General features: G+C 72.7%; 209 protein-coding genes, 1 tRNA gene, 2 pseudogenes and 1 riboswitch (1 of these 213 cut by a window edge). Of the genes and pseudogenes, 66 read left to right on the top strand and 146 right to left on the bottom strand.

Annotation, left to right across the window (positions count from 1 at the left end; all coding sequences use genetic code 11):
- Positions 1–40: 40 nt before the first annotated feature.
- From ABZO31_RS28775 to ABZO31_RS28765, 3 genes are read right to left on the bottom strand one after another with little or no spacing between them, the layout of a single operon-like run.
- A complete protein-coding gene (locus tag ABZO31_RS28775) occupies positions 41–184 on the bottom strand; it encodes a hypothetical protein (protein WP_406864223.1) in 144 nt (47 codons plus the stop codon).
- A complete protein-coding gene (locus ABZO31_RS28770; RefSeq protein WP_406864222.1) occupies positions 181–1779 on the bottom strand; it encodes a sodium:solute symporter family transporter in 1599 nt (532 codons plus the stop codon). The genes ABZO31_RS28775 and ABZO31_RS28770 overlap by 4 nt, the downstream gene beginning before the upstream one ends.
- Positions 1776–2063, bottom strand: a complete 288-nt coding sequence (locus ABZO31_RS28765; RefSeq protein ID WP_406864221.1) for a hypothetical protein — start codon at positions 2061–2063, stop codon at positions 1776–1778. The genes ABZO31_RS28770 and ABZO31_RS28765 overlap by 4 nt, the downstream gene beginning before the upstream one ends.
- 541 nt (positions 2064–2604) lie before the next feature.
- Here ABZO31_RS28765 and ABZO31_RS28760 point away from each other — a divergent pair.
- From ABZO31_RS28760 to ABZO31_RS28745, 4 genes are all read left to right on the top strand, one after another.
- Positions 2605–2868: a hypothetical protein gene (locus ABZO31_RS28760; protein ID WP_406864220.1), complete on the top strand. Its 264-nt coding sequence runs from the start codon at positions 2605–2607 to the stop codon at positions 2866–2868.
- 259 nt (positions 2869–3127) lie between these two features.
- Positions 3128–4879 carry a glycoside hydrolase domain-containing protein gene (locus ABZO31_RS28755; protein ID WP_406864219.1) on the top strand — a complete coding sequence of 584 codons (1752 nt, stop codon included), beginning with the start codon at positions 3128–3130 and terminating at the stop codon, positions 4877–4879.
- A 10-nt stretch (positions 4880–4889) separates the two neighbouring features.
- Positions 4890–5828 (top strand): penicillin-insensitive murein endopeptidase, encoded by a 939-nt coding sequence (locus tag ABZO31_RS28750; protein ID WP_406864218.1) that lies wholly within the window; start codon positions 4890–4892, stop codon positions 5826–5828.
- A 129-nt stretch (positions 5829–5957) separates the two neighbouring features.
- Positions 5958–7019: an NAD-dependent epimerase/dehydratase family protein gene (locus ABZO31_RS28745; protein WP_406864217.1), complete on the top strand. Its 1062-nt coding sequence runs from the start codon at positions 5958–5960 to the stop codon at positions 7017–7019.
- A 6-nt stretch (positions 7020–7025) separates the two neighbouring features.
- Here ABZO31_RS28745 and ABZO31_RS28740 read toward each other — a convergent pair whose 3' ends face one another.
- Both ABZO31_RS28740 and ABZO31_RS28735 read right to left on the bottom strand, forming a co-directional pair.
- On the bottom strand, positions 7026–8138 hold the full coding sequence (locus ABZO31_RS28740; protein ID WP_406864216.1) for a sensor histidine kinase: 1113 nt from the start codon (positions 8136–8138) through the stop codon (positions 7026–7028).
- Positions 8135–8866, bottom strand: coding sequence for a response regulator transcription factor (locus tag ABZO31_RS28735; protein WP_406864215.1), 732 nt, complete (start codon positions 8864–8866; stop codon positions 8135–8137). Before ABZO31_RS28735 ends, ABZO31_RS28740 begins: the two co-directional genes overlap by 4 nt.
- Before the next feature lie 133 nt (positions 8867–8999).
- Between ABZO31_RS28735 and ABZO31_RS28730 the strand changes: the two genes are divergently transcribed.
- The 3 genes from ABZO31_RS28730 to ABZO31_RS28720 are packed head-to-tail and all read left to right on the top strand — an operon-like array spanning position 9000 to position 10968.
- Positions 9000–9677, top strand: a complete 678-nt coding sequence (locus ABZO31_RS28730) for a glycosyltransferase family 2 protein (protein ID WP_406865513.1) — start codon at positions 9000–9002, stop codon at positions 9675–9677.
- A complete protein-coding gene (locus ABZO31_RS28725; protein ID WP_406864214.1) occupies positions 9674–10306 on the top strand; it encodes a TIGR04282 family arsenosugar biosynthesis glycosyltransferase in 633 nt (210 codons plus the stop codon). Before ABZO31_RS28730 ends, ABZO31_RS28725 begins: the two co-directional genes overlap by 4 nt.
- Positions 10303–10968 (top strand): class I SAM-dependent methyltransferase, encoded by a 666-nt coding sequence (locus ABZO31_RS28720; RefSeq protein ID WP_406864213.1) that lies wholly within the window; start codon positions 10303–10305, stop codon positions 10966–10968. Before ABZO31_RS28725 ends, ABZO31_RS28720 begins: the two co-directional genes overlap by 4 nt.
- Here ABZO31_RS28720 and ABZO31_RS28715 read toward each other — a convergent pair.
- Positions 10941–11363 carry a hypothetical protein gene (locus ABZO31_RS28715; RefSeq protein WP_406864212.1) on the bottom strand — a complete coding sequence of 141 codons (423 nt, stop codon included), beginning with the start codon at positions 11361–11363 and terminating at the stop codon, positions 10941–10943. The genes ABZO31_RS28720 and ABZO31_RS28715 overlap by 28 nt on opposite strands.
- Entirely contained in the window at positions 11360–12535 is a 1176-nt protein-coding gene (locus tag ABZO31_RS28710; RefSeq protein ID WP_406864211.1) for a molybdopterin-dependent oxidoreductase, read from the bottom strand. The genes ABZO31_RS28715 and ABZO31_RS28710 overlap by 4 nt, the downstream gene beginning before the upstream one ends.
- Before the next feature lie 113 nt (positions 12536–12648).
- Between ABZO31_RS28710 and ABZO31_RS28705 the strand changes: the two genes are divergently transcribed.
- Complete coding sequence (locus ABZO31_RS28705; RefSeq protein ID WP_406864210.1) at positions 12649–14109, top strand: glycosyltransferase 87 family protein; 1461 nt, start codon at positions 12649–12651, stop codon at positions 14107–14109.
- Positions 14110–14130: 21 nt separating this feature from the next.
- Here ABZO31_RS28705 and ABZO31_RS28700 read toward each other — a convergent pair whose 3' ends face one another.
- The 4 genes from ABZO31_RS28700 to ABZO31_RS28685 all read right to left on the bottom strand — a co-directional run bounded on the left by ABZO31_RS28700 (position 14131) and on the right by ABZO31_RS28685 (position 17301).
- Complete coding sequence (locus tag ABZO31_RS28700) at positions 14131–14868, bottom strand: FAD:protein FMN transferase (protein ID WP_406864209.1); 738 nt, start codon at positions 14866–14868, stop codon at positions 14131–14133.
- A gap of 28 nt (positions 14869–14896) precedes the next feature.
- On the bottom strand, positions 14897–15568 hold the full coding sequence (locus tag ABZO31_RS28695) for an FMN-binding protein (RefSeq protein ID WP_406864208.1): 672 nt from the start codon (positions 15566–15568) through the stop codon (positions 14897–14899).
- Between the two features lie 66 nt (positions 15569–15634).
- The gene (locus tag ABZO31_RS28690; RefSeq protein WP_406864207.1) at positions 15635–17008 is read right to left on the bottom strand and encodes a ferric reductase-like transmembrane domain-containing protein; all 1374 of its coding nucleotides are present in this window, start codon (positions 17006–17008) and stop codon (positions 15635–15637) included.
- Positions 17009–17227: 219 nt separating this feature from the next.
- A tRNA-Pro gene (locus tag ABZO31_RS28685) sits at positions 17228–17301 on the bottom strand.
- A gap of 128 nt (positions 17302–17429) precedes the next feature.
- On the opposite strand from ABZO31_RS28685, the gene ABZO31_RS28680 reads away from it, so the two are divergent.
- Both ABZO31_RS28680 and ABZO31_RS28675 read left to right on the top strand, forming a co-directional pair.
- Positions 17430–18125, top strand: coding sequence for a transketolase (locus ABZO31_RS28680; protein ID WP_406864206.1), 696 nt, complete (start codon positions 17430–17432; stop codon positions 18123–18125).
- 50 nt (positions 18126–18175) lie between these two features.
- The gene (locus ABZO31_RS28675; protein WP_406864205.1) at positions 18176–19072 is read left to right on the top strand and encodes a transketolase family protein; all 897 of its coding nucleotides are present in this window, start codon (positions 18176–18178) and stop codon (positions 19070–19072) included.
- A 186-nt stretch (positions 19073–19258) separates the two neighbouring features.
- On the opposite strand, the gene ABZO31_RS28670 is transcribed toward ABZO31_RS28675, so the two are convergent.
- Positions 19259–19627 (bottom strand): MmcQ/YjbR family DNA-binding protein, encoded by a 369-nt coding sequence (locus tag ABZO31_RS28670; protein ID WP_406864204.1) that lies wholly within the window; start codon positions 19625–19627, stop codon positions 19259–19261.
- A gap of 344 nt (positions 19628–19971) precedes the next feature.
- On the opposite strand from ABZO31_RS28670, the gene ABZO31_RS28665 reads away from it, so the two are divergent.
- Positions 19972–21174, top strand: a complete 1203-nt coding sequence (locus ABZO31_RS28665; protein ID WP_406864203.1) for an acyl-CoA dehydrogenase family protein — start codon at positions 19972–19974, stop codon at positions 21172–21174.
- A 30-nt stretch (positions 21175–21204) separates the two neighbouring features.
- On the opposite strand, the gene ABZO31_RS28660 is transcribed toward ABZO31_RS28665, so the two are convergent.
- The 6 genes from ABZO31_RS28660 to katG all read right to left on the bottom strand — a co-directional run bounded on the left by ABZO31_RS28660 (position 21205) and on the right by katG (position 27634).
- Positions 21205–21777, bottom strand: coding sequence for a GAF domain-containing protein (locus ABZO31_RS28660; RefSeq protein WP_406864202.1), 573 nt, complete (start codon positions 21775–21777; stop codon positions 21205–21207).
- Complete coding sequence (locus tag ABZO31_RS28655; protein WP_406864201.1) at positions 21774–22400, bottom strand: GTP-binding protein; 627 nt, start codon at positions 22398–22400, stop codon at positions 21774–21776. The genes ABZO31_RS28660 and ABZO31_RS28655 overlap by 4 nt, the downstream gene beginning before the upstream one ends.
- The gene (locus ABZO31_RS28650) at positions 22378–22752 is read right to left on the bottom strand and encodes a DUF742 domain-containing protein (protein WP_406865512.1); all 375 of its coding nucleotides are present in this window, start codon (positions 22750–22752) and stop codon (positions 22378–22380) included. Before ABZO31_RS28650 ends, ABZO31_RS28655 begins: the two co-directional genes overlap by 23 nt.
- A 2-nt stretch (positions 22753–22754) precedes the next feature.
- The gene (locus ABZO31_RS28645; protein WP_406864200.1) at positions 22755–23189 is read right to left on the bottom strand and encodes a roadblock/LC7 domain-containing protein; all 435 of its coding nucleotides are present in this window, start codon (positions 23187–23189) and stop codon (positions 22755–22757) included.
- A gap of 7 nt (positions 23190–23196) precedes the next feature.
- The gene (locus ABZO31_RS28640) at positions 23197–24918 is read right to left on the bottom strand and encodes a sensor histidine kinase (RefSeq protein WP_406864199.1); all 1722 of its coding nucleotides are present in this window, start codon (positions 24916–24918) and stop codon (positions 23197–23199) included.
- Positions 24919–25417: 499 nt separating this feature from the next.
- Complete coding sequence (gene katG, locus ABZO31_RS28635; RefSeq protein WP_406864198.1) at positions 25418–27634, bottom strand: catalase/peroxidase HPI; 2217 nt, start codon at positions 27632–27634, stop codon at positions 25418–25420.
- Positions 27635–27810: 176 nt separating this feature from the next.
- Between katG and ABZO31_RS28630 the strand changes: the two genes are divergently transcribed.
- Entirely contained in the window at positions 27811–28230 is a 420-nt protein-coding gene (locus tag ABZO31_RS28630) for a Fur family transcriptional regulator (RefSeq protein ID WP_406865510.1), read from the top strand.
- Between the two features lie 13 nt (positions 28231–28243).
- Here ABZO31_RS28630 and ABZO31_RS28625 read toward each other — a convergent pair whose 3' ends face one another.
- The 11 genes from ABZO31_RS28625 to rpmG form a co-directional block, all read right to left on the bottom strand.
- On the bottom strand, positions 28244–29464 hold the full coding sequence (locus ABZO31_RS28625) for a preprotein translocase subunit SecY (protein ID WP_406864197.1): 1221 nt from the start codon (positions 29462–29464) through the stop codon (positions 28244–28246).
- 58 nt (positions 29465–29522) lie between these two features.
- Positions 29523–30824, bottom strand: a complete 1302-nt coding sequence (locus ABZO31_RS28620) for a phytase (protein ID WP_406864195.1) — start codon at positions 30822–30824, stop codon at positions 29523–29525.
- 221 nt (positions 30825–31045) lie between these two features.
- Positions 31046–32491 (bottom strand): argininosuccinate synthase, encoded by a 1446-nt coding sequence (argG, locus tag ABZO31_RS28615; protein ID WP_406864194.1) that lies wholly within the window; start codon positions 32489–32491, stop codon positions 31046–31048.
- A gap of 134 nt (positions 32492–32625) precedes the next feature.
- Positions 32626–36720, bottom strand: a complete 4095-nt coding sequence (locus ABZO31_RS28610) for an SAV_2336 N-terminal domain-related protein (protein ID WP_406864193.1) — start codon at positions 36718–36720, stop codon at positions 32626–32628.
- A 13-nt stretch (positions 36721–36733) separates the two neighbouring features.
- On the bottom strand, positions 36734–37819 hold the full coding sequence (locus ABZO31_RS28605) for an AAA family ATPase (RefSeq protein WP_406864192.1): 1086 nt from the start codon (positions 37817–37819) through the stop codon (positions 36734–36736).
- Positions 37820–37868: 49 nt separating this feature from the next.
- On the bottom strand, positions 37869–39887 hold the full coding sequence (locus tag ABZO31_RS28600; protein ID WP_406864191.1) for a hypothetical protein: 2019 nt from the start codon (positions 39885–39887) through the stop codon (positions 37869–37871).
- Positions 39884–40915: an alpha/beta fold hydrolase gene (locus tag ABZO31_RS28595; RefSeq protein ID WP_406864190.1), complete on the bottom strand. Its 1032-nt coding sequence runs from the start codon at positions 40913–40915 to the stop codon at positions 39884–39886. Before ABZO31_RS28595 ends, ABZO31_RS28600 begins: the two co-directional genes overlap by 4 nt.
- A gap of 626 nt (positions 40916–41541) precedes the next feature.
- The gene (rpsR, locus tag ABZO31_RS28590; RefSeq protein WP_406864189.1) at positions 41542–41778 is read right to left on the bottom strand and encodes a 30S ribosomal protein S18; all 237 of its coding nucleotides are present in this window, start codon (positions 41776–41778) and stop codon (positions 41542–41544) included.
- Positions 41779–41823: 45 nt separating this feature from the next.
- A complete protein-coding gene (locus ABZO31_RS28585; RefSeq protein WP_406865509.1) occupies positions 41824–42957 on the bottom strand; it encodes a CobW family GTP-binding protein in 1134 nt (377 codons plus the stop codon).
- 14 nt (positions 42958–42971) lie between these two features.
- Complete coding sequence (locus ABZO31_RS28580; RefSeq protein ID WP_406864188.1) at positions 42972–43220, bottom strand: type B 50S ribosomal protein L31; 249 nt, start codon at positions 43218–43220, stop codon at positions 42972–42974.
- A gap of 59 nt (positions 43221–43279) precedes the next feature.
- Positions 43280–43444, bottom strand: a complete 165-nt coding sequence (gene rpmG, locus ABZO31_RS28575) for a 50S ribosomal protein L33 (RefSeq protein ID WP_406864187.1) — start codon at positions 43442–43444, stop codon at positions 43280–43282.
- 64 nt (positions 43445–43508) lie between these two features.
- Between rpmG and rpmB the strand changes: the two genes are divergently transcribed.
- From rpmB to ABZO31_RS28545, 6 genes are all read left to right on the top strand, one after another.
- The gene (gene rpmB / locus ABZO31_RS28570; protein WP_406864186.1) at positions 43509–43745 is read left to right on the top strand and encodes a 50S ribosomal protein L28; all 237 of its coding nucleotides are present in this window, start codon (positions 43509–43511) and stop codon (positions 43743–43745) included.
- Positions 43745–44050: a 30S ribosomal protein S14 gene (rpsN, locus tag ABZO31_RS28565; protein WP_406864185.1), complete on the top strand. Its 306-nt coding sequence runs from the start codon at positions 43745–43747 to the stop codon at positions 44048–44050. The genes rpmB and rpsN overlap by 1 nt, the downstream gene beginning before the upstream one ends.
- Positions 44051–44342: 292 nt before the next feature.
- Entirely contained in the window at positions 44343–45533 is a 1191-nt protein-coding gene (locus ABZO31_RS28560; RefSeq protein ID WP_406865507.1) for a pyroglutamyl peptidase, read from the top strand.
- A gap of 302 nt (positions 45534–45835) precedes the next feature.
- On the top strand, positions 45836–47155 hold the full coding sequence (locus ABZO31_RS28555) for a globin domain-containing protein (protein WP_406864184.1): 1320 nt from the start codon (positions 45836–45838) through the stop codon (positions 47153–47155).
- Positions 47156–47247: 92 nt separating this feature from the next.
- Positions 47248–47868, top strand: a complete 621-nt coding sequence (locus ABZO31_RS28550) for a pyridoxamine 5'-phosphate oxidase family protein (RefSeq protein WP_406864183.1) — start codon at positions 47248–47250, stop codon at positions 47866–47868.
- 145 nt (positions 47869–48013) lie between these two features.
- Positions 48014–48691: a TetR/AcrR family transcriptional regulator gene (locus ABZO31_RS28545; protein ID WP_406864182.1), complete on the top strand. Its 678-nt coding sequence runs from the start codon at positions 48014–48016 to the stop codon at positions 48689–48691.
- A 17-nt stretch (positions 48692–48708) separates the two neighbouring features.
- Here the strand turns inward: ABZO31_RS28545 and ABZO31_RS28540 are convergent.
- Both ABZO31_RS28540 and ABZO31_RS28535 read right to left on the bottom strand, forming a co-directional pair.
- A pseudogene (locus tag ABZO31_RS28540) lies at positions 48709–49200 on the bottom strand (amino acid permease); the annotation flags it as partial.
- A 140-nt stretch (positions 49201–49340) separates the two neighbouring features.
- Positions 49341–50255 carry an oxidoreductase gene (locus ABZO31_RS28535; RefSeq protein WP_406864181.1) on the bottom strand — a complete coding sequence of 305 codons (915 nt, stop codon included), beginning with the start codon at positions 50253–50255 and terminating at the stop codon, positions 49341–49343.
- Between the two features lie 86 nt (positions 50256–50341).
- On the opposite strand from ABZO31_RS28535, the gene ABZO31_RS28530 reads away from it, so the two are divergent.
- The gene (locus tag ABZO31_RS28530; protein ID WP_406865505.1) at positions 50342–51328 is read left to right on the top strand and encodes an ArsR/SmtB family transcription factor; all 987 of its coding nucleotides are present in this window, start codon (positions 50342–50344) and stop codon (positions 51326–51328) included.
- Between the two features lie 117 nt (positions 51329–51445).
- Here ABZO31_RS28530 and ABZO31_RS28525 read toward each other — a convergent pair whose 3' ends face one another.
- Positions 51446–52351 carry an NAD(P)-dependent oxidoreductase gene (locus ABZO31_RS28525; protein WP_406864180.1) on the bottom strand — a complete coding sequence of 302 codons (906 nt, stop codon included), beginning with the start codon at positions 52349–52351 and terminating at the stop codon, positions 51446–51448.
- Positions 52352–52418: 67 nt separating this feature from the next.
- On the opposite strand from ABZO31_RS28525, the gene ABZO31_RS28520 reads away from it, so the two are divergent.
- Positions 52419–52769 carry a winged helix-turn-helix transcriptional regulator gene (locus ABZO31_RS28520; RefSeq protein ID WP_406864179.1) on the top strand — a complete coding sequence of 117 codons (351 nt, stop codon included), beginning with the start codon at positions 52419–52421 and terminating at the stop codon, positions 52767–52769.
- 261 nt (positions 52770–53030) lie between these two features.
- Here the strand turns inward: ABZO31_RS28520 and ABZO31_RS28515 are convergent, their stop codons facing one another.
- Positions 53031–53909 carry a hypothetical protein gene (locus tag ABZO31_RS28515; RefSeq protein ID WP_406864178.1) on the bottom strand — a complete coding sequence of 293 codons (879 nt, stop codon included), beginning with the start codon at positions 53907–53909 and terminating at the stop codon, positions 53031–53033.
- Between the two features lie 104 nt (positions 53910–54013).
- Here ABZO31_RS28515 and ABZO31_RS28510 point away from each other — a divergent pair, with 104 nt between their 5' ends.
- A complete protein-coding gene (locus tag ABZO31_RS28510; protein ID WP_406864177.1) occupies positions 54014–54139 on the top strand; it encodes a hypothetical protein in 126 nt (41 codons plus the stop codon).
- A gap of 173 nt (positions 54140–54312) precedes the next feature.
- On the opposite strand, the gene ABZO31_RS28505 is transcribed toward ABZO31_RS28510, so the two are convergent.
- The 6 genes from ABZO31_RS28505 to ABZO31_RS28480 all read right to left on the bottom strand — a co-directional run bounded on the left by ABZO31_RS28505 (position 54313) and on the right by ABZO31_RS28480 (position 59356).
- Complete coding sequence (locus ABZO31_RS28505; protein ID WP_406864176.1) at positions 54313–54984, bottom strand: potassium-transporting ATPase subunit C; 672 nt, start codon at positions 54982–54984, stop codon at positions 54313–54315.
- Between the two features lie 6 nt (positions 54985–54990).
- Complete coding sequence (gene kdpB, locus ABZO31_RS28500) at positions 54991–57129, bottom strand: potassium-transporting ATPase subunit KdpB (protein WP_406864175.1); 2139 nt, start codon at positions 57127–57129, stop codon at positions 54991–54993.
- Complete coding sequence (gene kdpA, locus ABZO31_RS28495; RefSeq protein ID WP_406864174.1) at positions 57126–58790, bottom strand: potassium-transporting ATPase subunit KdpA; 1665 nt, start codon at positions 58788–58790, stop codon at positions 57126–57128. Before kdpA ends, kdpB begins: the two co-directional genes overlap by 4 nt.
- An 8-nt stretch (positions 58791–58798) precedes the next feature.
- Positions 58799–58888 (bottom strand): K(+)-transporting ATPase subunit F, encoded by a 90-nt coding sequence (gene kdpF / locus ABZO31_RS28490; protein WP_406864173.1) that lies wholly within the window; start codon positions 58886–58888, stop codon positions 58799–58801.
- Entirely contained in the window at positions 58885–59034 is a 150-nt protein-coding gene (locus ABZO31_RS28485) for a hypothetical protein (RefSeq protein ID WP_406864172.1), read from the bottom strand. The genes kdpF and ABZO31_RS28485 overlap by 4 nt, the downstream gene beginning before the upstream one ends.
- 118 nt (positions 59035–59152) lie before the next feature.
- Positions 59153–59356, bottom strand: a complete 204-nt coding sequence (locus ABZO31_RS28480) for a hypothetical protein (protein ID WP_406864171.1) — start codon at positions 59354–59356, stop codon at positions 59153–59155.
- A gap of 172 nt (positions 59357–59528) precedes the next feature.
- Between ABZO31_RS28480 and ABZO31_RS28475 the strand changes: the two genes are divergently transcribed.
- Entirely contained in the window at positions 59529–61484 is a 1956-nt protein-coding gene (locus ABZO31_RS28475; RefSeq protein WP_406864170.1) for an amino acid transporter, read from the top strand.
- Here ABZO31_RS28475 and ABZO31_RS28470 read toward each other — a convergent pair.
- Positions 61481–61801 (bottom strand): annotated as a pseudogene (locus ABZO31_RS28470) (alpha/beta fold hydrolase); the annotation flags it as partial. The gene ABZO31_RS28475 and the pseudogene ABZO31_RS28470 sit on opposite strands and share 4 nt — an antisense overlap.
- A gap of 169 nt (positions 61802–61970) precedes the next feature.
- On the opposite strand from ABZO31_RS28470, the gene metH reads away from it, so the two are divergent.
- The gene (metH, locus tag ABZO31_RS28465; RefSeq protein WP_406864169.1) at positions 61971–65462 is read left to right on the top strand and encodes a methionine synthase; all 3492 of its coding nucleotides are present in this window, start codon (positions 61971–61973) and stop codon (positions 65460–65462) included.
- The gene (metF, locus tag ABZO31_RS28460) at positions 65459–66364 is read left to right on the top strand and encodes a methylenetetrahydrofolate reductase [NAD(P)H] (protein WP_406864168.1); all 906 of its coding nucleotides are present in this window, start codon (positions 65459–65461) and stop codon (positions 66362–66364) included. The genes metH and metF overlap by 4 nt, the downstream gene beginning before the upstream one ends.
- A 79-nt stretch (positions 66365–66443) precedes the next feature.
- On the opposite strand, the gene ABZO31_RS28455 is transcribed toward metF, so the two are convergent.
- From ABZO31_RS28455 to ABZO31_RS28345, 23 genes are all read right to left on the bottom strand, one after another.
- Positions 66444–66923 (bottom strand): nuclear transport factor 2 family protein, encoded by a 480-nt coding sequence (locus tag ABZO31_RS28455; protein WP_406864167.1) that lies wholly within the window; start codon positions 66921–66923, stop codon positions 66444–66446.
- A gap of 46 nt (positions 66924–66969) precedes the next feature.
- Positions 66970–67233 carry an acyl-CoA carboxylase epsilon subunit gene (locus ABZO31_RS28450; protein ID WP_406864166.1) on the bottom strand — a complete coding sequence of 88 codons (264 nt, stop codon included), beginning with the start codon at positions 67231–67233 and terminating at the stop codon, positions 66970–66972.
- A gap of 16 nt (positions 67234–67249) precedes the next feature.
- Positions 67250–68827, bottom strand: coding sequence for an acyl-CoA carboxylase subunit beta (locus ABZO31_RS28445; protein ID WP_406864165.1), 1578 nt, complete (start codon positions 68825–68827; stop codon positions 67250–67252).
- Between the two features lie 60 nt (positions 68828–68887).
- Positions 68888–69694, bottom strand: coding sequence for a 4'-phosphopantetheinyl transferase family protein (locus tag ABZO31_RS28440; protein ID WP_406864164.1), 807 nt, complete (start codon positions 69692–69694; stop codon positions 68888–68890).
- A 33-nt stretch (positions 69695–69727) separates the two neighbouring features.
- A complete protein-coding gene (locus ABZO31_RS28435) occupies positions 69728–70630 on the bottom strand; it encodes an alpha/beta hydrolase (protein ID WP_406864162.1) in 903 nt (300 codons plus the stop codon).
- A 106-nt stretch (positions 70631–70736) separates the two neighbouring features.
- On the bottom strand, positions 70737–72119 hold the full coding sequence (locus ABZO31_RS28430) for an NDP-hexose 2,3-dehydratase family protein (RefSeq protein ID WP_406864161.1): 1383 nt from the start codon (positions 72117–72119) through the stop codon (positions 70737–70739).
- Complete coding sequence (locus ABZO31_RS28425; protein ID WP_406864160.1) at positions 72116–72874, bottom strand: class I SAM-dependent methyltransferase; 759 nt, start codon at positions 72872–72874, stop codon at positions 72116–72118. The genes ABZO31_RS28430 and ABZO31_RS28425 overlap by 4 nt, the downstream gene beginning before the upstream one ends.
- Positions 72875–72961: 87 nt before the next feature.
- Positions 72962–74083, bottom strand: a complete 1122-nt coding sequence (locus ABZO31_RS28420; RefSeq protein ID WP_406864159.1) for a DegT/DnrJ/EryC1/StrS family aminotransferase — start codon at positions 74081–74083, stop codon at positions 72962–72964.
- Between the two features lie 91 nt (positions 74084–74174).
- Positions 74175–75179: a carbohydrate kinase family protein gene (locus ABZO31_RS28415; protein WP_406864158.1), complete on the bottom strand. Its 1005-nt coding sequence runs from the start codon at positions 75177–75179 to the stop codon at positions 74175–74177.
- A 43-nt stretch (positions 75180–75222) separates the two neighbouring features.
- Positions 75223–76446 (bottom strand): methionine adenosyltransferase, encoded by a 1224-nt coding sequence (gene metK / locus ABZO31_RS28410; RefSeq protein ID WP_406864157.1) that lies wholly within the window; start codon positions 76444–76446, stop codon positions 75223–75225.
- 35 nt (positions 76447–76481) lie between these two features.
- Complete coding sequence (locus ABZO31_RS28405; RefSeq protein ID WP_406864156.1) at positions 76482–78011, bottom strand: FAD-dependent monooxygenase; 1530 nt, start codon at positions 78009–78011, stop codon at positions 76482–76484.
- A complete protein-coding gene (gene rfbB, locus ABZO31_RS28400) occupies positions 78011–79039 on the bottom strand; it encodes a dTDP-glucose 4,6-dehydratase (protein WP_406864155.1) in 1029 nt (342 codons plus the stop codon). The genes ABZO31_RS28405 and rfbB overlap by 1 nt, the downstream gene beginning before the upstream one ends.
- 94 nt (positions 79040–79133) lie before the next feature.
- Positions 79134–80003, bottom strand: a complete 870-nt coding sequence (gene rfbA / locus ABZO31_RS28395) for a glucose-1-phosphate thymidylyltransferase RfbA (RefSeq protein ID WP_406864154.1) — start codon at positions 80001–80003, stop codon at positions 79134–79136.
- A gap of 151 nt (positions 80004–80154) precedes the next feature.
- A complete protein-coding gene (locus tag ABZO31_RS28390; protein WP_406864153.1) occupies positions 80155–81669 on the bottom strand; it encodes an FAD-dependent monooxygenase in 1515 nt (504 codons plus the stop codon).
- Positions 81670–81674: 5 nt separating this feature from the next.
- On the bottom strand, positions 81675–82619 hold the full coding sequence (locus ABZO31_RS28385; protein WP_406864152.1) for an aromatase/cyclase: 945 nt from the start codon (positions 82617–82619) through the stop codon (positions 81675–81677).
- 34 nt (positions 82620–82653) lie between these two features.
- Complete coding sequence (fabG, locus tag ABZO31_RS28380; RefSeq protein ID WP_406864151.1) at positions 82654–83439, bottom strand: 3-oxoacyl-ACP reductase FabG; 786 nt, start codon at positions 83437–83439, stop codon at positions 82654–82656.
- Positions 83440–83490: 51 nt separating this feature from the next.
- Positions 83491–83754: an acyl carrier protein gene (locus ABZO31_RS28375; protein WP_406864150.1), complete on the bottom strand. Its 264-nt coding sequence runs from the start codon at positions 83752–83754 to the stop codon at positions 83491–83493.
- Between the two features lie 87 nt (positions 83755–83841).
- Positions 83842–85056 carry a ketosynthase chain-length factor gene (locus ABZO31_RS28370; protein WP_406864149.1) on the bottom strand — a complete coding sequence of 405 codons (1215 nt, stop codon included), beginning with the start codon at positions 85054–85056 and terminating at the stop codon, positions 83842–83844.
- Positions 85053–86324 carry a beta-ketoacyl-[acyl-carrier-protein] synthase family protein gene (locus tag ABZO31_RS28365; RefSeq protein WP_406864148.1) on the bottom strand — a complete coding sequence of 424 codons (1272 nt, stop codon included), beginning with the start codon at positions 86322–86324 and terminating at the stop codon, positions 85053–85055. The genes ABZO31_RS28370 and ABZO31_RS28365 overlap by 4 nt, the downstream gene beginning before the upstream one ends.
- Positions 86321–86650: a TcmI family type II polyketide cyclase gene (locus ABZO31_RS28360; protein WP_406864147.1), complete on the bottom strand. Its 330-nt coding sequence runs from the start codon at positions 86648–86650 to the stop codon at positions 86321–86323. The genes ABZO31_RS28365 and ABZO31_RS28360 overlap by 4 nt, the downstream gene beginning before the upstream one ends.
- Positions 86651–87132: 482 nt before the next feature.
- Positions 87133–87981, bottom strand: a complete 849-nt coding sequence (locus ABZO31_RS28355; protein ID WP_406864146.1) for a hypothetical protein — start codon at positions 87979–87981, stop codon at positions 87133–87135.
- Positions 87982–88023: 42 nt separating this feature from the next.
- A complete protein-coding gene (locus ABZO31_RS28350) occupies positions 88024–88707 on the bottom strand; it encodes a response regulator transcription factor (protein WP_406864145.1) in 684 nt (227 codons plus the stop codon).
- 415 nt (positions 88708–89122) lie between these two features.
- Positions 89123–90991 carry an acyl-CoA dehydrogenase gene (locus tag ABZO31_RS28345; RefSeq protein WP_406864144.1) on the bottom strand — a complete coding sequence of 623 codons (1869 nt, stop codon included), beginning with the start codon at positions 90989–90991 and terminating at the stop codon, positions 89123–89125.
- A gap of 268 nt (positions 90992–91259) precedes the next feature.
- Here ABZO31_RS28345 and ABZO31_RS28340 point away from each other — a divergent pair, with 268 nt between their 5' ends.
- Positions 91260–91946, top strand: coding sequence for a ScbR family autoregulator-binding transcription factor (locus tag ABZO31_RS28340; RefSeq protein ID WP_406864143.1), 687 nt, complete (start codon positions 91260–91262; stop codon positions 91944–91946).
- Between the two features lie 130 nt (positions 91947–92076).
- Positions 92077–92532 (top strand): redox-sensitive transcriptional activator SoxR, encoded by a 456-nt coding sequence (gene soxR, locus ABZO31_RS28335; RefSeq protein WP_406864142.1) that lies wholly within the window; start codon positions 92077–92079, stop codon positions 92530–92532.
- Between the two features lie 124 nt (positions 92533–92656).
- Here the strand turns inward: soxR and ABZO31_RS28330 are convergent, their stop codons facing one another.
- The 13 genes from ABZO31_RS28330 to ABZO31_RS28270 all read right to left on the bottom strand — a co-directional run bounded on the left by ABZO31_RS28330 (position 92657) and on the right by ABZO31_RS28270 (position 106820).
- Positions 92657–94231: an MFS transporter gene (locus ABZO31_RS28330; protein ID WP_406864141.1), complete on the bottom strand. Its 1575-nt coding sequence runs from the start codon at positions 94229–94231 to the stop codon at positions 92657–92659.
- Positions 94232–94301: 70 nt separating this feature from the next.
- A complete protein-coding gene (locus ABZO31_RS28325) occupies positions 94302–95012 on the bottom strand; it encodes an antibiotic biosynthesis monooxygenase family protein (protein WP_406864139.1) in 711 nt (236 codons plus the stop codon).
- A gap of 195 nt (positions 95013–95207) precedes the next feature.
- On the bottom strand, positions 95208–95672 hold the full coding sequence (locus ABZO31_RS28320) for a hypothetical protein (RefSeq protein WP_406864138.1): 465 nt from the start codon (positions 95670–95672) through the stop codon (positions 95208–95210).
- A 44-nt stretch (positions 95673–95716) separates the two neighbouring features.
- Positions 95717–96847: a nucleotide disphospho-sugar-binding domain-containing protein gene (locus tag ABZO31_RS28315; RefSeq protein ID WP_406864137.1), complete on the bottom strand. Its 1131-nt coding sequence runs from the start codon at positions 96845–96847 to the stop codon at positions 95717–95719.
- A 73-nt stretch (positions 96848–96920) separates the two neighbouring features.
- On the bottom strand, positions 96921–97850 hold the full coding sequence (locus ABZO31_RS28310) for an NAD-dependent epimerase/dehydratase family protein (RefSeq protein ID WP_406864136.1): 930 nt from the start codon (positions 97848–97850) through the stop codon (positions 96921–96923).
- A 155-nt stretch (positions 97851–98005) separates the two neighbouring features.
- Positions 98006–98992 (bottom strand): cytochrome d ubiquinol oxidase subunit II, encoded by a 987-nt coding sequence (locus tag ABZO31_RS28305; protein WP_406864135.1) that lies wholly within the window; start codon positions 98990–98992, stop codon positions 98006–98008.
- Between the two features lie 42 nt (positions 98993–99034).
- The gene (locus tag ABZO31_RS28300) at positions 99035–100363 is read right to left on the bottom strand and encodes a cytochrome ubiquinol oxidase subunit I (protein WP_406864134.1); all 1329 of its coding nucleotides are present in this window, start codon (positions 100361–100363) and stop codon (positions 99035–99037) included.
- Between the two features lie 193 nt (positions 100364–100556).
- Complete coding sequence (locus tag ABZO31_RS28295) at positions 100557–101378, bottom strand: SAM-dependent methyltransferase (RefSeq protein WP_406864133.1); 822 nt, start codon at positions 101376–101378, stop codon at positions 100557–100559.
- 103 nt (positions 101379–101481) lie between these two features.
- Positions 101482–101898 carry a lipocalin-like domain-containing protein gene (locus ABZO31_RS28290; protein ID WP_406864132.1) on the bottom strand — a complete coding sequence of 139 codons (417 nt, stop codon included), beginning with the start codon at positions 101896–101898 and terminating at the stop codon, positions 101482–101484.
- Positions 101895–102944: an aldo/keto reductase gene (locus tag ABZO31_RS28285; protein ID WP_406864131.1), complete on the bottom strand. Its 1050-nt coding sequence runs from the start codon at positions 102942–102944 to the stop codon at positions 101895–101897. The genes ABZO31_RS28290 and ABZO31_RS28285 overlap by 4 nt, the downstream gene beginning before the upstream one ends.
- Positions 102941–103735 (bottom strand): thioesterase II family protein, encoded by a 795-nt coding sequence (locus ABZO31_RS28280; protein WP_406864130.1) that lies wholly within the window; start codon positions 103733–103735, stop codon positions 102941–102943. Before ABZO31_RS28280 ends, ABZO31_RS28285 begins: the two co-directional genes overlap by 4 nt.
- A 71-nt stretch (positions 103736–103806) precedes the next feature.
- Complete coding sequence (locus tag ABZO31_RS28275; RefSeq protein WP_406864129.1) at positions 103807–106452, bottom strand: type I polyketide synthase; 2646 nt, start codon at positions 106450–106452, stop codon at positions 103807–103809.
- The gene (locus tag ABZO31_RS28270; RefSeq protein WP_406864128.1) at positions 106446–106820 is read right to left on the bottom strand and encodes an acyl carrier protein; all 375 of its coding nucleotides are present in this window, start codon (positions 106818–106820) and stop codon (positions 106446–106448) included. Before ABZO31_RS28270 ends, ABZO31_RS28275 begins: the two co-directional genes overlap by 7 nt.
- A 123-nt stretch (positions 106821–106943) precedes the next feature.
- Between ABZO31_RS28270 and ABZO31_RS28265 the strand changes: the two genes are divergently transcribed.
- Positions 106944–107831, top strand: a complete 888-nt coding sequence (locus ABZO31_RS28265) for a LysR family transcriptional regulator (protein ID WP_406864127.1) — start codon at positions 106944–106946, stop codon at positions 107829–107831.
- Between the two features lie 62 nt (positions 107832–107893).
- Here ABZO31_RS28265 and ABZO31_RS28260 read toward each other — a convergent pair whose 3' ends face one another.
- Together ABZO31_RS28260 and ABZO31_RS28255 are read right to left on the bottom strand one after the other, a co-directional pair.
- On the bottom strand, positions 107894–109288 hold the full coding sequence (locus ABZO31_RS28260) for an aldehyde dehydrogenase family protein (protein WP_406864126.1): 1395 nt from the start codon (positions 109286–109288) through the stop codon (positions 107894–107896).
- Positions 109288–110388 carry a phenazine antibiotic biosynthesis protein gene (locus ABZO31_RS28255; RefSeq protein WP_406864125.1) on the bottom strand — a complete coding sequence of 367 codons (1101 nt, stop codon included), beginning with the start codon at positions 110386–110388 and terminating at the stop codon, positions 109288–109290. Before ABZO31_RS28255 ends, ABZO31_RS28260 begins: the two co-directional genes overlap by 1 nt.
- A 233-nt stretch (positions 110389–110621) precedes the next feature.
- On the opposite strand from ABZO31_RS28255, the gene ABZO31_RS28250 reads away from it, so the two are divergent.
- Positions 110622–110969, top strand: a complete 348-nt coding sequence (locus ABZO31_RS28250; RefSeq protein WP_406864124.1) for a hypothetical protein — start codon at positions 110622–110624, stop codon at positions 110967–110969.
- Positions 110970–111005: 36 nt separating this feature from the next.
- Here ABZO31_RS28250 and ABZO31_RS28245 read toward each other — a convergent pair whose 3' ends face one another.
- Together ABZO31_RS28245 and ABZO31_RS28240 are read right to left on the bottom strand one after the other, a co-directional pair.
- Positions 111006–111461: a hypothetical protein gene (locus ABZO31_RS28245; RefSeq protein WP_406864123.1), complete on the bottom strand. Its 456-nt coding sequence runs from the start codon at positions 111459–111461 to the stop codon at positions 111006–111008.
- Positions 111462–111575: 114 nt separating this feature from the next.
- Positions 111576–112973, bottom strand: a complete 1398-nt coding sequence (locus tag ABZO31_RS28240; RefSeq protein WP_406864122.1) for an FAD-binding oxidoreductase — start codon at positions 112971–112973, stop codon at positions 111576–111578.
- An 86-nt stretch (positions 112974–113059) separates the two neighbouring features.
- Between ABZO31_RS28240 and ABZO31_RS28235 the strand changes: the two genes are divergently transcribed.
- On the top strand, positions 113060–114067 hold the full coding sequence (locus tag ABZO31_RS28235) for a helix-turn-helix transcriptional regulator (RefSeq protein ID WP_406864121.1): 1008 nt from the start codon (positions 113060–113062) through the stop codon (positions 114065–114067).
- On the opposite strand, the gene ABZO31_RS28230 is transcribed toward ABZO31_RS28235, so the two are convergent.
- The 12 genes from ABZO31_RS28230 to ABZO31_RS28175 all read right to left on the bottom strand — a co-directional run bounded on the left by ABZO31_RS28230 (position 114046) and on the right by ABZO31_RS28175 (position 127917).
- Positions 114046–116631, bottom strand: a complete 2586-nt coding sequence (locus tag ABZO31_RS28230; RefSeq protein ID WP_406864120.1) for a helix-turn-helix transcriptional regulator — start codon at positions 116629–116631, stop codon at positions 114046–114048. The genes ABZO31_RS28235 and ABZO31_RS28230 overlap by 22 nt on opposite strands.
- A gap of 4 nt (positions 116632–116635) precedes the next feature.
- Positions 116636–118036 (bottom strand): FAD-binding oxidoreductase, encoded by a 1401-nt coding sequence (locus tag ABZO31_RS28225; RefSeq protein WP_406864119.1) that lies wholly within the window; start codon positions 118034–118036, stop codon positions 116636–116638.
- 37 nt (positions 118037–118073) lie between these two features.
- Positions 118074–118331: a phosphopantetheine-binding protein gene (locus ABZO31_RS28220; RefSeq protein ID WP_406864118.1), complete on the bottom strand. Its 258-nt coding sequence runs from the start codon at positions 118329–118331 to the stop codon at positions 118074–118076.
- A 35-nt stretch (positions 118332–118366) separates the two neighbouring features.
- A complete protein-coding gene (locus ABZO31_RS28215; RefSeq protein ID WP_406864117.1) occupies positions 118367–119413 on the bottom strand; it encodes a ketoacyl-ACP synthase III family protein in 1047 nt (348 codons plus the stop codon).
- Positions 119414–119485: 72 nt separating this feature from the next.
- Positions 119486–121099 carry a D-alanine--poly(phosphoribitol) ligase gene (locus ABZO31_RS28210; protein WP_406864116.1) on the bottom strand — a complete coding sequence of 538 codons (1614 nt, stop codon included), beginning with the start codon at positions 121097–121099 and terminating at the stop codon, positions 119486–119488.
- Positions 121100–121164: 65 nt separating this feature from the next.
- Positions 121165–121809, bottom strand: a complete 645-nt coding sequence (phzG, locus tag ABZO31_RS28205) for a phenazine biosynthesis FMN-dependent oxidase PhzG (protein WP_406864115.1) — start codon at positions 121807–121809, stop codon at positions 121165–121167.
- Positions 121810–121870: 61 nt separating this feature from the next.
- A complete protein-coding gene (locus ABZO31_RS28200; protein WP_406864114.1) occupies positions 121871–122707 on the bottom strand; it encodes a PhzF family phenazine biosynthesis isomerase in 837 nt (278 codons plus the stop codon).
- A 23-nt stretch (positions 122708–122730) separates the two neighbouring features.
- Entirely contained in the window at positions 122731–124635 is a 1905-nt protein-coding gene (locus ABZO31_RS28195; RefSeq protein WP_406864113.1) for an anthranilate synthase family protein, read from the bottom strand.
- Positions 124632–125255: an isochorismatase family protein gene (locus tag ABZO31_RS28190; protein WP_406864112.1), complete on the bottom strand. Its 624-nt coding sequence runs from the start codon at positions 125253–125255 to the stop codon at positions 124632–124634. The genes ABZO31_RS28195 and ABZO31_RS28190 overlap by 4 nt, the downstream gene beginning before the upstream one ends.
- 46 nt (positions 125256–125301) lie before the next feature.
- Complete coding sequence (locus tag ABZO31_RS28185) at positions 125302–126477, bottom strand: 3-deoxy-7-phosphoheptulonate synthase (RefSeq protein ID WP_406864111.1); 1176 nt, start codon at positions 126475–126477, stop codon at positions 125302–125304.
- A gap of 33 nt (positions 126478–126510) precedes the next feature.
- Positions 126511–126999: a PhzA/PhzB family protein gene (locus tag ABZO31_RS28180; RefSeq protein WP_406864110.1), complete on the bottom strand. Its 489-nt coding sequence runs from the start codon at positions 126997–126999 to the stop codon at positions 126511–126513.
- Positions 127000–127215: 216 nt separating this feature from the next.
- A complete protein-coding gene (locus tag ABZO31_RS28175) occupies positions 127216–127917 on the bottom strand; it encodes a response regulator transcription factor (protein ID WP_406864109.1) in 702 nt (233 codons plus the stop codon).
- A 347-nt stretch (positions 127918–128264) separates the two neighbouring features.
- Here ABZO31_RS28175 and ABZO31_RS28170 point away from each other — a divergent pair, with 347 nt between their 5' ends.
- Positions 128265–128843 (top strand): TetR family transcriptional regulator, encoded by a 579-nt coding sequence (locus ABZO31_RS28170; RefSeq protein WP_406864108.1) that lies wholly within the window; start codon positions 128265–128267, stop codon positions 128841–128843.
- A gap of 55 nt (positions 128844–128898) precedes the next feature.
- Here ABZO31_RS28170 and ABZO31_RS28165 read toward each other — a convergent pair whose 3' ends face one another.
- Genes ABZO31_RS28165 through ABZO31_RS28155 form a run of 3 tightly spaced genes read right to left on the bottom strand, consistent with a single transcriptional unit; the run spans position 128899 to position 132456 of the window.
- Positions 128899–130515, bottom strand: coding sequence for an NAD(P)/FAD-dependent oxidoreductase (locus tag ABZO31_RS28165; protein ID WP_406864107.1), 1617 nt, complete (start codon positions 130513–130515; stop codon positions 128899–128901).
- Between the two features lie 37 nt (positions 130516–130552).
- On the bottom strand, positions 130553–131938 hold the full coding sequence (locus tag ABZO31_RS28160) for a cation:proton antiporter (RefSeq protein WP_406864106.1): 1386 nt from the start codon (positions 131936–131938) through the stop codon (positions 130553–130555).
- Positions 131938–132456 (bottom strand): flavin reductase family protein, encoded by a 519-nt coding sequence (locus ABZO31_RS28155; protein ID WP_406864105.1) that lies wholly within the window; start codon positions 132454–132456, stop codon positions 131938–131940. The genes ABZO31_RS28160 and ABZO31_RS28155 overlap by 1 nt, the downstream gene beginning before the upstream one ends.
- A gap of 425 nt (positions 132457–132881) precedes the next feature.
- Between ABZO31_RS28155 and ABZO31_RS28150 the strand changes: the two genes are divergently transcribed.
- Both ABZO31_RS28150 and ABZO31_RS28145 read left to right on the top strand, forming a co-directional pair.
- Complete coding sequence (locus ABZO31_RS28150) at positions 132882–133760, top strand: hypothetical protein (protein ID WP_406864104.1); 879 nt, start codon at positions 132882–132884, stop codon at positions 133758–133760.
- A gap of 140 nt (positions 133761–133900) precedes the next feature.
- Positions 133901–135643: a GAF domain-containing protein gene (locus tag ABZO31_RS28145; protein WP_406864103.1), complete on the top strand. Its 1743-nt coding sequence runs from the start codon at positions 133901–133903 to the stop codon at positions 135641–135643.
- On the opposite strand, the gene ABZO31_RS28140 is transcribed toward ABZO31_RS28145, so the two are convergent.
- The gene (locus ABZO31_RS28140; RefSeq protein ID WP_406864102.1) at positions 135644–136858 is read right to left on the bottom strand and encodes a nitrate/nitrite transporter; all 1215 of its coding nucleotides are present in this window, start codon (positions 136856–136858) and stop codon (positions 135644–135646) included.
- A 213-nt stretch (positions 136859–137071) separates the two neighbouring features.
- Here ABZO31_RS28140 and ABZO31_RS28135 point away from each other — a divergent pair, with 213 nt between their 5' ends.
- A complete protein-coding gene (locus ABZO31_RS28135) occupies positions 137072–137554 on the top strand; it encodes a pyridoxamine 5'-phosphate oxidase family protein (protein ID WP_406864101.1) in 483 nt (160 codons plus the stop codon).
- A gap of 77 nt (positions 137555–137631) precedes the next feature.
- Here ABZO31_RS28135 and ABZO31_RS28130 read toward each other — a convergent pair whose 3' ends face one another.
- The gene (locus ABZO31_RS28130; protein ID WP_406864100.1) at positions 137632–137895 is read right to left on the bottom strand and encodes a hypothetical protein; all 264 of its coding nucleotides are present in this window, start codon (positions 137893–137895) and stop codon (positions 137632–137634) included.
- Positions 137896–138135: 240 nt separating this feature from the next.
- Here ABZO31_RS28130 and ABZO31_RS28125 point away from each other — a divergent pair, with 240 nt between their 5' ends.
- Genes ABZO31_RS28125 through narI form a run of 4 tightly spaced genes read left to right on the top strand, consistent with a single transcriptional unit; the run spans position 138136 to position 144899 of the window.
- On the top strand, positions 138136–141834 hold the full coding sequence (locus tag ABZO31_RS28125; protein WP_406864099.1) for a nitrate reductase subunit alpha: 3699 nt from the start codon (positions 138136–138138) through the stop codon (positions 141832–141834).
- Position 141835: 1 nt separating this feature from the next.
- Complete coding sequence (gene narH / locus ABZO31_RS28120; RefSeq protein WP_406864098.1) at positions 141836–143389, top strand: nitrate reductase subunit beta; 1554 nt, start codon at positions 141836–141838, stop codon at positions 143387–143389.
- Positions 143386–144180 carry a nitrate reductase molybdenum cofactor assembly chaperone gene (narJ, locus tag ABZO31_RS28115; RefSeq protein WP_406864097.1) on the top strand — a complete coding sequence of 265 codons (795 nt, stop codon included), beginning with the start codon at positions 143386–143388 and terminating at the stop codon, positions 144178–144180. Before narH ends, narJ begins: the two co-directional genes overlap by 4 nt.
- The gene (narI, locus tag ABZO31_RS28110) at positions 144177–144899 is read left to right on the top strand and encodes a respiratory nitrate reductase subunit gamma (protein ID WP_406864096.1); all 723 of its coding nucleotides are present in this window, start codon (positions 144177–144179) and stop codon (positions 144897–144899) included. The genes narJ and narI overlap by 4 nt, the downstream gene beginning before the upstream one ends.
- A gap of 17 nt (positions 144900–144916) precedes the next feature.
- Here narI and ABZO31_RS28105 read toward each other — a convergent pair whose 3' ends face one another.
- Together ABZO31_RS28105 and ABZO31_RS28100 are read right to left on the bottom strand one after the other, a co-directional pair.
- Positions 144917–145597, bottom strand: coding sequence for a response regulator (locus ABZO31_RS28105; protein ID WP_406864095.1), 681 nt, complete (start codon positions 145595–145597; stop codon positions 144917–144919).
- Between the two features lie 363 nt (positions 145598–145960).
- Positions 145961–147160 (bottom strand): MBL fold metallo-hydrolase, encoded by a 1200-nt coding sequence (locus tag ABZO31_RS28100; RefSeq protein WP_406864094.1) that lies wholly within the window; start codon positions 147158–147160, stop codon positions 145961–145963.
- A gap of 191 nt (positions 147161–147351) precedes the next feature.
- Here ABZO31_RS28100 and ABZO31_RS28095 point away from each other — a divergent pair, with 191 nt between their 5' ends.
- Positions 147352–148557: a Glu/Leu/Phe/Val dehydrogenase dimerization domain-containing protein gene (locus ABZO31_RS28095; RefSeq protein WP_406864093.1), complete on the top strand. Its 1206-nt coding sequence runs from the start codon at positions 147352–147354 to the stop codon at positions 148555–148557.
- A gap of 39 nt (positions 148558–148596) precedes the next feature.
- Positions 148597–149232 (top strand): TetR/AcrR family transcriptional regulator, encoded by a 636-nt coding sequence (locus ABZO31_RS28090; RefSeq protein ID WP_406864092.1) that lies wholly within the window; start codon positions 148597–148599, stop codon positions 149230–149232.
- Here the strand turns inward: ABZO31_RS28090 and ABZO31_RS28085 are convergent.
- Both ABZO31_RS28085 and ABZO31_RS28080 read right to left on the bottom strand, forming a co-directional pair.
- Positions 149208–150254, bottom strand: a complete 1047-nt coding sequence (locus ABZO31_RS28085; protein WP_406864090.1) for a DUF6745 domain-containing protein — start codon at positions 150252–150254, stop codon at positions 149208–149210. The genes ABZO31_RS28090 and ABZO31_RS28085 overlap by 25 nt on opposite strands.
- An 18-nt stretch (positions 150255–150272) precedes the next feature.
- A complete protein-coding gene (locus ABZO31_RS28080; RefSeq protein WP_406864089.1) occupies positions 150273–150599 on the bottom strand; it encodes a hypothetical protein in 327 nt (108 codons plus the stop codon).
- A 155-nt stretch (positions 150600–150754) separates the two neighbouring features.
- On the opposite strand from ABZO31_RS28080, the gene ABZO31_RS28075 reads away from it, so the two are divergent.
- From ABZO31_RS28075 to ABZO31_RS28055, 5 genes are read left to right on the top strand one after another with little or no spacing between them, the layout of a single operon-like run.
- Complete coding sequence (locus ABZO31_RS28075; RefSeq protein WP_406864088.1) at positions 150755–151711, top strand: STM4015 family protein; 957 nt, start codon at positions 150755–150757, stop codon at positions 151709–151711.
- Positions 151708–152841, top strand: coding sequence for an STM4014 family protein (locus ABZO31_RS28070; protein ID WP_406864087.1), 1134 nt, complete (start codon positions 151708–151710; stop codon positions 152839–152841). The genes ABZO31_RS28075 and ABZO31_RS28070 overlap by 4 nt, the downstream gene beginning before the upstream one ends.
- 17 nt (positions 152842–152858) lie before the next feature.
- Positions 152859–153695, top strand: a complete 837-nt coding sequence (locus ABZO31_RS28065; RefSeq protein WP_406865504.1) for an STM4013/SEN3800 family hydrolase — start codon at positions 152859–152861, stop codon at positions 153693–153695.
- Positions 153692–155029, top strand: coding sequence for an STM4012 family radical SAM protein (locus tag ABZO31_RS28060; protein WP_406864086.1), 1338 nt, complete (start codon positions 153692–153694; stop codon positions 155027–155029). Before ABZO31_RS28065 ends, ABZO31_RS28060 begins: the two co-directional genes overlap by 4 nt.
- An 8-nt stretch (positions 155030–155037) precedes the next feature.
- Entirely contained in the window at positions 155038–155907 is an 870-nt protein-coding gene (locus ABZO31_RS28055; protein ID WP_406864085.1) for an STM4011 family radical SAM protein, read from the top strand.
- Here the strand turns inward: ABZO31_RS28055 and ABZO31_RS28050 are convergent.
- Both ABZO31_RS28050 and ABZO31_RS28045 read right to left on the bottom strand, forming a co-directional pair.
- Complete coding sequence (locus ABZO31_RS28050) at positions 155894–156688, bottom strand: SGNH/GDSL hydrolase family protein (protein ID WP_406864084.1); 795 nt, start codon at positions 156686–156688, stop codon at positions 155894–155896. The genes ABZO31_RS28055 and ABZO31_RS28050 overlap by 14 nt on opposite strands.
- A 164-nt stretch (positions 156689–156852) precedes the next feature.
- Positions 156853–157797, bottom strand: a complete 945-nt coding sequence (locus tag ABZO31_RS28045) for a M23 family metallopeptidase (protein ID WP_406864083.1) — start codon at positions 157795–157797, stop codon at positions 156853–156855.
- Between the two features lie 4 nt (positions 157798–157801).
- Positions 157802–157988: riboswitch (cyclic di-AMP (ydaO/yuaA leader) on the bottom strand.
- Positions 157989–158342: 354 nt separating this feature from the next.
- Here ABZO31_RS28045 and ABZO31_RS28040 point away from each other — a divergent pair.
- Positions 158343–159155 carry a tyrosine-protein phosphatase gene (locus ABZO31_RS28040; RefSeq protein ID WP_406864082.1) on the top strand — a complete coding sequence of 271 codons (813 nt, stop codon included), beginning with the start codon at positions 158343–158345 and terminating at the stop codon, positions 159153–159155.
- On the opposite strand, the gene ABZO31_RS28035 is transcribed toward ABZO31_RS28040, so the two are convergent.
- The 19 genes from ABZO31_RS28035 to ABZO31_RS27945 form a co-directional block, all read right to left on the bottom strand.
- A complete protein-coding gene (locus ABZO31_RS28035; protein WP_406864081.1) occupies positions 159156–159308 on the bottom strand; it encodes a DUF6126 family protein in 153 nt (50 codons plus the stop codon).
- Positions 159309–159342: 34 nt separating this feature from the next.
- A complete protein-coding gene (locus ABZO31_RS28030; RefSeq protein ID WP_406864080.1) occupies positions 159343–159963 on the bottom strand; it encodes a helix-turn-helix domain-containing protein in 621 nt (206 codons plus the stop codon).
- A gap of 98 nt (positions 159964–160061) precedes the next feature.
- Positions 160062–161450: an aspartate aminotransferase family protein gene (locus ABZO31_RS28025; RefSeq protein ID WP_406864079.1), complete on the bottom strand. Its 1389-nt coding sequence runs from the start codon at positions 161448–161450 to the stop codon at positions 160062–160064.
- Positions 161447–163345 carry a 1-deoxy-D-xylulose-5-phosphate synthase gene (gene dxs / locus ABZO31_RS28020; RefSeq protein ID WP_406864078.1) on the bottom strand — a complete coding sequence of 633 codons (1899 nt, stop codon included), beginning with the start codon at positions 163343–163345 and terminating at the stop codon, positions 161447–161449. The genes ABZO31_RS28025 and dxs overlap by 4 nt, the downstream gene beginning before the upstream one ends.
- Positions 163346–163377: 32 nt before the next feature.
- Positions 163378–164547, bottom strand: coding sequence for a flavodoxin-dependent (E)-4-hydroxy-3-methylbut-2-enyl-diphosphate synthase (gene ispG / locus ABZO31_RS28015; RefSeq protein WP_406864077.1), 1170 nt, complete (start codon positions 164545–164547; stop codon positions 163378–163380).
- 4 nt (positions 164548–164551) lie between these two features.
- Positions 164552–165574: an adenosyl-hopene transferase HpnH gene (hpnH, locus tag ABZO31_RS28010; protein ID WP_406864076.1), complete on the bottom strand. Its 1023-nt coding sequence runs from the start codon at positions 165572–165574 to the stop codon at positions 164552–164554.
- A gap of 6 nt (positions 165575–165580) precedes the next feature.
- A complete protein-coding gene (locus tag ABZO31_RS28005; RefSeq protein WP_406864075.1) occupies positions 165581–166249 on the bottom strand; it encodes a 1-hydroxy-2-methyl-2-butenyl 4-diphosphate reductase in 669 nt (222 codons plus the stop codon).
- Entirely contained in the window at positions 166249–168255 is a 2007-nt protein-coding gene (gene shc, locus ABZO31_RS28000; protein ID WP_406864074.1) for a squalene--hopene cyclase, read from the bottom strand. Before shc ends, ABZO31_RS28005 begins: the two co-directional genes overlap by 1 nt.
- A gap of 107 nt (positions 168256–168362) precedes the next feature.
- A complete protein-coding gene (locus tag ABZO31_RS27995) occupies positions 168363–169463 on the bottom strand; it encodes a polyprenyl synthetase family protein (RefSeq protein WP_406864073.1) in 1101 nt (366 codons plus the stop codon).
- The gene (hpnE, locus tag ABZO31_RS27990) at positions 169460–170857 is read right to left on the bottom strand and encodes a hydroxysqualene dehydroxylase HpnE (RefSeq protein ID WP_406864072.1); all 1398 of its coding nucleotides are present in this window, start codon (positions 170855–170857) and stop codon (positions 169460–169462) included. The genes ABZO31_RS27995 and hpnE overlap by 4 nt, the downstream gene beginning before the upstream one ends.
- Positions 170858–171044: 187 nt before the next feature.
- Positions 171045–171995 (bottom strand): presqualene diphosphate synthase HpnD, encoded by a 951-nt coding sequence (gene hpnD, locus ABZO31_RS27985; protein WP_406864071.1) that lies wholly within the window; start codon positions 171993–171995, stop codon positions 171045–171047.
- A complete protein-coding gene (gene hpnC, locus ABZO31_RS27980) occupies positions 171992–172903 on the bottom strand; it encodes a squalene synthase HpnC (RefSeq protein WP_406864070.1) in 912 nt (303 codons plus the stop codon). Before hpnC ends, hpnD begins: the two co-directional genes overlap by 4 nt.
- A gap of 585 nt (positions 172904–173488) precedes the next feature.
- A complete protein-coding gene (locus ABZO31_RS27975; protein ID WP_406864069.1) occupies positions 173489–174271 on the bottom strand; it encodes an ABC transporter ATP-binding protein in 783 nt (260 codons plus the stop codon).
- Positions 174264–175193, bottom strand: a complete 930-nt coding sequence (locus tag ABZO31_RS27970) for an ABC transporter permease (RefSeq protein WP_406864068.1) — start codon at positions 175191–175193, stop codon at positions 174264–174266. The genes ABZO31_RS27975 and ABZO31_RS27970 overlap by 8 nt, the downstream gene beginning before the upstream one ends.
- A 34-nt stretch (positions 175194–175227) precedes the next feature.
- Positions 175228–176127, bottom strand: coding sequence for a glycosyltransferase family 2 protein (locus ABZO31_RS27965; RefSeq protein WP_406864067.1), 900 nt, complete (start codon positions 176125–176127; stop codon positions 175228–175230).
- 11 nt (positions 176128–176138) lie between these two features.
- Entirely contained in the window at positions 176139–176918 is a 780-nt protein-coding gene (locus tag ABZO31_RS27960; RefSeq protein WP_393648736.1) for a CDP-alcohol phosphatidyltransferase family protein, read from the bottom strand.
- Positions 176896–177957, bottom strand: a complete 1062-nt coding sequence (locus tag ABZO31_RS27955; RefSeq protein WP_406864066.1) for an iron-containing alcohol dehydrogenase family protein — start codon at positions 177955–177957, stop codon at positions 176896–176898. The genes ABZO31_RS27960 and ABZO31_RS27955 overlap by 23 nt, the downstream gene beginning before the upstream one ends.
- Positions 177945–178682 carry a sugar phosphate nucleotidyltransferase gene (locus ABZO31_RS27950; protein WP_406864065.1) on the bottom strand — a complete coding sequence of 246 codons (738 nt, stop codon included), beginning with the start codon at positions 178680–178682 and terminating at the stop codon, positions 177945–177947. Before ABZO31_RS27950 ends, ABZO31_RS27955 begins: the two co-directional genes overlap by 13 nt.
- Positions 178679–180448 (bottom strand): DUF5941 domain-containing protein, encoded by a 1770-nt coding sequence (locus tag ABZO31_RS27945; protein WP_406865502.1) that lies wholly within the window; start codon positions 180446–180448, stop codon positions 178679–178681. The genes ABZO31_RS27950 and ABZO31_RS27945 overlap by 4 nt, the downstream gene beginning before the upstream one ends.
- A gap of 263 nt (positions 180449–180711) precedes the next feature.
- On the opposite strand from ABZO31_RS27945, the gene galE reads away from it, so the two are divergent.
- The 4 genes from galE to idi all read left to right on the top strand — a co-directional run bounded on the left by galE (position 180712) and on the right by idi (position 184114).
- A complete protein-coding gene (gene galE, locus ABZO31_RS27940) occupies positions 180712–181695 on the top strand; it encodes a UDP-glucose 4-epimerase GalE (RefSeq protein WP_406864064.1) in 984 nt (327 codons plus the stop codon).
- A 155-nt stretch (positions 181696–181850) separates the two neighbouring features.
- Positions 181851–182792: a cation diffusion facilitator family transporter gene (locus tag ABZO31_RS27935; RefSeq protein ID WP_406864063.1), complete on the top strand. Its 942-nt coding sequence runs from the start codon at positions 181851–181853 to the stop codon at positions 182790–182792.
- Between the two features lie 45 nt (positions 182793–182837).
- Positions 182838–183353 (top strand): GNAT family N-acetyltransferase, encoded by a 516-nt coding sequence (locus ABZO31_RS27930; protein WP_406864062.1) that lies wholly within the window; start codon positions 182838–182840, stop codon positions 183351–183353.
- A 152-nt stretch (positions 183354–183505) separates the two neighbouring features.
- The gene (gene idi, locus ABZO31_RS27925) at positions 183506–184114 is read left to right on the top strand and encodes an isopentenyl-diphosphate Delta-isomerase (RefSeq protein ID WP_406864061.1); all 609 of its coding nucleotides are present in this window, start codon (positions 183506–183508) and stop codon (positions 184112–184114) included.
- Here idi and ABZO31_RS27920 read toward each other — a convergent pair.
- On the bottom strand, positions 184080–184592 hold the full coding sequence (locus ABZO31_RS27920) for an ATP-binding protein (RefSeq protein WP_406865501.1): 513 nt from the start codon (positions 184590–184592) through the stop codon (positions 184080–184082). The genes idi and ABZO31_RS27920 overlap by 35 nt on opposite strands.
- Positions 184593–184849: 257 nt before the next feature.
- Here ABZO31_RS27920 and ABZO31_RS27915 point away from each other — a divergent pair, with 257 nt between their 5' ends.
- Positions 184850–185602 (top strand): enoyl-CoA hydratase/isomerase family protein, encoded by a 753-nt coding sequence (locus ABZO31_RS27915; RefSeq protein ID WP_406864060.1) that lies wholly within the window; start codon positions 184850–184852, stop codon positions 185600–185602.
- 18 nt (positions 185603–185620) lie between these two features.
- On the opposite strand, the gene ABZO31_RS27910 is transcribed toward ABZO31_RS27915, so the two are convergent.
- Together ABZO31_RS27910 and ABZO31_RS27905 are read right to left on the bottom strand one after the other, a co-directional pair.
- On the bottom strand, positions 185621–186265 hold the full coding sequence (locus ABZO31_RS27910) for a DJ-1/PfpI family protein (RefSeq protein WP_406864059.1): 645 nt from the start codon (positions 186263–186265) through the stop codon (positions 185621–185623).
- A 17-nt stretch (positions 186266–186282) separates the two neighbouring features.
- On the bottom strand, positions 186283–187263 hold the full coding sequence (locus ABZO31_RS27905; RefSeq protein WP_406864058.1) for a GlxA family transcriptional regulator: 981 nt from the start codon (positions 187261–187263) through the stop codon (positions 186283–186285).
- Positions 187264–187377: 114 nt separating this feature from the next.
- Here ABZO31_RS27905 and ABZO31_RS27900 point away from each other — a divergent pair, with 114 nt between their 5' ends.
- Together ABZO31_RS27900 and ABZO31_RS27895 are read left to right on the top strand one after the other, a co-directional pair.
- Positions 187378–188244, top strand: a complete 867-nt coding sequence (locus ABZO31_RS27900; protein ID WP_406864057.1) for an SCO6745 family protein — start codon at positions 187378–187380, stop codon at positions 188242–188244.
- A gap of 107 nt (positions 188245–188351) precedes the next feature.
- A complete protein-coding gene (locus ABZO31_RS27895; RefSeq protein ID WP_406864056.1) occupies positions 188352–190763 on the top strand; it encodes a Tex family protein in 2412 nt (803 codons plus the stop codon).
- A gap of 66 nt (positions 190764–190829) precedes the next feature.
- Here the strand turns inward: ABZO31_RS27895 and ABZO31_RS27890 are convergent, their stop codons facing one another.
- The 6 genes from ABZO31_RS27890 to ABZO31_RS27865 form a co-directional block, all read right to left on the bottom strand.
- On the bottom strand, positions 190830–191240 hold the full coding sequence (locus tag ABZO31_RS27890; RefSeq protein ID WP_406864055.1) for a hypothetical protein: 411 nt from the start codon (positions 191238–191240) through the stop codon (positions 190830–190832).
- The gene (gene abc-f / locus ABZO31_RS27885; RefSeq protein ID WP_406864054.1) at positions 191240–192877 is read right to left on the bottom strand and encodes a ribosomal protection-like ABC-F family protein; all 1638 of its coding nucleotides are present in this window, start codon (positions 192875–192877) and stop codon (positions 191240–191242) included. The genes ABZO31_RS27890 and abc-f overlap by 1 nt, the downstream gene beginning before the upstream one ends.
- Positions 192878–192992: 115 nt before the next feature.
- Positions 192993–193289: a hypothetical protein gene (locus ABZO31_RS27880; RefSeq protein WP_406864053.1), complete on the bottom strand. Its 297-nt coding sequence runs from the start codon at positions 193287–193289 to the stop codon at positions 192993–192995.
- A 74-nt stretch (positions 193290–193363) separates the two neighbouring features.
- On the bottom strand, positions 193364–195109 hold the full coding sequence (locus ABZO31_RS27875; RefSeq protein ID WP_406864052.1) for a BCCT family transporter: 1746 nt from the start codon (positions 195107–195109) through the stop codon (positions 193364–193366).
- 82 nt (positions 195110–195191) lie between these two features.
- The gene (locus ABZO31_RS27870; RefSeq protein ID WP_406864051.1) at positions 195192–196490 is read right to left on the bottom strand and encodes a M14 family metallopeptidase; all 1299 of its coding nucleotides are present in this window, start codon (positions 196488–196490) and stop codon (positions 195192–195194) included.
- The gene (locus ABZO31_RS27865) at positions 196487–198514 is read right to left on the bottom strand and encodes a Xaa-Pro dipeptidyl-peptidase (protein ID WP_406864050.1); all 2028 of its coding nucleotides are present in this window, start codon (positions 198512–198514) and stop codon (positions 196487–196489) included. Before ABZO31_RS27865 ends, ABZO31_RS27870 begins: the two co-directional genes overlap by 4 nt.
- A 196-nt stretch (positions 198515–198710) precedes the next feature.
- Here ABZO31_RS27865 and ABZO31_RS27860 point away from each other — a divergent pair, with 196 nt between their 5' ends.
- Positions 198711–200234 (top strand): M1 family metallopeptidase, encoded by a 1524-nt coding sequence (locus ABZO31_RS27860; protein WP_406864049.1) that lies wholly within the window; start codon positions 198711–198713, stop codon positions 200232–200234.
- On the opposite strand, the gene ABZO31_RS27855 is transcribed toward ABZO31_RS27860, so the two are convergent.
- Together ABZO31_RS27855 and ABZO31_RS27850 are read right to left on the bottom strand one after the other, a co-directional pair.
- Positions 200231–201127: an oxygenase MpaB family protein gene (locus ABZO31_RS27855; RefSeq protein WP_406864048.1), complete on the bottom strand. Its 897-nt coding sequence runs from the start codon at positions 201125–201127 to the stop codon at positions 200231–200233. The genes ABZO31_RS27860 and ABZO31_RS27855 overlap by 4 nt on opposite strands.
- A 121-nt stretch (positions 201128–201248) precedes the next feature.
- Complete coding sequence (locus ABZO31_RS27850) at positions 201249–201737, bottom strand: hypothetical protein (RefSeq protein ID WP_406864047.1); 489 nt, start codon at positions 201735–201737, stop codon at positions 201249–201251.
- A 239-nt stretch (positions 201738–201976) separates the two neighbouring features.
- On the opposite strand from ABZO31_RS27850, the gene sph reads away from it, so the two are divergent.
- On the top strand, positions 201977–202966 hold the full coding sequence (gene sph, locus ABZO31_RS27845) for a sphingomyelin phosphodiesterase (protein ID WP_406864046.1): 990 nt from the start codon (positions 201977–201979) through the stop codon (positions 202964–202966).
- A 93-nt stretch (positions 202967–203059) separates the two neighbouring features.
- Here the strand turns inward: sph and ABZO31_RS27840 are convergent, their stop codons facing one another.
- Positions 203060–203542, bottom strand: a complete 483-nt coding sequence (locus ABZO31_RS27840) for a hypothetical protein (RefSeq protein WP_406864045.1) — start codon at positions 203540–203542, stop codon at positions 203060–203062.
- Positions 203543–203623: 81 nt separating this feature from the next.
- Positions 203624–204106: a macro domain-containing protein gene (locus ABZO31_RS27835; protein ID WP_406864044.1), complete on the bottom strand. Its 483-nt coding sequence runs from the start codon at positions 204104–204106 to the stop codon at positions 203624–203626.
- A 105-nt stretch (positions 204107–204211) separates the two neighbouring features.
- On the opposite strand from ABZO31_RS27835, the gene ABZO31_RS27830 reads away from it, so the two are divergent.
- Positions 204212–204973: a MerR family transcriptional regulator gene (locus tag ABZO31_RS27830; RefSeq protein ID WP_406864043.1), complete on the top strand. Its 762-nt coding sequence runs from the start codon at positions 204212–204214 to the stop codon at positions 204971–204973.
- 40 nt (positions 204974–205013) lie between these two features.
- Here the strand turns inward: ABZO31_RS27830 and ABZO31_RS27825 are convergent, their stop codons facing one another.
- The 4 genes from ABZO31_RS27825 to ABZO31_RS27810 are packed head-to-tail and all read right to left on the bottom strand — an operon-like array spanning position 205014 to position 210792.
- A complete protein-coding gene (locus ABZO31_RS27825; RefSeq protein WP_406864042.1) occupies positions 205014–207191 on the bottom strand; it encodes a 3-hydroxyacyl-CoA dehydrogenase NAD-binding domain-containing protein in 2178 nt (725 codons plus the stop codon).
- Positions 207192–207229: 38 nt separating this feature from the next.
- Positions 207230–208444: an acetyl-CoA C-acetyltransferase gene (locus ABZO31_RS27820; protein ID WP_406864041.1), complete on the bottom strand. Its 1215-nt coding sequence runs from the start codon at positions 208442–208444 to the stop codon at positions 207230–207232.
- Positions 208445–208501: 57 nt separating this feature from the next.
- The gene (locus tag ABZO31_RS27815) at positions 208502–209644 is read right to left on the bottom strand and encodes an acyl-CoA dehydrogenase family protein (RefSeq protein ID WP_406864040.1); all 1143 of its coding nucleotides are present in this window, start codon (positions 209642–209644) and stop codon (positions 208502–208504) included.
- Positions 209641–210792: a CaiB/BaiF CoA transferase family protein gene (locus ABZO31_RS27810; RefSeq protein WP_406864039.1), complete on the bottom strand. Its 1152-nt coding sequence runs from the start codon at positions 210790–210792 to the stop codon at positions 209641–209643. Before ABZO31_RS27810 ends, ABZO31_RS27815 begins: the two co-directional genes overlap by 4 nt.
- A 165-nt stretch (positions 210793–210957) precedes the next feature.
- On the opposite strand from ABZO31_RS27810, the gene ABZO31_RS27805 reads away from it, so the two are divergent.
- The gene (locus ABZO31_RS27805) at positions 210958–211479 is read left to right on the top strand and encodes a hypothetical protein (RefSeq protein WP_406864038.1); all 522 of its coding nucleotides are present in this window, start codon (positions 210958–210960) and stop codon (positions 211477–211479) included.
- 63 nt (positions 211480–211542) lie between these two features.
- Positions 211543–212748: a saccharopine dehydrogenase family protein gene (locus ABZO31_RS27800; RefSeq protein ID WP_406864037.1), complete on the top strand. Its 1206-nt coding sequence runs from the start codon at positions 211543–211545 to the stop codon at positions 212746–212748.
- 10 nt (positions 212749–212758) lie between these two features.
- On the opposite strand, the gene ABZO31_RS27795 is transcribed toward ABZO31_RS27800, so the two are convergent.
- The 4 genes from ABZO31_RS27795 to ABZO31_RS27780 form a co-directional block, all read right to left on the bottom strand.
- Positions 212759–213202 carry a cytidine deaminase gene (locus ABZO31_RS27795; protein WP_406864036.1) on the bottom strand — a complete coding sequence of 148 codons (444 nt, stop codon included), beginning with the start codon at positions 213200–213202 and terminating at the stop codon, positions 212759–212761.
- Between the two features lie 4 nt (positions 213203–213206).
- Positions 213207–213590: a VOC family protein gene (locus ABZO31_RS27790; protein ID WP_406864035.1), complete on the bottom strand. Its 384-nt coding sequence runs from the start codon at positions 213588–213590 to the stop codon at positions 213207–213209.
- Positions 213591–213612: 22 nt separating this feature from the next.
- Complete coding sequence (mmpA, locus tag ABZO31_RS27785; RefSeq protein ID WP_406864034.1) at positions 213613–213759, bottom strand: morphogenic membrane protein MmpA; 147 nt, start codon at positions 213757–213759, stop codon at positions 213613–213615.
- A gap of 80 nt (positions 213760–213839) precedes the next feature.
- Entirely contained in the window at positions 213840–214550 is a 711-nt protein-coding gene (locus tag ABZO31_RS27780) for an endonuclease V (protein WP_406864033.1), read from the bottom strand.
- A gap of 79 nt (positions 214551–214629) precedes the next feature.
- Here ABZO31_RS27780 and ABZO31_RS27775 point away from each other — a divergent pair, with 79 nt between their 5' ends.
- Positions 214630–214929, top strand: a complete 300-nt coding sequence (locus ABZO31_RS27775; protein ID WP_406864032.1) for a YciI family protein — start codon at positions 214630–214632, stop codon at positions 214927–214929.
- A 1-nt stretch (position 214930) separates the two neighbouring features.
- On the opposite strand, the gene ABZO31_RS27770 is transcribed toward ABZO31_RS27775, so the two are convergent.
- A complete protein-coding gene (locus ABZO31_RS27770; protein ID WP_406864031.1) occupies positions 214931–216040 on the bottom strand; it encodes a WD40/YVTN/BNR-like repeat-containing protein in 1110 nt (369 codons plus the stop codon).
- 159 nt (positions 216041–216199) lie between these two features.
- Between ABZO31_RS27770 and ABZO31_RS27765 the strand changes: the two genes are divergently transcribed.
- From ABZO31_RS27765 to ABZO31_RS27745, 5 genes are all read left to right on the top strand, one after another.
- Positions 216200–216610 (top strand): SsgA family sporulation/cell division regulator, encoded by a 411-nt coding sequence (locus ABZO31_RS27765; RefSeq protein WP_406864030.1) that lies wholly within the window; start codon positions 216200–216202, stop codon positions 216608–216610.
- Positions 216611–216796: 186 nt separating this feature from the next.
- The gene (locus ABZO31_RS27760) at positions 216797–217771 is read left to right on the top strand and encodes an acyl-ACP desaturase (protein WP_406864029.1); all 975 of its coding nucleotides are present in this window, start codon (positions 216797–216799) and stop codon (positions 217769–217771) included.
- Positions 217772–217879: 108 nt separating this feature from the next.
- The gene (locus ABZO31_RS27755; protein WP_406864028.1) at positions 217880–218182 is read left to right on the top strand and encodes a hypothetical protein; all 303 of its coding nucleotides are present in this window, start codon (positions 217880–217882) and stop codon (positions 218180–218182) included.
- Positions 218175–219359, top strand: a complete 1185-nt coding sequence (locus tag ABZO31_RS27750; RefSeq protein ID WP_406864027.1) for a hypothetical protein — start codon at positions 218175–218177, stop codon at positions 219357–219359. The genes ABZO31_RS27755 and ABZO31_RS27750 overlap by 8 nt, the downstream gene beginning before the upstream one ends.
- A 10-nt stretch (positions 219360–219369) precedes the next feature.
- Positions 219370–219969: a hypothetical protein gene (locus ABZO31_RS27745; RefSeq protein ID WP_406864026.1), complete on the top strand. Its 600-nt coding sequence runs from the start codon at positions 219370–219372 to the stop codon at positions 219967–219969.
- Positions 219970–220002: 33 nt separating this feature from the next.
- Here the strand turns inward: ABZO31_RS27745 and ABZO31_RS27740 are convergent, their stop codons facing one another.
- Positions 220003–220278 (bottom strand): WhiB family transcriptional regulator, encoded by a 276-nt coding sequence (locus ABZO31_RS27740; protein ID WP_406864025.1) that lies wholly within the window; start codon positions 220276–220278, stop codon positions 220003–220005.
- Positions 220279–220510: 232 nt separating this feature from the next.
- Here ABZO31_RS27740 and ABZO31_RS27735 point away from each other — a divergent pair, with 232 nt between their 5' ends.
- Positions 220511–221368 carry a hypothetical protein gene (locus tag ABZO31_RS27735; RefSeq protein ID WP_406864024.1) on the top strand — a complete coding sequence of 286 codons (858 nt, stop codon included), beginning with the start codon at positions 220511–220513 and terminating at the stop codon, positions 221366–221368.
- A gap of 107 nt (positions 221369–221475) precedes the next feature.
- Positions 221476–221769 (top strand): hypothetical protein, encoded by a 294-nt coding sequence (locus tag ABZO31_RS27730; protein ID WP_406864023.1) that lies wholly within the window; start codon positions 221476–221478, stop codon positions 221767–221769.
- 13 nt (positions 221770–221782) lie between these two features.
- On the opposite strand, the gene ligD is transcribed toward ABZO31_RS27730, so the two are convergent.
- The gene (ligD, locus tag ABZO31_RS27725) at positions 221783–222814 is read right to left on the bottom strand and encodes a non-homologous end-joining DNA ligase (protein WP_406864022.1); all 1032 of its coding nucleotides are present in this window, start codon (positions 222812–222814) and stop codon (positions 221783–221785) included.
- Between the two features lie 63 nt (positions 222815–222877).
- On the opposite strand from ligD, the gene ABZO31_RS27720 reads away from it, so the two are divergent.
- On the top strand, positions 222878–222947 hold the 5' end (the start) of the coding sequence (locus ABZO31_RS27720; RefSeq protein WP_406864021.1) for an ATP-dependent DNA ligase. The gene runs 992 nt beyond the window's last position; the window shows 70 of its 1062 coding nt (coding positions 1–70); its start codon is at positions 222878–222880; its stop codon lies beyond the right edge, outside the window.

Raw genomic sequence — 222947 nt, 5'->3', positions numbered from 1 at the left:
GGCGGGGCGTACGACCCGCCCGCGCTCCGGTGGCCACCCGCTACCTCTGGGCGTGCGGGCCCAGAAGGCCCACGACGTCGAGGAACACGTAGGCGCCGACGACGTGGAAGCCGACCCGCCAGGCGACGCCCTTGGCCTTCCACCTCTCGTTCACCCGGCCCGTCCTGCGGTCCTCGCCGCTCACGACAGCTCCCTTTCGGCGTGCACGCGGATGCCGCGGGTGTCCGTGGGCTTCCTGCTGCCGAGCCACCCGAGCAGGAAGGCGGCCGGGACGGAGATCAGGCCCGTGGTGTGGAACGGGTACCAGTCGAAGGCCGCGTCCGGCCACAGCGCGTACGTGGTGCCGGAGACGGTCGGGGAGAAGAACGTGAGGACGACGCAGAGCGTCAGTCCCCCGTACACGGACCACACCAGTCCTCGGTGGTCGAACCCCGGCCAGAAGAAGGAGTAGACGAGCGCCGGGAACACGCAGGTCGCCGCGACGCCCAGGGAGAAGGTCACCAGGAACTCCACGGGGTAGCGGTGGAGGGCGGCGGACAGGGCCACCCCTCCGACGCACAGGGCCGCGACGCCGGCCCGGAGGGCCCACAGCTCACCGGCATCAGAGAGGGGACGGCGGGTGCGGGCGAAGACGTCCCGGGTGAGCGAGACCGCGGCGGCGAAGGTCAGGCTGGTCACCGCCGTCAGGACAGCGAGGAAGGCGACGCAGGCCACGGTGGTGATGAGGACCACACGTGCCGTCGATCCGTGACCGAGGACTCCCGAGGCGAGCAGGATCGGGGCCGCCTGACCGTTCGCGTCGACCGCACCGATCCTCTCGCCGCCGACGACGGCGGCCGCCGCGAATCCGGTCGTGATGAGAAGGACGTAGAAGGCGCCCGTCAGCCCCACGGCGATGCTCGTGGCCCGTCGCGCGCCCCATCCGGTGCGCGAGGCGGCGATACGGAGGACGAGGTGCGGCATCATCGCCATACCGAGGACCACGACGATGTGGTCGCTGATCGTGTTCAGCGGGCCCAGGCCCGTCGTGTGCGCCCAGAGTCCCCGGCTCAGGTACCCGTCCGGCGCCATGCTCTGCTCCACCGCGGCGTCGAGCAGGCCGCCGGGGCTCCACGAGAACTTCTCCAGGGCGAGCAGGGTGACCACGGCCAGCGTCACCAGCGTGACGGGCACCTTCACGACCTGGATGAAGCCGGTGCCCCGCAGGTCGGCCACCGCGGCGAAGAAGGCCACGAGGCAGCCCATCAGGACCGTGCAGGCCACCTGGGCCGTGTCGCTCGACATGCCGATCAGGAGCGCCACGCTGATGCCGGCGGCCCGCAGCTGCACGATGAGCAGCGGCATCGTGATGACGAGCGTCACCACGCCCGCCGCCGTGCGCGGTCCCCGGCCGGACGCCCGCAGGGAGAAGAGGCCGCCGAGCGTGTAGTGGCCGCTGTCGCGGATCTTCCGCGCGAGCAGGAGCAGGACGCCGAGGGCGAGGACGCTGTCGACGGCGGAGGCGAGTCCGTCGTAGCCGAACAGGGCGATCGCCCCGGACGTCGCGAACAGGGCGACGACGGTGATGTACTCGCCCGCCAGGGCGAAGCCGTTGAAAACCGGCGAGAGGGAGCGGTCCGCGGTGTAGAGCCCTTCCGGACGTTCGTCCTGGCTCGCGAGGGTGAGGACCCACAGCAGGCACAGCCCCGTGAAGATCAGGAAGGCGCTGATCACGGGACCGCGGGCGGCCGGGCCGACCGGGTCGAGCGCCGCCGAGCTCAGGAGGAGCGGAGTCGTCACCGGCTCACCGTCCCGACGCACGTCGACCGGTCCTCGTACCACCACACGCTGCCGAGGAAGACGCCGAGTTGCAGAACGCCCCACACGACACCGAGCGTGAGCCGGCCGTAGACGGTGATCCCGGTGAGCGTGGTGGAGCAGGACAGCACGACGCCGACGCCGAGGAGCACCGCGTTGAGGGCCAGGAACGTCCGCCGGACGCGCCGGCCGGCACCGGACGTGCCGTCGCCTCCTGGGGGCGCGGGGGGTGGGACGGCAGGGGTGGGGACGAAAGGCGAGTGCACGGAACCTCCGGGCAGTCAGGGGTGATGGGGGTAGTGAGGTGTGTGGAGTGGACGGCTCGGGGAGCACGTCCGGAAGCGCGGGGCGGGTCGAGCGCGTTCTCGACCAGGGCCGCGGCGTCGCGCGGCACAGCCCGTTCCGGGTCTCGGGCAGGGTGATGTCGCGCCCGGCGCCGGAGCGGCGGTGACGGGCGAGTGCGCGAACCTGCGAATCTCGCAGGGGGTGATCATCACGGTCAATTGACTTGATCAGATGACTATGATGGTGGAGCACGGGTGACGACATGTCAATGACTCAGAAGAGGTCCCCGCCGCGAACGAAGCACAGCTCCGTTCCGGGATCGCCGCACGCAGACGCGCAGTTCGTCGCCCTTCTGGAAGGCACGGCACAGCCGCGAGCTACCTCCGGCACGGTTCGGCGCGGACCGCCTCGGTTCGCGCCGAAATCCGGCGCCCGGTCGACGGGGCGGGTGGGCCGCGCGACGTCGCGGACAAGGCGGCGGTGCCCGGCATGCCGTGGAAGGCGGCGCCCGGGGACGGACATGTGACGGGCAGACTCGCGCTGCGGGGCGGTGCCGCGCTCGACCAGGTGCCGGTGACGCTCGACCCGCTCACCGCCGACGGCGAGAGGACCACCCGACTCAGCGACGGCTCGGGCTGGTTCGGCTTCGCCCACGTGGAACCTGGCGTGTACCGGCTCACGCTGGACCTGCCGGAGGGGGTGACCGGCTCCCCGCGGACCGTGGTGCGGGTGACGAAGGGCCGCATCGCGGAAGCGGAGTTCCCGCTGCTCCTCGAGGTGCCGTGACGCGGAGGACGGCAGCCGACCGGCCCTGCGACGCCGGGGAGTCTGCAACATCCGGCACAACAGCCCTTATCCGCAGGGCAGTTGTGCCGGAGGTCTAGCCCTGTGGCAGAAGGTGACAGTGTGGACACGCGCCGCGGGCAGGCGTCACACTCGGCCCGACCCGTCCGCTCCGCACCCGACTGCGGCGTCCGAACAGCGCGTACGACACACCCCGCACACGGCCCTCTGCCCCTCTCCCGCACCGAGTAGGAGTGCCCTGATGTCGTCCCGCATCCCCTGGCGCGCCCGCGCCGGAACCGCGGCGCTGGCGGTCCTCGCCGGCATCGGCGCGTTGACCGTGCCCGGCTCCCCCGCGGCGGCCTCCCCGCCGCAGACCGACCGACAGACCGTCAGTTACCACGGCTACCGCATCCAGGTGCCCGCCGACTGGCAGGTCGTCGATCTCACCGAGAACCCGCGGGCCTGTCTCCGGTTCGACAGACCCGCCGTCTACGTCGGCGAGCCGGCCGAGCAGAACGACTGCCCCGCCCACGTCGTGGGGCGTACGGCGGGCATCGTCGTGGAACCCGTCAACGCACGCTCCGCCGGGCACACGTCGGCGGCGACCACGCGGACCCCGCGCGGCAGGGCCACCGCCCCGACGGCCGTGTCCAGCGACGACACCATCCAGATCGCCGTCGAGGACGCCGGTGTGCTCGTCACCGCCGCCCACACCCCGGAGACCGAGAGTCTGGTGCGCGGCGTGCTCGGCTCGGCCGAACTCACCGCGGACGCCCGGCGCACCGAACTGCCCCGCCCGCGGCAGCAGTCCGGCGCCATCCCCCTGGCCGCGGCCGGGCCGCAACCGGGCAGCTACCTGGGCAAGGGCTTCGACGCCTGTACCGCGCCCTCCCAAGCCGCCATGAACGCCTGGCAGGCCAACTCGCCGTACAGCGCGGTCGGCGTGTACATCAGCGGCTCCTTCCGCGGCTGCGCACAGCCGAACCTGACCGCGAGCTGGGTGACCGCCCAGACCGGCAACGGCTGGCGGCTGATCCCCATCGACGTCGGCCGCCAGGCCCCGTGCACCGGTTACTCGCTCAAGATGTCCGCCGACCCCGCCACAGCCAAGTCCCAGGGCGTCAGTGCGGCCGCCGCCGCCGTCACCGCCGCGTCGAACCTCGGCATCCCCGCGGGCAGCGCCATCTACAGCGACATCGAGGCCTACACCTCCACGGCCTCCTGCAAGGCGGCCGTGCTGTCGTACCTGTCCGGCTGGACCGAGCGGCTGCACAGCAGCAACTACCTGTCGGGCTTCTACTCCAGCGCCGCCTCCGGCATCAGGGACGCCGCCGACGAGTACGGCAACAGCGCCTACACGCGGGTCGACCACATCTTCTACGCCTGGTGGAACGGCGCGGCCGACACCGACACCGGTACCTACGTGCCGTCCACGTACTGGGCCGGCCACCAGCGGATCCACCAGTACGCGGGCGAGGTCACCGAGTCCTACGGCGGCTACTCGATCAACATCGACCGCGACTACCTGGACGTGGGCACCGGCACTCCGCCCGCACCCACCTGCTCGGGAGCGAACCTCAGCTTCACCGCCTACCCCACCGTGAAGAGCGGATCGAGCGGCGACCAGGTCAAGGCGGCCCAGTGCCTGCTGAAGGCCGCCGGATACGACCCGGGCGCCCCGGACGGGGTCTTCGGCTCCTCGACGACCACCGCCGCGAAGAACTTCCAGGCGAGCAAGGGTCTCACCGCGGACGGCGTGGTCGGTCCGAAGACCTGGACCGCCCTGCTGTCCCGCGGCTCCACCCCCATCCTGCAGAGCGGCTCGACGGGTGAGGCCGTCACGAGGCTGCAGCGCGCCCTGACCGCCGCGCTCGGCCGGACGGTCGCCATCGACGGCGTCTTCGGCTCCGGCACCGGTCAGGCCGTACGCGACTACCAGTCCTCACGCGGGCTGAGCGCCGACGGTGTCGTCGGCTCCGGCACCTGGGGCGCCCTCCAGTCGGGAAAGTGAGGAAGCGACCGTGAAACGACTCGCAAGGATCCTGACCCTGTTCGCCGCGGTGGCGGGCCTGCTCCTCGGCCTGAGCGCCCCCGCACGGGCCTTCCCCCAGGCCGCGTTCCCGCTGGTGAGCAACGGCAACCGGGGTTCCGACGTCGTCGCGCTGCAGCACCTGCTCGCCGCGCACGGCCGCTCCGTACCCGTCGACGGCGTCTTCGGCCCGGGCACGCACAGCGCGGTGGTGGGCTTCCAGCAGTCCAAGGGCCTCACCGCGGACGGCGTCGTCGGGCCCGCCACCTGGGGCGCGCTCGCCGTGACCGTACGCCGGGGCGACAACGGACCGGCGGTGCGAGCCGTCCAGTCCCTGCTGACCGCCAAGCGGGGGGCCGGCCTCGCGGTCGACGGCGCCTTCGGCTCCGGCACCGAATCCGCCGTCCGCACCTTCCAGTCCCATGCGGGCATCGGCTCGGACGGCGTCGTCGGGCCGACCACGTGGAAGAACCTGCTCTGGCACTACGAGAACATCGGCTTCGGCACCGGCACGATGTGCGCGCAGAGCCCCGACGGCAACGCAAACGCCCACTGGGCGACAGCCGGCGCCGTCGCCCAACTGGAGGCCGCCGCCGCCACGTTCGCGACCACCGGAAACGGCAGACTGCCGGTCGGCGACGCTGGCTTCGAACACGGCGGGGACATCCCCGGCCACGCCAGCCACGAGGTGGGCATGGACATCGACGTGTGGCCGGTCCGCACCGACTCGGCGCAGTGCACCGCGGGCCGCATCACCTGGCAGTCCACGACGTACGACCGCGCCGCCACCCGCAGGCTCGTCCAGGAGATCCGCGCGAAGGCCCCCGGCCACGTCCAGCTGATCTACTTCAACGACCCGCAGCTGATCGCGGAGGGGCTGACCACGAGCTACCCCAACCACGACAACCACCTGCACATCCGCTACCGGTAGCGGACGCGGGCCGGGGCCGTGCGCGTCGTTCACGGTCCCGGAGGAGGAGTGCCCCACCGGGATGACGGAAGTCTTACGGCCCGGCGCGGGCACCTCCTGCACGCGCCGGTGGTCCGTAGCGTCGCCCGCATGCGTGTACTCGTCACAGGAGGAGCCGGATTCATCGGCTCGCACATCGTCACCGCCCTCGCGAAGGCCGGCCACGAGCCGGTGGTTCTCGACGCCCTGCTGCCCGGCGCACACCCCGTGGCTCCCGAGCCGGCGGCCTTCGAGTTCCGCCACGCGGACGTCAGGGATCCCGTATCGGTCAGAGCCGCTCTGCGCGGTGTCGACGCGGTCTGCCACCAGGCCGCCATGGTCGGTCTGGGCAAGGACTTCGCCGACGCCCCGGAGTACGTGAGCTGCAACGACCTCGGCACGGCCGTCCTGCTCGACGCCATGGCAGACCTCGGCGTGCGGCGACTCGTCCTCGCCGGATCGATGGTCGTGTACGGGGAGGGGCGGTACGAGTGCCCCGCACACGGTGCCGTGCGGCCCGGTGCCCGCCGCCCCGAGGACCTCGCGGCCGGCCGCTTCGAGCCACGCTGCCCAGCATGCGCCGCCCACCTCTCTCCCGGCCTGGTCGGCGAGGACGCGCCGGCGGACCCACGGAACGTGTACGCCACGACGAAGCTCGCCCAGGAGCACCTGACGGCGGCGTGGACCCGAGCGGTGGGCGGCACGGCGGTCTCGCTGCGCTACCACAACGTGTACGGGCCCGGGATGCCACGCGACACCCCGTACGCGGGCGTGGCGTCGCTCTTCCGCTCGGCACTCGCCAGAGGCGAGGCGCCCCGTGTGTTCGAGGACGGTGGGCAGCGCCGGGACTTCGTGCACGTACGGGACGTGGCCGCGGCCAACGTACTGGCGCTGGAAGCCGTCGGCGGGCTGCCGGCCGGCGCGTTCACCGCGTACAACACCGGCAGCGGCGAACCGCACACCGTCGGCGAGATGGCCACCGCCCTGGCGCGGGCATGCGGCGGTCCCGAGCCCGTGGTCACGGGCGAGTTCCGGCTCGGCGACGTCCGGCACATCACCGCCGACTCGTCACGGCTGCGCGGCGAGCTCGGCTGGCGGCCCGAGGTGGGCTTCGCCGAGGGCATGACGGAGTTCGCCGGGGCGGCACAGCGGGCGTCGGCGGCCCTCGGCTGACCGGGGTCAGCCCGCCGCTGCCGGCAGGGTGACCTCGAAACGGCAGCCGCCGGGGACGTTGCGGACCTCGGCGCGGCCGGCGTGGGCCTCGACGATGCCGCGGACGATGGCGAGGCCGAGCCCGGCGCCCGCCGGCGGAGTGCGGGCCTCGGTGCCGCGCCAGCCGGTGTCGAAGACACGGGTGAGGTCCTCGTCGGGGATGCCGCCGCAGCCGTCGGTGACCGACAGGACCACGGCGTCCTCCCGGCGTTCGGCCGCCACCGCGACGGTGCCGTCGGCCGGCGTGTGGCGGATCGCGTTCACGAGGAGGTTCGCGAGGACCCGGGTCATCTCCTTGCCGTCCACCTCGACGGGGATCGCCGCGACCTCCTCCCCCACGAGGCGCACCCCGTGCTCGCGAGCGAGCGGGTCGGCGCCGCTCAGGGCGTCGCCGACCAGGTCGTACACGGACATGCGGCTCGGGCTGAGGGGCAGGGCGCCGGCGTGGATGCGGGAGAGTTCGAAAAGGTCGGTGACCATGGCGGTGAGGCGCTCGACCTCGGTGCGGATCTGCCGGTGGTACCGGACGGGGTCGGCGGCCACGCCGTCCTCCAGGGCCTCCGCCATGGCCCGCAGCCCTGCCAGCGGTGTGCGCAGATCGTGGGAGATCCAGGCGACGAGTTCGCGGCGCGACGTCTCCAGGGAACGCTCACGCCTGCGGGAAGCGTCGAGCTTGGCACTGGTCGTCGCCAGCTCATGGCCGAGTGCGGCGAGTTCGGCGGTGGCGGTGCCGTCGGGGGCGGAGAAACTGCCGCCGTCGCCGAAGTCGCGCGCGGCGCGCGCGAGGGCCCGGCTGCGGGCCACGACCCAGCGGCCCAGGACGAGGGCCGTGCCCAGCGAGACGAGGGCCGCCATGGCGACGACGAGGGTCACCACCCACAGGTCGTGCGCGGACAGGAACATCGCCTGCGCGACGGCGAGCGTCCCGGCGAGCATCGCCGTCACCGTGACGGCCGCGACCACGGTCAGGGAGACCGCGACCGAACGATGCCGTACGAGACGGAGGACGATGGCCCCGGCCAGACCGGCGCAGACCGCTCCCGCCAGGGCGAAGCCGGCGATCAGCAGGATGTCCTTCATGCCGCTCCCCCGTCCTGGCCGGGCTCGAAACGGTATCCGACGCCCCATACGGTCTGGATGAGCCGGGGTTGCGCCGGGTCGTCCTCGATCTTGGCGCGCAGACGCCGGACGTGGACCGTGACCGTCGACAGGTCGCCGAAGTCCCAGCCCCACACCTGCCGCATCAGCTGCTCTCTGGTGTGCGCCGTGCCGGGCTGCTCAAGGAAATGCGCCAGGAGGTCGAACTCCCGCAGGGTAAGGGCGAGTTCACGGCCGCGACGAGTGGCTCTCCGAGTGACGGGGTCGACGCTGAGACCGGCGGCGCGCAGCACCGTCCGCGGTACCGCCGGACCGGTGGCCGCACGACTGCGGCGCAGCACGGACTCGACGCGCAGTACGAGCTCGCGCGGGCTGAACGGCTTCGTGACGTAGTCGTCGGCGCCGATCTCCAGGCCCGTGATCCGGTCCTCCTCGTCGCTCCTCGCGGTCAGCATGATCACCGGAACGGGCCCGGCCTCCCGCAGGCGCCGGCACACCTCCAGTCCGTCAAGACCGGGCAGCATCAGGTCGAGCACGACAAGGTCCGGCCGCCGCTCCCCTGCCCGCAGCAGGGCGCCGGGGCCGTCGGCCGCATGCTCAACGGCGAAGCCCGACCGGCGCAGGTATCCGGACACCACCTCGGCCACGGTCGGGTCGTCGTCCACCACCAGGATCCGGGCGGGGAGCGACGGGGCGTTGTGCTCGCTCATGCCGCACAGCGTCGCATCCTTCCCGACGGGCGGTCACGGCCACCCGGGGGGACGAAGGCGGACGTCCGCGTTTCGTAAGGAGTGGAGCGGCCCCACAAGGCCCTGGTGTTCCTACGGTGAACACGTGACACCCATGACCGTAGATGTCGTCCTTCCCTGTCTCGACGAGGCGGAAGCCCTGCCCTGGGTCCTGGCGCGCGTTCCCGCCGGATGGCGGGCGATCGTCGTCGACAACGGCTCCTCCGACGGATCGGCGGCCGTCGCCGCGGGGCTCGGCGCCACCGTCGTGCACGAGCCCCTGCGTGGCTTCGGGGCCGCCTGCCACGCCGGACTGCTCGCCTCCGACGCCGAGTTCGTCTGCTTCTGCGACTGCGACGCCTCCCTCGACCCCGGCTTGCTGCCCGGCCTCGTCGGTGCGCTGGCCGACGGCTCCGCCGATCTTCTGCTGGGCCGCCGGCGCCCCACCGAGCGGGGCGCGTGGCCGGCCCACGCCCGGGCCGGCAACCTCGCCCTGTCCTGGCTGCTGCGCCGGCGCACCGGACTGCGGCTGCGCGATCTCGGGCCCATGCGGGCGGCCCGCCGCGAGGGGCTGCTCGCCCTCGGTCTCGACGACCGCCGGAGCGGCTACCCCCTCCAGATGGTCGTCCGGGCGGCCGACGCCGGCTGGCGGGTGCGCGAGGTCGACGTCCCGTACCTTCCCCGGACCGGCCGGTCCAAGGTCACGGGCACGTGGAAAGGCACGTGGCAGGCGGTCCACGACATGCGCAAGGTGCTCGACGAGCCCGCGCCGGCGGGCGGTGGCCGCCCGTGACCACCCTTCTCGTCATCGCCAAGGAGCCCCGGCCCGGCCGGGTGAAGACCCGGCTCACTCCCCCGTTCGCCCCCGAGGAAGCGGCGGTGCTCGCCGAGGCCGCCCTCGCCGACACCCTCTCCGCGGCGGCCCGTGTCCCCGCGGACCGGCACGTCCTCGTACTCGACGGAAGGCCGGGCCCGTGGCTGCCACCGGGCTTCGAGATCGTCCCCCAGGTGAGCGGCGGGCTCGACGTGCGCCTGGCCGCCGCGTTCGCCGCCCGCCCGGGACCGGCCCTGCTCATCGGCATGGACACGCCGCAGGTCACACCCGAACTCCTGGCCCCCGCCCTGCGCTGGGACGCGTACGACGCCTGGTTCGGCTCCGCCGCCGACGGCGGCTTCTGGGCCCTGGGCCTCGCACGTCCCGACCCGTCCCTCCTGCTCGGCGTTCCCATGTCCGCTCCCGACACCGGCGCCGTCCAGTACGCCCGTCTGCGGACGGCCGGGCTGCGCATCGGCAGTCTGCCGGTCCTGCGGGACGTGGACACCGAGCAGGACGCCCGGCAGGTGGCGGCCGCCGCGCCCGGGACCCGCTTCGCCGCCCGGTACGCCGAGCTGACCGCCACGACCACGGGAGCGGGCCGTTGACCACGACCACCGCGTGGCGGGCCGACCCGTACGACTGCGCCCTGCGCACCGGCAGGGGCCCGCTCTTCCTGCGCCGGCACGACGGCTGGCTGCTGCCCCTGGAGGTCGAGCGCTGGTGCCAGGCACCGGACCGCGCCGACCGCTCCGTGCTCGACCGCTGCCGCGGCACGGTCCTCGACGTCGGCTGCGGGCCGGGGCGGCTCGTCGCCGCACTGGCCGCCGGGGGCCGGCCCGCGCTGGGCATCGACATCAGCCCCGAGGCCGTCGCCCGCACCGTACGGCTGGGCGGGTCGGCCCTGTGCCGGTCGGTCTTCGAGCCGCTGCCCGCCGAGGGGCGCTGGGACACGGCGCTGCTGATCGACGGCAACATAGGGATCGGCGGCGACCCGGCCGCCCTACTGGGCCGGCTGCGCCAGGTCGTGTCGCCCTCCGGGTGCCTCGTCGCGGAAAGCGCGCCCGTGGACGTCGACGAGTGCTGCGAGGTACGGGTCGACGACGGACGGGGCGAACGCGGGGCCCCGTTCCCCTGGGCCCGGGTCGGCACCCGCGCCCTGGCTCGGTACGCGCGACGCGCGGGCTGGGACGTCTCCGAACAGTGGACCCTGGAGGGGCGTACCTTCCTGTCGCTCGCCCCTCAGTCGTCCGCCGCCGCCCGCGCCTGACGCCGCTCCCGCCACCGCCGGACGGCGATCAGCACGCCCGTCACCACGACCACGGCCGCCAGCACGATCGCGAGATTACGCCCGTACGGGAGGGGCAGGGCCGACGGGTTGGGGGGCTCCCCCGGCCGTACGAGGAGAGGGAGCGTCACCAGCACCACGCTCCCCGCGACCAGCAACGCCCCGCGCAGCAGGCCCCGCCTGCGTCGTGCCACGAGCAGCAGCCCCACGGCGAACACCAGCGGGGCGAGGATCCCGTCGTGCAGGACGAGCGCCCCCGCCAGCCACACGAACACACCGAGCGGATCCGGCTCGGTCACCACCAGCCAGGCTCCCAGCCCCATGAGGGCGATGCCCGACGCCCCGAGTCCGTACCGCAGTACACCCGCCGTCCTCACAGCACCTCCAGCCTGTGCACCCACTTGGTCTGCAGGACCCCCGGCCGGTTGGGGGCGATGATCCGGGCCGGGAAGCCGTGGTCGAGCGTGAGCGTCTGCCCGTTGACGGTCAGCGCGAGGAGGGTGAGCGGATCGTCCGCGTACTCCGCGCCCATCTCCATCACGCGGTAGGCCCCGCTCACCTCCAGCGACGTCACCCGGACCGCGTCCCGGCCCGGCCGTCCGCCGGCCCGCTCGATCAGGTCACGGAGCCGCACCCCGCCCCAGTCGGCGTCCACGCTCCATCCTTCGACACAGGCGATGGGCAACCGGGCCGCGGCCTGGGGCATCGCCCGCAGGCTCTCCAGGGTGAGGGCGTACGGGCGGGGTCCCGCGACGTCCAGGCGCCAGCCCTCCAGACCGCGTGCCGTCACGCCCGCGGCGACGGCGGTCCGGTTCACGGGCAGCCCCTGCGGGCCGTGGTCGGGGTGCCGGGGCGCGAGCAGGTCGAACGCCTTCAGGGGCGTGAAGGCCTGGCCGACGGTCGTCAGCGTCACCACGCCCACGGCCCCGCCGGTGGCCAGGAGCAGGGAGCGGCGGTCGGCGGCGTCCGGGGCCGGAAGGGATCGGGTCCCCGCCGAACGCCTGGCCCAATGGTCCCGGATCTCGGGGGCCTTGACGGCGATGTGCAACAGGATCGAGCCGGTCGCCACCCAGGCGACGGCGAAGTGGACGGGGACGAAGGCGAAGGGCCACGGATACCACTCGACGATGTTGAGCAACCCGGTCAGCACCTCGAAGACGGCCGATGCGACGAGGACCGCGACCGAGAGCCGCTCCAGCGCGTGCCGCACGGACCGCACCGGCGGCCACACGAACAACCGGGGGTAGACGGCCCACAGTTTGACCAACAGCAGCACGATCGCCGCGAGTCCGGTGGCGACGTGCAGGCCCTGGGTGAGCGCGTAGCCCCACACCGGCCGGGCGGGCAGCCGGTCGGCGAGCCAGGCGGGCGGCCGCTGGAGGTAGTGGCTGACGAGGCCGGTCAGGAGGCAGACGGCGAAGGCCGCGCCCAGCCACCGGCCGACCGCCGTCGCCGTTCGGGCGTCGTGCAGTCGCCCGGCGAAGGCGGGCGGCCGGACTGCTCGGGGCCGGAACGCGGGGCGCGGCATCCGGGGCATGCGGAACGTCATGTCGTCCATGACACCGCCGCGAGCGGCGTCGTGGGCGGTCCGACACCTTACGAAACCCGAACGCCCCGCCGGGTCTCCTCCTCGTCCGTCGTGGGCGCTGCCAGTCTGCGCCCATGACCCGCGACCGCCGTGTCCCAGTCCCCGTCGTCGTCACCACGCTCGTGCTGTCGCTCCTGACCGCCTCGCTGGTCCTCCTGCTCCACGCGGACGCGAACGGGACCGGATTCCTGGCCGGGTACGCAGGGGCGTGGGCGTTGTTCGCGGCGGCCGCGGTCGCCCTGCGCCGGGTCCCTCGCCGGCACGTCGTGCCGCTCGTCCTCGCCGGGGCCGTCGCGGTGACGGCGACCGGCCTCGTGGCGGCCCCGCGGACCAGCACGGACTCCTACCGGTACGCGTGGGACGGCCGGGTGCAGGCGTCCGGCGTGTCGCCGTACGACCACGCGCCCGCGGACCGGGCGCTCGCCGGGCTCCGCGACGACTGGCTCTTCCCCCGCGCAGCGGCCTGCGGAGGGGGCGGAGGCGACCTCGCACCTCTCGGCGACGGCGGGTGTACCCGGATCAACCGGCCCGCCGTGCACACGATCTATCCTCCCGTGGCGGAGGGCTGGTTCCTCCTCGTCCACGCCCTGTCACCGGAGGGCGTCCGCCACAAGGGGCTCCAGGCTGCCGCGGCATTTCTCTCGCTGGCCGTCGGTGCCCTCCTGCTCGGCGTTCTTCGCCGGCGAGGAGATCCGCGCCATGCCGCCCTGTGGGCGTGGTGCCCGGCCGTCCCCGTCGAGGCGGTCAACAACGCCCACGTCGACGTCCTGGCCGTGTTCCTGTCGGTCGGCGCGCTCGCCTTCGTGGCACGGGGCCGTCACCCGACGGGCGGAGGGCTGCTCGGCCTGGCGGTCGCGGCCAAGCTGCTGCCCGCCGTGCTGCTGCCGGGGGCACTGTCCGGAGTGCGCCGACCCCGCACGATCGTGGCCGTGGCACTCACCACCGCGGCGACGGTGGCGGTGCTGTACCTGCCGTACATCCTGATCTCCGACGCTTCGGTCCTCGGCTACCTGGGCGGCTACGCGCGGGAGGAGGGCTACGACGACTCGGGGACGGGCGGACGCTACGCCCTGCTCCGTCTCGTGCTGCCCGACGCGTGGGCGCTGCCCGTGACGATGCTGGGCATCGCCGCCGTGTCGGCGGCGGTGTGGTGGCGCGGCGACCCCGAACGCCCGTGGCACGGCGCCCTGCTGACCACCGGTACGGCCTTCCTCCTGCTGACGCCCGGCTACTCCTGGTACGCACTGCTGCTGGTCGCGCTCGTCGCTCTTGACGGACGGTGGGAGTGGCTCGCTGTGGCGCTCGCCGGCGCGGCGGCGTATCTGGCCGGGCCGGTGACCGGGAGCACGGGCGTGACGGCCGCGTACGGGGCGGCGGCGGCCGTCGTAGGCGCGGGGTGGTGGGTGCGGCGCCGGCAGAGCGGCCCGCGGGGTCCGGGCGGCGACCTCGTCAACCGGGTGACCGCCACCACGAGCGGCGGGGTGAAGGGCGCGGGTACCGGTGCGCAGAACCGGCTGCTCCGCTTCGTCTGGTGATCCGGTCGACCGCCCTACGCGTCAGACGGTCCAGCGCGCGAAGCCGGTGCTCTGCCAGGTGGCGCCGGCGGCGGTCGTCCCGAGGCCCTCGGCGTCCGGCTGGTCCTCCAGCCAGCGGCGGCCGGCGTCACCCATGGCGTAGGCGGCGGTGGCGAAGGCGTCGGCGACCGTGAGCGAGGAGCCGACGACCGTCATCGCCGCGAGCGCGTGCGCGGGCGGCCGGCCCGTGTGCGGGTCGATGATGTGGCAGCCCCTCTCCGCAGGGCCCGAAGTGGCCACCGCGGCCTCCGGTGTGCCGGCGCCCACCTCCACGACCGCGGCCAGGGCTCCGGGGGTGAGAGGGTCGGCGAGGCCGATGCGCCAGGGCCCGCCGAGCAGCTGGATGTCACCGCCCCCGTTGACGCACACGGCCTCGACACCCGGCCCCGAGGCCAGCATGCGGGCCGCGTGCTCCGTGGCCCAGCCCTTCACCAGCCCGGTCGGGTCCCATCCGTCGGCGCCTCCCCCGTACCAGGGGGAGAACCAGCCCTCCGTGCGCCGCACCATGTCCTCGCACAGGCGCGTCACCTCCTGGACCTCGGGGCCGCACTGCTCCGGGGTGAGCGCCCCGCGCGCCAGGCGGCTGACCTCGCTGTCCTCACGGTACGGGGAGAAGATCCGGTCCACGTGGTGCAGGAAGTCCACCGCCTCCGCGAGCGCCTGCCGCGTCCGGGAGGGGTCGGAGCACCCGCGGACGTCGAACGAGAACACCGTGCCCATCACGTGTTCCGCATGCCGGAGGCGCGGCTCAGACACCGGCCCTGTCCAGGGCGCTCTGCAGCGACTGGCGGTAGCCCGCGCTGGTGTACGTGGCCCCGGATACGGAGTCGATGTCCGCGCTCTGCGCCGTCAGCGTCCGCTGGTTGAGCTGCGGGACGGCGTCGGCGGAGATCTCCCTGCTCCGTGGTGTGGAGGACGGCGACTTCAGGGCCGTGGCCCCGGTGATCGTGCTCCCCTTGAGCGTGATCTGCACCTGGACGGAGCCGTACTGCGTACTGATCGTGGCCCCGGCGACGGTCCGGGTGGTGGACCCGCCCGAGGTGCTGCCCGACGTGCCGGAGGTGCCGGACGTGCCCGACGTGGTCCTGGACGCGGTGGGGGTACTCGTCCTCGTCGGAGCGGTGGTCGTACGGGACGCGGCAGGGCTCGCCGAGGGCGGCACGCCGGCGGAGGCGGTCGCGCCGGTGCTCGGCGAAGGCGAGGCCGAGCCGGCCGAGGCCGAGGCCGACGGCACGGTGGCGGCGGGGGATGCGCCGCCGGCTCCGGCCGGTACGGAGGGGGCCAAGGGTGTGGCCAGGCCCGCGGCGCCGTGGGTGAGCGACGGATCCGTGGTCGGCTTGAGCGCCAGCAGGAGCACGACGGCGGATGCGGCGCCCGCACCGGCGAGCACCGCACGACGGAGCGGGTGTGTCCTTCTCACACCCCGCTCAGCGTCACGGCACCCCCAGGCGTCACACCTGGGCTCAGCCGCCCAGGGGCGCACGGCTCAGAAGGCGAAGGACTCGTGGTGGATCCGCCGGTCCGGGACACCCGCCTCCCGAAGGGCGGCGTACGACTCCTCGGCGAGCCCCTGCGGCCCGCACACGTACACGTCGTGCCGGGCGATGTCCGGCAGGATCCGGCGGAGCAACCCGGCGCTGATCTCCGGCCGTCTGCCGTCCGGACCGTTGACGGCGTACAGCAGCTGCGCCCCGCGGTCGTCCGCGATCGCCTCCAGCTCCCCACGCAGCGCGAGGTCGTCCGCCGTGCGGGCCCGGTACAGCAACGTCAGATCGCGACCGGCGCCCGGCAGCGTCTCGAAGAGCGCGCGCAGCGGGGTGATGCCCGCGCCGCCCGCGATCAGCAGCACCTTGCCGCGGCTGCGCCGGGCCGCCGTCAGCGACCCGTACGGGCCCTCCGCCCACACCCGCGTCCCCGGGCGCAGCCCGGCGAGGGCCGCGCTGTGTCCGCCGACGGCCTTGACCGTGATCCGGAGGAGATCGGGCCGGGGCGGCGCGGACAGCGAGTACGGGTGGGCCGACCAGCGCAGCCCCTTCGCGAGGAACCTCCACCGAAAGAACTGGCCGGCCTCCGCCCCGAGCCGATGCAGCCGGCGCCCGCGGACGAGGACGGACACCACACCCGGCGCCTCGGGCACCACCGACTCGACCCTCATGCGATGGACCAGGTTGAGTCGCAGGGGAGTCAGCACCCGGTACCAGACGAGCAGCGCGCCGACCGCTCCGTACAGCGCGTACCAGATCAGGCGGGCCGCCCGGTCGGCGATGAACTCGGCCCCTGTGGCGAGCTGGTGCCAGAAGGCGAGGTAGACGGCGAGATACGTGAGCAGGTGCAGGTAGTACCAGAACTCGTAGCGCACTCGGCGCCGTACGACCCCCGCCGATACGAGACCGACGATCACGAGGAGCGCTGTGCCGATCGCCGCCTTGCCCATCTCCGGGTAGTCGGTGACCAGCGACACCGTCTGTTCCACCACGCCGATCCGGCCCTGCAGCGCGTACCCGTACACGGTCAGCACCACGTGCGCCAGGGTGAGGGAGAGCGCGTACCGGCCGCTCGCCGCGTGCCAGCGGGACACGCGGTCGGAGCCGACCCGCCGTTCCAGGGCCGGGACCCGTGCCATCTGCACCATGACCAAGGCGGTCACGTACCCGGCGAGGAGGCCGGTGATCCGCCCCGCGTGGATCAGGCGGTCGCCGGTCTCGGCGAGCACGGCCGGTGTGTTGCGCCACCACAGTCCGGCCACGGCGGCCGCGCCTGCCCAGGCGAGGACCACCAGGGGCACGGCGGGGGAACGCCGGGGACGGATACGGCGCCGCGCCTGCCGTCTGCCCGCCCTGCTGTGCTGAATCGTCGTCACGTGGTCGGACCTCCGGTCGCCCTGGTGCCCGCGCACCCTACCCGCCCCGGCCCGGTCCTCCGCCCTGCAGCCGACCCTGCACGCGGGTTCTGCCGGCACCACGGCGAACCAGCCCCGGTCCGGGCGTGCGACCACACGGCGACCCCCACGGCCCCGGACGCACGAAAGGCCGCCCTCTCACGGATGAGAGAACGGCCTCCGACCTGCGTTTCCGCACAGTCGGGACGACAGGATTTGAACCTGCGACCCCTTGACCCCCAGTCAAGTGCGCTACCAAGCTGCGCCACGTCCCGATACCCGTCTGACCTGGGGTTTCCCTTGGCCGGACGCGCAGAAGAACAATACCGCACTTCGACCTGTGGTCACGAACCGCTTTCCGTCGGTTGACCTCAAGCTTGCTTGAGGTTGCACGGTGGGACGCATGACGACGCAGGCAACGCACACGACGACGGCCGGCCTCGAGCGGCTGATGGCGCTCATGACCGGTGACGAGAAGCACTCGACCGCCGCGACCTCCACGCTCGACGCGCTGTGGGTGCTGTACGACCGGGTGCTCCGGGTGGACCCCGGGTCGGTGGACGCGCCGGCACGGGACCGGTTCCTGCTGTCCAAGGGGCACGGGCCCATGGCGTACTACGCCGTGCTCGCCGCGCGGGGCTTCGTGCCCGAGGAGTGGCTGACGGGCTTCGGCTCGTACGACTCCCCGCTCGGCCACCACCCCGACCGGACCCTGGTCCCCGGGGTCGAGATCGGCAGCGGCTCGCTCGGGCACGGACTGCCACTGGCCGTGGGGACCGTGCTCGGGCTGCGGGCCCAGGGGCTGACCGATCCGCGGGTGTGGGTGCTAATCGGCGACGCCGAGCTCGACGAGGGCAGCAACCACGAGGCCCTCGCCTACGCGGGGCCCGCAGGTCTGGAGCAGCTGCACACGCTGGTGATCGACAACAGCTCGGCGACCCACGGCTGGCCCGGCGGGATCGCCTCGCGGTTCGAGGCGGCCGGATGGTCCGCCGCGACCGTGGACGGCCGGGACCACGAAGCCCTGTACGCCGCCTTCACCGCCCCGCACCCGGGGCGCCCGCGGGCGGTCGTCGCCCGTGTCGAGCCGAAGAACTGACCGGCCGACGAACCGACCCCCGCCTCCCGAACGCCTCACCAAGGACTTCCATGGACACCATGCGCGACCGCTTCATCGCCACTGCCTCCCGGCTCCTCGACCAGGACCCCCGCCTGGCCGTGGTGCTCGCCGAGATCAGCGCGGCCGGCTTCGAGCCGGCGGCCCGGCGCCACCCCGACCGGGTGCTCAACGTCGGCATCCGCGAGCAGCTGCTGATCGGCACGGGTGCCGGGCTGGCCCTCACCGGGCTGCGGCCCCTGATGCACACCTTCGCCAGCTTCCTCGTGGAGCGGCCCTTCGAGCAGATCAAGCTGGACTTCGGCCACCAGGGCGTGCACGGCGTGCTGGTCAGCGCCGCCGCCTCGTACGACTGGCCGGCCGGCGGCTACACCCACATGGCGCCCGGCGACGTCGCCCTGCTCGACACCCTCGACGGCTGGACCGTGCACGTGCCGGGGCACCCGGACGAGGCGGAGGCGCTGCTGCGGCGGGCCGTGGCGGCGGACGACTCCGTGTACGTACGGCTCTCCGAGCAGTCCAACGCGGAGGCCCGGCCGGTCACCGGGGACGGCTTCCTGCGGCTGCGCGAGGGGCGCGGGGGCGTCGTGGTCGCCGTGGGCCCGCTGCTCGACAACGTGCTGGCCGCGACGGAGGGCCTGGACGTGACCGTGCTGTACGCGACGACCGTGCGCCCCTTCGACGGCGCGGCCCTGCGCCGGGCCGTCGCGGACGGGGCACGGGCGGACGTGGTGCTGGTGGAGCCGTACCTGGCGGGGACCTCGACGGGCGCCGCCAACGACGCCCTCGTCCAGGTGCCGCACCGGGTCCTCGGGCTCGGCGTGTCCCGCCGGGAGCTGCGGAAGTACGGGCAGATCCCGGAGCACGTGGCGGCGCACGGGCTCGACCCGGCGGGGCTGCGGGCCCGGATCACGAGCTTCGTGGGGTGACGCCTCGGTCCACGGGGGCTGCTCTCCCGGCGGGCCTCAGGCCGCCCGGGCTCTCCACTGCAGGACACGGTCCGCGAGGCTCTCCGCGGCGGGACTCAGACGCCTCATGCTCTCCCGGGCGGGGCTGCAGGCCGCCCGGCTCCCCCTGCGGACCGCGGACCGCCCGCCTCTCCCCCGGCGTCCCCCTCACCCCTCCGGCGGGACGCCCACGTCCGGGTGCCGGTCCGCCAGGCGGCGGGGGGCGGCCTGGCGCCAGGAGTCGGCCAGGATCGCGCGGAGCTCGTCGTCGTCCTCCAGGGCGGCGAGCCGGACCCGTACCCAGGCGTAGCCGTCGTCGTGGCCCTCGCGGAGGAAGAACTTCGCGGGTTCGGCGGAGATGAGCTCCGCGCGGTCCTCCTGGGGGCATTTGACGCCCATCGCGAGGTCGTCGTCGTCCAGCGAGGCGAAGATCTTGCCGCCCGCGCCGACCCGGAAGGTGGGCATCCCCCACGCGGGCTTCTCGACCGCCTCGGGCAGGGAGAGCGCGATTCTGCGGACATCGTCGGCTGTGGCCATGGTCCGACCGTACGCCCGGAGGTCACCGGCGTCGCACGGCTGGCCGGAATCGGACCCTCCGCTCCCGGACGCCGACGGGCACCCGGCTGAGGCGGACACTCCGCTTGTTTCCCGGTTTGCAGGGGCATCGTCGCTGTCGAGGAGGGGCGGGAGAGCACCCTCGGGGATTCCTGTGCCGACGGTGCCCAACTGGCGGAGAACGCCCGGAACATGGACACATGCAAACGTCAACGCCCCGGCTTTCGGACAACTTCGGCGACGATGTTGATCGAGCCCTTAAAGATCAACACCATGAGGTGTCGGCCGCGCGACCGCCCGGGCGGACTCTGCAGGAAGGGCTCCACATGGACGGCTACTTCACCAGCCGGCTGCACGACCGACTCCGGGAGACCGTCCGCGACTTCGCCGAACGCGAAGTCCGGCCGCGGATACCGGAGATGGAGGCCGGCCGCACCGTCCACAAGGAACTTTCCCGGCTGATCGCCGCGCAGGGCTGGCTGGGTGCGACCGTGAGCCGCGAGTACGGCGGCATGGGCGCCGGCCATCTCGCCAAGACCGTGATCATCGAGGAGCTGTCCCGGGTCAGCGGGGCGATGGGCGCCATGGTGCAGGCCTCGCAGCTCGGTACCGCGAAGATCGTCCACTTCGGCAGCGACGAGCAGCGCAAGACCTGGCTGCCGGCCGTCGCCTCCGGAGAGTGCCTGCCGACCATCGCCGTCACCGAGCCCGAGTCCGGCGGCCATGTCCTCGGCATGACGGCGACCGCGGTCCGCGACGGTGAGGACTACGTCCTCAACGGCCGCAAGGTGTACGTCGGCAACAGCCACGTCGGCGATCTGCACGGCGTCGTGGTCCGCACCGGTCCCGGCTCCAAGGGGCTCACCGCGTTACTCGTGGAGTCCGACCGCCCCGGCTTCCGCACCGGCCCGCAGCAGCCCGCCATGGGCCTGCACGGCTTCAGCTTCGGCGAGCTGATCTTCGAGGACTGCCGTGTCCCCGCCGCCAACCGGCTCGGCGAGGAGGGCGACGGCCTGGCCGTCGCGTACTCCTCCAGCGTCCTGTACGGGCGGGCCAACCTCACCGCCGTCTCGCTCGGCATCCACCAGGCGATCCTCGAGGAGACCACCCGCTTCGCCTCCGAGCGGCTGCGCTACGGCAAGCCGCTGCACGAACTGCCGTCCGTGAAACTGAAGCTGGGCCAGATGCAGTCCCGGCTCATGACCGCGCGCCTCGCCGCGTACCACGCCGTGCACCTGCTCGACCAGGGCCTCGCGTGCGACGCGGAGCTGATGAACGCGAAGCTGGTCAACGTCGAGTCGGCCATCGACTCCGGGCGCAACGCCATGGAGATCCACGCCGCCGCGGGCCTGTTCACCGACCGGCCGATCGAGCGCTATCTCCGGGACGCCCACCACATCTTCGCCCCCGCGGGCACGTCCGACGTGCAGCTGCTCCGGCTCGCCGAGGTCGCCCTCGGCACCGCCAAGGGCAGCTGGTCGGAGCAGCTGTCGGACGTGGTCCGCAGGGAGCCCGTCCCGGCGCTGTGAGCCGACCCGTACGGCCGGCTCACGCGGCCGTCAGATCAGCCCGTCCTCGCGCCGGTGGATCTGCTCCACCAGCTCCGCCGCCATCGCCTTGATGGTCTCCAGGCCGGCCCTCCCCCACGGGCGCGGCTCGGTGTCCACGACGCAGATCGTGCCCAGGGCCACGCCGGTCCGGTCGATCAGCGGCGCGCCCAGGTAGGAGCGGATGCCGATCTCGTCCACCACCGGGTTCCCGGCGAACCGCGGATAGTCGCAGACGTCCTCCAGGACCAGCGCCTTGCGCCGCACCACCACGTGCGGGCAGTAGCCGTGGTCGCGGTCCATGTACCGGCTGACCCCGCCCGCGCCGCCCGCGGCCGCGTCGAGGTCGGCGCCGGAGCGGACCCCGCCCGGGGTGTGCAGACCGGCGAAGAACTGCCGGTTCTCGTCGATGAAGTTGACCATCGTGTACGGCGCGCCGGTCACCTCGGCGAGCCGGTCGGCGAACTCGTCGAACACGGGGTCCGGCCGCTCCCCGATGCCCAGTTGGCGCAGCCGGTGCACCCGGTGCGGGGCCTCCTGGTCGACGGGGGTCAACAGCAGGTGGCCGGTCGGGTCGTAGCTCATGAGGGCGCTCCGTAGCTCGGCGTCGGGGCCGGGGTGGTGGTGAGCAGGTGCTGGACGAGGGTGAGCAGGGTCTGGATGCCGGAGCTGGAGATCCGGGCGTCGCAGAGCACGACGGGCACGTCGGGTTTCAGGTCGAGCGCGCCGCGGATCTCGTCGGGTTCGTAGCGGTACGCGCCGTCGAACTCGTTGACCGCCACGACGAAGGTGATCCCGCGCCGCTCGAAGAAGTCCACGGCGGAGAAACAGTCCTCGAGGCGGCGGGTGTCGGCGAGGACCACCGCGCCGAGCGCGCCCTCGGAGAGCTCGTCCCACATGAACCAGAAGCGTTCCTGGCCGGGCGTGCCGAACAGGTACAGCACGTGCCGGGCGTCCAGGGTGATGCGGCCGAAGTCCATGGCGACCGTGGTGGTGGTCTTGGACTCGACACCGACCAGGCTGTCGGTGGCGGCGCTGACCTGGGTCAGCAGTTCCTCGGTGCTGAGCGGCTCGATCTCGCTGACCGCGCCCACGAAGGTCGTCTTGCCCACCCCGAAGCCGCCCGCCACCAGGATCTTCAGGGCCGTGGGGAAGTGGTCGCGGGTCGGGGGAGCGTCGTGGCGCTCAGAGCCGTCGTCGTAGGCCATCGAGCACTGCCTCCAGCAGGGAACGGTCGGTCGGTTGGGCGTGGAAGCGGGGCGCGCGGGCGGTGAGCGCCCCGCAGTCCACGAGATCGGACAGCAGGACCTTGGTGACGACCGCGGGCAGCCGTAAGTGCGCCGCGATCTCCGCCACCGAGGTGGGCCCCTCGCACAGCCCCAGGGCGAGGGAGTGCTCGGGGCCCATGTGCGGCTGCGGGGCCGAACCGGTGGCCATCACCATCGACAGCAGGTCGAGGGCGGTGGTGGGCTTGGTCCGGCCGCCGCTGACGGTGTACGGCCGGATGAGGCGGCCCGCCGCGTCGTCGAGCCAGGGTCCGTCCTGGGCGGGGGACGGCACGCTCACCGGTCGCGGCCGCCGGGCGCGGCGGCGGTCTGCCGCGCGGGCGTGACCAGATAGGGCCGGACGCTCTTGACCAGCATCGCCATCTCGTAGCCGAGGACGGCGGCGTCCGCCTCGCGGCCGGCGAGGACGGCGAGACAGGTGCCGGAGCCGGCGGTGGACACGAACAGCAGCGTGGAGTCGAGTTCGACGACGACCTGGCGGACCTCGCCGCCGTCGCCGAACCGGGCTCCGGCGCTGCGGCCCAGCGAGTACAGGCCGGAGGCCAGGGCGGCCATGTGGTCGGCGGCGTCGGCGTCCAGGCCGTGCACCGATTTCACCAGGCCGTCGGAGGAGAGCAGGACCGCGTTGCGGGTGTAGGGGACGCGCTGGACCAGTCCGCTGAGGAGCCAGTCGAGATCCGAGGAATGGCCGTTGGGCACATTGCTCGCCATGGTGCATCTACTCCTTGTCGGGGTGCTGGGGGGCCGGCTGCGCCTCGGCGAGTCCGATGCCTCGCTGGAACGCGGCCATCAGACCGGGGTCGTGCAGGGGCTGCTCCTCGTCGCGGCGGACCGCGGGCTCGTCGCGCAGCTGCGGGACGAGGTGCTCCTGGGCGCGGCGCCGGGGGAGCTGGGGGCGGGCCGGTTCCTGCGCGGGGGCGGCGGAGCGGTGCATCGCCTGGAGCGGTACGCCCACGGGGGCGGGGACGTACGCGGGGGCCGGCGGCTCCTCGGCGGGCGCCGAGGGGTACGCGGGCGGAGCGGCGGGAGCGGGGACGACCGGCCGGGCGGCCGGGGCGGGCGGCTCCGTGCGGGGCTGGGGCGCCGGAGTGGCCGGGGGCACGGCCGCCGGGATCGGCGCCGCCGCCGTGTGGGCGGTCGGTGCGGCCGGGGCCTGGTAGGGAGCCGGGGCCTGGGCCGTCCGCTGCGGCGCCTGCGCGGGCGCGCTGTCCCGCTCCTGGCCGAGCAGGCCCTGCGGCAGGACCAGTACGGCCTGGACGCCGCCGTAGATGTTGGACTGCAGGCGTACGGCGATGCCGTGCCGGCGGGCCAGCGCGGAGACCACGAAGAGGCCGATGCGGCCGTCCTGCAGCAGGTGCGCCACGTTGACCTGGTCGGGGTCGGCGAGCAGCGCGTTCATCTTGTTCTGCTCGGCGACCGGCATGCCCAGGCCGCGGTCCTCGACCTCGATGGCGAGCCCGGCGGTGACCCGCTGGGCGCGCAGCAGCACGGTGGTGTGCGGCGCGGAGAACACCGTGGCGTTCTCGACGAGTTCGGCGAGCAGGTGGATGACGTCGGCGACGGCGTGGCCGCGCAGGGTGCCTTCTATCGGCGGCACCAGCTTGACCCGCGGGTACTGCTCGACCTCGGCGATGGAGGAGCGCAGGACCTCGGTCAGGGTGACCGGGTTGGACCACTGGCGCCGGGAGATCGCGCCGCCGAGCACGGCGAGGTTCTCGGCGTGGCGGCGGATGCGGGTGGCGAGGTGGTCGACGTGGAACAGGCCCTTGAGCAGCTCGGGGTCCTCGACCTCGTTCTCCAGCTCGTCGAGCAGCTGGATCTCGCGGTGCACCAGGGACTGCAGCCGGCGGGCGAGGTTCACGAAGACCTCGACCTTCTGCTCGTTGCCGACGCTGCTGGAGAGCTTGGAGGCCTCGACGACGGCGGAGACGGCCGCCTCGTGGGAGCGGTTCAGCTCCTCGGCGAGCTGGTCGAACGCGTCGCCGGCGAGGGGGCCGCGCAGGACGGCGGGGCGGTCCGCGGGGCTCTCGCCGCGGCGGAGCGCGTCGACGACGGTGAGCAGTTCGCTCTGGCTCTGGGCCGTGCTGCGGCGCAGGGACTCGGCCCGGGCGAGCACGGTCCGGGCGACGCGCTCGGCGCCGAGGACGGCCGCCGTGACGGCGGCGACGGCGAGGGCCGCGGATCCGGCGAGCGCGGCCCACAGGCCGGGCGAGGGGGTGGTGCCGGTGGAGCGCAGGGTGAACAGCACGGCGGCGGCGCCGCCGAGTGCGACCGCGACGGCCGGCAGCACGGAGGTCCGCAGGAGCAGGGGGCGTAACCGGGTGTCCGGTGCGGGCTGCGCGGACCTGGGGCCTGTGACCGCGGGGCGGGCGCCCGGTCGGCCGTGCCGTCCGCCCTCGCGTCGGTCAGACCGCGCGGCGGGGGCGCGAAGTTGAGACATGGATGTCCTCGGAGGGCAGCGGATGGCTGCGGGAAGCGGATGCGACGGGGGGTGCGAAAGGGCGTGCGATGGGGGGTGCGTGGCGACTTTCGATGATCATCGAGGACACACTGTAATCGTCAACCGTTCATGTGCGGTGCGCAGTTGGCAAACTCGTCCCACCGAGCATTCCACTCTGCTAGCAGCTCATGCACCGATCCGGGGACAGGGTCGGCCGAAAATCGCCGTCGGGGCCGGGAGTGGCGCGTGCGGAATCCGGCGTACGGCGCTCTGACTGCGGGAACGTCGGGGACCGGAGGGTTCCGGATTGGTCGCGGACATGCGGGTTGTACCCCTCTGCGATGCGCCCCGCGGACGCTTCGGACGCCGTCGCCCGTACGGCCCAACACTGTCCGAATCCGCGTTTGTACTGGTTGCGAACGGGAACGGCGCCCGGTCCGGCCCGCTCGGGGCCGGTCCGGACGCCGTGTCCGTACCTCTGTGTTCAGAACCTGTGCGCTCAGACCAGGTCGAAGCGGTCCAGCTCCATGACCTTGCCCCACGCGGCGACGAAGTCCTGGACGAACTTCTCCTTCGCGTCGTCGCTCGCGTAGACCTCGGCGAGCGCCCGCAGCTCGGAGTTCGAGCCGAAGACCAGGTCGGCGCGGGTGCCGGTCCACTTGACCTCGCCGGTGGCCGCGTCGCGGCCCTCGAACGTGGTCTGGTCCTCGGACGTGCCCTTCCACACCGTGCCCAGGTCGAGCAGGTTGACGAAGAAGTCGTTGGTGAGGGTGCCGGGGGTGTCGGTGAGCACACCGTGCGTGGACTGCTGGTGGTTGGCGCCGAGGACGCGCAGACCGCCGACGAGGACGGTCAGCTCGGGGGCGCTCAGGTTGAGCAGGTTCGCCTTGTCGACGAGCAGGTACTCGGCCGGCAGGCGGTTGCCCTTGCCCTGGTAGTTGCGGAAGCCGTCGGCCTTGGGCTCCAGGGCGGCGAAGGACTCGACGTCCGTCTGCTCCTGGGTGGCGTCGACGCGGCCCGGGGTGAACCGGACCTCGACGTCGTGACCGGCGTCCTTCGCGGCCTTCTCGACGCCCGCCGCACCGGCGAGGACGATCAGGTCGGCCAGCGAGAGGTGCTTGCCGGAGGCGGCCGCGTTGAAGGACTCCTGGATCCGTTCCAGGGTGCGCAGCACGTCCGCCAGCTCGTCGGGCTGGTTGACCTCCCAGCCGGCCTGCGGCTGGAGGCGGATGCGGGCACCGTTGGCGCCGCCGCGCTTGTCGCTGCCGCGGAAGGAGGAGGCGGAGGCCCAGGCGGTGGAGACCAGCTGGGAGACCGTCAGGCCGGAGGCGAGGACCTGCTCCTTGAGGGAGGCGATGTCCGCCGCGTCGACGAGCTCGCCGGTGCGGGCCGGCAGCGGGTCCTGCCAGAGCAGCGTCTCGGACGGGACCTCGGAGCCGAGGTAGCGCACGACCGGGCCGAGGTCACGGTGGGTCAGCTTGAACCAGGCGCGGGCGAAGGCGTCCGCGAACTGGTCGGGGTTCTCCAGGAAGCGGCGGGAGATCTGCTCGTAGACCGGGTCGAAGCGGAGCGACAGGTCGGTGGTGAGCATGGTCGGGAGGTGCTTCTTCGAGCCGTCGAAGGCGTCCGGGATGGTCGCCTCGGCGTTCTTGGCGACCCACTGCTGGGCGCCGGCCGGGCTGTGGGTCAGCTCGTACTCGTAGTTGAACAGGTTCTCGAAGAAGTTGTTGCTCCACTGCGTCGGCGTGGTGGTCCAGGTGACCTCCAGGCCGGACGTGATGGTGTCCGCGCCCTTGCCGCTGTTGAAGCCGCTCTTCCAGCCGAGGCCCTGGTCCTCCATGGTCGCGCCCTCGGGGTCGGCGCCCACGTGGTCCGCGGAGCCGGCGCCGTGCGCCTTGCCGAAGGTGTGGCCGCCGGCGATGAGGGCGACGGTCTCCTCGTCGTTCATCGCCATCCGGCGGAAGGTCTCGCGGATGTCGCGGGCGGCGGCGATCGGGTCCGGGTTGCCGTTGGGGCCCTCGGGGTTGACGTAGATGAGGCCCATCTGGACGGCGCCGAGGGGCTCCTCCAGCTCGCGGTCGCCCGTGTAGCGGCCGTCGCCGAGCCAGGTGGTCTCGGGGCCCCAGTACACGTCCTCGTCCGGCTCCCAGACGTCGGCGCGGCCGCCGGCGAAGCCGAAGGTCTCGAAGCCCATGGTCTCCAGGGCCACGTTGCCGGCCAGGATCATGAGGTCGGCCCAGGAGAGGTTCTGGCCGTACTTCTTCTTCACCGGCCACAGCAGGCGGCGGGCCTTGTCCAGGTTGGCGTTGTCCGGCCAGCTGTTCAGCGGCGCGAAGCGCTGCTGGCCGGCGCCGGCGCCGCCGCGGCCGTCGCTGATCCGGTAGGTGCCGGCGCTGTGCCAGGCCATGCGGATCATGAACGGGCCGTAGTGGCCGAAGTCGGCGGGCCAGAAGTCCTGCGAGGTGGTGAGCACCTCGGCGATGTCCTGCTTCACGGCGGCCAGGTCCAGGGCCTGGAAGGCCGCGGCGTAGTCGAAGTCCTCGCCGAGCGGGTTGGCGACCGCCGGGTTCTTGGCGAGGATCTTGAGGTTCAGCCGGTCCGGCCACCACTGGCGGTTCCCGCCACCCTGAGTGGGGTGCGGGGCGCGGCCGTGGGCGACCGGGCAGCCGCCCTCCGGCTTCGCGTCGACGGCGGGTGCGTCCTGGTTCTCAGGCATGGGATTCCTTCCGGATGGGACGGATCACGGTGGCGATGGCCCTGTCTCTTGGCTGCTGCCGGAATAGATCCTACGATGGACTTTGTCCAAGTCAATGCGAAGACCAGACTCGTACGTATTCATGTGTCGGACGCCGCACAGAAGGTGTCGGACGCCGCACAGTGAGGCTGATGCTCATGAGCGACCTGCTCGAACGGCTGCGCGCCCGCGGCTGGCGCCTGACCGCGCAGCGCCGGGTGGTCGCCGAAGTGCTCGACGGCGACCACGTCCACCTCACGGCGGACGAGGTGCACGCCCGGGCCACCGCGCGGCTGCCGGAGGTCTCGCGGGCCACGGTGTACAACACGCTCGGCGAGCTGGTCACCCTGGGCGAGGTCGTCGAGGTCTCCACCGACGGCCGCGCCAAGCGGTACGACCCCAACGCGCACCGACCCCACCAGCACCTGGTCTGCTCGGGCTGCGGCACCATCCGCGACGTCCACCCGACGGGCGACCCGCTCGCCGACCTGCCCTCGGCGGAGCGGTTCGGCTTCGCCGTGGCCGCCGCCGAGGTCACCTACCGCGGCCTCTGCCCGGACTGCGCGGCGGCGGCCTGACGGCGGCGCGGCGTCAGCGCAGCAGCGGCGCGTAGGTCTCCTGCGCCGGCCGGGAGTCCATCTGCCGGACGGCGGGCAGCGCCGTGCCCGCGGCGACGCTCGCGACGATCAGCAGGGCGGTGACACCGAAGGGCGCGTCGGCCCCGTACCCGCCGAGCAGCGCCACGACGCCCACCGGGATCAGCGCCACCACGCCCATCAGCAGGGCGGCGGCGAAGCCGATCCGCTTCTGCAGGTACACGAGGTAGTCGATCGTGTGCGCGCCGGGCCGGATGCCCGGGACGAAGCGGCCGTCGCGCTTCAGCGCGAGGGCCGCCTCCTCGGCGTCGAGGTCGGTCCCGGCCCGCAGGAAGGCGTGCCCGACCACGAGCAGCACGTACGCGGCACAGGCCGCCGCGTACCATCCGGAGCCGGGCGCCGGCAGCGCGAGCAGCAGCGAGGCGGGGACCGCCATCGCGTAGCCGCCCTGGCCGCCCCGGATGGGCAGGTACTCCTGCTGCCCGCCGTACGCCCGCCGGCCGACCATCCGGCGGGCGGCCTGCACCGGGACGCGGCGCACGGACTGCCGGACGACGAGCACCGCCACGGTCATCGCCACCAGCGCGGCCACGACGACCAGCGGGACCACGGCGTACGCGGCGCCGCCGCCCGCCTCCCGGGCGGCGTCCCGCACCTGCCCCGGGAAGACCGCGGCGAGCTGCGCGAGCAGCAGCACCGACAGCCCCTCGCCGAAGCCGCGGAGCCTGATCCACCCGGCGAGCAGCAGGACCAGCGCGGTCCCGGCGGCCAGGGCGGCGATCACGGCCGCACGGGCGAGGAGGCCGGCATCGGGGAACACCCGGTACGAGAGGGCGACGCCCGCCGCGGCGCTCAGCAGCACCGCCACGAGGCGGCCGAGGCGCGCGATCCGGGCGTGCCCCTCCGGGCCCAGCTCCGCGAGCGCGGCCAGGCGCGGGACGAGCAGGCCGGCCATGGCCGTCAGAAAGGTCGCGGCCACCGCGGGCAGCACGCCGAACGTGAACACCGAGAGCCGCGACACCCCTCCCCCGGTGAGCAGTTCGGCCAGACCCCGCCAGGGCCCGGCGCCCCCGGCGAGGTCCGCGGCCCGGTCACGGGCCGCGGCGTCGGCGCCGGGGAGGGGGAGATTCTGCCCCAGCCGGAACAGGACGAGCACCGCGAGCGTGACGAGCAGTCTCCGGCGCAGGTCCGGTGACCGCCACAGGCGAACGAGCATGACGCACTCCCCCTCTTCCGGCCCAACTGGTCGGACCTTCAAGGATAGTGACGCTCTCTTAGTCCTCCACGGTTTCCAGGACGTCGCCGAGATCCACGAACTTGAAGTTCGTCGCCGGGCGGTCGCCGTCGCCCGGGCTGTCGTGGCCGTCCTGGACGACGAGCAGGCCGTTCGGGTACCTCGCGCCGAGCGGGGCGTTCAGCGCGGCCGCGCCGTCGCACTCCTCGGAGCCGTCGAGGGCCGGGCCGGCCGCGGCGACCCGGAAGCCGCCCTCGTACTCGTTGTCGTCGGCGCGTTCCCGGTCGTACGCGACGAAGGTGTCGTCGCCCTGGCTGGAGGCCAGCAGATAGCCGTCGCCGCCGGGCTCGGTGACGAGGGTGAGGCCCTCGACGTCCGCGGTGAGCTTCGTGCCGCCGAAGCCGGGGTCGGCACCGAGGACGCACTCCTCGGTCTCCTCGTCGTACACACCGGGCACGCCGTACTCGCGGACCGTGTCCATCAGCTTCGGCGTGCCGGTCAGGTCGGCACGCAGCCGCCAGATGCCGACGTCCTCCTGACCGGCGTACAGGGTGCCGTTCGCCGGGTCCACCACCATGCCCTCGACCTGCGGCAGTTCGCCGGGCTCGCCGCACGGCGACCAGGAACCGCCGTCGGGCATCCTGAACGTCGACGGCAGGTCCAGGGTGCGGAGCTTGCGATAGGTGACCTTGCCGCCGGGGGCGGGGAGCAGTTCGAGCAGCGCGATGCTGGTGCGCTCACGCCGGGAGACCATGGCGTAGGAGCGGCCGGTGGCGCGGTCGGTCCAGGTGGCGAGGCCGTAGGCGGTGCGCTGGTCGTTGATCTCGGCCTGGTCGCGGGAGAAGACGGCCGGCGCGGACGGGTCGGTGACGTCGGTGAGCGGGCCGCCGGTGCGGTCGCGGTCGATGCGGTAGAAGCGGAGCCGGTCGTGGCCGCGGTCGCTGGTGACGGCGAGGTCGGAGCGGCCGGTGGTCAGGCGCAGCCCGTGGACGAGGTCCACGTTGTTGAACCGGCCCGGGGCGTCGTCCTCCGCGGCCGGCGGGGGCGCGGCGATGGACTGCACGGGGCGGGCGTCCAGGTCGTACACCCGCAGCCCGCCCTCCTTGGCCGTGGCGACGACCAGGCTGCGGCCGGGAGCGGCGGGGTTGCGCCAGATCGCGGGGTCGTCCGCGTCGGCGTTGCCGCCCGCTTCGTCGTCGTGGAGCACGGGCGTCTCGGCGCGCGGGTGCACGGCGGGCGGGGCGTCCCGGTCGTCGGCGTGCGCGGGCACGCCTAGGGCGGTGGCCGCGAGGGCCACGGTCACGACGGGACCGATGAGGCGGGCAACTCTGCGAGTCGTCACGCTGGTTCTCCTCCGTAGGGGGTGGACGGACCGAGCGTGAGCGTGCTGCCCGAGTGTGTCGGCACGGCGGCCGCAGAGCGACGAGCAGCCACCGCGGGTGGTGTACAGCGGGTGAACGAGCGCATCAGGAGGGCGAGTTGAGGGGACGTTCGGCGAAACGGCCGAGGGCCGGCCCGACGCTCCTCGCGTCGGACCGGCCCTCGTCGTGCGGGTGCGGGCGGTCAGTCCGTGCCGGACTCCATCGCGGCGCGGTCGAGGGCCTCGTCCTCGGCGGAGACCTCACCGCGGGAGGCGATGGCCTCGGCGCCGCCCTCCGGCATGGTGCCGATGAGGCCGGTCGCGGCCGCCTGGGCCGCGCCGATGGCGGGGCCGCCGGTGCCGATCAGGCCGAGGCCGGCGTACTGCTCCAGCTTGGCGCGCGAGTCGGCGATGTCGAGGTTGCGCATGGTGAGCTGGCCGATCCGGTCCGTCGGGCCGAACGCGGAGTCCTCGGTGCGCTCCATGGACAGCTTGTCCGGGTGGTAGCTGAACGCCGGGCCCTGGGTGTCGAGGATCGTGTAGTCCTCGCCGCGCCGCAGCCGCAGGGTGACCTCACCGGTCACGGCGGCGCCGACCCAGCGCTGCAGCGACTCGCGGATCATCAGGGACTGCGGGTCGAGCCAGCGGCCCTCGTACATGAGCCGGCCGAGGCGGCGGCCCTCGTTGTGGTACTGGGCGAGGGTGTCCTCGTTGTGGATCGCGTTGACGAGGCGCTCGTAGGCGGCGTGCAGCAGCGCCATGCCGGGGGCCTCGTAGATGCCGCGGCTCTTGGCCTCGATGATCCGGTTCTCGATCTGGTCGGACATGCCCATGCCGTGGCGGCCGCCGATGGCGTTGGCCTCCATCACCAGCTCGACGGCGGAGGCGAACTCCTTGCCGTTGATGGTGACCGGCCGGCCCTGCTCGAAGCCGATGGTGACGTCCTCGGCCGGGATCTCGACCGAGGGGTCCCAGAACTTGACGCCCATGATCGGCTCGACGGTCTCCAGGGAGACGTCGAGGTGCTCCAGGGTCTTCGCCTCGTGGGTGGCGCCCCAGATGTTGGCGTCGGTGGAGTACGCCTTCTCGGTGCTGTCGCGGTACGGCAGGCCGTGCGCGACCAGCCACTCGGACATCTCCTTGCGGCCGCCGAGCTCGGTCACGAAGTGCGCGTCCAGCCAGGGCTTGTAGATCCGCAGGTGCGGGTTGGCCAGCAGGCCGTAGCGGTAGAACCGCTCGATGTCGTTGCCCTTGTACGTCGAGCCGTCGCCCCAGATCTGGACGTCGTCCTCGAGCATGGCGCGGACCAGCAGGGTGCCGGTGACGGCACGGCCGAGCGGGGTGGTGTTGAAGTAGGCGCGCCCGCCGGAGCGGATGTGGAACGCCCCGCAGGTGAGCGCGGCCAGGCCCTCCTCGACCAGGGCGGCGCGGCAGTCGACCAGGCGGGCGATCTCGGCGCCGTAGGTCTTGGCGCGGCCCGGCACCGAGGCGATGTCGGGCTCGTCGTACTGGCCGATGTCGGCGGTGTAGGTGCACGGGACGGCGCCCTTGTCGCGCATCCACGCGACGGCGACCGAGGTGTCGAGGCCGCCCGAGAAGGCGATGCCGACGCGCTCGCCGACCGGAAGAGAGGTGAGGACCTTGGACATAGGAAGAGTATGCATGAAGATGCATGACCATGCAATATCGGGTCGCGAGGTCCTGCCCCGCGGCCCGCCGCCCCGCCGCTGCGGCCGCTCCAGGGCAGGGCCCACGCTGCCGCCGGGACGTCCACCGCCGCCGGTCACGGTGCGTCGGGCGGCGGTGTGTCCTCCGGTTCGGCGGGGAGCGGGGCGAGCTGGGAGAGGTCGAGGCCCTGGCTGAACGTGGCGTCCTGGAAGTCGGCGTTCCCGAGCAGCGAGGCCCCGACGAAGGTCGCCTCCCGGTCGAAACGCGATCCGCGCAGCGCGAACCGCCCACGGCAGATGATGTGGTCGAAGTGCGCATGGTCGAGGAACGCGGAACCCTTGAACTCCGCGAGCCCCTCGAAGGTGGCGTAGGCGACGCTCATCCTGCCCCGGAACGTGGCTTCCCGCCATCGGGCGGTGCCGAAGAAGGTGGCGTAGTCGAACGACGCGTTCCCGGCGAATTCCGCGCGTCGGAAGACGGAGAGGCCTTCGAAGTCCGCGTAGTCGAAGGTGACCCGCTCGTCGAAACGGGTCTCGTCGAAGGTCGTCAGACCGTGGAAGGCCGCGTAGTCGAACGAGACGACACCCGCGAACCGGCTGTCGTCGAACGTGGCCCGTCCGCCGAAGGCCGCGTACGCGTACGACACGCGCCCGGTGGCCCGCATCCCGGGCATGAGCACTTCGTCGCCGAACTCGACGTAGGAGAAGGAGACGCCCTGCTCGAACGCGCTGTGCCGGAACCCGGCGGGCATCGCGAACCGGGCGTAGTTGAACAGGGCCGGGGCGCTGAACCTGGCCTCGTCGAAGGCGGCCGGCCCGCTGAACGACGCGTAGTCGAACGACGCCCGGGCCCCGAACCGGGCCCTGCCGAAGTCGGCCGTCCCGCTGAACGAGGCGTAGTCGAAGAAGGCCCCGGCCCCGAAGGTGGCCCGGTGGAACCCCGCCACCTCGAAGGTGGCGTAGCGGAACGACGCCTCCCCACGGAACTCGGCCCGGGTGAAGGACGGCGTGCCGAACACCGCGAAGTCGAAGGAGACGTCACCGGCGAACACCGCCTCGCCCCAGAAGCAGTCGCCGTCGAAGATGGCATGACTGAACACGGCTTCGCCCAGCCGCACTTCGGCAGTCTCCGCATCCTGCACCGCGTCCTGCAGCTCGCCCAGCAGCGCCTGGGTGAACGAGGTGCCGGAGAAGTCGACGGCCGCACCGGGTCCGAGCGTCGCCAGATACTCGGCCCGCTGGGCGGGTGACACGTGGGCCAGGCACCGCTCGTACCCGGGGAGCTGGATACCCGTACAGCCGACCGGGTCGTCGTCCGTCGCCCCGACTCCGCAGCACGCCCAGGACGGGCCCGGTCCGGTCCTGCCGCCCGCCTCCGTGAGCGTGTCGACGATGGCCAGACCGAGGCGGGCAGGGCTACCGGTGTACAGCCAGCCGTCCGGGCGGTCCGGCGCCGTGGAGGTGAGCGGGAAGAACTGCTGCCCCCCCGGCGGGCCCAGGACCTCCATGGCCTCGCGCCGGAGCGACGGTGACAGCGCGAGGAAGACGGGCTCGGCATCCTCTACCGCCCGGCGGAGTGCCAGCCGGAAGTCGTCGTGCCGGGCGAGGCCGCTCGCCTCGCCCGCCGCTTCCCCGGCCGCCTCGCCGGCGGCGGCGATCCCCAGCGTCACGACGGTGTCCTGGAACCCCGCGCTGTACCTGCTCACCGCCTCCGGCAGAGCGGCGAGCAGCCGGCCCGCTCCGAGCAGCGCGTCGGGGCCGTCGATCACGACCATCTGGTCGGGGATCCCGGACCCCTCGGGCCGCTCGATCACGCTCCCGCCGACACCCGCCTCGCGCATGACCTCCCTCAGGACGCCCGCGACACCTCGCTCGATCTCCAGGGGAGATCGCGAAGGGCCGACGGATCCTCGCCTCCAGTTCGCCTTCACCTCGACGGCCAGCCAGACAGGGAGGTGCGGGTCGGCAGCCGGGGCCGTTTCGTGCCCCTCGCCGCCGACAGCCTCCAGCTCGTACGGCCGGCTCATGTACCGGGCAAGGGCGTTACGGAAGCCCCGGTCCCGCAGAAGGCTCGCGGCGGACACGGCGTAGAGCCGGGAGAAGTCGTGCTGCCTCTTGGCGAGCATGCCGAGGAAGGCCCCCTCGTGGGAGACCAGGGCCCCGGAGACCGGCGACCACCTCGCACCGTGGGGGATGATCATGATGTGCTCGTCGACGGCCTCCGGAACCGCCTCTCCGGTCAGCACGACGCGCATACCCGGCGTCTGCGAGCCGTCGATGCGCACCGGCAGCGGGCTGTCCCCGGACGGGCTCACCCAGCGGAGGCGGGTCGGCAGCAGTCGCTCCCACTCGGCCCCGTCGAGGAGGCTCCCGTTAGCGATCATCAGGGCGGCGTCCAGTTCGCCTTCCCCCTGCCATCCCCCCTGCCACACCTGTCGGCAGACGAACTCCGGGCCGTCCCTGCGGACCCGGTACGGGGCTTCGTGCCCGCTCACGACGTGGGCACACGTCAGCACGAGCCGTGGCGTCAGCAGAATGCCGGTACCGCGCACCCTCCCGTCCGAACCCAGGACGTCGACGATGCGCTCGGCGATGGATCGGTCCGGCGCAGCCACCGGGGCATTCGCGGCCGACTCCCCTGCCGCCGCCGGTCGTTGCTCCGCGAACGGCAGCCGGTCCTCGTGCACCGGGCGCCCGCCCGCGACGCCCTCGGTCGCACCGCCCCCGACCCGCGTCGCCGAGAACTCCCGCCCCGTGCCGCGGTTGCCCTCCAGGTAGTCCCACACGCTGTACCGGACCAGCTCGCGCACCGCCGCGACGTCGCTGCGGAGTTGGGAGCCCAGGAGTACCTCGCGCACACCGGGCAGGAAGTCGAACTCCAGCTCGTCGGGCGAGGTGTCGGCGGGCCAGGAGTCCCAGGGGGCGAGGAGGCCGCCGAGCGCCACCTCCGCCAGGTGGCCGTGCTCAGACGAGTCGAACATGGACCGGCGGACGAGGGTCATGACGGGCAGCGTCAGCGGGACCGCCGCGAGGTGGGCGGCGAGTTGCTGGGCGGTGGGCGAGGCGTTGGCCCGGAAGCGCTCGACGGCGGCGGAACCGTGCAGGGCGGGGGTGGGCACGCCGTGATGCACGGGGCCGGAATGCTCCGCCGTACGCGGGGTCGCGTCGAGCGGCAGGCAGAGCATGCGCCGCCACCGTCCGTCGCCCGAGACCAGGCGGGCGAGGCGGGACAGGCTCTCCGGCGAGGCGTCCAGCACGGGCACCACGGGCCCGCCCGCCGCGGCCGCCGTCCTCCCCCGGCGGCGCCCCGGTCGGGACCGGCGCGCGGTGGCGACGCGCTGCCAGGCGCCGGTCGCGGCGGCGGGCCGGTCCGCGCGGAGCGCGAAGGGCGCCGGCCGGACGGCGCCGCGCGTCCACAGCCGTTCCGGCAGGACGTTGAGCAGAGCCACCGCGTTGTGTCCGGACCAGTGGCGCAGCACGTCGTGGAGGGCGGACGACCGCCAGCCGTCCGCCACGGTGTCCGTGAGGACCAGGATCAGCCGCCGTCCCGACGGGTCCGCGATCTCCGCCGGGTGGCGCGGTGCCGCCCCTCGTCCGTGGGACACCATGGGGGTGCCGTCCGCGTCGGTGCCCGTCAGGAACCAGCGGCGTACGTCGCGGAAGACCCCGCTGCGGGTCAGTGTGCGCAGCAGTTCGTCGACGAGGTCGGTCCACAGCAGCATGGAGTGGTGCGTGTCCACGACGAGGGCCAGGTCCAGCCAGCGGCTCTCGGCCGGGCGCAGCACCGGGGACAGCGCGAACTGCTCGATGCTGCGTTCCACGGTGCGCCGCTCGTCGAGCTGGTCCCCGGGCCCGCCGATCGCGCGCCGTCCGACCGGCCGCAGGGCGCGCATCACGTCCAGGGGGTGCTGCAGCGCCGCGGCCCGGGGCACCCGTACCGGCATACCCCGGCGGCCCTCGGTCCGCTCGCCCGTCCGCCCCGCCGATCCGGGGAACAGCTGAGCCGCCGGCCGACCGGGTACGGGAGCGCTGTCGTCGCCCGCCGTACCGTGCCGCTCGCTCTCGTCCGGTACGGTCGGCTCCGCCTCCGGGTGGGCCGGGCGCCGGGAGGCGCCGTCCACCCGCGCGGCGAGCCAGAGGATGTCGGCGAGCTCCGCCGGATCGGCGTCCGCGCCGCCCTCGGCGAAGCCCGCCAGCAGCTCCTCGATCACGCGACGGCCCGGCTCACGCCGACGGTCCCGTCAGGTGCTGCAGCACCGTCGCGAGGAAGCGGTCGCGCTCCTCGGGGCCGGCCCAGGCCCTGCTCATCCGGAGCTGGATGGCGTTGAGCAACTGGTCGGTGGCCAGGTCGCCGTCGGCGCTGCGGTCGATGAACTCCTGCATGAGTTCCAGGTATGCGGCGTTCCCCGGCTCCGTGACGTCGACCTCGAGCCGTCGGAGGATGATGCGGGCCAGCTTCTCGGGGCCGGGCGGTTCGAGGTGGAGGCGTACGCAGCGGCGCAGGAAGGCGGGCGGGAAGTCCCGTTCCCCGTTGCTCGTGAGGACGACGACGGGGAAGTACCGGCACTGCACCCGGCCGGCGTCGATGGTGACGAAGGCGTCCGGCGCGTCGTCGGTCGCGATGCCGACGGACGGTTCGTCGCGGGCGAGGCGGGCGAGTTCGGGGATCTCGAACCCGCCGTCCTCGAAGAGGGTGAGCAGGTCGCCGGGCAGGTCGATGTCGCTCTTGTCGATCTCGTCGATCAGCAGCACCCGGGGCCGGTCCTGCGGGAGGAACGCCGTCCCGAGGGGGCCCAGCCGCAGGTACCGGCCGATGGCACCGGCGGAAGCGGGCGGCGGGACGGGGTCCGTGGCGGCCCCCCTCGTCGTCCGTTCGGCGGCGTGCCTCGCTCCCGGCCGCAGATGCTCCAGGTTGGCCTCCTGCAGCCGCCCGATGGCGTCGTACAGATACAGCCCGTCATGCAGCGCGGTGCGGCTGGAGATGGGCCAGCGCAGGACCGGTCCGAGGCCGAGGTCGGCGGCGACGCTGTACGCGAGAGTCGACTTGCCGACACCCGGCTTGCCCGTGATCAGCAGCGGCCTGCGCAGGTGGAGCGCGGTGTTGACGATGTCCGTCTCCGGCTCCTCGGGTACGTACCCCTCGCCGCGCTCCACGGTCCGCTCCCACGCCGGACCGCTGCACGGCGGCGGGACGTACCCGGGGTCGGGGGAGCCGTGGAACTTCCGCCATGGCGGCGGGGGCAGTTCCTCGAGGCGGCGGAGCCGGTCCTCGGTGTCGCCGGCTCCCCGGTAGAGCCACCAGTCCTTCACCACTGCCTCCATCGGGGCCGGAGAACGTCTGTCGTCGTCGGTGCGTCGTTCATGCCAGGGACCGGGTCTCCATCGGGTACTCGGGATCGTCCCACAGCAGGGCCAACCGGCCGTCGCCGCAACCCTGTCGGCCGATGCCGGAGGCGCCGGCACGCCGCAGTTCCAGAATGCGCCGGGGCAGCGCGAGGACGTCCAGCCCGTCGAGTCCGACGCCCTCGGGCGGCAGGAGCGCCGGGATGTCTGCCTCGGGCGCCCCGGGCCGCCGCCAGACGGCCACCGGCACGCCGCCCTCCAGGACGGCGTCGAGCACGTCGGAGGTCCGGTCCGGCGACGTATCGGCCACCACGCAGGCGGGGGCGGCGTCCGCGCCGAGGTCCACGCCGAGCACGTCGGTCACCTGCTCGTCCTCGACGACCCGCACGGCCCGTTCGTGCCTGCCGCCCTGGGTCCGCAGCCAGCGCCACTTGTGCTGCCACTGCTCCCATGCGGCGTGATCGCCCCGGCGCTCCTCCGGGCAGCGCACGACCACCTCGTAGAGCATGCCGAGCGGCCTCGTCCTCCTCGCCCGGGGCACCGCCCACTGGTCGAAGTCGGTCTCCAGCAGCTCGAAGGGCACGTGGAACTCCAGGCGCGTCACGGCTGGGTACGCGTCGCCGCCCGCGTCGGGCCCGTTCAACGTGCGGGCGACGTAGGCGAGTTGGCGTACGAGCTCCTCCCGCACCTCGTCGAGGCTCAGCGGGCGGCCCTCGGACTCCCAGATCGCCTCGGTCACCGCGCGCCGCAGCCAGATCCGGACCAGGTACCGGTCGTCGTCCGTGGCGGCGGGGTCCAGCCGCAGGTGCAGCACGGTCGTGCGGGGCGCGGGCGGCGGAGGCGGGAGCGGCGGGACGGAGAGCCGTTCCCGCGTCGTGTCGACCCAGGCCCGCAGCCCGGCGGCCCATTCAGGGTCGTCCTGTCCGCAGCGGTCGGCGAGGAACCGCACGAACGGCACGACCAGCGGAACGTCGACGCGTCCGCCCTGGCGGTCGTCGAGGTCCTTCGCGACGTCGAGCAGGGTGTCTCCCGGGAGCCCGCCACGGACCGGTGTCGTGCAGTCGGCGACCGTGAAGGCCCAGGCGTACGCGTCGTACGCGCATCGGGGCAGGAGCCGGTCCCCGAAGAGGGCCCCGATGCCGTCCCAGGCGGCCTGGTCGAGGCGGGCCGCGCCCGGCGCGGGGAACTGGTCGTCGTCAAGGAAGGAGCACTCGTCCCAGCCGCGGTCGACGACGAACTGCGGCAGTTGCCAGCCCTCGCCGCGGTCGCGCATGTCCTGGAACCGCCGGTGGAGGGAGCGGCCTATCCGGGCGAGTTCGTCCACGCCGTCGGGCAGGGCGCGTTGCCCGAGTTCGCCGAGCAGTGCGTCGGTGAACTGGCCGGCGGCCCGCTCCGCGTCGTTCTTCGCGGTCTCGCCCGGCCGGGCGGCGTACAGACGGAACTGCCGCCGGCCCACCTGGGTGGTGCCGCCGCCGTAGTCGTTGCCGCCGAAGTTCAGCCGGCCGTCGCGGCCCGCGTCGACGCGGCAGGCGTCGACGAGCGCGGCCTGGAGCGGGAACCGGTGCCCCTTGACCCGGTCGGTGCGCCACCAGCCGAGCATCGACTCGAGGTTGAGGTGCCGGATCTGGCCCTCGTGGGCGTCGGCGCAGGGCAGCAGCATCTCCCGGTTCGCGCCGAGAAAGCCGTGCCCGGCCCAGAAGATCCACAGCAAGTCGCCGTCACACGACGGGAGTTCGACCTGGAGGGCGTTCTTCACGTTCTCCTCGGTCGCGGGCCGGACCGTGCGGTGCAGGGCCCGCAGCCCGTCGGTGGCGGACCAGTCCAGCGCGTCCGGCTGCAGCGGGGACAGGAGCAGCCGGACGTTGCCCGGCGGCACCCCGGCCGGCCCGGTGAGCCACCCGGCGAAGCGCAGGGCGTCGCGGGCGGCCCCGCGCAGGTTCCACCCGGGGCTGATCGCGTACTGCTCGACACCGGCCACGAAGGCGAACGTCCGCTCCGGGCACAGGGGTCGGGGCAGCAGACCGCGTACCGTCACCCGGTCTCCGCGACGGCGCGCGCGATCCGGTCGTAGACGGTGCCGAGCTTGAAGTAGGCGCTGTGGCAGGGGAGGAAGGGCTGCTTGCTGCTCACCTCGTGGTCGGTGACCCGGGGGTCGTCCGGGAAGACCGGCTCGGCGAGGAAGGCGAGCAGGTCCTGCCGGTCGAAGATGTTGAGCCAGCGGGGGAAGCCCTCCGGCAGCGCCTCGCCCGGCGCGAGGCCGGTGAGGGCGCCCATCTCGTACAGGAAGGGGGCCTGCGAGCCGACGGTGACGAGCAGGCGCACGTCGGAGAGGGGTGCGCCCTCGGCGGAGCGCAGCGCCAGCAGGTCGACGAGCGCGATACCGCCCAGGCTGTGGCCGATCAGCACGGTGGGCCCCGGCTCCTCGGCGATCCGCTCGCGCAGGAAGTCGCGCAGGGCCGCGCCCCGGGCCTGGTAGCGGAGGATGTCGCCGACGAACGGCGTGGCTCCGGTGGTGAGCGAACCGCGCCACGCGTTGAGCACCGGCTGGGTCGTGACCCGCATCGCGAGCCTGCCCAGCACGGCGGCGGCGCGGCCGCCGGGCATCCGGGCGTCCCCGCCGAGCCGGGCGGTGAGGAGCTCCACCAGCCGGTCCCGCTCGTCGCCGGTGCAGTCGGCGTCCCCGCCGGCAGCGGCCAGCACCGCGGCGACCACGGCACGGGCGAGCGCGGTGGCCAGCTCCCGGGCATGGGAGTCCTCCGTGGCGTTCAGCGCGGCGCGGTCGGCCTCCTCGGACCGAGCGACGTCCTCGATCGCCGCGCCGAAGCGCTCGTACAACCCGGTGTCCCGCAGCAGGGCTCCGACTTCGTCCCCTTCGTCGGGCTCCGGCGGCAGCTTGCCGAGCAGTTCCAGAACCTCGGCCCCGGCCGGACGCACCCCGGGCATCGCGAACCCGCTCGCACTGTCCCACCCGACCTCGGCGAGGACCCGCACTTCACACAGTGGATCGGTGAGCAGCAGCGCCCACTCGGCGGCGACCCGGTCCGGCGGAGCGTCCCCGCCCACCCCACGGGTCCCGTGAAGCCCCGGCACCGAAGCCCCCTGAGCACTCAGCTCGGCCCCGAACCGATCCCCCCAGTAGCAAGACGCGACGGTGGCCCGGGGAAACCGCGCCATCACCCGCTCACGAACCAGCCCGAACAACACGTCGTGCCGCTCCCGCCGCACCCCGGTCCCATGAACGAATAAAAACCGCACCGCGCCCCCCATCGACTCCCCCACGACCCCCGCGCGAGGCATGCTAACGCGAAGATGACTTCTGATCAGTTCCCCTTGACAATGAAGGCCATGGAGATCACCGTCCAGTGGATCCGGACGTCCTGGACGAAAGCGTCCCGGGGAGGGGAAGCTGCGGCGCGCGGGAACGCAGCCCCCGTCGGCTTGGCTCTCCCACCTCCCGAGACCGCCACCTCCGCGCACGTGGTGCGCATGCACGAGCGCGACGACTTCGCGCCCTACGACACCCAGGTGGACCGCCGCGAAGTCGCCGTCCAGCTCAGGGAATCCGACGGACGCCTACGCGTCCTCCCCCGAGTCGAGCCCCTGTACGCCCTGCCGCCCCAAGCCTCGAAGCCGCCCGCGACAGCCTCTTCTCCGGCGTGGATTCCGTCCGGGACCGGTAGCGCCGGGTCTCAGCGGCTCGTGTACGGGAGGAGGGCCATCTCCCGGGCGTTCTTGACCGCCCTGGCGAGGGCACGCTGCTGCTGCGCGGTCACGCGGGTGACGCGGCGGCTGCGGATCTTGCCGCGGTCGGAGATGAACCTGCGGAGCAGGTCGGTGTCCTTGTAGTCGATGTACGTGATGCCGGCCGCGTCCAGTGGGTTGGGGCGGGCCTTGGCGGGCTTGCGGGGGTCGGGGCGTCGGGCCACGGGGCGGCTCCTTCGGGTGGGCGTTCCGGTCGGGTCGTACGGGGGTCAGGCGGCGTCGAGGAGGGAGTCGAAGGCGGCGGGCAGGCGCTTCCACGCCTCGCGCCCCGCCCGGTACTCGGCGTCCGTCAGCAGGCAGGAGTCGAGCAGGCGCTCCAGGCCCTCCCGGTCGAGGCCGGGCGACGTGAAGACGAGGTGCTGGCAGCAGTCGCCGTGCTCGGGGTGCCAGTCGAGCGCGGCCGCCGCCCGGCGCACGGGCGGCACCAACTCCCAGGCGGCGTCCGGCAGTGACGCCAGCCAGGGGCCGGTGTTCTCCACGGACAGCGCGCCACCGGCCGCGTCCCAGGCGAGCAGCGTGTCGGGACGGTCGGCGAGCCAGAACCGGCCGCGGCTGCGCGCGGCGGCACAGCACAGGTCCTCGAGCGCCTGGTAGAGGCGCTCGGGGTGGAAGGGCCGGTGCCGGCGCCAGACGAGCGTGGTGACGCCCGCCTCGTCGGCGTCCTGAGGCAGCAGCGCACAGGCAGGGTGCTGTGCGGCCGCGGCGGCCGCGACGTCGAAGCCGGCGAGCGCCGCCCGCGCGAGGTCGACGGACGCGGCGGGCACCTGCCGGGCGGTGGGGTGCAGTTGGGTGAGGAGCGCGCGGTCCTCGTCGTCGGCGTCCGCGCTGTCGACGACGGCGAGGACCGGGGGGTACTCCAGCTGGCGGGCCCACGTGTCACCGACGGTCCGCCGGTCGGTGGGGGCGGCGGCGAGGCCGGCCTCGGCCAGGTCGTCGCCGTTGCCGAGGTACGGCAGGACGAGCGCGGGGTCGACGGCGGTGATCACGCCCGTCACGGTCAGCCGTTCGCCACCGTGTGCGGCGATGACCTCCGCCATGGCCTTCGGCTCGACGGAGTCCCACAGCTCGACGACGGCGAGCCGGGTCGTGCCGTCGCCGGCGAGCCGTTGCAGTTCGGGGACGAGGTCCTCGCGCAGCGCGCAGCAGGCGCAGTCGTTGACCAGAGGTGTCTCCCCTCGGGACAGGACGCCGCCGGCGTCGCGGACCGTGCGCCGCACGACCCCGTCGGCGGCGCCGGCCAGGTCGTGGTGCAGGGCCACGCTGCCCGGCACCGTCCGCAGGAGTCGCTCGACGACCTCCCTGCGCGCGTCGGCATGGAGCCCGGCGACGACGGCGACGGGCATCTGGTGCACGTGGCTCACCGGCGGGCCCCGTAGCGGCGCTCGAAGCGCTCGACGCGGCCGGCGGTGTCGAGGACGCGTGCGGTGCCCGTGTAGTAGGGGTGGCTCGCCGAGGAGATCTCCACGTCGACGAGGGGGTAGGTGTTGCCGTCCTCCCAGGTGATCGTCTTGTCGCTGGTCATCGTCGAGCCGGTGAGGAAGGCGGTGCCGGAGGCGGAGTCGCGGAAGACGACGGGCCCGTAGGCCGGGTGGATCCCGGGCTTCATGGCGGGGACCTTTCGGTAACGGATGCGGAGTCGGATACGTCGGATACGGAGGGGAGGGGTCAGCGCTCTTCGCGGAAGTCCACGTGGCGCCCGACGACGGGGTCGTACTTGCGGAGCACCAGGCGGTCGGGGTCGTTGCGGCGGTTCTTGCGGGTGACGTAGGTGAAGCCGGTGCCTGCAGTGGACCGGATCTTGATGACGGGGCGGATCTCGTTGCGTGCCATGAGGGCTAGTATATGACAACGGTTTTCATTTCCGAAAACCCCTGATCGAGAGAGGCACCGAGCCATGTCCGCCCACTGCCAGCTGACCGGTACCAAGCCGGGATTCGGCAACCACATCTCCCACTCGCACCGGCGCACCCCGCGCCGCTTCGACCCGAACATCCAGCGCAAGCGCTACTGGCTGCCCAGCGAGGGGCGATACGTCCGACTGACGCTCAGCGCTCGCGCGATCAAGACCGTCGACGCGATCGGCGTCGAGGCGGCCGTGGCGCGCATCCGCGCACGCGGAGGGAAGGTCTGATGGCGAAGAGCAGCAAGATCGCCAAGAACGAGCGGCGCAAGGCGGTCGTCGCGCGGTACGCCGCCCGCCGCGCCGAGCTCAAAGCGGTCGTTCGCCGGCCGCAATCCACGCCAGCCGAGCGGGAGGCGGCGCTCGCGGAGCTGCGCCGGCAACCGCGGGACGCCAGCGCCACCCGGGTACGCAACCGCGACAGCGTGGACGGCCGTCCACGGGGTTACCTCCGGAAGTTCGGGCTCTCCCGGGTCCGGACCCGCGAGCAGGCCCATGCCGGATTCCTGCCCGGAGTGACCAAGTCCTCCTGGTAGACCCCTTGGCCGGACGCGGGCGGGCGCCCCGACGACGGGCCCGCCCGCGCACCCCCTCGGTGCCCCGCCGCGTGATGGGCGAGGGCTCGTCGCCTCATTGCGGGTCCGGGTGAGCCTTCGATCTAATGCCTGGTGTTCGGCAGCGGCGACCCCGACTCCGACGTGCGCCAAGGCGTCCTCCCTCGCCGTAGGACGAGTTCCCCGCTGCTTCTGACCACCGTCACGTACGCATGAAAGGACTCCTGTGGCTTCCTTACGCGCCGCCGTCGCCCTCCCCCTCGCCGCCGTCTCCCTGGCGCTGGCGACCCCGCCCGCCTCGGCGGCCGGGGCGGCCGCCGTCACCGTCGAGGAGGCCCGGCTCGACCGGGCAGCACCCCAGGAGATCCTGCGGCGCAGTGGATTCGCCTCCCTGGCACCGGAGTTCGCCGACGCGCTCGCCGGCGCCGGCTCCTTCGCGGCGGCCGAGCGGACGGTGGGCCGGTACGGTTCGGAGCTCTGGCGGCGGGCCGTGGACCGGGCGCAGGGGCGCGGGGACGCGGGCGGCGACCTCTCGCGGGACGACGACCGGCCGCTGTACTGGTCCCGGATCGCACTCATCCGTGAACTGCGCGCCTGGCAACCCGGGTTCACGATCACCGAAGAGGGCCGGGCCCGGCTGCTCGACCGGCTCGAACGGTCCTCACGCGGCCAGGACTCGATCCGCCACCCCGCCGGGAAGGGCGTGAAGCGGATCCTGCTGACCGGCTTCGACCCGTTCACGCTCGACCGCGACACCCGCATCAGCAACCCCTCCGGGGCCACCGCTCTCGCCCTGGACGGCACCTGGCTGCGCACCTCCGACGGCTCCCTCGCCCGGGTCGAGACGGCCGTCTTCCCCGTCCGCTGGCAGGACTTCACCGACGGCACGGTCGAACGGACGCTGCGCCCGCACTTGTCGAACGTGGACCTGTTCACCACGGTGAGCCAGGGCCGGCCCGGCCGCTTCGACATCGAGCGGACCAACGGGGCCTGGCGCGGCGGCTTCCCCGACAACGAGAACCTGTCCCGCACGGAGACGGTGCCCGTCGCCGATCCGGCCACGCAGCCCCAGTGGACGTCGACGACCCTCCCGTACGCGGCGATCACCGCCGCCTCCACCGGCCGCTTCCCGGTGTACGACAACACCTCGGTGACCGAGCTCCCGGCCGGGGCGGACAAGCCCGTGGTCCGCCCCGACGGGCCGACGCCCGGCTCCCTCGCCCGGGCGGGCGGCGGCGGGGACTACCTGTCCAACGAGATCGCCTACCGCGCCACCCTGCTGCGCGACCGCCTCGGCCTGACCCGGCTGCCCGGCGGCCATGTGCACACACCGGTCCTCCGGTTCGGCGCGGGGAACACCGACCCGGCGACCGGCACGGTCACCGACACCGAGTTCGTACGGAACCGGCTCGACATCATCGCCCAGGTACGGGCGATCGTCGCCGTGGCCGCCGCCTCCCGGTAGGAGCCGGACGCGGACCGGAATCCGCCCCACCCCATGGGGCGGATGTCCCCCATGGCGAGGGAAAACGGAGCATGCCGGCATTCACCCGCTGTATCCCCCGGTTACTTCTGAGTCACCTCTCTGTTCGGGTACGGTCCGGAGCTGCTTGATCCGCTTCTCGCTCCCACCCGCTGTGAGGACCCGATGCTCGCCAGTGAAGTCCCCGCCCGTCGTGCCCGTCGGGGGTGCGGCTGCCCCGTTGCCGGTCTGCGGTACGTCCGGGTCCGGTGCCGCCGAATAGGGGGCGGCGAAGGGGGGATCCTATGAGGTTTCGCCTCGGCCGCCCCGGCAGAAGGCCCGACGGCCCGCACCCGGACGATCCGGCGCCCGCCTCGCCTCCGCCTCCGCCCCCACCCCCGCCGCCCGGCGAGCCCCCCGCGCCCGCCGTCGAGCTCCCGGTCGAACCCGCCGCCGAGCCCGCCGTCGCCGAGGCGCCTCTGTCCGCCCACGAGATCCAGCTCATCCGTGCCTCGGTCACCGTCGTGGAGCCACTCGCCGCGGACATGACGGTCTACTTCTACGCGATCCTCTTCGCCCGCCACCCCGAGGTGCGGCCCCTGTTCCCCACGGGAATGGACACCCAGCGCGGTCGCCTGCTGCGCGCGCTGCTCCGCATCGTCGACCTGGTCGACGATCCCGAGAACCTCGTCCGCTTCTGCGGGCACCTCGGGCGCGACCACCGGAAGTTCGGCACCGTCCGCGAGCACTTCCCCGCCGTGGGAGCGTGCCTCCTCGATTCTCTCGCCCGGTACGCCGGTGACGCCTGGACCCCCGACATCGCCGCCGCGTGGACCAAGGCGTACGGGATCGTGGCCGACGTCATGATCGCCGCCGCGGAGGAGGACGCGAAGGCCCGGCCGGCCGTCTGGCCCGCCACGATCGTGCGCCAGGTCCCCTGCGGGCACGGCATCAGCGAGCTCACCCTGCTTCCCGACACGCCCTACGAGCACGCCGCCGGCCAGTTCGCCGGCGTCGAGACGCCCTGGCACCCCAGGCAGTGGCGCTACTACTCGCCCGCCAACGCGCCCCGCGAGGACGGCACCCTCACCCTCCACGTCAGGGCGGTGCCCGGCGGCACGGTGAGCAGCGCGCTGGTGCACCGGGCCCAGGTCGGCGACGTGCTCCGGCTCGGACCGCCGATGGGCGACATGGTCCTGGACGCCGCCGTCAACAAACGCCTGCTCTGCGTGGCCGGCGGCACCGGCCTGGCGCCCATCCGCGCGCTCGTCGAAGAAGTGGCCCGCCGCGGCGGCCGGCACGAGGTCGACCTCTTCTTCGGCGCCCGCACGGGCTCCGAGCTGTACGGCGTGGACGACATGCTGCGCATGGCGCAGCGGCACCACTGGCTGACGGTCAGGGGGGCGGTCTCCGACGAGTACATCCCCGGGATCCGGGGCTCCCTGCCGAAGGTCCTCGCCGAGTACGGACCGTGGTACCAGCACGACGCCTTCCTCAGCGGTCCGGCCGCCATGGTCACCTCGGCCAAGGAGACGCTCACGCTCGGCGGCACCTCGCCGGACCGCATCCATCACGACCCGTTCGACACCCCCGTCCTCGACGCCCCCGTACGCGACACCCTCTGAAACGCCGTCCCGCACCCCCCAACGCCGTCCCGCACCCCCCAACGCCGTCCCGCACCCCCCATCCCCCCTCATCCCTGGCTGGAGAACACTCCGTGACTTCGCGCCCGACGCCCTTCGGATCAGCCGGCGAACACCTTCTGCAGCAGCAGCTGGGCACCGCCGACCGCGCCCACAGGTTCTACGACCAGCAGGTACGCCCCTGCCTCACCCCGCAGATGCGGGACTTCATCGGCCACCAGACCATGGTCTTCCTGGCCACCGCCGACTCACGCGGGGAGTGCGACGCCAGCTTCCGGGCGGGCCCGCCGGGGTTCGTCCACGTGATCGACGAACACACCCTGGCCTACCCGGAGTTCCGCGGGAACGGCGTGCTCGCCAGCGCCGGCAACATCACGGAGAACCCCCATCTCGGCATGCTGTTCGTGGACTTCACCCGCGACCGCATAGGACTGCACGTCAACGGCGTGGCCCGCCTGTACGCCGACACGGACCTGCGCGCGCTGCACCCGGGACTGCCGACCGACGTCGCGCCGGGCCGCAGCCCCGAGCTGTGGGTGCACCTGAGCGTCGAGGAGGCGTACATCCACTGCTCCAAGTACATCCCGCACCTGACGGAGTCCCCGCGCCCCGCCCCTCAGGACAGCGCCACCCGCCCCAAGGACGCCCAGTACTTCACCGGCCCGCGCCACGCCGCCCACCCGTCATCCCACTGACGGCGGCGGTCCGGCCGAACAGACGGCCGCCCGGGTCGACACCCGTGACGCGCCCGTCGACGGACTCGAATCCTGAGCTGAGCGAAAGACCACTGCGACACACCTTCACCAAGTTCAAGCACTTAGTTCAAGTAGAGTGGCGAGCATGGCCAGGAACACCCTCACCCCCGACCAGATCGTCCGCGCCGCGATCGAACTCCTCGACCAGGAAGGACTCGACGGCCTCAACATGCGCAGCCTGGGCGCGCGGCTCGGCGCGGCCGCGACCGCCGTCTACTGGCACATCAAGACCAAGGACGAGCTCGTCCGGCTCGCCGGGGACACGGTGTGGAACGAGGTCGAGCTTCCCGACCTCGACGCGCTGGAGTGGCGGGCGGCCGCGGCCGCCATGGCCGGCAGCATGCACGCGATGCTCAACCGGCACCCGTGGCTCGGCCAGGCCTTCGGCAGCCACCTGCTCTACGGCCCCGGCAAGGCCCGGCACGACGACCACAGCCTCGCCCTGTACGAGAAGGCCGGCTTCACCCCCGCCGACGCCGACCGGGCGGCGGCCACCGTCTTCGTGTACGTCCTCGGCAGCGCGCTGGGCGCCGCCGCGCAGGTCTCGCTGACCCGGCGGCTGAGCAAGAGTGGCGACCCGGAGAAGGAGCTGGCGGACACGATGGCGGCGGCCACCGAGGTCGCCATGGCCTTCCCTCGCCTCCGGGACCGCCTGGACTCCGCCGCGGCCCAGTACACCGCAGCCCCCGACCGCACCTTCGAGTTCGGTCTGGCCGCGGTCCTCGACGGCTTCGAGGCGCGGCTGGCGGAGCGGGCGGAGTAGACGGAGCCGGCGGAGTCGAGGGCACCGCGCTGGTTCTGGAGGAGGCGCTGCCACAGGTGTTCCGGTTCGGCCTCGGGGATCAGGACGGTGACCCGGGTTCCCGGTTCAGCGGTGCGCAGCCCGCGTACGTACGCGCTGACGGGCCGGCCGAGCGAGCGGCGCTCCGCGGGCAGCCGGACGAGTTCGACGCCCTGGTTCCACAGGGCCCACTCCCGCTCCAGGGCCTCGATGGCCGCCAGGTCCTCGGCGTCCGGGTGGCAGACGGTGACCGCCCGGACCTCGTCGCCGAGGGAGACGGCCGCTGTGAGGGCCGCGGTGAGGGCCTCGCTGGTGAGCCGGGTGAGCGAGGAGACGGGGACGAGGACGAGGGAGCGCTCGCGGTGCGGCGGCTCGGGGACGCGGCCGACACCCAGGCGCTCGCCGATCCGCCCGTACGTGCGGTGGACGGCCTCGAAGGCGAGCACGAGGACGGGCAGATGGATCACGATCAGCCAGGCCCCGTCGTGGAACTCGAGTACCGCCCCTGACCCCGCCCGCGTCGCCGCCGGCCCACACGCCGGCGGTCGCGGTGAGCGTCAGGCGCGGCCGCGGAGGACGAAGGCGGTGACGTGCGGCAGCGGGTACGGCAGGCAGGGACGGCGGGACGCGGTCATGCCGTTGCGTGGTGGAGGGAGTCCAGGTCGGCCAGTTCGTCCTCGGTGAGGCGCAGAGAGCCCGCCGCCACGTTCTGGGCGAGGTGATCGAGGTCGCCGGTGCCGGGGATGGCCAGGACGTGCGGGCCGCGGTGCAGCGTCCAGGCCAGCCGGACCTGGGCGGTGCTCACCCCACGGGCGCGGGCGACGGCCTGAACTGTGCCGCTGTCGTGCGCGGGTGCGCCGACCGTGCGTCCGCTGCCGGCGATCGAGTAGAACGGCACGAACGCGATGCGCTGTTCACCGCACCGGCGCAGAAGCTCCTCCTGTTCGGGCGATACGCCGATGCCGTACATGTTCTGGACGCAGACCACCGGCGCGATGGCCTGGGCCTCGGCGAGGTGGTGGGGGCGGATGTTGGACAGGCCCAGGTGGCGGATGAGTCCGGCGGCACGCAGTTCGGCGAGCGCGCCGAAGCGGTCGGCGATGGAGTCGGTGCCGACGATGCGCAGGTTGACCACGTCGAGGTGGTCGCGCCCGAGTTGGCGCAGATTCTCCTCGACCTGGCCGCGCAGCTGCTCGGGAGTGGCGTGCGGCAGCCAGTCGCCGGCAGGGTCGCGGCCGGGGCCGACCTTGGTGGCGATGACGAGGTCGTCCGAGTAGGGCGCCAGGGCGCGGCTGATCAGCTCGTTGGCGCAGCGCAACGGCGAGAAGTAGAACGCGGCGGTGTCGATGTGGTTCACACCGAGCTCAACTGCCCGGCGCAGCACCTTGATCGCCTCGTCGCGGTCGCGTGGGACGGCGTCGGGCACCAGCGCCTCGCCGTGCTGGGGCAGGCGCATCGTGCCGAAGCCGATCCGGTTGACCGTGCGGTCGCCGAGTTTCCAAGTACCCGACGCCGCCGCGGTGATCGTCTGTGAGGTCGTGGTCATGGCGGCATGATCGGTGCGCGGTAGCCTGGCGGGCCATTGATTCACGCATATCCGAATCCGCCGGGGGGGGTGGTGTCGTGGCGGAACTGGCGTTCTCGGCGAACGATCTCGCGCAGGTGCGGTTCGCCGTCTCGCCGATGTGGGAGGTCGCGCCCGGCTTCCGGCTGCTGACGTCGCACACGATGCACTCGACGCATCCGGTACACCGGCCCTGGATCGAGCAGGTGCGGCCACGCGTGACGGCCGCCGGCCTGGACCGAGGATGGCTTGCCGAGCTGATCGGCCCCTCCGGCTACGTCCCCGACTTCCTCACCCCGGCCCCCGCAGGGCCGGCCGTCGCACCGGCGGACGAGTGGGAGGCGATCGCGGCCACGCCCGCCGACCGGGTGCGCCGGGACCTCGAGCACCTCGCCCGCCATCAGGGACACCTCGGCCCCCGGCTCTCCGGCCTGTACGCCGACCCGCCCGCCCGTCTGGCCAAGGTCGTACAAGAGGCCGAAACGTACTGGGAGCTGGCACTCGCCCCGTACTGGGCGCGGATCAGGGCCGTGCTGGACGCCGACGTCTTCCACCGTGCCCGCACCGTCGCCGAGCACGGCACGGGGCGCCTCTTCAACGACCTGCACGACTCGGTGAGTTGGAACGACAACGCACTCAGGCTGGTCCGCCGGAAACGAGACATGCCCCGCGCGTCCGCAGGCGCGGGCCTGCTGCTGATCCCCTCCGCATTCACCGGCCCCGGCCTGCGCACCCAGGTGAGACCGCCGGAGCCGCCGCAACTCGCCTATCCGGCCCGTGGTGTCGGTGCCCTGTGGGAGACACGGCCCGCCACAGGAGTCGCCGCCCTCACCCCTGTCCTCGGCCGTTCGCGAACCCTGCTGCTGACCGAACTGGAGACCCCGGCCTCCACAACCGAACTGGCCCACCGCACCGGACTCTCCCCGGCCGGGGTTTCCCAGTACCTCACCGCGCTGCGCGACGCGGGTCTGGTGAGCGCCCACCGCGCCGGCCGCTCCGTCCTCTACGCCCGCACGGCCGCCGCCGAGACCCTCCTCGCAGCCGCCTCAGCCTGAAGCTCCGGATCGCGCGGCGGCGGAGCAGCCGAGTACCGCACATACTCAGCTGCTCCGACCGGGCGCCGAAGCGCCGTACCGGGTGCCGCGGGCCAGGCGGGGTCCGGAAGAGACGACCTACCGGCGGGCCAGGACCTCCGCGATCCGGGAGAACCCGTCCGCTCCGTGGCCGAGCGCGACGGTGCGGCGGGCCAGGCCCTCGGCGGCGCGCATCACGCCCGCGTCGATGCCGTGGGCCTCGGAGGCGTGCACGACATGGGCCATCGTGGACACCGCGGAGGTCAGCGGATTGCCCTCTCCCGAGTAGCCGCCGTCCTCGATGTCCTCGGCCGTCTCCTGGAAGATCGCCGGCAGGATCGCGCCGATCCCCTGCGCGAACGGGGCCAGTTCACGCGGTGAGACGCCCTCCGCCCCCGCCAGGGCCACCGCGTGCATGTAGCCGGTCATCGACGTCCAGAAGATGTCCAGCAGCGCGATGTCGTAGGCCGCGGCGCGGCCGATGTCCTCGCCGAGGTGGGTGTGGCCGCCGCCCAGGGCACCGAGCACCTCCCGGTGCTCGCCGTAGAGCTCCTCGGGGCCGCTGAACAGCAGGACCGCATCCGGCGTGCCGATCGTCGGCGTCGGCGTCATGATGGCGCCTTCGAGGTAACGAATGCCGTGCTCACCGGCCCAGCGCCCGGTGTCCCTGGCCCGCTCCGGGGTGTCGGCGGTCAGGTTCACCAGGGTGCGCCCCTTGAGCGCGGCCGTGACGGCGTCGTCGCGCAGCACCGCGTCCGTGGCGTCGTAGTTCACCAGGCAGACCACGGTCAGCGGACTCGCGGCGACCGCCTCCGCGGCGCTCGCGGCTCCGATCGCCCCCCGCTCGACCAGCTCGCGGTCCCGGCCGGGGGTGCGGTTCCACACGGTGGTGCGCACCCCGGCGGCCACGAACGCGCCTGCCAGAGCCCGGCCCATCGGGCCGAGCCCGAGCACCGTGACGGCGGCCGCGGCACGCCCGGGCGTGGATTCCGGGGAAGAAGACATGACAGAACTCCCTTGTACATAAGGTGGGAAAGGCAAAGACAGCACAGCCGGGGGATGGAGCGGAGAGATGACACGCATCCGGGTCGGCGACCCCGGTGTCTGCGGGGTGGCCGCGGCCGTCGCCGCCATCGACGGCAAGTGGAAGACGCTGCTGCTGTGGCTGCTCGAGTCCGGCCCGCACCGGCCCGGGGAGCTGCGCCGCAAGGTCCCGGAGATCAGCGAGAAGGTGCTGACCCAGACCCTGCGCGAGATGGAGTCGGACGGACTCGTCCACCGCGAGGTGTACGACGTGGTGCCGCCGAAGACCGTCTACTCGCTGACCACGTCAGGTCTCGAACTCTCACTGGCGCTGGCTCCGTTGTCCGACTGGGGCCATCGCCGTCTGGACCGGCTCGCCGCCGAGCGCGCCGCGTCCTGAACCCGGTACTCCTCTCTCCCGCTCTCGTTCCCGGCCACCACCAGACTCTCCCGGCGCGGCGGAAGCGACAAGTACCCACAAAAAAGTGGGTATGCAGGCGGGTGGCTCGCAGGAGGGGTGCCTGAACTCCCGTCCCGTCAGGTCTTCGACTCGGCGGATCGCCGCACGAATCCGCGCCGAGACACCGCGGACCTTCAGGACGGGACCCCGCCATCGTTCGAGGCGCCTGCTTCCTGGCCGGCCGGCGCCTGCCCGGAGGTCCTAAGGACCGGTCTGCCGCTCCAGGCGGCGCACCTCACGGTCGGCCCGCTCGGCACTCCGGCGGGCCTGGCGGAGGGCGCTCTCCGCGGACTTCACCGCCGCCCCCGCCTCTGCTGCGGCTTCCGCCGTCTTGAGCCTGGTCTGTCGGGCCGACTTCAGTTCGTGTTCCAGGCGGCGGACCTGTTCGGCCGCCTCTTCGGCCTTCGCCGCTGCGGTCTCCCGTACCTCCCGGGCCTCGCCGCACTCGTGCTCGCGCTGAGCAACCTCGGATGCGGCGTCCTCCGCCGCCGTACGGGCGCTCTCGAGGTCCCGCAACCGCTGCGCTTCCTCACGGCCCCGCTTCTCCTTCGGCGGGGGCTCCTCCACCGGGACCGCCGGCCGGGCGGGGGCCGTCTGCGGGGCGACGGCGGCGAAGTCGACGCCGGGTTCCGGCGCCTTCACCAGACGGCCCTTCGCCCACAGCTCCGCGACATCCGGGTGGGCGAGCACGCCGTGGAGGGACTGCTCGATCTCGTACAACACCGTGTCGCTGACCGCCTGCCCGGCCGCCCGGGCCAGGGTGGCGGCCTCACGGGCGAGCGCGGTGACGAGCTGGTGCCGCTGCCGGCTCGCCGTCCGCAGCTGCTCGGCGTCGAGCGTCCGGTGGGCTTCGCGGAGGGCCTCCCCCAGCGTCAGGAACTGTGCCGCCTTCTCCGGCCTCTGACGGGCCAGAAGGTTCGCCGCCCACGCCGCCAGCGTCGGCCTCCGCAGCCCGGCGATCGCCCTCACCGCAGCGGGGTCCTTCGCCTCGCGGGCCTCGGCGACGTACGCGTCCCGCGCCGCGACGAAGTCGGACGGCTTCAGCCCGTACAGTTCCTCGGCGATCTCCTCGACATCCACGCTCCCACTGTGCGCCGCCACCCCCCCGGACCGAGGGCCACCACGCTGATGCCGGCTCCCCGAATGCCCGGTCCAGTCACCCGCGCGGTCCGCACGACGGGAAGGTGGACAGGGAGACACCGGGCGAGTCGGCGAACGCCGGGAACGATGCGGCGCCGGACCGGCTCGCCGACCTCGCGGACGAGGCCGGCGACGTCGACGAGCCGAGCGAGCTGCTGGGCGGCGGCTGACGACGGCGACGGGCACGAGAGCCCGTGCGAGCTGCGCGTCGTCCCCGACCACCAGCACCCGCGTCATCGGCGTGCTGCCGTACGTGTCGTGCACGTCGTGTGATGCGCCGAAAGGGCCGGCGGACCCGGTGGGTTTCCGGGACCGCCGACACTTCGGCGTGGCGGCGAGGCCATCAGCCCTTGGCCAGCAGGTCCTTGAGGGCGATGTTGAGCTGGAGGACGTTGACGCGCGGCTCGCCGATGAAGCCGAGGATGCGGTCGTCGGTGTGGTCGGCGACGAGCCGGTCGACCTGGGCGACGGTGAGGTGGTTCTTCTCGGCGACGCGGTGGACCTGGAGCTTCGCGTACGCCGGGGAGATGTGCGGGTCCAGGCCGGAGCCGGAGGAGGTGACCGCCTCGGCGGGCACGTCGGACGGCTTCACCGTGTACGAGGCCGTGGAGTTGTCCTTGATCACGGCCGCCTTGGCGTCCTTCACCCACTGGATCAGGTCCGCGTTGTCACCGGCGCGGTTGGTCGCGCCGGAGAGGGTGATCGAGTACTGGGTGTTGACGGAGTTGGTGCCGAGGCCGTTGGACGGGCGGGGCTGGAACCAGCGCAGGTCGAGCGCGGGCGTCTCCTCGCCGTCCTGCAGCGGCAGGTCGTAGCGCTGGCCGATGAGTGCGGAGCCGACGACCTTCCCGCTCGCGTCCTTGATCTCGGATCCGTTCGCCGCGCCGGGGAAGGCGAGTTGGGCGATGCCGGTCACGGCGAGCGGGTAGAGCACGCCGCACACGAGGGTCAGGACGAGCAGGGCGCGGAGTCCTGCTCCGAGCACACGGCCCGTGTTTCCTACGGTGTTGTTCATGATCGGTCAGCCGATTCCGGGGATGAGGGTGAGGAGCATGTCGATGAGCTTGATGCCGAGGAACGGGGCGACCAGGCCGCCGAGTCCGTAGATCCCGAGGTTGCGGCGGAGCATCGAGTCCGCGCTGGAGGGGCGGTAGCGCACGCCCTTCAGGGCGAGCGGGACCAGTGCGACGATGATCAGCGCGTTGAAGATGACGGCGGACAGGATCGCGGACTCGGGCGAGGCCAGGCCCATGATGTTGAGCTTGTCCAGGCTCGGGTAGGCGACCGCGAACATCGCCGGGACGATGGCGAAGTACTTCGCCACGTCGTTGGCGACCGAGAAGGTCGTCAACGCGCCGCGTGTGATCAGGAGTTGCTTGCCGATCTCGACGATCTCGATCAGCTTCGTCGGGTTCGAGTCGAGGTCGACCATGTTGCCGGCCTCCTTCGCGGCCGACGTACCGGTGTTCATCGCCACGCCGACATCGGCCTGAGCGAGCGCGGGGGCGTCGTTGGTGCCGTCGCCGGTCATCGCGACGAGCTTGCCGCCGGCCTGCTCGCGCTTGATGAGGGCCATCTTGTCCTCGGGCGTGGCCTCGGCGAGGAAGTCGTCGACGCCGGCCTCCTCGGCGATGGCCTTGGCCGTGAGCGGGTTGTCGCCCGTGATCATGATGGTCTTGATCCCCATGCGGCGCAGTTCGTCGAACCGCTCACGCATGCCGTCCTTGACGACGTCCTTCAGGTGGATGACGCCGAGGACCCGCGCCCCCTTGCCGTCCTCCACGGCCACCAGCAGCGGCGTGCCGCCGGCCTGGGAAATGGCGTCGGTGAGTTCCCGGGCGTCCTTCGCGACCTCGCCACCGTGCTCCTTCACCCATGCCACGACCGAACCGGTCGCGCCCTTGCGGACCTTGCGGCCGTCGACGTCGACGCCGGACATGCGGGTCTGGGCGGTGAACTCGATCCACGTGGCGTGGGCGAGTTCGCCGTGGTGGCGTTCGCGCAGCCCGTACTTCTCCTTCGCGAGGACCACGATCGAACGCCCCTCGGGCGTCTCGTCGGCCAGCGAGGACATCTGGGCGGCGTCGGCGAGTTCGGCCTCCGTCGTCCCGGCGACGGGAACGAACGCGGAAGCCTGCCGGTTGCCCAGCGTGATCGTCCCGGTCTTGTCCAGGAGCAGGGTCGACACGTCGCCGGCCGCCTCGACGGCCCGCCCGGACATCGCGAGGACGTTGCGCTGCACGAGGCGGTCCATGCCCGCGATGCCGATCGCGGAGAGCAGGGCTCCGATCGTGGTCGGGATGAGGCAGACGAGGAGGGCGGTGAGGACGATGAGGGACGTCTGCTCGTCCGCCCCGGCGTAGATCGCGAACGGCTTCAACGTCACGACGGCGAGCAGGAAGACGATCGTGAGGGACGCCAGCAGGATGTCGAGGGCGATCTCGTTGGGGGTCTTCTGCCGGGCCGCGCCCTCGACCAGGTCGATCATGCGGTCGATGAAGGTCTCGCCGGGCTTCGTGGTGATCTTGACGACGATCCGGTCGGACAGCACCTTCGTTCCGCCGGTCACCGCCGAGCGGTCGCCACCGGACTCGCGGATGACGGGGGCGGACTCGCCGGTGATGGCGGACTCGTCCACGCTCGCGACGCCCTCCACGACGTCGCCGTCGCCCGGGATGACGTCGCCCGCCTCGCAGACGACCAGGCCGCCGATCCTCAGCTCCGTGCCGGGGACCTGCTCCTCGCCGGTCTTGGTGATCCGGCGGGCGAAGGTGTCCGTCTTGGCCTTGCGCAGGGTGTCGGCCTGCGCCTTGCCGCGGCCCTCGGCCACGGCCTCGGCCAGGTTGGCGAAGATCGTGGTCAGCCAGAGCCAGCCGGTGATCGCCCAGCCGAACCAGTCGCCCGGGTTCTTCGCGGCCAGGACGGTGGTGACCACCGAGCCGACCAGGACGACGAACATGACCGGCGACTTGATCATCACGCGCGGGTCGAGCTTGCGCAGCGCGTCCGGGAAGGACGTGATCAGCTGTTTCGGGTCGAAGAGCCCGCCGCCGACGCGGCCGGCCGACGGGTGGCCGCCGGACAGGTCGCCGTGCGGTGCCTTCGTCGAGGGGGCGGAGGTGGACATGGTGTCCTCGTGCTTCTTCACATCGGTGGTCATGCCGCGAGCCCTTCGGCGAGCGGGCCCAGCGCGAGGGCCGGGAAGTAGGTGAGACCGGTGACGATCGTGATCGTGCCGACCAGCAGGCCCGTGAACAGCGGCTTCTCGGTCCGCAGGGTGCCCGCGGTCTCGGGTACGGGCTTCTGCTCGGCGAGCGAGCCGGCCAGCGCGACGACGAACACCATCGGCAGGAACCGACCGAGCAGCATCGCGATGCCGATCGTCGAGTTGAACCACTGCGTGTCGGCGTTCAGGCCGGCGAAGGCGGAGCCGTTGTTGTTGGCGCCGGAGGTGTAGGCGTAGAGGATCTCGGAGAAGCCGTGCGCGCCGGAGTTGGTCATCGAGTTCGCCGGGGTGTCCAGGACGAACGAGGCGGCCGTGAAGCCGAGCACGAGGGCCGGGGTGATCAGGATGTAGCAGGCGGCGAACTTGATCTCGCGGGTGCCGATCTTCTTGCCCAGGTACTCGGGCGTGCGGCCGACCATCAGTCCGGCGAGGAAGACGGCGATGATCGCCATGATCAGCATACCGTACAGGCCGGAGCCGACACCGCCGGGCGCGATCTCGCCGAGCTGCATGCCCAGCATGGTGATGCCGCCGCCGAAGCCGGTGAAGGAGGAGTGGAAGGAGTTGACCGCACCCGTGGAGGTGAGGGTGGTCGCCACGGCGAAGATCGACGAACCGCCGATGCCGAACCGGGTCTCCTTGCCCTCCATGGCGCCGCCGGCGATGTCGAACGCCGGGCCGCCGTGGTGGAACTCGGTCCACATCATCAGTGCGGTGAAGCCGAGCCAGATGGTGGCCATGGTCGCGAGGATCGCGTAGCCCTGCTTCAGCGAGCCGACCATGCGGCCGAAGGTGCGGGTGAGTGCGAAGGGGATGACGAGGATCAGGTAGATCTCGAAGAGGTTGGAGAGCCCGTTGGGGTTCTCGAAGGGGTGGGCGGAGTTGGCGTTGAAGTAACCGCCGCCGTTGGTGCCCAGCTCCTTGATGACCTCCTGCGAGGCGACCGCCCCGCCGTTCCACTGCTGCGTACCGCCCGTGAACTGGCCGACCTCGTGGACGCCGGCGAAGTTCTGGATGGCGCCGCAGGCGACCAGGACGAGCGCGCCGATCACCGCCATGGGCAGGAGGATGCGGACGGTGCCGCGGACCAGGTCCGCCCAGAAGTTGCCCAGCTCACCGGTACGGGACCGCGCGAAGCCGCGGACGAGGGCCACGGCGACCGCGATGCCGACCGCCGCGGAGACGAAGTTCTGCACCGCGAGGCCACCGGTCTGCACGACGTGGCCCATGGCCTGCTCGCCGTAGTACGACTGCCAGTTGGTGTTGGCGACGAAGGAGGCGGCGGTGTTGAACGCCTGGTCCGGGTCGATCGACGCGAAGCCCAGCGAGCCGGGCAGCGAGCCCTGCAGCCGCTGGAGCAGGTAGAGGAAGAGGACGCTCACCGCGGAGAAGGCCAGGACGCCGCGCAGATAGGCGGGCCAGCGCATCTCCACCGACGGATTCGCGCCGATCGCCTTGTAGATCCACTTCTCGGGCTTGTAGTGCTTCTCCGAGGAGTAGACACGCGCCATGTGGTCACCCAGCGGCCGGTAGGACAGGCCCAGGGCGACGATCAGCGCCAGAAGCTGGAGGACTCCGGAAAGAACGGGACTCATATCCGTACTCAGAACCTCTCCGGCTTGACGAGGGCGAGGACGAGATAGCCCAGCAGGGCGGCGGCCACGAGGAGGCCGATGATGTTCTCGGCGGTCACAGCCTGGCCACCCCCTTGGCGATGAAGGCCACCAGCGCGAAGACCGCGACCGTGGTGACGACGAAGGCCAGGTCGGCCATCGTGAGCTCCCGGAAGGAAGAAGAACGAACACTCGGACGACTTGAGGGAACATCCTTTTCGGCCACTCACCGTCTCCGTTGACGCCGTCCTGACGTCGTTGACGCCCCTCTTGACGCGTCCCCTACGGCACCGTGGGCGGGCACACGGTCCGGGAGACCGCGCAGGGCAGTGAGACGACCACGGTCAGACGCCCCCGGGCGGGTCCTCGGGCGCGGGCGCCCAGACGGCGACGCCCATCAGCAGCGCGAGGTCGGTGAGGGTGACCCTCGTACGCAGCGGCAGCGGCGCGAGCGCCGCCAGGAACGGTGCGAGGACCGCGGCCGCCACGGCAGCGACGTCCCGGCGCGGGACCCGCATCGTCGGCCTCGTCGGTGGCCTCGTGTGCACCTCGTACACCTCAAGGCTGCTGCGGGTGTGATGCATCCGACGCCCGGCCGGATCATCTTGACGCTTCCCTGACGCTCTCGCCGGGGCGTCGGCCGAACGCGCTGCATACGCTTGCCCGGCCGCAGGACCGGCGGCCGAATTCCCCTCGTCGAGCAGAATCCCGGAGCACTCCATGGCCACCACGCACGAGACGCGCGGCAGCAGGCTGCGCGCGTGGATGCTGGAGGGGCTGTCCGACATGGGCAAGGGCAAACCCTCCCGGCCCAAGGAACCGGCCCCGGACGCCGGGCACAAGGGCCAGCCCTGGTACCGGGTGATGTGTCTGACCGGTGTCGACTACTTCTCGACCCTCGGCTACCAGCCGGGCATCGCGGCCCTGGCGGCGGGCCTGCTCTCCCCCATCGCCACGATCGTGCTCGTGATCGTGACCCTGGCCGGCGCGCTGCCGGTGTACCGCCGCGTGGCGCAGGAGAGTCCGCACGGCGAGGGCTCGATCGCGATGCTGTCGCGGCTGCTGTCCTTCTGGAAGGGCAAGCTGTTCGTCCTCACCCTGCTCGGCTTCGCGGCGACCGACTTCCTCATCACCATCACACTGTCGGCCGCCGACGCCTCCACCCACCTCGTGGAGAACCCGCACCTGGAATCGGCCCTGCACGACAAGCAGGTCCTGATCACCATGATCCTGATCGCGCTGCTCGGCGCGGTCTTCCTCAAGGGCTTCCTGGAGGCCATCGGCGTCGCCGTCGCCCTCGTCGGGGTGTACCTCGCCCTGAACGCGGTCGTCGTGGTCACCGGCCTCTGGCAGGTGCTCACCGAGGGGCATGTCGTCACCGACTGGACCGCCGCCCTGACGCAGGAGCACGGCAACGTCTTCGTCATGATCGGCGTGGCCCTGCTCGTCTTCCCCAAGCTGGCGCTGGGCCTGTCCGGCTTCGAGACCGGCGTGGCGGTGATGCCGCACGTGAAGGGCGACCCGGGTGACACGGAGGCGAAGCCCTCCGGTCGGATCCGCGACACGAAGAAGCTCCTGACGACGGCCGCGCTGATCATGAGCGTCTTCCTGATCTGCACCAGCTTCATCACGACCGTGCTCATCCCGCACGAGGAGTTCGAGTCGGGAGGCAAGGCCAACGGCCGCGCCCTCGCCTACCTCGCGCACGAGTACCTCGGCAACACCTTCGGCACGGTCTACGACGTCTCGACCATCCTCATCCTCTGGTTCGCGGGCGCCTCCGCCATGGCCGGCCTGCTCAACCTCATGCCCCGTTACCTGCCCAAGTACGGCATGGCCCCGCACTGGGCCCGCGCCGTGCGCCCCATGGTGATCGTCTTCACCCTCGTCGCGTTCCTGGTGACCTGGATCTTCGACGCGGACGTCGACGCCCAGGGCGGCGCGTACGCGACCGGCGTCCTCGTCCTGATCTGCTCGGCGGCCATCGCCGTGACGATCGCAGCCAGCAAGGCGGGCCAGCGCGGCTGGACGATCGGCTTCGGTGTCATCTCGGCCGTCTTCCTCTACACGACCGTCGTCAACATCATCGAGCGCCCGGACGGCGTGAAGATCGGTGCCTGCTTCATCGCCGGCATCATCCTCATCTCCCTGCTCTCCCGGCTCGGACGCGCCTTCGAGCTGCGCGTCACCCATGTCGAGCTGGAAGAACTGGCCGAGCGCTTCATCCGCGACATCTCCCATCGCACCCCGCGCTTCATCGCCAACGAGCCGGACAATCGCGACGCCGACGAGTACCGGGCGAAGAAGGACCAGATCCGCGGCGACAACGACCTCCCCGGCACCGAGGACTTCGTCTTCGTCGAGGTGACGATCACCGACCCGTCCGAGTTCGAGGCCGGTCTGACGGTGAAGGGCGAGGTCCTCCACGACCGCTTCCGGGTCCTGACCGTGGAGAGCTCCTCCGTCCCCAACGCCCTCGCCGCCCTCCTGCTCCACTCCCGTGACCTCACCGGCGTCAGCCCGCACATCTACTTCGAGTGGACCGAGGGCAACCCCTTCGCCAACTTCCTCCGCTTCTTCCTCTTCGGCCAGGGCGAGATCGCCCCGGTCACCCGCGAGATCCTGCGCGAGGCGGAGCCCGACCGGGACCGCCGCCCCCGCGTGCACGTCGGCTAGCGAGATCCGAGCCGGACCCTCGGTCGGCGCGCCACGGCATCCGTGTCGCGCCGGCCGGCGCGGGCCACCACCGCGCCGACGGCCTCCCGGTCCGGATTGCGGGCGGCCCAGTGAGCCGCGACGAACGCACCGTAGGACCAGCCCACCGCCGGCGCCCGGTCCAGCCCCGGGGCCGCGAGCACGGCATCGACATCCCGGACGGCGGCCTCGACGGAGTAGACCGCCGAGCGGTGCGACTTCCTGCCGCGGGCCCGCTCGTCGTACGTGATGTGCCGCCACCCGGTGCCCAGTTCGGCGATGGCCCTCCGCCAGTACCCCTGTGTGGCGAAGTGGCCGTTGAGTCCAACGCGTGGCGCCCGACCGAACGTTGACGTGCCTGTGAAGCAGCTTCACTGAGATCTGACCAGGGATGCGTTGACCCTCACCCCGTGAGGAATCAGGCTTTTCCCCAAAGCCGACAGCCGTCGCAACCCTGGGAGCATTCGCATGGCCTCGTTGCCCGACCCCCTGTCCGATGCCAGGTCCCGGACCGGGGCCCTTCGTGAGGCGCTGGCCACGCGTGTGGTGGTGGCGGACGGTGCCATGGGCACCATGCTCCAGGCGCAGGACCCCACGCTGGAGGACTTCCAGCACCTGGAGGGCTGCAACGAGGTCCTGAACGTCACCCGCCCGGACATCGTCCGCAATGTGCACCGGGAGTACTTCGCCGCCGGTGTCGACTGCGTCGAGACCAACACCTTCGGGGCCAACTTCGCGGCGCTGGCGGAGTACGACATCCCTGAGCGGAACTTCGAGTTGTCGGAGTCCGGGGCGCGCATCGCCCGCGAGGTCGCGGACGAGTTCGCGGCCGGGGACGGGCGGCAGCGCTGGGTGCTGGGTTCGATGGGGCCGGGGACCAAGCTGCCCACGCTCGGGCATGCTCCTTACCGCACGCTGCGCGACGCCTATCAGCAGAATGCCGAGGGCCTGCTCTCCGGGGGCGCGGACGCGCTTCTGGTGGAGACGACCCAGGACCTGCTGCAGACCAAGGCGTCCGTGATCGGTGCGCGCCGGGCCATGGAGAGCGCCGGATACACCGTGCCGCTGATCTGCTCGGTCACTGTGGAGACGACCGGGACGATGCTGCTCGGCTCGGAGATCGGGGCGGCGCTGACCGCGTTGGAGCCGCTGGGTATCGACATGATCGGTCTGAACTGTGCGACCGGTCCTGCCGAGATGAGTGAGCACCTGCGCTATCTGGCCCGGCATTCCCGGATCCCGTTGTCGTGTATGCCGAATGCGGGTCTGCCGGTGCTGGGGAAGAACGGTGCGCATTACCCGTTGGGTCCGGGCGAGCTGGCGGATGCGCAGGAGACGTTCGTGCGCGAGTACGGGCTGTCTCTGGTGGGCGGGTGCTGTGGTACGACGCCGGAGCATCTGCGGCAGGTCGTGGAGCGGGTGAAGGGCCTGGCTCCGGTGGTCCGTGTGCCGCAGCCGGAGCCGGGTGCCGCGTCGTTGTATCAGACGGTGCCGTTCCGGCAGGACATCTCGTACATGGCGATCGGTGAGCGGACGAACGCCAATGGTTCGAAGAAGTTCCGTGAGGCGATGCTGGACGGTCGTTGGGACGACTGTGTGGAGATGGCCCGGGATCAGATCCGTGAGGGCGCGCACATGCTCGACCTGTGTGTCGATTATGTGGGCCGTGACGGGGTCGCGGACATGAAGGAGTTGGCCGGCCGGTTCGCGACGGCCTCCACGCTGCCGATCGTGCTGGACTCCACCGAGGTCGAGGTGATCCGGGCCGGTCTGGAGAAGCTCGGCGGCCGGGCGGTGATCAATTCCGTCAACTACGAGGACGGTGACGGCCCGGATTCGCGTTTCGCCAGGGTCACCCGGCTGGCGCAGGAGCATGGTGCGGCGTTGATCGCGCTGACCATCGACGAGACGGGTCAGGCCCGCAGTGTCGAGGACAAGGTCGCGATCGCGGAGCGGATCATCGCCGACCTCACCGGCAACTGGGGGATTCTGGAGTCGGACATTCTGATCGACACGCTGACGTTCACGATCTGCACGGGTCAGGAGGAGTCCCGCAGGGACGGTGTCCACACGATCGAGGCGATCCGTGAGCTCAAGCGTCGTCATCCGGACGTGCAGACCACCCTGGGTCTGTCGAACATCTCCTTCGGTCTCAACCCGGCCGCGCGGATCCTGCTGAACTCGGTGTTCCTCGACGAGTGTGTGAAGGCGGGTCTCGACTCGGCGATCGTGCACGCCTCGAAGATCCTGCCGATCGCGCGGTTCGAGGAGGAGCAGGTGCGGACGGCCCTCGACCTGATCTACGACCGGCGTGCGGAGGGTTATGACCCGTTGCAGAAGCTGATGGCGCTGTTCGAGGGTGCTACGGCGAAGTCGCTGAAGGCGGGCAAGGCCGAGGAGCTGCTCGCGCTGCCGCTGGAGGAGCGGCTGAAGCGGCGGATCATCGACGGGGAGAAGAACGGTCTGGAGGCCGATCTCGATCAGGCGCTGACCACCACTCCCGCCCTGGACATCGTCAACGAGACGCTGCTGGACGGGATGAAGGTCGTCGGTGAGCTGTTCGGGTCGGGTCAGATGCAGCTGCCGTTCGTGCTGCAGTCGGCCGAGGTGATGAAGAGTGCGGTGGCCTATCTGGAGCCGCACATGGAGAAGTCGGACGCGGAGGGCAAGGGCACCATCGTGCTGGCCACGGTCCGTGGCGACGTGCATGACATCGGCAAGAACCTCGTCGACATCATCCTGTCCAACAACGGCTACAACGTCGTCAACCTGGGCATCAAGCAGCCGGTCTCCGCGATCCTCGAGGCCGCCGAGGAACACCGGGCCGACGTCATCGGCATGTCCGGGCTCCTGGTCAAGTCCACGGTGATCATGAAGGAGAACCTGGAGGAGCTCAACCAGCGCGAGCTGGCCGCCAGGTACCCCGTCATCCTCGGCGGCGCGGCCCTCACCCGCGCCTACGTCGAACAGGACCTCCACGAGATCTACCAGGGCGAGGTCCGCTACGCCCGCGACGCCTTCGAGGGCCTGCGCCTGATGGACGCACTCATCGCCGTCAAGCGCGGCGTCCCCGGAGCCACCCTGCCCGCACTCAAGCAGCGCCGCGTCAAGGCGGCCACGGTCGTCGAGCCGGCGCCTCGCCCCGCCGAACTCCCGGCCCGCTCCGACGTGGCCGTCGACAGCCCCGTCCCGGTACCGCCGTTCTGGGGCACCCGCGTCGTCAAGGGCATCCCGCTCAAGGAGTACGCCTCCTGGCTCGACGAGAACGCCCTCTTCAAGGGCCAGTGGGGCCTGAAGCGGGAGCTCCTGGAGACCGACGGGCACCCCCGGCTGCGGATGTGGCTCGACCGGCTCCGTACGGACAACCTGCTGGAAGCCGCCGTCGTCCACGGCTACTTCCCGTGCGTCTCCAAGGGCGACGACCTGATCATCCTGGACGAGGCAGGATCCGAACGGACCCGCTTCACCTTCCCGCGGCAGTCCCGCGGCCGCCACCTCTGCCTCGCGGACTTCTTCCGCCCGGAGGAGTCCGGGGAGACCGACGTGGTCGGCCTCCAGGTCGTCACCGTCGGCTCGAGGATCGGCGAGGCCACGGCCGAGCTGTTCGCCGCCGACTCCTACCGCGACTACCTGGAGCTGCACGGCCTGTCCGTCCAGCTGGCCGAGGCCCTCGCCGAGTACTGGCACGCCCGCGTCCGCGCCGAGCTCGGCATCGCGGCCGGCGACCCGGCGCAGGTCGACGGCATGTTCCGCACCGAGTACCAGGGCTGCCGCTACTCGCTGGGCTACCCGGCCTGCCCGAACCTGGAGGACCGGGCGAAGATCGCCGAGCTGCTGAAGCCCGAGCGGATCGGCGTCCACCTCTCCGAGGAGTTCCAGCTGCACCCCGAGCAGTCCACGGACGCGATCGTCGTCCACCACCCCGAGGCCGGATACTTCAACGCCGGGGGGCGGGCGTGAGCACCCTGCGCGACATTCTGGCCGCCGGCGAGCCGGTCTTCTCCTTCGAGTTCTTCCCCCCGAAGACCGAAGCCGGCGAGGCCGCCTTCTGGCACGCGGTCCGCCGCGTCGAGGCCCTGCGCCCCACCTTCGTCTCCGTCACCTACGGCGCGGGCGGCTCCTCCAGGGACCGTACCGTCCGGATGACAGGGCGGATCGTGGCCGAGACCACCCTCCGGCCCGTGGCCCACCTCACGGCCGTGGGGCACTCGGTGACCGAACTGCGGCACATCGCAGGCCAGTACGCCGATGCCGGGGTGCGTGACGTCCTCGTCCTGCGCGGCGACCCTCCCGGTGACCCCCAGGCCCCCTGGGTCCCCCACCCCCAGGGCCTGTCGTACGCCCATGAGCTGGTCACCCTGGTCAAGGGCATCGGCGACTTCAGCGTGGGTGTGGCGGCCTTCCCCGAGCGGCACCCCCGCTCGGCGGACTGGGACAGCGACATCCGGCACTTCGTCGCCAAATGCCGGGCCGGCGCCGACTACGCCCTCACCCAGATGTTCTTCCACGTCGACGACTACCTGCGGCTGCGGGACCGAGTGGCGGCGGCGGGCTGCGACACTCCGATCATCCCGGAGATCATGCCCGCCACCGACGCGCGCCAGATCGCCCGGTTCGCAGCCCTCAGCAACGCCGCCTTCCCCGAGGACCTGGCCCATCGGCTGGAAGCGGCCCGCGGCACACCGGAGGACGGTCATCGGATCGGCGTCGAGTACGCCACCGCCATGGCCGAGCGTCTTCTTGCCGAAGGCGCCCCCGGCCTGCACTACATCACCCTCAACCGGTCGACCGCGGCCCTTGAGATCCACCGGAACATCCGGCCCACGCGGAGCCCCCGGCAGGTCCTCGCAGGCCACCACTGACAAAAAAGGGGCCGGGCAGGACCGTGGTGGTCCTGCCCGGCCCCCGGGCGTCCGGTCTCCCGGTCTCCCGGTCTCCCGGTCAGACCTTGCCCGTCGGCGGATCGCCCGCGTTCCAGACCAGGTCGAAGACGAAGGTGCGGATCCGCCAGCCCTCGTCCGTGCGTACCGCGTCGGCCTCGTAGTGACCGCCGATGGTGAAGTGGCCGCTCGGCTCCTCGCTGCGGCGCACATGCACCGCCATCAGGTGTGCTCCGATCCGGGCGCGGTCGCCGTCCAGCCGGATGTCGTAGTTGGAGCTGAGGTGATGGGTCCGCTCGACCGTCGTGCGGGCCATCGCCTGGAAGCCCTTCAGTCCCTCGATGCCGTTGAACTCCCCGAACGGAAAGGTCAGATGGGCGTCCTCGGTGAACACCGAGCCGAGCCACGCGTCGTCTGCCCGGTCCTTGTCGAGATGCCGGACGTAGCGGTCGCACAGCTCGGTGAGCTCGATGCGGTCGGTCAGCTCCTGGAGCCGGCGGCCGAGCGCCTGGAGGTCATGGGGGGATGCGGTGGTGGTCATGGCTGTCTTCCTTGCTCTCGGTACGGGGGTGGGTGGGATGTCGGGGTCAGCCTCTGCCGGGGGTGGGCCCCGCCCTGCGCCAGGTGCGCGGACCGTCGAACCCGGTGTCACGCTCGGGCCGCCGCCAGCGGGCGACGGCCCGGCGGCCGCGCGCTCGGTCGTCCGGTTCGACATCGGGGCCGAGGGCGCGGGCGAGGAGGACGGCGGTCAGGGCCGCCAGCTCCTCGGGGGCGGGGTCGCCCTTCTCGACGCGCAGCAGGTGCGAGGGGTGGGCTGCGGGCGAGGGGCGCGTGGAATGCGGCTGTGTCATGGCACGTCCTTCACTCTCACTGGGGCGGGTTGCCGTGCTTGCGGTGCGGCAGGTCCGCGTGCTTGGTGGCGAGCATGGCGAGGGCGCGGCTGAGCACCGTCCGGGTCTCGCGGGGGTCGATGACGTCGTCGACCAGGCCGCGTTCCGCCGCGTAATAGGGGTGCACGAGCTCCTGCTTGTACTGCTCGATCTTGCTCGCGCGCATCGCCTCGGGGTCGTCCGCCGCGGCGATCTCCCGCCGGAAGACGACGTTGGCGGCGCCCTCCGCGCCCATCACGGCGATCTCGTTGGTGGGCCAGGCCAGCGCGATGTCCGCGCCGATGGACCGGGAGTCCATGACGATGTACGCGCCGCCGTACGCCTTGCGCAGCACCACCGAGATCCGCGGCACCGTCGCGTTGCAGTAGGCGTACAGCAGCTTGGCACCGCGCCGGATGATGCCCTCGTGCTCCTGCTCGACGCCCGGCAGGAAGCCGGGTACGTCGACGAGGGTGAGCAGCGGGATGTTGAAGGCGTCGCAGAACTGGACGAACCGCGCGCCCTTCTCACTGGCCTTGATGTCGAGCACGCCCGCCATGGCGGCCGGCTGGTTGGCGACGATGCCGACGACATGGCCGTCGATGCGGGCCAGGGCACAGACGATGTTGGGCGCCCAGGCCGCGTGGACCTCCATGAACTCGCCGTCGTCGACGAGTTCCTCGATCACGGGACGGATGTCGTACGCACGGTTGCCGTCGGCGGGAACCAGGTCGAGGAGCGCGTCGCACGGCCGGTCGGCAGCGTCGCTGGTCCGCGCGGAGGGCGGGAGTTCGCGGTTGTGGGCGGGCAGCAGCGACAGCAGGTAGCGCACCTCGGCGAGGCAGGTCTCCTCGTCGTCGTACACGAAGTGGGCCACGCCGGAGACCCCCGCGTGGACGTCCGCGCCGCCCAGCCCGTTCTGGGAGATCTCCTCACCGGTGACGGCCCTGACGACGTCCGGGCCGGTGATGAACATCTGCGAGATGTCGCGTACGGCGAAGACGAAGTCGGTCAGGGCGGGGCTGTAGGCCGCGCCGCCGGCACACGGGCCGAGCATGACGCTGATCTGCGGGATCACGCCGCTCGCCCGGGTGTTGCGCTGGAAGATGCCGCCGTAGCCGGCGAGGGCGGAGACGCCTTCCTGGATGCGCGCGCCCGCTCCGTCGTTCAGCGAGACCAGCGGGGCGCCGGCCGCGATGGCCATGTCCATGATCTTGTGGATCTTCTGGGCGTGTGCCTCGCCGAGCGCGCCGCCGAAGACGCGGAAGTCGTGCGCGTACACGAAGACCGTGCGGCCCTCCACCGTTCCCCAGCCGGTGACCACACCATCGGTGTACGGGCGCTTGGCCTCCAGGCCGAAGCCGGTCGCCCGGTGCCGGCGCAGCGGCTCGACCTCCGAGAAGCTGCCCTTGTCCAGGAGCAGGTCGATGCGCTCGTGGGCGGTCAGTTTGCCCTTGGCGTGCTGTCGCTCGGTGGCCTTCGGATCGACGCCCAGGCGGGCGAGGTCCTTGCGGTCCCGAAGGTCCTTGAGCCGGTCGGCGAGTGCTTCGGTGGGTGTCGGTGTGGCGGGCGGCATGCTGTTTTCCCCCTGTGTCCGTCGGCGTGTCGCCGTTCGGTGCCTCGTTCGGTGTCTTGTTCAGTGCCTCGTTCGGTGCCTCGTTCGGTGCCTCGTTCGCGCGCCGTCGATCAGGTCGGTGGCGTCCTCGGCGTACAGCCACTCCTCGGGCAGGCGGCGGGCCACCGTGCGGTGGACGACGTCCGCCCGCAGGGCGGTCGCCGCGACGTGGCCGCCATGGGCCGGCAGGTTGCGCACGCTCCAGCCCTCGGGCGGAGGCGGGGCGCCTGGCCCGCCCGCGCCCAGGTAGTCGGCGGCCGCTCCGCGGCACAGCCCGGTGCCCAGGCCCTTCAGGTAGGCCTCCTTGCGGACCCACAGCTCACCGAACGCGGTGGGCAGCCGCTCCTCGGGCAGGGCCGCCAGCTCCCGGCGCTCGGCCGGGTGCAGCGCGTGCAGGCACCGCCGCGCCGACCCGGCCGTGGGCAGTCGCTGGACGTCGACGCCCAGCGGGGCGCACGCCACGCCGACGACCGCCAGGCCGTGGCTGTGCGAGAGGGAGAAGTGGGGCGGTGGCCCGGCCGTGCCGGAGAGGAGCGGCGGGCCGTGCTCTCCCGCGCAGCGCGGACACGGCGCCCGGTCCAGCCGGAGCCGGCCCGGCGGGATGCCGCTGTACGCCGACAGCAGCCGCCGGAGCGCGATGTGCGCCACCGTGTACGTCAGCCGGTCGCGCGGGCGCCGGAACGCCGCGATCCGCCCGGCCTCGGCGGAGCCGAGCTCCCCGGTCGGGAGGGGACGGGGGCCTCCGTCGTCCAGCGGCGCGCGCACCGTCCACACGTGCACGACGCCCGGACCCGGGAGTGCCATGGGTGGCATCGGCGCCTCGCTCATGGCGTCCGGCTCCTCATCGGCCGGCCGGCCGCATCAGGCGGCCCGGCCGGCGCGTGCCAGGCATTCCTCCAGGAAGGCGAGCGCGCGCAGGTGGTAGGTACGGGCCGCCCAGCCGAGGCTGATGTTGTGGCCCGCTTCGTCCAGACGGTCGACGGTGACCCACGGAGCGGAAGTGAGCCGTGCGGTGAGGTCGGAGACGCTCTCCTCGTCGTGCCGCCACCACGTCTCGTACGCGGCGAAGGTCAGCCGGACCGGTACCCGTACCCGGGCGGCCAGTTCGGCGAACGAGCGCGGCCAGCGCGCCCCCTCCGACCGTTCCCTGGGCGGCATCGGGGCCAGCAGGGGCGCACTGTCGCGGAAGGTGTTCGGCGGGTAGAAACGCAGCCGGCCCCAGTTGCGCGTCCAGTGGGCGCGCCGGTGGATGTCGTTGAGGTCGGCCGGGTCGACGGCGTAGCGGTGGCCGCAGCCGGAGATGTCGAGCCCGAGCAGCGGGACTCCCAGCGGGTCCGCAGCGCAGGTGAGGGCGAGCTTGCCGCCGTAGGAGTGGGCGAGCAGGAACAGGCCCGCTCCGGTGGGCCGGCCGGTGAGGACCTCGGCCAGTGCGGTGCGTATCGACGCGGACTGTTCGGCCAGCGTCTGCCCCTGCGGCAGCCGCTCGGCGGACAGCCCGTAGCCCGGGCGGTCGACGGCGATGACCGTGTAGCCGAGCCGGGCGCCGAGGGTGAGCAGGGAGACGTCGGGGTGGGCCTGGCCGTCGAAGTAGCCGGCACGCATTCCCCCGCCGTGCAGGGCGACCACCGTCGCCCTGGGGGTCTGTGACGCGGGCTCACTGATCAGCGCAGAGAGGGCGATGCCGTCGCCGCAGTCCAGGCGGACCGCCCGGACACCCGGGGACAGGGTTCCGGTGGCGGCGGGCGCCGCTGTGCCGGTGCTCATGCGCCGCGCCCGGTGGCCGGGGCGGGGGTGGGGGCGCGGCTCATGGTGTCCTCCTTGGGTGGTGGGGTGACGGCCGCCGGGCGCGCGGTCGCTCCGGGCCCGGTTCTCATGCGAGGGCGTCGAGCCGGGCCGCTCCGGAGGTGAGACAGGCGAGGAGCGTGCGGGCCTGGACGTTGACGTAGTGCGCGTGCCCGGCCAGGTCGGCCAGCTGCCCCGGGGTGACCCACTGGAATCCGGGCGGCGGGGCGAGCGGGGCCTGGGTCTCGTCGGCCTCGACGAAGAGGTAGCGGATCTCCGCGTGGAGGAAGCGCCCGCCCTCCTCCGAGTGCAGCGCCTCGTACAGGACTCGTTCGGGACCGGCCGCGAGGACGGTGTCCAGGAAGGGCGGCGGCGGTACGCCGCGCCAGTTGGCCGGATCGCACTGGACGGTGGGGCCCAGCTCGATGGTGTCGAGGAAGCCCGCCTCCGCCCTGGCGCTGACCAGCAGGTGGGGGACGCCTCCGATGCGGCGGACCAGGAAGGCCGCCACCGCGGGCCCGGTCGGCTCCAGCAGGGGCTGCGACCAGCCCGTGACCTCGCGGTTGCCGGCCTCGACGGAGACGGCGACCACTTGGAAGAAGCGGCCGTCGGGACGGGCCAGCGCGAACTCGTCGCGTTCCCAGCCCTTGATGCCGGCGAGCGGCACCAGGTCGGCGGCCACGTCGTGGCGGGACCGTTCGACGGTGACCCAGGACTGCACGGCCGCGTCGGGAAGGAGCGCGCCCCGCGCCGCCCCGCCCGTCGGGAAGCAGGCGATGACGGTACGGGAGTCCATGTTGACCACGTTGTCCCGGCGCAGCAGTTCGGCGATCTGCCCGAGGGTCAGCCAGCAGAAGTCGTCGTCGTGGGGCACCTCGTCCAGCGCCTCGACCAGCATGTTGCGGTTGGTCTTGCGGTAGAACCAGGAGCCGTGTTCGGACTGGAGCACGTCGAACGCCACCCTGCCGCGTACCGGGTCGGTGAAGTACTCGAGGTACTTCACCCCGGCGCCGCGGTGGACCTTGGTGTAGTTGCTCCGGGTGGCCTGCACCGTCGGCGAGAGCTGGAGGAGGTTGCGGTTGCCCGGCTCCATCTTGGCCTGCATCAGGAAGTGCAGGACCCCGTCGAACTCCTTGGCCAGCAGGCCCAGGATGCCGACCTCGGGCTGCCGGATGATCGGCTGCTCCCAGTGGCGGAAGGGCCCCTCCCCCACGGTGACGGAGAGCCCCTCCACGGAGAAGAACCGCCCGGTGCGGTGCACCAGGTTCCCGGTGTCCTCGGTGAACGACCAGCCGTCGAGGCCGGCGAAGGGGATCCGTTCGACCTTGAAGTGGTGGGCGCGGCGCCGTCCCTCCAACCAGGCGGGGAAGTCGGCCGTGGAGATCCACGATCCGTCGTCGGCGGCGGCCGAGAGGGCGAGGCGCGCGGCGAACGACCCGTCCGTGCGGGGGCACAGCACGGCCCCGCTCACGACGGCTCCGGCCCGGAGTTCTCCCGCTTGACGCCGACGAACAGGCCGTTGCCGTCGTAGTCGCCCTCGACGTACTCCAGGGACAGTCCGGCCCGGGCGAAGGCCTTCTCGAACTGCTCGCGGCCGTACAGCGACAGGACGTGGGTGTCGGAGAAGTGCTGCACGCCCTTGCCGGGTTCGGCCACCAGGTAGTGGACGTCCATCCGGCTGGCGGTCTCGCTGTGGCGGACCGTGTGCGAGACGCGGGAGACGGTGCGCCCGTCGACGGTGGTGAGGCTGGCGCCGACGTGCTCCGGGGTGAAGTTCTCGGGGAACCACCACGGCTCCAGGACGACGACTCCGCCGGGCGCCAGGTGGCGGGCGAAGTTGGCGAGCGTCGCGTCGAGCTGGTCCTGTCCGACGAGGTTGCCGATGACGGCGAACAGGGAGACGATCGCGTCGAAGCGGCGGCCCAGGTCGAAGGTACGCATGTCCCCGCGGTGCACGGGTATCTCCGGCAGGTTGCGGCGCGCCACGTCGAGCATGCCCTCGGTCAGGTCGACGCCCTCGACCACGGAGAAGTCCTCGGCGAAGTACTTCAGGTGGCCGCCGGTGCCGCACCCGACGTCGAGGACGGACGCGGCCCGGGGGTGGCGCGCGCGGATGTGCCGGGTGACGGCGGCGGACTCACCGCGGTAGTCCTTGCCCCGGCCCCCGTAGATGGCGTCGTAGATGTCACCGACGTCGTAGATGCCGATGTTCTCCTGGTCGATCATGCGTTCCCTCTCTGGGGCGGCCGGCCGGCGGCCGGGCGGTGGTCTGGGGGTCGGGCGGTGGTCGGGGGGACGGGCAGGGCGGTCCGGCTAGAGGGCGGTCAGCACCTCGCGCAGGGCGCCGATGACCCGGTCCTGCGTCGCCTCGTCGAGCGAGGGGTACATCGGCAGCGAGAAGATCTCGCCGGCCAGCTTCTCGGTGACCGGGAGCGATCCCTTCTCGTACCCGAGGTGCGCGAAGCCCGACATCGTGTGGCAGGGCCACGGGTAGCTGATGTTCAGCGAGATGTCGTACGCCTCCAGCGCCTCGATGATCCGGTCCCGCTCGGGGTGCCGGACGACGTAGACGTAGTACGCGTGGGTGTTGCCCTCGTTGGTGGACGGCAGCCGGAGCGCGCCGGGGCCCGTGAGGTCGCCGAGCTTCTCCTCGTAGCGGCGGGCGACCGCGTTGCGGCCGGCGGTGTACTCGTCGAGCCGGCCGAGCTTGCGGCGCAGGATCTCGGCCTGTACCTCGTCCAAGCGGGCGTTGTGGCCCGGGGTGCGGACGACGTAGTAGACCTTGTCCATGCCGTAGTAGCGGAGCTGGCGCATGGCCCGGTCCGTCGCCTCGTCGGAGGTGAGCACCGCGCCGCCGTCCCCGTACGCCCCGAGGACCTTGGTGGGGTAGAAGGAGAACGCGGCCGCGTCGCCCATGGTGCCGACGAGTTCGCCGTGGTGACGGGCGCCGTGGGCCTGGGCGCAGTCCTCCAGGATCTTCAGCCCGTGCTTGGCCGCGATCGCCTTGAGGGGCGCCATGTCGACGCTCTGGCCGTAGAGATGGACCGGCAGCAGCGCCTTGGTGCGGGGGGTGATCGCGGCCTCGACGAGGTCGGTGTCGATGAGGAAGTCCTCTTCGCGGATGTCCACGAAGACGGGCACCGCGCCCGTGCTGATGATGGCCACGACGGTGGGGGCCGCCGTGTTGGAGACGGTGACGACCTCGTCGCCGGGTCCGATGCCCAGCGCTTCGAGGGCGAGCTTCAGGGCGTTGGTGCCGTTGTCGACACCCGTGCAGTGCCCCCCGCCGTGGTAGGCGGCGAACTCTGCCTCGAAGCCCTTGACGCTGTCACCGAGGACCAGCCGGCCGGAGCTGAAGACCGTCTCGACGGCGTCGAGTATGTCGGCCTTCTCCTTCTCGTACTCCGGCAGGTAGTCCCATACTCGCGTCGTCACTTTCGTACCTCCAGGTACTGGTCGTACTCGTCAAAGGGGGCGGCGCCCGGCGGACAGGGCGACAGGGCGGCAGGGCGGCAGGGCGGCAGGGTCAGGCGACGGGTTCGAGGGGGCCGCGCACACCGGCCAGCGCCGTCCGCATCGCATCGGCCGCCGCGGGGCCGTACGCCCGCACGATGCGCGCCAGCAGGCCCGCGGCGGTGAGCTCGTACTCCTGGGTGCCGACGGATTCCAGCACCAGCGTGGCCACACCGCAGCCGAGCTGCGCCGCCCGCTCCTGCGTCCAGCCCCAGGAGGTACCGGCGAGGAAGCCCGCCCGGAAAGCGTCGCCCGCGCCGGTGGGCTCGACGACGTCGTCGGTGTGGACGGCGGGCACGTGCAGGCGGGGTTCGCCCCTGCGCGCGATGTCGACGCCGTCGGCGCCGTGCGTGGTGATCCACGTACCGACGCGCTCCAGCACCTGCGCCTCGGTCCAGCCGGCGTGCTCCTTCAGCAGCGCCGCCTCGTACGCGTTGGTGAACAGGTACGCCGCCCCGTCGACGACCGTGCGGACCTCGTCGCGGCCGAGCCGGGCCAGTTGCTGCGAGGGGTCGGCCGCGAAGGGCAGACCGAGCCGGCGGGCCGCCTCGGTGTGACGCACCATCGCGGCGGGATCGTCGGCGCCCACGAGGACCAGGCCGAGGCCACCGCACTGTTCCGAGACGGCGGTGAGGCTGATGTGCCGGGCCTCTGCCATGGCGCCCGCGTAGAACGTGGCGATCTGGTTCTGTTCGCTGTCCGTGGTGCACACGAAGCGCGCCGTGTGCAGGGTTTCGCTGACGTGGACCGCGGAGGTGTCCACGCCGTCGGCCTGCAGCCGGCGCTCGTACTCCGCGAAGTCGACGCCCGCCGCGCCGACCAGCAGCGGGGAGAGTCCGAGCCGGCCCAGCCCCAGCGCGATGTTGGCCGCCACCCCGCCCCGCCGTACCTCCAGGGTGTCGGCGAGGAAGGACAGCGAGACCCGGTCCAGGCTGTCGGCGATCATCTGCTCGGCGAACCGGCCCGGATAGGCCATCAGATGGTCGGTTGCGATCGATCCGGCCACGGCGATGCGCACGGCGGTTGGCTCCTTCGGTAGGGCGTGGGGGCGGACTGCCGGCTCAGACGCCGGCGGCCTTCCTGAGGGCGTCGACGCGGTCGGTGCGCTCCCAGGTGAAGTCCGGCAGCTCACGGCCGAAGTGGCCGTACGCGGCGGTCTGGGCGTAGATCGGGCGCAGCAGGTCCAGCGCGCGGATGATCGCGGCCGGGCGGAGGTCGAAGACCTCGCCGATGGCGTGCTCGATCTTCTCCGTCTCGACGGTGTGGGTGCCGAAGGTCTCGACGAACAGACCGACCGGCTCCGCCTTGCCGATGGCGTACGCGACCTGGACCTCGCAGCGCGAGGCCAGACCGGCCGCCACCACGTTCTTGGCGACCCAGCGCATCGCGTAGGCGGCCGAGCGGTCGACCTTGGACGGGTCCTTGCCGGAGAAGGCACCGCCGCCGTGACGGGCCATGCCGCCGTACGTGTCGATGATGATCTTCCGGCCGGTCAGGCCCGCGTCACCCATCGGACCGCCGATCTCGAAACGACCGGTCGGGTTCACCAGCAGGCGGTAGCCCTCGGTGTCCAGCTTGATGCCGTCCTCGACGAGCTGCTTCAGCACGTGCTCGACCACGAACTCCCGGATGTCGGGCGCCAGCAGCGAGTCCAGGTCGATGTCCGAGGCGTGCTGCGAGGACACCACGACCGTGTCCAGACGCACGGCCTTGTCACCGTCGTACTCGATGGTCACCTGCGTCTTGCCGTCGGGACGCAGGTACGGGATGGTCCCGTTCTTGCGGACCTCGGTCAGCCGGCGCGACAGCCGGTGCGCCAGGTAGATCGGCAGCGGCATCAGCTCCGGCGTCTCGTCCGACGCGTAGCCGAACATCAGACCCTGGTCGCCGGCACCCTGCTTGTCCAGCTCGTCGCCTTCTCCACCTGCGGCGGAACCCTCGACCCGCTTCTCGTACGCCGTGTCGACACCCTGCGCGATGTCCGGGGACTGCGACCCGATGGAGACCGAGACGCCGCAGGAGGCGCCGTCGAAGCCCTTCTTCGAGGAGTCGTACCCGATCTCGAGGATCTTGTTGCGCACCAGGGCGGGGATGTCCGCCCAGGCCTTGGTGGTGACCTCGCCGGCCACGTGGACCAGGCCGGTGGTGATCAGGGTCTCCACGGCGACGCGGGAGGTGGGGTCCTCCCGGAGCAGCGCGTCGAGAACGGTGTCGCTGATCTGGTCAGCGATCTTGTCGGGGTGACCCTCGGTCACGGACTCCGAGGTGAACAGACGTGTTGCCATCACAGTTCCTTCTGCATCGGTGGAACGAGCGGGGATCAGAGCGAGGCCGGGCCGAACCAGCGCGCGAGCGCGGCGGTCAGCTCCCCGGCGTCCGCCCCCGCCCATGCGACGTAGCCGTCCGGGCGGACCAGGACGGTCGCGGCGCCCGCGAACACGGCGGCGTCACGCGGCTCGACGGGCGTGGCCGTGACGGTGAGGACCCGGTCCTTCCAGCCCGCCGACGCCTCGCGCAGCGCCGGGTCGTCGGTGAGGTCCAGCACGACGCCCTGGGCGGCGTGCAGCAGTTCGGCGGTGCTCCGCTCCCCGAAGCCGGTCAGCAGGGTGCGCTGCGGCAGCCGGCGGCCGACCAGCGGGTGCCCGCCGTCCGCTGCTTCGGCGACGCCCATGTCGTAGCGGATGTCGAGGCCGCTGACCACGCCCGCGAGGTGCTTCTTGACGTCGTCGTAGGCGACGAGCTCGGTGAACAGCTCGCGCAGCGGGTCCGTCTCGGGGCCGCCGAGGAACAGTTCGCCCTGGGCGAGGGTGTTCATCAGGAGCCGGGCGCCGACCGGGTGCCGTTCGGAGTGGTAGGTGTCCAGCAGGCCGGGCGGCGCCCAGCCCTCCAGCACCGCGGCCAGCTTCCAGCCGAGGTTGACCGAGTCCTGGATGCCGGTGCTCAGGCCCTGTGCGCCGGCGGGCAGGTGGACGTGCGCCGCGTCTCCCGCGAGCAGCACCCGGCCGCGCCGGTACTCGCTCGCCTGCCGGGTGGCGTCGCTGAAGGAGCTGACCCAGTCGGCGCCGCCACCCGAGATGTCCTCGCCGGTCAGCCGCTGCCAGGCGGCGGCCACCTCGGCGAACTCGGGCGTCTCGCTGCGGTCCGCCGGCGGGGTGCCGCGCTCGCACACGATGATGCGGTCCACTCCCTCCGCGAGGGGCGCCGACATCACCATGCCGCCGTCCAGCCGTTCGCCGAGGAACCGGGGGCGCAGCCCGCAGCCGGTCACGTCCGCGAGGTACATGCCGCGGGTGGCGGGGGTACCGGGGAAGTCGAAGCCGGCCGCCCTGCGCACCGAGCTGTTCCCGCCGTCGGCGCCCACCAGGTAGGCGGCGCGCAGCCGTTGCTCGCCGTCGGGGGTGGTGACGGTGAGCTCGACGGCGTCCTCGTCCTCGGCCAGGCCGGTGAACTCCCAGCCGCGCCGGATGTCGGCGCCGAGCTCCACCGCCCAGGCCTCCAGCACCGCTTCGGTCCGGGACTGCGGGATGCCGCGCGCACCGAAGTGGGCGTCCTCCAGGGCGGTGTAGTCGAACTGCACACCGCCGAAGTGGCCCATCGGTGTGGTCTCGAGGCCGGGGAAGCGCGGCACCAGCCCGCGCTGTTCGAGCGACTCCAGGGCGCGGGTGGTGAACCCCAGGCCGCGCGACTGGCCGGTGGGCCGCTCCAGGCGCTCGGTGACGACGACGCTCGCGCCGCCCAGTCGCAGTTCGCCGGCGAGCATCAGCCCGGTGGGGCCCGCGCCGACAATGATCACGTCCGCATCCACGGATATTCCCTCTCTCGGTTCCCGGCTGTTCCGGGCGGCAGACATCACGCGGCCCCGGCGGCTTCTGCGGCTTCTGCGGCTTCTGCGGCTTCTGCGGCTTCTGCGGCACGGTGCTTGACGGGCTTCCACCACTGGGGGCGGTCGCGGTACCAGGCGACGGTCTCGGCGATCCCCTCGTCGAAGGGGACGCGCGGCGCGTAGCCGAGCTGCTCCCGGATCTTGGTGTCGTCCAGGGAGTAGCGCAGGTCGTGGCCCTTGCGGTCCTCGACGTGGCGGATCATCGAGTCGTCGGCGCCGGACAGTTCCAGGATCCGTCGGGTCAGGGAGAGGTTGTCCCGTTCGTCGCCGCTGCCGATGTTGTAGATCTCCCCGGCTCCGCCCCGGGTCAGCACCAGGTGCAGGGCCCGGCAGTGGTCGTCCACGTGCAGCCACTCGCGGCGGTTGCGGCCGTCGCCGTAGACCGGGACCGGGAGGCCCTCCAGCAGGTTGGTGACGAACCGGGGAATGAGCTTCTCGGGGTGCTGGTACGGGCCGTAGTTGTTGGAGCAGCGGGTGACGGAGACGTCAAGCCCGTGCGTGCGCCAGTAGGAGCGGGCGATGAGGTCGGAGCTCGCCTTGGAGGCGGCGTACGGGGAGTTCGGCAGCAGCGGCCACTCCTCGGTCCAGGAGCCGTTCTCGATGGAGCCGTACACCTCGTCGGTGGACACGTGCAGGACGCGCTCGACGCCGCTGTGCAGGGCGGCTTCCAGCACGGTCTGGGTGCCGAGGGCGTTGGTACGGACGAACGCGCCGCCGCCGTCCACGGAGCGGTCCACGTGCGACTCGGCGGCGAAGTGCACGACCGCGTCGTGGCCGGGGAGCAGGTCGCGCAGCAGGGGGCCGTCGCAGATGTCTCCCCGCACGAACTCCAGCCGGTCGTGCGCGGCGGGCAGGTTGTCCCGGTTGCCGGCGTAGGTCAGCTTGTCCAGCACGGTGATGCGGGTGTTCGCGCCGGCGCCGTAGGAGCCGGCCAGCAGGGCGCGTACGTAATGGGAGCCGATGAAACCGGCTCCTCCGGTCACCAGAATTCTCATCGGGCGATCCGTGTTCCAGGCATGACTGTTCCGCTTCTCGAAAGGGATTTCCGGCTCGGGGACCGGGGCCGTGCCCGGGTTCGCGGAAGACCGCTCAGCCGGCGGCGGCGGTTTCCATGACGTACTGGCCGTAGGGAGAGCTGGCCAGTCTGCTGCCGAGCCGGTGGCAGGCGCTGCGGTCGATGAATCCCATGCGCCAGGCGATCTCCTCGATGCAGGCGATGCGCACGCCCTGGCGGTGCTCCAGGAGCTGGACGTACTGGCCGGCGGCGGCGAGCGCGTCGTGGGTCCCGGTGTCCAGCCAGACGAAGCCGCGTCCCAGCTGGACGAGTTCGGCCTTGGCGTTCTCCAGGTAGACGCGGTTGACGTCGGTGATCTCCAGCTCCCCGCGTTCCGAGGGGGCCAGGCTCTTCGCGATCTCCACGACGTCGTTGCTGTAGAAGTACAGGCCCGTGATGGCCAGGTTGGAGCGCGGCTCGGCGGGCTTCTCCTCCAGGGAGAGAAGGTTGCCGGCCGAGTCGATCTCGCCGACCCCGTAGCGCTCGGGGTCGCGGACCGGGTAGCCGAACAGCACACAGCCGTCGACGTCCCGGACACAGCGCTGCAGCACCTCGCTGAACCCCGGGCCGTGGAAGATGTTGTCGCCCAGGACCAGGGCCACCGAGTCGTCACCGATGTGGTCGGCGCCGACGATGAAGGCGTCCGCCAGCCCGCGGGGCTTGTCCTGCTCCGCGTAGCTGAGGTTCAGGCCGAGATGCGACCCGTCGCCCAGGAGTCTGCGGAACCCTCCCAGATCGTCCGGCGACGAAATGATCTGGATATCCGTGATGCCGGCGAGCATCAGTACCGACAGGGGATAGTAAATCATCGGCTTGTCGTAGACGGGGAGCAACTGCTTGGAAACTCCGAAAGTGATTGGCTGCAGCCGGGTACCGAGACCGCCGGCCAGAATGATTCCCTTCACGCCTCTGCCTCCATGCAGTTCACGCGACACCCTGAAACGAAATCCGACGGAATCCGACGGAATCCAACGGAATCCGATGGAAGCCGATTCCAGGAATTCCAGGATCTTCGCGCTGCCGGGATTTTTCAAGGAAATTCAGGTCAGGCCATTGTCAATTCCGGCCTGGCTCGCCGAACCAGCGCCGCAGCGCGGCCCGCGCTCCCTCCCACCGCGTTCCCTCCCACCGTGTCGAGGCCCAGACGATGTGGCCGTCGGGCCGCGCCAGCAGTGCCGCCCCGTCCGGCAGCGGACCGCCACCGGCCGGCCGAGCAGCGGTGACGGCGACCCGGTCCGTCCACCCCGCCGCGACGTCCTCGGGCGGTGTCCCGGCGCGGTCGCCGGCGCCGAGGTCCAGCAGCAGTCCACGGCCGCCGCGCAGCAGGGCCGCCGTTCGGGTGGGTCCCTGCTCGGTCGTCAGCTCCGCGGGCGGCAGCCGCCGGCCGAGCAGCGGATGGGCCGGCTCCGTGCCGGGCGCGCCGACGTCGTAGCGGATGTCGAGACCGGAGATCTTTCCGGCCAGGTGCTCCTGTACGCGGCCGAGGGCGATCAGCTCCCCCAACAGCGCGCGCACCGGCTCCACTTCGGGACCGCCGAGCAGCAGATGGGCCTGCGCCCGGATGTTGGACAGCACCCGCCGGCCGGTCTCGTGCCGTTCGGTGTGGTAGCTGTCGAGCAGTCCGGCGGGCGCCCGGCCGGAGACGTGGGCGGCCAGCTTCCAGCCGAGGTTGACGGCGTCCTGCAGACCGAGGTTGAGGGCCTGCCCGCCGATCGGCATCTGCTGGTGGGCCGCGTCCCCGGCGAACAGGACCCGGCCGTGGCGGTACCGCTCCAGCTGCCGGCCCGCGTCGCCGAAGGAGTTGACCCAGAGCGGGGTGCCGCCTCCGATGTCCTCACCGGTGACCCGCCGCCAGACGTCGACGACCTCCTCGAACCGGGGTTCGCCGGTACGGGGAGCGGCGACGGCGCCGAACTCGTGCACCATGACGCGGGTGACGCCCTCGCGGGTGGCCGCGACGGCCAGCCCGCCGGGCAGCCGCTGGAACCGCCGGTCGGGTACGCCGATGCCCTTCACGTCGGCGCGCAGCAGCTCCCGGCGTGCGTCGAGCCCGGGGAACCGGGCCCCGGTCAGCCGGCGCACGGTGCTGCGCTCACCGTCGCAGCCGACGAGATGGCTGCCGTGGACGAGCAGGGAACCGCCCTGGCCGGCGGCCTCGGCCTCCACGCCCTCCGCTCCGACGGTCAGGGCACGCAGCGTGCACCCGCGCCGGATGTCGGCGCCGAGCCCGGCCGCCCACCGCTGGAGGAGCTCCTCCGTACGGGTCTGCGAGACCTTCCACTGACCCGGGTGGGTGCTGGGCAGCGTCAGGTCCATCGGCAGTCCGCCGAAGTGCCCGCGCGGCTCGTTCGCCGGGGTGCCCAGCTCCTCGAGCAGGCCGCGGGCGTCCAGGATCTCCATCGTCCGGGCGTGCAGGGTCGACGCCCGCGACTCGGTGGTCGGGCCCGGGCGGTCGTCGAGGACCACCACCTCGGCCCCGCCGAGCCGCAGTTCGCCCGCGAGCATCAGCCCGACCGGGCCCGCTCCGACCACGACGACCTGGGTGCGTACGCGTGCCTCGCTGTGCGTCACCGTGATCAGCGCTTCTGCTCGGCGTAGTCCTTCGCGTGGCCCAGCGTCGCCCGGCTGTTGGTGCTGAGCGCGTTGTGCACGTACTCCCGGGCGTCGGCCACCGTCGCGTCCGGGCCGAGGACCCGGGCGATGTTGTCCGTGTTGAGGACGACGGTGTGCTGGGAGGAGGCGGCGACCCCGTTCTCGTTCTCCGTGAACGTCCAGTAGCCGGTGTGCAAGGACATCAGCGCGGGCAGGGTGACCTGCTTGTAGGCGATGGTGCGGACCGGAAGGCACACCCGGTAGGACTTGGTGGTGTGCGTGGAACCGTCCTTGGCGCGGGTGTCCATCTCCAGGACCTGCAGACCCGGCGACGGCTCCTCCATGCGTACGGACGCCACGTGCGGCAGCCGCTCCTGCCACCGGTCGGCCTCGTCGATGAAGTCGTAGACGTCCTTGGCCGACCCGTCGATCTGCACGGTGTCCTCGAAGGAGAAGGTCACCTCCTCGGCCGCGTGCGCGCGTTCCACGTTGGTCTTCAACGCGGCCAGTTCCGAACGGGAGTTGCGGTCGACGGCCTGCTCGATCCAGGCCAGGCTGTCCGCGTCGTCGTCGATCGCCCGGTAGTCGTGCAGCAGCCGCACCCGGGACTCCGTGGGCGACACCGGCTCGATGATCCACGTACCGCCCATGGCGGCGACCGGCGGCGCCGGCACCTCCTGGCGGAAGGTGATGCGCAGGGCCTCGGCGTCCAGCGTGCGGCGCGAGGTCCAGTTCTTGGCCGTCTCGTTGGCGGTGGCCCAGATGCGTATGCGCTCCTCGTTCTCGCCGCGCTCGACGTGGTCGACGTAGATCGTGGGCGGGAAGATCCGCGGCCAGTTCTCCACCTCGGCGATCAGCCGGTAGACGGCGGCGGCCGGGGCCGCGACCGTGATCTCGTGTTCCACCTCACGCAGGCCCTGCTGCGACATGCTCGTTCTCCTCGGTGTCTGTGGAAACGGAAGGTCAGAAGTTGCCCAGGCCACCGCAGACGTTCAGCGCCTGCGCGGTGATGGAGGCGGCGGTGTCGGAGGCCAGGTAGCCGACCAGGCCGGCGACCTCCTCGGGGGTCGAGTAGCGGCCGAGCGGGATCTTCGCCCTGAACCTGGCGTGGATCGCGTCCTCGGTGGTGTCGTACGCGGCCGCGTAACCGGCGCGCACCCGCTGGGCCATCGGCGTCTCGACGTACCCGGGGCAGACCGCGTTGACGGTGATGCCGGTGGGGGCGAGCTCGTTGCCGAGCGCCTTGGTGAAGCCGACGACACCGTGCTTGGAGGCCGAGTAGGGGGCGCCGAGCACGACACCCTGCTTGCCGGCCGTGGAGGCGATGTTGATGATCCGGCCGCGGCTCTTGTCGCGCATGCCGCCGGTGGTCAGCACCTCACGGGTCAGCCGGAAGACGCTGTTGAGGTTGGTGTCGATGACGTCGTGCCACAGCTCGTCACTGATGTCGGCGGTGACTCCGCCGCCGGACCGGCCCGCGTTGTTGACCAGGACGTCGACGGTGCCGAACCGGTCGACGGCCGCCCGGACGAAGGCCTTGACGTCGTCCTCGGAGCGGACGTCGAGCGGGGCGCCCCCGGCCTCGAGGCCCTCCTCGCACAGCTGCTTGACGGTGCTCTCGACGTTCTCGGCGTTACGGGCGCCGATGAACACCCGGTGGCCCTGGGAGGCCAGGAGCCGGGCGACGGCCAGGCCGATGCCGCTGGTCGCTCCGGTGATCAGGGCGACCCGCTTCTCCTGCTGGGACATGCTCTCTTCTCCACTGGTGGGGTGGTGCTGCGGGCGGGGGGCAGGGGCCGGTCAGGCGACGACCGCGACGTGCGCGTTGACCGCGGCGATCAGGGCGCGCGGGGTGTCCGCGTCTGCCAGGGCGTCCTCGTCGAGGGAGATGCCGTACTCGCGCTCGATGAGGCCGCCGGTCTCCAGCAGCGCGAGCGACTCGTAGCCCAGCGCCTCGAACCGGACGTCGAGGATGTCGCCGTCGAGGTCCACGCCCTCGTCCGCGCCCGCCGCCGCGAGCAGGATGCGCCGGAGGTCGTCAAGGGTGAATTCCTGAGTAGCCACGTGGGTTCTTCTCTCTTCTTCGTGGGTGGAGGGTGGATGGTCTGTCGCGGGGCAGGCGTGCCCCTGCCGCGCGGGGCGGGCCGAGCCCTAGTCGACGGCGCGGACCACGACGGCCGAGTTGAAGCCGCCGTGGCCGCGCGCCAGGACGAGCGCGGTGCGCACCTCGGCGGTGCGCGGCTGGGCGGTGACGAGGTCCAGGTCGTACTCGGCGGAGAGCTCGACGTTCACGGTGGGCGGGATCAGGCCCTCCTCCATGGCGAGCAGCGCCGCGGCCAGGTCCAGCGGGGCGGAGCCCGAGTAGAGCCGGCCGGTCATGGTCTTGGGCGCCGTCACCGGCACGCCCCGCGGCCCGAAGACCGCCGTGATGGCCTCGGCCTCGCTGCGGTCCAGCTCCGGCACGGCCGCCGCGTCCGCGAAGACCACGTCGACGTCGCCGGGTTCGGCCCCGGCGTCGGCCAGCGCCAGCTCGATGGCCTTGCGCAGGCCGGGCTCCCGCCCGCTGCCGGGCCGGGGGTCCATCGTCGCGCCGTACCCGGAGATCTCGCCGTAGATCTTCGCGCCCCGCTCGCGGGCCGCGTCGGCGGACTCCATGATCAGGATCGCGCCGCCCTCACCGGCCACATGGCCGGAGGCTTCGGCGTCGAAGGGCAGGTAGGCGCGCGACGGCTCGTCGCCGGTGCTGAGCCGGCCGCTCGTGAGCTGGGCCACCCAGCCCCACGGGCAGACCGAGGCGTCGATCGCGCCGGAGACGACCAGTCGCGTGCCCTTGCGGATCTGTCTGCGCGCCTGCGCCACCGCGTCCAGGCCGCCGGCCTGGTCGCTGACGGTGACGCCGCACGGGCCCTTCATCCCGTTGCGGATGGATATCTGGCCGCTGTTGACGGCGTAGAACCAGGCGAAGGACTGGTACGCGCTGACGAACTGGCTGCCCTGGCTCCACAGCTTCCGCAGCTCGCCCTGGCCGAACTCGAACCCGCCCGACGAGCTGGCCGTGACCACGCCCATGTCGAACGGGTCCAGTTCGTCGAGCCGCACGCCCGCGTCGGCCAGGGCCCAGTCGGTGGCCACCAGCGCCAGCCGGGTCATCCGGTCGGTCTGCGGAAGCAGCCGGCTCGGCAGCAGGTCCTCGGCGACGAAGCCGGGGATCTCCCCGGCCAGCTGCGCCGGGTAGGACGAGGCGTCGAAACGGGTGATCCGGGCGATGCCGCTCTTCCCGCCGCGGGTCGCCGCCCAGAAGTCCTGGGTGCCGAGCCCGTTGGGGGCGGCGACGCCCAGACCGGTCACTACCACCGAGGTGGTCATGCCGCGCTCCTCTCAGGACGGGCCAGCACCATGGCGCTCTGGAATCCGCCGAAACCGCTGCCGACGGTCAGGACCGCGTCGACGAGCTGTTCGCGCGCCACCAGCGGCACGTAGTCGAGGTCGCACTCCGGGTCCGGGGTGTGCAGGTTCGCCGTGGGCGGCACCACGTTGTTCTCCATGGCCAGTGCGGAGGCGGCGATCTCGATGGAGCCGATGGCGCCGAGCGAGTGGCCCACCATCGACTTGATGGAGCTCACCGGCGTCCGGTACGCGTGGTCTCCCAGGCTCCGCTTGAAGGCGGCGGTCTCGTGGCGGTCGTTCTGCTTGGTGCCCGAGCCGTGCGCGTTGACGTAGTCGATCGCGGTGGGGTTCATCCGCGCCTCGTCGAGCGCGGTGCGGATCGCCTCGGCCATCTCGGCGCCGTCCGGCCGCAGACCGGTCATGTGGTACGCGTTGGAGCGCGTCGCATAGCCCGCGATCTCGGCGTAGATGTGCGCACCGCGCTGCTTCGCGCTCTGCAGCTCCTCCAGGACGAACACGGCGGCGCCCTCGCCGAGGACGAACCCGTTGCGGGTGCCGTCGAACGGGCGGGAGGCGTGCTCGGGTTCGTCGTACCGGGGCGTGGTCGCCTTGATCGCGTCGAAGCACGCCATGGTGATCGGCGAGATCGGGGCGTCGGAGGAACCCGTCACCATGACGTCGGCGGAGCCCTCGCGGATCAGCTCGACGGCGTGGCCGACGGAGTCGATGCCGGAGGTGCAGCCCGTGGAGATCACGGTGCTCGGGCCCTGCGCGCCGACCGCCCGGGCGACCTCGACCGCGAAGGAGCTGGGAACCAGGTAGTTGTACAGGTGGGGGACCGCGTACGCGTGGTCCACCAGGTGGAGCCGGCCGCCGTCGCTGACGACGTTGTACTCCTCGTCGAGGCCCATGGTGGCGCCCACGGCGCTGCCGATGGTGACGCCGACGCGGTACGGGTCGTGTCGGTCCAGGTCGATGCCGCTGTCGGCGACCGCGCCGCGCGCGGCGACGACCGCGAACTGCGCGGCCCGGTCCATGCGCCGGATCTCGTGCGGGCTCAGACCGTGCTCGCGCGGATCGAAGTCGATCTCCGCGGCGACCCGGGACCGGAACGGGGTGGGATCGAAGAAGGTGATCCCCCGGGTCGCGGTCCTGCCCTCGCTCAGCAGGTTCCAGAATCTCCCGGCCCCGGTGCCGCCGGGAGCCAGCACCTCGATGCCGGTGATGACCACACGCCGAGCGGTCACGCGGACGCCTCCCAGCTGTAGAAGCGGGTGGCCATGGCGTCCGCCGGGGAGCGCCAGGTGGCCGGGTCGTACGCCTGGATGTACGGCTTCAGGTCCTCGCTGATCCGTACGAAGCGGGGGTCGGCCTTCGCCTGCTCGATCAACTCGCCGCCGTTGTCGGCGTCGAAGTCCTGGAGGTGGAAGTACAGCCCCCGGTAGGCGAACAGTTGACGCCTCCGCGTGCCCATCCGGTGGGGCATCTCCGTGGCGTCGAACGCCGCGAACCGGCCGGCCACGTCGAGGCTCGCCTCGGGGTCCATCCGGGCCACGATCAATGTGCTGTGCATGGGTTACCTCTCCTCACGGCCGGACTGGTCCGGGCGTCGCGCGTGGGATGGGGACGACAAAGAGGGATGACAAAGAGGGACATCAAGCGGATGGGGACGGCCAGGGAGGTCTTGCCGGTCTCCGGACGTCGTGCGTCGGTCTCGCGGACGAGGCCACCGGGGCGGCGGGCCGGGCCCCTCGGGTCGGAACGGCCGGCGGGACGGCCTGCGGGGCGGCGTTCCCCTCCCGGCCTCCCGGCACTTCCTCACGCATGTCCCCGGGCCCCGCACGGACCTTCCGGACACGCCCTGAAGACAGCGCACCGGATCTTGCTTCCAAGGATCTTCGAATGCGAACGGCCGATCAATGCACGCCCGTTCAGGAGTCGGTCAGGTTTCACAAGCGGGGCCCGACTGCCTCGGCAACTGGTCAAGCGAATGTCAGGTTTCGGTCGGCCGGGCCGCGAGCCGCACGGGTCCGCCGCCCGGCCGGCCGAAGGACGTCAGCGGCGGCCCGAGCGGCTGCCGAAGCACGCGTGGACGTCGTTCTCGCTGTAGTACGTGCGGCCTGCCCGGTGACGGCGCCGCCAGCGCTGCTCGCTCGCCAGCCGGTACACGGTCCCCACCGGGACCTGCTGGAGCAGGGAGATGTCGGCGGCGGTCAGCCAGCGCTCCGCGGCCGGCGCGGGCCCGTCGCGCGTGACACCCGCTTCCATGGCGCGGTGCAGTTCGCTCCAACGGTGGCCGGCCCAGCTGTGCGCCGGGTCGACGTCGCAGCGGATCTCGGGCTCGGCGGCCCGCGCGCGGTCGCTCAGGGTCAGGCTCAGGGTTCCCGGACAGCCGGATTCCGCGCAGCGTCCCACCCGCACGCTGCGGCTGCCGTCGACCCGGGCGACGCGGCCCGCGGCCCGTACCAGCTTCGCGATCTCCTCCGTCGCTTCGGCGGCGGCGGGATGGGCCGCCAGCCAGGAGACGTTGCGCAACAGGAACGCGGTCGTCGTGGCGACGGTGCGCCCGGGAGCCGGCAGGCCACGCTGCTGGGCCACGAGGCCGCTCCACGAGCCGAGGGTGGCGAGCATGCGGGCACGGACCTCGGACGCGGCCCCGTTGAAGGGGAGTCCGGGCAGGCTCCCGCCGCTCGTCCGTTCGCGCAGGCCGTCGGCCGCGCCGCCGCCGAGGACGCGCTCACACTCCGCGTACAACCCGGGCAACTGCCGCAGGCCCGCTTCCAGTCGGTCCCTGCACCCCTCGCACAGCCGGGCGCCTTCGCCGGCGCGGCGGCGTGCGCGCCCCTCGGCGCGGCCGCGTCGGCAGCCCTCCCCCCGGCACATGGTCCAGCTTGTGGAAGTCACGCTCCGATTCATTTTGCCCCCGCAAATAGCTAGCGTCTGAATTCATCCGTGCCCGAGCCGGAACCCGACGCCGCGGACCGTGATGACCCACGTGCTGGCGCCGAGCTTGTTGCGCAGTGTGCTGACGTGCGTGTCGACGGTCCTACGGGACCAGGAGTCCCCCCAGATCTGCTGCATGAGGCGCTTGCGCGGGATGACGGTGTCGGGATGGGACGCGAGGAGGCACAACAGGTCGAACTCCTTGCGGGTCATCGGTATGCGCCTCCCCTCCAAGGTGACCTCGCGCGATCCCTGATCGATCGACAGGGGGCCGTGCACGATGGTGCTGGGGGCCGGAGTCCGGGGGCGGGCGCGGCGCATCACCGCGTCCATCCTGGCCATCAGCTCCCGGAACCCGTAGGGCTTGGTGAGGTAGTCGTCGGCTCCGGCCTGCAGGCCCAGGACGCGGTCCAGTTCGGTGCCGCGCGCGGTGACCGCGATGATCGGGGTGTCGCCGGCGGTGCGGATGCCCCGGCAGACCTCCAGGCCGTCCAGGTCCGGCAGTTCGAGGTCCAGGAGGATCAGGTCGGCGTCCTCGTGGGCGTGGAGGGCTTCGCCTCCGGTGGGAACGCTGTCGACGTCGTGGCCGTGCCGCCGCAGATTCCGGGCGAGGGTTTCCGCCTGTCCCGTGTCACTCTCCACGACGAGGACCCGCCAGGCGGCGGACTGGCCCGGCCCCTGGTGCACGGAACGTCCACCGTCCGGCTCGGCCAGGTGGGACTCCCCCGAGGTCCCGGGCGCAGGTATATGGGGACCCAACACGCAGGTGGAAGGCTGGCTCATCTTCTCCCCTAGCTGTACAGCTGTGGTCGCCGCCGAACTTACAAACCGGCATGCCGGTTTGTCAAAGGAGTTATGCGTGGGTCGGGAATCGGAAACGTCCCGGTGAAGAACAGTGCGGCGCAGTGAAAAGAACGCGTTTCACCGCAACCGGAAGGGGCGCGCCGGGGCGGTCGGTTCGATGAAGAAACGGAATGGCTATTTCCGCTCCGGCCGTGGTGGTGCCGGGCGGAAATCCGCCCGTTGAAGAGCTCTCCGGAGGCGGGCGTGAAAAGGCTTCGGCCGCCGCCCACACCGGTGGGCGGCGGCGAAGTGGCCTCGGTCAGACGACGCCGTCGGCCCGGTCTTCGCGACCGTGGTCGAGGGACGCGCCGCCGGCGATCGGAATGCCGGCCAGCATCTCGGCGGGGAAGTCGAACCCGTCGACGAGGGTCCGCATGTGCGGCGCGAGCTCGGCCACGGTGGTGTCGACGGCCCTCGGCAGGGACCGCACCTGATCGGCGGTCATGAGTCCGTCGGCGAGCAGGTCGCCGGTGTGCTCACCGATCTGCTTGAGCAGGAAGAGGCGGCACAGCGTGTGCAGCAGGTAGCGCGCCGTGGGCTCCGCGGCCCGGTCGGCCGCCGCCAGGAAGGCGTCGGCGGCCTGCAGCCGCGCGTGCGCGGAGACCATCTCCAGGGCGGCCGACGAGGTCTCGTTCCACCGGCCGAGCGGGTTGCCGGTGGGGCCGGACCGCAGGGCGGTGCGGGCCCTGGCCTGCCAGATGCGCTCCGCCTCGGCGAGGAGTCCGCGCAGGAAGGCCAGGTCGGTGAGGTCGCGCTCGGCGGCCGGCGGAGCGAGGTGGCCGGGCGGGACCGCCTGGTGCCCGAAGACCATCTCACCGGCGGCCTTCACCCAGATCACCAGGTTGTCGCCCTCCGCGGTGATGGCGCCCTCGATGTTCTGCGGCAGGTCGGCGATGCCGTTGACGGGGAAGAGCCCCTGGGCGCCGCACCGTTCGCGGCACTCGACGGTGATCTCGCGGGCCTGCCAGCTGATCCAGCCCTTGGCCACCGCCACGAGGCGCTCCACCTCCCCCCGGTCCTCGTCCGTGTGCCCGGCCCAGCGGTCCACCACCGTCCGGTGCAGGAACGTCATGGCGTAGGCCGTCGCGAGCGCGTGCAGCAGCCGCCCGTGGTGACTGCGGTGGGCGGCCAGCGGTACGCGCTCGCCCGGCCTGGTCGCGGCGATGAGGCGGCTGTGGGAGTAGCGCACCGCGATGGTCAGCGCCGCCCGCGCCATGCCCAGGGTGCTCGCGCTCATGCACAGCTTGCCCTCGGTGACCCGGCCGATGGAGCGCAGGAACCGCTTGCGCCGGTTGCCCAGGCTGCTGGTCAGCGTCCCGTCCGCGGCCACCCGGCCGTGGTCGGCCTCCAGCAGGGCCTCACGTGGCAGCCGTACGTGGTCGAAGGCGGTCAGGGAGTGGTCGACAGGGGTGCCCGTGCGGTCCGGCAGGCGGCGGACGGTCACGCCGGGCAGGTGACCGCTCCGGTCGCTGAGGGGGGTGAGGAAGAGGAAGATGCCCTGGTCCTGACCGTCCATCAGGAGTCGCGCCGCCACGACGGCGCTCTTGGGCCCGCCGATCAGGCTGGTGTTGGGCATGAACTTCTGCGCACCCGGCGTCGGGGTGTGCAGGACGAACTCGTCGTTCGCACGGTCGTAGACGGCGACGGTCTCCATCGCGGCGACATCGTTGCCATGCTCCAGTTCCGTGCACAGGAACGTTCCGCTGCGCCGGAGCGAGGTGAAGGCCGACAGGTCGCGCCGGTCGCCGCCGTGGTCGAGGAGGCTGCCGAGGAAAAGGTTGTAGTGGATGCTCGCCAGGGTCGTCAGCCCGCCGTCCACGGCGCCGATCCACTCGTGCAGCGCCGCCAGCCGGCGGGGGGAGTTCGTGAATTCCTCCACCCCGTCGACGGCGCTGTTGACCAGTCTCAGCCGGTCGTAGGAGAGAGAGGTCCGCTCGACCGGCGTGAGGCCGGGGCGGTAGGTGAAGGCGGGGCTCGAGACGAGCCTGCGCCAGGGCTGGTGGATCCGGTCGCGGTCGCCCTGGTCGAAGAGCAGGTGGATCAGCTCTCTGGCAGGGGATCCGGCGAGCTCCCCTGCCGTGCCGCCAGGTATGTCCGCCTGGGACGTCTGAAGTGTCAGGAAGGCCATCGACCTCTCCGAGAGCTAGGAAGCATGGGGGGTGAACGCGATATAACATACGGAACAGGCGGTTTTTTATTCAAGGGCTTTTAGAACTCACCCAGGCGTGCTGCAATGAGCGGCCGGCGCCGAGCAGGGGCGTACCCCACGCGCGCCCGAGAGTGCCTGCCGCACCCGAGGGACGAGCTGCACGCGGTAGCCGGATCATCACGGTAGGTGATGGTTAAAATGCGGACCCAGCGGTTTTCCAACTGGGTGGGACAGTGCGGAGGTACCAGTGGTGCGGCAGGAACGAGCCATCCGGACACGGCAGAGAATCCTCGCCGTGGCCGCTGAGGTGTTCGACGAGGCCGGTTACGACGCGACGACCATCTCCGACATCCTGAAACGCTCGGGACTGACCAAGGGCGCCCTGTACTTCCACTTCACGTCCAAGGAGGACATCGCCCAGGCCGTCCTCGCGGCGCAGGTCGACGCACTCCCCCAGGTCCCGCCGCAGGAACTGAAGCTGCAGCAGTCGATGGACGAGGCGCTGCTCCTCGCGCACCTGCTCCAGCCGGAGACGGGCGATCCCATCATCCAGGCGGGCGTACGGCTGACCGTGGACCAGGGCACGCGGATCGACAACCTGCAGCGGCGGACGGCGATGGACGGCTGGACGGAGCGCACCCGGGCCCTGCTGGAGGAGGCCAAGGCGTGCGGCGAGACACTGCCGCACGTCGACACGGACGGCCTGGCGAAACTGCTGGTCGGCTCGTTCACCGGGGTTCAGGTCCTGTCACGGATCATGACGGGACGAAGGGACCTGACGGAGCGGGTCACCGACCTCTACCGGCACCTCATGCCGACCGTCGCCGTCCCGGGCGTCCTCGTGCGGCTCGACTTCTCGCCGGACCGCGGGGTCCGGGTCTACGAGACGGTGATGAAGCAGCGCGCGATGGAGGCGGCGAGCCCCGCGGAGTGAGCCGCCCCGCGGCTCGGGCCGGCTCGGACTGAGCACCCGACGCCCCGGGGCGCCACTGGAGAACAAACCGACTTGCTGGTTTAATGGCGGGTCAGAAAGCTAGCATCCATCAGTCACCGAGGTTGTCGGCATGCCGCTCACCCCCCGCAAGGCCGCCGAACTGACTGTAGGCGAACTGGCCGAACGCAGTGGAGTGACCACGTCGGCGCTGCGCTTCTACGAGGACCAGCGGCTCATCTCCAGCCGCCGGACCCCGGGAAACCAGCGCCGCTACAGCCGCGACATGCTGCGCCGCGTGGCCTTCGTCCGGGCGTCGCAGCGCGTGGGGATCTCGCTGGACGAGATCCGGGCCGCGCTCGCCCTGCTGCCGGACGAGCGCACGCCGACCCGCGAGGACTGGGCACGCGTCTCGGAGTTGTGGCGGGACGATCTCAACCTCCGCATCAAGCAGCTGCAGGAGCTGCGGGACGACCTCAGCTCCTGCATCGGCTGCGGCTGTCTGTCCCTGGGCCGCTGTGCGCTGGTCAACCCGGGGGACATCCACCGGCAGTTGAGCAGGAGCCCCACCCGGCTCACCGGAGGGTGACGCGGGGCGCCACCCCACGAAGAACGCGGCCGCGCGGCCGGGTGTGCACCCAGCCGCGCGGCCGCGTTCCGTGCTTCCCGGGCCGCGCCCTCCCCTTCCCCTCGGGAGGGCGCGGCCCGGGGTGTCACGACGTGCCGCCCAGGGCCTCCGCCTCCTCCTCCGCCGGGTGTTCCGCGGGGCGGGCGTTGCGCAGGACGGTCACGGTGACCAGGGCGCCGACGGCCGCCAGTACGGCGCAAAGGGTCGCCGCCGTCTGCAGCCCGTGGGTGAAGGCGGCGCGGGTGACGGCGAGCAGCGCGTCACCGGTGGCCCCGGACAGTTCCCCGGCCGCGTGGACGGCACCGCCGATGGTGTCCTCCGCGGCCCGGGCGGCGTCGGCGGGCACTCCTGCCGGGAGCGCGCCGTCCACGTCGCTGCGGTAGACCGCGGTGCCGATGCTGCCGACGGCCGCGATACCCAGGCCGAGCGCGAACTCCTGGACGGTCTCGGCGACACTCGACGCCGCGCCCGCGCGCTCGGGCGGAGCCGAGCCCACGGCCAGCTCCAGGCCCAGGATCATCACCGGAGCGACACCGAACGACATGCAGAACACCCCGGCCGCGAACAGCCCCACGGGCGAGTCGGTCTCCATCTGCGAGAGCGCGACGAAGGCGCCGCACGAGACGAGCAGCCCGGCTCCCATGACGAACGGCGGGCGGATCCTCCGGATGAGCTGGGCGGTCGTCACCGCGCCGACGACGACGCCCAGGGCCATCGGCACCATCCACAGGCCGGCCCGCAGCGGCGAGAGGCCGCGCACCAGTTGGAGGTACTGGGCCACGAAGAACAGGGTGCCCGACATCACCAGGACGGCGAGCCCCATGATGCCCAGCGCCGAGCCGAACCGGGGGCTGGTGAACAGGCCGAGGTCCAGCAGCGGGTCGGTCAGCCGTCGCTGCCTGCGGACGAACAGCGCGCCGACGGCCACGCCGCCCACGATCGTCAGCAGGCTGGGCAGGCCCAGGCCGTGCGTGGCGATGTCCTTCATCCCGTAGATGACGCCGAGGACTGCGACCACGGACATGGCGGCACTGGCCAGGTCCACGCTGCCCGCTCCGCTCTCGCGGTGCTCCGGCAGCAGGACCGGCCCGAGCACCAGGAGGAGCAGCATCACGGGGATGCCCGCCAGGAAGACCGAGCCCCACCAGAAGTGCGCGAGGAGCGCGCCACCGGCCAGCGGGCCCAGCACGCTGCCCGCGGAGAAGCAGACGGTCCACACACCGATCGCAGCGGTGCGCTGCTTGGGGTCGTGGAACATGGTGCGCAGCAGCGCCAGGGTGCTGGGGGCCAGCGTGGCGCCGGCGATGCCGAGCAGCGCGCGGGTGGCGATCAGCATCTCGGGACTGGTGGCGAAGGCCGCCAGCGCGGAGGCGGCGCCGAAGGCGGCGGCGCCGGTCAGCAGCAGCCGACGTCGGCCGATCCGGTCACCGAGGGTTCCCATCATGACCAGGAAGCCGGCCATCAGGAATCCGTAGATGTCCATGATCCAGAGCAGTTGGGCGCCGCTGGGCCGCAGATCCGCGCTCAGATGCGGAACCGCCAGGTACAGGACGCTGAGGTCCATGGACAGGAGCAGGGTGGGCAGGGCGAGGACAGCGAGTCCGATCCACTCCCGCCGGCCCGCGCGGGGAGGAGCAACTGTGGTCACGGAAGATCCCATTTCTTTGTGGCTGTACGGTGTGCCGACCCGGTCGCCGTGGTGCGCGGACGTCCTGCCGCACCCACGGCGTTCAGGCCGTGGCCGTACCGGGCAGCGGGGCGGCGAGCGCGCCGTACGGGCGGCAACGCCGGCCGGGGCCGTGCGTCAGGCCGGTGAAGTCCTCGACCTTCTGCCACTCGGGCGTCTGCGCGGGGTTCTCCAGGAACGCGCGGTGGGACTCCTCGTCCAGCCACTCCGAGTAGTTGAGGACCTGGGTGTCGTCGGGGCTCAGGAGGAAGTGGCGGGAGACCGCGCCGGGTGTGGGCTCGGGCTGGGTGGCCTCGGCGTGGCAGATCGCGTCCGCCCACGCGCGGGCCGTCTCCGCCTCGTCGAACTCGAACGTGGTGACCACGACGCACCCCGCCGCACTCTGCGGACCGGTGATGCTGCTGCGGCGCAGGCGGCACACGAAGGGGGCGGACTGCTCGACCTTGTCGGCCGCCCCCGTGACCGCGCGGTCGATGCCCTCGCGTCCCGGCGTGGCAGCGGTGGCCGTGTCGAACGCGCGCAGCTGCTGCTCGTCCGCCCACTGCTCGTAGGTGAAGACGGTGTCGCCGTTGGTGCTGATGAGGCAGGTGACGGCGAGCAGTCCCCCCGGCCAGGACACGGCGGCCCAGGCGGCGAGGGCGGCGTCCGCCACCGCCTTCTGCTGGTCGGGCGTATCGGTCACCCAGCGGTTGAGCACGGCGACGCCGGAGTCGTCACGGTTGATCACGGGCAGGGGGGTGGGGGGTGTGCTCATGGGGTCTCCTCCTGGAGGGTTCTGGTCACAGGTGAGGCCACAGCACCAGCCGCCGGCGCACGGGGTCGTGCCTTCCGGCCGGCTCGCTGTCGACCGGAAAACAGGCTCACACTTCAAGTCGTCTTGAAGTCAAGGACGTTCGGGACGGCACCGGGGGCGGGCCGTCGTGCCGCCGCCCCCGGTGTCGCCGGGAGGTCAGACGCAGGAGACCCGCGTCGCCGTCATCGTGACGGTGCTCGGTCCGCCCACCGTGCCGTCGTCGTAGTGGTGGTACGTCTGCCCCTGGGCCGAGAAGGCGCGGGTCGAGGAGAGCTCTCCGTCCAGCGAGGAGCGGGCCTCGCCGGCCGGCCCGCCCGGGAGCGGGTGCCTGACGGTGAACCGGAACGCGCCGCCGGACAGGGGGGCCCAGGTGCCGGTACCGGTGAAGTACGGGGTGCCGTTCTCGTCCCGCGGTCCCGTCAGCTTCAGCGTGCGGTCCGCGTCGAACGTCAGCTCCACCTCGGCGGGCGGCATGTCGCCCTCGGTCACCTGGGCCTTCCAGCATCCGGCCGGTGATGCGTGGGACGCCGTGTCGGCGCCCGCCGGCGCGGCGGCGAGCAGGGTGGCCGCGAGGATGCCGCCCGCCAGGGCGATGCTGCTCATACGCAGGTGCTTGGTCATGTGCTGTCCCCTTCGTGAGGTCGCGTGACAGAGGCTTCGTGGTGTCAGGCGGTGAGCCGCTCCAGCGCGCCGACCACCTCGGACGGCAGCGGCAGCGTGGCCATCTCCCGGGCGAGGGCCTGTGCCTGCCGGGCGTAGGACGGGTCGTCGAGCAGCTCGCGGCAGGCGGCGCCGATGCGCTCGGCGGTGAGCTCGCCGGGCTTGAGCGAGAGCCCCGCACCGAAGTCGGCCATGCGGTCCAGGACGGCGGCGTGCGAGGCGGCGTCCTGCGACTCGGTGAGGGACAGCTGCGGTACGCCGAAGTGCAGCGCTGTCAGACTCGTGACGCCTCCGGAGTGGTGGACGATGAGGTCACAGGTCGGCGCCACGACGTCGAGCGGGATCCATCCGGCCCGTACGCCCTCCAGCTCGCCGCGCAGCTTCGCCGCCAGCTCCTCCGGCGCCGCCACCACGACCTCCGTGTCCGGGGCGGCGACCTTCTCCACCATGTCCTTCAGGAAGTCGAAGTTGAGGCCCCGGCTTCCGCCGGTCACGCAGACCCTGCGGCGCTCGCCCCGGGTGTACATCCAGGGCTCGACCTCGCGCTGCTGGTTGACCGGGGTCCAGCGCATCATCTGGGCGGGCAGCGCGTTGCGCGGGCGGAGGCTCGGCGGGGTGATGTCGACGAACAGGTCCGGGTCGGGCAGCCGGTCCACGCCGAGCTCGTCGAGCTCCGGGCGCAGTTCCTCGTTCGCTCCCGGGTCGATTCCGTCGAAGTCCTTGCCGTCCCAGGTCTGCCGGACGTACGGCACTCCGAGTCGCTCGGCCAGCAGCGGCGCCGCATAGGTGAGCGTGCCGCCCACGACGAGGTCGGGCCGCCAGTCCTCGGCGAGGCCGAGCAGCGGTTCCATGCTCGCCACGGCCAGCCGGGCGAACCAGCGGCCGGTGAACAGCCGCCCCTCCACCGGGTTGTCGGGAACGGTGACGGGGTTGCCGGCCCGGTCCTTGGTCCGGAAGTGCGGAATGGGGGTGGACGTCGCCGGGAACGGCGTCAGGCCGACCGCCGCGATGTCCGGCAGGACACTGCGGGGGGCCGCCATGATGACCTGGTGACCCGCGGTGCGGGCGGCTGTCGCCAGGGGCGTCAGGCCGTAGACGGTCGCCGCGCTGCCGGCGCCGAGAAACAGAATCTTCATCGAGCTGTGAACCTTTCCAGAGGTCTGCGGAGCCCGGAGGGCCCCTGGCGGGGCAGGGCAGGATCCGGTGACGTCACCGCCGGTCCTCGAGGGCCGGGGAGCGGATCGCGGCACCGCCGCTCTCCTCCCAGTAGGACCGCAGCGCCGTCTCCAGCGAACGCTGCGGGCGCCAGCCCAGGACGTCGTACGCCGGTCCGGTGTCGACCTGGATCCAGTCGTCGGCGCCCCGCGGCGAGGGCGGGGCCTCCCGCTCGACGATCCGCGCCGGGACACCGCTGATCCGGATGATCTCGTCGACCAGGGTGCGCACGGGAACCGCCTCTCCGCGCCCGATGCCGATGACCTGCCCCGTCGCCGTGGACACGGCGGCGGCCAGAACGGCCTCCGCCACGTCCCGTACGTCGATGTAGTCGCGGTGGGCGCGCAGGGCGAAGAGCTCGACGACCGCGACGCTCCCGGCCCGCGCGGACGCCTCCCTGAGGCGGGCGGCCACCTGGCCGAGCAGGCTGATGTCGGGGGTTCCGGGACCCGCGGCGTTGGCGATCCTCAGGACGAGCGCCTCCGCCTCGCCGCGCCTGCCGGCCTCGAGCACCGCCTGGGTGGCGGCCAGCTTGGCCCGCCCGTAGGCGGTGGCCGGAGGCGAGCCGTACTCCAGCACCGATCCCAGCTGGACGAGCCGTGGGCGCCGGGGCATCAGGCGCAGGGCGTCGAGGAGCCGGCGGGTGGGGGCGGTACAGCGCTCGGCCATCTCCTCGGGAGGGGCGCCCCAGATGCTGCCGATGGAGTTGACCACGACGTCGACCCGCTCGTCCGCCAGGAACCGGGCGGTCTCCTCGGCGGGCGTGCGGGCCAGGTCGAACGCGGCGAACCGGTGGACGGCCAGGTGTTCCCCACCGGTACGGGCCACGCCGACGACGCGGTACCCGGCGGTCGTGAACGTCGCACAGAGATGGCGGCCCACGAAACCGGTGGCCCCCAGCACCAGGACCGTCGGCGTGCTCACAGCTCCGCCGTCACGGTCCGCGGAGCCGGGAGATCCCTGTTCCGCTCGCAGAACCCGGTCATGAGGAAGCCTCCTTCTCCTGCCGGCGATCCGCCGGGCAGTCGGTCGTTTCTCGTGAGTGAAGTGCCGGGAATCCCGTGAACCGACCGACGCCGTCAGGCCGTACGGTGGTGGTCCGCCCGGCCGAAGACCCGCCAGATCCACACCTGCCCGAGCACGACGGCGATCAGGAACGGGAGCACGGTCACCGTGAGCAGCCCCAGCGAGGCGGAGTCCGCGATCGCCCGGGACAGGTGCAGGACGCCGTCCCCCGAGCGGGTCGCCAGGACCGTGGTGCCGTTGGCGGCGCCCACCAGGACGGGCAGCGCGATCAGCGGCGCGGCGCCGAGCACCAGCGCGGCCGTGGTGCGTCCGGCCGCCCGGAGGCGCCCGGAGCCGTACACGACGGCGGCGGCGAGGACCGCGACGACGGCCACGGCCACCGGGGCGTCGGTGACGGTCGCGCCCACGGCCGCGGTGACGGCGAGCAGGACGAGCAGGACCGGGGTGAGGACCCGGTCGAGCCGGCCGAGCCTGACCGCCAGGGAGGTGTCCGCCGGCAGGCCGCGGCCCGCGAAGAGGGAACCCTGACGCAGGCTGCCGACGACGGCGACGGCCGCGCCCAGCAGGGCGAAGGGGTGCAGCAGGTCGCCGGCGGTGGCCACGGCGTGGCCGTTGCCGTGCGTGGACAGGCCCCGCGTCAGGGCGGCCAGGACGGCGCCCCAGCCGGCGGCGAGCACCAGGCTGGACACCGGCAGCACGACGTCCCAGGCCCGCCGCCACCGGTCACCCGGGTGCGCGGTACGGAACCAGAGCGCGGCGTCCCGCAGGAACCAGGCCGTCAGCAGGAGGACGACGGGGATGCGCAGTGCGGACAGCAACTCCCCCTCCAGCAGGGGCAGCGCGCCGAACAGCAGGCCGGCGAAGGCGACCAGCCACACCTCGTTGGCGAGGAACAGCGGTACGACACCACGGCGCATGCGCGCCCGGCCGGTCTCCGTGTCGGCGAGCGGGAGGAGCATCCCCACACCGAAGTCGACGCTCTCCAGCGCCAGATAGCCGGCGAGGAGCAGCCCGACGAGGGCATACCAAAAGACATCCACGGCGTATTCCCGTCAGCTGTGCGTACGTGGAGGGGCGGGGGTTCAGTAGGAGGGGTGCAGCTCGGCCTTGGGCGACTCGTCGGTGTCGTCCCGCTCGTCCTCGCTCCGGGCCGCGTCGGGGAACAGGTCCCCGGCGCCGAGGAGTCCGGCGTCCGGCCCCTGGCGGGCGTAATGGGAGATCAGGGACCAGTCGACGACGGCGAGCAGGCCGAGCACGAGGGTGAAGGCGACCAGCGACACGACCATGCCGGCGACGGACACGTCGCCGATGGCGTCGCGGACCGTCAGCTCGCCGGTGACCATCCACGGCTGGCGGCCGACCTCGCGGCTGAGCCATCCGCAGATCATCGCCACGACGGTCATGGGGAGCAGCACCGTGGGCAGCTTCATCCGGAAACCGCCCCGGGGCAGCGGTACGTCCGGCCCCTTGCCGCGGGCGACCGTCGCCGGGAGCCAGGTGAGGACGACCAGCAGGATGCCCAGGATCAGCATGAGCAGGGAGGCGCCGCCCACCCACGCGGGCGGCATCCAGTCGCCCTGGCCGTACGCGGCCACGGCGGCGTCCCGCACCTTGTCCAGCTCCGGCCCCGTGGTGCCCATCAGCACCGTGTACTTCTCGGGCTGGTAGCCCTCGAGCAGCAGCAGGTGCACGGTGCCGGCGCCCGCGGTGACGAGCGCGCCGAAGCCCGCGAGGAGGGAGCCCTGGACGAGCGTGGGGCGGAAGAAGTCCCGGTGCCGGTCGCGGCGCAGATGGAACGAGCTGACGGCGGCCATGAACACGCCCGCGAGGAGCGTCACGGCGCCCACGAGGTGCGCCACCGCGTACCAGGTCGCCCCGTTGGTGAGGATGGCGCCCCAGTCGGTGACGTAGGCCGTGCCGTCGCGCATCTCGTAGCCGACCGGCTTCTGCATGAAGCCGTTCACCACCATGATCCAGAAGGTGGAGGCGTACGCGGTGAGGGTGACGCCCCAGATCAGCGCGAGGTGGGCGCGCGGCGGCACCCGGTCGAAGCCGAACGCCCACAGGCCGAGGAAGGTCGATTCGAGGAAGAAGGCGACGATGGTCTCGATGGCGAGCGGCGCACCGACGACATTCCCCATGATGTGGGAAAGGCCCGACCAGTTGAGCCCGAACTGGAATTCCTGGGTGAGCCCGCTGATGATGCCGAGCGCGTAATTGATGACGTAGAGCCCGCCCCAGAAACGGACACGGCGCATTCTCGTGGCGCGCTGCTCGGGATTCCCGGTCCGTACCGCCCGGGTCTGCATGACGGCCACGACCGTGACCAGCCCGAGGGTGAGGGCGACGAACAGGAAATGCAGCGTCGCCGTGACGGCGAACTGGAGACGAGCGAGGTCAACGACGTTCACGTGGGACTTCCCGTGAGAGAAAGGGGGAGGTGCGCGGCCGGCACGGAGAACTCCAACTGCCGCTACTCCATGCGCCGATCGTATCGACCGTCAGGTCATATCCCGGTGAGAGGAATGTCAGATCCTGGCAGGCCCGCCCGCCGCCGGCCGGCGGCCGCGCACCGTTCGCGGCGGCGGGCGGAAAGGGCCGGCGTCAGACCTTCAGGCCCACACCCACGACACCGGTGTGCTGCATGGGGTGGTCCGCGAGGGTGTCGGCGTCGGGGCGCCAGTCGGCCATGCCCGTCAGGCCCGGCTCGACGAGACGGAAACCGTCGAAGAACCGGCCGGTCTCGGCGGGGCCACGGTTCTGCAGCTGGGCGCCGAAGTCGCTGTAGACCCGCTGCAGTTCCTCGCTCGTCGTCCCCACGCCCGAGTCCTTCGCGACGTAGGCGTGGGAGAGGATCAGGACGCTGCCGGGAGCGAGGGCGTCGCGCAGCTGGGCGACCTTCTCCCACGGGTCGTCCTTGTCCTCGATGAAGTGGAGCACGGCGACGAGCATCAGCGCCACCGGCTGGTCCAGATCGATGAGGGCGCGCACCTCGGGGTGGTCCAGGATGTCCTTCGGGGCCAGGAAGTCACCCGTGATGGCGGCCGCGGCCGGGTCGCCCTCCAGGATCTCGCGGCTGCGCGCGACGGCCACCGGGTCGTGGTCGACGTAGACGACCCGAGCGCCCGGTATGACACCGCGGGCCACGTCGTGGGTGTTGCCGTTGCCGGGCGTGGGGATGCCGGAGCCGATGTCGAGGAACTGGCTGACGCCCAGCTCGGCGGCGTACCGGACGGCGCGGCGCAGGAACGCGCGGTTGGCGCCGATGGCGATGTCGAGGCCGGGGAGCGCGTCGAGCGCGGACCGCGCGGTCTCGCGGTCGGAGTCCAGGTTGTGCTCGCCGCCCACGTAGACGTCGTACAGACGGGCCACGCTCGGGGTGTCGGTGTCGATGCCCGCGGGGACCCAGTCGGGAGTGGTAGCCATGCGAAGCCTCCGTTGGTGGTTCTTCGGTGTGGTGGTGGAGCGATGGGTGGTTGAGCGGTGGGTGGTGGAGCGGTGGGTGGTGGGTGGTGGAGCCGGGCGCGGGTCAGACGGTGGCGCGGCCGAGCCGCTGCCAGACCAGTACGCGCCGGTCCGGGCCGGACAGCGAGGTACCGGTGAGCGTGAGCCGGTCGCCCTCCAGGCGCAGCCGACGGCTCTGGTCGGTGCCCAGCCAGTCCCGCTCGGCGGCGACGGCGAGGGAGTGGACGATGTGGTCCCCCTCGCGATGCCAGGTGCCGGCGTAACTGAGGTACTGCGGCGGCCCGTCCGCGGGCATCATGTGGACCGCGACATGACCGTCAGCGCTGTAGAACAGCAGGCCCGTGGGGTCGTCTCCGAGGGGCCCCGGGCTCGTGGCGCCGTGTTCGTCCACGGTGTGGAAGGAGACGAGACGCCACACCCCGGCCAGTGCCGTCGCGTCCGCGGTCCCCGGGGCGGGCCGCGGGCGGCCGGCGCCGGTCATGCGACCGTGGGGGTGGTCGGGCGGAAGCGGGCGGGGTCGCCGCCCAGCAGCACGCCGCGGGACGCCTGCACGATCTCGTGCGGGGAGCCGAGCGGGACGGCGCTGACCGCGTCGAGACGTTCCAGGTGCTCGTCGGACAGCTTCAGGTCGAGTGCGGCCAGGTATCCGTCGAGCTGCTCCGCGGTACGCGGACCGATGACCGGGATGTGGGCGGTACCGGCCGCGCCGGCCCGGGCGTTGAGCCAGCCGACGGCGACCTGGGCGGGCGGCGCCCCGGCCTCGTCGGCCACGGCCAGCAGCTCGTCGACGAGGGCCGTGCGCCGGCTGTCGGACTCGGTACGCATGATGCGGCCGCCCCAGTCGGTGAGCCGGCCCTCGGAGCTGTGCCGGTACTTGCCGGTGAGCAGCCCGCCTCCGAGCGGCCCCCACAGCGCCACCCCGAGCCCGAGGGCGTCCGCCATGGGCAGGAGCTCCCGGTCGGCGGTGCGCTCGACGAGGCTGTACTCGGTCTGGATGCCGGCCAGCGGCGACCAGCCGCGCAGCTCGGCGAGCGTGACGGCGCGCGAGGTCTGCCAGGCGGGGAAGTTGGACAGGCCCGCGTAGCGGATCTTCCCCGCGCGCACCAGGTCGTCCAGCGCGGCCACGATCTCGTCGACCGGGGTGACCGTGTCCGGGAAGTGCACCCAGTACAGGTCTATGTGGTCGGTGTCGAGCCGCCGAAGGCTGGCCTCCACGGAACGGATCATGTTGGCGCGGGAGTTCCCGGTGGTCTGGACGCCCGCTTCGGGGCCCGTCCCGTAGGAGTACTTCGAGGCCAGGGCGAACTGGTCGCGCCGGGAACCGAGGAACTCGCCCAGGAGCGTCTCCGCCTCGCCGTCGTTGTAGCAGTCGGCGGTGTCGAGGAAGGTGCCGCCCGCCTCGGCGAACCGGTCGAGGATCTTCAGGGCCTCGCCGCGCTCCGTGCCGCCGCCCCAGCTGGTGCCGAAGTTGACGGTGCCCAGGGCGTAGGCGGAGACACGCAGACCGCAGCGGCGGCCGAACGTCATGTGGTCCACTGTGCCGCCACTCCCTTCTGCCCGGTGGTGGCGATGTGTCGCGTCGTCGTGCGGAGGACCTCCAGCACGGGGCCCGGATCCTCACGGAAGTAGAAGTGGCCGCCGGGCAGTTCGTGCCGGCCGGTGACCGGTCCGAGGTGGTCCGCCCAGCCGTCCACGCTCAGCCTGCCGCGCTCCCCCGTGCCGGTGAGCAAGGTGGCCGGCACCTGCAGGCGCGGCTCCGGGGCGTGGGTGTACGTCTCCAGGGCGCCCAGGTCGGCACGGAGCGGCTCGACCACCAGTCTCCGCAGCCGCGGGTCGTCGAGGACCTCCTCGGGCATCGGTCCCCAGCGCTCCTCGGCCTCCGCGAGGAACGCGTCGTCGGGCAGCGTGTGCATCGGGCGGCCGGAGCCGGCGGTGCCGAGGGTGTCCGGCGGCGGGCAGGAGGAGAGGAAGAGGTGCTCGGGTTCCGGCAGGCCCCTGGTGCGCAGGGCTCGCGCGGTCTCGTACGCCACGACGGCGCCGAAGCTGTGGCCGAGCAGCACGAACGGTCCGGTGAACCGGACCTGGGTGACCAGGCTTTCGACGAGCTCCCCGATACCGGTGTGCGCGGGTTCCCTGAGGCGGGCGCCGCGGCCGGGCAGCTGCACGCCCCACACCTGGAGTTCCGGCAGGGCGTCCGACCAGAGCAGGTACTCGCCCGGCGATCCGCCCGCGTGGGCGAAGACGTACAGGTTGAGCGGGGCGTCGGGGCGCTCCCGGCGGCGGGACAGCCAGCGCGGTGGCCCTGTCCTGGGTGGCATGGGGTTTCCTCCGGGTCCGGTGGTCGGTCGGGTACAGGGGGGTGTCGGCCCGGCGGACGGCCTCGGGGCCGTCACGGAGCCAGGAGCTCCTCGATCGCCGCCGCCAGCTGAACGGGCTCGGGCGACTCGAAGACCGACAGCGCGTCGATGTCGACGGGAAAGACCTCGCGGATGCGTTCGGCGAGCCGGGAGGCGATGAGGGAGTCGCCGCCGAGGTCGAAGAAGTCGTCGGACGGGGCGACTTCGTCGAAGCCGAGGATCTCGGCGTACAGCCGCAGCACGGTGGGCAGGACCTCGTCCCCTCCCCCGTCCGGCTGTCCGGCCGGCCGGGGCCCGTCCGCGCTCTCGCCCGGCCGCGGGCCGTCCTGCGCGAGGGGCTCCACGAGGAAGAGCTCGCGCTGGAAGGGATAGCCGGGCAGCGGCAGCAGGGCCCGGGGCACCCCGCCGTGCACCTGCCGCCAGCGCACCGGGAACCCGGCCGACCAGAGCCTGCCGAGCGTGTCGAGCGCCGCGGCATGGTCGTCGGCGGGCGGGTCGGCGTCCGGACCGGGCGGGGAGCCGTCCGCCGCGACGTCCAGGAGGACCAGCCGGGGGTCGGCGCGCAGTTCGGACAGCGCCCGGTCCAGCAGCTCCTGGTCCGGCTGGAGCGCGGCGCGGGCCCAGGCGAGCGGGTCGGCGGCCTCCTCCTGGGTGAGCCGCCGGCCGAGCGCGGCGGACACCAGTGGCACCCGGGGCGGCCGGGGGGACGCCTCGCGGAACAGCTCGGCGTAGTCGCGCAGCGCCTCGGCGCCGCCGCTGCGGGCGTGCGCGACGGCGAGCCGCACGGCGTCGGCGACCGGCAGGACCTTGGTGACGGCGGCGGCGATCGCGACGCCGGCACCGGTGGCGAGCACACAGGCCGGCCGGATGCCCCACTGGATCCACGTCATGGCCGTCGCGTACGCGTGGGCGAAGGCCTGCACGACCGCGTCGTCGCCTTCGGCGGCGGCGAAGCACGCGTCGACGGCCCTGCGGTAGGCCGGTTCGGCCTCGTACAGGCCACGGGCCGGTGCCCGCCCGGTGGTTCCGGTGAAGTGGAAGACCGCCTCGCGATGCTCGGCCCGCCTGCTGATGGCGTCCGCCGGATGCCCTGCGGCGATTCCGGTGAGGGCCCGCACCGCGCCCTCGGTGTCCCGCACCACCGCGTAGGCGCGGTGGTCGTGCTCCCGGCGGCCCGTCTGCAGGGTCCAGGCGACGTCGGCGAGCGCGCCGGGCGGATCGTCGCGCAGCCGTGCGGCGAGCCGTCCGGCCACGTCGCCGAGCGCCTCGGGGGTCCTGGCGGACAGGACCAGCAACTGGTGCGCGGGGGCGGGCGCCGACGCCGGGCGGGGCGGGGCCTCTTCGAGGATGACGTGGGCGTTGGTGCCCCCGATGCCGAACGCGCTGACGGCCGCGCGCCGCGGGGTGTCGTCCGCGGTCCACGGAGTGAGCCGGGTGGCGACCCGGAAGGGGCCGGCGTCGAAGTCGATCGCCGGGTTGGGCTTGTCGTAGTTCAGGCTGGGCGGAATGCTGCGGTGCTGGAGAGCCAGCACCGTCTTGATCAGCCCGGCGGCGCCCGCCGCGGCGTCGGTGTGTCCGATGTTGGTCTTGACGGAGCCGATCCAGCAGTAGCCGGTGCGGTCGGTGTCGCGGCGGAACGCCGCGGTGAGGGCGGCCAGTTCGATGGGGTCGCCCAGCGGGGTGGCGGTGCCGTGCGCCTCGACGTAGCCGATGGTGCCGGCGTCGACCTCGGCGACGAGCTGGGCCTCGCGGATCACGGCGGTCTGGCCCTCGACGCCTGGCGCCGTGTAACCGACGCGGTGGGCGCCGTCGTTGTTCACGGCGGTACCGCGGAGCACGGCGAGGATCCGGTCGCCGTCGGCCTGCGCGTCGGCGAGCCGCTTGAGGACCACGATGCCGACGCCGTCGCCGCCGACGGTGCCGTCCGCGGCGGCGTCGAAGGTACGGCACTCCCCGCGGGCGGAGATGATGCCGCCCGGGGTGTACTGGCTCACCTTGTCCGGCACGTGGACGGCGGCCGCGCCGGCGAGCGCGACGTCGCAGTCGCCGTGGAGCAGCCCCTGCACGGCCAGGTGGACCGCGACCAGGGAGGTGGCGCAGGCCGCCTGGACGGTGACGGCCGGGCCGGTGAGGCCCAGCTTGTAGGCGACGCGGGTGGCCTGGTAGTCGGGGGCGGTGCCGATCAGGATGTCCCAGTCGGTGACGCCCGGCAGCTCGTGCCGCCGGTCGCGCAGGATCTGCCCGTAGCCGTTCTCGGTGCCACCGCCGTAGATGCCGAAGGTGGCCGCGCTGCGCGCCGGGTCCTGGCCCGCGTCCTCCAGGGCCTGGGCGGCGCACTCCAGGAACAGGCGCTGCTGGGGGCTGATGAGGCGGGCTTCTCGGGGCGAGTAGCCGAAGTAGCCGGCGTCGAAGTGGGCGGGGTCGTCGAGCAGTCCGCGGGCCGGGGTGTAGTGCGCGGCCGCGCCGTCCGCGCGGGACCCGGGGACGGGGGCCGGGGGGAAGACGGTGACGGATCCGACGCCGTCGGCGAGGTTCCGCCAGAAGGCCTCGGGGCTGTCCGCGCCGGGGTAGCGGCAGGCCATGCCGATGATCGCGATCTGCTGTCCGGGGCCGGAGAGGGCCTCGTCGGACGCGGCCTCGTCGCCCCCGTCCGGACGCGTGCTCGTGGGGGTCACCATGCCTCTTCCTCCTCGCCGTACCCGGTCGCCCGGGTGCCCGGCCCGGTGCGCCGGGCGACGCGCCGGCTCGCCGGCCCGGCGAGCCGTCCGCCCGCCGCCGGGCCCTCGTCCGCCGTGGCGCCGCCCAGGTGGTCGGCGAGCGAGCGGACGGTGGGGTACTGGAACAGTTCGACCAGCGGGATGTCGCGGCCGAGGCGTTCGTACAGCCGCTTCTGCACGGTGTGCAGCAGCACCGAATGCCCGCCCAGGTCGAAGAAGTTGTCCGACGGGTTCACCTCGGGAAGCCCGAGCGCCTCGCACCACAGCTCGGACACCAGGGACGTCAAGTCGTCCCCACCGCCGAGGACGCCGTCCGCTCGCGCATTCATGCAACCACCCGTCTTCTTCCCGGTTTCCCGTTGAATTGCCGCCCTGTCGAGCACCGTCATCGTGTGCCGCGGGCCGGGGGCCGGACCAATAACGTGATCGTCTGAGCCGTAGAATGAACGGTTATGGAGCTGCGTCAACTGGAGTACTTCCTCGCCGTGGTGGAGGAGCGGAGCTTCACCAGGGCGGCGGCTCGCATGCATGTCGCGCAGCCGGGCGTCAGCGCGCAGATCCGCCGGCTGGAGCGCGAGTTGGGCCAGGAGCTGCTGGACCGGACCGGTCCCGCCGTGCGGCTGACGCAGGCCGGGTCGACCCTGCTGCCCCATGCCAGGGCGGCCTTGTCGGCGGTCTCCGGTGCCCGGCTGGCGCTCGACGAGCTGGCGGGGCTGGTCCGTGGCCGGCTGACCGCGGGCATCGTGACGTCCCTGTCCTCGGTGCCGGTGTCCGACCTGCTGGCGGATTTCCACCGGACGTATCCGGAGGTGGAGATCCGGCTCACCGAGGCGTCCTCCGACGAGTTGGCGGCCGGGCTGCGGGACGGTCGGCTGGACGCGGCGCTGATCAGTACGGGCACGCGGCCGCCCGAGGGACTGCACACCCGCCTGGTGGTGGACGAGGCGCTGGTGGCGGCCGTGGTGCCGGAGGACCCGCTGGCGGCGGGCGGCGAGGTGGCGCTGGCGGACCTGGCCGACCGGCCGCTGATCTGTCTGCCGCCGGGCTCGGGCGCGCGCACCGGCCTGGACGAGGCGTGCGAGGCGGCCGGGTTCCGGCCGCGGGTCACGATGGAGGCGGGGGACCCGCACCGGCTGGTGGAGCTGGCCGGCCGCGGGCTCGGGGTCGCGGTGCTGCCGGCGCCCTTCGCCCGCAGCCACGGCGACCGGCTGCGGGGCCTGGACATCGTGGCGCCGCGCATCCGCGCGCGGGTCGCGCTCGCGTGGTCGGCGGAGCGGCCGGCGAGCCCCGCCGGCCAGGCCTTCGTGGACCTCGCGAGCGCGGTCCTGCCGTCCCCCTGACGGTGGCACGGCGGCCGGGCCGGCGGTCACGCGGGGCTCACGTCCGCACGGCCCCGGGGACGTCAGACGCGGACCAGCGTCTTGCTGCGCATCAGGAACTCGCCCAGGTAGTCGTCGTGCGGGAGTCCCGGACGGTGCCAGTGCGTGGCCCGTCCGCCGACGTGCACATTGCTGATCGTGGGTTCCGCGACCAGGGCGTCGACGAGCGTCTCGTCCTCCGTGACGACCGTCAGGACCAGCGTGTCGCGCAGCGGCTCGATGCCGTCGGCCCGGCTCCACGGAGCGATCCACACGCAGGGGAAGGGCAGTTCGGCCCCGAGCTGCGGGGCGTCGGCGGAGTCCAGCTGATGGACCGTGGGGCGCAGCACGGCACTCCCGTCGCCGAGTTCGTCGACGAAGCCGGTGCCGCCCAGCCACGCCCGAGTCCCCTGGGCGCGTTCGAGCACGTACGACTCCAACGCCCGCGCCGCCTTGGTCTGCTGGACCGGCAGACGGGCCCTGTCGTCGGACGGCGGCAGGTTCGGCAGCGCGGCCAGCCGCTCCGCGACGGCTCCGGCCAGCGGTGCCGGGTCGCCCTCGACCAGCACCGCGGTGGCGTTGACGCATCCGCTGCCGCCGTGCCGGACGACCGAATCGACGATCATGTCGAGGTGCTCGCGCCAGTCGGTGCCGGCGGTCAGCAGGATCTTCGAGCGGCCCGGCCGCAGCGACAGCACGCCCGGGTCGTCGGCGTACCGGCGGATGATCTCGTCACCGCCGTAGGCGAGGTCGGCGCCCCGGACGATGGCGTCGGCCGCGTCGTGCCCGCAGGGCAGCAGCGCCACCTGATCGTCGCCGAACCCGGCCTCGCGCAGCGCGAGGACCAGCCGGTGCGCGGTGAACGGCTCGCGGGCCGAGGGGCGCACGGCGACGCGGTAGCCCAGCGCCAGGGCCTCCGGCCAGAAGCCGTGCGTGCCGGGGTGGTTGCCCGGCACGTGGACGGCCAGCACCTCGCCGCGCCGGGTCCACAGCGCCTGTCCGGTACGGGCCAGCGGGTCGCGCCAGTCGGCCACGGCTCCGGCGGGCCGGGCCAGTTGAACGCTGCGGTAGGCCTCGCCGACCCGGGCGGCGCACGTGCGGGTGGCCGTGCGCACGACGGACACCGGAAGTCCGGAGACCCGGGTGACGGCCCGTTCGTACTCCTCCGGCGTCATGCCGCCCAGGCGGGCGTTCGCGAACAGGTCGCCGGCCCGGGCCAGCGCGGCCGCCCGCTGCGCGGCGGGCAGCGGGGAGGCGGCGCGCAGCGCCTTCATGGTGCGGTTGACGAACAGCGCGGGGGCCAGGCTCAGTTCGGCCATGACCGCGCCGGTGACGTCCCGGACCTCCTGGCGGTTGTGCGTGCGGTACGCGCCGGACGGCCCCAGGGCGTCCAGTACGGGCACCTCGGGCTCCTTCGCGTCCTGCGGTGCCGTGTCCATCAGTAGACCCCCTCGATGACGGTCTCGTTGTCGAAGCGCTCCACCGGCGCGATGCCGGCCGCCGAGTCGCCGATGCGGCCGGCCGGGGCGGGGACGCGGACCGCGGTGTCGCGCTCCAGGTTGTTGGGCAGCAGCAGCGCCTTGCTGACGTGGTGCATCACGACCTGTCCGCGCCGGCCGTACCCGACCGGCCGGCCGGTCTGCGGGTCCACCACCCGGAAGGTGATGTACGGCGAGAAGGTGTCGAAGACGCACGGCTCGCCCGGCGGGGTGCCGTGCCGCTGGCCGGCGATGCCGAGGATCATGGTGCTGCCGTAGTGGCCGTACAGGACGGTGTCGGGGAAGATCTCCGTGCGGTACAGCTGCTCGGTGTCGGCGTCCATCTGGGTACCGCCCCAGCGGATCGCACGCACCTTCTCGTTGATGAGCTCGACCAGGTCCTCGCGCTGGGCGATGCGTTCGAGCAGGGGTGGTGTCACCGTCATCACGCCGATGGGCTGGGTACGCAGGATGTGAGCGGCCTGGTCGACGACGTGCTCGGCGTAGGCGTCCGCCTGGGCGCCCTTGCCGCCGGCGATGAGCCGCTTCACCCAGCGCGGGTCGAGGTCGACCTGGAAGCCGTAGCGGCCGTGGGTGACCGCCGAGCGGCGGAAGATCTCGCCGACGATGTGCGGTCCCGACGGGGTGAGGCCGAGCCAGTCGACGCCGCGCGGGAAGCCGTGCACGTCCAGGTTGGCGTTGCTCCAGGCGACGAGCTTGTCCAGCCAGTCGCGCGGGCAGACCACGCGTTTGGGGGCGCCGGTGGTGCCGCCGCTCTCGAACACCCCGACGATGTCGGGGTGTTCGCCGTAGCCGCGGGGCACCAGGTCGGCGGCGGGGACGTCCCGCAGCTCGTTGGCGACGTTGGGGAAGAGCGTCAGGTCGTCGTGGCCCTTGACGTCCGTGAGGGGGTCGAACCCCAGGGAGGCCGCCCGCCTGAGCCAGAAGGGGGTGCCGGTCTCGGGGCTGAAGTGCCAGCGCATCGCGGCCCGGACGACCTCGTCGGGGTCCGGGTCCGCGTCATGGGGCAGGTCCAGGGGTGAGAGATCTGCACGCGCCACGTGTCCTCCTCTACTAGGGCGGGCCCGTCGGGGAGAGGCCCCGCCGCCGGGCCGAAGCCGAACTGCCGGATTCCGGCAGTCGACCACCCGGGACCGCCCGGGCACATGAGTAGCCGGTACTCAACTCCCGGGGCCACCAGGAGGCGGCGCGGGCCCTGAGTACCGGCCGCCGGTGCCGTCGCACCGCTCGTACGCTGAGTGGACCGGCCGTCGGAAGAGGGAGGTATTGCCCGATGAAGGCCATGATCGCCTGGTGGGATCTCACCGAGTCACGGCATTCCGCGGAGACGCTGCGTGAGTTCCTGCGCGAGGAGGCCGAGCAGCACTGGTCGGACATACCCGGCCTGCTGCTGAAGGTGTGGGTGTCGGACCCGGAGAAGAACCGGTGGGGCGCCGTGATGGTCTGGGAGTCGAAGGAGGCGGCCGAAGCGGCCGTACTGCCGCGCAGCGCGGGCGAACTGATCGGCCTGCCACTGGACTTCCGGGAGTGGTTCGACGTCGAGGCGACCGTCGAGGGCGACCACGGCCTCCCCTCCCTCGCCGGCCTCGGCCTGGCCCTCGCACCCCCGCGCCCGAGCTGACCCCGCGACACCTGCCGCCGCGCCGGAGCCCGGGCTTCAGCGGGCGTGCAGGTGGGCGCGGAGGCCGAGGGCCTGGAGAGAGGCGAAGACGGCGACCGGCAGAATCTGCAGCCAGGTCCACACCAGGCCGGTGGTGGTCAGCTCCAGCAGGCCGAGGGCGAGGGCGGCCAGGCTCAGCAGGATCCAGAACACGCCGCCGCCGATCACGCCGAACACCGCGCCGGGCGGGAGGGGGCGAAGCCTGGCCACCAGGGCGATGCCCGCTCCCGCAGCCAGCATGGCGGCGCCGACGACCGCCACCAGGACCGTGCCGGGGCCGAACAGGCTGCCCAGCGGGGACGCGGCGGCCAGGTAGACGACGCCGACCACGGCCATGCCGGCCGCGTCCATGGCGATCAGCCGGCGCAGTCGGCCGCCGGTGGGCCCGTCCGCGTGCGCGTCGCGGCCCGCACCGGCCGACAGACCGTCGGCGAAAGAGGGCGAGGGGTTCATCGGTGACTCCAGGGAGGAAAAGGGGGAACCCGTCCCGGCGCTCGGGGGACGTGGCGCCGGGACGGGAGTTCAGGGCCGGCCGCCGGAGGGGCGGCCGGAGGGAGCGGGGGCGGGTCAGCTCGTGGTGGCCGCGCCGTCGCCCGCCGGGGGAATGTTGTAGTTGAGGCGGAAGATGTTGCCCGGGTCGTGGGCCGCCTTGATCTCACCCAGCCGCTCGAGCGCCTCGGACGCGTAGGCGGTACGGACCTGGTCCCGGCCGGCGTTCTCGCCGTGGCCCATGAAGTTCAGGCTGCTGCCGGTGTTCCAGGGCTCCAGCGCGTCGAAGAGGCCCTGGACGACCGGCCGGGTGTCCTGCTCCGTGACACCGAACAGGAGGGTGACCACGGACAGGAGGTACTGCGCCTCCCGGTGCGCCACCGCGTTGGGGTGCGCGGGCTCATCGGCCAGGGCGCCGCCCAGGTGGCGCAGTTCCACCACGCACGGCACCGGCGCCTGCGGCCCGGCGTGCTTCAGGATCAGGTCCAGCGCCTCCTCGCCGAACTCCTCGAACAGGGCGACCTCCCGCAGGAAGGGCACCGCCACCGGCGGGTCGTCGTGGATGGACGCGCTCTCCGTGTACGGCATCTCCCCCAGCGCCTCGAAGAGCGCCGGGCCGGCCGTGTCACGCAGCGGTGCGACCAGCCGCTCGCCCTCCTCCTGGCTGCCGGTGTAGGCGATCCGCACGTGGTAGACGTGGCGGCCGCGCATGGGCGGGGGCACGTCCTCGTCGTCCGGCATCGGGATCAGCGCCACCGAGGAGTTCATCTCCCGCGGCAGGCCCGCCGTCCAGCGGAGGTACGCCCGGAAGACGTCGGGCGCGGCCTCGGCGTCGTAGAAGATGCCGCCGCCGTACAGCCTGGCGACCGGGACGAGGCCCATTTCCAGCCGCGTCACGATGCCGAAGTTGTCCCGGCCTCCCAGCAGCGCCCAGTACAGGTCGGGCTCGCCGTCCGGGGTGACGTGACGCAGGCTGCCGTCGGCGGTCACCACGTCCATGCTGCGGACCCGGTCGGACGCGTACCCGAAGGTGCGCACCAGCAGGCCGATCCCTCCGCCCAGGACGTAGGAGACGACGCCGACGTGCGGTGCCGAGCCGTTCAGCGGGGCCAGCCCGTGCGGGGCGGTCTCCGGGATGACCTGCTCGAACCGGACGCCGGCCTCGACGGTCACGGTGCGCGCCTCGGGGTCGACCTCCACTCCGGTCATCCGGCCGGTCGTGATCAGCAGGCCGCCCTCGGCCGCCACCGAGTAGCCGTGCCCGGTGGCCTGGACGGCGACGGGCAGCCCGTGCTGCCCGGCGAAGCGGACCGCTGCCTGGACGTCCTCCGCCCGGGTGGCGCCGACAATCACGTCGGGCCGGTGCTGCACCGCGAGGTTGAACCCCGTCCGCTCCTGGTCGTACCCCTCGTCGCCGGGCCGGAACACCGGGCCCGCGACCTGGGCGACAAGTGCATCGATGTCGTTCTGCTTCACAGCGTTCTCCGTTCGCTTCGTCCAGCGATCCCGATCATGAGGCTGAAACCTGACACCTGCCGTCAGGTATGCAGGAGACTCGGGAAATGAAGTTCGACCGGCTGCTGTCCACCCTGCTTCTGCTGCAACAACGCGATCTGATCCCGGCGACCGAGCTCGCCGAACGGCTGGAGGTATCGGTCCGCACCGTCTACCGCGACGTCGAGGCGCTGTCGGCGGCCGGGGTGCCCGTCTACGCGGAGCGCGGCAAGTACGGCGGGATCCGGCTCCTGCCCGGCTTCCGTACGGACATGACCGGGCTGACCACCGATGAGGCACGGGCACTCTTCGTCCTCGTCGGGGAGAGCGCGCACTCGGCGCTCGGGCTCGACCGGGCCCTCGGTTCGGCGCTGCGCAAGATGATGGCGGCGCTGCCCGCACCGCACCGGCCGGCGGCCGAGCTGAGCAGCCGCCGCGTCCTGATCGACCCCGACCGCTGGCTGGCCGGGCCGCGCGACGAGTCCGACCTGGAGGCCTTGCACACCGCGGTGCTGGCCGACCGGCGGCTGCGCATCGGCTACCGGCACAGCGGCAGCACGACACGGAACTTCTACACGGTCGATCCGTACGGCCTGGTCTCCAAGGCCGGCACCTGGTACCTCGTCGCCGACCACGACGGCAGGCCTCGGCTGTTCCGGGCCGAGCGGATTTCGGCCGCCACCGTGACCGCCGAACCGGTGCGCCGCCGCGAGGGCTTGGAGCTGGCGCAGGTGTGGAAGGAGCTCCGGCAGGAGGTGGAGGGCCGAAGTGGGGGGACGCGGGTGACGGTACGCGTGCGTCGGCACCGGCTGGACATGGTCCGGCGGATCACCGGCGCGCACTTTCTCGGGCCCGCCTCGCCGGCCTCGGGCGACGACACCGGCGACGGCTCCGACCCCGACTCCGGCGACGACGCGTGGGTGACGGCGGAGCTGATGTACCCGGTTCCCGCCGCGGTCCGCCAACTGCTCCAGTTCGGCACGGACGTCGAGGTGCTCGGCCCCCCGGAAGCCCTGCGGGAACTGGCCCGGGTCCTGGCCGGCCTGTCCTCGCTCTACCAGCCGTGCGCGGACTGAGCCGCGGCCGCCTCGGGCCCGAGGCGTTCACCGAGCAGCGCCCGGGACGTGACACCGAGCTTGCCGTAGATCCGGTACAGGTGGTTCTCGATGGTGCGGACCGACACCGTGAGCCGGGCGGCGATCTCACGGTTGGTCAGCCGCCCGGCGGCCAGCGCGGCGACTTCGCGCTCGCGGGCGGTCAGCGCGCTGCCGTCCGGGGCCGGTGGGCGGTCGGCTGCCACGGCCCAGCCGGGCAGCGTGGTGCCGGCGCAGGCGGCGAGGTGCCGGTGGCTCCCGGCCAGTGAGGCCCGGGCCGCCCGGTGGCGGCCCGCGGCCCGCCACACCTGGTGCGCCTGGCCCGCGCACTCCGCGGCGAGCGGGTACGCGCCGAGTCGGGCGAAGCGGTCGGCGAGCTCGTCGAGAACCGCACCGTCCCGCCGGGCGAGCGCGCGGATGTGCTCGGCGCGCAACGCGCCGGCGGCTGCGGCCTCACCGACGCCGCCGAAGTCGCCGAGCGCGTCCAGCTGCTGCGCCGCCGGACCCGCCGAGCCCAGGCGCGCCATCAGGTGCAGGGCGGCCAGCGCCGTCCTGAGCCGCCCCGCCGCGGCCGCCCGCCGCGCCACCTCCCCGGCCCGCCGCAGCGCCCCGGGCCCGTCGCCCGACCGGCCCAGGACCAGCGCCTCCTCCAGGACGGCGGAGTCGTCGGCCAGGGGGTAGGGCAGGGCCCGCCGCGCCGCCGTCCGCACCTCGATCAGGGTACGGACGGCCTCCGTGGTCTGCCCGGACTCGGCGAGGGCTCCGGCCAGTTGGGCCAGGACCCAGGCCCGGGTGGTGAACCAGTCCGGCCCGTCCGGTACCGCGGCGGCCCGCCGGAGCAGCGCCACCGCGTCCGCCGCTCGTCCCGTCTCCCGGTGCAGACGCGCCCACAGCGCATCGGCGCGGAGCCGACGGCGTACGTCCCAGGGCGGGTCGGCGCGCCGCAGCCGCTCCAGCGCGCCGCGGGCCCGCGCGAGGTCGCCGCACTCCAGCGCGGCGTGCGCGCTCACCACCCGGTGCGCGTGCCCCGCCTCGTCCTGCCAGGTCTCGGCCGGGCAGCGCTCCAGCATCGCCCATGCGTCGGCCGGGTCACCGAGTTCGGTGCGGGCGAACGCGGCGAGCGGTACGCAGGACTGGAGCGCCGGTGCCGCGTACGTCTCGCGCGGAACCCTGTCACCCGTCGCCGCCACGTCGGGCAGCCGGTCCTGCCACAGCCTCACCACTTCCTGGAGTCCGCGTGCCGGTCCGTGCGGCGCCCGCTGCGCCCACCGGTCGGCGAGGCCCGCGGCCTCGTCGATCCGGCCCAGTCCCCAGGCGAGGTTGCCGATCCGGGCGGCGAGGACGTCGGCCGACCGGCCGTCGGCGGCCGCCAGCGCCGTCCGGGCCTCGGCGTGTCGTCCCTGCCCGGCCAGGGCCCGGCCCAGCAGCAGCGCGGCCGCCGGATCGGGCGCCCCGGCGTCGGCGGCCCGGCCGTCGCCGAGCGCGGCTCGGGCGAACCGCTCGGCCGGACCGAACTCGCAGCACCGCAGCGCCGTCGCCGCCGCCGCGCGCAGCCGGGAGGCCGACGGGGTTCGCCCGGCATCGAGCCGCAGGGACACCGCCCGCAGCAGGTCGAGGTCGGTGTCGGCGGACGGCCGTGCCGCTCCGGCCGGGTCCAGTTCGTCGGCGAGTTCGCGGCGGAGCCTGCGGGCGGTGAGCGGCGGCAGGCCGGCGACGACGGCGTGGCCGCACAGCGGCTGACCGAGGCGCAGCCGCCGGCCCGTCCGCTCCGCGACCACGACGCCCCTGCGGTTCAGCCGCTCCGCCGCGGGCGCCAGGTCAATCAGCCGCGGCAGGTCCTCCCGCACCGGCCCGGCCAGGGCGAGTACGGCCACCACTTCCTGCTCGTCGGGGTCGAGTCCGCCCAGCATCCGCCGTGCGGTCTCGGCGGCCCGGCCGCCCGGCACTCCGGCGGGCCCCTCCCAGCGCCACAGCCCCCGGGCCGGGCGGAGCGTGCCCTCGGCGACGGCCTGTTCGGTGAGCTCGGTCAGCAACAGGGCGTTGCCGCCGGTCAGTTCCCACAGGCGGGCCGTGGTGTCGGTGGCGACGTGGCTGCCCAGCCTGGCCCGCAGGAGGCGCGCGGCGCCGGCCCGGTCGAAGGCGGCGAGCTCGAGGTGCTCCAGCAGGCCGTCCCGCCACAGCTCGTCCACGGCCGCCGGCACCGGAACGCCGGCCGGCGCCGTCGCGAGCAGCAGCACCCGGCCCTCCCGTACCGCCTCGGCCAGCGGTTCGGCGCGTGCCGAGGTGAGCCGGTGGATGTCGTCGACGCCCAGCACGGCGTACGGTCGGGCCCCGCCGTCGAGGTCGCCGTTCCGGCCGTCCGCCGCCGCGCCGTCCGGCCGCAGCCGCCCGAGGGCCTCCGCGAGGAGCCGGGTCCTGCCCACCCCGGGCGGGCCGGTCAGCAGGAGGCCCCGGCCCCGGGCGGCGAGCCCTTCGACGGCTTCGAGCTCGGACTCCCGGTTCCGCAGGGGCCAGCGCGCCACGGCGTCCGCGGCGTGTGCGGTCATCCCCTCACCGGCCGGGCACGATGTTGCGGTTGCACCGGAAGAGGTTGGCCGGGTCGTGGCGCGCCTTGAGCGCGGCGAGCCGGCGGTGGTCGGCCGGCTCCCAGTAGTCCACGGGCGGCTCGTCGGCCGCACCGTCCGCACAGCCCCCGTACACCAGGTTGTGGAACCTGCCGACGCGGGCGGGCGCGAGGGCGTCCAGCACCTTGCGGTGGGTGGCCCGTGCCTCATCGAGGTCGGTCCCGTCCAGCGGGGTCAGGACGCGTACGAGGTAGCGCGCCTCCCGGTGGCCCACCGCGTTCGGCACCTCGGGCGGGCGGCCCAGCGCGCCGCCCAGGTGACGGACGTCGAGCACGCACATGACCGGCGCGCCGGGTCCGGTGCTCTCCGCGAGGGAAGCGGCCGTCTCCGCGTCGAACTCCCGCAGCAGGACGTTGTCGCCCAGGTAGGCGTGCGGGTACGGCGGGTCGTGGTAGATGTCGGCGCACTCGGTGTACGGCATCTCGCCGAGGGTGTCGGTCAGCGTGGGCCCGGCGGCGCGCAGGGGCGCGACGAGTTCCTCGCCGGTCCTGGAGTCACCGGTGTACGCGATGCGCACATGGGCGACGTGGCGGCCCCGCCAGTGGCCGGGGAACGCCGCCACGTCGGGGTAGTCGATCGTCGACACGGAGGAGGTCAGCTCCTCGGGCAGCGTCGCGGTCCACTGCCGGTACGCCTCCAGGAGGTGCGGCGACCGGGCCGTGTCGAACGTCAGCTCACCGCCGTAGATGCGGCTCACCGGCACCAGGTCGATCTCGACCGCCGTCACCGCGCCGAAGTTCGCCCCGGCTCCGCGCAGGGCCCAGAACAGGTCGGGGTCGCGCTCGGCCGTGACGTGCCGGTGGCAGCCGTCGGCGGTGACGACGTCGACGGCGCGCACGTGGTCGGCCGCGTAGCCGAACTGCCGTCCCAGCAGGCCGAGTCCGCCTCCGAGGAGGTAGCCGACCGCGCTGACGTCGGGCGAGGAGCCGTTCAGCGGGGCGAGGCCGTAGCGCGCGGCGGCGTCGACGACCGCCCCGACGCGGGTGCCCGCGGCGATCCGGGCGGTCGCCGCGGCGGGGTCCACGGTGACCCCGGTCATCCGGGCGGTGCTGATGAGCACGCCGCCGTCGAGGGGGACCGACAGCCCGTGTCCGGTGGCCTGCACGGCCACCGGCAGCCCGTGGGCGGCGGCGTGGGCCACGGCCGCCGCGACATCGTCGGCTCCGGCGGCCTGGACCAGGACGGACGGCCGGTGCCGGTAGTCGGTCTGGAACCCCGAGCATCCGGCGTCGAAGCCCGGGTCGCCCGGCCCGAGCACCGTTCCCCGGACCTGTTCGCCGAGCCGGGCGGCCGCTCCGGTGCCGTCGGCGGCGGTGGCGCTGTTCATGGCGGGCGTTCCTTTCGGTCGTACGGTCGCTGTGCGTTCAGCCCGCGGAGGGGGCGATCCGGTCGGGACCGAGGTGCTGCGCCCAGGCCCGCACGGTGGGTTCGACGGCGAGCGTGGCGAAGTCCACGTCCAGGCCGCCGCGGCGCCAGCGGCCGCTGAGCCGCATCAGCCGCAGGGACGTCAGCCCCAGCTCGGCCAGGTTGGTGTCGTCGGCGATCTCCTCGGGTGCGATGCCGAGCACCGCCGCGACGGCCTCCCTGATCTCGGCGGGGGTGAGCGTGGTCACGCTGGTCATGACGATGGCCTTTCAGCAGTACGGGTAGGGGTGGGTCAGCCGCGGGCGGCGGGCGGCGCGGTGATCCGGACGACGGCGCAGCCGGCCTCCATGCCCTCCGTCGCTCCCACGAGCAGCACGTGGTCCCCCTCGGTCACCTGGCCGGTCTCCCACAGGTGTGCCAGGCCGAGGACCAGGTCGCTGACGCTGGCGTGCCCGATGGTCCTGATGTACTCCCAGGTGCCGACCTTGGCCGGAGTCTCCAGCGGGTCCAGGATCATCGCGTGCAGGGCGTCCTCGTTGAAGCCGATGTGCGCGACCCGGGTGATGTCGTCCCATCCGACGCCCGCCTCGGCCAGCGTCTGTTCGGCGGTCTCGGCGACGAGTGCGCCGAACCGGGACACCGCCTCGATCATGTCGAGCGGCCGGGCCCCCGGCCGCTCGGCCCAGGCCTGGAGGCGGGGCGCGACGTACATCGGGCGGTCCGCGTGGCGGGCGGGCGGCAGCAGCCGCTCGCCGCCGCGGTGCATGTCCTCCAGGCTGGACTCGGACCGCGAGCCGACCGCGAGCAGGCGCGCGAACCCCGGGCGGGTCGACACCACGAGCGCGGCGCCGCTGTCCGCGTACATCGCGTGCTCGGAGTCCCGCCAGCGGTCGACCAGCGGTGTGGAGAAGTTGTCCGCGGCCGTGATCAGGACCGCTTCGCTGTCCGTCGTGGTGGCCAGGAGCCCGGCGGCCAGCCGCAGCGAGGTCAGCACGGACAGGCAGCCGTGCCGGATCTCGGTGGCGACGACGGGCCGGTCCAGCGTCCGGTTCAGTACGTAGTGCGGCGCCGACCAGCCTTCGGGGCCCTGGTAGTAGGCGCCGCTGTGCAGGAGGGCGGCGAAGTCCTCGGGCCGGTGGCCGGACTGCTCGACCGCCTTCCCGGCCGCGTGCACCGCCATGTCCACGGCCGGCAGTTCCGTTTCCACCGCGACGGCGGTGATGCCCGATTCCTCGGCCGCGGTGCTGTCGACCCAGCCCTGCCGCACCGCTTCCGCCATGGGCACGGTCGCCGGCACGTACGTGCCGATGCCCGCGAGATGAATGTTGTCGACCTTCACTGGTGTCCCCTTCTCCGATGGCCGCTGTCGTTGCTCAGTCGCTCGTCCGTGAGCTGTCCCTGGCGTCGCAGGTCACAGCGGGAACGGCTCCAGCTCCCCCGAGATCACCTGCTCGCGCAGGGACTTGCGGTCGACCTTCCCGTTGGTGTTCAGCGGAAGGGTGTCCAGGAGGTGGTAGGTCAGCGGGATCATGTACGGGGGCAGGGACTCCCCCAGCCCCTCGTCCACCGCGTCCATGTCGATGCCGTCGCCGGAGACGACCGCGGCCAGCACCGCGTCGCCGCCCCCCTCGCCGGGAACGGCCAGCACCACGGCCTGCGCCACTCCGGGCTGCTGAAGGAGGTGCGCCTCCACCTCGCCCGTCTCGATCCGGTGGCCGAGGACCTTCACCTGGGCGTCGAGGCGGCCGATGTACACGTACTCCCCGCCGGCGGTCCTGCGGGCGAGGTCACCCGTGCGGTACCACCTGCGCGGCTCTCCGTCGTCCCCGGTGGTGGTGTGGAAGGCGCCCTCGGTCAGCTCCGGGGCGTTCCAGTAGCCGGCGAACACCTGCGGTCCGTACAGGCAGAGTTCGCCCGTCTCGCCGTCGGCCGCCGGGGTGCCGTCCGCGGCCAGCACCGCGGCCTCCATGCCCGGGTACGGTGCGCCGATCGGCACGATCCCGTTGACCGACCGGTCCGGTGAGGTGTGCGGGTCCCAGCGGTGCACCAGGCAGGCGACGGTCGCCTCGGTGGGACCGTAGAGGTTCTCCAGCACCGACGTCGAAGCCGCCTCCTGCCAGGCCCGGGCGACCGGCGCCGGCAGCGCCTCGCCGCAGAACAGGCTCCAGCGCAGGGACGGCAGACTGCCCGGTTCGAGCAGCCCCCTGCGCGCCTGGAGAGCGGCGACGGAGGGCACCGACAGCCAGACGGTGATGCCGTGGTCGCGGATGAAGCCGAGCGGCGACAGCAACTGGTGGGAGTCCATGGGCAGCAGGCACGCGCCACCGGCCCAGGCCAGGAACGGGTCGAAGATCGACAGGTCGAAGGTCTGGTCGGCGGTGTGCGTGAACCGGTCATCCTCGGTGAACCCGTAGCGTTCGGCGTTGACGCGCACGAACCAGGCCACGTTGGCGTGCGAGATGGGCACGCCCTTGGGGCGGCCGGTCGAGCCGGAGGTGAACAGCAGGTACGCGATGTCGTCCGGGTCCGGGAACACCGGCTCGGACAGCGGCGTGCAGTCCTCGGCACCGGCCCGGGTCACGACCTGGGCGCCGGCGGGCAGACCCGAGGGCGCCTCGTCCGTGTCCGGCAGCAGGGCGGGCGGGGCCTCCGCCATCTCGCGCAGCAGCGCGGCGAGTTGTCCGGCCGAACCGTCGTCGGCCATGATCACGTCCAGGCCCGCGCGCTCGGCGATGTCCTTGTTGCGGGCGACCGGGTACTTCTTGTTCAGCGGCACCGCCGTGGCTCCGGCGTAGAGGGCCGCCAGGAAACCCGCGTACGTGACGAGGCTGCGGTGGCCGAGAAGCCCCACCCGCTTCGGCCGCTTCCCCAGGTCGATGAGCGCGGCGGCCCAGCGGCGGGCCACCGCGTCCAGCTCCGCGTACGTCCAGGAGCGTCCGTCGAGGAGCAGGGCCGGGCGGCCCGGATGGGCCCGCGCGGAGGAGTGGAAGCCACTGTGGAGGAAGTGAGAGGCATGGTCCGGCATGGGTGTGCTCGCGTTCCGCTTCAATGAGTCGTCGAAAGGGCGGTCGGTCAGGGCCGTCAGGGCCGTCAGGGCTGGAGTCGGCTGATGGTCCAGCCGCCCTCGCACCGGTCGTAGCGCAGCCGCTCGTGCAGCCGCCCGGTGCCGTTCGCCCAGAACTCCACGCTCTCCGGCCGCAGGTGATAGGCGGTGAACGAGTCCGGCCGGGGCAGTGGTCCTCCCCCGGCCAGGCGTCCGGCCCGCTCGCGGAGTTCCGCGACCGCGCCGAGTCCGTCCAGCGGCTCGCTCTGCCGGGACGCCGTCGACATGGCGTGGGTGAACTCCGCGCGGGCGGCCCACAGGGCGTCGGCCTCGGCGTCGGGGAGCCGTTCGACCGGGCCGGCGACGGTGATCTGCTGGCTGCTCTCCCGCCAGTACAGGACGCCGGAGGCCCACGGGTTGGCGGCCAGCTCCCGGCCCTTGCGGCTGCCCTGGTGGGTGACGAAGGCGAGTCCCTCGCCGGTCACCCGGCTCACCACCAGGATCCGGGACGAGCAGCGGCCCCGGGCGTCGGCGGTGGCCAGGGCCAGCGCCCGCGGTTCGCGGAACCGGCGGCGCTCGGCCTCCTCGAGCCAGGCGGCGAACAGCCCCATCGGCTCCGTCGGCGGGGTCGCGAACTCGGGGAAGGCGATCTCCACCGACCCGGTCAGGGTCTCCGACCTGGTGCTGCTCATGCGTGTCTCCGTGGGGCGGGCGTGGGGTGGCCGGACGGTGCGGTGGTCACGGGTGCGGCGGTCACAGGCGCAGCGTCCCCTCGATGACGACGGCGCCGTCGCCGCCCACCTCGACGGAGACGACCTGGTCACCGGCTCCCTCGACGAGCGCGCGCATCGGGGAGGGCCGGCCCAGCTCGACGCCCTGGGTGATCTCGATGCGCTGCCCGTACTCGATGAGCCCGTGCCGCGCGAGGTGGATGGCGATGGGTCCGGCCGCCGAGCCGGTGGCCGCGTCCTCGACGACGCCGTACGCGGGCGAGAACATCCGGTTGCGCCACCGGGTCCCCGACCCGGCGAAGCAGTTGGCCGCCATGTCGGGGAACTGCGCGAGGGCGCGATGGTCGGGGCTGAGGGCGGAGAGCTCCTCGACGCTGCCCAGGCCGACGAGGACGTGGCGCGGGCCGTTGCGGTAGACCTCCACGGGCAGCGCCGGGTCCGCCACGCCCAACGCGGCCAGGAGTTCCTCGGACTGCTCGAACGGCTCCCAGACCGGTACGGGCTGCTGCATCCAGGCCGCGGTGACCACGCCGCCCCGGCGCACCAGCTCGAAGGGGACGAGGCCCATGGCGGTCTCCAGCTTCAGCTGGTCCGCCGAGGTGCGGTTGCCGAGCGCGATGGCCGTGCCCAGCAACGGGTGCCCCGCGAAGGGGAGTTCGTTGACGGGCGTGAAGATCCGGATGTGGGCGTCGCCGCCCTGCTTCGGACCGAGGACGAAGGTGGTCTCCGACAGGTGCAGTTCCGCCGCGATGCGCTGCATCTGCTCGGCGGTGAGGTCGTCGCCGTCCAGGAAGACGGCCACGGGGTTGCCGTGCAGGGGTCGGGTCGCGAAGGCGTCGACGACGACGTAGGAATGCATGGGGGTCTCCGGCTGGTCTGTGGTCATGGGCGGAGCAGGTCCGTCACGGCGGCGGCGACGATGCGCGGGCCGTCCTGGGTGAGCACCGACTCGGCGTGGAACTGCAGGGACGCGAAGTGCGGGCCGCGCAGCGCGTGCACCTCACCGGTGGCGGCGTCCCGGCTCACCTCCACCACGCCGATGCCGTCGACGTCGGCCTTGTCCTCGGTGCTCCGGGCCGCGAACGTGTTGTAGAAGCCGACCCGTTCAGGTCGGCCGAAGAGGTCGATCTCCTTCTGCACGCCCTGGTTGGGCACGTCCAGGCGGCGTACCGGGAAGCCCAGCGCGAGGCTGAGCACCTGGTGGCTGAGACAGACCGCGAGGAACGGGCCGCCCCGGTCCAGCAACGCCGCCACCGCCGCGCGCAGGTGCGCGATCTTGGGGTGGTCGCGGTCGTTCGGGTCGCCGGGACCCGGCCCCATGACGACGAGGTCGTGGCCGTCGAAGGCGTACTCCTCGTCGTAGCGCCGGATCGTCACGTCCAGCCCCATGGCGCGGAGCTGGTGGCCGATCATGGCGGTGAAGGTGTCCTCGGCGTCGACGATCAGCACCCGGCGGCCGGCCGGGCCGGGCAGGGGTTCCGCGCGGTCGCCGGTGTCCCGGAGCCAGAAGTCCGACAGTGGCTCGTTGCGCCGCTCCAGCGCGTCGCGTACGCCCGGGTGGGCGGCGAAGCGTGCGGCGTCACCGGACTCCAGCGCGGCGACCAGGCCGGACGCCTTCGCGCGGGTCTCGGCGGCCTCCGACCCCGGGTTGGAGTGGCGAACCAGGGTGGCCCCCACCCCGATGCGCAGCCGGCCCGCGCGGTCGATGTCCGCGGTGCGGATGAGGATCGCCGAGTCCAGGGCCCGGTCGCCGTGCTCGTCGCGCCCGATGAGCGCGGCGACTCCGCTGTAGTACCCGCGCCCGTCCGGCTCGTACGTGCCGATGACCCGGCAGGCGCTCTCCAGCGGCGAGCCGGTCACCGTCGGCGCGAACATGGTCTCGCGGAGGATCTCGCGCACGTCGCGGGTGGTGTGTCCCTCGATGAAGTACTCGGTGTGCGCGAGGCGGGCCATCTCCTTGAGGTACGGGCCGACGACCCGCCCGCCCGCGTCGCAGATCCGGGCCATCATCTTCAGTTCCTCGTCGACGACCATGTACAGCTCGTCGGTCTCCTTGCGGTCCTCGAGGAACTCCATGACCTCCGGCAGGCTGGGCCCGCTCTGCGGGTAGCGGTACGTCCCGCTGATGGGGTTCATCACGGCCTTGCCCGCGCGGACGCTGATGTGCCGCTCGGGCGAGGCGCCGACGAAGGTGCGCTCGCCGGTGTGGACGAGGAAGGTCCAGTAGGCGCCCGCCTCCCGCTCCAGCAGCCGGCCGAAGAAGGACAGCGCGCTGTCCGGTCCGTAGTCGGTGATGTCCGCGACGAAGGAGCGCTTGATGACGAAGTTCGCGCCCTCGCCGGTGCCGATGACGTCCTCGACGACCCTGCGGACGATCTCCTCGTACGCGTCGTCGGCGACGTCGAAGTGCTCGCCGCTCAGCACGGTCGGCACCCGCGGCAGGCGGGAGAGCACCTCGGCGAGGGGCAGCCGCTGCTGGCCGGTGACGGTCAGCGCGAGCAGCGGGGCGCCGTCGTCGGGCACCGCGTACCCGCGCTCCCCGACCTGTCGGTACGGGATGACCGCGAGGACTTCGTGGTGTGCCCCGGCGGTCCGCCCCGGCCCGTCCGGGAGGTCGATGTCCGCGAGCGTCTCGGGCATCGACAGGTCGCCGACGAGTACGTCGACGGTGTCCGCGCCCGCGGCCTCGGGCCGGTGCAGCAGGGCGAAGGGGGCCGGGTGGCCGGCCAGGACGCGGCCGATCAGGTCGCCTGCCGCCGCCGGAGCGGTGGCGCGTGGCCCGGTCATGCGAACACCTCCTCTGCCGTGACGACGGCGGCGCAGCGTTCGGCCGCGTAGGTCACGGCCAACCGGTGGTAGTGCTCGTTGAAGTCGGCGACGGCGTCGGCGACGAGGAACGGCTGGATGTCGTGGGTGAACGCCTCGACGGCGGTCATCAGGACGCCGACGTGCGCGTAGACCCCGCACAGGACGATCTGGTCACGGCCCGCCGCGCGCATCCGCTCCAGGAGCGGGGAGTCGAAGAAGGCGCTGTAGCGCCACTTGGTCAGCATCCAGTCGCCGTCGGCGGGCGCCAGTTCGTCGACCACCGCGCGGTCGGCCGGTTCCGGGCGCATGCCCGGGCCCCAGAAGTCCTTGAGCAGACCGCGCTGTTGCTCGGTCATGCCGCCGGGCTGGGCGGTGTAGGCCACCGGCACCCCGGCGGCGGCGCAGCGGTTGCGCAACGCGGCGGAGTTTCCGACCAGTCGGCCGCGCACGTCGGCCGGGAAGGGGGCGAGGAAGTAGCGCTGCATGTCGTGGACGAGCAGGACCGCGCGGTCCGGGTCGGGGGTCCACCGGGCCGTGTTGGGGGGCAGGTCGCCCCTGGTCGGAAACGGGTAGGACTCGATCGTGGGTATGCCGGGCATGGCATCGCCTTCCTGTGCCTGCGTCAGGGCTCGGGCCCGTCCGGAATCACGCGGTCCAGGCGGAGACCACGGAAACGGCTTGGCGCGGGTTGAGCCTCGGGTCGCAGAACGTCGTGTACTTGTCGCCGACGTGGTCGAGATCGGCCTCGCAGGAGACGCACTCGGTGACGTCGTGGGGGGTGGTCTCCAGGTGCAGCCCGCCGCACACGCCGCCGCCGGCGGCGACCGCCTGCTGGAAGGCCGCGACTTCGCGCGAGACGGTCTCCACGTGCCGGGTCTTGGTCCCGTCCGGCGCCGCGACGGTGTTGCCGTGCATCGGGTCGGTCAGCCAGATGACCGGGTGGCCCGCCGCGCGCACGGCCTCCACCAGGGAGGGCAGCCGTTCCGCGACGCGGTCGGCGCCCATCCGGGCGATGAGGGTGAGCCGCCCGGGCTCCCGGCCGGGGTCGAGCCGCTCGCACAGGGCCAGGACGTCCGCGGGCTCCATCGAGGGGCCCACCTTGCAGGCCACCGGGTTGTCCACCTGAGCGAGCAGGGCCACGTGGGCGCCGTCCAGTTGGCGGGTGCGCTCGCCGATCCAGGGCCAGTGGGTGGAGCCGAGGAACAGCTTGCCCCGCTCGTCGGTGCGCAGCATGGGGATCTCGTACGCCAGGAGCAGTGCCTCGTGGCTGGTCCACACCGGCGGTTCGAGGGCGTGCCGGCCGGCCGGCCGGTGGCGCCAGCCGAGGTGCTCGACGATGTCGGCGGCGGCCATGTACCCGGTCAGGATGCGCAGCGGGTCGGGGCGCCTGGCCTCCGGATCGGGCTCGAGACCGTTCACCATGTGACCGCGGTACACGGGGATCTCGACGCCGTTCACTGTCTCCGTGGGGCGGGAGCGGGGCTTGGCGAACTGGCCCGCGATGCGCCCCACCCGGATGACGGGCTTGTGGGTCTTCATCCGCAGCGTGCCGGCGAGCACATCGAGGAGCCCCGCCTTGCGCGCGACGTCGTCTGGCGTGCACTCGGCCGGGTCCTCCGCGCAGTCGCCGGCCTGCATCACCATGGCCTCACCGGCCGCCACTCGGGCCAGGGCGTCACGCAGCACGCGCAGATCGGCTGCCTGGACGAGCGGGGGCCGGGACGCCAGCGCGTCTCCCACACGGTCCACCTGCGGCACATCGGTCCATTCGGGCTGCTGCACGGCGTGACAGTTGCGGATATCACGCAAGACTTCGTCCACAGGAGTCTCCAAGGGGATGGCAGAACAGCCGGGTCAGGTGGGTATGCCTTCGCGCTTGATCTCGGGAACGGGAATGCTGAGCGCGCGAAGCTGCTCGAAGGGATTCATGAACTCGCGGTTCTGCTTGATCTTCCCGTTCTCCAACGCGAACGAATGCAGGAAGTGGTTCTGGTAGTAGCCCTCGGGGTAACCGGCGAAGCGGATCTTTCCGCGGCCGTCGCACTCCACCCAGAAGCGGTTCGGGTCCTGGGTCTCGAAGACCTGGATGTTGTACCACTCCCAGTCCGGGAAGCACTTCAGCGACCACACCGCATGCTCCGCGAGCCGGTCACGGCCGTTGATGACGATCGGGGCGCCGGTGTCCGTGGTCCACAGGCCGCCGCTGCCGTCCTCGGTGAACAGGGTGTGCCGCTGAAGCCGGTCCTGGCCCTTGGTGGCCATGTACCGCTCCACCGTGGCCCGGTTGATCCGGCGCAGTTCCACCTCGTCGGTGAAACCCTGGTATTCCGCAGATTCGGGCATGCCTGCCTCCAGGAGGGTTGGGATGAAGGAGAGGAAGGGGAATCGAGCCCGGCGCGTGATCACACCGCGGCATGGCCACAAGTCTTGCCCGTCGGAAGGGTTCGGACAAGAAAGGAAGACTCAGAACAAGGTCAGGCATTGTCAGGGTGAGCGAAGATTTCGCGAGAGAACGTGACCTATGTCAGATCGGTGTCAATTACCGGAGGGATCGAGCACTCAGGGGCGTCCGAGCTGGAATCCCACTCCGCGCACCGTGATGATCCAGTCACTGGCTCCGAGTTTGGTGCGCAGGCTGCTCACATGGGTGTCGATGGTCCGCCGCGACCAGGCGTCCCCCCAGACCTGCTGCATGATCCGCTTGCGCGGGACGACCGTGTCCGGGTGGGACGCGAGGAGGTGGAGCAGGTCGAACTCCTTGCGCGTCACGTCGATCCACCTGCCGTCGACGCTGACCCGGCGTGCGGCCGTGTCGATGCTCAGCGCGCCGTGGGAGATGAACGGCGCGGCGGCCGGGGAGTGCGCCCGGACGCGGCGCATGACCGCGTCCATCCTGGCCAGCAGCTCCCGGAACCCGTACGGCTTGACGAGATAGTCGTCCGCGCCGGCCCGGAGACCGAGGACCCGGTCCAACTCCGTTCCCCTGGCCGTCACGGCGATGACCGGGCCGGAACCGGCGGCACGCATCCGCCGGCAGACCTCGAGGCCGTCTATGTCCGGCAGTTCGAGGTCGAGGAGCACGATGTCGACGCCTTCGAAGGCGCTCAGCGCGGCCGCCCCCGAGGCGGCCCGCTCGACGTCGTGACAGTGCCGACGCAGACCCCGCTCCAGGTTCTCCGCGTCCTCCGTGTCGCTCTCCACCACGAGCACCCGCCAGGCGGCGGGCGGCCGGTGAGAACCCGTCAGGTCCGAGCGGATCACAGTCTCCCCCTCAAACAGCCCACGCGACACGCTCAGGCGTCTTCCCCGTCATGCGCTCAGGTAGTATAACAAACCTACCTGGCTGTTTCTCGGGCTCACTTGCCGCCACAGGGGACCTCTCCAGGTGGAAGCTTTCCGTGGCCGACCACCCGCCCAGGGCGATCATTGACCCATAATCACCGATTGATCCCGTATCGGCACAGCGTCTCCACCCCCTCACGCCCTCGGATAAACAGACCGCATTGCTGGTTTGTTTGGGGTGTGCTCCCGCTAGACTTACGCACAGTGGTCGTCTGGTGACGACTGGCCGACAGATCTGTCAGACGCGAAGAGACAGGTGCCGCCACATGCAGATACGCGCCGAACAGACCCGCAAGGCCCTCATCAGCGCGGCAGCCGGGCTGATCGACCTCAAGGGGCTCAGGGACACAGGACTCGTCGAGGTCAGCAATGCCGCAGGCGTGAGCAAGGGCGCGCTGTACTTCCACTTCTCCTGCAAGGAGGGCCTGGCCTCCGCGGTGCACGAGGAGACCCATCAGCGGGTGCGGCGGCTGGCCGAACGCCATCTGTGCGGCCCGGACCCCGACCTCGCCACGCTGGCCCGGTTCCTGACCCAGCTCTTCGCCGAGCTCCGCGAGGACACGACGCTGCGTGCGGGACTGCGCCTGGAGTCCGAGGACCGCGCCGCCGACGGCGAGGGTCCGCTGCCTCTGCGCCAGGCCTGGCTGCGCTACCTCGACCGCCACTTCACCTTCCCCGGGGACCTCGCCGCCCTGCCCCACCTCCTCGCCGCGGTCACGGTGGGTCTGGAGGTGCTGGGCCGCAAGGACGCCCACTGGTGGACGGAGGAGACGGTGGACGGCGTCTGGGAGCTGCTGCTGCGCCTGGTCCCCCAGTCGCCGGAGTCGGAACCGGCCGACCGCTGAGAGGGCGGGGCCGGGCCTGTCCGCCGGCTTCGGCGGCCAGGCCCTGTGCGAACCGTCAGGCGAACAGGCCCTTGATGTGCTCGGGCGCCTCGTTCCTGCCCCATTCCGCGGCACGCCGCATGAGTTCCGGGGTGGCGTCGAAGCAGCGGTTGTCCGGGTTGCCCAGCTCGAACGGCGCCGGCAGGGCCTCCGTCTCCCGGACCCGGGCGAGGATCTGCCCGGCGGCGTCCCCGGGCGCCACCGTGCCGGCCTCGACCTGCCGGCAGAGCTCCCGGGTGAAGGTCAGCAGCCGGCTGATGTCCTGGCCGACGGGGGCCGGCAACCCCGGGGTGTCCGTCTTCTCCAGGTCGCGCAGCACCTGGTCGTCCCGGGTCTCCAGGAAGGCGCGGTAGGCCCGCTCCAGGGTCATCGTCGGCATGATGCTGGTCGCCTTCCACACCCGCGTGACGGCGTTCCACAGGTCGTAGTCGCGGAAGCCGACGAAGGAGCTGTAGACGACGTCGTCATGGACGTCGAACAGGCCCTGCTGGAGGCTGTCGATGTAGGCGAACCGCTCGGTGGACCAGTCGCCGTCCCTCGACGCCTCGATCAGCCGCCACGCCAGCGAGTTGACGACCTCGAAGGTGTTGGTCAGGCCGCGCGAGTAGAGCGCGTCGATGAACCCCGCCGCGTGGGCGGTCAGGCAGTAGCGCTCGCCGACCGTACGCGTCGCCGAGTACTGCAGCCGCCCGGTACCGACCCAGGGGCGCACCGCCCTGGCGCCGGTGAACTGTTCCGCGATCTGCGGGAACCGCTGCAGGAAGGCGTCGAACTCCTCCTGCGGCGAGACGTCGGGCTTGGGGAAGACCCGCTCGTCCAGGGTCAGTCCCACACTGCACAGCGTGCTGAGCGCGCCGTCGTGGTTGTCGAACGGGATCACCCAGAGCCAGCCGCCGTCGAAGACGTGGTGCAGCGTGCCGTTGTGCCAGGGGCTGGGCTGCTTGTGCGCCGCGGCCGCCGCCGCGTCGTCGAACGGCGTGACGCCGACCATGTGCGTGAACAGCGTCCGCGAGTGGTGCCGCGCCCGGGTCGGCTCCTCGCGCAGACCGAACTTGTCCGCCACCGGCGAGCGGAAGCCACTGCCGTCCACCAGGTACTCGGCGTGGAACTCCTCCCCCCGGTCCGACCTCAGCACGACCCCGTCCGGGCCGGTGTCGATGTCCTGGATCCGGGTGCCCAGCCGGCCCTCCGCGCCGTAGCCGACGGCGAGGTTGAACAGGTAGGCGTCGGTGTCCTGACGGAACAGGTGGCTCTCGGTGCGCTGCCACTCGGGGATCACCAACTGGTTGATCTGCTCCGGGTCCTGCGGCCTGCCCTCCTGGTGGTAGACGAACCCGAAGTTCTGCTTGCGGCCGCTCATCGGGGAGATCTTGTCCTGGATGCCGCGGAAGGTGGCGAGCGGCAGGATCTCCGGGACCCGGTAGCGCTCGGCGATGACCTTGGTCATGGTCGAGGTGTACGGGATGGTCGACTCGCCCACCGCGAAACGCGGGTGGACGCCCGCGTCCAGCACCAGCACCTTCACGCCGTTGCGGGCGAGCACCGCTGCCAGCGTCCCGCCGGCCATGCCCGCGCCGAGGATGGCGACGTCGTAGCGCTTGTCGTCCCGCGGTTGGATGTCGGTCGTGTTCACAGTTCACCTTTCGAAAGAGGTACGGGGCAGGGATGCCCTAGGGGTGGGCGACGCGGTCCTTGCCGCCGCTGGTGGTGGAGGCGGTGGTGGTGGTGGCGGCGGTGTCCTGCGGCAACATGACCCGGAGTTCGCGCATCTCCTCCTCCGCGGTGTGCTCGACGCGGTTCATGGCGATGCGCAGCAGGGGCGGCGCCATCAGGGAGGTGAGCACCGCGACGAGGACGACGATGGAGTACATCTCGACGGTCAGCAGTCCGAGCCGGACGCCGATCATCGCGATGATCACCTCGATCACGCCCCGGGCGTTCATGCCGGCGCCCAGGGCCAGGGACTCCCAGCGGTTCATCCGGCTGAACAGACCGCCGACGAAGGCGCCCAGGAACTTGCCGAAGACCGCGATGCCGAACACTGCGAGGCCCCACAGGGCGATGCGCGGGTCGGCGAGGGCGCTGAGATCCATCCGCAGTCCCGCGGTGGCGAAGAACAGCGGCGCGAGCACCGCCATCACCGTGGTGTTCAGCGGTGACAGCGCCGTCGTGTCGATGTCCTTGGACGAGCCGATGAGGATGCCGCACAGGAACGACCCGAACACCGCCTCCAGGCCCAGCGCGTGGGAGCCTGCCGCCGACAGGACCATCAGGACGACCGCGGTCATCACGGGCAGGCCGGCGACGCCGGAGCGGGTGGCCGCGCGCATGGCCGTACGCACGAGGTACCGGCCGACCGTCAGCGTGCAGATCAGGAGCACCGCCATGTGACCGAGCGCGAGCGTCACGTCGCCGGTGTGCAGGCCGGTGGTGGCCATGGCCGCGATCAGTGAGACCAGCACCCATCCGACGGCGTCGTCGATGGTGCCCGCGACCAGGATCATCTGGCCCACGTTCCGGTGGATCAGCTTCATGTCCAGCAGCGTCCTGGCGATCACCGGGATCGCGCTGACACACATCGCCACCCCGACGAAGAGCGCGAAGACCGTGGCGTCGGCGCCCTCGGCGCGCAGTTCCCCGGGGAGCATGAAGCCCAGCCAGACGCCGAGCCCCAGGGGCAGGATCAGCCCCGCGGCGCTCACGACCGCGGCGCGGGACCCCTGGCGGCGTACCAGCTTGAGGTCCAGGTGCATGCCGGTGAACCCGACCAGCAGGATGACGCCGAACTGGCCCAGCGCGTCCAGCAGATGCATCTGAACCGCGTCCTGCGGGAACAGCCAGTGCGCCGGGCCGGGGGCCACCTGGGCCAGCAGCGACGGGCCCAGGATCACACCTGCCGCGAGCTCACCCACGATGGACGGCATGCCCAGGCGCCGGGCCAGCTGACCCAGCAGCATCGCCGCCGCCAGCAGCACGCCGACCTGCAGCAGCAGGATCATCAACGCGTGGGTCGGGATCGGGGCAACCGCGGCGGCGGCCGATGTCAGGGAGTCCATCACACCGCCGCCGGGAGGGAGCTCATCTCGCCGCGGAAGAAGACGAGCGGCTGCTGACCGCGTTCCGGCACCCCCAGGTCGACCACCTCGCCGATGAAGACGGTGTGGTCACCGACCTCGGAGGTGTCGACCAGGCGGCAGGAGAGATAGGCCAGGGCGTCGTCGAGCACCGGGACCCCCGTCGCGGAGGGGCGGTGCGCCGCGTTCCGCATCGAGGCCGTCGCCCGGCCGGCGAACGCCCGGGCCAGCGGCTCCTGTTCGGCGGCCAGAAAGTTCACGGCGTACGCGCGCGATTCCTCCACGACCCTGCGCAACCGCGATTCGCTGTGCAGGCAGAACAGCACGAGCGGCGGGTCGAGGGAGACCGACGTGAAGGAGTTGACCGTCGTCCCGGACGCCTCCTCGTCGCGTCCGCTGGTGATCACCGTCACGCCGGTCACGAAATGGCCGCACACACGGCGGAGCAGCTTCGCCTCGACCGGCCCGGCCTGGTTCGGTTTCTGACTGTCAGACGGCATCGGAGTCACATGCACCTCTTGGGTCGGGGAAGGCACGCTCGCGCCTTCCTCGGCGGGAGTGGGTGTACGCGGGCTCGACCATGCCCGCCGCGCACCGCGGCGCGACGTGTCTCACTGGTCTTCTCGTGACATGAGCGGCACCGGGCCCAGCCGCGCGCGGGGCCTGCCTCGGACTGCTCGGCCGGCGGGGGGCGGAATCAACATGCCCTGCGCCGGGGGCCAGTGACAGCGCGCCGAACCCTGGCTAAAGCTTCTTCGCTCCCGCCTGCCGGTTCAACCCACGGCCTTTCAGGACCTGGTCAGATCTTGGCAGCACTCGTTCAACCCCACGTCAAATGCCCTCGCCCCCGGGCCCAGCCCCCGCTCTCGCCTCCGTACGGCCCGCGAGGTCGTCCGCGAGACGTCCAGCGCCTACGATCACGCCCATGTCCCTCACCTCACCGATACCCGTCCTGCGTGGTTCCGGCGGAGCCGTCCTCCAATCCGAAGGCGACGACCTGGTACTGAACCGGGCGGACGTCGAGACGCGGATCCCGCTCCAGGCCGTCCGGCGGATCCGCGCCGAGGGGCGCGCGGTCGCCGTGGAGCTCACCGCCCCGGCCGGGACGACTCCGGCCGTTCACCGGGTCGACGGCGTGAGCGAGGCGGCGGCCACCTTCTTCGCCGACGCGGTCAACGCGACCCTGCCCGAGCGCGCCGACGAGGCCGGGGAGACCGCCGACGGTTCGGCTCTCGTCACCGTCCGTGCCGTGAGCGAGTCCCGGCAGGGCGTCGAGTCCCAGCAGGAGAGGGGGACGCGCGTGCTCAGGCGCTGGGTCGGGGCCGTCGCCCTCCTGACCGTCGTGCTCACCGTGGCCGTCTGGATCGCGGCGCCGGCGATCATCGCGCTCCCGATCCTGGTCACCCTCCCCCTGGGCGCGACCGCCACCACGCTCGGCATCATGGGACTGAAGATCGCCCGCGACGAGTGGTACCTGCCCCGGAAGGGCATCACCGTCGAGGCGGTACGGCACGAGAACATGACCGACCCGTTCGGCAAGACGGGGAACTACGTGTACACGGACCTGGACGGCAAGAGCCGTGCCGTGTACGCCCAGAAGCGCGCCGAGGTCATCCAGGTCGCCTACCACCCGCAGAATCCCGGCACCGCGGTCGCCTGCCAGTCGTTGCTGCGCAGGTCCGTCTGGACCGTCGTCTGCGCGGGCATTTTCCTCTTTGGCCTCGCCGTCGACCTCCTCGTCCTGGGCCTGGCCATCGGCGCCTTCCTGGGCTACTACGACGATTACGGGACCACGGCCGGCTGACCCGCGCGACCCGGTTCGGTCTCGGAGGGGCGCGCGTGGGGAGCGGACCCTCGTTCGCGTCGGCGCCGGTCCCACCCCGCCCTGCGGTCCGCACCGTCTCGCCGGAATAGGATTGCGGGACTCTTCTGGAGGGAGCGGGGATGGCGTACGAGCCGGCCGAGGAGCGCAGGGGCGGGCCGGCGGCGCCCCAGTTGCGGCTGGACGAGCTGCTGGAGGGCCTGCAGGCGCAGGTGGCACAGGTGCGGGCGACGCGGGATCGCGTGCACACGCTGCTGGACGCGGTGCTGGCCATCGGCTCCGACCTGGACCTCGACGTGGTGCTGCGGCGCATCACCGAGTCGGCGGTGGCCCTGGTGGACGCCCGGTACGGGGCGCTCGGGGTGGTCGGCGAGGGAGGCAGGATCAAGCAGTTCATCACCGTCGGCATCGACGAGGAGACCATCGCGAAGATCGGTCACTACCCCGACGGTCAGGGCATCCTGGGCCTGCTGATCAGGGAGCCGGAACCGCTGCGGCTCGCCGACATCGGCGCGCACCGCGAATCGGTCGGCTTCCCCGCGGGGCATCCGCCGATGACCACCTTCCTCGGCGCTCCGCTGCGCGTGCGCGATCGCGTCTTCGGCAATCTGTACCTGACCGACAAGCACGGCGGGGCGCAGTTCGACGACGAGGACGAGGCGGTGCTGCGCACGCTGGCGGCCGCGGCCGGCGTGGCCATCGACAACGCGCGCCTGTACGAGGACTCCCGCAGCCGCGAGCAGTGGCTGGCGGCGAGCAGCGAGCTGACCCGGAGCCTGCTGTCCGGCACCGACCCGGATCAGGTCCTGCATCAGATCGCCGCCACCGTACGGGCCCTGGCCGAGGCCGATCTCGTGACGGTGGCCGTGCCGCTGGAGGGCGGCGACGAGCTGGTGATCGAGGCGGCCGACGGGGAGGGCGCCGAGCGGGTGCGCGGCCTTGCGCTGCCGTCCACCACGCTGGCCGCGAAGGTCTACCACTCCAACGAGCGGATCAGCAGCAGCGCGCTGTCCGAGGAGCCCCAGGAAGGGGGCGGCTCCGCGGCCCGTGTGGACCTCGGGTCCGGGTTCCTGCTCCCGCTGGGCGGCCGCACACACGTACGCGGCGTCCTGCAGGTCGCCAACGTGCCCGGCGGCCGGGAGCTCTCCGAGGCCACGATGACCATGATCGGCGGCTTCGCCGACCAGGCCGCGCTGGCGCTGGAGATCGCCGAGCACCGGCGCGAGTCCGAGCATCTCCTGGTCCTGACCGACCGCGACCGCATCGCCCGCGACCTGCACGATCTGGCGATCCAGCGGCTCTTCGCCTCCGGGCTGACGCTGAACTCGGTGCTCGGCCGGATCGCCGACCGGCCGGAGGCCGCCGAACGCGTCCGCCGGGTCGTCGACGACCTCGACGACACCATCAAGACGGTACGGACCACGATCTACGCGCTGCGCGAGGGCGACCGGGCGGCGGACGGACGGTCCGGGCTGCGGGCGAGGCTGCTGTCCGAGACCGACCAGGCCGCCGAGTCCCTCGTCTTCAGCCCCGCCCTGCGCATGACCGGCCTCCTCGACACCAACGTCCCCGCGTCGCACGCCGAACACCTGCTCGCGGTAGTGCGCGAGGCGCTGTCGAACGCCGCGCGGCACGCACAGGCCACCGCTGTCGAGGTCACGGCCGAGACGGACGGCGCCCTCCTGCGGCTGCGCGTGTCCGACAACGGACGCGGCATCGACCCGGCCGTCACCCGCCGCAGCGGCCTTGACAACCTCAGCCGGCGGGCCGAGGAACTGGGCGGCAGCCTCGTGCTCACGCCCAACGAGCCGAGCGGCACCGTCCTGGAATGGACGGTGCCGATCCCCACGGAGGCCACGGGGTAGTTACGCGGTGCGCACGCCCCTGACCGTGTACGCCAGCGCCGCGGCGGCCACCAGGGCGAGCAGGGCCAGGCCGGCCGCGTAGCTCCCGTACGCGCCGTACAGCGTGCCCATCACCAGCGGCGGCAGGAAGCCGCCCAGGCCGCCCGCGGCGCCGACCACGCCGGTGACCGAGCCGACCTTGTCGGCCGGGGTCACCAGGGCCACCAGCGCGAAGGTCGCTCCGCTGCCCGCGCCGAGGGCCGCCGCCATGGACAGGAAGGCGACGGTGCCGGCCGGCGCCAGGGCCGGCGTGAAGGACTGGGCGAGCGCCCCGGCCACGACGACGGCCAGCGAGCCGGCCAGGACCCGCTTCGGTCCGACGCGATCGGACAGCCAGCCGCCGACCGGGCGCATGGCCACCGCGAGCAGCACGAACCCGGCCATGCGGTTCGCGGCGTCGGCCTGGTCGAGGCCGTAGCCGGTCTTCAGGTACGTGGGCAGGTAGACCGAGAAGGCGACGTAGCCGCCGAACGCGACCGCGTACAGCGCGGACGCCTGCCAGGTGATCGGCAGCCGGGCGGTCGCGGCAAGGCGGCGGGACAGGGGCTCGGTCGGTACGGGCCGTCCGGGCGCGTCGCGCAGCAGCAGCGCGGCGAGCACCGCGTACCCGGCGAGGACCACGGCGGTGATCAGGAACGGAGTGGCCGTGCTGTGCGCGTCGACCAGCTTCACCGTGGTCAGGGCGCTGATCGCGGTGCCGCCCATGCCGGCCCCGAAGACGCCGATGGCCGTCCCGCGCCGCTCCGGCGGGAACCAGGCACTGACGAGCGGCACGCCGACGGCGAACGCGGTGCCGCCGATGCCGAGGAAGAACCCGCCGACCAGCAGGGCGGGGAGCGACGAGTGCCCGACGAGGCCGAGGTAGAGCACCGGCACGACGGTGGCCGCGGAGACCGTCGGGAACATGACCCGTCCGCCGAACCGGTCGGTCAGCGCGCCGACCGGGATACGGCCCAGCGAGCCGACCACGACGGGCACCGCCACCAGCAGCGACTGCTCGAACGACGACAGGTCGAGACCGTCCTTGAACCGCGGGCCGAGGGGGCTGAGCAGCGCCCACGCCCAGAAGTTCACGGCGAACCCGACCGTGGCCAGGGCCAGCATCAGCCACGCCCTGCCGGGCACCGCTGCGCCCGGAGTCACGTCGCCGCTTCTCGCCTTCACCGGCTGGGACATGTGGTCCTCCCCATTCCCTGTACGTGGCGGCACCACCGCGTGATCCGCCTCGGCACCACTCTCCGCGGCCGGGGCTCCGCGGAGGATGGGCCGTGAGTCCCTGGCGGCGGACGGACGGTCCCGACGCGGGACCCGTATGTCCCCGCACCTCGGTAAGGGGGTTGGGGCCGGTCGGCCCTACCCGGGCGGGTGGGCCGCGGCGACGATGGGGGGATGTTCCAGAACGACGCCTTTCGCGCGCTCGAGCGGCACGAATGCCTGCGCCTGCTCGCCACGGTGCCGGTCGGCCGTGTGGTCTACACCCGGCAGGCACTGCCCGCTGTCCTCCCGGTCAATTTCTGCCTGGACACGGACGCGTCCGTCCTGCTGTGCACCTCGTCGCAGTCGGATCTCGTACGGGCTGTCGACGACGTCGTGGTCGCCTTCGAGGCGGACCGGTTCGAGATGGAGACCCGGTCCGGCTGGAGCGTGGTCGTCACCGGGCGGGCCGCCGTGGTGACCGACCCGGCCGAGCACGCACGGCTGTCCCGGACCGGCCCCACGTCCTGGATGCCGCTGCGGGAGGCCGTCTTCGTACGGATCGAGTCCGAGATGGTGACCGGCCGCGCGCTCAAGGGGGCCGCCCGCCTCACCGGGACCGAAGACGCGCTCACCGGGACCGACCGCGTACTCGACGAGGCCGGCGGCGCGCGCTGAGGCGCGTGCCGCCGGGCTGAGTCAGCGTCCGGTGTCGCGCGGCGTGCCGGTGCCGTCCGAGCCGTAGCCGAACCGGATCAGCACGTGCGGGTGGCACCGCTCGTGCCGTGGCGGCGCCGCCGCCCGCGCAGGTCCGGCCACTCCACGGCCTGGTGCAGCAGCGACGTGCGCACCCCGTGGACCGTCGCCGTGAGCAGCACGTACCGCAGGGCCTCGCCGGCCCGCAGCCAGTCCTTCCTCCGGTCGCGGGAGGTCCACAACAGGCCCAGCGGGACATGGCGTTCGAACGGCAGCGCCGGGCGTCGGAGCGCGGGTACGGCGCCGAAGTCCCGCATCGGCACGCGTCACGTCGCGTCGGGCGGGCCGAGGGCGGTGACCGGGATGCCGTGGTCGCGCACGGGACGCCTCCGGATCGGTCGACGTCAGCATCCACCGCCGGGGGCGGCCGGGTCCTCGGCCGACCGGTCCCCGGCCCCGGGACCATCGGTCCCTCCCGCGGCGGCCGGTTGGGCCGGAAGGTCGTCCGGCAGGGACCGGAGGCCCCAGATACAGGGGTCTCCGCGCCGCCTAGTTTCCTGGCCATGGAGAACGATCAGACAGGACGGCGCCGGGCGCCGCGCGCCGGGGACGACTGGCCGCTGGCCGCCCGCAGGCTGCTCAGCCGCCGTGAGGTGTCGGCCGACGGCCGCGCCGTGTTCGGCACGGGCGACGCGCAGTGGGAGGGCTTCTACCGGGACCGCTGGGCGCACGACAAGGTGGTGCGCTCCACGCACGGCGTCAACTGCACCGGTTCCTGCTCGTGGATGGTGTACGTCAAGGACGGCATCATCACCTGGGAGCACCAGGCCACCGACTATCCGTCGATCGGCGCGGACTGCCCCGAGTACGAGCCGCGCGGCTGTCCGCGCGGGGCGTCCTTCTCCTGGTACACCTACTCGCCGAGCCGGGTGCGGTACCCGTACGTCCGGGGCGCGCTGCTGAAGCTGTGGCGCGAGGCGCGCAGGCGGCTCGGCGACCCGGTGGCGGCCTGGGCCGAGATCACCGGCGATCCGGAGAAGGCCCGGGCGTACAAGCGGGCCCGTGGCAAGGGCGGTCTGGTGCGGGCCGACTGGGACGAGGTCAGCGAGCTGGTCGCCGCCGCCCAGGTGCACACCGTCAAGGCGTACGGCCCGGACCGGGTGGCGGGCTTCTCCCCGATCCCGGCGATGTCGATGGCCTCGTTCGCGGCCGGCGCCCGGTACCACTCGATGATCGGCGGCACGCTGCTGTCGTTCTACGACTGGTACGCCGATCTGCCCGTGGCCTCGCCGCAGGTCTTCGGCGACCAGACCGACGTGCCGGAGGCCGCGGACTGGTGGAACGCGGGCTATCTGATCATGTGGGGCTCGAACATCCCCGTGACCCGCACGCCGGACGCGCACTTCCTCACCGAGACCCGCTACAACGGCACCAAGATCGTCGCGGTCAGCCCCGACTACGCCGACAACGTCAAGCACGCCGACGAGTGGCTCGCCCCGCACCCGGGGACTGACGGGGCGCTGGCGATGGCGATGGGCCATGTGATCCTGCGCGAGTTCCTCGTCGACCGTCAGGTGCCGTACTTCCAGGACTACCTGCGCACGTTCACCGACGCCCCCTTCCTGATCGCCCTGCGCGAGCACGAGCGCGGCCTGGTCCCGGACGGGTTCCTCACGGCGGCCGACCTGGGCCGGGACGGGGAGCACGCCGATTCCAAGACCGTCCTCGTCGACTCGGCCACCGGCGAACCGGTCGTGCCGAACGGCTCGCTGGGCTTCCGCTGGGCGAAGGAGGAGCGGGGCCGCTGGAACCTGAACCTGGGCGACGTCGTGCCCGAACTGAGCCTGCTCGACCGGGCCGAGGAGACGGCCGAGGTCGCGCTGCCCCGCTTCGACGAGGGCGACACGGAGGGCGGCTCGGTCCTGGTGCGGGGCGTGCCGGTGCGCCGGATCGGCGGCCGGCTCGTCACCACCGTCTTCGACCTGATGCTCGCCCAGTACGGCGTCCACCGCCCCGGGCTGCCGGGCAGCTGGCCGTCGTCGTACGACGACGCCGCACAGCCGTGCACCCCGGCCTGGCAGGAGACGATCACCTCGGTCCCGGCGGAGCAGGCCGCCCGCATCGCCCGCGAGTTCGCCCGCAATGCCGAGCGCACGAACGGCCGTTCCATGATCGCTCTCGGTGCGGGCACCAACCACTGGTTCCACTCCGACACGATCTACCGGGCGTTCCTGGCACTGCTGACGATGACCGGCTGCCAGGGCGTCAACGGCGGCGGCTGGGCGCACTACGTCGGCCAGGAGAAAGTCCGCCCGGTCACCGGCCAGCAGCACCTGTCGTTCGCCTTCGACTGGCAGCGCCCCACCCGGCACATGGCGGGCACCTCCTACTGGTACCTGAACTCCGACCAGTGGCGTTACGAGGCGTTCGGCCCCGAGGAGCTGGCCTCCCCGCTCGGCAAGGGGCACTTCGCGGGCAAGGGCTTCGCCGACTGTCTGGCGCAGGCCGTACGGCTCGGCTGGACGCCCGGTCACCCCGGCTTCGACCGCAACCCGCTCGACCTCACCGACGAGGCGAAGGCCCACGGCAAGGAGGTCTCGGAGCACATCGTCGACGAACTGAAGTCCGGGAGGCTGAAGTTCGCCGTCGAGGACCCCGACGACCCGGCGAACTTCCCGCGCGTGCTGACCGTCTGGCGGGCGAACCTGCTCGGCTCCTCCGGCAAGGGCAACGAGTACTTCCTGCGTCACCTGCTGGGCACGGACGCGGCGGTCCGCTCGGAGGAGACTCCGGCGCAGGGGCGCCCGACGGACGTGGTGTGGCGGGAGGAGGCGCCCGAGGGCAAGCTCGACCTGATGGTCTGCATGGACTTCCGGATGACCTCGACCGGCCTGCTGGCCGACGTCGTCCTGCCGGCCGCGACCTGGTACGAGAAGGACGACCTGTCCAGCACGGACATGCACCCCTTCGTGCACGCCTTCACCCCGGCCATCGCCCCGCCCTGGCAGGCCCGCACCGACTACGACACGTTCCTCACGATCGCCGACCGGTTCAGCGAGCTGGCCGCCGAGCACCTCGGCACCCGTACCGACGTCATCGCCGTGCCGCTGCTGCACGACACCCCCGACGAACTCGCCCAGCCGGGCGGCGTCGTCCGGGACTGGAGGACCGGCGCCTGCGAACCCGTCCCCGGCCGGACCATGCCGAAGCTGGCCGTCGTCGAGCGGGACTACACGGCGATCGCCCAGAAGATGCGCGCCGTCGGGCCCCTCCTCGACACCCTGGGCACGACCACGAAGGGCGTCACCGTCCACCCGGACCAGGAGATCGAGGACCTGCGCCGCCGCAACGGGGCCGTGCGCGACGGAGTCGCCGCCGGCCGGCCCTCCCTGGCCACCGCCGGCGACATGTGCGAGGCGATCCTCGCCCTGTCCGGCACCACCAACGGCCGCCTGGCCACCGAGGGCTTCCGGGAGCTGGAGCGGCAGACGGGCTCCGAGGGCCTGGTGGAGCTGGCCGCCGAACGGGAGGCCGAGCGGATCACCTTCGCCGACACGCGCACCCAGCCGCGCTCGGTGATGACCTCGTACGAGTGGTCGGGCAGCGAGACCGGAGGCCGCCGCTACTCCCCCTTCGTCATCAACACCGAGCACAAGAAGCCCTGGCACACCCTCACCGGCCGCCAGCACTTCTTCGTCCAGCACGACTGGACGACCGAGCTCGGCGAGCAACTTCCGGTCTACCGGCCCCCGTTGAACACACCCCGGCACTACGGCGACGAGCGCCTGCGCGAGGACGGCCGGGCGGAGGTGACGGTGCGCTATCTGACCCCGCACTCCAAGTGGTCCATCCACTCCAACTACCAGGACAACAAGTACATGCTCGACCTGTCCCGCGGCGGCCCCACGATCTGGATGTCCACCACCGACGCCGAGAAGATCGGCGTGAAGGACAACGAGTGGATCGAGGCGTACAACCGCAACGGTGTCGTCGCGGCCCGCGCGGTGGTCACCCACCGGATGCCCGAGGGCACGGTGTACATGTACCACGCGCAGGACCGCAACGTGAACGTGCCGAAGACCGAGGTCAGCGGCAAGCGCGGCGGCATCCACAACTCCCTGACGAGGCTGTTGCTCAAGCCCACCCATCTCGCGGGTGGCTACGCCCAGTTCACCTACGCCTTCAACTACTACGGCCCGACCGGCAACCAGCGCGACGAGGTCACCGTCATCCGCCGCCGCAGCCAGCGAGTGGAGTACTGAAATGCCCCGTGGCGAAGCCACTGTCGGACGCGTGATGGCACAGGTCGCGATGGTGATGAACCTCGACAAGTGCATCGGCTGCCACACCTGCTCGGTCACCTGCAAGCAGACGTGGACCAACCGCACCGGAGTCGAGTACGCCTGGTTCAACAACGTCGAGACCAAGCCCGGCGTCGGCTACCCCCGCCGCTACGAGGACCAGGACCGCTGGAAGGGCGGCTGGATGCTCGACAAGAAGGGCCGCCTGGTCCTGCGCTCCGGGGGCCGGGTGAAGCGGCTGCTGTCGCTCTTCTCCAACCCCGATCTGCCGAGCATCGAGGACTACTACGAGCCGGTCACCTACGACTACGACAACCTGGTCGGCGCGCCCGCCGGCCCGGACATCCCGGTCGCCCGCCCCCGCTCCGTCCTCACCGGCAAGCCCACCGAGATCACCTGGGGCGCCAACTGGGAGGACGGCCTCGGCGGCGCCGCCGAGAACGCCGGCGCCGACCCCAACCTCAGTGGCGCGTGGGCCGAGAAGGTGAGGTTCGAGTTCGAGCAGACCTTCCTCTTCCATCTGCCCCGGCTGTGCGAGCACTGCCTCAACCCGGCCTGCGTGTCGGCCTGTCCGTCGGGTGCGATGTACAAGCGGGTCGAGGACGGCATCGTCCTGGTCGACCAGGACAAGTGCCGCGGCTGGCGGATGTGCGTGACGGCGTGCCCGTACAAGAAGGTGTACGTCAACCACGCCACCGGCAAGGCCGAGAAGTGCACCTTCTGCTTCCCGCGCATCGAGGCCGGCCAGCCCACCGTCTGCTCGGAGACCTGCGTGGGACGGCTGCGCTACCTGGGCCTGCTGCTGTACGACGCCGACCGCGTCGGCGAGGCCGCGGCCACCCCGGACGAGACGGACCTGCTCGACGCCCAGCGCGGCGTGTTCCTCGACCCGCACGACCCCGAAGTGGTCGCGGCGGCACGGGGGTCGGGCATCCCGGAGGACTGGCTGGCGGCCGCCCGCCGCTCCCCGGTGTACGACCTGGTCTCCCGGTACAAGGTGGCCCTGCCGCTGCATCCGGAGTACCGCACCCTGCCCATGGTCTGGTACGTGCCCCCGCTCTCCCCCGTCCTCGACGCGGTCGACGCGGCGGGCGGCGACCAGGACGATCCCGACCACGTCTTCGCCGCCGTCACCCGGCTGCGCATCCCGCTGGAGTACCTCGCGGAACTGTTCGCCGCCGGAGACACGGATGTGGTGGCCGGGGTGCTGATGAAGCTCACCGCGCTGCGCTCGTTCATGCGCGAACGCACCCTCGGCGAGCCGGGCGACGAGGCCGCGCTGAGGGCCGTGGGCCTCACCGATCGTGAGGCCGAGGACCTGCACCGGCTGCTCGCCGTCGCCAAGTACCAGGACCGGTACGTCGTCCCCGCGGCGCACAAGGAGGACGCCGCCGCGCTGACGGCGCTGGAGAACCGCTGCCCGGTCGAGTCCTCCGGCGAACCGGCGAACACCGGCGGCCGCGTCATGCTCGGCATCCCCACCCTGCGCCGCAAGCCCTCCGGAGGCCGTCCATGAGCCCTCTGCCCGCCACCGTTCCGGCCGTCGTCCGCACCCGCATCCTCGCCCATTCCCGGCTTCGCTCGAACGGGGGGACCCCCATGCTCGTACGCCGACCGGCCCGGCTCACCCGCGAGGAGGCCGAGGCCCGCGCGCTGCTGCTGCGGCTCTGCTCGCTGCTGCTGCAGTACCCGGACGCCGAACTCGCCGCCTCCCACCCGGTGTTGACCGCGACCGTCGAGGCGCTTCCGCCCTCGCCGGCCGCCGAGAGCCTGGCCGCGTACACCACCTGGTTCGCCGGGCAGGAGCCGGAGGCCCTGGAGCGGCACTACGTCGAGACGTTCGACCTGCGCCGCAGGAGCAGCCTCTACCTGACCTACTACCTGCACGGCGACACCCGCCGCCGCGGCATGGCCCTGCTCGCCCTCGCCCAGCGCTACCGGGCCACGGGCTGGGACATCGACGGCGGCGAGCTGCCCGACCACCTTCCGGTGGTGCTGGAGTTCGCGGCGCTGTGCGGGCCGGGCGCGGGCGAGGCGCCGCTGCGCCAGCACCGGCGGGGGCTCCAGCTGATCGAGCGGGCGCTGACCGACGCGGACTCCCCGTACCGGCACATCCTGACCGCGCTGCTCACCCTGCTGCCGCCGCCCACCGACGCGGACCGCGCGGCGGTCGCCGAGCTGGCCGCCCAGGGCCCGCCGAACGAGGACGTCGGCCTCGACCCTTACGCGGGCGGCGAGTTCGCCCCGCCCGGCACCTTCACCCCGCCCGTCCCCGCCGCTCCCACCCTCGTGGAGGGTCCCCGATGAACGTCTCCGGCACCGACCTCGTCCTGTGGGTCGCCTTCCCCTACATCTGCCTGGCCGTGTTCGTGGTCGGTCACGTCTGGCGCTACCGGCAGGACCAGTTCGGCTGGACCACCCACACCAGCCAGCTCCTGGAGCACCGCTGGCTGCGCTGGGGCAGCCCGCTGTTCCACCTCGGCGCCTTCATGGTGATCGCCGGGCACGTGGCGGGCCTCGCGGTCCCCGCGTCCTGGACGGAGGCAGCCGGCATCGGCGAGCACACCTATCACACGGTGGCCGTCTGGGCGGGCTCGGCGGCGGGCGTCGCCATGGTCGCCGGGCTCGGCATGCTGTGCGCCCGCCGGCTGCTGACCCGGCGGATCCGGCTCGGCACCGACCGCTCCGACAAGGTCCTCTTCCCGCTGCTCAGCGCCACCGTGGTGCTCGGCATCACGGCGACCGCAGCGCACAACGTCTTCGGCGGCGGCTACGACTACCGGGCGACCGTCTCCGTGTGGTTCCGCGGGCTGTTCACCCTTCAGCCGCAGCCCGAGGCCATCGCGGGCGCCCCGCTGCTCTTCCGCCTCCACGCCCTGACCGCCTGCCTGCTCTTCGCGGCCTGGCCGTTCACCCGGCTGGTGCACGTGTGGAGCGCGCCGATCGGCTACCTGGTCCGGCCGTACCTGGTCTACCGGCGGCGCAGCGCCCCGGTCGCTCGGCCGACGACCGCCGGCCGTCGGTAGGACGACGGGCCGTGGGCCTACCGCTCCTGGACCTGGCTGGCGATGACCGCCGCCTGGACGCGTCGCTCGACGCCGAGCTTGGCCAGCAGCCGGGAGATGTGGTTCTTCACCGTCTTCTCGGCGAGGTAGAGCTTCTGGCCGATCTGCCGGTTGGTCAGCCCCTCCCCGATCAGCGCGAGGATCTCCCGCTCGCGTTCGGTCAGCCCGGACAGCGCGTCGGGCGCGCGCTCGGGCTCCGGCTCCTGGCTCTGGCGCAGGCGCGCCATCACCCTGGCGGTGGCGCTGGGGTCGAGCAGGGACTGGCCGCCGGCGACCGTACGGACGGCCGCGATCAGGTCGGAGCCCTGGATCTGCTTCAGCACATAACCGGCCGCCCCCGCCATGATCGCGTCGAGGAGGGCCTCCTCGTCGTCGAACGAGGTCAGCATCAGGCAGGCCAGCTCGGGCATCCGGGCGCACAGCTCCCGGCACACGGTGACGCCGTCGCCGTCGGGCAGCCGTACGTCGAGCACCGCCACCTGCGGGCGCAGTGCGGGCACGCGTACCAGGGCCTGCTCTGCGGTGGCGGCCTCGCCGACGACGGTGATGTCCGGTTCGTCGTCCAGCAGGTCGCGCACGCCGCGCCGTACCACCTCGTGGTCGTCCAGCAGGAAGACCCGGATCGGGTCGCCGGGACCGGGCTGCTCGCCGTCCGCCATCGGATACTCCTCGTTCTGCGCCGCCTGGATTGTTGCCGGCCTTTGCGCCCGACGGATTCGATCCGGCCCCAGCCTAGCCGTCCTCGGGGCTCGGCAGCAGACCGGCTGCGGAGCCCGGCCGATGGCGGGTCGACCGGCCCCAGCAGGTCACGCCGGGTCGCTTGGGCTCAGCCGACCGTCCACTTCTGGGCGGCCGCGCCGATAGGAACGCCGCCGACGGGCGGCTGCTCCAACTGATCGTCGGTGACCCGCACGTGGTCGACGGTCAGGGTGTCCGGCGACCACTCGAGCCGCGGGCCACAGCCCTGGCCGCTCGACTGACACGTACGCCTCGCCGCCCCGACCGGCGCAACCCTCGGCGCGTCAGCGCTCGCCCGCGAGGTCGAGATCGTCGCTGCGCGGATCCGCAACGGCCTCGGCAGGGTGGGGGTGGCGCCAGGGGCGGGCGAGGGGGTGGGTGATCGGCTGCCACCACGGGTCCACGGGGAGCTTGCCCGCCGGTTCGAAGGGTTCGCCGGGGCGGGGGAGGGCCACCGGCTGGTCCGCCTCCTCGGCCGCGTCCTTCGTCCACTCCCCCGGTTCCGCCCAGGCGTGGGGGGCCAGGTTGAAGGTGGCCCAGTGGATGGGGAGCAGGACGCCGTGCGGGCGGCCGCCCTGGAGGTCCAGGTGTGCGCGGACGCCCTCGGCGGGGGTCATGTGGATGTCCGGCCAGAAGTCGGAGTACGCGCCGATCTGGATCATCGTGACGTCGAAGGGGCCGTACGCGGCGCCGATGTCCTGGAAGCCGGGGAAGTAGCCGGTGTCGCCGCTGTGGTAGATGCGGTGCTCCGGGCCGGTGACGGCCCAGGAGGCCCACAGGGTGTGCTGCTGGTTGCGCAGGCCGCGGCCGCAGAAGTGGCGGGCCGGGGTGGCGGTGAGCGTGAGGTCACGGACCGCGGTCGACTCGTGCCAGTCCAGCTCGCGCAGCCGGCTCGCGGGGACGCCCCAGCGCTCCAGGTGGGCGCCGACGCCCAGCGGGACCACGAACAGCGTGTCCGTGCCGGCCAGGGCCTTGATCGTCGGCAGGTCGAGGTGGTCGTAGTGGTCGTGCGAGATCACCACCGCGTCGACCGGGCCCAGCGTCGCGAGCGGCACCGGGACCGGGTGCAGCCGCTTGGGGCCGACGAAGTCGAACGGGGAGCAGCGGTCGCCCCAGACCGGGTCGAAGAGGATCCGGTGGCCGTCGATCTCGGCGAGGACGCTGGAATGGCCCATCCAGGTGATCCGGAGCCCGGAGGCCGGGGGCCGGGACAGGTCGGCGAGCGTCGTGGGGTGCACCGGGATGTCGCCCGTGGGGGCGCGGCGGACCCGCGACTCCTTGCGGAAGTAGACCTTGGCGAACTCCACGGAGGAGCCGGTGGGCCGGTGGCGCGCGGACACGGGGTTCTGGAACACGCCGTCCGCGAAATTCGGCGAGCGGCGGATCCGTTCCATCCGTGCTCCCGCGGGGTCGGCGCCGAAGGCCTCGGGCCGCAGCGCGCGCAGCCGGTCGCGCAGGGAGGGAGCGGAGTCAGCGCCGGTCACGGCACCTCCTGGAGGGTCGGGATTCCATTATGGCCGGGGCGTACGAGGAGTGGCGGGGCGGCGAGCGTCGCGGGGCCCCTGCTCAGGGAACAAGGCCGGGCGGGCGCCAGGAATTCCTCGGGGCTTTGACATGTGGCGCGGACCACTCCAATACTGACTTCAGGTTCAGTAAGTCCCATGGAGCACGTTTCATGAGCACCGCCCCCCTTCTGTCCGTCGACTGGACGGACCACGTCACCGGCCGCCGCGGCCACCTGGTCGTGGACCGCCTGGTGCGCGGGGTCGCCAGTGGCGGCCTGCGGATGCGGCCCGGCTGCACCCGCGCCGAGGTCGCCGGGCTGGCCCGTGCCATGACGTACAAGGAAGCCCTCCACTACGACCCCGAGGCGCGGTACGTGCCACTGGGCGGGGCGAAGGGCGGTATCGACTGCGATCCGCGGGACCCGGAGGCGTACGGCGTCCTGGTCCGCTACCTGCGGGCGATGCGGCCGTACGTCGAGCGCTTCTGGGCCACCGGCGAGGACCTGGGGCTGTCGCAGGAGCTGATCGACCGGGCGGCCGCCGAGGCCGGGCTCGTCTCGTCCGTACAGGCCGTCTTCCCGCTGCTCGACGACGAGGCGGCGGCCCGCAGGCGGCTCGCCGACGCCTTCGCGCTGCGGGTCGACGGGCTCGGCCTGGACGCGCTGATCGGCGGCTTCGGTGTCGCCGAGTCGGTACTGGCCGTGCTCGACCGGGCCGGGGAGCCGGCCGCGGGCGCCCGGGTGGCCCTGCAGGGCTTCGGCACCATGGGCGGGGCGACGGCCCTGTTCCTGGAGCGGGCCGGGATGCGGATCACCGCGGTCGCCGACGAGCGGGGCACCATCGCCAACCCGGCGGGGCTCGACGTGACCGCGCTGCTCGCGGCCCGGGACGCGCACGGCACGGTCAACCGCGCCGCGCTCCGGCCGGGCGACCGCGCGGAGGCCGGGTACGCCTGGCTCTCCGCGGACGTGGACGTGCTCGTGCCGGCGGCGGTCTCGTACGCGGTGGACACCGCGAACCAGGCATGGATCACCGCCCGCTGGATCGTGGAGGCGGCGAACCTGCCGGTGCTCCCGGACGCGGAGGAACTGCTGACGTCGCGCGGTGTCACGGTCCTGCCCGACGTCGTGGTGAATTCGGGGACCAACGCCTGGTGGTGGTGGACCCTCTTCGGCGACGTCGGCGCGGACGCGGAGGAGGTGTTCACGTACACCCGGCGGGCCATGCGGACCCTCGTCGGGGACACGCTGGACCGGGCGGACAAGGACGGCACGACGCCGCGCGCGGCCGCGTACGCCCTGGCCGAGGACCGGATGGCGGCGCTGGCGGAACGCCACGGCTGGTACGGCACGGACGGGCCCCGTCCGGCCGACTAGATGATCATGACCGTGTCATGTGCTGTGTAAGGTGACGACGTGGCGAGAGTCCGGTTGAGCGTGGCGGAGCGGCGTGAGGAGCTGCTGCGCGCCGCAGTCGCGCAGATCGAGGCCCGGGGCGTCGCCGCCGTACGGATCGCGGACGTCGCCGCCGAGCTCGGCGTGAGCAACGCGCTCGTCCTCTACCACTTCTCCACCAAGGAGAAACTGCTGGCCGAGGCGTTCGCCTACGCCGCCGAGAGCGACCTGGCCCATCTGCGGAAACTGCTGAGCCGCCGCACCTCCGCCACCCGCCGGCTGCGGGCCGCGGTGCGCTGGTACGCGCCCACGGGGCAGGCCAAGGGCTGGCGGCTGTGGATCGAGGGCTGGGCGGCGGCCCTGCGCGAGCCCACCCTGCGGGAGGTCGCCAGGAACCTGGACCAGCAGTGGAAGGCCGAGCTGACCGCCGTGATCGCCGAGGGCGCCGCGGCCGGCGAGTTCCCCTGCCCGGACCCCGCCGGCGCGGCCTGGCGGCTGACCGCCTTCCTCGACGGGCTCGGCGTCCAGATGACCTCGTACGCCGGCTCGCTCTCCCGCGCCGCGATGCTGGAGTGGGCCGACCAGGCGCTCGCCCGCGAGCTCGGCCTGCCCGACGGCTTCCCCGGCCTGCCTCAGGTCTCCACCAGCGGCCGGTAGTCCTCCACCGGCACGCCGAAGGTCCAGGCGACGCCCGCCCGCGCGGTCCGGGTCTCCGGGGGCACCCGAAGCCAGTACGTGCGGTACGTGCCGTCCGGCTCCGGCGTGGAGTTGACCACCTCGACCATCACCACGTCCTCGTCGTCGTCCAGCCCGATCCGCCACAGCACCCCGGTCTCGTCCCGGTGCACCGGCTGGGCGCCGGATTCGGCGAGGAAGCGCTCGTAGCCGTAGAACTCCAGCATCACGCGCCGCAGTTCGGCGTTCTCCTCGGTGCGTATCCGCTCCGAAGTGAGGCCGGTCAGCTGCTCGGGGAAGTCGGAGGGCACGGGCATGCCGCGCCAGGCGTACAGCGCGAAGCCGTCCGCGAAGGCCAGCGCCGGGCCGTCGCCGCGGTCCAGCCGCCCCGCCTCGTCCCGGTGCAGCCCGACGGGGCGCTCGCACACCACGGCGACCCGCTCGTACGGCCACCACCAGCCGGCGTGCGCGGCCACCTCCGCGAGCCCGGCGAGCCGTTCGCCCCGCCCGTCGAAGGCGGCGAGCCACGCGGCGTCGTGCTGGCCGAGCACCGCGTCGAGGAGCAGCAGCCGCGCCTCGCCGGCCCACGCCGCGTCCACCCCCTGGCCGTCCGGACCGCCGGCGCCGTCCGGCCCCCCGTCGAGGATCCCGTCCCGTATCCGGTCCGCCAGCGCCCGCGTGGTGTCCCACAGCCGCGCGCCGGTCACGGACCAGTGGGCCGCCCAGCCACCGGGGCCCAGTTCGTCGTGGACCCGGCGCCGCTCCTCCGCCCACGGCCGGGTGCGCACCGCGTCCCGCACCGAACGCCCCTTGCCCGTCAGCTCCTTCAGCAGCGCGAGCGCCGCGCGCGGCGAGTCCGCCCAGCGGATCTCCCGCGGCTCCGGCAGCCCGGCCAGGCGGTAGGCGAGCCGGACTCCGGCCTCGGCGGCGGCCCGGTCGGCGGGCCCGGTCGCGGCGGCGACGGCCCGCCAGCGGTCCACCGCGGTCACTGATACGTCGTTCATCTCTTTCCGCTCCCCCTGTCAGTCCGCGATCACGCGGTACGCACCCGGCACGTACTCCCGCTGCCGGAGCACCCGGTACCAGCCCTTCGGCAGCACGATCGGCGCATGCTCCTCGTGCACCAGGCGGCCGCCCTCCGGCAGTTCGAGCAGCAGCGGCCCCCACGGGCCCGGCTCGCGCACCAGCCGGCCCGGCCCCGGGATCGCGTGCGCGTGCCCCGTCACCTCGCCGAGCGCCAGCACGAGCCGGCCCCGCGCGTCCCGCGGCTCCCCCTTCGCCCGCTTCACGTGCGCGGGCACGGCGTCCTCCGCCGCGGGCACGAGCAGCACGTCTCCCTGCCGGTACATGGCTCTCCCCTCCCCGTCCGGCGACCCGGCGCCTCCGAACATCCACGACGCTAGAGGCAGGGTCTGACAACGCGTTGTCAGCGGCTCTTGGTACAACTTCTCGCATCGTCCGAATCACCGCCGTCCGCCGGCCAGCCGGTGTCTGGAGCACAGCCATGACCCTTGGGTTCCACTTGGATGGGCTGCACGACCTGCCCCTGTTCGAGTTCCCCGAGCCCGGCAGCAGCGTCCGCCTGCCCGAGCCAGAGTCGGTGGTCTGGCGGGTCTCCGCTCCTACGTACCGCGACGCGGACGAGGAGGAGTGGACGGAGACGTTCGACCGCTTCCTGGAGACGGTCGACACGCGTCGCGTCCGCGCGCTGGTCGTCGGCGGCTGGGAGGACGCGTACGACACCGACTCCTCCGCGATCGTCACGCGGCTGATCGCCGCCAACAACCGGCTCACCGCCCTCGAAGGGCTCTTCCTCGGCGACATGGACTCCGAGGACTGCGAGATCTCGTGGATCCAGCAGAGCGACGTGACCCCGCTGCTCGCCGCCTACCCGGGGCTGCGCGGCTTCGGCGTGCGCGGCGGGTCGAACCTCGCGTTCCCGCCGGTCAAGCACACCGTCCTCGAGACCCTCCTCGTCGAGTCGGGCGGTCTGGGCGCCGAGGTGGTGCGCGGCATCGCCGGCAGCGAGCTGCCTGCCCTGAAGGACCTGGAGCTGTGGCTCGGCACCGACGAGTACGGCGCCGACAGCGTCCCCGGCGACCTGGCGACGCTGCTCGCCGGCACGCACGTCCCGGCCCTGCGCCGGCTCGCGCTGCGCAACAGCTCCATCCAGGACGAGATCGCCGAGGCCGTCGCGGGCGCGCCGGTCGTCGCCCGCCTGGAGCACCTGGACCTGTCCATGGGCACGCTCAGCGACATCGGCGCGGTGGCGCTGCTCGGCGGGCAGCCACTGACGCATCTGGCCTCGCTGGACCTCTCCCACCACTACCTGTCCGAGGAGATGCTGGAGCGGATCGTCGCCGAACTCGGCCCCCAGGGCGTGCGGGTCGTCGCCGAGGACGCGCAGCAGCCGGACGAGTGGGACGGCGAAGAGCACCGGTACGTCGCGGTCGGCGAATGACCGCCGCCCCGCGCCTCGTCGTCGTCGGCCACCCGGAGAACCGCCGCGTCGCGTACTTCCGCGCCGCCGTGCGGGCCGCCGGGCTGCCCGAAGCCCGGGTGATGCCCTGGCTGGACGTGGTGCGGGGCACGGCGCGCTTCGCCGCGGGCGAGTCCGTCCGGCTCGACTCGCCGGGCGAACACCCGGAGGTCGACCGGCTGTTGCGCGGGGTCGACGACCCGACCCGCGTGGAGGGCAGCGGCCGCTGGTACGCGCGCTTCACCGAGGTGGTCGCGGAGCTGGCCGCCTCGGCCGGGGCCGCCGGCGCCGCGCTCCTCGACGATCCGGCCGACCTCGCCGTGCTGTTCGACAAGCGGCTGACGCACGGCCGGCTGCGTGAGGCGGGCGTGCCCGTGCCCGAGTCGCCGACCTCCGGGCCCGGCGCGCCCGCCGTCACGGGCTGGGCGGACGTCCGGGCACGGATGGCCGAGGCCGGTCTGCGCCGGGTGTTCGTGAAGCTCGCGCACGGTTCCTCCGCCTCGGGCGTCCTCGCGGTGGAGACGGCCGGATCCGGCCGGGTGCAGGCCACCACCTCGGTGGAACGCGCCCCGGACGGACGGCTGTTCAACTCGCTGCGGGTGCGCCGCTACACCACCGAGTCCGAGGTCGCGGCGATCGTCGACGTCCTCGCCCCCGACGGGCTGCACCTGGAGCGCTGGCTGCCGAAGGCGACGCAGGGCGGCCGCAGCGCCGATCTGCGGGTGGTGGTGATCGACGGCCGGGCCACCCATGCCCTCGTCCGCACCAGCCGCTCCCCGCTCACCAACCTCCATCTCGGCGGCGCCCGGGGCGACCTGGACGCGGCCCGCACGGCCGTCGCCGCGGCGGGCGCCGGCTGGCCGGACGCGCTCGGCGTGTGCGAGCGCGCCGCCGCCGCGTTCCCCGGCACCCGCTGCGTGGGCGTCGACCTGCTGCCCGCGACCGGCTGGCGGCGCTTCGCCGTCGGCGAGGTCAACGCCTTCGGCGACCTCCTGCCCGGGCTCACCGGCCTGCCGGGCAGCGGCGCCGAGGGCCTCGACACGTACGCGGCCCAGGTCGCCGCGCTCCTGCACACGAACCGCACCACCACCCCGGGAACCACCCGCCCATGACCACAGCAGCACCCGACATGAACGAGCTCGTGGGCAGCCACGACCTGCTCCTCGTCACCCTCGACACGCTCCGGTACGACGTCGCCGCCGAGCTCGCCGCCGCGGGCCGCCTTCCGCACCTCGCCCGGTACCTGCCCGGCGGCCGCTGGGAGCGCCGGCACGCGCCCGGAAGTTTCACGTACGCCTCCCACCAGGCGATGTTCGCCGGTTTCCTGCCCACGCCGGCGTCCCCCGGGCCGCACCCGCGGCTCTTCGCCGCCCGGTTCGCGGGCAGCGAGACCACCGCCGGCGGCACGTTCGTGTACGACACCCCGGACCTGGTCTCCGGTGTCGCCGCGCACGGGTACCGCACGGTGTGCATCGGCGGCGTCGGCTTCTTCAACAAGCAGGGCCCGCTGGGCTCCGTGCTGCCCGGCCTCTTCCAGGAGAGCCACTGGGAGCCGGAGTTCGGCGTCGCGTCCCCGACCTCCTTCGAGGCGCAGGTCGCCCGCGCCGAGGAGGTCGTCGCCGCACTCCCCGACGAGCAGCGGCTGTTCCTGTTCGTCAACGTGGCCGCGCTGCACCAGCCGAACTGGTTCCATCTGCCCGGCGCGACCCGCGAGTCGGGCGACTCCCGTGCCAGCCACGCGGCGGCGCTGGAGTACGTGGACCGGCACATCGGGCGGCTGTTCGCGGCGATGAGCGGCCGCCGCCCCTGCTTCGCGATCGTGTGCTCCGACCACGGCACGGCGTACGGCGAGGACGGCCACACCGGCCACCGGATCGGCCACGAGACCGTGTGGACGGTCCCGTACGCGCAGTTCCTCCTGGACGGCCCGGCCGGCCGAGCCGACACCCCGGAGGTCCGCTCATGACCCCGCCCGCGCTCCCCCGCCCGTACGAGAGCTACGTCTACGCCTACCCGCACAAGACCGCGTACCGCACGCTCGACGACCGCCCCCGTCTCGCGGAGCTCTGGGCCGACGAGCCCAAGGACGCCCTCTCGCTCTACGCCCACATACCGTTCTGCGAGGTCCGCTGCGGCTTCTGCAATCTCTTCACCCGGATCGGCGCGCCCGACGAGCTCACCGGCCGGTACCTCGACGCGCTCGACCGGCAGGCCACCGCGGTCCGCGAGGCGCTCGGCGACGCGACGCCGCCCGTCCGCTTCGCGACGGCGGCCTTCGGCGGCGGCACGCCCACCTTCCTGACCGCCACCGAGCTGGAACGGCTCTGCGACATCGCCGAGAAGCGGATGGGCGCGGACCTGCGGACGATCCCCCTGTCGGTGGAGGCATCCCCGGCGACGGCGACCGCGGACCGCCTCTCCGTCCTCGCGGACCGGGGCGCGACCCGGCTGAGCCTCGGCGTGCAGAGCTTCGAGGAGTCGGAGGCGCGGGCGGCGGTCCGGCCGCAGCGCCGGGCCGACGTGGAGGCGGCGCTGGGCCGCATCCGGGACAGCGGCGTGCCGGTCCTCAACATCGACCTGATCTACGGCATCGACGGCCAGACCGAGCGGAGCTGGCGGCGGTCGCTCGACGCGGCGCTCGCCTGGCGGCCGGAGGAGCTGTACCTCTATCCCCTCTACGTACGCCCGCTCACCGGCCTCGGCCGGCGCGGACCCGTCTCGGACGCGGAGTGGGACGAGCAGCGGCTGCGCCTGTACCGCCACGGCCGCGACCACCTCCTGGTGCACGGCTACGAGCAGGTGTCGATGCGCATGTTCCGGCGCGCGGACGCCCGGCCGCAGGGCCCGGACGACCACGCCTGCCAGACGGACGGGATGATCGGGCTCGGGTGCGGCGCCCGCTCGTACACCTCGACGCTCCACTACTCCTTCGACTACGCCGTCGGCATGCCCGAGGTCCGCGGGATCATCGACGCGTACACCGCGACCGAGGACTTCACGCGGGCCGAGGTGGGCCGCCGGGTCGACGCCGGCGAGGCGCGCCGCCGCCATCTGCTGCAGTCGCTGCTCCAGGCGGAGGGGCTGGCCCTCGACACGTACACCGAGCGCTTCGGGTGCTCGCCGTTCGCGGACTTCCCGGGCGAACTGGCCCGCTTCGAGGCACGGGGCTGGCTGGACGGGGACGCCCCGGCGGGCCTGCTGCGGCTCTCGGCGGAGGGCCTGGCGTACTCGGACGGCCTTGGCCCCGAGCTGTTCTCGCCGGCGGTGCGGGCGGCGATGGCCGCGTACGAGCTGAAGTAGGGCGGGGCATGGACCTGACGATCCTCTATCGCGGCCCGCTGGCCTCCTGCGACTACGACTGTCCGTACTGCCCGTTCGCCAAGCGCCGGGACAGCCGGGAGCAGCTGCGCGCCGACCGGGCGGCGCTGGAGCGGTTCGCCGCCTGGGCGGCCGCGGCGGGCGAGGCGGGCGACCGGCTCAAGATCCTCTTCACCCCGTGGGGCGAGGGGCTGGTCCGCTCCTGGTACCGGCGCGCGCTCGTCGAGCTGTCCCGGCTGCCGCACGTCGAGCGGGTGGCGATCCAGACGAACCTGAGCTGCCGCACGGAGTGGCTGGCGGAGGCGGATCCGGAGACGGTGGCGCTGTGGTGCACGTACCACCCGGGCCAGACGCCGTACGACCGCTTCCTCGGCAAGTGCCGCGACCTGGCGGAGCGGGGCGTCCGGTTCAGCGTGGGCGTGGTCGGTCTGCCGGACCATCTGAAGCACGCCCGCCGGCTGCGCGCCGAGCTGCCGGAGCGGGTGTACCTGTGGGTGAACGCGGCGGAGGGGCACACGTACACGGACGAGGAGGCCGCGGTGTGGACGGCCCTCGACCCGCTCTTCCCGTACAGCCGGCAGCCGCACCGTTCGGCGGGGCTGCCGTGCCGGACCGGCGCGTCGGTGATCTCGGTGGACGGCGACGGCACGGTCCGCCGCTGCCACTTCGTCCCGGCCGAGCTGGGCAACCTCTACGACGGGTCCTACCGCGCCGCGCTGCGCCCCCGGGCCTGCCCGCTCGCGGTGTGCGACTGCCACATCGGGTACGTCCACCTGGAGTCGCTGCCGTTGTACGACGTGTTCGCCGGCGGCGTGCTGGAACGGATCCCGGCCGCCGGCGTACCGATCACAGCGGCATGAGGTCCGGGCGCTTGGCGGTCACGTGGTCGCCGGAGCTCTCCCCGCGCAGCCGGCGCCCGATCCAGGGCACCAGGTACTCGCGCGCCCACTGGACGTCGTCGCGGGTGACCTCGAGGGTGCCGCGCGGCGGCAGCGGCGGCCAGGGCTGGTCGGGCTCGGTGGGCACCGGCACGCCGAGGACCTGGGCGGCGCGCAGCGCGACGCGGGTGTGGCCCTCGGGCGACAGGTGCAGCCGGTCGTCGTCCCAGGCCCGCCGGTCCTGCACGGACTTGAGCGACCACAGGTCCAGGACGGGACAGCCGTAGCGGTCGGCGACGGCGCGCACGTGCGCGGTGTACGTCGCGATCTTGCCGCGCAGGTGCTTGAGCACCGGCACGCCCCGGGTGTCGAAGCCGGTGGTCACCATGACCGTGCCGACGGAGGACGTCAGGTCGGCGACCGCGCGCTCGAACCGCTCCGCGACGTCGTCGGGGTCGCTCCCGGGCCGGATGATGTCGTTGCCGCCCGCGCAGAAGGTCACCAGGTCGGGGGCGAGCTCCTTGGCGCGCGGCACCTGCTCCTCCACGATCTGGTCGAGGAGCCTGCCGCGCACCGCGAGGTTCGCGTACCGGAACGCGTCGGGCTCGGGGAGCTGGTCGGCGAGCAGGACCGCGAACCGGTCCGCCCAGCCGACGAAGGTGCCGTCCGGGGCCGGGTCGCCGACGCCCTCGGTGAAGCTGTCGCCGATCGCCGCGTACGACCCGAATGCGTCACTGTCTCTGGATCTCGAATCGTCTGCCACGAGGGTGCATCATTCCGTCCCGGATGTGACCTACGCGACCGTAAGGAGGGGTTGACGCAGGGTGAGATACGCCACCGGTCAAGATCTCCCCAATTCGGAATACGCCGGAGGCCCGGCACGTGGGTACGTGCCGGGCCTCCCGTGGGCCGCTCGTGCGGCGTGCGTCAGATCGAGACGCCGTGGCTGCGCAGGTAGGCCAGCGGGTCGACGTCCGAGCCGTAGCTCGGGCCGGTGCGGATCTCGAAGTGCAGGTGCGGGCCGCTGGAGTTGCCGGTCGAGCCGGAGAGCCCGATCTGCTGGCCGCCGCGCACGCTCTCGCCGGCCGAGACGGCGAGCGAGGAGAGGTGGGCGTACTGCGAGTAGCTGCCGTCGGCGTGCTGGATGACGACCTCGTTGCCGTAAGCGCCGCCCCAGCCGGCGGAGACCACGGTGCCGGCGCCGACGGCGCGGACGTTGGTGCCGGAGGAGGCCATGAAGTCGACACCGGTGTGGTAGCCGGAGGACCACATCGAGCCGGAGGCGCGGTACGCGGTGGAGACGCCGCCCTCGACGGGGGCGAACCAGCCGGAGGCGGCGGCCGGGGCGGCCGCGCGCTCGGCGCTGCGGGAGCTGCGGGTCTCGTCGGCGGCCTTGGCCTTCGGGGCGGGCTTCGGCGCGGCCTTGCGCTCGGCCTTGGCGGCGGGCTTGGCCGCGGGCTTGGCGGCGGGGGCCTTGGCCGTGGACTTGGCGCCGAGGGTGAGCTTCATGCCCGGGAAGATCAGCGACGGGTTGTCGCCGACGACCTGGCGGTTGTCCGCGTAGAGCTTCTTCCAGCCGCCGGCGAGGTCGTGCTCCGCGGCGATCTTGGACAGGTAGTCGCCGCGGACGACGGAGTAGATCTTCGCCTTGGCCTTCGCCTTGGCGGTGGCGGCCTGCGGGGCGGCGGCCGGCTGCGCGGCGGCCACGGCGGCGACGCGCTCGGCGGCCGCGGGGGCGGACTGCTCGGCCGCGTGGGCGCCGGTGGCGCCGAACAGCGGCAGAGCGACGACGGCGCCGCCCGCTCCGGCGGCGACGATGCCGCGGGTCAGCGGATTGGCCTTGGGACGGCGATGCTTACCCTTCGTGGGCATGGCGAATTCCTCTCCGTCGCCTGCGAGGTGAGCTGTCGGGTTCGGACTGGAGTTGTCCGGCCGCGCGATGCGCGACTTCACCCCGAGCCGTCCTTGGTCGAGGAACGGCGTGTTACCTGGGTCCCCCGCTCCTGCCGTACGTGGGTGGGTGCGGAAATCCGGACGGTGGCAGGATTCGGCGGGTCCGACCGGAGTGAGCGTGACGCTAGACGAGCCGAGTCGCGAGGAACAAGCCACGAATTCCCGTTCGCATTCTTCGCCGGGAATTTCCCTCCGGAATTCCGGTCACCCTCCGTGGATGACGGATCTTCGCGTTCCTTTCCGCACACGGCATTTGGGAAAAATGATCAGGCACGGACGGTCACGGTTATGACGCTGCTCACTCCCCCGAACCCATCTCCCCTGCAATCAGGGCGCGTTATATCGAAGCCCTCAATTCGGACAGAAAGCCCATTACCGCCCGGCGGGGTGCGCCGCCGGGCGGCGACCCTGGATGATTGCCCCAGGAACCGATCTCTTCTCGCCATCGAGCACCAGGAGCAGCCGTGACGCAGCAGACGCCCCAGGCCCCGCCGACCGAACCCGAGCTGACGGGCGTTCGCAACTTCCGTGACGTGGCGGGCCTGCCGACCGCGGACGGCCGGTCCGTGGCGCCGGGCCGGCTGTTCCGCAGCGGTCACCTGGCCCACGCCACCGCCGAGGACGCGGCGTTCCTGTCGACGCTCGGCCTGCACACGGTCTTCGACTTCCGCAACGAGGCGGACCGGGCCTTCGAGGGCCTGGACGTGGAGCTGCCCGGCACGCGGAACGTGCACATACCCCTGAACGATCCGGCGGACGGCAAGGAGTTCTGGAAGCTGGTGCGGTCGGGCGACCTGGCGACGCTGCGGGAGATGCTCGGGGACGGCAAGGCGGCCGCCCGAATGTCCGATTCATACCGGAAGATGATTGTGCAGCGGGCGCCCGAGCACAGCCGGATCGTGCACGCCCTGGCCGAGGACAGCGTGCCGGCACTGATGCACTGCGCGGCGGGCAAGGACCGCGCCGGACTGTCGATCGCGGTGTCGCTGCTCGCGGTCGGCGTCGAGCGGGAGGCCATCGAGGCCGACTACGTGAAGTCCAACGAGCCGCACCGCCGCTACAAGGTGCACCGCAGCTCCACCGCCCCGGACGGGATGTCGCCCGCGGTCATGGAGCTGCTGAGCCCGCTGTTCGACGCCCGCGTCGACTACCTGCGGGCCGCGTTCGCCCAGATGGACGAGACGTACGGCTCGGTCGAGGGCTACCTCACGGAGGGCCTGAAGCTCTCCGCCGGGACCCGCGAGCTGCTGCGGGCCCGGCTGCTCACGCAGGGGTAGCTAGTTCTGGCCGCCGAGGGCGAAGAGCAGGTACAGGAAGCCGGCGAAGAGGTGGCCGGCGATCAGGTAGGCGAAGAGGCGCAGCACCAGGCCCTTGGGGAACCTGCCGCCCCCGCGCTCCTCGCCGGTGACGGCGGCTGACTTGTCGGACATGTCGGGTACCTCCTGAGAGTTCAACGGCGAGAGTTCAGCGGCGATGCGGACCCGGGTCGCCGAGGCACAGCTCGGCGGCGGGGGTCTGCAGCAGCGTGTGGACGAAGAGCACGTCCGCGCCGTCGGGAGTGGCGGCGCCGATGCGGTGCGGGGTGAGCGAGTCGAAGTGCGCGCTGTCCCCCGGGTCGAGGACGTGCACGGTGTCGCCGAGGGCCAGCCGCACCTGGCCGCGCAGCACGTGGATCCACTCCTCGCCGGGGTGGACCCGCACGATGTCGGCCCGGGTGGCGTGCGGGACGTGCACCCGCAGCGCCTGCAGCGCCCGGCCGGCGCCACCCGCCTGGTGGTACACCCAGCCGTCCGCCTCCACCGGCTCGGACCGGCCGGCCCGGACGATGGGGTCGTACTCCGGGGAGACCTCCCCCAGGAGCGCGGAGACCGTCGTACCGTAGATACGGGCGAGGGCCAGCAGCATCGGCAGCGAGGGTTGCCGGCGGCCCGTCTCGAGCCGGGACAGATGGGCCGGCGAGAGACCGGCGCGCTGGGCGGCGGTCTCCAGGGTCAGCCCCCGGCGGCGGCGCAGTCCACGCAGCTGGGGGGCGACGTCCGGCAGGGCGTCCGGGGCGGGCTCCCCGGGGAGGTGGTCGTGCTCCATGCCTCCATTCCGCCAGGACCTTTCCTCAGAGGCAACTTTCTTGCCCGAGAGGCAAAAACTCCCGCCGCCCGCTCCCCCACCGGCTCACCGCAGGGTGCTCAGCGCTGCGCCACCGCCTGCCTGACCAGCGTCTTCCCGAAGTCCCACATCAGCCCGCCGCCGGCATGCGCGTCGTCCATCACGGCCGTGAACGCCGTGACGAACCGGTCCACGTCCGCCTCGTCCACGATCAGCGGCGGGATCAGCTTGATCACCTCCAGGTGGTCCCCGGACACCTGGGTGAGGATCCGGTGCCGCTGCAGCAGCGGGACCACCACCATCTGCGCGAAGAGCCCCTTCCGGGCCGTCTGGAGCATCGTCCAGCGGCTGCGCAGGCCCAGCGACGAGGGCCGGCCGAACTCGATCCCGATCATCAGCCCCCGGCCGCGGACCTCGTGCAGCAGCTCGTAGCGCGGCACCAGCTCCTCGAGCCGGGCCTTGAGCAGCCCGCCGACCCGCCGGACGTGCGCGACCGTCCCCTCCTGCTCCATCACCGCCAGCACCGCGAGCCCGGCGGCCATGGCCTGGGCGTTGCCGCCGAAGCTGGCGGAGTGGACCAGGACCCGGTCCATGGACGAGTAGACCTTCTTGAAGATCCAGTCCTTGCCGAGCGTCGCGCCGACCGGCACGTACCCGCCGGACAGGGCCTTCGCCACGCAGACCAGGTCCGGCTCGACGCCGTCCTCGTGCTGGTACGCGTAGAAGTCGCCGGTCCGGCCGAGGCCGGTCTGCACCTCGTCGGCGATCAGGAGCGCCTTGTGCCGGTGCAGCAGCTCCTGCGCGGCGCGCAGCCAGCCGGGCGGCGCCTCGTGCACCCCCTTGCCCTGGATCGGCTCGACGATCAGCGCGGCCACGTCGCCGCGGCGCAGCTCCCGCTCCAGGGCGTCCAGGTCGCCGAGCGGCACCGCGGTGTCGGGCAGCAGCGGCGCGAAGCCGTCCCGGAAGCCGCGCTCGCCGTTGACCGAGAGGGAGCCGGTGGTCAGGCCGTGGAAGGCGTGGTCGCAGTACAGGACCCTGGGCCGTCCGGTGGCGTACCGGGCGAACTTCAGGGCGGTCTCCACCGCCTCGGTGCCGCTGTTGCCGAAGAAGACCCGGTCCAGGTGCGGGCTGTGGGCGAGCAGCCGCTCGGCGAGCAGCCCGGGCAGCGGCGGGCAGTCGAAGCGGGTCAGGTCGGGGAGCGAGGCGTCGAGCACGTCGTGCAGGGCCTTGCGGACCACCGGATGGTGCCGACCGAGGCCCATCACGCCGAAGCCGGCCAGCATGTCGAGGTGGTCGTTGCCCTCGGCGTCCCAGAAGTGGGCGCCCTCGGCCCGCTCGTAGACCCGGTCGAAGCCGATGGTGTGCAGCATCCGGGGCAGCTGGTGGTTGAGGTACCTGCCGTACAGCTCGTACCGCTCCGCACCGCGCTCGGCGAGCAGCCGCCCGAGGTCGAAGCCCTGGTCGGTCATTCCTGGTTCTCCTTGGGTTCGAGCGCCTCACGGCGGGCGAGGGCGGCGCCGACGCGGCCGGCGATCTCCACCGGGGTGAGGCCGATCTCGGCCAGCACCTCCTTGCGGGAGGCGTGGGCGAGGAACTGCTCGGGGATGCCGAAGGTGCGCAGCGGCACGTCCACCCCGGCGTCGCGCAGCGCCTGCCCGACGGCGGCCCCGACGCCGCCGGTGCGGCTGTTGTCCTCGACGACCGCGACCAGCCGGTGCCGGGCGGCCAGCGGCGGCAGCGCCGGGTCGACGGGCTTGACCCAGCGCGGGTCGACGACGGCGCAGCGCACCCCGCTCCCGGCGAGCAGCTCCGCCGCGCCGAGGCAGACCCCGGCCATCGCGCCGACGGCGACCAGCAGCACCTCGGCCGCGTCGTCCTGGCGCAGCACGTCCATGCCGCCGACCCGGCCGAGCGCGGGCAGCGGCTCGCCGACGGACTCCTTGGGGAAGCGCAGCAGCGTCGGCGCGTCGTCGACGTCGAGTGCCTCGCGCAGCTGGGCCCGCAGCTCGTCGGCGTCGCGCGGCGCGGCGATCCGCAGGCCCGGGACGACCTGGAGGACCGACAGGTCCCACATGCCGTTGTGGGAGGGCCCGTCCGCGCCGGTGACGCCGGCCCGGTCGAGGACGAAGGTGACCCCGCAACGGTGCAGCGCCACGTCCATGAGCACCTGGTCGAAGGCGCGGTTGAGGAAGGTGGCGTAGACGGCGACGACCGGGTGGAGGCCGCCGGTGGCGAGCCCGGCCGCGGAGACGGCGGCGTGCTGCTCGGCGATGCCGACGTCGAAGACCCGCTCGGGGAAGCGCTCGGCGAACTTCGTCAGGCCGACCGGGTGCAGCATGGCCGCCGTGAGGGCGACGACCTCCGGCCGCCGGGCGCCCTCCTCCGCGAGCGCGTCGCCGAACACGGAGGTCCACGACGGGCCCGACGGCGGCGAGAGCGGCAGACAGGTCTGCGGGTCCATCGCGCCGACCGCGTGGAACCGGTCGGCCTCGTCCTCCAGGGCGGGCTGGTAACCACGGCCCTTCTCGGTGATGCAGTGGACGAGGACGGGGCCGCTGAACCCCTTGGCGCGGCGCAGCGCGGACTCGACGGCGGCGACGTCGTGGCCGTCGACGGGGCCGACGTACTTGAGGCCGAGGTCCTCGAAGAGCCCCTGGGGCGCGAAGGCGTCCTTGAAGCCCTTCTTCGCGCCGTGCAGGGAGTCGTACAGGGGCCGGCCGACCACGGGGGTGCGGTCCAGGAGGTCCTTGCCCCAGGACAGGAAGCGCTCGTAGCCGTCGGCGGTGCGCAGGGCCGCGAGGTGGTGGGCGAGGCCGCCGATGGTGGGGGCGTACGAGCGCTCGTTGTCGTTGACGACGATGACGAGCGGGCGGTCCTTCGCGGCGGCGATGTTGTTCAGGGCCTCCCAGGCCATGCCGCCGGTCAGGGCGCCGTCGCCGATGACGGCGACCACGTGGTCCGGGCGGCCGAGCAGTTCGTTGGCCTTGGCGAGGCCGTCGGCCCAGCCGAGGACGGTCGAGGCGTGCGAGTTCTCGATGACGTCGTGCTCGGACTCCTCCCGGGACGGGTATCCGGACAGGCCGCCCTTGCCGCGCAGCTTGGAGAAGTCCTGGCGGCCGGTGAGGAGTTTGTGGACGTAGCTCTGGTGGCCGGTGTCCCACAGCACCTTGTCCTGCGGGGAGTCGAAGACCCGGTGCAGGGCGAGGGAGAGTTCCACCACCCCCAGGTTGGGTCCCAGATGGCCGCCGGTCCTGGCCACCGCCCGGATCAGGAACGCGCGGATCTCCTCGGCGAGTTCGTCGAGTTGCGGGACGGTCAGCGGCCAGAGGTCGCGCGGTCCCTTGATGGTCTCCAGAATCGTCATGCTCGGCCCCCTGTCGGTCCGGTCCGGCCCGCTCAGCCGACGACGGTGACCGCGGGCGGGCCCGAGGGCTCCCCCGCGTCCGCCATGGCGGCTGCGATCTTGTGCGCCTCGTCGATGAGGGTCTCCACGATCTTCGACTCGGGGACGGTCCTGACGACCTCGCCCCGGACGAAGATCTGTCCCTTGCCGTTGCCGGAGGCGACCCCGAGGTCCGCCTCCCGGGCCTCTCCCGGCCCGTTGACCACGCAGCCCATCACGGCCACCCGCAGCGGCACCTCCATGCCGTCGAGGCCGGCGGTGACCTCGTCGGCGAGCTTGTACACGTCGACCTGGGCGCGGCCGCAGGAGGGGCAGGAGACGATCTCGAGTCGGCGGCTGCGCAGTCCGAGGGACTCCAGGATCTCGATGCCGACCTTGATCTCCTCGACCGGCGGGGCCGACAGCGAGACCCGGATGGTGTCGCCGATGCCCTCGGAGAGCAACGCCCCGAAGGCGACGGCCGACTTCACAGTGCCCTGGAAGGCCGGTCCGGCCTCGGTGACGCCGAGGTGCAGCGGATACTCACAGGACGCGGCGAGTTGCCGGTAGGCGTTGACCATCACGACCGGGTCGTGGTGCTTGACCGAGATCTTGATGTCGCGGAAGCCGTGCTCCTCGAAGAGTGACGCTTCCCAGAGCGCGGATTCCACCAGCGCCTCCGGGGTGGCCTTTCCGTGCTTCTCCAGGAGCCGCCGATCGAGGGAGCCGGCGTTCACGCCGATGCGGATCGGAATTCCGGCCGCGGCGGCCGCCTGCGCGATCTGTTTCACCTTGTCGTCGAACTGCTTGATGTTCCCGGGATTCACCCTGACCGCGGCGCAGCCCGCGTCGATCGCGGCGAACACGTACTTCGGCTGGAAGTGGATGTCCGCGATCACGGGGATCGTCGACTGCCGCGCGACGGCCGCCAGGGCGTCCGCGTCGTCCTGCGTGGGGCAGGCGACCCGGACGATCTGGCAGCCGGCCGCGGTGAGCTCGGCGATCTGCTGCAACGTCGCGCCGACGTCGGAGGTGCGGGTCGTCGTCATCGACTGCACCGAGACGGGCGCGTCCCCGCCCACCGCCACCGGCCCGACGTGGAGGCGCCGGGAGACGCGGCGCTCCGCGAGGGGCCGGGGCGGCGGCTGGGGAAGGCCCAGGGGGACGGCTGTGCCGGCGCTCACGTCCTCACCCCCGGTTCTGGGACACGGTCTCGCGGGCCGCGCGCAGGGACTCCTTGAGCGAGCCCATGGTGGCGAGGACGGCGGTGGGCTCGTAGCCGCAGTGCGCCATGCAGTTGGCGCAGCGCGGGTCCTTGCCGCGGCCGTAGGAGTCCCAGTCGGTGTCCTCGATGAGCTCCCGGTACGTGGGGACGTAGCCGTCGCTCATCAGGTAGCAGGGGCGCTGCCAGCCGAACAGGGAGTAGTTCGGGATCGCCCAGGCCGTGCAGGGGAAGTCGGCCTTGCCCTCCAGGAAGTCCAGGAAGAGCGGAGAGTGGTTGAGCCGCCAGCGGCGCCGGTTGCCGCCGGCGAAGGCCTTCTTGAACAGTTCGCGGGTCTGCTCGACTCCGAGGAAGTGCTCCTGGTCGGGCGCCTTCTCGTAGGCGTAGGCGGGCGAGATCATCATCTCGTCGACCTGGAGGTCGTCGTTGAGGAAGTTCAGCACCTCGATGACGGTCTGCGGGGTGTCGGTGTTGAAGAAGGTCGAGTTGGTGGTGACCCGGAAGCCGCGCCGCTTGGCCTCCTTGATCGCCGCCACCGCCTCGTCGAACACGCCCTCCTTGGCCACGGACTCGTCGTGCCGCTCGCGCAGCCCGTCGATGTGCACCGCGAAGGCGAAGTACGGGGAGGGGGTGAACTTCTCCAGCTTCTTGCGCAGCAGCAGCGCGTTGGTGCACAGGAAGACGTACTTCTTCCTGGCCACCAACTGGCGCACGATCTCGTCGATCTGAGGGTGCATCAGCGGTTCGCCGCCGGCGATGGAGACCATCGGGGCGCCGGACTCGAGCACCGCGCCGACGGCCTGGGCAACGGGCATCCGCTGCTTGAGAACGCCTGCCGGGTGCTGGATCTTTCCGCAGCCCTCGCACTTCAGGTTGCAGGCGTACAGCGGCTCCAGTTCCACGATCAACGGGAACTTGTCCCGCTTGCGAAGCTTCTGTTCGAAGAGGTAGGTCCCGACCCGGACCGACTGACGGAGCGGCATGGCCATACTCGCTCACCTCCTGGGGAGCAGCAAAGAACGGTGCCATTCGAAGAATGCGGGAAGGACGGCACGAAGAACACGGAAGGCTGATATTCCCCCGCGTACCGTGCCGATCCGGACCAGCTCATGCTCTGGAGCGTCCACGACCACCCGGACGGCCGCAACCGGACGCGGTCCGGCGGCCAGCGCGGTGTGCAGCGTGGCGGCGGACTCCATGTCGACCGCGATCGCCCCGCCGGCGAGCAGTTCGGCCCGCTCGTGGCCGCGTACGACGTGGTCGGAGCCGGTCATCGGGCCGGTGTGCACGGTGCGCTCGGGCAGCGCCCGGACCAGCGCCTTGACCAGCAGGTCCGTAGCGGTGCAGGGCGTGGCACCGGCCGGCCCGCGGGTCTCCTCGGCCGCGACCAGGTCACCCGGATGCATGCCGGGGGCGAGGCCGGCGCAGAAGCCGGAGGCGAGGACGGCGGCGTCGCGCCAGGGGGCGCGGTCCAGCTGCCGGGCCACGGCGCGGCGGGCGTGGGCCGGGCCCATGCCCGTCCGCAGCACGGTGACCGGCCCGGGCGCGCCGCCGAGGCCGCCGCTGCGGAGCGCGAGCTGCTCGATGCCGAGCGCGCAGGCGATCACCAGCGGCGGCGCGGAGCCGGCCGGTGCGGGACCGGCGGGCTCCGGTCCGCGGGGCATCAGCCCTCCCCGGCGGCGGGGGCGGGCAGACCGGCGGGGACGGGTTCGCCGTTCAGGTACCGGCCCAGCGCGGTGAGCGGGAAGACCTGCCGGTAGAGGTGGTAGTTGATGGAGAAGTCCCAGGGGAAGCCGGTGCCGGTGTAGTACGGCTCGTCCCAGGTGCCGTCCTCGTGCTGGGTGGCGACGAGCCAGGCGATGCCGCGCCGGACCGCCTCGGTGTCCTCCTCCCCGGCCGCGAGCAGCGAGATCAGCGCCCAGGCGGTCTGGGAGGCCGTCGAGACGCCCCGTCCGATCCAGCCGCGTTCGCGGTACGAGCGGAGGTCCTCGCCCCAGCCGCCGTCCTCGTTCTGCACGGACTCCACCCAGGCGACGGCGCGCCGCAGCGCGGGGTGCGACCCGGGCAGCCCGGCCGCGGTGAGCGCCGGTACCACGGAGGCGGTGCCGTAGAGGTAGTTGACGCCCCAGCGACCGAACCAGCCGCCGTCCACGTCCTGTTCGGCGAGCAACCAGTCGATTCCCCTGCGGGTGCTGGGGTGTTCGGCCTTGCCCTCGTAGCCGAGGAACTCGACGACATGGGCGGTGACGTCGGCCGACGGCGGGTCGATGACCTCGCCGAAGTCGCAGAACGGCAGCCGGTTGGGGAAGGGGCTGGTGTTGTCGGCGTCGAAGGCGCCCCAGGCCCCGTTGCGCGACTGCATGCCGACGGTCCAGCGGGCGGCGCGGCGGACGGCCGCCTCGACCCGGGCCGGCTCGGGGTGCCGGACCCGGCGCAGGGCGAGGATCACCTCGGCGGTGTCGTCGATGTCCGGGTAGGTGTCGTTGTGGAACTCGAACGCCCAGCCGCCGGGGGCCAGTCGGGGCCGGCGCACGGCCCAGTCCCCCTTCTTGGTGATCTCCTCGTCGAGCATCCAGTCGACGGCCTTCACCAGCGCCGGATGGTCGGGGGCGAGCCCGGCGTCGGCGAGCGCGATGGTGGCCAGGCAGGTGTCCCAGACCGGGGACTGGCACGCCTCGATCATGCGGGAGCCGTCCTCGCGCCACGACGTGAACCGGTCCAGGGACTCGAGCCCGGCCCGCATCACCGGGTGCCGGAGGTCGTAGCCGAGCAGGTGCAGGGCGATGAGCGAGTACACGGCCGGGGGCTGGATGCCGCCCCAGCAGCCGTCGTTCTCCTGCCGTTCGACGATCCAGCGGGCGGCGGTGTCGATGGCCGTCCCGCGCAGCAGGCGGGGAGCGAAACGATGGTAGACGTGCAGCGCCTTGTCGATCCGCTGGAAGATGCCGTCCCAGCCGGTGGGCGGGGCGAGCGGCTTCGGCGGGTTGGGCCGGGCCGGATCGGTGTGCAGCTCGGTGAGCGCGAACGGCGCGGGCCGCACCGGGCGCAGCGCCGAGACGATGCTCAGCGGCACGATGGTCTGCCGCGCCCAGCAGCCGAACGCGTAGATGTTCAGCGGGAACCAGGAGGGCAGCAGGTTCAGCTCGGGCGGCACCTCGGGCAGGTCCTCCCACTTCCACCAGCCGAAGAGGGCGAGCCAGATCCGGGTGAAGACCCGCGCGTCGGCGATGCCGCCGTGGGCGCGGATCCAGGCGGAGGCCCGCGCCATGTGCGGGTCCTCGGGGCGGTCCCCGGCGAGCCGGAGCGCCACGTACGCCTCGATGGTGGTGGACAGTTCACCGGGTCCGCCGTAGAACGTGGCCCAGGTGCCGTCCTCGCGCTGCTCGCCGCGGATGTACACGGCGGCGGCGCGGGTGGTCTTCTCGTCGCCGATCCCGAGGAACTGGCGGAGCAGCAGGTCCTCGGCGTCCATGGTGACGTTGGTCTCCAGGTCGCCCTTCCACCAGCCGGCGGCGTCCTGGCGGGCGAGGAGGTGGTCGGTCGCGCGCTGCGCGGCACGCGCGGCGGCCTCCCGGTCCTGGCCCCGAGCGGGTGGTGTGTCGGTCGTCCGTGCGGCCTCGGCAGCCCGGGGGTCCACGGCCCCGGCGCTTCCGTCGGTCGTCGCTGTCATGGCGTCCCCTTCGTGCAGTCGGTTGCTTCTGCTTCTTCGGGTCTGCCGTCGGCCGGCGCCGGGTGGCGCCGGCCGGCGACCGCGCACTCATATCTGGGTGATGGTGATCATCTCTTCCGTACGACGACGAAGTCGGCGAGCGCGACGAGCTCGTCCCTCACCCGCCCGGGCATGTCCACCTCGTGCAGCGCCTCGATCGCGATCGCGTGCTGGCGGCGGGCCTCCTGGGAGGTCCATTCGCGGCCGCCGGCCTCCTCGATCAGGGCGGCGCGGGCGGCGAACTCCGCCTCGGAGAACGAGGCGAAGTCGGCGCTCTTGGCGTCGGCCGCGAGCAGCGTCCCGAGCTCCTCGGAGGCCGGCCCGCCGGCCGCGAGGGCGGCGACGACCGGCAGCGACTTCTTGCGCTGGCGCAGGTCGCTCCAGGTCTGCTTGCCGGTGGCCTCCGGGTCGCCCCAGATGCCGAGCAGGTCGTCCACGGCCTGGAAGGCGAGGCCGAGGTGGTAGCCGTACTCCTCCAGCTTGTCTGCCGTGCGGTCGTCCGCGCCGCCGAGCACCGCGCCGATGGAGACGGCGCAGGCGAGCAGCGCACCGGTCTTGTTGCCCTCCATGGTCAGGCACTCCTCGACGGTCACCCGCTCCCGGTGCTCGTAGGAGATGTCCTGCGCCTGGCCGTCGATGAGCTTGCGCGTGGCGGTGGTGAGCCGCCGGGTGGCGCGGCCGGCCTCGACGGTGCCCAGCTCCAGGAGCAGCTCGTTGGCCAGCGCGAACAGGGCGTCGCCGACGAGGATCGCCTGGGCGGGGCCGTGCACCTTCCACACCGTGTCGCGGTGCCTGCGCTGCTCGTCGCCGTCCATCAGGTCGTCGTGCAGCAGCGAGAAGTTGTGCACCAGCTCCACGGCGACGGCACCGGGGATGCCGACCTCCGGCGGTGCCCCGGCGGCCTCGGCGGAGATCAGCGCGAGCGCGGGGCGCACGGCCTTGCCGCTGTCGGCGTCGGTGGGGTTGCCGTGCGCGTCGATCCAGCCGAAGTGGTAGGCCGCCACGGTGTCCATGGGCGGGGCGAGGCGGTCGACGGCCGCCCGCAGCACGGGGGTGGACAGGGTCCGCCCCCGCTCCAGAAGTGCGGTCACGTCCGCGGTGTCGACAACCGGGTTCCCCGGCGGCACAGTCGGCACGGTCTCTCCTCTTGTTCCGGTACTCACGCTCATACCGCCTCCTGCAGCGGATGTTCCTGGCGGCGGCCGAGGTCCGAGAGCGCCGCGCCGGCGGCGCTGAAGCCGCTGCGCACGGCACCCTCCATCGTCGCGGGCCAGCCGGTGGCCGTCCACGCGCCGGCCAGTACGAGGCCGGGCGCGGACGTGCGGGCGCCGGGGCGGAGCCGCCCGACGCCCGGGGTGGGCGCGAACGTGGCCGTCCGCTCCCGGGTGACGAAGAAGTCCCGTACGCCGGCGCCTCGGGCGGCCGGCAACAGGCGCTCCAGTTCCGGAAGATACCGCTCCCGCAGGGCCGCGACCGTCTCGTCGATCTCGTCCTGCGCGGCGGACTGCGAAACGGCCAGGTACTGACCGCCGCCCCGGAGCCCCGAGGAGTCGGTCCGGTCGAACACCCACTGCACCGGCGAGCCGAGTGCGGTGAAGAAGGGCCGCCTGAGCACCTTGCGGTCGTAGACGACGTGGAGGTTGAGGATCGGCGCGGTGCCGATGTCGAGCAGCCGGTCGGGGTCGTCGAGCGCGCCCTCGGGCAGCAGGCCGTGGGCCTCGCGCTGCGGTACGGCCAGCACGACGGCGTCGGCCTCGAGGCTCTCCCCTTCGGTGGCGACGGTCCAGCGGCCGTCGCCGGTGCGGGAGATCCGCTCCGCCTTGGTGCGCAGTTCGGTGCGGACGCCGAGGGCGTCGAGGGCCTTGCGGGCCCGGGTGTCGTGGAGTTCGCCGAGCGGGACGTGGGCCCAGCCGATGTCGGCGGCCCCCGGCTCGGAGAGCAGCCCGGTCTTGAAGACCATCGCGGCCAGGCCCATGGAGGCGTCGGGCGCCGGGGCGTTGAGGGTGGGGATGCCGACGAGGTCCCACAGCGCGGCGACGGCGCGTGGCGACTGGCCGTGCCGGCCGAGCCAGGTGGCGAAGTCGATCCCGTCCAGGGCGGGGTCGGCGGGGTCGAGCCGGCGCAGCGCGAGCGCGGCCCGCGCGACGCCGAGCCGCTCGACCGGGGAGAGATGCGGGTACGTGGCGAGGCTGCCCGCGAGATGCAGCGGTACCGGCAGGGCGCTGCGGCGCAGCCGGCCGAGCCGGGGGCCGCGCGGCCGGCCGACGTCGAGCACCGGTACGTCGAGCCGCTTCTGCAGCGGGGCGAGCGCGGCCCCGTCGACGCGGTCGAGGAACCAGCGGTAGGCGGTGCAGCAGCGCAGGTAGACGTGCTGCCCGTTGTCGACGGTCAGCTCGCCGCGCCGGAAGGAGAAGGCGAGCCCGCCGAGCCGGGGGCGGCCTTCGAGCAGGGTGACGCGCACTCCGGACTCGGCGAGCCGGAGTGCTGCGGTGGTCCCGGCGAGGCCGCCGCCGACGACGACGGCGTGCGGGGTCTCCGCCGGTGCGGAGCGGTCGGGGCTCAAAGGGCCTCCCCTCGGGTCGTCGACGTGCAGGACGCCGGACCGGGCACACGGGTTGCCCGGCCGTGACGGGCACACCGGGCGGGATGCGCGGACCGGCCCCGTTCCGCGCACCCGTCCGGGCGGCCGTACCGGTGCGAAGACGCGCATCCGTACCCATGCGCGTCCCCGTCCGGGCGGGCGTACGGCTTCATGCGCGCCTCCCGGCGGTGCGTCGGGTGACGTGCCGGGCGTCCAGGCCGGACAGGCCGCGCATCGCAACGTACGCCTTCTCGCGGCCGGGCAGCGAGACCCTGCCCCGGAGCACCGCCCCGGGGTCGCGCTCGATGCGGTCGAGCAGCCGGCGGTAGATGCCGGCCATGGCGGCCACACAGGCACCGCTGCGCCGGTCGAGCATCGGCAGCAGCCGGTACCCCTCGGCGAACAGGGCGCGGGCGCGCCGGACTTCGTAGTGCACGAGCCCGGCGAAGTCGGATCCCTCGGGCGGCACGGCCGAGCGGAAGCCGTCGGTGCAGCCGAATTTGGCCAGGTCGTCGGCGGGAAGGTAGACCCGCCCGTTGCCGGCGTCCTCGCGGACGTCGCGCAGGATGTTGGTCAGCTGGAGCGCGAGACCCAGCGTGTCGGCGTACTCGGGGGCGCGCTCGGCACCGGGCGCGCCGGGCTGGGTGCCGAACACCCCGAGCGACAGCCGGCCGATGGCGCCGGCGACGCAGCGGCAGTAGACCTTGAGGTCGTCCCAGGTCTCGTACGTCTCGCCGCGCACGTCCATGAGGACACCGTCGATGAGTTCGTCGAGCCCTTCGAGCGGGATCGGGAAGCGCTCGGCCGCGTCGGCGAGGGCGACGGCCACCGGGTCGGTGTCGTCCTGCTCGACCTCGCCCTTGCGGATCCGGTCCAGGACCGTGCGGGTGGCCTCCAGGCGGTCCCGCTTGGTCTCGGGCGCGAGGTCGCCGTCGCCGATGTCGTCGACCCGCCGGGAGAAGGCGTACAGGGCGGACATCGCCTGGCGCTTCTCGGTCGGCAGCAGCCGGATCCCGTAGGCGAAGTTGCGCGCCTGCTGTCCGGTGACGGTCTCGCAGTAGCTGTAGGCGGCCCGCACCGGCGCGGACAGCTCGCTGTGCTGCTCCACGGTCCGGTTCACCCCTCTCTCCGCGCCCCGCGCAGGACCCGGCCCACCGAGCGGGCGAGCCGGGCGCGACTCGCCTTCGGCGGCCCGGCCAGGACGTCGAAGCGCGCGGCGGCCACGGCGTCGAGGGCGGCCTGCCCGCCGCCGGAGAAGCCGGCGAGCAGCAGCCGGAGCCGGCCGTGCACGCTGCCGATCAGCGGGGCGCCGTCGTCGAACAGCTCGCGGGCGCGGGCGGCCTCGAAGGCGATCAGGCTGCGCACCGAGGCGTTGGCGCTCGGCCGGTCCAGGTCCTCCTCGGTGACGTGGAACCGCTTGAGATCCTCGGCCGGCAGGTAGATCCGGTCCCGGCGCAGGTCCTCGGCGACGTCCTGGAGGTGTTCGACGATCTGCAGGGCGGTGCAGATCATGTCGGAGCGGTGCAGCCGCTCGGGGGTGGCGGTCCCGGTGATCGCGAGGACCAGCCGACCGACGGGGTTGGCGGAGAGCTCGCAGTACGCGACGAGGTCGTCGAAGGTCTCGTAGCGGCGGACGACCTGGTCCTGCCGGTTGGCCTCGATCAGGCCGAGGAAGGGGCCCGGGGAGAGGGAGCGGCGCCGTACGGTCGGCTGGAGGGCGCGCAGCAGGGGGTGCTGCGGGGTCCCCTCGAAGACCCGCATGAGGTCGGCCTCGAAGGCGTCGAGCAGGGCGAGCGGGTCGTCGGCGTACTCGGGGTCGACGCCGAGGAAGCGGGCGTCCTCGCCGCCGGGGGCGAGGTCACCGTCGCCGATGTCGTCGACGAGGCGGGCGTAGCCGTAGACGGCCATGAGGTCGTCCCGCCAGGCGCGCGGCAGGAAGAAGGGGGCCACGGAAAAGTTCTCGTGCGCGGCCTTGGCGAGAGTGGTGCGGGTGGAGACGTCGGGGCGCACCTGCCCGGCACCCGTCACTGCGGGTTTCCCGGCGCGGGGACGGCCATACCCTCGCAGAGCTGGAGATCATCCGTCATTGCCGTCACATCTCCGTTCTACACTGCCGACCCAATACATCCCATTTCGGACACGCCGCCGGTCCTCGCCATGAAGTGGCACCCCGAGGGACGCCTGGGGAGGTATCGCCTCACATGCCGTGAATCAGCACTGCTACAGCTTACGTTGTACGACGCCCGACGCCTCGTCGGGGTGCGCGCCCCACCAGGCCCGGGACGCCCCGGGGCGTCAATCGCCCGGCGCGCCGCGGCACTTGGCACGGACGGCCGCCGTTACCGGTTCGTGACTCTCCGTCGGCCGGCCGACCAGGCCGCCGCCTGGAGGTCCGGCGCGGGCCGCCGGGGCACCGGACCGGCCGCCGCGAGGGCCGCCAGGCGTCGGTGAGCAGGGCGAACGCCCGTACCTCGGGGTCCTCCGGCCGGCTCGGCCGGCGCGAAGGCGACGTAGCCGTGGCGTCACCATCCGGCACGTCACCCGTGCGTGGCGCGGCGTGCGCGGGCCCCCGCCGGTTCGCTCCCGGCGGGGGCCCGCAGCACGCGCGTCCGGCTACTTGCCGGTCTCGCGCTCGTACGCCTTGAGCACCTCGTCGACGGGCCCGTCCATCAGCAGCTCGCCCTTCTCCAGCCACAGGACCCGGGTGCAGGTGTCGCGGATCGACTTGTTGCTGTGGCTGACCAGGAAGACCGTGCCGGCCTCCTTGCGGAGCTCGCGGATGCGCTCCTCGGAGCGGATCCGGAACTTGTTGTCGCCGGTGGCCAGCGCCTCGTCGATCATGAGGACGTCGTGGTTCTTGGCAGCCGCGATGGAGAAGCGGAGCCGGGCGCCCATGCCGGAGGAGTACGTCCGCATCGGCAGGGTGATGAAGTCGCCCTTCTCGTTGATGCCGGAGAAGTCGACGATGCCCTGGTAGCGGGACCGGATCTCCTCCTTGCTCATGCCCATCGCCAGACCGCCGAGGATCACGTTCCGCTCGCCGGTCAGGTCGTTCATGAGCGCCGCGTTGACGCCGAGCAGCGACGGCTGGCCGTCGGTGTAGACCTTGCCGCTCTCGGTCGGCAGCAGGCCGGCGATGGCCCGCAGCAGAGTCGACTTGCCGGAGCCGTTCGTGCCGATCAGGCCGATCGCCTCGCCGCGGTACGCGGTGAAGGAGACGCCGCGCACGGCGTGCACCTTGCGGACGCCGCGCTCCTCGCGCTTGCCCCGCCCGACGATCCGGCTGAGCGCGGCGGTGGCGCTGCCCTTGCCGCCGGCGCCGCCGTTGACCCGGTACACGATGTGGACGTCGTCCGCGATGACGGTGGGAACCCGTCCCTGGTTGCTGTCAGCCACGGCCGTACCTCTCCTCGGCCTTCCAGAAGTACACGAAGCCGACCACGCCGACGACCAGGGCCCAGCCCAGGCCGGCCAACCAGACGTGGGACGGCAGGTTCTGCGAGCCGTATCCGTCGATGAGGGCGAAGCGGACCAGGTCCATGTAGACCGCCGCCGGGTTGTACATGAGGACGTCGGCGATCCAGGCCGGCTTGTCCGCCAGAATGATCGGGATCGAGAACATGACGCCGGAGGCGTACATCCACGTCCGCATGACGAAGGGCATCAGCTGCGCCAGGTCGGGCGTCTTCGAGCCCATCCGCGCCATGATCAGCGCGAGCCCGGTGTTGAACACGAACTGCAGCGCCAGCGCCGGCAGGACCAGCAGCCAGCTCAGGCTCGGGAAGCTGCCGAATCCGATGGCCACCGCGACCAGCACGATCATCGAGAACATCAGCTGCTGCAGCTGCTGCAGCGCGAACGAGATCGGCAGCGAGGCGCGCGGGAAGTGCAGCGCCCGGACCAGACCCAGGTTGTTGGAGATCGCGCGGACACCCGCCATCACCGAGGACTGGGTGAACGTGAACACGAACACGCCGGTCACCAGGAAGGGGATGTACACCTCCTTGGACATGCCTCGGTCGGCCTCCAGGATCAGCCCGAAGATCAGGTAGTAGACCAGCGCGTTGAGCAGCGGGGTCACCACCTGCCACAGCTGCCCGAGCTTGGCCTGGCTGTACTGGGCCGTCAGCTTCGCCTGGGAGAACGCCAGGATGAAGTGCCGCCGGCCCCAGAGCTGGCGGACGTACTCGAACAGGCCCGGGCGGGCGCCGCTCACCGCGAGGCCGTACTTGGCGGCCAGCTCCGCCGGGGAGAGGCCGTCGTCGACGGACGGTGGGACGGTCGTCACGATCGCACCGTCGTGGGTTGTGTCACTCACAGGAGGAAACTTTCGTGTTCAAGATGCGCGCGTGTCAGATGACGGGAGGGCGGCCCAGTCTGGTCAACCGCCACACCGTACGCCACTTCATGGGCCGGCGGGGACCGCACGGGGTGGTCCAGCCCGCCTTGAAACCGCCGAACCAGGCCTTGAGACCGGCCGCCGACGGCCTTCTGACCAGGGTCAGCAGCAGCCAGATGCCGAGGTACAGCGGAATCAGGGGGGCGGGCAGGTTACGCCGCGCCAGCCAGACCCGGTTGCGCGCCACGTTGTAGTGGTACGAGGCGTGCCGGGAGGGCGGCGTCGTGGGGTGGAACAGCACCATGTCGGAGCGGTAGTCGATCATCCAGCCGGCGTCGAGCGCCCGCCAGGCCAGATCGGTCTCCTCGTGGGCGTAGAAGAACGCGTCCGGCAGCCCGCCGACCTCGGCCATGACCTTGGTGCGCACCGCGTTCGCGCCACCGAGGAAGGTGGTCACCCGCGAGGAGCGCATCGGGTCGGAGGCGCGCAGCCGGGGCACGTGGCGGCGCTGGGTGAGGCCGGTGTCCGGGTCGGCGATCCGGAAGCTGACGATGCCCAGCTTCGGGTCGGCGGTGAACGCCTGGCGGACCAGCTCCCCGGTGTCCGTGTTCGGCAGCAGGCCGTCGTCGTCGAGGAAGAGCAGCACGTCGACGTCGGTGCCGCCGGGGCCGAAGGCCTCGATGCCGACGTTGCGGCCGCCGGGGATGCCGAGGTTCTCCGGCAGGTCGACGGTCCGCACGCCCTCGGGCACGCCGGTGACGGGGGCGCCGTTGCCGACCACGACCACCTCGATCGGGTCGCCGTCCTGGCGGGCGACCGAGTCGAGCAGGGCGCGCAGGTCGTCGGGGCGGTTGCCCATGGTGATGATGACGGCGCCGAGCCTCAGCGGCTTGTTCGCGGTCCGGTCGCTCATGGTCGTCGTCCTCATTTCAGCCTGCTGGAGGCCAGGACCGACACCAGGTGCAGCACGGTCTGCAGCATCGCGATGCCGGCCAGGACCGCGACGCCCAGGCGGGACCAGAACAGGTCTCCCTGGATCTGGTCGGCGATCGCGAGGACCAGGATCAGCAGGGACGCCTCGATGCCCAGGATCAGCCGGTGGAACTTCAGCGCGGCGGCGGCACGCCGGGCCAGGGCCATGCCCGAGGAGCGGATCTCCGAGGCGGCCTCCTTGACCGGCGTCATGCCGGCCTGGTGGCGGGCGACGCCCACCAGGTCCGTCTCCGCCTTGATCAGGATGGCGCCGAGCGCGGCGAGGGTGCCGAGGAAGGCCCAGAGCCAGTCGATCCGGCCGCCGCCCCACAGGTCGGCGGCGCGCAGGCCGAAGCCGACCAGCACGGCCGCGTCGCACAGGTACGCGCCGACCCGGTCCAGGTACACGCCGGAGAGCGAGTACTGCTTCTTCCAGCGGGCGACCTCGCCGTCGACGCAGTCGAGCAGCAGGTACAGCTGGACGGCGACGACGCCGAGCACCGCGCCCCAGATGCCGGGGATCAGCAGGGCGGGCGCGGCGAGCACGCCGCAGACGGTCATCAGGTACGTCAGCTGGTTCGGCGTGACCTTGGTGGTGACCAGGAGGCGGGTGATGCGCAGCGAGATCTCGCGCATGTACAGGCGGCCGCCCCAGTGCTCTCCGCTGCGCCGGTCCTTCACACCCGCCGGGTGCACGACCGGACGGAGTTCAGCTACGGATGGTCTTGGCATAGTCGGCGTACGCGTCCCTGATCTGGTCGTCGGTGAGGTCGAGGTGCTCGAGGATGGTGAAGCGTCCGGGTCGGGTCTGCGGCGCGTACGCCACGGCCGCGACGAACTCGTCCACCGAGAAGCCGATCTCCTCGGGCAGGACGGGCAGGCCGTGCCGGCGTAGCGCCTCGGTGAACAGTCCGGCGTCCTCCCCGGCCCCGCGCAGGTGCATCGCGAAGGCGGCGCCGAGGCCGACCTGCTCGCCGTGGGCGGCGCAGCGCTCGGGGTACAGCAGGTCGAAGGCGTGGCTGATCTCGTGGCAGGCGCCGGACGAGGGCCGGGAGTCGCCGGAGATCGACATGGCGATGCCGGAGAGCACCAGGCCCTCGGAGAGCACGGTGAGGAACTCGTCGTCGCCGACGCCGCCGGGGTGCCGGAGCACCGCCTCGCCGGCGGTGCGGGCCATGGCGGCGGCCAGGCCGTCGACCGGCTCGCCGGTGATCGCGTGGGACAGCTCCCAGTCGGCGATCGCGGAGATGTTGGAGATCGCGTCGCCGATGCCGGAGCGGATGAACCGGACCGGGGCGTCGCGGACGACGTCGAGGTCGATCACCATCGCGATGGGGGTGGGCACGCCGTAGGAGCCCCGGCCGTTGTCGTTGTCCAGGATGGACACCGGGGAGCACAGGCCGTCGTGCGCCAGGTTGGTCGCGACGGCGACCATGGGCAGGCCGACGCGGGCCGCAGCGTACTTGGCGACGTCGATGATCTTGCCGCCGCCGAGGCCCACCACGGCGTCGTACCGGCTGCCCTTGATGTCGTCGGCGAGCTTGACCGCCGAGTCGATCGTGCCGTCGCCGACCTCGTACCAGTCGGCGCCCGGCAGGGCCGGCGCGAGCCGCTCGCGCAGCTTCCGGCCCGAGCCGCCGCTGATCGCGAAGGCCAGCTTGCCGGAGGCGGAGATCCGCTGGTCGGCCAGGAGGCCGGCCAGGTCGTCCATCGCGCCCCGGCTGATGTCGACGACGACCGGCGACGGGATGAGCCGGGTCAGTACTGGCACGCGATCTCACGGCCCTTCGCGAGGTCGTCGTGGTTGTCGATCTCGACCCACTTCACTTCGCCGATGGGGGCCACGTCGATCTGGAAGCCGCGGTGGACGAGCTCCTGGTAGCCGTCCTCGTAGTACAGGTCGGGGTCGCGCTCGAAGGTGGTCTTGAGGGCGTCCGCGAGCTGCTCGGCGGCCTCGGGCTCGATGAGCGTCACGCCGATGTACTCGCCGGTCGCGCTCGCCGGGTCCATCAGCTTGGTGATCTTCTGCACGCCCTGGCCGTCGGCCGTGATGACCTTCATCTCCTCGTCGGCGAGCTTCTTCACCGTGTCGAGGGCGAGGATGATCTTCTGGCCGTCGCCGCGGGCGGCGAGCAGGGTCTTCTCGACGGAGACCGGGTGCACGGTGTCGCCGTTGGCGAGGATGACGCCCTGCTTCAGGACGTCACGGGCGCACCACAGGGAGTAGGCGTTGTTCCACTCCTCGGCCTTGTCGTTGTCGATCAGCGTGAGCTTGAGCCCGTACTTCGCCTCGAGGGCTTCCTTCCGTGCGTACACGGCCTCCTTGCGGTAGCCGACGACGATCGCGACCTCGGTGAGGCCGACCTCGGCGAAGTTGCCGAGCGTGAGGTCGAGGACGGTCGTGTCGCCGTCCACAGGCACGAGGGCCTTCGGGAGCGTGTCGGTGTAGGGGCGCAGACGCCGTCCTGCACCGGCTGCCAGAACCAGGCCGATCATGCGGTTTCTCCTTCGTCGTGTACGGCGGGTGCTCCGGATGACACCCAGAAGCGGACGGACTCCACGACCACCACGAGTGCCACGGCTGCCGCGAGGGCGGCGAGCGCCGTGGTGAAGTCGTCGCCGGCGGTCGCCGTCAGGGCGGCCAGCACGGTCACGAGGAGCGTGCGGCCCTCGTGACCTCCCACGGTGCGCACCAGCCACGCGGGCGGCGCGCCGGTGCCGCCGCGGATGCGGTAGACCGTGTCGTAGTGATGGTAGGCGACGGCCGCGACCAGCCCGAATGCCGCGGGAACGGCGTGCGGGACGCCGGAGCGGGCGGCCAGGAGCAGCACCACGCCGTACTCGGCGGCGCGGAGCACCGGGGGCACCATCCAGTCGAGGGAGCCCTTCAGCGGGCGGGCCACTGCGCAGCCGGCGAGCAGCGCGTAGCCGCCGGCGGCGGCGATCGTCCAGCCGCTGCCGACCGGCTGCGTCCAGGCCACGGCGATCAGCAGGGCGGCGCCGAGGACGGCGCTGACCAGGGGCGGCAGCGGGAGCCGGCGGCCCAGGAGGCGGGCGGCGAGCTCGGCGAGCGGGCCGGAGTCGGTGAGGTCGTACAGCGCGCGGGCCGCGCGGTCGGTGCGCCGGGCCTTGCGGGTGACGGAGCGCAGCACGCGGCCGGCGGTGGTGTAGCAGGCGGCGAGGGCACATCCGACGATAAGCGCCCAAAAGACTGTCCGCGGCGTGGTGACGGCGGTGAGCACCGCGATCATGGCCCAGCGCTCGCCGATCGGGAGCACGATCATGCGGCGGGCCCAGACGGTCCAGCCGACGCTGTCGAGCTTGTCGGAGAGGGCCGCGGTGGGGCTGGTGTTGGCGGCGGCGTCGTGGTTGGCCTCGTTGAAGGAGAAGTCCACGACGTGGCGGCAGGTCATGAGGACCATCGCGCCGAGCGCCAGGGTCCAGACGTCGTCGCCGGAGCGGGCCGCGCCGAGGGCGAGGCCGGCGTAGAAGGAGTACTCCTTGGCCCGGTCGAAGGTGGCGTCGAGCCAGGCGCCCATCGTCGAGTACTGCAACGAGTAGCGGGCGAGCTGCCCGTCGGTGCAGTCCAGGACGAAGGAGACGAGCAGCAGCACGCCGGCGGCGACGTACCCGGCGCGGTCGCCGGTGGCCGCGCAGCCGGCCGCGATCAGCGCGGTGAGCAGCGAGGCGGTGGTGACCTGGTTCGGGGTCAGGCCGCGGCGGGCGCACCAACGGGCGATGTAGCGCGAGTACGGGCTGATGAAGAAGGTGGTGAAGAAGCCGTCGTGGGCCTTGACCGCGTTGCGCAGCCGGACCGCCTCGTCGTCGACCTCGGCGACGGCCGCCCGCGCCTGGTGCCGGCTCTCGGCGTCGCCGGGCACGGCCGCGACGAGGGAGCCCAGCTCGGGGCGGTGCACGGCCACGCCGTCGGCGGCGAGCGCGTCGGCGAGGACGCCGGGCTCGGCCGGGGTGCCGGCGAGCGCCCGCTCCAGGGCGGGCCGGGCCTCCGGCTGCGCGGTGAGCGCGCCGGGGGCGGCGGCCGCGGGGAACCGGGGGTCGGTGAGCGCGAGCCGCAGGGCGTGCAGGTGACCGACGAACCGGGGGTCGACGACGGCGACGCGACGCCCGGCCGGCACGGCGGCGAGCAGCGCCGCGGTGTCCGCGGGGGCGGCGGCGACCTGCACGTCGAAGCCGAGCGACCTCAGATCGTCGTCGAGCGACGATCCGGGGACCGGCGGGCCGGTGAGGATGGCGGTCGACAGACGACTCACTCCTTGGAACTGACTGGGCTGATGGCACGGCGGCCCGGCCCGTGACCCGGGCGGCGGCACGTCGGCAGAGGCTATCGGATGAACGAAAGCGCGAGTTCACCGAGGTTTTGCGCACAGGCCCCCCGCGGTCCGCCGCCGTACGTCACCGTCCGGCGGGCCCGTGCCCGTGTGCGCGGAGATCATCATGGGCGATCCCCGCCCCGGGCCACAAACCGCGGCCCGGGAAGCCTGCGCCACCCCCTAGGGTGGTCGTCATGACTTGGCTGATCACGGGTGGAGCGGGCTATATCGGGGCCCATGTGGCGCATGCCATGAGCGAGGCCGGAGAGCGGGCCGTCGTCCTGGACGACGTGTCCTCGGGGGTGCCCGGGCGGCTGCCCGCGGGCGTCCCGCTGGTGCGCGGCTCGATCACCGACCGGGAGCTGCTCGACCGGGTGCTCGCGGAGCACGCGGTGACGGGTGTGGTGCACCTCGCCGCGAAGAAGCAGGTCGGCGAGTCCGTGGAGCGCCCGCTGTATTACTACCGGGAGAACGTGCACGGGCTGACCGTGCTCCTGGAGGCCGTGGTGGCGGCCGGGGTGCGGCGCTTCCTGTTCTCGTCCTCGGCGGCGGTGTACGGCGTCCCGGACGTGGACCTGATCACCGAGGAGACCCCGGCCGAGCCGATCAATCCGTACGGGGAGACCAAGCTCACCGGCGAGTGGCTCGTGCGGGCGACGGGCCGGGCGCACGGCCTCGCGACGGCCTGTCTGCGGTACTTCAACGTGGCGGGCGCGGCCCGGCCGGAGCTGGCGGACACCGGGGTGTTCAACATCATCCCGATGTTCTTCGACCGGATCACCCGGGGCGAGGCCCCGCGGATCTTCGGCGCGGACTACCCGACGCCGGACGGCACCTGCGTGCGTGACTACATCCACGTGGCCGACCTGGCGGGCGCGCATCTGGCGGTCGCGCGCCGGCTCGCGGAGGACACGGACGGCGGGGACCTGACGGTGAACATCGGCCGCGGCCGGGGCGTCTCGGTGCGCGAGCTGGCGGACGTGGTGTCCGAGGTGACCGGGTTCACGGGCCCGCCGGTGGTCGAGGCCCGCCGGGCCGGCGACGCGGCGCGGGCGGTGGCCTCGGTGGACCGGGTGGCGAAGGAACTCGGCTGGTCGGCGTCCCGCGGGGTGCGCGAGATGGTCGAGTCGGCCTGGGAGGGCTGGCGGCTGCTGCACCCGGAGGCCACCGGGAGCTGATCCGGACGGCTCGCCGGACGATCTCTGACCTGCGGACATAACTGCAGGTCAGAGCATATGACAACGGTGTTCAGTACCGTGTTGCACATACCCCCCACCCGTAGTTCACTGGGCCACTCGGGGCACTGGAGACGACACGACCGGGAGGCCAGGTCATGGGGGCCGGACACGACCACGGACACAGCCACGGCGGCCCGCCGCCGACGGGTACCGCGGCCGCCGCGTACCGGGGGCGGCTGCGGATCGCGTTCGCCATCACGCTCTCCGTGATGGTGATCCAGATCGTCGGCGGTGTCCTCGCGGACTCGCTGGCGCTGATCGCCGACGCGGCGCACATGGCGACGGACGCCGTCGGTCTGGCGATGGCCCTGGTCGCGATCCACTTCGCCAACCGGCCGCCCTCGCAGAACCGCACCTTCGGTTTCGCCCGGGCGGAGATCCTCGCCGCGCTGGCGAACTGTCTGCTGCTGCTCGTCGTCGGCGGCTATGTGCTGTACGAGGCGATCCAGCGGTTCGTCGAGCCCGCCGAGACCAGGGGCGGGCTGGCGATGGCCTTCGCCGCGGTGGGCCTGGTGGCCAATGTGATCTCGCTGTCGCTGCTGGTGCGCGGCCAGCAGGAGAGCCTGAACGTGCGCGGCGCCTATCTGGAGGTGCTCGCGGACACCCTCGGCTCGGTGACGGTGCTGATCTCGGCCGGCATCATCCTGGCGACCGGCTGGCAGTACGCGGACCCGATCGCCTCGATCGTCATCGGCCTGATGATCGTGCCGCGCACCCTCAAGCTGCTCCGCGAGACCCTGGACGTCCTCCTGGAGGCGGCACCCAAGGGCGTCGACATGGCCGAGGTCCGCGCCCACATCGTGGCCCTGCCGGGCGTGCAGGACGTGCACGACCTGCACGCCTGGACGATCACCTCCGGGATGCCGGTGCTGTCGGCGCACGTGGTGGTGGACCAGGACGCGCTGGACGCGGTGGGCCACGAGAAGATGCTGCACGACCTGCAGGGCTGCCTCGGCTCCCACTTCGACGTGGAGCACTGCACCTTCCAGCTGGAGCCGGTGGGCCACGCCGCCCACGAGGTCAAGCTCTGCCACTGATCCGGCGCCGCTGATCCGACGCCCGGCCGACCCATGGAGGTCCCCTTGTCCGAGACCCGCTGGCGCACCCGCGAGGAGACGGCCGCGGACGTGGCCGCGGTCCACGCGATCAACGCGGCGGCCTTCGAGACCGCGGCGGAGGCCGAGCTGGTCGACGCGCTGCGCGCGGACCCGGACGCCTGGCTGCCCGGCCTGTCGTACGTGGTGGAGGCCCCGGACGGCACGGTCGCCGGGTACGCGCTGATCACCCGGTGCACCGTCGGCGGCGAGCCGGCCGCCGCGCTGGCCCCGGTGTCCGTGGCACCCGCGCACCAGCGGCAGGGGGCCGGGGACGCGGTGGTCCGGGCGGTGCTGGACGCGGCGCGGCGGCGGGGGGAGCGGCTGGTGCTGGTGCTCGGGCACCCGGAGTACTACCCGAGGTTCGGCTTCGTACCGGCCTCGGGGTACGGAATCAGGCCGGGCTTCACGGTCCCGGACGAGGCCATGATGGCGCTGGTCCTGGAGGATTCCCGTCCGCTTCCCGCGGGCATGATCCACTACCCGGCGGCCTTCGGGGTCTGACGCCCCGTCCGCGTCCGTCGCACTGTGGGCGCACCCGTGCGCCCCGGTGCGGCGGGGGCCGACACGTCCGGCCGTCGGAGTGGGGGCATGCCGGTTTTGTACGGCAGACTGAATGCGCCTCACCGGGCCGAGGAACGAAGCGAAGGATGGGTATGCCGACCACATCAGCCACCGCGACGACCGAAGCGTCGAACGGTGTCCAGCCGAACGGCACGCAGCCGTCGATCATGCTCGAACTGGTCGACGAGGAGGGCCGGACGATCGGAACCGCCGAGAAGCTCTCCGCGCACCAGGCGCCCGGCAAGCTGCACCGCGCGTTCTCCGTGTTCCTCTTCGACGCCTCGGGCCGGCTGCTGCTGCAGCGCCGGGCGCTGGGCAAGTACCACTCCCCCGGCGTGTGGTCGAACACCTGCTGCGGGCACCCGTACCCGGGCGAGGCACCGTTCGCGGCGGCGGCCCGCCGGGTGCACGAGGAGCTGGGCGTCTCGCCGTCGCTGATGGCGGAGGCCGGCACGGTGCGCTACAACCACCCGGACCCGGCGTCGGGCCTGGTGGAGCAGGAGTACAACCATCTCTTCGTGGGTCTGGTGCAGGGTCCGCTGCGGCCCGACCCGGAGGAGATCGACGACACGGCCTTCGTGACGCCCGCCGAGCTGGCCGAGCGGCACGCGGCGGTGCCGTTCTCGGCCTGGTTCATGACCGTGCTGGACGCCGCGCGCCCGGCGATCAAGGAGCTGACGGGTCCGTCCGGGGGCTGGTGATCCCGGGCGCTGCCCCTTGCCCCGGGAGTCCCGGGGCAAGGGGCAGCGCCGCCCAGATGATCTTGCCGCCGCTCGCGGTGTGCTCCACGTCGCAGGCCCCGCCGGCCTCCCGGGCGACCTCCCGCACCAGGAGCAGCCCGCGCCCTCCGGTCTGCGCGTAGTCGGCCTCCAGCGCCTTCGGGCGGTACGGGTGGTTGTCCTCGACGGACACCCGGATCCACTCGGCGCCGATCGCGACCTCGACGGCGATCTCCGGGGAGAGCAGCGCGGCGTGCTTGACGGCGTTGGTGACCAGCTCGGAGACGATCAGGAGCAGGCCCTGCAAGATGTCGTCGTGCGCCGGGACGCCCTGTCGGCCGATCAGTTCCCGGACGGCGCGCCTGGCCTGCGGTACGGAGACGTCGACCGCGGGAGCGGTGAAGCGCCAGACGCCCTCGTAGGACGGCGGGCGGGCAGGAACGCTCCCGCGGCTCTCCATGGTCCGGTTCCCGCCCTCGTGCTCGATTGTCGCCACGAGGTCGAGTCTTGACATCCGGCCGCGGAGGACCGTCCTACTGACCAGAAGTCGACATATATCGACCGGAAATTGATCGATTGAGTATGACTGCGTCAGTTGTTCGACTGGGAGTGACGTTCCGCTGACGGTTTCGCCGACTTTTCACGTTTTCGAAGACTCGTCCGGGACGTCCGGGGGCACCGGTCGCCCGGCCACGGCCCCCGGATAGCATCCGGCCCATGGAGCCCAAGGACCCGCAGCTCACGCACACCGTCGCCGACGGCGTGGCCACCGTCGTCATCACCCACCCCGCCAAGCGCAACGCCATGACGGCCGGCATGTGGCGCGCCCTGCCGGAGCTGCTCGGGGAGCTCGCCGCCGACCCCGCGGTACGGGTCCTCGTGCTCACCGGGTCCGGCGACACCTTCTGCGCCGGGGCGGACATCTCCACCCTGCGCGAGCCCGGCGACGAGCAGCAGTCCCTCGCGGTACGGGCCGAGGAGGCGCTGGCCGGCTTCCCGAAGCCCACGCTGGCCGCGATCCGCGGCTACTGCGTGGGTGGCGGCAGCCAGCTGGCCGCCGCCTGCGATCTGCGGTTCGCCGAGGAGGGCGCGCGGTTCGGCGTCACCCCGGCGAAGCTGGGCATCGTCTACCCCTCGGCCTCGACCCGGCGGCTCGCCGCGCTGGTGGGCCCGGCGGCCGCCAAGTACCTGCTGTTCTCGGGCGAGTTGATCGACACGGAGCGGGCCCTGCGGACCGGCCTGGTCGACGAGGTGCACGCCGCCGGCGAACTCGACAAGCGGGTCGCCGAGTTCACCCGGATCCTCGCCTCGCGCTCGCTGCTCACGCAGGCGGCGGCGAAGGAGTTCGCCGACGGGCGAACCGACCGCGACGCCCACTGGACGGCCGAGGCGCGCGGCAGCGGCGACACGGCCGAGGGCGTCGCGGCCTTCCTGGAGCGCCGCCTGCCGCGCTTCACCTACGAGGTCTGAGGTCCGGCGGGCCTTCGCTCAGCCGCCCTGGGGAAGGTCCTCCGCCTTCACGCCCCGCCACCGCTCGACGATCGCGGCCGGGGCCTTCTCGGGCGAACCCGCGTCGTACGGCGGCTGCGGGTCGTACTCGGTGAGCAGCTGGATCGTCTGCGCGGCCTCGTCCCCGGCGATCCGGCCGATCAGGTGCAGCGCCATGTCGATGCCGGAGGAGACGCCGGCCGCGGTGACGTACTTGCCGTCGAAGACGACCCGCTCGCCGGTGGGCTCGACCCCGAGCGCCCGCAGCTCCTCGTGCGCGAGCCAGTGCGTGGTGGCCCGGCGGCCCTTCAGCAGGCCGGCCGCGCCCAGGATCAGCGAACCGGTGCACACCGAGGTCGTCCAGGTGCTGGTCTCGTCGGCGGTGCGCAGCCACTGCCGGATCTCCGGGTCGTGCATGGCCTCCCGCGAGTCCGGGCCGCCGGGGACGAGCACGATGTCCGGGTGCGGGACGTCGGCGAGGGCCTTGTCCGCGACCAGGGCGAGACTGCGCTGGTCGTTGCGGACCGGGCCGGGCTCCTTCGCCACGAAGACGGTCTCGGCCCCGGGGATCCGGGCGAGGAGTTCGTAGGGGCCGACGGCGTCGAGGGTGGTGAAGTTGTCGTACAGGAGCACGGCGATCTGCATGGTCTCCCTTTCAGGGCTCAGTCGGTGACAGGTACGGGTGCGTGGAAGCGGCGCCGGTACTCGGCCGGCGCCGTGCCGAGCGCCTTGACGAAGGCGCGGCGCATGGCTTCGGGAGTGCCGTAGCCGGCGGCGCGGGCGACCTCCTGGACCCCGTGGACGGAGTCCTCCAGGAGGCGACGGGCGTGTTCGAGCCGGACCCGGTCGACGTACCGGCCGGGCGTGGTGCCCGTCTCGTCCCGGAAGGCGCGGGCGAAGTGCCGCGGGGAGAGCCGGGCCCGGGCGGCCAGAGCCTCCACGGAGAGATCCGCCGCGGGGTGCTCGCTGATCCAGTGCTGGACGTCGCGCAGCGGTTCGCGGCGCGCGGTCTGGGCGGCGAGCTGGGCGCTGAACTGGGCCTGGTTGCCGGGGCGGCGCAGGAAGACGACGAGGTGGCGGGCGATGGCGAGCGCCGCGTCGTGGCTGACGTCCTCCTCGACGAGGGCCAGCGCGAGGTCGATGCCGGCGGTGACCCCGGCGGAGGTGGAGAGCCGGCCGTCGCGCACGTAGATCGGTTCGGGGTCGACCTCGACCTCGGGGTGGCGGCGGGCGAGGTGGTCGCAGACGCTCCAGTGGGTGGTGACCCGGTGGCCGTCGAGCAGCCCGGCCTCGGCCAGCAGCAGCGCCCCGGTGCAGACCGAGACGACCCGCTCGGCGCGCGGGGCGTTGACCCTCAGCCAGTCGATCAGGGCCGGGTCGGGCCGCCGGGTGCCCTCGCCGCCCGGGACGAGCAGGGTGTGCGGCGGGCCGTCGGCGACCGCCTCGTCCAGCCCGGTGTCGGGCAGCAGCCGCAGCCCGCTCTGCCCCCGGACGGGCCCGCTGTCGAGCGAGGCGGTGCGGATCGGGTAGGCGTCGGGGTCCTGGAGGTAGCGCGCGGCGCCGGCGAACACCTCCACGGGCCCGCTGACGTCGAGGCTCTGCACGCCGTCGAAGAGAACGGCGAGAACGGGTCGCTGCGTCATGCCTCCATCGTTCGCCGCGCCGGTCGTGTCCGCAATGACGAGGACCCCACCTTTCCTGCCATCCCCGATACCGGGGGTTCCACGTGATACCGACCAGTCGGTAACCTCCCGGGCATGAGTACGCCTCTGCCGCCCCGCGCCGTACGCCGTTGCGCCGGGTCCCTCAATTCGCTGCACGCGACGCTGTTCTTCTCCCCGGACCTGGACCGGGAGTTCGGGGCGCTCGGGTTCACGGACCCGAACGCCATGCGGCTGGCCGCGCGGGTCGCGCCGCTCGGGGCCGTCGGCCCGGGCACGGTGGCCGCGACCTTCTACAACTACAACCACGCGCTGCTCGCCCGGCACTTCCCCGCCGTCTGGGAGACCGCCGGCCCGGCCGCCGTGCTCGACGCCCGGCTGCGCGTCGTCGACGCGACCCTGCGGCGGCTGCTCGGCGACGAGGCCGTCGCCTCCGCCGAGCTCGCCGAGGCCGCCGAGCTGGCGCTGCGCGCCACCGAGGGCTGCACCCGGCACGCCCGCCCGCTGTACTCCGGCAACGCCGACCTGCCCGTGCCCGAGGCCCCGCACCTGCGGTTCTGGCACGCCACCACGCTGCTGCGCGAGCACCGCGGCGACGCGCACCTCGTGGCACTGCTGTCCGGCGGGCTCGACCCGGTCGAGGCCCTGGTCAGCCACACCGCCACCGGCAAGGGCATGAACCCGCGCTGGGTGCTGTCCAGCCGCGGCTGGCGGCGCACCGACTGGGAGGCCGCCGTGGAGCGGCTGACCGGGCGCGGGCTGCTCGACGGGGAGGGCGGCCTGACGGAGGCGGGCGTGGCGCTGCGCGAGGAGATCGAGGAACACACCGACCGGCTGGACTCCGCCCCGTACGAGCACCTCGGCGCGGCCGGCGTCGAGCGCCTGACCGATCTCGCGCGCGGCTTCCTGATCACGGCGGCCGGCGCGGGCGCGTTCCCGGCCGACCTCATCGGCAAGGGCTGAGCTCTGTTCGACGGACGGCGAGCGGCGGGGCGCATGCGGTGTTCCGGCGGCCGACCCGGCAGAATGCACGGGCAAGCTGGAGGCACGAGAAGGCGAGTCGGGACACCGTGACGACGTCCATCGAAGCAAGGATCGCCGAGGAGCTCGGCGTACGCGAGCGACAGGTGAAGGCGGCCGTCGAGCTGCTCGACGGCGGGTCGACCGTGCCGTTCATCGCGCGCTACCGCAAGGAAGCGACCGAGATGCTCGACGACGCGCAGCTGCGCACGCTCGAGGAGCGGCTGCGGTATCTGCGGGAGCTGGAGGACCGGCGCACCGCGATCCTCGACTCCGTGCGCGAGCAGGGCAAGCTGACGGACGAGCTGGAGGCGCAGATCCGGGCCGCCGACACCAAGGCGCGCCTGGAGGACATCTACCTGCCGTTCAAGCCGAAGCGGCGCACCAAGGCGCAGATCGCCCGCGAGGCGGGACTCGCGCCGCTGGCCGAGGGGCTGCTCGCCGACCCGTCGGTGGAGCCGCTCGCGGCAGCCGCCGCGTTCGTGGACGCGGACAAGGGCATCGCGGACGCCGCCGCCGCGCTGGAGGGCGCGCGGGCGATCCTCACCGAGACGTTCTCGGAGGACGCCGACCTGATCGGCGAGCTGCGCGAGCGGATGTGGGGCCGGGGCCGGCTCGCCGCCAAGGTGCGGGAGGGCAAGGAAGAGGCGGGCGCGAAGTTCGCCGACTACTTCGACTTCGCCGAGCCCTTCACCGCGCTGCCCTCGCACCGGATCCTCGCGATGCTGCGCGGCGAGAAGGAGGATGTGCTCTCCCTGGAGCTGGAGCCCGAGGAGCCGGCGGAGGGCGGCGGCCCGTCCTCGTACGAGCCGATCGTCGCGCACCGCTTCGGCATCGCGGACCGGGGCCGGGCGGCGGACAAGTGGCTGCTCGACACGGTCCGTTGGGCCTGGCGCACCCGGATCCTGGTGCACCTCGGCATCGACCTGCGACTGCGGCTGCGCACGGCCGCGGAGGACGAGGCGGTACGGGTCTTCGCGGCGAACCTGAGGGACCTGCTGCTCGCCGCGCCGGCGGGCACGCGGGCGACGCTGGGCCTCGACCCCGGTTTCCGCACCGGTGTGAAGGTGGCCGTGGTCGACGCGACCGGCAAGGTCGTCGCCACCGACACGATCTATCCGCACGTCCCGGCGAACAGGTGGGACGAGTCGCTGGCGAAGCTGGCGCGGCTCGCGAAGGAGCACGCGGTCGAGCTGGTCGCCATCGGCAACGGCACGGCGTCGCGCGAGACGGACAAGCTGGCGGCTGAACTCATCGTCAAGCACCCGGAGTTGCAGCTCACGAAGGTGATGGTGTCCGAGGCCGGCGCCTCGGTGTACTCCGCCTCCGCGTTCGCCTCGCAGGAACTCCCTGGCCTGGACGTGTCGTTGCGCGGCGCGGTGTCCATCGCGCGGCGGCTGCAGGACCCGCTGGCGGAGCTGGTGAAGATCGACCCGAAGTCGATCGGCGTCGGCCAGTACCAGCACGACCTGTCCGAGGTGAAGCTCTCGCGCTCGCTGGACGCGGTGGTCGAGGACTGTGTGAACGGCGTCGGCGTCGACGTCAACACGGCCTCCGCGCCGCTGCTTTCACGGGTCTCCGGCATCGGCGCGGGCCTCGCGGAGAACATCGTGTCCCACCGCGACGCCAACGGACCGTTCCGGTCCCGCAGGGCGCTGAAGGACGTGGCGCGGCTCGGCCCGAAGGCGTACGAGCAGTGCGCGGGCTTCCTGCGCATCCGCGGCGGCGACGACCCGCTGGACGCGTCGAGCGTGCACCCCGAGGCGTACCCGGTCGTGCGGCGGATGGTGAAGACGGCGGGCGGCGAGGTCGCGTCGCTGATCGGCAACACGGGTGTGCTGCGGTCGCTGCGGGCGGACGACTACGTCGACGAGACGTTCGGTCTGCCGACGGTGACGGACATCCTGAAGGAGCTGGAGAAGCCGGGCCGCGACCCGCGTCCCGCCTTCAAGACGGCCACCTTCAAGGAGGGCGTCGAGAAGCTCGGCGACCTCGCGCCGGGGATGGTCCTGGAGGGCGTGGTGACGAACGTGGCGGCATTCGGTGCGTTCGTGGACGTGGGCGTCCACCAGGACGGTCTGGTGCACGTCTCCGCGATGTCGAAGACGTTCGTGAAGGACCCGCGGGATGTCGTGAAGCCCGGCGACGTGGTGAAGGTGAAGGTCCTCGACGTCGACATCCCGCGCAAGCGGGTGTCGCTGACGCTCCGCCTGGACGACGAGGCGGCGGCGGAGACGGGCGCGGGCGCGCCGAAGCGGGAGCGCGGTGAGCGCGACCGGGGCGGTCGGCCGCCGCAGCAGCGGCGCGGTGGCGGCGGCGCGGGTGCAGCCGGTCGTGGCGGCGACCGGGACCGCGGCCGCTCGCAGGGCGCCGCCGCACCGGCGAACAGCGCCATGGCCGACGCGCTTCGCAAGGCGGGGCTGCTGGGTGGCGGCGAGGGCGGCAAGCGCCGGGGGAGGTAGGCCCCCCCGGGTCGTGGGCAGTCGTTCCGCTGGGCGGAACGGCTGCCCACAACGGTTCGGCGAGTCTCAGCCGGCGAACCTGAGGGCCCACTCCGCGCGGTGGACGACGTCCAGGTCCTCGTCCGTCACCAGCGGTGCGAGGACTGTGCGGGCCCGCTGAGGATGCGCGGCGACGAGGTCCGCGATCTCCGTCGCCAAGCCGTCCTGGTCGTCGCCCAGGTCCAACGACGAGGCCCGGACCAGGACCGGCAGTGTGTCCGCGCCACCGATCGCGGCGATCATGCCGCCGAGCATCTCGCGGGCGAAGGAGTTCCGCTCGGTCAGGGAGCGTGCGAGGGCCGCCTCCAGCGCCGGGAGGGCCGAGCGGTCCGCTTCCGCGGCGATCTCGTCGGCCAGGTCGATCGTCTCGTCCACGTCCGCCTCGAGGTCGTCGAGCATGACGACCAGCCGCTCGATCCTCGGGTCCGTCGCGTTCATCAGTGCTCGATCACCTTTCCGGCCGCGACCTCCAGGCGGCGCGTCGTGTGGACGGCGTCCAGCATCCGGCGGTCGTGGGTGACCAGGAGCAGGGTGCCGCGGTACGAGTCCAGGGCGGACTCGAGCTGTTCGATGGCCGGCAGGTCCAGGTGGTTCGTCGGCTCGTCGAGGACCAGCAGGTTCACCCCCCGGCCCTGGAGCAGGGCGAGGGCGGCGCGGGTGCGCTCGCCCGGGGAGAGCGTGGTGGCCGGGCGCAGCACGTGGTCGGCCTTGAGGCCGAACTTGGCGAGCAGGGTGCGCACCTCGGCGGGCTCGGTGTCGGGCACGGCCGCGCAGAACGCGTCGAGCAGGGACTCCTGGCCGTGGAACAGCTTCCGCGCCTGGTCGACCTCGCCGACCACCACGCCGGAGCCCAGCGTCGCGGCGCCGGAGTCCAGCGGCAGCCGGCCGAGCAGCGCGGCGAGCAGCGTCGACTTGCCGGCCCCGTTGGCGCCGGTGATGGCGACCCGGTCCGCCCAGTCGACCTGGAGCGACGCTGGCCCGAAGCGGAAGTCGCCGCGGCGGACCTCGGCCTCCCGCAGCGTCGCCACCACCGAGCCGGAGCGCGGCGCGGCGGCGATCTCCATCCGCAGCTCCCACTCCTTGCGGGGCTCGTCCACGACCTCCAGGCGCTCGATGGCGCGCTGCGTCTGGCGGGCCTTGGCGGCCTGCTTCTCGCTGGACTCGCTGCGGAACTTGCGGCCGATCTTGTCGTTGTCGGTGGCTTTGCGACGGGCGTTCTTTACGCCCTTGTCCATCCAGGAGCGCTGCATCTGGGCGCGCCCTTCGAGCGCGGACTTCTTGTCGGCGTACTCCTCGTACTCCTCGCGGGCGTGCCGGCGGGCGGTGTCCCGCTCCTCCAGGTACGCCTCGTAGCCGCCGCCGTAGAGCGTGATCTGCTGCTGGGCGAGGTCGAGTTCGAGGACCTTGGTGACGGTGCGGGCCAGGAACTCGCGGTCGTGGCTGATCACGACCGTGCCCGCGCGCAGCCCGCGCACGAACGCCTCAAGGCGCTCCAGGCCGTCGAGGTCGAGGTCGTTGGTGGGCTCGTCGAGCAGGAACACGTCGTACCGGGAGAGCAGCAGCGAGGCGAGGCCGGCACGGGCGGCCTGGCCGCCGGAGAGCGAGGTCATCGGCTGGTCGAGGCCGACGGTGAGGCCGAGCGAGCCGACGACCTCCTCGGCGCGCTCGTCGAGGTCCGCGCCGCCGAGGTCGAGCCAGCGCTCCAGGCTCACGGAGTACGCGTCGTCCGCGCCGGGCGCGCCGTCGGCGAGGCCCTGCGCGGCGTCGTCCATCGCGGTCTGCGCGGCGGCGACGCCGGTGCGGCGGGCGAGGAACGCGCGCACGGTCTCGCCGGGCCGCCGCTCCGGCTCCTGCGGCAGGTGGCCGACGGTCGCGGTCGGCGGCGAGAGGGCGACCCCGCCGTCCTCGGGTGTGTCGAGTCCGGCGAGGAGCCGCAGCAGCGTGGACTTCCCGGCCCCGTTGACGCCGACGAGGCCGATCACGTCGCCGGCCCCGACGACGAGGTCGAGGCCGGAGAACAGGGAGCGCTCGCCGTGGCCGGCGGCGAGATTCTTGGCGACGAGGGTTGCAGTCATCAGGAGAGGAATCCTAGGTCAGTGCGTGCGCGGCCTGCGGGGCACCTCGCAGGATCCGCCGCCGCACCGGACCTCGTCCACCGGAATTCCGCGCCGGCACCAGGCCGGGCGGAGGCTACGTCCAGCGGCCTCCGGAGAGGTTCTCCTCGGCGGCGACGCACGCCTGCATCAGGCGCTCGGTCGCGTCGGCCTTCCCCCGGGCCCGCCGGGCGGGTTCGCGCTCGCCGAGGCGGTCCAGTTCCGCGGCCCTGGTGCGCTCGCGCCTGATCTCGGCCTGCATGCTCGCGATGTCGCACTCCATCTCACCGCTCGCCGGGACCACTCGCTCCGTCCGGAACGAAGGCTCGGCCCCGGTCAGCACGGTGCCGGCAGCGAGGGCGGACAGGGCGAGGGTCGTCAGCGTGCGACGCATGGGGGTGCTCCAGCTTCGGGGGCCACGGGAGCCCGACGATACGGAAAGTGACTCAACCAGTACAGAATGCCACCTCAGCGGGCGCCGTCCGCACCGTTCGGCCCGCCCGGCGACCCCGGCGTGCCCGGCCCGATGCGCAGTTCGAAGTCGCCGTCGTACTTCTGGTGGCCGGCGATCACCGCCAGCTCCACGACCTCGACGCCGACCTCGCCCCGGACGATCAGCGGGTCCTTGCGCAGGTCCCGCATCAGCGCCACGCACATGCCGATCATCACCAGGCCGAACGGCGCGGCGACGAGGATCGTCAGGTTCTGCAGTCCGGCCAGGGCGTCGCCCTGCCCGTCGCCGATGAGCAGCATGATCGCGGCCACCGCGCCCGTGACCACGCCCCAGAAGACGACGACCGGCCGGGTCGGTTCGAAGGTGCCGCGCTGCGACAGGGTGCCCATGACGATGGACGCCGCGTCCGCTCCGGAGACGAAGAAGATCCCGACGAGCACCATCACCAGGATGCTCATCGCGGTCGGGATGGGGAACTGCTGCAGCAGGCCGAAGAGTTGGCCCTCGGGGGTGTCCTCCTGCGCCAGCGTCCCGTTCTCCTGCAGCTTCATCGCCGTACCGCCGAAGACGGCGAACCAGACCAGGCTGACCGCGCTCGGCACGAGGATGACGCCGCCGACGAACTGGCGGATCGTCCGGCCGCGGCTGATGCGCGCGATGAACATGCCGACGAACGGCGTCCAGGAGATCCACCAGGCCCAGTAGAAGACGGTCCAACTGCCCAGCCAGTCCGCCACGTTCTCGCCTCCGGCCGCCTCCGTCCGGCCGGCGAGCTGCGGCAACTGCTCGAAGTACGCGCCGAGCGAGGTGGGCAGCAGGTCGAGCACGACGATGGTCGGGCCGGCGACGAACACGAAGACGGCGAGCACCACGGCGAGCACCATGTTGGTGTTGGAGAGCCACTGGATGCCCTTCTCCACGCCGGAGATCGCGGAGACCACGAAGGCCACGGTCAGCGCGGCGATGATGCCGACGAGCAGCCCGGTGCTCACCTTCTCCATCCAGCCGAGTTCCCGGAAGCCGCTGCCGATCTGCAGCGCGCCGAGCCCGAGCGAGGCGGCGGAGCCGAAGAGGGTGGCGAAGATGGCCAGGATGTCGATGATCCGGCCGCCCGTCCCGTACGCGTGCCGCTCGCCGATCAGCGGGACGAACACGGCGCTGATGGTCTGCCGGCGGCGGCGCCGGAAGGTGGAGTACGCGATGGCCAGGCCGACCACGGCGTAGATCGCCCACGGGTGCAGCGTCCAGTGGAACAGCGTGGTGGCCATCGCGATCTGCATGCGTTCGGCCGAGTCCGCGGGGTGGGTGCCGGGCGGCGGGGTGCCGTAGTGCGCGAGCGGTTCGCTCACCCCGTAGAACATCAGGCCGATGCCCATGCCCGCGCTGAACATCATGGCGATCCAGGACACCGTCCGGAACTCGGGCCCCTCGCTCTCCTGGCCGAGGGTGATCCGCCCGTACCGGCTGATCGCCAGCCACAGCGCGAAGACCACGAAGCCGGAGGCCGCCAGCATGAACGCCCAGCCGCCGTTGTGGATCAGGCCGGTGAGCAGGGTGCTGGAGACGTCCTCCAGGCTGTCGGTGGCCACCGCGCCCCAGAGGACGAAGGCGACGGTGAGCACCGCGGTGACCCCGAACACGATCCAGTCGGTGGGGGCGCGATGATGGTGCTCGGCGCCGGCGGGGAGGTCCGCCGTCACCGGCAGTCCTCCCCGCGCGCCCTCCCGGGGCTTGTCCGGTCCCGGCTGATCGTGCGTCACGAAGGCACCTTTCGCAGGGGTTGCGCAGCGCGGAATTTCGCGCTCCGTAACGCCTAGCACATGCGGTGCCGAACTCCCGGGATCAACAGGCGTCGTCGGCTTGCCCCGTGGTGATCCGGTATGTCGCCCGCTGGTCGAGCAGCAGCGGTACGAGCGCCCGTTGCGACTGCCGCAGTGGTACGTACGCTCCGTCACCGCCGGCCCGGACGGTCACCCCGTGCAGCGCCAGCTCGTCGCCGAACTGCGCGTACTGCGCGGCGTCGAGCCGGTAGCCGCACGGCGGGTCCGTCAGGGTCTCGCCGGGTTCCGCCGGATCGTTGTCGGCGCCGCCGAGGTGGACCGGGCCCCGGTCGGCGAGGCCGGCCCGGCGGGCGGCGGAGGTGGCCGCCTCGATCGCGCCGCGTCGCGCGTCCACGTACGCGAACGCGCCGTCGAGGGCGGTGAGGTGGGTGTCGACCCGGCGGCGGTGGTTGAGCGCGGGGTCCGCCTTCTCCGCGGCGGTCAGGGGGTCGACCCGGGTCTCCACCAGGAGCCCGACGGCGTGTTTGATCCCGGCGGTGTTGCGCAGGATGCGCTCCTGGCCGTCGCCGGCGACCTGCTTGATCGTCTCCCCGGTCAGGGGGTCGGTCCACAGGCCGTAGATCCCGGTGGTGCGCCCGGCCGCGCTCACGGCGGGGCGCACATGCCGTTCGGAGAGGGCGTTCGCCTCGGCGTGCACGTCCGGGGCGGTGTTGAGGTTGCGCGGCCAGAGGGCGAGCAGGTCCTTGTCGTAGTACGGCGAGGTGCCGCCGTACTCGTGCAGGTCGTACACGACGTCCGGCCGGCGGTCCCGGATCACGGCGGCCAGCGCGCGGCCCTCGGCGGTCCGCAGGGCGATGTGGTCCCGGTTGACGTCGACACCGTCGGCGTTGCCGCGGGTGTCGGCGGCCCGGCCGTCCGGGTTGGCGGTGGGGACGACGAGGACGGAGGTCCGGGCGAGGAATCGCCGGGTCGCGGGGTCGGTGGCGTACGCGAGGTCGCGCACGGTGGTGAGGCACGCCTCGCGGCCGGACGGCTCGTCGCCGTGCTGACTGCAGATCAGCAGCACCGTGTTCGCGGTGCCGCCCCGGCCGACGGTGGCGAGCCGCAGCGGCCGGCCCTGGGCCGTGATCCCGATGTCGCGGACCAAGACGCGGTCGCTGCTCCGGTCGACGGCGGCGAGGAAGTCCCGCTCCTCCGCCTCGGTCGTCCAGCGCGCGCCCCGGCTCGTCTCGAAGCCGGTGCGCGGCGGGGTGGCCTCCGAGTCGGCGGCCCGGGCGGGCGCGTTGAGCAGCGACCCGCCGAGCGCGGCGGCGGTGACGGCGAGGACGAGGGTGCGGGTCGTACGGGCTCGGGTCGTCATCGGGCGGCCCCTCTCGGGAGCGGGCGGGCGGGGTGCGGGCCGGCGACGCCGTGCAGCAGCGGCGCGTCGGGAGTCGCGCGGGCGGCGGACGGGACGCCGGCCGTCGCCGCCGTGAACGCCGCCGCCCCGCCGACCAGTGGCAGCCGGGCGGAGCTGCGGGCGAGGTCGAGCGTGACGGTCGGCGTGGTCGACGGAGGGTCGAGCAGGTCCCGGTCCGTACCGCCGATGATCAGCGCCAGCCGGTGCCCGGCCGGGACGACGTGGTCGGTGGAGGCCAGCTTCAGGGTGAACGGGTACGCCCGGCCGGGCGTCAGCGGCCGCTCCCGTCCCGGGTCCGCCCAGGTGCCGAGGTCGGCCCAACCGCGGGAGACGACCGTGTACGCGACGTCCGCGGTGCGGGCCCGGGTCTCCTTGAAGCAGGCGCTGTCGCCGGGGGTGCTCGCACCCCAGCAGGTGCGCTCGGGGAGCGTGGTGATGCCCTCGCCGGAGGCCGCGTAGTCGCGGATGGTGTCGGGGCCGAGGTCGACGAGGACGGCCGAGAGATGGGCGGTGGTGGTCGTCGGCGTGGCGGTGACCGTGACCGTCGACGGTCCGGACAGGCGCAGGTCGCGCCGCAGCGGCACCGTGACGAAGCCCGCCTTCGCCGGGGTCGGGCGGTCGATCGCGGCGGCCCATTCCGTCTCGCCGAGCGCCGGGTCGTCGGTGAAGGTCTCCGTCGCGCCGGCCGGGGCGCGGCCCGTGGTGAGCGTGCCGACGCCGGGCGCGGCGCCCCTACCGGGGCGCAGGGTGGTCGCGGCGGTGGCGCGCGGCGGCCAGACGCGGTCGGTGGACCAGCGGTCGGGGGCGCGCTCGATGTCGGCCATGGGCTCGCGGTCGATGCCGTTGTCGCGACCGAGCAGGTAGTGGTCGAACCAGCGGTGCAGGGTGCGGACCCAGTCGGCGCGGCGGAAGTCGAAGGGGTCGACATGGCCGGTCTGCGAGAGCCAGATCTTGCGCTCGACGCCGCGGGCGGCGAGGGCGTCCCACCACTGACCGAACTGGCCGGCGCGGACGTTGAGGTCCTGCTGCCCGTGCACCACGAAGACGCTGGCCCTCACCCGGGAGGCATCGGAGACGTGGTTCCGCTCGCTCCAGGCGGGGGTCCAGTCGCCGCTGTACGGGGTGCCGGCGGTGATCCGGTCCTGCACGGCGCCGCAACGGCCCTGCGCCTCGGGGCTGTTGACGTAGCCGGAGAGCCAGCTCGGGTTGGCGTTGTAGAGCGGCGCGCCCTGGGAGTGGAAGTAGTCGTACCAGGACGAGATCGCGCCGATCGGCACGATGGTCTTCAGCCCCTCGACGCCGGTGGCGGCGACCCCGTTGGCGATCGTGCCGTCCCAGCTCTTGCCGATCATGCCGACGTCGCCGGTGGACCAGCCCGTGGCGCGGGCGCGTTGGCCGCCGGTGCGGGTGGTGTAGCCGCGGGCGCGGCCGTTGAGCCAGTCGACGACTGCTCTGGCGCTCTGCACGTCGGAGCGGCCACCGACGTCGTCGCAGCCGTCGGAGCGACTGGTCCCGGCCAGATCGACGGCGACGAAGGCGTAGCCGCGCGGCACGAAGTAATTGTCGTAGTACAGGGGGAACTGGACCGGGTTCCCGGCCGCGTCGTAGGTCTTCTTCTGGCTCTCGTTGCCGCGTCCGCAGCAGGAGTAGTACGGGCTGGCGTCCATGATGACGGGGATCTTCCGCCCGGCGGCGGCGGGTTCGCGGGGCCGGACGATGTCGACGGCGACACGGTCGGTGCGGCCGTCGCGGTCGCCGTCGAGGCCGGTGTCCACCCAGACTGACTCGCGCACGGCGCCGTCGTACGAGTGGACCGGCTGCGAATCCCGGGCCGAAGCGGCGGTCGGGGCGGCGGGGAGGGCGGCGGGCGTGGCCTCGGCCGTGCCCGCGGGCACGACGAGGGAGGTCAGCAGGGCGGCGGCGGTCGCCGCGAGAGTGATGCGCGAGGGACGGGCGTCACGGGTTCTCCGAACACGTATCGGCATGGCCACGGAACGTACCCCGGGCGGCTCCTGAGCAAAAGAGTGCGGTCGTGAGGCGTTCCGCAACGCGCGGTTCATGACGGCCGAATGGCGATCCTGTGACGGGAGGGGCTGTGGACATGACGCCACAACTGGCCTCTGAATAGTGTCGATAAGGACTGACGACCACCCACACGTCTTACAAGGCAGGAGCTCTGTCGTGCATCGCAGACTTGTCGTCCCGGGCGCTCTCGCGGCCTCCGTCCTGCTGGCGATCCCGGCATCGGCGGCGAGCTACAGCCCTGGCTCCCCCGGCATCGGGGACGCCTACTACCCGGAGAGCGGGAACGGGGGATACGACGTCTCCCACTACGACCTGCGGCTCAAGTACCAGCCGTCGACCGACCTGTTGGAGGGCACGGCGACGATCGTCGCCACCGCCACCCAGAACCTCTCCCGCTTCAACCTCGACCTCGGACTGCGCGCGAGCGAGGTCCGGGTCAACGGCCGGAAGGCGGCCTTCGCCGTCGCGGGCGACCACGAGCTGGAGGTCACCCCGGCGTCGCCGCTCAGGAAGAACGCCCCGGTCACGGTGGTGGTGCGGTACGGGGGCAAGCCCTCCGAGCTGAAGATCGGCGGCTGGACGGCCTGGCACCGCACCCCCGACGGCGGTGTCGCGGCCCAGGAGCCGGACTCCGCGGTCTGGTGGTTCCCGTCCAACGACCACCCGCGCGACAAGGCCACCTTCGACGTCTCGGTCTCCGTCCCGGACGGCACCCAGGCCATCAGCAACGGCGTGCTGCAGTCGCAGTCCTCGCGGCTCGGCTGGACCCGCTTCAACTGGCGCTCCGACAAGCCGCAGGCCACGTATCTGGCCACGCTCGCCGTGGGCAGGTTCGACATCACCACGGACACGACGGCCAACGGGCTGCCGGTGCTCAACGCGTACAGCAAGGACCTCGGCGGCAACGCGGGCGCGGCGCGTGCCTCGCTGGAGCGCACCACCGAGGTCGCGGAGTGGCTGGAGGAGGTCTTCGGCCCGTACCCGTTCAACGCGCTGGGCGGGTACGTGCCCAACGTGACCAGCGGTTTCGCCCTGGAGACGCAGACCCGGCCGTTCTACAGCCCGCGGCAGTTCGCCAACGGGGCCAACGTGTCCGTCGTGGTGCACGAGGTGGCGCACCAGTGGTACGGCGACAGCGTCTCGGTGGACGGCTGGAAGGACATCTGGGTCAACGAGGGCTTCGCCCGGTACAGCCAGTGGCTCTGGTCCGAGAAGGAGGGCGAGGGCACGGCACAGGAGTTGGCCGACTACGCGTACGGGGCACGCGCCGCGGACGACCCGTTCTGGACGGTGAAGCCGGGCGACCCGGGCCCGGAGAACCAGTTCCACGGCGCGGTGTACGACCGGGGCGCGCTGGCCCTGCAGGCGCTGCGCAACGAGATCGGCGACGAGGACTTCTTCGCGATCCTCAAGGGCTGGCCGACGGAGCGGGCCTACGGCAACGCGAAGGTGGGCGACTTCGTCGCGTACGCGGAGCGGGTCTCGGGCCGGCCGCTGGCGGGGCTCTTCGACACCTGGCTGTACCAGCCGGTGAAGCCGACGGCGGGCACGGGCGGCATCGGCGCGGCGGGCGCGCAGGCCCGGACGGCGGCGGAGGTCCCGGAGCAGCCGGCGCAGCCGAAGTCCTGGAAGAAGATCGCGGCCACGGACTCGGTCCACGACCACGACCACGGGCACTAGGCGGTCCGCGTCCGGCGTGCCCGGCGGGCCTCCCGCCGGGCACGCCGGGCGAGCGGCAGGTAGCGCAGCCGCTCCGGCAGGACGGGCACGACGGCGCGCACGACGCGGCCGAAGCGGCGCAGCGTCCGTTCCTGCGCGTCGGTCCACTCCAGACCGATCGCGGCGCGCGCCTCGGGCGGCATCAGGCCGACGGTGAGGAAGGCCCGCAGCTTCAGGAAGCGGGGCAGGATCACCGGCCACAGGAGGCGGAGCAGCAGGCGCAGGGTCCGGGGGCCGCGGTCGGGCACGGGCATCGTCACGTCCGTGGCGATCAGCTCGCGGACGACGGCGTTGACCTCCAGCTCCTCGTCGAGGACCCGGCGGTAGTACGGCCAGAAGTCCTCGATCGTCTGCGGCATGTCCCGGTCGTGGATGCCGAGGATCCGGCCGACCCGGAGCCACTCGGCGTACAGCTGTCGTTCCTGGGCCTCGGTGAGGGGCCGGGCGAGGATGCCGAGGCCGTGGCGGTAGACGGGGAAGCCGGTGGCGTGGACCCAGGAGTAGTAGGCCGGGGTGAGCGCGTGGTATGCGCGGCCGTGGGCGTCGGTGCCCTGGATGTCGCGGTGCAGCCGCCGCAGCCGGCGGCCCTCCTCGGCGGCGGCCTCGCCGCCGTAGACCCAGAGCTGGAGGGAGCGCAGGGAGCGCTCGCCTCGGCCCCAGGGGTCGGTGCGGAAGACGGAGTGGTCGTCGACGCCGGCGCCTACGGCGGGGTGGGCGACCTGCATGGTCAGGGCGGCGGGGAGCATCAGCAGGGCGCGGACGTCACCGGCGACGCTCCACAGGACGCCGCCGGGCGGGGGCGGCGCGGGGTCGGTGGCGCGGTGCGCCGCGGAAGCGGTGTCGCTGCTGGTCATGGGTGCTTTCCCGGGCCGGTGGGACGTCCTGGGCTCCAGGCTGCCACATGCCGGGAGGGGGCGGGGGCCCGTGGCCCCCGCCCCCTCCCGGTGCGGTGCGTGTCGCGCGTGCGGCGGTGTGTCAGGAGCGGTCGGCGCCGACCGGCTCGCCGACGATGCGGCCGGCGAGGTCGCGGGCCCAGGTGTCGACGTCGGCGTTCAGCTCGCGCTCGGCGGTCTCGCGCTCGGCGGCGATGCGCTCGTGGCCGGCGGCCAGGATGGCCTCGCGCTCGGCGACGCCCTCGGCGCGGGCGGCGGCGATGGCGGCCGCGCCCTCCTCCTGGGCCTTGGAGCGGATGCGGGCGGCCTCGTGGCGGGCCTCGGCGAGCTCGGCCTCGTACTGGGCGCGGACGTCCGCGGCCTCGGAGCGCAGGTCCTCGGCGTGCTCGTTGCCGCCGTCGATGGCCTTCTCACGCTCGGCGAGGGTCTTGCTGATCTTCGGCAGGACGGCCTTCGCCAGCAGGAGGAAGGTCAGGCCGAACAGCACGACACCGAGGATCAGCTCCGCGGTGACGGGGTTGAGCGGACCGAGGTCCATGTCGAAGAGCGTCGAGTTCTGCGCGAGGGTCATGCGCGCATCCTACCCGCTCGCCCGACGGGCTCCGGCCCGCCCCCGGGGAGGCCCCGGAGAGGCCCTGGAGAGGCCCTGGGAAGGCGCGGAGGGAGGCCCCGGAGAGTCCTTCCGGTGCAGTGTTGTCGTGTTCGTGTCGGGTCCGCAAGATTCCCGCCGTCCAATGGCTACCGGAAGGTAACTACGGCTGCTTTGATGTGCCGCGCCGAACCAAACCCCCCACAATCACGGGAGTTCACGTGTCGCACAGCCCGCTCCGCCGTGTTCCCGGCGCAGCCGTGTCCCTGGCGCTCGCCGCCGCGACCCTGGGTGTCACCGCGCCCTCCGCCGCGGCCGCCGAGACCGCCTCGACGCCGAGCCTGAAGGTGCTCACGTACAACGCGTTCCTGTTCAGCAAGAGCCTGTACCCGAACTGGGGCCAGGACCACCGGGCCGCGGCCATCCCGGCCGCCTCCTTCTTCCAGGGCAACGACGTGGTCGTGCTCCAGGAGGCCTTCGACAACTCCTCCTCGGACGCCCTGAAGGCCAAGGCCGCGAGCCGGTACCCGTACCAGACCCCGGTCATGGGCCGCAGCAAGACCGGCTGGGACGCCACCAGCGGCGCGTACTCCGCCACGACGCCGGAGGACGGCGGTGTGACGATCCTCAGCAAGTGGCCGATCGTCCGCAAGGAGCAGTACGTCTACAAGGACGCCTGCGGCGCCGACTGGTACTCCAACAAGGGCTTCGTCTACACGGTGCTCGACGTGAACGGCACGAAGGTGCACGTCGTCGGCACCCACGCGCAGTCCACCGACCCGGGCTGCTCGGCGGGCGAGGCGGCGCAGATGCGCAGCCGCCAGTTCAAGGCGATGGACGCGTTCCTGGACGCCAAGAACATCCCGGCGAACGAGCAGGTCGTCGTGGCCGGCGACATGAACGTGGACTCCCGCACGCCGGAGTACGCCTCGATGCTCGCCGACGCGGGCCTGGCCGGCGCGGACGCCCGCACCGGTCACCCGTACTCCTTCGACACGCGGGACAACTCGATCGCCGCGGACCGCTACCCGACGGACCCGCGCGAGGACCTCGACTACGTGCTGCACCGCGCGGGCCACGCCCGTCCGGCCGGCTGGACCAACGACGTGATCCTCGAGAGCACCACGCCGTGGACGGTCTACAGCTGGGGCAAGGCGTACACGTACAGCAACCTCTCCGACCACTACCCGGTCGTGGCGTCCGGTCGCTGACCGGCGCCGCGGCACGCAGGAGGGCCGGGACCCGTGCGGGGGTCCCGGCCCTTCGCCGTGCGGCGGAGCGCTCCGCCAGGAGCGGCGGTCCGGTCAGTAGCGGCCGTACACGGAGTACACGTACAGGCCGATGATCCCGGCGGTACACAGGAGCACCACCCAGGAGCCGAAGCCCGTGTGCCGGCTCCTGGCCGGCCGGGGCGCCCGCGGTGCCCGGGGCGCGCTCGGCCGGCGCTCGCGGCCGTTGCGCGGCGGCGGCACGGTGACGTGACGCTGCTCGTCGGCGGCGGCGGTGACATCGGCGAGCAGGCGCCGGCAGACGGTCGCCAGCTCCGTGGTGGGCGCGGTGAGGTCGATGACGACCTCGGAACGGGCCGGGGCGGTCGTGCCGCCGTCCAGGATGCGCCCCGCCCGGAGCAGGGCGCGGTCCTTGCCGCCGGTGGGCGCGAGGCTGATCCAGCGGCGGACGTGCTCGCCGCGGATCACGACGCCGCCGCCGCGTTCCCGGTAGACCGTGTGCTCCCGCCACAGAAGACCGGCCAACTCCCCCGCGGTCTCCTTGAGTTGCGCGTACATACCCCTCCTCGTGCCCCGCCCCCGGATTCGAACAGGCACGTGACTCTAGCGGCCGCCACCGACAGCGCCGCGCCGGGGGCTTCAGTCGCCGAAGTCGTACACGGTCACGGGTATCCCCCGGGCGACCAGCCGCTGCTCGATCAGCGGCTCGACCCGGGACCACTTCCCGCCGGCCAGCCCGCAGCCGATCCGCGGCATGTGCACGGACGCGCCGAGCTCCGCGGCCTTGTCGGCGAGCGCGCCGAGGGCCGTGTCGATCGCTTCGTACCGCACCGGGACGCCCGTGCTCCGCCCGGTCCGCATCCCCCGCTGCCCCACCAGGTTGGCCACCCACAGATACGGCCCCACCTGCACGAACTGCGCCGCGCCCAGGCCGAAGTCGTTTCCCGACCGCTCCCGGTGCCAACGCCGGAACGCCGCCTCGGGCTCCGGCCAGCGCCGCGAGACCGCCAGGACGAAGCCCTTGCCCCAGCCGCCCAGGTCGTTGCAGACATGCGCGATGATCTTGACGCCCTTGCCCTGCGGCGCGCTGGCGTCCCCCCGCACGTACGTGATCCCCGTCATGGCTCCACCGTACGGACCGGCACTGACAACGGACGAACACTTTTACAACGCCGCTGAGACAGCAATACTGTTCCACCAGGGCACAGGGAGAGCGAGGCACCTCGGATGGCTACCGGGAACACGGCGACCGGGACCGGAGGGCAGCCCTCGTCGCCGACGTACACGGTCGACGAGCTGGCCGCCCGGGCCGGGGTGACCGTGCGGACCGTGCGGTTCTACGGGACGCGCGGGCTGTTGCCGCCGCCGGTGATCGGACCGCGGCGGGTCGGGCACTACGGGCCCGAGCACCTGTCCCGGCTCGCGCTGATCGAGGAGCTCCAGCAGCGGGGCATGACGCTGGCCGCGATCGAACGGTATCTGGAGCAGCTGCCGCCGGACCTCAGCGCCCGGGACCTGGCGATCCACCGGGCCCTGGTCGCCTCGTGGGCGCCGGAGTCCGCCGAGGAGGTCGACCACCCCGAGCTGGAGCGGCGGGCCGGGCGGCCGCTGTCCGCCACGGACGTGGCCCGGCTCGCCGCGATGGGCGTCCTGGAACGCGGCCCGGAACCCGGGACGCACCGCCTCGACGGCACGCTGCTGCGGCTCGGCGTCGAACTGCTCGACGTGCCCATCCCGCACGAGACGCTGCTCGCCTCCCGCACGGTGCTGCTCGACCACGCCCGCCAGGCGGCCCAGGAACTGTCGCGGCTGTTCCGCGAGGAGGTGTGGGACCCGTACCGCGAGCGGGAGGGCGACCCCGACCACGTCGCGGCGATGAAGTCCCTCTCCGCGCACATGCAGCCCATCGTGATCCAGGCCCTGGTGACGGCGTTCCAGCGATCGCTGCGCGAGGAGCTGCGGTCCGCGTTCGGGGACGAGAAGGACTGAGGCCCCGCCTCGCGGCGGGGCCTCGGTCCTGTCCCGCTCCTTACGCGTCCGTGAAGGTCTCGCCGCGCTCGGCCTTCTCCACCAGCAGCGCCGGCGGCAGGAAGCGCTCGCCGTACGTGTCGGCCAGCTCGTGCGCCCGCGCCACGAAGCCCGCGAGGCCACCCTCGTAGCCGTTGACGTACTGCAGCACACCGCCGGTCCAGGCCGGGAAGCCGATGCCCATGATGGAGCCGATGTTGGCGTCGGCGACCGAGGTGAGGACGCCCTCCTCCAGGCAGCGGACGGTGTCCAGCGCCTCCGAGAAGAGCATCCGCTCCTTCATGTCCTCGAACGGGAGCTCCGCCGCGTCCGGCTTGGCGAAGTGCTCGGCGAGGCCCGGCCACAGACCGGTCCGCTTGCCGTTCTCGTCGTAGTCGTAGAAGCCGGCGCCGCCGCTGCGGCCCTCGCGGCCGAACTCGTCGACCATGCGGTCGATGACGGCCTCCGCCGGGTGCTCCGGCCAGGTGCCGCCGGCCTCCTCGATCGCCTTGCGGCTCTCGTTGCGGATCTTGCGGGGCAGGGTCAGCGTCAGGTCGTCCAGGAGGGAGAGGACCTTGGCCGGGTAGCCGGCCTGCGCGGCCGCCTGCTCGACGGACGCCGGGTTCGCGCCCTCGCCGACCATCGCCACGCCCTCGTTCATGAACTGGCCGATGACGCGCGAGGTGAAGAAGCCGCGCGAGTCGTTGACCACGATCGGGGTCTTGTTGATCTGGCGGACCAGGTCGAAGGCGCGGGCCAGCGCCTCGTCGCCGGTGCGCTCGCCCTTGATGATCTCGACCAGCGGCATCTTGTCGACGGGCGAGAAGAAGTGCAGGCCGATGAAGTCGGCCGGGCGGGACACCCCCTCGGCGAGCGCCGTGATCGGCAGCGTCGAGGTGTTGGAGCAGAGCAGCGCGTCCGGGTCGACGACGTCCTGGATCTCCTGGAAGACCTTGTGCTTGAGCTCCGGGTTCTCGAAGACCGCCTCGATCACCGCGTCGCAGCCGGCCACGTCCGCCGGGTCGGCGGTGGGGGTGATCAGCGCGAGCAGGGCGTCGGCCTTGTCCTGGGTGGTGCGGCCGCGGGAGACGGCCTTGGCGCAGAGCTTCTCGGAGTACGCCTTGCCCTTGGTCGCGGCCTCGGCGGTGACGTCCTTGAGGACGACCTGGATGCCGGCGCGGGCGCAGGAGTACGCGATGCCGGCGCCCATCATGCCGGCGCCGAGGACGGCGACCTTGCGGACCTTGCGGGGCTCGATGCCCTTGGGGCGGCTGGCGCCGGAGTTGACGGCCTGCAGGTCGAAGAAGAACGCCTGGATCATGTTCTTCGCGGTCTGGCCGACGACCAGCTCGGTGAAGTAGCGGGACTCGATGGTCAGGGCGGTCTCGAAGTCGACCTGGGAGCCCTCGACGGCCGCGGCGAGGATGTTGCGCGGGGCCGGGTACGGGGCGCCGTTGAGCTGCTTCTTCAGGTTGGCGGGGAAGGCCGGGAGGTTGGCGGCGAACCGCGGGTTGGACGGCGTCCCGCCGGGGATCTTGTAGCCGGGGACGTCCCAGGGCTGCTTCGACTCCGGGTTCGCGTCGATGAAGGCGCGGGCCTTGGCCAGCATCTCCTCGGGCGTGGCGGCCAGTTCGTGGACGAGCCCGTCGTCCAGGGCGCGCTTGGGGGTGTACTGGGTGCCCTGGAGCAGCACCTTGAGCAGCGCGTCGGCGATGCCCATGAGGCGCACGGTGCGGGCGACGCCGCCACCGCCCGGCAGCAGGCCCAGGGTCACCTCGGGCAGACCGATCTTCGAGCCCGGCGCGTCGAGCGCGACACGGTGGTGCGAGGCCAGCGCGATCTCGTAACCCCCGCCCAGGGCCGCGCCGTTGATCGCCGCGACGACCGGCTTGCCGAGCGTCTCGATGCGGCGCAGCGAGCGCTTGATGCCGGTGCCGGCGTCGAAGATCTGCTGGGCGTCCTCGGGTCCGGCCTTGACCATGTCCTTGAGGTCGCCACCGGCGAAGAAGGTCTTCTTCGCGGAGGTGTAGATGATGCCGCGGATCGAGTCCTTCTCGGCCTCGGCGCGGTCGGCGATCGCCGCGATGGAGTCCTTGAACGCCTGGTTCATGGTGTTCGCGGACTGGTCGGGGTCGTCGAGGACGAGGGTGACGATCCCGGTCTCGTCCTGCTCCCAGCGGATGGTGGTGCTCTCGGTCATTGGAAAGTCTCCGAAGAAGTTTCGAACAGGACGGACGGTCAGACGCGTTCGACGATGGTGGCGATGCCCATGCCGCCGCCGACGCAGAGCGTGGCGAGGCCGTAGCGCTTGTCCTGCCGCTCCAGCTCGTCGATCAGGGTGCCGAGGATCATCGCGCCGGTGGCACCGAGCGGGTGGCCGAGCGCGATCGCGCCGCCGTTGACGTTGACCTTGTCGAGGCTGATGCCCATGTCCTTCACGAAGCGGAGCACGACGCCGGCGAACGCCTCGTTGATCTCGACCAGGTCGATGTCGTCCATGGTCAGCCCCGCCTTGGCGAGGACCTTGCGGGTCGCCGGGGCGGGGCCGGTGAGCATGATCGTCGGCTCGGAGCCGGAGACCGCGGCGGCGACGATCCGGGCGCGCGGGGTCAGCCCGTACCGCTCGCCGACCTCCTTCGAACCGATCGCGACGAGAGAGGCGCCGTCGACGATGCCGGAGGAGTTGCCCGCGTGGTGGACGTGGTCGATCTTCTCGACCCAGTGGTACTTCTGCAGCGCCACCGCGTCGAAACCACCGAGCTCGCCGATGTCCGCGAACGACGGCTTCAGCTTCGCGAGCGAGTCGGCGGTCGTGCCGGGGCGGATGAACTCGTCGTGGTCGAGGACCGTGAGGCCGGCCCGGTCCCTGACGGGGACGATCGAACGGTCGAAGCGCCCGTCCTTGACCGCCGCCGCGGCACGCTCCTGGGACAGGGCGGCGTACTCGTCGACGTCACGCCGGGAGAAGCCCTCCAGGGTGGCGATGAGGTCGGCGCCGATGCCCTGCGGGACGAAGTTGACGTTGAAGTTGGTCATCGGGTCGGCGAACCAGGCGCCGCCGTCGGACGCCATCGGGACGCGGGACATCGACTCCACACCGCCGGCGAGGACCAGGTCCTCCCAGCCGGAGCGGACCTTCATCGCGGCCATGTTCACCGCTTCGAGGCCGGAGGCACAGAAGCGGTTCTCCTGCACACCGGCGACCGTGTCCGGCAGACCCGCCGCGATGGCGGCGATCCGGGCGATGTCGGAGCCCTGGTCGCCGACCGGACCGACGACACCGAGCACGATGTCGTCGATCGCCGCCGGGTCGAGGTCCGGGAAGCGGCCCCGGAGCTCGTCGATGAGGCCGACGACCAGGTCGATCGGCTTGGTGCCATGCAGGGAGCCGGTGGCCTTGCCGCGGCCGCGCGGGGTGCGGATCGCGTCGTACACGTACGCTTCGGTGCTCACGGGACGCCTTTCGGGAGGCTTTCAGAGGGTGGACGAGGAGGAGCGGGGGCGCGGCGGTCAGCCGAGCAGGGAACGGCCGATGATCTCCTTCATGATCTCGGTCGTGCCGCCGTAGATGGTCTGGATACGGCCGTCCGTGAAGGCCCGGGCGACCGGGTACTCCATCATGTATCCGTAGCCGCCGTGCAGCTGGAGGCAGCGGTCGGCGACGCGCTTCTGCAGCTCGGTCGCCCACCATTTGGCCATCGAGGCGTGCACGTGGTCGAGCTCGCCGTTCGCATGGTCCTCGATGCAGCGGTCGAGGAAGGTGCGGGTGACGGCGCACTCGGTGGCCATCTCGGCGATCTCGAAGCGGATGTGCTGGAGCCGGGAGAGCGGCCGGCCGAAGGCCTCGCGCTCCTTCACGTACGTGGTGGTGACCTCGAGCAGGTGCTCGGCGCCGGCGATGGCGGCGACGGCGATGGCCATGCGCTCCTGGGCGAGGTTGGTCATCAGGTGGACGAACGCGCCGTTCAGCTCGCCGAGCAGGTTCTCCTTGGGGACGCGGACGTCGTGGAAGAACAGCTCGGCGGTGTCCTGGGACTTCTGGCCGATCTTGTCGAGGTTGCGGCCGCGCTCGAAGCCCTCCATCCCGCGCTCGACGACCAGCAGCGACAGTCCGTGCGCGCCGCCTTCGGGGGTCGTCTTCGCGACCACGATCACCAGGTCGGCGAGGATGCCGTTGGAGATGAAGGTCTTGGAGCCGTTGAGCAGCCAGTGGTCGCCGCGGTCCTCGGCGCCGGTGCGGATGCCCTGGAGGTCGGAGCCCGCGCCGGGCTCGGTCATGGCGATGGCGGTGATCGTCTCGCCGCTGCAGAAGCCGGGCAGCCAGCGGGCCTTCTGCTCGTCGGTGGCCAGCGACGTCAGATAGGGCCCGATGATGTCGTTGTGGAGCCCGACCGCGAGGCCGGGCACACCGGCCCGGGTGAACTCCTCGGCGAGGACCGCGCTGTACCGGAAGTCGGGATTCCCGCCACCGCCGTACTGCTCGTCGACGGCGAGGCCGAGCAGGCCCTGGCGGCCGGCGGCGCGCCAGACCTCGCGCGAGACGATGCCGTCCTTCTCCCACTGCTCGTAGTGCGGGAGCACCTCCTTCGTCAGGAAGGTGCGGACGGTCTCGCGGAACGCCTCGTGGTCGGGGTCGAGGATCTGACGCTTCATGCGGTGGACTCCTGGGGAGCGGCGAGGGACGGCGTGTTCCAGTCGCGTGCGACGGCGGCGGTGTCCGCGCCGGGCAGGGCAGGGCCGCGGCGCACGGCGGCGGGGGTGGCGGAGAAGCGGGGCGCGGGCGCGGGCTGGGTGAGGCCGGAGTGCTCCACGAAGGTGCCGCGGGCGGCGAGGTGCGGATGCGCGGGGGCCTCGCGCATCGAGAGGACGGGGGCGACGCAGGCGTCGCTGCCGTCGAAGACGGCGGTCCACTCGTCGCGGGTCCGGGTACGGAAGCGGGCGGCGACGGCGTCCTTCAGCTCGCCCCAGCGGGCGACGTCGTCCCGTGCGGAGGCGGTGCCGGCGTCGAGGCCGAGCAGCCGTACGAACGCGTCGTAGAACTGCGGCTCCAGCGCGCCGACGGCCATGTGTCCGCCGTCGGCGGTCTCGTACGTGCCGTAGAAGGGGCAGCCGCCGTCGAGCAGGTTCACCCCACGCCGGTCCTGCCAGCCGCCGGCGGCGAGCATGCCGTGGATCATGCTGGTCAGGTGGGACGTGCCGTCGACGATGGCGGCGTCCACGACCTGCCCGGTGCCGTGGGCGCGGGCGTGGGTGAGTGCGGCGAGGACGCCGACGACCAGGTAGAGCGAGCCGCCGGCGTAGTCGCCGACGAGGTTGGCGGGGACGGTCGGCGGCCCGTCCGGGTCGGGGCCGATCATGCCGAGCGCGCCGGTGACGGCGATGTACCCGATGTCGTGGCCGGCGGTCGGGGCGAGCGGGCCGTCCTGTCCCCAGCCGGTCATCCGGCCGTAGACGAGCCGCGGATTGCGGGCCAGGCACTCCTTCGGGCCGACGCCGAGGCGCTCGGCGACCCCGGGCCGGTACCCCTCGATCAGCACGTCCGCCCGCTCGACCAGGTCGAGCACGGTGGCGGGGCCGCCCTCGGCCTTGAGGTCGACGAGGACGGAACGCTTGTTGCGGTTGGTGATGTCGTACGCGGGATCGATCCCGAGCCCGGCGCCGCCGGGACGGTCGACGCGGACGACGTCGGCGCCGAGGTCGGCGAGGAGCATGGCGGCGAACGGGCCGGGGCCGATGCCCGCCAGCTCGACCACGCGCACCCCGGAGAGCGGCCCCTCGCCGCCGTTCGCTGTCGCTGCCATCAGGCCCCCAGGCTTTGTGACACAAGTGATGTAACACCAGTGATGCTAGGAACGTGTTCCACTCCGCACAAGGGGCTGCGCCGAGCAAGCGCTCAGAAATCTGCGCGGTGATCTGCGGGGCCGTCCGCGCCGTCGCCGACCAAGATCACGGATAGGGTGCGGCGCATGCGCATATCCCACCCGCGGACCGCTGCCGCGCTCGTCACCCCCCTGCTCGCCCTCCTCGTCTCGTGCTCGGCCGCGGACCCCTCCGGCCCCAGGGCCACGCCCACGCCCGACGGGCACGCGGCTCCGTCGCAGGCGGGCCCCGCGACCGACGCGGCGAGCTCCGCACCCGGCCCGGCGGCGTCGCCCGAGCCGGCCGCGTCCCCCGCGCCCGAGAAGGTGCGCGACGCGTTCGCCGGCCTCCAGGCCACCCTGAACGACACCTGCACCCCGGGCGCCGGGGACTGCGCCTACTTCCTCGGCCGGGTCCACGACGAGCTGGACGGCCTGGACCGCGCCATGCACGCGGACCCCAAGGGCCCCGGCCACTTCCCCGAGCCGATCAAGTGGATCGCCGACCTGCGCACCGAGCTCGGCGGCGACACCTCCACCGCCAACCTGGAGAAGCACAAGGGCGACCTGACCGGCACCCGGGACCGCATCAACACCTGGATGCAGGACCACCCTGACGACTACCGCTGACCGACCGCTAGGCTCCGCCTCCGATCGCCCGCGCGGGCGGGTCACACGGAAGGCGAGGGCCGGATGGACACAGGGGACGGGACGGCGGCGGAGCGCGGCGGGCGCGCGCACGACGTGGTGCTCTTCGGGGCGACGGGGTTCGTCGGCGAGCTGACCGCGCGGTATCTCGCCGAGCACGCGCCCGAGGGCCTGCGCTGGGCGCTCGCCGGGCGCAGCCGGGTCCGCCTCGAGGCGGTGCGCGAGCGGCTGGCCGCCCTGTGGCCGCACTGCGCGGAGCTGCCGCTGCTGACGGCCGACGCCGAGGACGCCGGCTCGCTGCGCGAACTGGCGGAGTCCACGCGGGTGCTGGCCACGACGGTCGGCCCGTACGTCTGGTACGGCGACGGTCTGGTGGCCGCCTGCGCGGAGGCCGGTACCGACTATCTGGACCTCACGGGCGAAGCGGAGTTCGTCGACCGGACGTACGTGCTGCACGACGCGCGGGCCCGCGAGACCGGGGCCCGGATCGTGCACGCCTGCGGCTTCGACTCGGTCCCGCACGACCTGGGCGCGTACTTCACGGTGCAGCAGCTGCCCGAGGGCGTTCCGCTGACCGTCGACGGCTTCGTCCGCGCCGGGGCGATCTTCTCCGGCGGCACCTTCGCCTCCGCGCTCACCGCGTTCGGCCGCGGCCGGCAGATCCTGCGGGCCGCGCAGGAGCGCCGGCTGTACGAGCCGCGCCTCGTGGGCCGCCGCGCCCGCGCGCCGTTCGGCGGGCCGCGGTTCAGCGCCGAGACCGGCACCTGGGCGCTGCCGCTGCCCACCCTGGACCCGCAGGTCGTGGCGCGCTCGGCGGCGGCCCTCGACCGGTACGGCCCGGACTTCCGCTACCGCCACTACGCCTCGGTCCGCACCCTGCCGATGGCGCTCGGCGGCGTCGCCGCGATCGGCACGGGCGTGGCAGCGGCCCAACTCCCCGCGGTGCGGCGCTGGCTGATGGGCCGTTACGAGCCGGGCCAGGGGCCGAGCGAGGAGCGCCGGGCGCGCAGTTGGTTCACCGTCCGCTTCGTCGGCGAGGGTGGCGGCCGCCGGGTCTTCACCGAGGTCTCGGGCGGCGACCCGGGCTACGACGAGACGGCGAAGATGCTCGCCGAGGCCGCGCTCTGCCTCGCGATCGACCCGCTGCCGAAGACGGCGGGCCAGGTGACGACGGCGGTCGCGATGGGCGACGCGCTCATCGAGCGGCTGAGCGCGGCGGGCATCCGCTTCCGGGTGGCGCACGCCCGCTGAGCGGCCCCGTTCACTCGCTGTGCATCTGCGCCGAGGGCCAGCCCTCGTCGACCAACTGCCGTCCCCAGTAGTACGGGTTCACCTCGGCGAGGGTACGGGCCTGCCAGCGCGTCCGGTCCCCGGGATCGGGGACCGCGACCTCCACGTCCGGTCCCCACAGCGCCAGCCGTTCCTGGCAGATGCCGCACGGCGGGAAGACGATGGTCCGCCCGTCGTCCGGGTCCCGGAAGACGCACACGGAGGCCGTGATCCGCGCGTCGAGCGTGAACGCCTGGCAGATCGCCCCGGTCTCGTGGCAGAGGGTCACGCTGCCGTTGAGGTTGTCCAGCCCGACGCTGGTGAGGATGCGGCCGTCGTCGAGGTAGACGGCGGCCGCTCCGCCCGGCTCGTCGGCCGGCCAGCGGCGTTCCAACTGCGCGAGTGCGGCGTCCACGAGGGCCTGATCGAGCTTCACCGTGTCAACTCCTGTGTCGTACGAGGCAGAACGGGTGTCCCGCCGGGTCCGCGTACACGCGCCAGGAGCGGGTGCCGCCGAAGTCCTCGAGCAGGGTCGCGCCGAGGGCCAGGGCCTCGGCGTGGGCGGCGTCGGGGTCGACGACGTCCACGTCGAGGTGCGACTGCTGCGGCCGGGCGGGATCGCCCCAGAGCGGCGGCCGGTGGTCGGCGACCCGCTGGAAGGCGAGGACCGGACCGGCGGGCGGGTGCAGCGTCGACCAGTCGTCGTCGAGCGACCAGCGGGGGTCGGGGCGGTCGACCTCGCCGCCGAGCAGTCCGCGGTAGAACACCGCCAGTTCACGTACGTCGGCGCAGTCGAGCACCACGCACTGCAGGGAGCCGATCACCCGTCCTCCGTTCCGGTTCCGGTCAGAGGGCCGTCACCCAGACGGCCACGATGTAGATCATCGCCACGAGCCAGCCGGCCGCAAGCACCGCGGCGACGGCGAGGGCGGACAGCGTGGCGCGCTCGGCGCGGCGCAGCGGGGCCGTGGCGGCCTGGGTGGGCGTCGTCATGGTGATCACCCTGCCCTGCCCCACTGACAACGGGCATCCGTACGCGTACTCAGCTCGGGTACTCAGCGGGTGACGCGTACTCACCCACCGTCGCCCAGCGCCTCCTTGAGCGCCGCCCGGCAGAGCGCGTCCGCGCGCCGCGTCGTCTCGGGGATCCGGAAGTCCGGGCTCAGCCGCAGGGCGTGCGCGCAGGCCGTCTCCAGGTCGACCCGGTGCCCCGCCGAGACGAACACCGGCTTGACCCCGTCGCTGGTGCGCAGCGCGCGGCCGACCACCTCGCGGCCCTCGTCGTCGTCCGCCACGAGTTCGCTGTAGTCGCCCCGGGCCGGGCCGGGTTGCTCGTACGTGAAGGTGAAGGGGTTCTTCGCGACCCCGATCGACGGCAGCCCGGTCAGCACCCCGAGGTGGCTGGCGAGCCCGAAGCGGCGCGGGTGGGCGCGCCCGTACCCGTCGCAGACCAGCAGTCCGGGCTCGGCGGAGAGCGCCTCCAGGGCGGCGAGGACGGTGGGCACCTCGCGGAAGGCCAGCAGGCCCGGCACGTACGGGAACGAGACGCGGCCGACCGCGGTGGCCTCCTCGACGACCTCCAGGGTCGCCGCGTCGAGCACCACGGCGGCCGCCGCGACGAGGTCCCGCTCGTCGTCGTACGCCACGTCCAGCCCGGTCACATGGCCGGTTCCGGGCGGCGGGCCGGGCTCGTCCAGGACGACCCGGCCGCGGAGTTCGTCCTGCAGGGCGCGGGCGGCGGTCTCGTCGGCGGGCCAGCCGGCGGGCGTCTCGATGATCCTCATGATGATCGCCAGCCTACGGCCGGTCCGTTCCCCGGACACCCCCGGTTTCCTGTCGGGCCCCCGGGTTAGCCTGCGGTCCATGTTCGTTCTGGAATTGACCTACACCGCCGACGTCGCGCAGGCCGACGCGCTCATGGACGCGCACGTCGAGTGGCTGGACGCGCAGTACGCCGCCGGGGTGTTCATCGCCTCGGGCCGCAAGAACCCGCGCGACGGCGGCGTGATCCTGGCCGTCGGGGACGACCGCGCGCAGATCGAGAGGATCGCGGCGGCCGACCCCTTCAGCACCGGCGGGGTGTGCGCGTACCGGATCACGGAGTTCGTCGCGACCAAGACCGCGCCCGAGCTCGCCCCGTACCGGCAGCAGCTCCCCTCCTGACTCAGTCCGCGACGCGGCCGAGCCGGGCGATCCGGCCCTGCTCCCCGGAGGCCCAGCAGCCGCCGTCGGACGTGCAGTCGACGGTGTCGTACGAGCCGGTGTCCACGGTCCGCCAGGTGCGGCCGCCGTCCGTCGTCAGGTCCGTGCCGGTCGGGCCGACCGCGAGCGCGGCGGCGCGACTGTGCGGCAGCCAGGTCACGCCGGAGCGGTACGCGGGCGGCGGCGCCGTCGCGGCCCGCCAGTTCCGGCCGCCGTCGCCGGTGACGGCGGCCGCCCGCGGGGAGGCCTGGTCGGGCCGGTAGTCGCCGCCGACCGCGAGGCCGTGGGCGCGGTCGCGGAAGGCGAGCGCGAAGACCCCGCGGGCCGGGTCGCCGGCCGGCAGGCCGGACTCGGCGACGGTCCAGGTCAGCCCCCGGTCGCCGGAGTGCAGCACCCGCGCGGTCGCGGCGCCGCCGGTGGCCAGCCAGACGTCCCTGGGCCCGGGGGAGACCAGGCACTGGCCGCCCGCGGCGAAGCCGGCCTCGCCGGGCAGCGCGGCGGGCATCCCGGCGTCCGGCAGCACCTGCCAGGAGCGGCCGCCGTCGCGGGTGGCGAGGATGCGGAAGCGGCCGTCGACCGGGTCGCTCATGGCGAGACCGTGCCGGCGGTCGAAGAAGGTCATGCAGTCGTAGAACGCGCGCGGGTCGGTGTTGCGGAAGGACTCGGTCCAGGTCGCCCCGCCGTCCTCGGTGCGGAAGACCCGGGACGCCTCGCCCTCGCCGATCGCCAGGACCACCGCGCGCCGCGCGTCGAACGCCTCGATGTCGCGGAACTGCAGCTCGGCCGCGCCGGGCGGTGAGACGTCCCGCCAGCTCCGGCCGGCGTCGGTGGTCCGCAGCACGGTGCCCTTGGAGCCGGCCGCCCAGGCGGTGTCCCGGCTCACCGCGGCGAGGCCGCGGAAGCGCGCGTCCGTACCGGTCGTCGTGAGCTGCCAGCCGGGCCGTCCGGCTTCCGGGGCGTTCCCCGGCTCCCCCGCCTGCGCCGGGACCGCGAGCACGGCGGCCAGCACCGCCGCGCACAGCCCCACCGAAACCAGCCGTCTCTTGTTCCCCTTGTTCCCCTTGGACGTCATGGCGCGGGAAGCTAGTGCACCCGGCAGGCCCCGTCCAGACCGCCTCGACGGGGTCCGGTGACACAGCTCACGCGGGGTAGGGAGCACGCCCCGGACGGATTTCCCGTCCTTCCGGGTGTCGGGGGGACGTCCACCGGTGCCGCGCGTGAGGAGCAGGCCATGTCCACTGTCATCGAGCAGCCCCTGGAGGCCCGGCTGGTCGCGTCCGCGCCGTGCATGGAGTCCGTCCCGGCGACCCTCCGGTACGACCGCGGGGACCCGTACGCCGTGAGCATGGCCTTCCCGCCGCCGGCCACGCTGGAGGGCGTCGAGGTGTCCTGGGCGTTCTCGCGGGAGCTGCTGACCCAGGGGGTGGAGGGTCCGGCCGGGCTCGGGGACGTCCGGGTGCGCCCGTACGGCTACGACCGCACGGTCGTGGAGTTCCACGCGCCGGAGGGCATCGCGGTGGTGCACGTGCGCACCTCGGAGGTGCGGCGCTTCCTGGACCGGGCGCAGCTGCTCGTACCGGCGGGCCGGGAGTACCAGTACCTGGACGTGGACCGGAATCTCAGCCGACTGCTGGACGAATAACAGGTGACCTGCGTCTCCTTCGTGCGCGGGTGAGCAGGGGACATAACTGAACGTAATCGGACAGGCCGGGGGCGGGGCTTGGACGCCTCCTTATCGGCCCTTTAACCTACGGTCTCGTAACCTACGAACCCGTAGGTAATCCCGCATGCTCTCCCCGACGCGTGCCTCCCCTCCCCAGGAGTCCCCGTGACGCTCACCTCTCCCCACCTCGGCAGCTCTGAAGGGTGGACCGACGCGCGACTGCTGTACGCGCTGGAGGAGGTGGTGGAGACCGAACTCAACCGGCACCTGAAGGTCACCAAGGACTGGATGCCGCACGAGTACGTCCCGTGGTCGGACGGCCGGAACTTCCCCGGCCTCTTCGAGGACGGCGAGGCCTGGGACCCGTCCCAGTCCAAGGTCACCGACATCGGCAAGATCGCCCTCGTGGTCAACCTGCTCACCGAGGACAACCTGCCCAGCTACCACCACGAAATAGCGTCACTGTTCGGCCGTGACGGCGCCTGGGGCACCTGGGTGCACCGCTGGACCGCCGAGGAGGGCCGGCACGGCATCGTGATGCGCGACTACCTGCTGGCCTCGCGCGCCGTCGACCCGGACAAGCTGGAGCAGTTCCGGATGGCGCACATGAGCGAGGGCTTCGAGTCGGACAACCGGCACTCGATGCTGCACTCGGTGGCGTACGTGTCCTTCCAGGAGCTGGCCACCCGCATCTCGCACCGCAACACCGGCCACCAGTCGGGCGACCCGGTCTGCGACCGGATGCTGGCGCGCATCGCCACCGACGAGAACCTGCACATGGTCTTCTACCGGAACCTGCTGAAGGCCGCCTTCGAGATCGCCCCGGACCTCACGATGCAGGCCGTGCGGGACGTCGTCGTCCACTTCCGCATGCCCGGCCACGGCATGCCCGGTTTCGAGCGGGCCGCGGCGCAGATGGCGATCGGCGAGATCTACAACATGCGGATCCACCACGACGACGTGCTGCAGCCGGTGCTGCGCTTCCTGAAGGTGCTGGAGATCGACGGGCTGGGCCCCGAGGGCCTGAAGGCGCAGGACGAGCTGGGCCTGTACATGAACGGCCTGGACACCGAGGCGCGGAAGTTCGACGAGAAGCTGGCCGCACGCAAGGCGCGGATGGCGGCGCGCGCCGCGGGCTGACCGTCCGGGGCCGGCCGGGCCGCGTCAACCACGCGGACGGGCCGGCCTCACTCGTCTGTGTGATCGGGATTCTCCGCTCGCACCGGCAGTCTGCCAGGGTGGTCCGCCATGGAACGCGATCTCCGGGTGGACACCGACCAGTTGGGCCGCTTCTCGCGCGCCCTGACCGAGTCCCTGACCTCGCTCGCCGCCGCGCGGCGGGCGCTCGAGCAGGCCCGCGCGGACCAGCTCGGCACCGCGGAGCTGGACGCTGCCTGCGACCGCTTCCAGGACCGCTGGAAACACGGCGCGGACCTGCTGGGCGCGCGGATCACCGCCGTCCACGAGGGCGTGTCGCTCAGCCGCGAGGGCTACGACCAGCTGAACCGGGCGTTGGCGGACGCGTTCCGTACGGTCGGCCGGCATGGCTGAGACCTACCCGCACCTGGGCTGGGACCCGACACCCGGCAGCCCCGCGGAGCTCGCCGCGCTGCGGGCCCGCCTGACGGCCTCGGCGACCTCGCTCGGCACGGCGCACCGGCTCGTCGACCGGCTGCTCTCGGAGAGCTCGTACTGGACCGGCGAGGCGGCCGACGCCTTCCGCGCCGCGCTCGACGGCGACCTGCCCCGGTACCTGAGGAACGCGCACCGCTCCCTGACCAAGGCGGCCGGCCGGCTCGGCGCCTGGCACGACGACCTCGTGGGCCTCAAGGCCACCGCCCGCCGCTACGACACCCGGGCCGGCCTGCAGGCCGGCGCCGTCCGCACCGCGGAGGCCCGCTGGACGGCGGCCGCCCGCAACCCGGAGACGCCCGAGGCCGACCTGAGGGCCGCCGTGACCGCGGTGAACCGCGCCCGCACCGCCCTCGCGGGCACCCGCGCGCTCGCCCGCGAGCTGGAGGAGACCCACCGCACGACCGCGGCCCGCATCGCGAAGGAACTCGACGCCGCCACGGACCGGCTGGCCCCGAAGGAGCCGGGCGCGCTGGACAAGGCCCTGGGCTGGCTGGACGACAACCTGGGCGACGTGCTCGCCGCGACGTCGGCGACGCTCGGCCTGGTCGCACTGTTCGCGGGACCGCTCGCCGTGCCGCTGCTGTTCGTCGCGGCCGGGGCGAGCGTGGGGGCGCTGCTCCTGCACGGCCGGGACCCGAAGCTCCGCGCCGGCCTCGCCGCGGGCCCCGGCGACGCCCGCTTCTGGACCTCCGCGGCCACGCTGACCGGCGACGCCGTCGGCACCCTGCCGGGCGTGGGGGCCGTCGCCAAGGGCGCCGCCGTGACGGCGGCCGCGGCCCGCGAGGGCGGCGCGGCGACGGGCCTCGCGGGCCGCTTCGCGTCCGAGTCCGGCGCGGCCATGGGTTCGTTCACCGAGGGCGGCACACCGGTCGCGACCTGGGTGGCCGCCCGGACGGGCCGCCCCGGCGCGGCGACCGCGATCGACGTCGGCTCGGCCACCGCCGGCGTGGCGGCCTCCGGCACGGGCCTCGTGGCCGACGAGGACGACACCACGGCCCGCGGGACCGCGTCCGCGGTCGAAGGCGCCCGCGCGGTCCCGGAGTTGGGCAACCACGTCAAGACCGGCGCCGACCTCTTCACCCGCGCCCCGTAGGAGGCCCACCGTGATCTGGTTCCGCCTGCCACCCGGCTACTTCCCGGTCGACCTGGAGGACCTGGACGACTGGCAGGAACGCCTGACAGCCGCGACGGCGCTGCTCCAGGACGCCACCGAGCCGCCGGAAGCCCCAGGGACGGCAACGCTGCGCCGCCTCCTCGGCTCGCTCACCGAACACGGCGTCACCTACGCCGCGTTCGGACTCCACCCCTCCGAAGCGGGCACGTTCTGCGTCTCGTTGCTCAGCGTCGCCGAGGTCGACACCCGCGCGCCCGGTCCGGCCGCCGCGGCCGCCCGCTGCGCGCTCGCGCTGGCGGGCGCCGGAGCCGGGCTCGTACGGGAGCGGGCGCTCGTACACCTGACGTGCGGGACCCCTGCCGCGCTCGTCACGTCCCTGCTCCCCGACGGGACCTTCCAGGCGCGGCTGGCCGTCGCACGGCCCGCCGGGCCCGAGGCCGTCCTCATGGACCTCACCACGCCGGCGGCCGAACAGGCCGCGGGGTACACCGACATCCTGCTGGCCGTCGGCCAGACCGTCGCGTTCACCGATCCGGACGCGCCGACCGCCCCGCGGTCGCAGGGCAGTCGGCTCGACGAGCTGATGTGAGACCGGGGCGCCCCCGTGACGCCCCGCTCCCGTTCAGCCCTGACCCTGGTCGCGGCGCAGCCGCAGCCGCTCCTTCTCGGAGAGACCGCCCCAGACGCCGAAGCGTTCGTCGTTGCGCAGCGCGTACTCCAGGCAGGCCAGCCGGCCCTCGCAGGCGCCGCACAGCAGCTTGGCCTCGCGGGTCGACGAACCGGGCGCCGGAAAGAAGAACTCGGGGCCCGCCTGGGCGCAGAGGGCGTCCTCGCGCCACGACATGTCGGCCTCGGTCAGTGTGATGGGTTCGATGGTGTCCGTGTGCATGGCGGACATGCTGCCGGGCGGTCATAAACACGCCGTCAACGTTCGATCAACGCGGCGCGCCGCGCGAGCGCTTCGCCGTCGCCGCCTTGCCCAGACTGCCCCCTCCGGGCGAAGATCAATCCCATGACGACCAGAAAGGCCGATGCGGCCTAGGCCCCCCGTCCCGCTCTCCTCGCCCCGCGCGCCGCCGTCCGGCCACGAACCGCCGCGCCGCAGCCCCTTCACGAGGAGACAACGCACCATGCAGACCACCGCACTTGCCCCGTACGCCCACCTGCCCCGCGCGTACCACGGGCACCACATCGCGAGCAGCACCGTCGACGCGTTCGGGCGCGCGCACTGGCTGCTCGCCGAGCGCGAGCCGCAGGGCCACGAGCCGTACGACGCCGTGGTCGTGACGGTCGACGACGGCCGGCACACGACGACCGAACTCAGCTCCGTCGGAGCGAGGTTCGCGAAGCTCGACGCCCTGCCGGACGGCGGGTTCGTCGTGGCCGCCTCGCGCAGCTCCCGCGACGAGGAGCGGCAGGTCCAGGTCTTCGACGCGCTCGGCCGGGAGTCCTGGAACTTCCGGGTCGGGGACGCCATCGAACACCTGCTGGTCGACGAGTCCGGCGCTCTGTGGGTCGGCTACTTCGACGAGGGGATCTTCGGCGATCCGCTGAGCGCACCCGGTCTGCGTCGCTGGAGCGTCCACGGCGAGGCCCTGTGGACGTACGACTGGCGTGCCAACGGCGAGATCTCCGACTGCTACGCCCTCAACGTCCACGGCACGGACGCCTGGGCGTGCACGTACCACCTGTTCGCCCTGCTGGAGGTCCGGTCCGGCCCCGGGACCACCGCGGCTCACCGGAACACGATTCGCGGCGCCACGGCGCTGGCCGTGCACGGTGACCGGATCGCGTTCCTCGACCGTGCCCTGCTCAGGACGGCCGAGTTGACCGACGGCGAGGCACGGCCCCTGATCACCAGCGGCCTGACCCGCCCCGACGGCAGCCCCGTCGGCCGACGCCGGGTCGTCTCCCGCGGCCCGCGGATCTACGTTCAGGCGGAACCCCGCACCGCATGGAACGTCCTCGACATCAGCACCACCCGCTGAGCTGACAAGCACAGCATTGCTGCGTTCCGGTGGTGTGCGGCGGGAGCCGGAACCGGGAACCGGTCCTCCGGCCTCTCCTCTGACACCAACAGCACCAGGGAGTGGCCATGACGCACACCACCTTCGACACCGGTTTCGGTCTCGGCAGCCTCGACGCGTTCGCCGGTCTGGACGACTACCTGCTCCCGGCTCCCGACGCGAACGCCCGGCTGCCCTACCCGCTCTCCCCCGCCGACCAGCGCCGCGTGGACCTGCACAGCGCGCTCACCGCCGCCGGGATCCCGCCGCGCGCAGGGGACACCTCGGCCATCGACGTCCTGTCGGTGCTCGACGCGACGACCGTGGACGCGGTCATCCGCTGGGTCGAGTGCGGCTCCGGCCGCAACCGCATCGGCTGGTGAACCGCGGCACCCGTCAGCCGGCGTCCGGTTCCTTCCTCGCCCGGCTCGGCTGCACCCGCTTCGGCTCGCCCGGCATCTTCGGGTACTCCGGCGGGTACGGCAGATCGCCGAGGCCGTGTTCGGACTCGTCCTTGCGGGCGAGTTCGAGCAGCGGCTCCAGACTGAAGCGATGGTCGTCCATGTCCGCGTGGACGTCGCCGACCTCCGCGTACCGGGTCGGCATCGTGCGGATGTCGAAGTCCTGCGGGACGGCGTCGTCGATCTCCTCCCAGCGCAGCGGCGCGGAGACGGGGGCGTGCGGCCGGGGCCGTACCGAGTACGCGGAGGCGATGGTGCGGTCGCGGGCGGTCTGGTTGTAGTCCACGAAGATCCGCTCGCCGCGCTCCTCCTTCCACCACTTGATGGTGACCCGGTCGGGCATCCGCCGTTCCAGTTCGCGGCCGCAGGCGATGGCCGCGCGCCGGACCTGGGTGAAGGTCCAGCGCGGTTCGATCGGCACGAAGACGTGCAGGCCACGACCGCCGGAGGTCTTGGGCCAGCCGCGCAGCCCGTGCTCGTCGAGGACGGCGCGCAGTTCGTGGGCGGCGTGGACGGCGTCGCCGTAGTCGGTGCCGGGCTGCGGGTCGAGGTCGATGCGCAGCTCGTCCGGGTGGTCGGTGTCGTCGCGCCGTACCGGCCAGGGGTGGAAGGTCACCGCGCCCAGGTTCGCCGCCCAGAGCACGGCGGCCGGCTCCGTCGGGCACATCTCGTCGGCGGACCGCCCGCTGGGGAAGGTGATGTGCGCGGTGGGGATCCAGTCGGGCAGGTACTTGGGCGCGCGTTTCTGGAAGAACGACTCGCCGGTCACCCCGTCGGGGTAGCGCTCCAGGGTGGTCGGGCGGTTCCGCAGGGCGCGGGTGATGCCGTCGCCGACGGCCAGGTAGTAGCTGACCATGTCGAGCTTCGTGTACCCGGGCTCCGGGAAGTACACCTTGTCGGGGTTGGAGACGCGTACCGTCCGCTGCCCGACCTCCAGCTCCACCGCACCCGCCGCCTTGGCTGCCATGCCCGTCAGCGTAGGGCGGGCGGACAACCGGCGCATTTCGTGACCATGGCGGAGAATCTCCCCATGGATCTGCCCGTGATGCCGCCGGTGAAGCCGATGCTGGCGAAGGCCGTGAAGAAGATCCCGCCGGGGA

This window comes from Streptomyces solicamelliae (assembly GCF_045348655.1).
GTDB lineage: Bacteria > Actinomycetota > Actinomycetes > Streptomycetales > Streptomycetaceae > Streptomyces > Streptomyces solicamelliae.
This window is presented reverse-complemented; position numbering and strand designations above follow the sequence as displayed.

What these genes read in the sequence shown, in the direction of transcription:
- ABZO31_RS28315 (WP_406864137.1), bottom strand. Translation starts at nt 96,847, where the DNA reads ATGAAGATTCTGTTTCTCGGCGCCGGCAGCGCGGCGACCGTCTACGGC.
- mmpA (WP_406864034.1), bottom strand. Translation starts at nt 213,759, where the DNA reads ATGACGACGCCCACCCAGGCCGCCACGGCCCCGCTGCGCCGCGCCGAG.
- ABZO31_RS28525 (WP_406864180.1), bottom strand. Translation starts at nt 52,351, where the DNA reads ATGTCTTCTTCCCCGGAATCCACGCCCGGGCGTGCCGCGGCCGCCGTC.
- ABZO31_RS28150 (WP_406864104.1), top strand. Translation starts at nt 132,882, where the DNA reads ATGTCCCTCACCTCACCGATACCCGTCCTGCGTGGTTCCGGCGGAGCC.
- ABZO31_RS28095 (WP_406864093.1), top strand. Translation starts at nt 147,352, where the DNA reads ATGAGCACCGCCCCCCTTCTGTCCGTCGACTGGACGGACCACGTCACC.
- ABZO31_RS28055 (WP_406864085.1), top strand. Translation starts at nt 155,038, where the DNA reads ATGGACCTGACGATCCTCTATCGCGGCCCGCTGGCCTCCTGCGACTAC.
- ABZO31_RS28170 (WP_406864108.1), top strand. Translation starts at nt 128,265, where the DNA reads ATGCAGATACGCGCCGAACAGACCCGCAAGGCCCTCATCAGCGCGGCA.
- ABZO31_RS28265 (WP_406864127.1), top strand. Translation starts at nt 106,944, where the DNA reads ATGGAGCTGCGTCAACTGGAGTACTTCCTCGCCGTGGTGGAGGAGCGG.
- ABZO31_RS28535 (WP_406864181.1), bottom strand. Translation starts at nt 50,255, where the DNA reads ATGACCACGACCTCACAGACGATCACCGCGGCGGCGTCGGGTACTTGG.
- ABZO31_RS28070 (WP_406864087.1), top strand. Translation starts at nt 151,708, where the DNA reads ATGACCGCCGCCCCGCGCCTCGTCGTCGTCGGCCACCCGGAGAACCGC.
- ABZO31_RS28385 (WP_406864152.1), bottom strand. Translation starts at nt 82,619, where the DNA reads ATGTCGCAGCAGGGCCTGCGTGAGGTGGAACACGAGATCACGGTCGCG.
- ABZO31_RS28220 (WP_406864118.1), bottom strand. Translation starts at nt 118,331, where the DNA reads ATGACCAGCGTGACCACGCTCACCCCCGCCGAGATCAGGGAGGCCGTC.
- ABZO31_RS28520 (WP_406864179.1), top strand. Translation starts at nt 52,419, where the DNA reads ATGACACGCATCCGGGTCGGCGACCCCGGTGTCTGCGGGGTGGCCGCG.
- ABZO31_RS28545 (WP_406864182.1), top strand. Translation starts at nt 48,014, where the DNA reads ATGGCCAGGAACACCCTCACCCCCGACCAGATCGTCCGCGCCGCGATC.
- metK (WP_406864157.1), bottom strand. Translation starts at nt 76,446, where the DNA reads ATGGCAACACGTCTGTTCACCTCGGAGTCCGTGACCGAGGGTCACCCC.
- abc-f (WP_406864054.1), bottom strand. Translation starts at nt 192,877, where the DNA reads ATGACTGCAACCCTCGTCGCCAAGAATCTCGCCGCCGGCCACGGCGAG.
- ABZO31_RS28230 (WP_406864120.1), bottom strand. Translation starts at nt 116,631, where the DNA reads ATGACCGCACACGCCGCGGACGCCGTGGCGCGCTGGCCCCTGCGGAAC.
- rpmB (WP_406864186.1), top strand. Translation starts at nt 43,509, where the DNA reads ATGTCCGCCCACTGCCAGCTGACCGGTACCAAGCCGGGATTCGGCAAC.
- galE (WP_406864064.1), top strand. Translation starts at nt 180,712, where the DNA reads ATGACTTGGCTGATCACGGGTGGAGCGGGCTATATCGGGGCCCATGTG.
- idi (WP_406864061.1), top strand. Translation starts at nt 183,506, where the DNA reads ATGCCGACCACATCAGCCACCGCGACGACCGAAGCGTCGAACGGTGTC.
- ABZO31_RS28735 (WP_406864215.1), bottom strand. Translation starts at nt 8,866, where the DNA reads ATGAGCGAGCACAACGCCCCGTCGCTCCCCGCCCGGATCCTGGTGGTG.
- ABZO31_RS27800 (WP_406864037.1), top strand. Translation starts at nt 211,543, where the DNA reads ATGGACACAGGGGACGGGACGGCGGCGGAGCGCGGCGGGCGCGCGCAC.
- ABZO31_RS28675 (WP_406864205.1), top strand. Translation starts at nt 18,176, where the DNA reads ATGGACACCATGCGCGACCGCTTCATCGCCACTGCCTCCCGGCTCCTC.
- ABZO31_RS28455 (WP_406864167.1), bottom strand. Translation starts at nt 66,923, where the DNA reads ATGACCACCACCGCATCCCCCCATGACCTCCAGGCGCTCGGCCGCCGG.
- dxs (WP_406864078.1), bottom strand. Translation starts at nt 163,345, where the DNA reads ATGACGATTCTGGAGACCATCAAGGGACCGCGCGACCTCTGGCCGCTG.
- ABZO31_RS28005 (WP_406864075.1), bottom strand. Translation starts at nt 166,249, where the DNA reads ATGCCCCGCGGACCGGAGCCCGCCGGTCCCGCACCGGCCGGCTCCGCG.
- ABZO31_RS28670 (WP_406864204.1), bottom strand. Translation starts at nt 19,627, where the DNA reads ATGGCCACAGCCGACGATGTCCGCAGAATCGCGCTCTCCCTGCCCGAG.
- ABZO31_RS28450 (WP_406864166.1), bottom strand. Translation starts at nt 67,233, where the DNA reads ATGACACAGCCGCATTCCACGCGCCCCTCGCCCGCAGCCCACCCCTCG.
- ABZO31_RS27835 (WP_406864044.1), bottom strand. Translation starts at nt 204,106, where the DNA reads ATGACGGGGATCACGTACGTGCGGGGGGACGCCAGCGCGCCGCAGGGC.
- ABZO31_RS28475 (WP_406864170.1), top strand. Translation starts at nt 59,529, where the DNA reads ATGGCCACCACGCACGAGACGCGCGGCAGCAGGCTGCGCGCGTGGATG.
- ABZO31_RS28105 (WP_406864095.1), bottom strand. Translation starts at nt 145,597, where the DNA reads ATGGCGGACGGCGAGCAGCCCGGTCCCGGCGACCCGATCCGGGTCTTC.
- ABZO31_RS27905 (WP_406864058.1), bottom strand. Translation starts at nt 187,263, where the DNA reads ATGACGCAGCGACCCGTTCTCGCCGTTCTCTTCGACGGCGTGCAGAGC.
- narH (WP_406864098.1), top strand. Translation starts at nt 141,836, where the DNA reads ATGCCCCGTGGCGAAGCCACTGTCGGACGCGTGATGGCACAGGTCGCG.
- ABZO31_RS28210 (WP_406864116.1), bottom strand. Translation starts at nt 121,099, where the DNA reads ATGCCGGACCATGCCTCTCACTTCCTCCACAGTGGCTTCCACTCCTCC.
- ABZO31_RS27735 (WP_406864024.1), top strand. Translation starts at nt 220,511, where the DNA reads ATGCAGACCACCGCACTTGCCCCGTACGCCCACCTGCCCCGCGCGTAC.
- ABZO31_RS28745 (WP_406864217.1), top strand. Translation starts at nt 5,958, where the DNA reads ATGCGTGTACTCGTCACAGGAGGAGCCGGATTCATCGGCTCGCACATC.
- ABZO31_RS27890 (WP_406864055.1), bottom strand. Translation starts at nt 191,240, where the DNA reads ATGAACGCGACGGACCCGAGGATCGAGCGGCTGGTCGTCATGCTCGAC.
- ABZO31_RS28225 (WP_406864119.1), bottom strand. Translation starts at nt 118,036, where the DNA reads ATGAACAGCGCCACCGCCGCCGACGGCACCGGAGCGGCCGCCCGGCTC.
- katG (WP_406864198.1), bottom strand. Translation starts at nt 27,634, where the DNA reads ATGCCTGAGAACCAGGACGCACCCGCCGTCGACGCGAAGCCGGAGGGC.
- ABZO31_RS28075 (WP_406864088.1), top strand. Translation starts at nt 150,755, where the DNA reads ATGACCCTTGGGTTCCACTTGGATGGGCTGCACGACCTGCCCCTGTTC.
- ABZO31_RS28345 (WP_406864144.1), bottom strand. Translation starts at nt 90,991, where the DNA reads ATGGCCTTCCTGACACTTCAGACGTCCCAGGCGGACATACCTGGCGGC.
- metH (WP_406864169.1), top strand. Translation starts at nt 61,971, where the DNA reads ATGGCCTCGTTGCCCGACCCCCTGTCCGATGCCAGGTCCCGGACCGGG.
- rpmG (WP_406864187.1), bottom strand. Translation starts at nt 43,444, where the DNA reads ATGGCACGCAACGAGATCCGCCCCGTCATCAAGATCCGGTCCACTGCA.
- ABZO31_RS27880 (WP_406864053.1), bottom strand. Translation starts at nt 193,289, where the DNA reads ATGCGTCGCACGCTGACGACCCTCGCCCTGTCCGCCCTCGCTGCCGGC.
- ABZO31_RS27950 (WP_406864065.1), bottom strand. Translation starts at nt 178,682, where the DNA reads ATGATCGGCCTGGTTCTGGCAGCCGGTGCAGGACGGCGTCTGCGCCCC.
- ABZO31_RS28680 (WP_406864206.1), top strand. Translation starts at nt 17,430, where the DNA reads ATGACGACGCAGGCAACGCACACGACGACGGCCGGCCTCGAGCGGCTG.
- ABZO31_RS27770 (WP_406864031.1), bottom strand. Translation starts at nt 216,040, where the DNA reads ATGACGTCCAAGGGGAACAAGGGGAACAAGAGACGGCTGGTTTCGGTG.
- ABZO31_RS28580 (WP_406864188.1), bottom strand. Translation starts at nt 43,220, where the DNA reads ATGAAGCCCGGGATCCACCCGGCCTACGGGCCCGTCGTCTTCCGCGAC.
- ABZO31_RS28235 (WP_406864121.1), top strand. Translation starts at nt 113,060, where the DNA reads ATGAAGTTCGACCGGCTGCTGTCCACCCTGCTTCTGCTGCAACAACGC.
- ABZO31_RS28290 (WP_406864132.1), bottom strand. Translation starts at nt 101,898, where the DNA reads ATGACCGGCGCCGGCCGCCCGCGGCCCGCCCCGGGGACCGCGGACGCG.
- ligD (WP_406864022.1), bottom strand. Translation starts at nt 222,814, where the DNA reads ATGGCAGCCAAGGCGGCGGGTGCGGTGGAGCTGGAGGTCGGGCAGCGG.
- ABZO31_RS28270 (WP_406864128.1), bottom strand. Translation starts at nt 106,820, where the DNA reads ATGAATGCGCGAGCGGACGGCGTCCTCGGCGGTGGGGACGACTTGACG.
- rfbB (WP_406864155.1), bottom strand. Translation starts at nt 79,039, where the DNA reads ATGAGAATTCTGGTGACCGGAGGAGCCGGTTTCATCGGCTCCCATTAC.
- ABZO31_RS28245 (WP_406864123.1), bottom strand. Translation starts at nt 111,461, where the DNA reads ATGAACCCCTCGCCCTCTTTCGCCGACGGTCTGTCGGCCGGTGCGGGC.
- ABZO31_RS27810 (WP_406864039.1), bottom strand. Translation starts at nt 210,792, where the DNA reads ATGGCAGCGACAGCGAACGGCGGCGAGGGGCCGCTCTCCGGGGTGCGC.
- ABZO31_RS28190 (WP_406864112.1), bottom strand. Translation starts at nt 125,255, where the DNA reads ATGCCCGGCATACCCACGATCGAGTCCTACCCGTTTCCGACCAGGGGC.
- ABZO31_RS28585 (WP_406865509.1), bottom strand. Translation starts at nt 42,957, where the DNA reads ATGCCCGTCGCCGTCGTCGCCGGGCTCCATGCCGACGCGCGCAGGGAG.
- ABZO31_RS28405 (WP_406864156.1), bottom strand. Translation starts at nt 78,011, where the DNA reads ATGTCTGCCGCCCGGAACAGCCGGGAACCGAGAGAGGGAATATCCGTG.
- ABZO31_RS28035 (WP_406864081.1), bottom strand. Translation starts at nt 159,308, where the DNA reads ATGTCCGACAAGTCAGCCGCCGTCACCGGCGAGGAGCGCGGGGGCGGC.
- ABZO31_RS28625 (WP_406864197.1), bottom strand. Translation starts at nt 29,464, where the DNA reads ATGCTCGTTCGCCTGTGGCGGTCACCGGACCTGCGCCGGAGACTGCTC.
- ABZO31_RS28705 (WP_406864210.1), top strand. Translation starts at nt 12,649, where the DNA reads ATGACCCGCGACCGCCGTGTCCCAGTCCCCGTCGTCGTCACCACGCTC.
- ABZO31_RS28740 (WP_406864216.1), bottom strand. Translation starts at nt 8,138, where the DNA reads ATGAAGGACATCCTGCTGATCGCCGGCTTCGCCCTGGCGGGAGCGGTC.
- hpnH (WP_406864076.1), bottom strand. Translation starts at nt 165,574, where the DNA reads ATGGCCATGCCGCTCCGTCAGTCGGTCCGGGTCGGGACCTACCTCTTC.
- ABZO31_RS28645 (WP_406864200.1), bottom strand. Translation starts at nt 23,189, where the DNA reads ATGGCGAGCAATGTGCCCAACGGCCATTCCTCGGATCTCGACTGGCTC.
- ABZO31_RS28435 (WP_406864162.1), bottom strand. Translation starts at nt 70,630, where the DNA reads ATGAGCACCGGCACAGCGGCGCCCGCCGCCACCGGAACCCTGTCCCCG.
- ABZO31_RS27965 (WP_406864067.1), bottom strand. Translation starts at nt 176,127, where the DNA reads ATGAGCGACCGGACCGCGAACAAGCCGCTGAGGCTCGGCGCCGTCATC.
- ABZO31_RS27740 (WP_406864025.1), bottom strand. Translation starts at nt 220,278, where the DNA reads ATGTCCGCCATGCACACGGACACCATCGAACCCATCACACTGACCGAG.
- argG (WP_406864194.1), bottom strand. Translation starts at nt 32,491, where the DNA reads ATGTCCAAGGTCCTCACCTCTCTTCCGGTCGGCGAGCGCGTCGGCATC.
- rpsN (WP_406864185.1), top strand. Translation starts at nt 43,745, where the DNA reads ATGGCGAAGAGCAGCAAGATCGCCAAGAACGAGCGGCGCAAGGCGGTC.
- ABZO31_RS27765 (WP_406864030.1), top strand. Translation starts at nt 216,200, where the DNA reads ATGTCCACTGTCATCGAGCAGCCCCTGGAGGCCCGGCTGGTCGCGTCC.
- ABZO31_RS27960 (WP_393648736.1), bottom strand. Translation starts at nt 176,918, where the DNA reads ATGCCAAGACCATCCGTAGCTGAACTCCGTCCGGTCGTGCACCCGGCG.
- soxR (WP_406864142.1), top strand. Translation starts at nt 92,077, where the DNA reads ATGCCGCTCACCCCCCGCAAGGCCGCCGAACTGACTGTAGGCGAACTG.
- ABZO31_RS28640 (WP_406864199.1), bottom strand. Translation starts at nt 24,918, where the DNA reads ATGTCTCAACTTCGCGCCCCCGCCGCGCGGTCTGACCGACGCGAGGGC.
- ABZO31_RS27830 (WP_406864043.1), top strand. Translation starts at nt 204,212, where the DNA reads ATGGCTACCGGGAACACGGCGACCGGGACCGGAGGGCAGCCCTCGTCG.
- ABZO31_RS28250 (WP_406864124.1), top strand. Translation starts at nt 110,622, where the DNA reads ATGAAGGCCATGATCGCCTGGTGGGATCTCACCGAGTCACGGCATTCC.
- ABZO31_RS27935 (WP_406864063.1), top strand. Translation starts at nt 181,851, where the DNA reads ATGGGGGCCGGACACGACCACGGACACAGCCACGGCGGCCCGCCGCCG.
- ABZO31_RS28370 (WP_406864149.1), bottom strand. Translation starts at nt 85,056, where the DNA reads ATGACCACCTCGGTGGTAGTGACCGGTCTGGGCGTCGCCGCCCCCAAC.
- ABZO31_RS28285 (WP_406864131.1), bottom strand. Translation starts at nt 102,944, where the DNA reads ATGACGTTCGGCCGCCGCTGCGGTCTGCGTGTCTCCGCCTACGCCCTG.
- ABZO31_RS28505 (WP_406864176.1), bottom strand. Translation starts at nt 54,984, where the DNA reads ATGAACAACACCGTAGGAAACACGGGCCGTGTGCTCGGAGCAGGACTC.
- ABZO31_RS28630 (WP_406865510.1), top strand. Translation starts at nt 27,811, where the DNA reads ATGAGCGACCTGCTCGAACGGCTGCGCGCCCGCGGCTGGCGCCTGACC.
- ABZO31_RS28180 (WP_406864110.1), bottom strand. Translation starts at nt 126,999, where the DNA reads ATGCCCGAATCTGCGGAATACCAGGGTTTCACCGACGAGGTGGAACTG.
- ABZO31_RS28360 (WP_406864147.1), bottom strand. Translation starts at nt 86,650, where the DNA reads ATGCACAGCACATTGATCGTGGCCCGGATGGACCCCGAGGCGAGCCTC.
- phzG (WP_406864115.1), bottom strand. Translation starts at nt 121,809, where the DNA reads ATGAGCAGCACCAGGTCGGAGACCCTGACCGGGTCGGTGGAGATCGCC.
- ABZO31_RS27870 (WP_406864051.1), bottom strand. Translation starts at nt 196,490, where the DNA reads ATGACGACCCGAGCCCGTACGACCCGCACCCTCGTCCTCGCCGTCACC.
- ABZO31_RS28160 (WP_406864106.1), bottom strand. Translation starts at nt 131,938, where the DNA reads ATGGACTCCCTGACATCGGCCGCCGCCGCGGTTGCCCCGATCCCGACC.
- narI (WP_406864096.1), top strand. Translation starts at nt 144,177, where the DNA reads ATGAACGTCTCCGGCACCGACCTCGTCCTGTGGGTCGCCTTCCCCTAC.
- ABZO31_RS28030 (WP_406864080.1), bottom strand. Translation starts at nt 159,963, where the DNA reads ATGGAGCACGACCACCTCCCCGGGGAGCCCGCCCCGGACGCCCTGCCG.
- ABZO31_RS28045 (WP_406864083.1), bottom strand. Translation starts at nt 157,797, where the DNA reads ATGCCCACGAAGGGTAAGCATCGCCGTCCCAAGGCCAATCCGCTGACC.
- ABZO31_RS27805 (WP_406864038.1), top strand. Translation starts at nt 210,958, where the DNA reads ATGCGCATATCCCACCCGCGGACCGCTGCCGCGCTCGTCACCCCCCTG.
- ABZO31_RS27900 (WP_406864057.1), top strand. Translation starts at nt 187,378, where the DNA reads ATGAGTACGCCTCTGCCGCCCCGCGCCGTACGCCGTTGCGCCGGGTCC.
- ABZO31_RS28200 (WP_406864114.1), bottom strand. Translation starts at nt 122,707, where the DNA reads ATGCATTCCTACGTCGTCGTCGACGCCTTCGCGACCCGACCCCTGCAC.
- ABZO31_RS28755 (WP_406864219.1), top strand. Translation starts at nt 3,128, where the DNA reads ATGTCGTCCCGCATCCCCTGGCGCGCCCGCGCCGGAACCGCGGCGCTG.
- ABZO31_RS28665 (WP_406864203.1), top strand. Translation starts at nt 19,972, where the DNA reads ATGGACGGCTACTTCACCAGCCGGCTGCACGACCGACTCCGGGAGACC.
- ABZO31_RS28325 (WP_406864139.1), bottom strand. Translation starts at nt 95,012, where the DNA reads ATGAGCACACCCCCCACCCCCCTGCCCGTGATCAACCGTGACGACTCC.
- ABZO31_RS28555 (WP_406864184.1), top strand. Translation starts at nt 45,836, where the DNA reads ATGAGGTTTCGCCTCGGCCGCCCCGGCAGAAGGCCCGACGGCCCGCAC.
- ABZO31_RS27780 (WP_406864033.1), bottom strand. Translation starts at nt 214,550, where the DNA reads ATGAGGATCATCGAGACGCCCGCCGGCTGGCCCGCCGACGAGACCGCC.
- ABZO31_RS27865 (WP_406864050.1), bottom strand. Translation starts at nt 198,514, where the DNA reads ATGCCGATACGTGTTCGGAGAACCCGTGACGCCCGTCCCTCGCGCATC.
- ABZO31_RS28280 (WP_406864130.1), bottom strand. Translation starts at nt 103,735, where the DNA reads ATGCCACCCAGGACAGGGCCACCGCGCTGGCTGTCCCGCCGCCGGGAG.
- ABZO31_RS28060 (WP_406864086.1), top strand. Translation starts at nt 153,692, where the DNA reads ATGACCCCGCCCGCGCTCCCCCGCCCGTACGAGAGCTACGTCTACGCC.
- ABZO31_RS27910 (WP_406864059.1), bottom strand. Translation starts at nt 186,265, where the DNA reads ATGCAGATCGCCGTGCTCCTGTACGACAACTTCACCACCCTCGACGCC.
- ABZO31_RS28330 (WP_406864141.1), bottom strand. Translation starts at nt 94,231, where the DNA reads ATGGGATCTTCCGTGACCACAGTTGCTCCTCCCCGCGCGGGCCGGCGG.
- ABZO31_RS27750 (WP_406864027.1), top strand. Translation starts at nt 218,175, where the DNA reads ATGGCTGAGACCTACCCGCACCTGGGCTGGGACCCGACACCCGGCAGC.
- ABZO31_RS28275 (WP_406864129.1), bottom strand. Translation starts at nt 106,452, where the DNA reads ATGGTGACCCCCACGAGCACGCGTCCGGACGGGGGCGACGAGGCCGCG.
- ABZO31_RS28730 (WP_406865513.1), top strand. Translation starts at nt 9,000, where the DNA reads ATGACCGTAGATGTCGTCCTTCCCTGTCTCGACGAGGCGGAAGCCCTG.
- ABZO31_RS27775 (WP_406864032.1), top strand. Translation starts at nt 214,630, where the DNA reads ATGTTCGTTCTGGAATTGACCTACACCGCCGACGTCGCGCAGGCCGAC.
- ABZO31_RS28065 (WP_406865504.1), top strand. Translation starts at nt 152,859, where the DNA reads ATGAACGAGCTCGTGGGCAGCCACGACCTGCTCCTCGTCACCCTCGAC.
- ABZO31_RS28080 (WP_406864089.1), bottom strand. Translation starts at nt 150,599, where the DNA reads ATGTACCGGCAGGGAGACGTGCTGCTCGTGCCCGCGGCGGAGGACGCC.
- ABZO31_RS28445 (WP_406864165.1), bottom strand. Translation starts at nt 68,827, where the DNA reads ATGCCGCCCGCCACACCGACACCCACCGAAGCACTCGCCGACCGGCTC.
- ABZO31_RS27920 (WP_406865501.1), bottom strand. Translation starts at nt 184,592, where the DNA reads ATGGAGAGCCGCGGGAGCGTTCCTGCCCGCCCGCCGTCCTACGAGGGC.
- ABZO31_RS28425 (WP_406864160.1), bottom strand. Translation starts at nt 72,874, where the DNA reads ATGATCGACCAGGAGAACATCGGCATCTACGACGTCGGTGACATCTAC.
- kdpA (WP_406864174.1), bottom strand. Translation starts at nt 58,790, where the DNA reads ATGAGTCCCGTTCTTTCCGGAGTCCTCCAGCTTCTGGCGCTGATCGTC.
- ABZO31_RS28655 (WP_406864201.1), bottom strand. Translation starts at nt 22,400, where the DNA reads ATGGCCTACGACGACGGCTCTGAGCGCCACGACGCTCCCCCGACCCGC.
- ABZO31_RS28135 (WP_406864101.1), top strand. Translation starts at nt 137,072, where the DNA reads ATGTTCCAGAACGACGCCTTTCGCGCGCTCGAGCGGCACGAATGCCTG.
- ABZO31_RS27825 (WP_406864042.1), bottom strand. Translation starts at nt 207,191, where the DNA reads ATGACCGAGAGCACCACCATCCGCTGGGAGCAGGACGAGACCGGGATC.
- ABZO31_RS28195 (WP_406864113.1), bottom strand. Translation starts at nt 124,635, where the DNA reads ATGACCGGGCCACGCGCCACCGCTCCGGCGGCGGCAGGCGACCTGATC.
- ABZO31_RS27840 (WP_406864045.1), bottom strand. Translation starts at nt 203,542, where the DNA reads ATGTACGCGCAACTCAAGGAGACCGCGGGGGAGTTGGCCGGTCTTCTG.
- ABZO31_RS27850 (WP_406864047.1), bottom strand. Translation starts at nt 201,737, where the DNA reads ATGACCCTCGCGCAGAACTCGACGCTCTTCGACATGGACCTCGGTCCG.
- ABZO31_RS27815 (WP_406864040.1), bottom strand. Translation starts at nt 209,644, where the DNA reads ATGAAGCGTCAGATCCTCGACCCCGACCACGAGGCGTTCCGCGAGACC.
- ABZO31_RS28125 (WP_406864099.1), top strand. Translation starts at nt 138,136, where the DNA reads ATGGAGAACGATCAGACAGGACGGCGCCGGGCGCCGCGCGCCGGGGAC.
- ABZO31_RS27995 (WP_406864073.1), bottom strand. Translation starts at nt 169,463, where the DNA reads ATGAGCGTGAGTACCGGAACAAGAGGAGAGACCGTGCCGACTGTGCCG.
- fabG (WP_406864151.1), bottom strand. Translation starts at nt 83,439, where the DNA reads ATGTCCCAGCAGGAGAAGCGGGTCGCCCTGATCACCGGAGCGACCAGC.
- ABZO31_RS28440 (WP_406864164.1), bottom strand. Translation starts at nt 69,694, where the DNA reads ATGAGCGAGGCGCCGATGCCACCCATGGCACTCCCGGGTCCGGGCGTC.
- ABZO31_RS27915 (WP_406864060.1), top strand. Translation starts at nt 184,850, where the DNA reads ATGGAGCCCAAGGACCCGCAGCTCACGCACACCGTCGCCGACGGCGTG.
- ABZO31_RS27755 (WP_406864028.1), top strand. Translation starts at nt 217,880, where the DNA reads ATGGAACGCGATCTCCGGGTGGACACCGACCAGTTGGGCCGCTTCTCG.
- ABZO31_RS28320 (WP_406864138.1), bottom strand. Translation starts at nt 95,672, where the DNA reads ATGACCAAGCACCTGCGTATGAGCAGCATCGCCCTGGCGGGCGGCATC.
- ABZO31_RS28145 (WP_406864103.1), top strand. Translation starts at nt 133,901, where the DNA reads ATGGCGTACGAGCCGGCCGAGGAGCGCAGGGGCGGGCCGGCGGCGCCC.
- ABZO31_RS28140 (WP_406864102.1), bottom strand. Translation starts at nt 136,858, where the DNA reads ATGTCCCAGCCGGTGAAGGCGAGAAGCGGCGACGTGACTCCGGGCGCA.
- ABZO31_RS28085 (WP_406864090.1), bottom strand. Translation starts at nt 150,254, where the DNA reads ATGAACGACGTATCAGTGACCGCGGTGGACCGCTGGCGGGCCGTCGCC.
- ABZO31_RS28155 (WP_406864105.1), bottom strand. Translation starts at nt 132,456, where the DNA reads ATGCCGTCTGACAGTCAGAAACCGAACCAGGCCGGGCCGGTCGAGGCG.
- shc (WP_406864074.1), bottom strand. Translation starts at nt 168,255, where the DNA reads ATGACAGCGACGACCGACGGAAGCGCCGGGGCCGTGGACCCCCGGGCT.
- ABZO31_RS28025 (WP_406864079.1), bottom strand. Translation starts at nt 161,450, where the DNA reads ATGACCGACCAGGGCTTCGACCTCGGGCGGCTGCTCGCCGAGCGCGGT.
- narJ (WP_406864097.1), top strand. Translation starts at nt 143,386, where the DNA reads ATGAGCCCTCTGCCCGCCACCGTTCCGGCCGTCGTCCGCACCCGCATC.
- ABZO31_RS27855 (WP_406864048.1), bottom strand. Translation starts at nt 201,127, where the DNA reads ATGACCAGCAGCGACACCGCTTCCGCGGCGCACCGCGCCACCGACCCC.
- ABZO31_RS27730 (WP_406864023.1), top strand. Translation starts at nt 221,476, where the DNA reads ATGACGCACACCACCTTCGACACCGGTTTCGGTCTCGGCAGCCTCGAC.
- kdpB (WP_406864175.1), bottom strand. Translation starts at nt 57,129, where the DNA reads ATGACCACCGATGTGAAGAAGCACGAGGACACCATGTCCACCTCCGCC.
- ABZO31_RS28700 (WP_406864209.1), bottom strand. Translation starts at nt 14,868, where the DNA reads ATGGGCACGGTGTTCTCGTTCGACGTCCGCGGGTGCTCCGACCCCTCC.
- ABZO31_RS28660 (WP_406864202.1), bottom strand. Translation starts at nt 21,777, where the DNA reads ATGAGCTACGACCCGACCGGCCACCTGCTGTTGACCCCCGTCGACCAG.
- ABZO31_RS28260 (WP_406864126.1), bottom strand. Translation starts at nt 109,288, where the DNA reads ATGGACACGGCACCGCAGGACGCGAAGGAGCCCGAGGTGCCCGTACTG.
- ABZO31_RS28295 (WP_406864133.1), bottom strand. Translation starts at nt 101,378, where the DNA reads ATGGCTACCACTCCCGACTGGGTCCCCGCGGGCATCGACACCGACACC.
- ABZO31_RS28710 (WP_406864211.1), bottom strand. Translation starts at nt 12,535, where the DNA reads ATGACGTTCCGCATGCCCCGGATGCCGCGCCCCGCGTTCCGGCCCCGA.